Below are 226,701 nucleotides of genomic sequence, written 5' to 3'. Positions count from 1 at the left end.
AGACTGCGCGTGGCGCGCGAGCGCAAGCTGCGTGCTCATCAGACCGAGCGCACACATCGCCATGACGCCCATGGCGAGCGCCACTTCGAGCAGTGTCGCGCCACGAGCGCGCCCACGCGCGTGACAAAATCCGGGCGACCTCACGATGCCACCCCACACGCACCGTCACTGATACGCGCCCGGCCGCCCGCAGCAATGCGGATACAGCGACGCCACGCTGCCCCGCGGGTAGCGGCTGTCTGTGTACGCGGGGCGAGTTCGAAAGTGCGCATCACGCCAATCGCCTGGCCAGCCGGCGGCGTAAAAACGATGGCGGTCAACGGCGAAGTCACGCCAACGTCTTCGAGCGCGGGCTGTACGCGCAAAAGCTTGGGCACACCCGACACTTCGGCCATGACGGCCCACCCGCACGACCAGTCCGCCGCGCCCGACGGACAGGTCTTGCCGGGAGCGAGGCAGTTGCGGGATGTGTCGATGCGGCAAACGGTGACGCGCCCCTTCCGGCGAATCGCCTCGTTACGCGCATAGGCGAGCGTTCCAAGCAGGGCGCCGGCGCGTGCGTTCACCTCGTCCCGCACGCGCCACGCAACGAACACCGGCGTCGCGGCCGTGGCGCAGATGGCCAGCAGGACCACGACGACCATGCTCTCGACGAGCGAGAAGCCTTCGCATTTCATCTGCAATCCTTATCGTGAAGGGAATGCAGCAAATCTACCGGCGAAGGACAACGGGAACAATTAGCCGAACGGCCAGGTGGTGCGCAGCGCGCCTGCCCGCGACAATGCAAGCGTCACGGACAGCGGCAGCGAAGGGGGAACGGAAAGATGCAGACTGGCTCAGCGTTTGCGCGGCGGCGTGCCTGCGCTGCTGGAACGGCGGAATTCCTCGATCACGTCTTCGAATTCGGAGACGTCCTCGAAACGCCGGTAGACGGAGGCGAAACGTACGAACGCGACCTTGTCGAGTTCGCGCAGTTCGGTCATAACGAGTTCGCCGAGGCGCTCGCTGCGCACCTCGCGCTCACCGCTGCCGAGCAGCTGATACTCGATGCGCGCGACCGCCGCGTCGATGGCGTCAGCCGCAACCGGACGCTTGCGCAGCGCCAGTTGCATGCTGGCCGCAATCTTGCGGCGGTCGAATTCCGTGCGGCTGCCATCCTTCTTCACGACAGCCGGCATCGCCAGCTCGACCCGCTCATACGTCGTGAAACGCTTGTCGTAGGCGGGACAGCGACGGCGGCGCCGGATCGCGGCGCCGTCTTCGGACACGCGGGAGTCCACTACCTGCGTGTCTTCGTGCCGGCAAAAGGGGCAGCGCATAATCGGTCAGCCGCCAGATCAGCGATAGACGGGGAAGCGCTTCGTCAGCTCGGCCACCTGGGTGCGCACGCGTTCGATCGTTGCGGCGTCTTCCGGGTTATCGAGTACGTCGGCGATCAGGTTGCCTACCTGCTCGGCTTCCTTCACGCCGAAGCCGCGCGTCGTCATGGCAGGCGAACCGAGACGGACGCCGCTCGTGACGAACGGCTTTTCCGGATCGTTCGGAATCGCGTTCTTGTTGACCGTGATGTGCGCGGCGCCCAGCGCGGCTTCCGCCGCCTTGCCCGTGATCTTCTTCGCGCGCAGATCGACCAGCATCACGTGGCTTTCCGTGCGGCCCGAGACGATACGCAGACCGCGATTGACCAGCGTTTGAGCCAGCACGCGCGCGTTATCGACCACTTGCTGCTGGTAGGTCTTGAATTCCGGCGAAAGCGCTTCCTTGAACGCGACGGCCTTACCGGCGATCACGTGCATGAGCGGACCGCCCTGGATGCCCGGGAAGATGGCCGAGTTGATCTGCTTCTCGAATTCGGCCTTCATCAGGATCACGCCGCCGCGCGGGCCGCGCAGGCTCTTGTGCGTGGTCGTGGTGACGAAGTCGGCGTGCGGCACCGGGTTCGGGTAGACGCCCGCGGCGACGAGGCCCGCGTAGTGCGCCATGTCGACCATGAAGTACGCACCCACGCTCTTCGCGATCCTGGCAAAGCGTTCGAAGTCGATGCGCAGTGCGAACGCGGACGCGCCCGCGACGATCATCTTCGGCTTGTGCTCTTGCGCGAGTTTCTCGGCCGCGTCGTAATCGATGTCTTCGGCTTCGTTCAGGCCGTAGCTCACGACGTTGAACCACTTGCCGGACATGTTGACCGGCGAACCGTGCGTGAGGTGGCCGCCGTGCGCGAGGCTCATGCCCATGATCGTGTCGCCCGGCTTGAGCATGGCGAAGAACACGCCCTGGTTCGCCTGCGAGCCAGAGTTCGGCTGGACGTTCGCAGCCTCGGCGCCGAACAGCTCCTTCACGCGGTCAATCGCGAGCTGCTCGACGATGTCGACGTATTCGCAGCCGCCGTAGTAGCGCTTGCCCGGGTAGCCTTCGGCGTACTTGTTGGTGAGCTGCGAGCCCTGTGCGGCCATCACGGCCGGGCTCGTGTAGTTTTCCGATGCGATCAGCTCGATGTGCTCTTCCTGGCGGCGATTTTCGAGTTCGATCGCTTCCCAGAGTTCGGGATCGACTTTGGCGATGGTGCTTTCGGCTCTGTCAAACATACGGATTCCGTTAAGTGTGTTCAGGTTGACCGGGTTTCGCGCGAAACGCGTAGCGGGCACGCGGCGCTGCTGGCAGCGGCGCTGGCAGGGATGCCAGCCTTGACGTGGCGGGGGAACACCGCACACGCGTGGCAGGACAGCCCCTCCGGCGCTACTGCATGCGCGCGGAACTCGGCTGCCCAGGCGAACGGCAAAACGGCACCCTGCGCTTCACGGTGGGTCGTTCCACCTTGAGTTCCCGTTGCTGCCCGCGCCGCGCTTGCAAAAATTGCCACTAAGACTTACGCCGCTCGCTTCGCCATTCAGGAACCCTATCGCCAGTCACGCAGGGATTAAGCGCGTTAATTTATTGGAACGACCTGAAATAGGCAACCGCCCGCATACCGGCCTTCCCGGCCCGTCCAGCCGGGCAGAAGCGGCTGGACGGGCCTGCGGGGCTCCGTCCCTGGCGCCTTCCTTGCCGCTGCGCGGCAATGGAAGTAGGCTTGACCCTTTCTTCGACTTCTACCAATCAGGGAGCAACCATGATTGTCTTCGTCACCGGCGCCTCTGCGGGCTTCGGCGCCGCCATCGCCCGGGCCTTCGTCAAGGGCGGACACCGTGTCGTCGCTACCGCCCGGCGCAAGGACCGCCTCGACGCCCTCGCCGGCGAACTCGGCGACAACCTGCTGCCCATCGAACTCGACGTGCGCGACCGCGCCGCAGTGGCGGCGGCCCCCGCCGCCCTGCCGCCCGAATTCGCCGCGGTGGACGTGCTCGTCAACAATGCCGGCCTCGCGCTCGGCGTCGAGCCGGCGCACAAGGCCGATCTCGACGAATGGGAAACCATGATCGAGACCAATTGCACCGGACTGGTGCAGGTCACCCACGCGTTCCTGCCCGGCATGGTCGCCCGCAACCGGGGGCACATCTTCAATCTCGGCTCGGTGGCCGGGCGCTGGCCGTATCCGGGCGGCAACGTCTATGGCGCGACCAAGGCCTTCGTGCGCCAGTTCAGCCTGAATCTGCGTGCCGATCTCGCCGGCACGGCGCTGCGCGTGACCGACATCGAGCCGGGCCTGTGCGGCGGCACCGAGTTCTCGAACGTGCGCTATCGCGGCGACGACGCCAAAGCGGCCAATGTCTACAAGGACGTCCAGCCGCTCACGGCCGAAGACATCGCCGATTCGATCTACTGGATCGCCACCCGCCCCGCTCACGTGAACATCAACACGATCGAGCTGATGCCCGTCGCGCAGTCTTTCGCCGGTCTGAACATCCATCGCGGGTAATGGTCTGTAACGGGTGTGTAACCGGAGCTTACAGATTTGGCCGGATGCGTCAGGCGAACGAAAGTCAGTATGACAGCGCATTCCGGTAGAATGCGCGGCATGGAAAGATCTACCAGCCAGGCGGACGCGGTCCCGCCCGGGTTCAGGCAAGGTTTTACGTGGCCTGTCCGCGTGTATTACGAAGATACCGATGCCGGCGGCATCGTCTTCTACGCGAACTATCTGAAGTTCTTCGAACGCGCACGGACGGAATGGCTACGCGCATGCGGCGTCGATCAGCGCCGCCTGGCCGATGAAACCGGCGTGCTCTTCGTCGTGCGGCGCACGGCGCTCGACTATCGCGCGCCTGCCCGCCTCGACGACATCGTGACAATCGTGAGCAGGATCGAAAAGCTCGGCCGCGCGTCGGTCGACTTCATGCAGGAAGCCTGGCGGGGCGAAACGCTGCTCGTAACCGGGAGCATTCGCGTTGCCTGCGTCGATGGCGCCACGATGCGCCCTGCCGCCATGCCGGACCATGTATACGACGCCTTGCGCCGCGGATCCGACAAAGACGCACCGGCCGTGTCAACGGCCGCACAGTAATTTCCGTTGATACAACGCCAGTGAACTCTCGCCGTTCAATTCAGAACCCTGCAGTGTTCAGCCGCGCCGGCGCCGGGGAATTCCGCCTGACTCCAGGAAGCCTCGTCACGCCTTGCAGCCGCTCGCCCCTTCGGGGACGCTACAACGAACTTCTATGAACCCGACACAAGATCTTTCGATCATTTCCCTCGTTCTAAATGCGAGCTTGCTGGCGCAAGCGGTGATGGGACTGCTCCTGCTGCTCTCCCTGATTTCCTGGACCTTCATTTTCCGCAAGTGGTTTGCCATTCGCCGCGCCCGCGCGCAAACCGAACGCTTCGAACGCGATTTCTGGTCCGGCGGCGACCTGCAGGCGCTCTATCAGAGCGCCGCGAACAACCGTCACACGATCGGCGCACTGGAGCGTATCTTTGAATCGGGCATGCGCGAATTCCTCAAGGCAAAGGAAAAGCGCCTGAACGATCCGGGTGCCGTGCTCGACGGCGCGCGCCGCGCGATGCGCGCCGCTTTCCAGCGTGAGATGGACGCACTCGAAGCGAACCTGTCGTTCCTCGCGTCGGTGGGCTCGGTCAGCCCGTATATCGGTCTTTTCGGTACGGTCTGGGGGATCATGAATGCGTTCCGCGGTCTCGCGAACGTGCAGCAGGCCACGCTCGCGAACGTCGCGCCCGGCATCGCCGAAGCGCTGACAGCCACCGCAATCGGCCTGTTCGCCGCGATTCCGGCCGTCGTCGCCTACAACAGCTACGCGCACGACATCGACCGCCTCGCGATCCGGTTCGAAACCTTCATCGAAGAGTTCTCGAATATCCTGCAGCGTCAGGCCCACTAATCTCAAGGAGTCGGAGATGGGAGGCTCAGTTCGTTCGAGCATGCGCGGCAGCCGCTCGCGCCGCGCGATGGCCGACATCAACGTCGTGCCGTACATCGACGTCATGCTGGTGCTGCTCGTGATCTTCATGGTCACGGCGCCGCTCGTTGCGCCGTCGATCGTCAACCTGCCGACTGTCGGCGGCGCCGCCCAGCAGCAGCAGACGCCGCCGGTCGTGGTCAACATTCGCGCCGACGGCAATCTGGACGTACGCTATAAGGATGATTCCGGCACAACCCAGCAGCAGGGCATGACGCAAGCCGATCTCAACGCCTTCGTCGCCGAGCGCGAGCAAAGCCATCCCGACCAGCCGGTCGTGATCGCCGCAGACAAGTCCGTCAAGTACGAGGCGGTCATGAACGTGATGTCCGACCTGAAAGCGCAGGGCGTCAAACGCGTCGGACTGCTCGTCAAATCGAAATGACCCGCAAGCATTCCACCCAACCGCTTCGACCGCCTCACGAACGCGGGACGGGACGGGCTTTTCTGCTCGCCGTGCTGATGCACGTGCTGCTCGGGTTCTTCCTCTATCACGGCATCCACTGGCAGAACAGCACGCCAGCGGGTGCGGAAGCCGAGTTGTGGACCGAGGTGCCGGAGACGCCGGCGCCGCGTCCGCGACCGCTGCCGCCTCCGGCACCGGTCGCGCCTGCTCCTCCGCAGCAGACAGAAGAAGCCGACATCGCGCTTCAGCAACAAAAACGCAAGCAGCAAGAAGCCGCGCGCCTCGCGCAACTCGCCGAGCAACAGCGTCTGCAGCAGCAACAGGAAGCCGAGGCGAAGCGCCGGCAACAGCTCGCGGCGCAGCAGGCGGCGCAGCTCGCCGCGCAACAGAAGGCGGCCAAGCTTAAGGAGCAGCAGCAAGCCGCAGCCGAAAAGCTCAAGCAGCAACAGGAAGCGCAGAAGAAGAAACAGCAGCAGGAAGCCGAGCAAAAGCAGGCGCAGCAGGAAGCTCAGAAAGAAGCGCAGAAGAAGGCTGAGGCCGAAAAAGCGGCAAAAGCCAAGGCAGAGGCGCAGGCACAGGCGAAGAAGCTCGACGCCGAGCGGCGCGCGCGCATCGCGCAGATGCAGGGCAGCGCGGGCGGCGGCGAAAGCGCCGGCGGCAACGGCCTCGCAAAGAGCGGCACCGGCACCGGCTCGGGCGGCACGGCGGCTTCGCCGGGCTATGCAGATAAGGTGGCGCGCCTCGTGCGTCCGAAGATCATCTGGGCTGGCGCGACCGAGGGCCTCGAAACGGTCGTGGCGGTGCGTTGCTCACCGACCGGCACGCTGCTCTCCGCGCACATCACGCGCGGCAGCGGCAATGCGCAGTGGGATGCCGCCGCCTTGCGCGCGGTCCAGCAGTCGGATCCGATGCCGCTCGACACAAATGGCAAGACTCCGCCGGAATTTACAATTACTTTGCGCCCGGCAGGTTGAGGGCAGACTCAGGGGAAGAGGGACTCAGGCGTGCAGCAGTGATCAGCGGAACGATTCAAGTGTTTTCAGGTCTCTTTGCTGTTGCACTATGTTACAAAATGGCTCTTTCAGGAATCATCACAGCATGAGTTTGATGACGAAGCTTGGCTTGCGAACCCTCGTCGCGTCTTGTTTGATCGCGGCTGGCAGTGCGGCGCACGCACAACTCAACGTCCTCGTGACCGGGATCGGCTCTACCCAGTTTCCGATCGCAACGGCGAATTTCGCCAACGAGGCGAACTCCCCCGAACAGGTCAGCGCGATCGTCCGTGCGGATCTGGCACGCAGCGGCAAGTTCACCAATATCGACGCCGGCAGCACGCCCGTTGCGGAAACCGATTCGGTCGACCTCGGCAGCTGGAAGGCAAAGGGTGCGAATGCATTCGTCTCGGGCAGCGTGAACCGGCTGGCGAACGGCCAGTTCGAAGTGCGCTTCAAGCTCTACGACACCGTCAAGGGCGAAAGCCTCGGCGGCCTCGTGCTCGTGAGCCCGCCGAGCGGCTTGCGCATGAGCGCGCATAAGGTTGCGGACTACATCTATCAGAAGCTGCTTGGCGACCGGGGTGTGTTCGCCACGCGTCTGTCGTACGTCATCAAGACGGGCAACCGCTATCAACTGCAGGTTTCGGACTCCGATGGCCAGGACGCGCACATCGCGCTGTCGAGCCCCGAACCGATCATCTCGCCTGCGTGGTCGCCGGACGGGACCAAGGTTGCCTACGTTTCCTTCGAAAAGAAAAAACCGATCGTCTACGTGCATGATCTGCCGACCGGGCGCCGCGTCATCGTCTCCAACCAGAAGGGCAACAATTCGGCGCCCGCCTGGTCACCGGACGGCCGCACGCTCGCTGTCGCGCTGTCGCGCACGGGCAACACGCAGATCTTCGCCGTCAACGCTGACGGCACCGGCCTGCGCCGCCTCTCGGAAGGCTCGACGATCGACACGGAACCCACCTACTCTCCCGACGGCCGCTGGATTTACTTCACGAGCGATCGCGGCGGCCAACCGCAGATCTACAGGATGTCGGCCCAGGGCGAAAACGCCGGCGCCGCGCAGCGCGTGACGTTCACCGGTAACTACAATACGAGCCCGCGGGTCAGCGCGGACGGCAAGCAACTCGCGTACATTTCGCGAACAGGCGGCGGATTTAAGCTGTACATTCAAGATCTGCAGTCTGGCGTTGCAACACAGCTCACCGACACGACACATGACGAATCGCCCAGCTTCGCGGCGAACGGTCAGTACATTCTTTACGCCACACAGGTGAACGGCCGTGGCGTGCTGGCTGCTGTATCGACCGACGGTCGTACGCGGCAAATCCTGTCCGTTCAGGGCGGCATAGTACGCGAGCCGTCCTGGGGTCCCTTCATGCAATGACACTTCTGGAGAGCAAAAATGATGTCGAATAAAGTCCGCTTGACCTTGGCCGTGTTGATGATTGGTGCGCTGGCAGCGTGTAAGTCGGGCGTCAAGACCGGCGAAACGGGCGGCGCAATCAGCACGCAGCCGAATCCGAATGCGGTCGCACAAGTGAACGTCGATGACCTGAACAACCCGAACAGCCCGCTCGCCAAGCGCAGCGTGTTCTTCGACTTCGACAGCTACGCCGTGAAGGATCAGTATCAATCGCTGCTGCAACTCCACGCACAGTATCTGAAGTCGCATCCGCAACGTCACGTCCTGATCCAGGGCAACACCGACGAGCGCGGCACGAGCGAGTACAACCTGGCACTCGGCCAGCGCCGTGCTGAAGCTGTGCGTCGTGCAATGTCGCTGATGGGCGTGCAGGATTCGCAGATGGAAGCTGTCAGCCTCGGCAAGGAAAAGCCGGTCGCGCTGGGCCACGACGAAGCATCGTGGGCGCAGAACCGCCGTGCTGACCTCGTGTACCAACAGTAATCGACGTATTGGATGAAGGGGCGTATGTCGCACCGTTTCTCAGCGCTGCGGGTAGCCGCAGCAGCCTGCGTAGCCGGCTCGGCCTTCATGGCGATGCCGGCCCACGCGGGCCTCTTCGATGACGATCAGGCGCGCCAGGCGATTCTCGACCTGCGGGCGAAGACGGACAACCTGGGGAGCCAGTTGTCCGCTGCGCAACGCACGATTCTCGATCAGTCCAACCGCATCGACCAGCTGACCCAGCAGGTCGCGACGCTGCGCGGACAGAACGAGGACCTGGCGAATCAGCTGTCCACTGTGCAGAAGCAACAGAAGGACTACTACACGGATCTGGATGCGCGTCTCAAGAAGTTCGAGCCGCAGCAGCAGACCGTGGATGGCGTGCAGGGCACGGTCCAGCCGGGAGAGACGGACGCGTTCAACGCCGCTTCGCAGCAGTTCCGCAGTGGTGACTTCAAGACCGCGGCTGCGTCGTTCCGCAGCTTTATCGCGAAGTACCCGCAGAGTCCTTATCAGCCGACCGCGCAATACTGGCTCGGCAATGCGCTCTATGCGCTGAAGGACTACAAGGGTTCGACGGCGACGTGGCAGAACGTGGTCAAGAACTACCCGCAGCACCCGCGCGCAGCCGAGGCCCTGCTTGCGATTGCGAACAATCAGATCGAGCAGGGGCAAAAGGCTGCCGCCCGGCGTACGCTCGAGCAGATCGTGTCGCAATACGGCGGCTCGGATGTCGCCCAGACGGCGCAGAGCAGGCTGTCACAGCTCAAATAAGCGCTGCTGGATGTGGATTGTGCGGCGCTCGCCGCCGCGCAACATGCCTCTCGCTATAGGAAGGGCCCGGAACACGGTGTGTTCCGGGCCTTTGTCGTTCTACTGCACGTCGTGCACGACCGTTGACATCCGTCGCCTGCGGCCGCTATAATTACGCCTCTTTTGGGTCGTTAGCTCAGCTGGTAGAGCAGCGGACTTTTAATCCGTTGGTCACAGGTTCGAATCCCGTACGGCCTACCAAAAGATTCAAGGGCTTAGCTTCGGCTAGGCCCTTTTCATTTGCTCCGCAAAAGCGCTATTGCTCCGCAAAACGATCGCGATAACGCGCTCGCGCCATGCGTCGTGACGAACACCAGGTACCGTCCACGACGGCAGCTATCTCCACGCCCCCATCGGGGTGTTGCACACCTCTGCGCGCCCCCAACTGCCAACCAGCTTTCAACACCAGACGTCGACGAGCCGGCAATCGATAAAAGCCGGGGGCCGAAAGCTGATAGTTCTCAACCGCGCGCGCCTGTGCCTGTCTGCCCCTCCCTCTCGCACCCTATTATTGGGTTAGAATTTTGAGAAAGTTGTTTATCCGGTCAAGCATAAGCTTTCATGCCAATCAAGACTATGTAGAATCGGGCCATTCAAGATTCAGGGCAATAAATAATATTCAAATAGCATAGGATCAACCATACCGTGTCAAAATTTCGATATTTCAACGTCAGCCTCCTTCCCATTGACGGCAAAACTGAAAGCGAAGTCGGCGAAGATGGCTACAGGTCACTTATCGAGGAATATGGCAAGATCATTCGAAAAGCCAACGACGATCGGCAACTGGAAAAAGTATCATTCAAACTCAGAAATGATATGTTCTTTTCCGCGCTGCACGTCTATTTTGGCGAAGGCCATGCCTATGGCACGCTAGTAAAATTCGACCAACCGGATGCTATACAAGATCTCTACACAGGGGCCGAGGTCACAAAAGTTGCTCGCGGAGGAAGTGCCCATCGCTATCTTTTCGATTTCGTTTTTGATTACTCGAAGCACACCCTAGCAATACATAATGCTTATAATAAATTGCCGTCCACGCAGCCAACATTAAAGGCAATAGAATTTTTCTTTAATTCCATTGCCACCCAAAAATTCCCCAAGCATCAAATTCAAGTGGGCCAAATTGTCTCGTCGGCAGCCGTCTCCAATACGTTGCAGAAGGCCAAAAAATTTAAACGCGGCGAGGTTGAAGTGACGTTCACGAACTCCGCTTACTATGAGGACGCCCTAGTTCAGGAAATTCAAAATGAAATGAAGGAGAATGCGACCAATAAGGTGACAGTAATAGAAAGCTCGGCCCGAGACGGATTCATGAATGATTTTTCACGTCGGTTTAAAGCTTTATTGCGCCTCGCACAAATTACAACTGGAAATGGCTTCATTAGGTATCTCGACAGATCTACCAATCGCCTCAGTTCTTTTCATATGAGAAATCATCCTCTCGAACTTACAGTTTCACAGGAAAGTGAGGAATCCGACGCAGCATACCGCCAGCGAATTCGTGCATCAATACAGCAAGCCGTCACCCAAGGAAAAGAAAAGGTTTTGGGCGATGGAACAAAATAAACAATCCGACGGCGACAGGAAAAACACGCATAATAATCGCGCAACTCTAGCCATTCGCATTGCAAAAAAACTCCCCTTCGTCAGGGAATTCACCACCATAGCAAATGCCTACGCCTACTCGGGAAGTCATCTTGCCTTTACCCGCGTCGCGCCTATTAAGGAGATTTTCTCAAGAATATTGGCAAAAGGAGCAATCTCGTTCGCTATCGCCAAAATACTTATGCGATACGCACACACTTACAAAATAGATATCAGCAAAATTGATGCACCAACGCTAAACATCGGCACATTTCCAACTTTGCTCGGTTTCGGCATCGGCATCTTCGCACTCCTATTCGCGATAAAACCAGAATTTATAATAAAGCTTCACGAAAGCAAAGAAGCCAATGGATTTGACGCCCAAATCCTTAACGTGGATTTAGCATACCCATTAATTGCAATGGCAGGGATAGTTTTTATTAATTTTCTCCTAAAGTTCTTTCCATCCAACAACTTTACCCAAACAACGTCAATTTCATCATTCATCTACGGCATGGCCATGATTTTCGAAATTATCGGATTCATTTTTATAACCGCATTTTCTATAATTTCGAAATCAAAAAATAGCAGGACATAATAGTTCTAAGCTTATTAGCTCGTAGCAACACCATCATAGTAGGACGCCAAAGGAGGCAATTCTGAACCCTGCTCTTACTTCATTGGCCCCACCTTATCGCCCGTCCTTTCACGGACATAGTGCTCGGTCATTGTCACCGACGAATGGCCTAGTTGTTTCTGAGCGGCCCGAATGTCTCCGGCCGATTCCGTCTTATCCGTACCCGCCTTCGCACGCAGATCGCGGAACTGAAACAGATTCTTATTTACCCCTGCTATGAGCCGCGCACGATCGAAACGGAACCGCAGTGCATCGGACATAAGACGCTCGCCGCACTCGTTCACGACCAGCGCATCGCTGACACCGGACTCCAGGCCAAGGTGGTTTCGCACGTCCACGGGGATTGTGACCTGGCCCTTCGAAGTGATGGTTGCTGCGGTCATAACGACACCTCCAATGTTCCTTACCTTATTTAAGGAACATGAAAAAGCGAGGACACGTCACTGGCGCAACGCATTGCCAATCACTCACCAGGATCAATATCGGCCACGGCCTCACGCTGCTCGCGCTCTGAGACGTCAAGATATGGGGCAACGTGGTCTAACCACTGAGCCAACCGCTGCCCTGACAAACCACCCTTTCGGCCTGCGTGCTCACCTCTACCGTATCCCCACCGTACGCCGCGCATTCCGTCAGCAACCACCCACGCAGCTGGCGTAGCGCCGTGCTCGTATCGAAGCGCTCGGGCGTGTAGCAGAGAAAGTGCGCGTGGCTATCCACATCGACTGGCGCATTAACGGGCTGGACAAGCGTGCCCGCCTCGATCGGCGCAGAGATGAGGAATTCCGGCACGAGCGCCACGCCGAGTCCGGCCTGCGCAGCCTGGATCAACACGGCATACTGCTCGAATCGTGGCCCCAGGAACGCGTTCATGGGCGTGACGTCATAGGTCTGCGACCATTCGAACCAGACGGCTGCAGCCTGCTCGTGCACGAGCCTCGGTGCGACCGCGAGGTCGTCCGGCGTGCGCAGCGTATGGTGCGCTGCGAATCCAGGTGAACAGACCGGCACGAAGGTGCGTCCAGCCAGATAATCGCTGCGCACGCCTTCCCAGAGGCCATCGCCGTAGCGGATCGCCGCATCGAGCCCAACCGGAAAAGGATCGCCGTGCGCGAGATGGCGCCGGAAACTCAGCGTGACGTTCGGCACCGCCGCGAGGAATGACGGCAGTCGCGGCACCAGCCACTTGCTCGTGAAGGTCGGCACGCTCGCGATGGTGAGCAGGTCGTTGTCCTCGCGCACGCTCAGAAGCGCGAGCGAGGCATTACCGATCTCGCGGAACGGCCCCGCCACGCTCGCTTGATAGACCTCCCCGGCGCGCGTCAACGACAGGTTGCGCCCCTCGCGCACGAACAGCTTTGCGCCGAACCGCGCCTCCAGACTGGCAATCTGGCGGCTGACCGCGCTCGGCGTGAGTCCCAGCTCGCGCGCCGCATACGAAAAATTCAAATATTTAGCGGAACTGATAAATGCGCTCAGCTCGGCAAGATTCGGATAAACATGCTTCATTACGTAGTATTCCTGATTCGCAAAGGTCGATGCGCCCTTTGTATGTTTTTTTCATGACGACGCCATGTCGCAACAGCACACTGGCGCCCGTCATCGCGAAACCCGTTGACTGAGTCATCCGGGTTTCGCGCCGTCTTACCCGCTCGTTCAGGGAATTTTCAATGCATTCCACGGCCGGCGCCATCGATATTCCCATTCGCCGCCGCTATCGCGCGCCAGCGCCGGGCCGCGCGCTGGTGCGCGCCGTCGTCGTCCTGTTCGCGCTCTACCTCCTGTTGCCGATCGCACTGCTCCTGATCGGCTCGACCGGCCAGAGCTGGATCAACACGCTGCTGCCAACCGGTTTCACCGGGCACTGGTACGCCGATCTCGCCACCGATACGAGCTTTCGCCGCGCGTTCGGCGTCAGCCTCACTGTCGCGCTGGCCTGCTGCGCACTCAACGCCGTGTTAGGCGTGCCGCTCGCCTACGCGCTTCATCACCGTGCCCGTGACGGGCGCGGGCTCGCCGCGCGGCTCGTCATGCTGCTGCCCATCGCCGTGCCGGCGCTCACGCTCGGTTTCGGCTATATGGCCGTGTTCGGCGGCGACACACTACCGTGGCTCGGCACGCTCTGGCTGATGATCGCCGCGCATGCGGTGCTGACGCTGCCCTACCTGCTTCAGACGCTGCTCGCCGACCTGCGCCATCTCGATCTCGCGAGGCTCGAAGCCTGCGCGGCCACGCTCGGCGCAACGCCGCTGCGCCAGTTCTTCACCATCGCGCTGCCGAATCTGCGCCACAGCCTGTTCGCGGGCCTCGTGATGGTCGCCGCGCTGTCGATTGGCGAGTTCCAGATCTCGAACCTGATCGCGAGCTTCCGCTACCGCAACTATCCCGTCGTGCTGCTGCAGGCGTTCTACGGCGCCTCGGGCTTCGCCTGCGCAGCGAGCGTCGTGCTGCTCGTGCTCGCCGTCGCCGCCACGCTCGTCTCGATCACCACCGTCCAGCGACTGAAGTGACATCATGAGTCTCGAATTCGACACCGTCAGCTACACGTATCCGGGTACATCGCACGGCGTCGCTGACATTTCGCTCAAGGCCGCCCCCGGCGAACTGCTGGCCGTGATCGGTCAGAGCGGTTCGGGCAAATCCACGCTGCTGCGCCTCACGGCCGGATTGCTGACGGGGCACACCGGCCGCATCGTGATCGGCGGGCAGGACGTGGTCGACCAGCCGGTCTGGCAACGCGGTGTCGGCGTGGTTTTTCAGCAGTACGCCCTGTTTCCGCACTTGAGCGTGGCCGACAACGTCGCCTACGGCCTGAAGATGCGCGGCATAGACAGCGTCAAGCGACGCCGCCAGGCGCTCGCGATGCTCGACCGCGTGGGCCTGGCGAGCCATGCGGACCGGCGCCCGGCGCACCTGTCGGGCGGCCAGCAGCAGCGCGTCGCACTGGCCCGCGCGCTGGTGATCGAGCCGCGCGTCCTGCTGCTCGACGAGCCGCTCGCGGCACTCGACGCCGGTATCCGCCATCAACTGCGCGACGAAATTCGCACGCTGCAGCGCGCTTGCGGCGCAACCACACTGTTCGTCACGCACGATCAGGACGAGGCGTTGAGCATGGCCGACCGCGTCGCGATTGTCGATGGCGGACGCGTGCTGCAGGTCGGCACGCCACGCGAGCTGTACGAGGCTCCGGCTTCGGTGCGCGTCGCGCGCTTCATCGGCCATTCGACGGTCCTGAGCGGACGTGTGGTCGCCACCGACCGCATCGACGTCGGCTTCACGACCCTTTGCGCCGCGACGGGCGAGCATCGTCCAGGCGACGCCGTCGACCTGCTGCTGCGCCCCGAGCACGTGCAGGCCGATCCGCAGCACGGCTGTACAAACCGGATCCACGGCACGCACGGCACCGTCCGTTACTTTGGTTCGACGCATCGCTACGACTTCCTTGTGAGCGGCGCGAACGGGACGAATGGCACAAGCGGCACGAATGGAACAAGCGGCACGGCCACGCCGCTGCTCGGCGAAGGCCCTGTCGTGGCGACGCACAGCATCGCGATCGAGCCGCGCCATCTGCGCGTGCTGCCCGCCGCGCCGCGCGAATGAACGCGCGCCCAGCCCACCCCGGTTCCGCCCGACTCGACTAAACCCCTACGCTCACTCGCTTCGGTCAACACCTGCCACACATTCAGGACTACTACGATGCTGATAAAACCTACCCTGATCAAATGCATACAGTCCGTCACGCTTGCACTCGGCGCGCTGCTCGCGTGCGCCGCTCATGCTGCGCAGGCAGCGCCGCTCTATCCCGGCGAGGAAGCGCTCTACAAGAAGGCCGCCGACGAAGGCCTGGTCGTTTCGTTCGATACGGGCCCCGAGTGGGCCAACTGGAAATCGCTGTTCGCCGATTTCCGCAAGCGTTATCCGTCGGTCGAGATCACCTATAACGACATCGGCTCCGCCGCGACGGTCGTCGCACTCGACAAGTCGCGCCGCCGTCCGCAGGCCGACACAGCCTATTACTTCGCCGCTTCCGCACTCGATGCGAAGGCCAAAGACGTGGTCGTGCCGTTCAAGCCGGTGAACTTCGACAAGCTGCCGCCGGTGTTTCGCGATCCGGAGGGCCGCTGGTTCACGGTGCATTCGCTGAATATCGCGTTCCTCGTCAACCGGAAGCTCGTGAAGGAGGTGCCGCAACGCTGGTCCGATCTGCTCAAGCCCGACTACCGCAATGCCGTCGTCTACCTCGACCCGCGCTCGGCCGGGCAGGGCCAGGTGGCCGTGTTCGCGGCGGCCTACGCGATGGGCGGCAGCGTCGACGATCCGAAGCCGGGGGCCGATTTCTTCGGCAAGCTGAAGACGGCGGGCAACGTGTTGCGCGTCGAGGGCACGACGCCCTACGCGAAGTTCGTGAAGGGGGAGATTCCCGTCCTGATCGGCTACGAGAACGACGGCCTGAAGGCCAAGTACAAAGACGGCATGGGCGACGCGGTCGAGGTCGTGATTCCGCAGGACGGCAGCGTGTCCGCGCCTTACGCGATGAGCCTCGTGAAGAACGCACCGAATCCGGCTGCCGGACAGCTCTGGCTGAACTATGTGATGAGCGACGCCGGGCAGGCGCTGTTCGCACAGGGCTACGTGCGGCCGTCCGTGCCCAGCGTCACGCTCGCGCCGGAGGCCGCCGCGAAGATGCCGAACGCGCCGCAGGTGCGTCCGCTCGATGTTGCGAAGGCGGCGGCAAAAAAGGCGCAGGTCGACCAGCTCTGGTCGCAGGCGACGCTCGGCCACTGAGCGGCATGACAGTCCGCAACGACAACACCGACCGCCACAGCCGCCGATGACGCAACGCCCAACGCCCACCACGCTCGATATCCGCGATGCGGGCCCGTTGCGCCGCTTCGGTGCGGCGCCCGCCGCCGCCCTGTTCGCGGTCGCGTTTGCGCTGCCGCTCGCGGCGCTGGTCGTCGCCGCGTTCGACGACGGCGGCGATGCGTTCGGCGCGGTGATCGGCGATCCGCTGGTGACCGACGCAATCGTCCGCTCGATCGCACTCGCGGCGGCGGCCAGCACGCTCTCGACGGCGGTCGGCATCGCACTGGCCATCGCGCTGGCCGGTCAGTCGCCGGCGCAGCGGCGGCTCTCGCTCGCGGCACTCGGCGTGCCGCTCGCGTTCTCGGGGCTCGTGATCGCCTACGGCTTCATCCTGGCGTTCGGTCGCGCCGGCTTCGTGACGATGCTGCTCGCGAAGCTCGGCGCCGATCCGGCGCGCGTCGGCGGCGTGATCTACACCGTCTTCGGGCTGGTGATCGCCTACGCGTACTACCTGATCCCGCGCGTCGCGCTGATGCTCTATCCGGCTTTCGCGAACTTCGACCGGTTGCCGCTCGACGCAGCGGTGACGCTCGGTGCACGGCCGTGGCGCGCCTGGTTCGACGTGGCCTGGCGCGAGCTGTGGCCGTCGGTGGCGGCGGCCTGGAGCCTCGTCGCGGCGATTGCACTCGGCACCTACGGCACCGCCGTCGCACTGGCCGGTACGCAGATCAACATCCTGCCGCTCCTCGTGTACCTGAAGCTATCCGACGGACAAACCGATTTCTCGCAGGCCGCCATCCTGTCGATCGTACTGACGGCGCTCTGCACCTGTGTTCTAGCAATGGGGGAATGGATTGTCAGACCTCGGCACGACTGAACGCGCAACGCTCGTAGAGGGCGCACTTGCGGATCTCGCTGCGCGTCAACGCAGTGCTAACCGGCACGTGATGCCGGTCGGCGTGATTGGCCCGCGCGTGGCGACCGAAGAACAGACGCGCGTCGCCGAAACCATCGCGCATGCTCTCGCGCGAGCCGGGATTGCGATCGTCGGCGGCGGCAAGGGCGGCGTGATGGAAGCGGCTGCGCGCGGCGCGCATCGGGCGGGCGGCGTCGCAATCGGCTTGCTGCCGGAGGACGACGCGCAACGCGCAAACCGCTATCTCAGCGTCGCCCTGCCCACCGGGCTCGGAATCACACGCAACTCACTTATCGCACGCTCGTCGCTTTGCCTCGTGGCAGTGGGCGGCGGGCTCGGCACGCTGTCCGAAATCGCGCTCGGCCTGCAATGGGGCAAGCCGGTGTTCGCGGCCTGCGACGCTCCGCTGGTGGCGGGCGTCGAAACTTTTGCTTCGGCGGACGTGCTGCTCGTCCGCGCGGCGCGCTGGCTGACCATGCTCGCCTGATACGGGGAATCCGGCTTAACCGCAGCAAAAACTTCACCGCAGCAAAAACCCTTGTTTATTAAGAAGGACTACTACGTATGAAGAAAACCATAATTGCATCGTGCATCCTCGGCGGCGCGGCGTTTTGCGCGCAAGCGCAGAGCAACGTCACGCTGTACGGGGTCGTCGACAACGGCTTCCTCTGGCAGAGCAGCTCGACCAAACTGGGCTCGACTTCCGGCGGGCGTTCGGTGGTGAAAATGCACTCGGGCATGTGGTCGGGTAGCCGCTTCGGCCTGAAGGGCAGCGAGGATCTCGGCGGCGGCACCAAGGCGATTTTCACGCTCGAGGCGGGAGCAGACAGCACGAACGGCAAGTCGCAATGGGCCGGCGGGCTGTTCACACGGCAGTCGTGGGTGGGTCTGTCCAACACGAGCTACGGTACGCTGACGGCTGGCCGCCAGTACACGGCCTATTACACGCTTCTGTCGCCGTGGAGCCCCGTCAACAACCGGACCGGCCATTTCGGCGCGCATCCGGGTGACATCGATGGGCTCGACACCACCTATCGCACCAACAACTCGCTCGTTTATATTTCACCCACGGTAGCCGGCCTCAAGCTCGGCGCGTCGTACGCGCTCGGCGGCGTGCCGGGCCGCTTCAACGCGGGCTCGACCTGGAGCGTGGGCCTGCAGTACAAGAACGGTCCCATCGGGCTCGCCGCGGCGGTGCAACGCATCAACAACTCGACGCTGGGCGGCGGCGATTGGGGCAAAGAGTCCGTGACCTCGAACGACGGCTCGCAGCGGGGCGTCTCGGCACTGACCAATGGCTACAAGACCGCGCAGGGGCAGCAGCGCATCGCCGTGACCGGCGGTTATCGTTTCTCGGACGCATTCGACGTGTCGGCGCAGTACTCGAACGTGCAGTACGTCCCCGGCACGGGCTCGAAGTTCCGCGATACCGCGATTTTCAACACGGTGGGCACGGTACTGCATTACCGTCCGATCAAGTCCCTGGACCTGGCAGGCGGCTACAGCTATACGCACGCCACGCGCGCGAACGGCGTTTCAAGCGCCGCGCAGTATCAACAGGTGACGCTGGCGCAGTACTACTCGCTGTCGAAGCGTACCGGCGTCTACGCGGTCGAGGCGTACCAGCGCGCGAACGGCAAAACGCTGTCCGACGGCAAGATCGTCACCGCGACGGCGTCGATTGGCGATGGCTTCAATAGCTCGCCGTCGTCGTCACCGAGCCAGACGGCTGTCGGCGTGGGTCTCGTCCACCGCTTCTGAGGAGCGGCCGGCGACGCGGTAGGAGGGGCCGCGTCGCCGGCCATGTGAAGTGCTACTCGGGTGTGTCATTCGTCGGGATGAGGGTGTCGCGGATCTGCGCGCGGAACGCCTTCACGCAATCATTTTTAACGAGGCAATTGCTGCGTATGCTGGAGCAACCTATTTTCGTCGGATGATTACGAACTTGCACTAGTCGCACATGAAGCCTTGTGTGATCTTTTTCATTTGAACGACATTCAATATGCGTACGAGGCTCATAAAGCGTTATTTCTGAAAGCGGAAGGACTGCTCTATCGCGACTGGGGAAATGGCTACGGTGATATATCGCCACATTCCGATGATTTGTACGAGGACGGGGACACGGCCCTCCTTGCATTAACTGTGTGCCGGGATGAAACCAAGACGCCTACCGCCGTATATAAACCCTACGATCTGATAAGCGGTCTGGATGATGCTGAAATTGAGATTTTGCAATCTGAGCCCTATATTTTCAAATCAGGAAAAAATGTGGACATCCACAAAGAACGCGAGCACATGGTTCTTTCTTCAGTCAATAACGAATTGTATGTCAATCTGGACTTCAGAATAGATTCCGTTGTTGGCGAGCGAATGATTGCGAAGTCGGATCGCGGCGCCCGCATCTTGAAAAAGATGCGATAAATAATAAAAGATGTTTCGCCCATTTATTCTACGCCCGCGACCGGAACATTTTTCGTCATATCAAACAGGAAATTTTTGCATGCTCGATCCATGCTAAGGAATTTCGATGAAAATAGATTCACATCGGGGAAAAGCTTCAATTTCTCCGATGTACCACGGTTGCTGTATCGAAGCAAGGGTAGTAGAAAGCGTATATCTCTGCACGAGCAGTATTCAGATTATATCCCCTCTGAGAAATTGGCAATCACATAAAATTGAAATTATTCGATTAAATAGCGATTGAGCGGCAGGCGATTCGCAAAAGAAAATTCGCATTTAATTTTCAGCCCCACGCCTGAAAGTCAAAGCGCAATAGCCGCAGATCTCATGCAATGTGGTCTGCAGTAAAAATGTTGGGAAATAATTATTTCCCGTGAGCATCGCGCTTCGCTCCTCGAGGCAAGCCTGGCACATGAATACCAGTGTCTGCAATCATGCAAAGCGATTATGCTGTTAATGATATATACAAGGCGAGAGCACGGATGCGTACAGCTTCAATGAGTGACTGGCGGGATGGGTTAAGAGATTCAGTTGGGTTTGGTGCGGCATTTATTCCGCTATATTTGGCAATTGGAATCGCCGGCCAACAATCTACTCACACGTTTTCAGAAACAATGGGGTTAACCTTGCTTCTATTCTCAACCCCGCTGCAATTTGCGATAACTCAAAATCATGGTGGATTTTTGGTTATCGCGCCGCTTATACTAATAATGAATGCTCGCTTCCTCTTGTTCTCAGCCAATCTCGCCCCTTTTCTGGGAAAAACATCATTCAGCAAATTAATTCCGTCGTCAATATTGCTGTGCCCTTCCGTTTTCAGCGGTTGCATGGCGAGATTCAAAAAACCAATCACTCGGCCATTTCACTATTTCCTGGGACTTGGATTACCGATATGGGGCATTTCTATAGTTTGCACGGCCGTTGGTTTTTTGTTGGCAGGGAATGCAATATCACCGTTTTGGATGTTGATGATTAAATTGGTTCTTCCGTTTCAATTCACCATGTTGGCGGCGAAACATTGGGGCGAGCATTTTTCAGTAGCCAGCTATGTATTGGGGTTTATTGTGGCGCCGTTTTTTTTGGGATTTCTGCACGAATTCAGCCCTCTGGCGACACCTTTGCTCGTTGGATTCTTCATGGTTATATTGGAATATTTTATTGAGCCCAAAAAATTAAAGATTAATTGATTATGTGGAATATAATATTCTTCGCTGCAATTACGGCACTGGTTTTTAGGGTTCTTCCTCTCGCATTTCATCGCAGCAGCTTATTGAGCAATAAAGATGGCAGTGTTTACAGATTTCTAAATTACAGCTCCCAGGCCATGATGGGTTATATAGTATTTGACTCTTCATTTGGTTCGCAAGATATCACAACATGGACAAAAAATTTCCATGGTATACAGGCACTCCAGTTGACATTGCTGGCGCTATGTTTTATATGGATTGTTTGCACCAGGCGTCAATTAACGGGGTTGTTGCTATTTATGGGAATTTACGCTGTTGGAATATTGGCGGTAGGCGGGGCATGAATAAGGATCACCAGGCATCTTGCACCTGACAACGTCAATCGGACGCTTTTCAGTTGAGGTGCGACGTGACAAAGCCTTCCATTTCCGACGAAGAACGGCAGCGCCGCCTCGAGGCGGTGAGATATGCCTGCGCTTCGGTCGGTTTGGAAGGTTTCTGGTTATCGTCCGAGGCGCGGGCACAGATGCAACGGTTCATCGACGGTGAAATCTCGCTAGCCGATCTGGTCGAACAGCCAGCTCCGCCGGCTCCCATTCGGTTGGATACCAATTTGGAGCCTGTGTTTATTTGACCTGAGGCGGGATTTTATAGCCAGTTAGAGGGTGTTAGATCCTATGCAGCAGGGAGTCCGGCGAGCTGATCCGTAAAATCAGCTTGTCAACGCTTGCTCAAAGGAGAGCATCATGCACACACAAGAGGTCTCCACGCCGTACGCTGCAGTCGACGTGCGAAAGCGGCCCACGTGCGGGCTACGACGGGTACAAACGCAAGAAAGGCAGCAAGGTACATATGGCCGTGGACACGTTGGGACAACTTCTCGCGGTGCATGTGACGCCGGCCAACGAGCAGGAGCGCGCGCAGGTTGGAGAACTGGCGCGTCAGGTTCAGCAGGCCACGGGCCAGACGATCAAGGTGGCGTTCGTGGATCAGGGCTATACCGGCGAAGAGCCCGCACAGGCGGCGCTTGACGAAGGGATTGAACTTCAGGTCATCAAGTTGCCAGAGGCGAAAAAGGGCTTCATGCTGTTGCCGCGCCGCTGGGTGGTCGAGCGCAGCTTCGGATGGCTCAACCGTTTCCGTCGACTGGCAAGAGACTACGAGCGATTGCCTGAAACTCTGGCCGGTTTGCACTTCGTCGTATTCTCCGTGCCTATGCTTGTTCACTTTGCAACCCTTACCCAAAGTGCCTAACACCATCTAATCAGGACGGCGAATAATTACCGGACCATTTCCGCCGTAATAAACACCTGATTCCCGTCCGCGCTTTTTCCTCGAATCTTCCTCGCCTCTCAAGCGGCGCAATGCCGTTCGAAAGCCGTATACAGGCGCACCTCTTCGCGCGTCATGCGTTGACGCAGATGCGCAATCGTGCTGCCCATCTTGCGGGCGAAGTCCATACCGGATTCGCCCTTTTCGAGCGCATCGAAAAACGACAATGTTTCTTTCGAAATGTCCTTCATCTCCGATGCGTACGATATCGCCAGATCCTTCGTTTCCGCGTGAGCCTGCATTTGCGGATACAACTTGCTGTCTTCACGAGCCAGATGCGACACCACCAGGTTGCGCGCCTGTCTCAGATTCTTTCTCCCCTCATCGGTCATACCCAGCCTCTGGCACTTTTCAAGCAGTGCGAAAATTTCCTGGTGTTCGTCTTTCAAGTGTGCAATGAGTGACATGGTCTTTTATTTAATCTAGGTTGGGTTGACGATCGTCCGGCAACGGAGAATGTTTGTCACTCACCGGAGTCGGAAGGCCTTAAACATGTAAACGTCATAGATGTATGTTACGCCCGCCTTTTGATATTCCCCTGTATTCCCGCAAATATTTCGGGGTTTTCCCGACTCACTTCCCGACTCACATCCCGCTTCACTTCCCGACCCATCGACTACGCCCGCACACCCCGCTCCGCCGCTGAACGAAAAAAAGCCCGCGCATAGCATCTGCGCGGGCTCGCTTCACAACAAGACGCAGCGCCGTCTCACGACAGCGCAACGCCTGGTTGCCGGATATCAGTCGGCTTAGTCGGCCTTGACGCCTTCCACCTGAATCTGCAGCGTCGTCGCCATCTTGAAGCCGTACGAGTCACCCCAGTTCACGCCGTAGTCGGCACGGTTGAACTCGGCCTTCGCGTCGGCGCCGCACACTTCGCGCTTGAGCATCGGGTTAATGAAGCACTTGAACGAATCGATCTTCAGATTCAGCGGCTTCGTCACACCGTGCAGCGTGAACGTGCCGATCACTTCCACCGGCTTGTCGCCTACGAAGCGGATCGAGGTGCCCTTGTACGTTGCCGTCGGATACTTGTCCGTGTTGAGGAACTCGGCCCCGCGCACGTGCGTGTCGAGCTTTGCATCGCCCGTGTCGATCGACGTCGCGTCGATCGACACATCCACCGTGCCGGTCTTCGCCGCGCGGTCGAGCACAACCGTGCCCGAGGACTTCGTGAACTTGCCGCGCCACACCGAGACGCCGCCGAAGTGATCCGCCTCGAAGCTCGGGTAGGTATGCGTCGGGTCGAGGTTGTAGGTGGTCGGCGCCGCGAACGCGGGCGTTGCGATGGCGGCGGCGAGTGCGGCGGCGGCGAAAAGCGTGGTCTTCATGACGTGATTCCTGTTGGGGATGAACGGATATAAGCGGGATAAAAAGGCGGGGTAAAAAGCGCAGCGTCAGTGCTCGTCAGTGCGCAGCGGTCACGATATGAAACTTGATCTGCACGTCGTCGGCGACGATGGACGTGTCCTTCCACTCGCCCGCGCCGATGCCGTACGTGAGGCGCTTGATCGGCAACGTGCCGTCGAACACCTGGTTCGCACCGTCCTTGCGGTAATTCACGGGCACGACGACGTCGGTGGTCTTGCCTTTGATCGTGAGCTTGCCCGCCACCGAGTACGCGCCATTCGTGGCCGGGGAGATCCGCGTGGAGACGAAGGTCGCACGCGGGAAGCGCGCGGCGTCGAACCACGACTCACCGGCGACTTCCTTGTTGTATTCGGGCGCGCCGAGGTCAAAGCTCGCCACCTCGATGTCCATCTTCGCGCTCGCCGCCGCGACGTTGGCCGGATCGAAGCGCACGTCGGCGTTGAGGCGGTTGAAGCGGCCTTCCACAGGCACGTTCATCTGTTTGAAAACCGCGGATACGGTGGTCTTGGAAGCTTGTTCCGCAGCGCTGGCATTCACGATGAAGCTCATGCTGAAAGCCGCCGCAAGCGCGGCTACGGAAGCGGTAAGGACGAGACGTTTGGTCATGGCAGTCGATTCGCTGGTGAAGGGCTTAGCAGGGATGTTGAGTTAGTCGCGCACGCGGCCGAACGGCAGCATGCGGGCGAGGATGTTCTGCCGGTCGAGGTGCTGGTGCTTGACGACCGCAAGCACGTGCAGCACCACAACGGCGAGCAGCGCGTAATCGAGGAGGACATGGGCCGTGCGCAGCACCTCCTTCAGCGCGTCGTCGGGGCCGATCAGCTTGGGCAGCGGCCAGATGCCGAAATACACGACCTGCATGTCCGCCGCCGAGCTGTACAGATACCCGGTCACGGGAATCGCGACCATCAGTACATAGAGCACTCCGTGCCCCGCATGCGCGGCGAGGCGCTCCCACGCGTGCGTGGACGATGGCAGTGCAGGCGCGGTGTGCGTCGCACGCCACAGGATGCGCACGAGCACGAGCGCAAGCACGGTCACGCCGATCCACTTGTGCCAGGAGAAGTAGCGCAGCTTGGTGGGCGTGATGCCGGGGATGTCGGTCATCACCCAGCCGAGCGCAAAGCCCCAGACGATCAGCGCAGCAATCAGCCAGTGCAACAGAATCGCGACGCCACTGTAGCGGCGAGCGGGCAAAGCAGGCATAGCGGGCGAAGGGGGTCGATTCATCATGCAAGAGGTTCCAGATGCGGCGAATGCGCACTGTACCAGGGGATATCTATTCAAACAATTAGATAGAATCGATCATTACCATCCACTTTTTGGATAGATTCCCGATGGATCGCTCACCAGGTATCGAACAACTCAGGGCGCTTATCGCCGTCGCCGAAACCGGCAGCTTTTCGGCGGCGGCGCGGCAGCTCGATCGCGCGCAGTCGGTGGTGAGCTATACGATTGCGAATCTGGAGGCGCTGCTCGGCGTGCCGCTCTTCGAGCGCGGCAGGCGCAAGTCCGAACTGACCGGAGCAGGCCGCGCGATTCTTGCCGACGCGCGCCGCCTCGACCTGCTGATGCATCAGCTCAACGCGCGGGCGGCCGGGCTGCAACGCGGGCTGGAGGGCGAAGTATCGCTGGCGGTCGACGTAATGTTTCCGTCGCAGCGGCTCGTCGAAGCGCTCCAGGCCTTCGTGGACGCGTTTCCCACGGTCGCGCTGAACCTCACGATGGAAGCGCTCGGCGGCGCGCTCAAGCTCGTGCTCGACGGCGAATGTGCATTCGGGATCAGCGGACGGAACAACAACTGGCCGCACGTGATCGAGGCGAAGTCGATTGCCACGGTCGAACTCGTGTTCGTGGCAGCGCCCTGCCACCCGTTAGCCCGGGCGGACCAGCCGGTGCGCATCTCCGACGCGCGCGAGCACACCCAACTCGTGATCACGGACCGCAGCCGCCTCACCGAAGGACAGAGCTTCGGCGTGTACAGCAACCGTGCGTGGAAGCTCGGCGATCTAGGCGCGAAGCATCGGCTGCTGCTGGCCGGGCTGGGCTGGGGATCGATGCCCGTGCATCTCGTGCGCGACGATCTCGAAACCGGACGCCTCGTGCGCATCGAACTCGCCGACCAGCGCTCGGTGAACTACGAAATCTCGCTGATTCATCGCGTCGACGCCGCCCCCGGCCCGGCAGGCCGGTGGCTCAGCCACTATCTGTCGAGCGGTGCGCCGCCCGCAGGACAGTCGTCCGACGCGATCTGATCGTCCATCGCGTTCATCGGTGACGCGAAGCGGATCGCCTCAAACGAGCCGCTCGCATCCGGCAGGCAGCCGATCCGCCTTGCCTGCCGGATGCGAGCTACGGTGAACGCCGGCGAACCGCAGCGAACCGCAGCGAACCGAGGCGGCGCGCATACGCGGCACGCCTGAAGCCTCACGCATTCTTTCGCTTGCCCGATGCCTTCATCGATACCTTCGCGGGCGCCGCAGCCGGGGGCACGACGCCCGACCAGCCCGGCAGATAGCGCGCATCGGCATCGTGGGCATGCGCGAGCGCATCGGCGAGCGCCTTGTCGAAGTCCTTGCGCACGTGCGCCTCGGGCACCTTCACACGCAGATAGTCGGCCCACAGGAATTCGCTGAACGGCGTCGTATCCTTCGCGAATCCGCCCGCCGTCCGCAGTTCACCCGCGAGGCTCCGATAAGGATCGTCGGCGAGCCCCGACAACTGCTTCGGCAGATCGTCGAAATCGCGGCGATTGCCTGTCGAGTCGAACGGATGCACCCACTGGTTGTGTTCCATCATGCGCCAGAAGAGGAGTGGTTCGAGCCACGACAGATCCTTGAGCACGGTGACCCGCGCGGTCTGCACGCCCTCCTTGAGCCACGCGAGGCCGAGGTGGTGATGGTCGACGACGTAGTAGCGCTCCTTCGGCCCGAGCACGGCCGGAAACCAGTGCGAATCGATGGCCGACGCACGGCCCTTCTTGTCGAGCGACGTCCAGTGCGCACGCTTGACTTCCACTTCGCGGTAACCGACGGTGATCTGCGTCGGCCTCAGATCCTCCAGTTGCACAGTGATCAGATGCAAATCGGTGTTCGGCAGTATCATGTTCGGGCCTCGTTGTCATGTGAGTGTTGCAGGCGAAACAATACCGTCGAAAGGCCACGCGCGGCGCATCGCGTGTCCGGCTTTTTTCGTACGGCGCTGTCGGCAGTGCGCCTCGGGGTGGCGTCCGCCCGGCCATGCCGCAACGCCCGCCACCCGCCAGAAATGACAGAAGCGACAGAAACACGAGGAAGGACTGCGAGGGCTGCGAGGACAGCCATTCCGCACCCGCCAGCTTCGCCCCCCGGTCGTATCGGCAGAATCCATCGAATCAAACCGACTCAACCACCGACTCAAGCGAGGGCATCTTGGATCTCGACACCATCCGCACGTTCATCATGACCCGGGGCATCGACTTCGGGACCAAGGTCCTCGCAGCGATCGTGCTGTGGATCATCGGGCGCTGGGCCATCAATCTCGTCGCCCGCCTCCTGCGCAAGGTGCTCGCACGCAACGAGCGCGTCGACGCCACGCTCGCGCACTACCTCAGCTCCATCCTCGCCGCACTGTTGAACCTGTTGTTGATTCTCGCCATCCTCCAGGTGTTCGGCGTGCAGACGACCTCGTTCGCCGCGCTGCTCGCGGGCCTCGGCCTCGCGATCGGCACGGCCTGGGGCGGCCTGCTCGCGCACTTCGCGGCCGGCGTGTTCATGCAGGTGCTGCGGCCATTCAAGGTGGGCGATTTCGTCACCGCGGGCGGCGTGACGGGCACGGTGAAGGAGCTCGGCATCTTCGGCACGACGATCGTCTCGCCCGACAACGTCGTGAACATCGTCGGCAACAACAAGATCTTCTCGGACACGATCTCGAACTTCAGCGCCACCGCCGTGCGGCGCGTCGAGCTGACCGCGAAGATCGCCAACGGCGTCGATCCGGTCGATGCGATGAAGCGCCTGCGCGCCGCAATCGAAAGGATTCCGAATGTGGTGAAGGATCCCGCGCCCGACATCGAGGTGCTGTCGTTCACGCCCGAAGGGCCGCTGCTGTGCGTGCGGCCTTACACGAGCAACGACAGTTACTGGCAGGTTTATTTCGATGCGAACCGCGCCATTGTCGAGACGTTCCGCGACGCCGGGTATCCCACGCCCGAGACGCCCTCGATCATTCGCCGCGTGAATTGAAAATGCGCTAAACGCGCGCCGTCTCGTGGTCGCGTGGTCGCGTGGTCTTGTGGCGGCGACCAGCACCGCCGTTGCGAGCCGTGGTCGTTGCAATCCGCCTCAAGTCGCCTTAAGTCACCGGACGTACGGACCAAAGCAAAACGGCATCGTCAGCCAGGCTGACGATGCCGTTTTCGTTGGCGCTGAGCCTGCGCCGTGCCATTGTTGCCGACGTTACGACGTATCAGCGGCTGCCGTTGGTGCGGCGGACGTTGTCGCCATGCGGGTTCTTGCGCAGCTTCTTCCACAGGCCGCCCACGACCACCGGCACGACCGCGGCGCCAATGCCGACCAGCACGATCACATTCAGGTACTGCTGAATGAACGGCAGGTTGCCGAAGAAGTAGCCGAGCAGCACGAGCAGCAGCACCCACAGCAGCGCGCCCGCGAAATTGAAAAACTGGAAGCGCCGCATGCCCATCTGCGAGACGCCTGCGACGAACGGCGCAAACGTGCGCACGACCGGAATGAAGCGCGCGAGCACGATGGTCTTGCCGCCATGGCGCGCATAGAAGTCGTGCGTTTTCTGCAGCGCGGCGCGGTCGAGGAAGCGTTCGATTACGGGTATATGCGTGTTGAACACTTTGGGCCCGATCGCGCGGCCGATCAGGTAATTGACGGTGTTGCCCACGGTAGAGGCGGTGACGAGCAGCACGATCAGGACGCTCAGATCGAGCTTGCCGGTCGCCGCAAACGCGCCGCCGATGAAGAGCAGTGAATCGCCCGGCAGGAACGGCAGAATGACAAGGCCAGTTTCGCTGAACACGATCACGAACAGCACCGCGTAGACCCACGTGCCGTAGTCTCGGATGAAGGTGTCGAGAAACTTGTCGATGTGCAGGACAAGGGTGACGAAGTGCAGCAGCGTATCCAAAGGTGTCCCTCTTTGTGCGGGCGGGGCCGGAAGTAAAAATTGACCGCGCAATCATACCGAAAGTGCACGGCCATCACGAAGAATTCGCGAGAAAACCGCCGCGCAGGCCGCAGGGCGGCGAGCGCCGACTCGCTATAATTGCGCGCATGTCTTCGTATTCCGATCCCTCCGACGCCGCCGTTCCGGCCCGCGACGACAGCGCCGCGCCCGCACCGGCGCACGACTCCGGCGCACCAGCCAGTGCACAAGCCAGTGCACAAGCCAGTGCACAAGCCAGCGCGAACACCGGCGCAGCGCGCGGCGCACAGCCCGCGCGCGCGATCCAGGCGCTTCCCGACCAGTTGATCAGCCAGATCGCCGCGGGCGAAGTGGTCGAGCGGCCTGCGTCGGTCGTCAAGGAACTGCTCGAGAACGCACTCGACGCGGGCGCCTCGACGTTGCGCATCCTGCTCGACGAGGGCGGCGTGAAGCGCATTTCCATCACCGACGACGGCTGCGGCATCCCCGAGCGCGAACTGCCGCTCGCGCTGATGCGCCACGCCACGAGCAAGATACGCTCGCTCGCCGAACTCGAAAGCGTCGCGACGCTCGGGTTTCGCGGCGAGGCGCTGGCGTCGATTGCGTCGGTGGCGGAAATGTCGATCACGAGCCGCGCCGCCGACGCGCCGCACGCCGTCAAGATCGACGCGGATACCGGCACGCTCGCCCCCGCAGCAGGCGGGCGCGGCACGACCATCGAGGTGCGCGAGCTGTACTTCAACACGCCCGCGCGCCGCAAGTTCCTGAAGAGCGAGCAGACCGAACTCGGCCATTGTCTGGAGATGATCCGCCGCTCGGCGCTCGCGCGGCCCGACGTGGCGATTTCGGTGCTGCACAACGGCCGCGCCGTCGAGCACTGGAACGCGAGCGATCCCGCCACGCGCGTTTCGAAGATTCTCGGCGAAGCGTTCGCCACCGCGCATCTGCCGCTCGACGAGCGCGCCGGGCCGCTCGCCGTCTACGGCTGCGCCGGGCTGCCGACCGCGAGCCGCAACCGCGCCGACCAGCAATATTTCTTCGTCAACGGCCGCTTCGTGCGCGACAAGCTGCTCACGCACGCGGTGCGCGCCGCGTATGAGGACGTGCTGCACGGCGATCGTTATCCGTCGTATGTGCTGTTCCTCGACCTGCCGCCCGAGGCCGTCGACGTCAACGTGCATCCGTCGAAGATCGAAGTGCGGTTCCGCGATTCGCGCTCGATTCACCAGTTCGTCTTTCATGCCGTGCAGCGCGCACTCGCCCGGCACGCGGGCGCGTCGCCCGACACGACGCTGGGCGGCCATGCCGCGCTCGTCGAGCCACGGCCCGCGTCCGGCGCGGGTGGCGCGGATGGCGCGGCAGCGGATTCGCCGGGCCTGGGCAACGTGGCGGGCGGTATCGGCGGATCGGGTGGATCAAGCGGTTCAGGCGGATTCGGCACCGCGCGGGTGGCGAGCAGCTTCGGCGGTTCCGCGTCGAGCACCGGCTTCGGCAGCGGCGCCAGCGCGCGCTCGTCCGGCTTCGGCTCCGGATCAGGCGGAACCAGCAGCGCAAGCGGCAGCGGCAACACCTGGCTGCGCCAGTCGCGCATGACGCAAGGCGCACTGCCCGTCGCGCAGCCGCTCGCGCTCTACGACGCACTGTTCGGGCGCAAGGACACCGGCGCGGGCACGCCGCAGGGCTCGACCGTGCTCCAGAGCGAGGACGCCGCGTCCGACGCCGCACCGCGCGAGCCGCACACCTTCGACGCACGCGACGATCATCCGCTCGGCTTCGCGCTCGGCCAGATCCATGGCATCTACGTGCTTGCGCAAAACACGCGCGGCCTCGTGATCGTCGATATGCATGCCGCGCACGAACGCATCCTCTACGAGCAGTTCAAGGCCGCGCTCGCACAACGCTCGCTCGCCGTGCAGCCGCTCCTGATTCCGCTGTCGATGAGCGCCGATCCCGTCGAAACAGGCGCCGTCGAAGAGGAAAAGGCCACGCTCGAAGCGCTCGGTTTCGATCTGGCCGTGCTCTCGCCCACTTCGATTGCGATCCGCGCCGTGCCCGCCCTGCTCAAGGACGCCGACCTGCCCGCGCTCGCGCGCGCCGTGCTTGCGGACCTGCACGCGTTTGGCGGCTCGCGCGTGCTGACCGAGCGACAGCACGAAATGCTCGGCACGCTCGCATGCCATCACGCGGTGCGTGCGAACCGCCGTCTGACGCTCGACGAGATGAACGCGCTGCTGCGCCAGATGGAAGCCACCGAGCGCGCCGACCAGTGCAATCACGGCCGCCCGACGTGGTACCAGTTGACGCTCGCCGACCTCGACCGCCTCTTCATGCGCGGTCAATGATGCCTCACGTGTCTCAGGTGCCTCAGGTGCCCCACGCCCCGTCCGGCGACCGCGTGCTGCCCATCGCCTGCCTGCTCGGCCCGACCGCGTCGGGCAAGACGGCGGCGGCGCTCGCGTATGCCGCGCAGTCGGCGGCGCGCGGGCGCGAGGTCGAGATCGTCAGCGTCGATTCGGCGCTCGTCTATCGCGGCATGGACATCGGCACCGCCAAGCCGTCCGCCGCCGAACGCGCCGCCGCGGTCCATCACCTGATCGACATCGTCGATCCCGCCGATGCCTACTCCGCCGCCAACTTCCGCGCCGACGCGCTGCGCGTGACGGGCGAGATCGTCGCGCGCAATCACGTGCCGCTGCTCGTGGGCGGCACGATGCTCTACTACCGCGCGCTCACGCAGGGGCTGAACGACCTGCCCGCCGCCGACCAGGAAGTCCGCGCGGCGCTTGACGCCGACGCCGCCCGCGAGGGCTGGCCCGCCCTCCACGCGCGCCTCGCGGCGGTCGATCCCGCAACGGCAGCGCGCCTGGCGCCCAACGATTCGCAGCGGATCCAGCGCGCGCTCGAAGTATTCATGCTGACGGGGCAGCCGATGTCGGCGCTGCTCGCCGCCCCGGCCATGCGCACCGATGCGGCAGCACATTACCGCTTCGTGCCGGTCGCGCTCGAACCGTCCGACCGCAGCGTGCTGCACGCGCGCATCGCGCAGCGCTTCGACGCCATGCTGGCGGCGGGTTTCATCAACGAGGTGAAGGCGCTGCGCGCGCGCGGCGATCTGCACCCGGGACTCGCCTCGATGCGCTGCGTGGGCTACCGCCAGGCGTGGGAATACCTCGACGGCGCAACGGATTACGACACCATGCGCGACAAGGGCGTGTTCGCGACGCGCCAGCTCTGCAAGCGCCAGCTCACGTGGCTGCGCGCGATGCCGGAGCGGATCGTCGTGGATTGCTGCGCGGCCCAGGCAACGGCGCAGGCCGTTGCGGCCGTGACGAGCGTCGCGGGCTGAACGCGCCGTCGCGCGCCCTATGCGCCGCGCCTCGCCCTTGTGCGTCACAACAACCGCCCGATGCTCTGCGACACGCCCGCTCGCACGCCACACCTTCGCCGCCTCGCCGCACCGCGCCACCGAAACCCGCCGCAGCCGTCTTGACTTTCGCCTGACCGAATACGATCATTCGTTCATTGCATGAGCAATTGCTCCACCAGGAGCAGCAGGCCCAATCACAGACGCGCACGCAACGCGCGCACTCCCGCCTCTCAGGAGACAAACATGGACAGCGAACGCAGCGGCGCCAACGTGATCCTGCACATCGGTGCCGGTTCGTTTCACCGCGCGCATCAGGCGTGGTATCTGCACCGGGTTAACCTCTCGCGCGAGCCCGACAACCCCGCCGAACCCGCTAAACCCGCCGAGCCGGCCTGGTCGCTCGTCGTCGGCAACATCCGCGCCGACATGAACGCGGTGCTCGACGCCCTCTCGGCCCAGCACGGCGTCTACACGCTCGAAACGGTCACGCCGCAGGGCGAGCGCCACTACGAGACGATCCGGTCGATCACGCGCGTGCTGCCGTGGTCGGCCGATCTCGCGGGCCTGATCGAGACGGGTGCAAATCCGGCATGCAGGATCATCGCGTTCACGGTCACCGAAGGCGGCTACTACCTCGACGAGCACGACCGCCTCGACACCGCGAACCCCGATCTCGCCGCCGATCTGAATGGCGCGCGCACGACGATCTACGGCGCGCTCGCCGCGATTCTCGAAGCCCGCAAGGCGCGCAACGGCGGCCCCGTCACGCTGCAGACGTGCGACAACCTGCGCAGCAACGGCAAGCGTTTTCAGGCGGGCATGCGCGAATTTCTCGAGCGGCGCGGCGCGGCGGATCTGCGCGCGTGGTTCGACGCGAACACGGCCTGCCCCGACTCGATGGTCGACCGCATCACGCCGCGCCCGACGCCCGACGTGCGCGAGCGCGTGAAAGCCGCGACGGGCGTCGACGACGCCTGCCCGGTCATGGGCGAAGCGTTCATCCAGTGGGTGATCGAGGATCACTTCTGCGCGGGCCGCCCCGCATGGGAGCGCGCGGGCGCGGAACTGGTCGAATCGGTGCTGCCTTACGAGGAAGCGAAGATCCGCATCCTCAACGCCACGCATAGCTGCGTCGCGTGGGCGGGCACGCTGATCGGCCTCGACTACATCCATCAAGGCACGCACGACGCCGACATCCGCGCCTTCGCCCACGCCTACGTGAGCGAGGACGTGATCCCGTGCCTCACGCCGAGTCCGCTCGATCTGGCGAAGTACCGCGACATCGTGCTCGACCGATTCGGCAATCCGTATATCCAGGACACGAACCAGCGCGTCGCCGCCGACGGTTTCTCGAAGATCCCCGGCTTCATCACGCCGACGCTCGCACAGCGCATCGCGGCAGGCGCCACACCCGCCGCGACGGCGGTGTTGCCAGCACTCTTTCTGCGCTTTCTCGAACGCTGGCACAAGGGCGCGCTGCCGTACCGCTATCAGGACGGCGTGATGGACGAAGCCGCCGTGCATCGCATGTTCGAAGCCGACGACCCGCTCGCCGTCTTCTGCGCCGACAAGCTCCTGTGGGGCGGCCTGGCCGGCAACGCGACGCTCGAAGGCGCGCTGCGCGCCGCGCTCGCGCGCATCGATGGCTGGCTTGCCGCACGCGGCCATTCCGCAGCCTGAGTAGCCCGAGCGAGGCGCAGGCTTCACCGCATCCTGGCCTTCACGCTCGCCTCTTTACGAGCCACGCACGGCGGCCCCCGGGTCGCCGCGCATGGCGTCGCGCGCCCGGCGCGGCTAAAGTAGCGCATCCCCTCGACGACATTGCATTCCCCCATGTACCTGGGCATCGACCTCGGCACCTCGGAAGTAAAAGTCCTGCTGCTCGCACCGGACAGCCGCGTGATCGGCACCGCCGGTTCGCCGTTCGTGGTCACGCGGGCACACCCGCGCTGGTCCGAGCAGAATCCCGCTGACTGGTGGGAAGGCACGCGCCGCGCGCTCACCGCGTTACGCGAGAAGCATCCCGACGAATTCGCGCAGGTGCGCGGCATCGGCCTTTCCGGACAGATGCACGGCGCGGTCCTGCTCGACGCGCACGACAACGTGCTGCGCCCCGCGATCCTCTGGAACGACATGCGCGCCGTCGACGAGTGCGCCGAACTCACCGCGCGTGCGCCGCAACTGCATCGCATCGCGGGCAATCTGGCGATGCCGGGCTTCACGGCGCCCAAGCTGCTCTGGGTCGCGCGCCACGAGCCGCAGATCTTCCGCGCGACCGCATGCGTGCTGCTGCCGAAGGACTATCTGCGCCTGCGCCTGACGGGCGGCAAGGTGTCCGATCCCTCGGATGCGGCGGGCACGCTTTGGCTCGACGTGGCGAAGCGCGACTGGTCCGATGCGCTGCTCGACGCCTGCAACATGACGCGCGCCCAGATGCCCGCGCTCGCCGAAGGCAGCGCAAGCTCCGGCACGCTGCTGCCCGACGTGGCGTGCGAATTCGGCCTGCGCGACGACGTGGTCGTCGCGGCGGGCGGCGGCGACAACGCGACGAGCGCCATCGGCATCGGCGCGACGCAACCCGGCGACGGCTTCGTCTCGCTCGGCACGTCGGGCGTGCTGTGCGTCGTGGGCGACCGCTTCCGGCCGAATCCGGCGTCGGCGGTCCATGCGTTCTGCCACGCGATTCCCGACCGCTGGCATCAGATGAGCGTCGTGCTTTCCGCGGCCAGCTGCCTGCGCTGGGTCTGCAAGCTCACCGGCACCGACGAGCCCACGCTGCTCGCCGAAGTCGAAGCGCTCGCGCCCGCCGCGTGCGACGAAGCCCCGCTCTTCCTGCCGTATCTTTCGGGCGAGCGCACGCCGCACAACGATCCGTATGCGCAAGGCGTGTTCTTCGGCATGACGCACGCGACCGACCGTGCGCTGCTCGGCTACGCGGTGCTCGAAGGCGTGACGCTCGCGCTCACCGACGGCCTCGACGCACTCGCCGCAGCGGGCACCGAAGCCGGGCCGCTCTCGATGATCGGCGGCGGCGCGCGCAGCGCGTACTGGGCGCAACTCGTGGCCGATGCCTTCAACACGCCCACGCGTCAGCACGGCGGCGGCGAGACGGGCGCGGCGCTCGGCGCGGCCCGGCTCGGCTGGCTCGCCGCAGGCGGCGACGCGCGCGACGTGCTCGCGAAGCCGCCCGTGCTCGCCGAATACACGCCGGACGCCGCGCGTCACGCCGCGCTGCGCGAGCGGCTCGATGCATACCGTGCGCTCTACCGCCACGTGCGTCCGCTCTTCGAACGCTCGCGCAAGCGGCTCGCCTGATGTCCCGTACACTGCGGGCTACCGCGCCCGCGTCGACGCCCAATCACATCGTGCCCAAATCCACCGAAAAACTCGATCTCGCCACCCGCGCCGCCTGGCTCTACTACGTGGCGGGCAATACCCAGAACGAAATCGCCGAGAAGCTGCAGGTTTCGCGGCCCGTTGCGCAGCGGCTCGTCGCATTCGCCGTCGAGAAAAATCTGATTCGCGTACGCGTCGATCATCAGCTGGCCGACTGCCTCGCGCTCGCCGACCGGCTATCGAAGCGCTACGGCCTTTCGGTCTGCGAAGTGGTGCCGCTCGACAACGACACGCCCGAAGAAATCGACCGCAAGCTCGCCGTCGCGGGCGCGCAGGTGATGGAGCGCTACCTGAACGAAGAGCGGCCGATGGTCGTCGCCGTGAGCAGCGGCCGCACGCTCAAGGCTGCCGTCGATCAGATCGCGCAACTGGAACGGCCGCAGCACCGGCTCGTGTCGATGGTCGGCGCGATTGCGCAGGACGGCTCGTCGAACCGCTACGACGTCGCGCTGCACATCTCCGAGAAAACGGGCGGCAAGCATTTTCTGCTGCCCGCGCCGCTGATTGCCGATAGCGAAGCCGAACGCGCGCAATGGTGCAATCACCGGCTCTATCGCATCGTCGAGTCGCTGTCGGGCGAAGCGGATGTCGCGTTCGTCGGCATCGGCAATATCGGCGAGCATTGTCCGCTGCACGAGGACGGCTTCATTACCGCCGACGAAGTGCGCGAGCTGATGCAGCTCGGGGCCGTGGCGGAGATGCTCGGGCTGCCGATCGACGCGTCGGGCCGGCGCGTCGATTCGCCGACGGGCCGCCGCGTGACGAGCATCCGCCTCGACTCGCCGCCGAAGCGGCCGACCATCGGCTTCGCGGGCGGCGCACGCAAGCGCGAGGCGGTGATCGCCGCGCTCAACGGCGGCTGGCTGTCGGGCCTCGTCACCGATGAGGCATGCGCGCGCGCGGCGCTCGACGCCTGAGGCACACGCGGGCTTGAGGCTCGCGTTCATTCACGCCGTGCGCCTCATAACAGGGGAACCCGATGAACGCCACCCGTCCCGATCCGAAAGCGCCGCCAGGCGAACTCGGCGACTTGCTGCGCTATTGGCGCGACGTGCGTGGCATGAGTCAACTCGATCTGTCGCTCGAGGCCGGCGTCTCGCAGCGGCAGATCAGCTTCATCGAAAGCGGGCGCAGCGTGCCGGGTCGCGAGACGCTGCTGACGCTCGCACAGACGCTCGATGTGCCGCTGCGCGAGCGCAATGCCCTGCTGCGCGCTGCGGGCTACGCGCCCGTGTATTCGGAAGCGCCGTGGAACGCAACGGAGATGCATAGCGTGATTCGCGCACTCGAACGCGTCGTCCGGCAGCATGAGCCGTATCCGGCCATCGTCATGGATCGCCACTGGAACGTCCTGATGACCAACGACGCCGCGCCGCGCTTCTTCGGCTGTTTTATCGACATGGCCGCGCGCGGAGGTCTGCGCAACATGCTGCATCTGATCTTCGATCCGCGGGGCATGCGCCCCTTCCTGGACGACTGGAAAACGGTCGCGCGAAGCTTGCTGCAACGCGTGTATCGCGAATCGGTCGGTCACGCGTTCGACGCCGGAACGAAGCGTCTGCTCGACGAACTGCTCGTTTATCCCGACGTGCCGCGAGACTGGAAGACGCATCATGGGCCGTCGGCCACGCCCACGATGCCCGTCATTCCGTTGGGTTTTGTCCGCGGCGGCTTCGTGCTGCGCTATTTCTCGATGGTCACGATCGTGGGCGCACCGCAAAACGTCGTGGCACAGGAACTCCGGCTGGAGTGCCTGTTCCCCGCCGATGACGAAACCGAAGCACGCCACCGGCAGTTGCTCGCCGCGCCTTCGGCACAGCCTTGAAGCGCAGGACGATGCGCCCGAAGTCGTGTCCGAAGTTGCGTCCGAAGTTGTGTCGCTATGCGGCCATTTCCTGCGCGAACCGGCGCTCGAACGCCTGCCCGCTCGCATCGAACAGATGACAATGATCGGGCGTCGCGCCGAGCTTCATCGGCTCGCCGCGCTCGTGCCGTTCCAGCGGTGCGATCCGCGCAATCAACCCGTCCGGCGCAACCGGCGACTCGGCGTAGAGATACGCCGCATCGCCGAGCGACTCGACCGTCATCGAGCGCGCGCTCACGCCCCACTCGCTGGCGGCCACATGCAGATGCTCGGGCCGGATGCCGACGGTCACCGTGTCGCCTTCGCGCGCGCCGCGCGGCTCGACCGACACTTTCTGCATCTCGCCGGTCGCGTAGCGCACCACGATGCCGTCGCTCGCGACCTGCTGGATCGTGCCGTCGAGGAAGTTCATCTTCGGCGAGCCGATGAAACCGGCCACGAACCGGTTGGCCGGCGCGTGATAGAGACGATTCGGGCTTCCGACCTGCTCGATGTTCCCCGCCGACAGCACGACGATCTTGTCCGCGAGCGTCATCGCCTCCACCTGGTCGTGCGTCACGTAGATCATCGTCGTCTTCAGGTCGTCGTGCAGGCGCGCGAATTCGAGACGCATCTTCACGCGCAGCGCGGCGTCGAGGTTCGAGAGCGGCTCGTCGAAGAGAAACACCTTCGGCTTGCGCGTAATCGCGCGCCCGATCGCCACGCGCTGACGCTGCCCGCCCGAAAGCTGCCGCGGCTTGCGGTCGAGCAGATGGTCGATGTGCAGGATCTTCGCGGCGTTCTTCACCGCGGCGTCGATCTCGGGCTTCTTCGCGCCCGCGAGCTTGAGGCCGAACGCCATGTTGTCGTAAAGCGTCATGTGCGGATAAAGCGCGTACGACTGGAACACCATCGCAATGCCGCGCTTCGCGGGCGGCACGTCGTTCATGCGCGTGTCGTCGATCATGAGATCGCCGCCGCTGATGTCCTCAAGACCCGCGATCATCCGCATCAGCGTGGTCTTGCCGCAGCCGCTCGGGCCGACGAATACGACGAACTCGCCGTCCGCGATATCGAGGTTCACGTCGCGCAGCACTTCGTTGTCGTCGTAGCGCTTCAGCACGTTTCTCAGGGTCACGCTGGCCATGATGTGTCTCCGTTCGTTGCGGCGCGGCCTCGTCTTTCACGCCGCCTGCCGATGTTCCATGCGGCTGCTCAATGCCGCTGTTCAATACCGCTGCTCAATACCGCTTAAGCCGTACTTCGCTCAATGCGAGGCCGCTTGCGCCGCTTGCACCGCTTGTACCTTTTGCGTCCAGTACGCCACCCGTGCGGGCAGCGTGCTCATGTCGTCGAAAACCTCGATCGCGCCCACGTCATGCAGCGCCTGCGCATGTGCATCGCCCACATGCGTGCCGCCGACAAAACCGAGCACCGTCATGCCCGCCGCGCGCGCAGCGCTCACGCCCGCCACGCTGTCCTCGACGACGAGGCACGCGGCAGGCGCCACATCCATGCCCTGCGCCGCCGCGAGATAGACGTCGGGCGCGGGCTTCGGTTTCGCGACCTTGTCGGCGCAATAAATGCGCTCGCCGAAAAACCGCGCAAGGCCGTTTCGCGCCAGCACGGCGCGCACGATCGCCGTATAACTGTTGCTCGCGCACGCTTTCAGCAGATCGACGCCTTCGAGCGCGGCCATCACGCCCGGAAAAAGCGGCGCGTCCTGCGCTTCGCGCTCGACAGCCACGCCGATCGCCGCGACGTCGTGCGCCGCGAGACTGCGGTCGAGCGCTTCGCACGCGCCGCCCAGCACGCGCTCGATGCGCTGGCCGAGCAGCGGCATCACGACCGGCTCGACCGCGACGCCAGGCCAGCGCGCTTCGAGTTCACGCACCAGCACGCGCGCGGCCACCGCTTCGCTGTCGATCAGCACGCCGTCGCAGTCGCAGATCAATGCTGCGACCGGCGTCATTTGACGGCCCCGAACGTGAGCCCGCGCACCAGTTGCTTCTGCGACAGCCAGCCGATGATCAGCACCGGCGCCACCGCAAGCAGCGACGCCGCCGAAAGCTTCGCCCAGAACAACCCTTCGGGGCTCGAATACGACGCGATAAACACCGTGAGCGGCGCGGCATTCGAACTCGACAGGTTGATGCTCCAGAATGCCTCGTTCCACGACAGGATCACGAGCAGCAGCGCGGTCGAGGCGAGGCCCGGCACGGCCATCGGCATCAGCAGATAGACGATTTCCTGCCACGTCGCCGCGCCGTCCATGCGGCCCGCTTCGAGAATGTCGCGCGGAATCTCGTTGAAGTACGTGTACGCCATCCACACCGCAATCGGCAGGTTGATGAGCGTGTAGACGATGATGAGACCGCTCACCGTGTCGAGCATCCCGCCGTTCTTCCACAGCAGATAGATCGGCACGAGCACGCCCACCGAAGGCATCATCTTCGTCGACAGCATCCACAGCAGGACCTTCTGCGTGCGATCGTTCGGGAAGAACGCCATGCCGTAGGCCGCCGGGACGGCGAGGATCAGGCACACGATCGTCACGCCCGCCGAAATCACGATCGAATTCCACGCGAACGCGAAGTAGTTGCTGCGCGCGAACACTTCACGGAAGCTGTCGAGCGTCGGCATGAAGAAGAGCGACGTCACATACGCCTGCTGCTCGGTCTTGAACGCCGTGATCGTCATCCAGAAGATCGGGAAGAACAGCAGGAGCGCGATGATCCATGCGAGAAGTCCGGGCAGCACGCGGCCGACGAACTGCAACGGCGACGAACGGTTGACCGCGTGCGGCGAGGCCTGGGGAGCCTTCGGTGCGCGCGAAGGCGTAGCGGCAAGCTGGCTCATTTTTCGTACTCCCCTTTGAGGTTGCGCGCGAGCATGCGCACGAGGAAGAACGACACGATGTTCGCGAGCACCACGGCAAGAATGCCGCCGGCGGACGCGATGCCCACATCGAACTGTTGCAGGCCCATCGAGTAGATCAGGTAAGTGAGGTTGGTGGTCGCGTTACCGGGACCACCGCCGGTGGTCGTGTAGATCTCGGCGAAGATCGACAGCAGGAAAATCGTTTCCATCATCACGACCACGGCGATGGCGCGGCGCAGGTGCGGCAGCGTGATGTAGACGAACATGGAAATCGCGCCCGCGCCGTCGATGCGCGCGGCTTCCTTCTGTTCCTGGTCGAGCGACTGGATCGCCGTGAACAGAATCAGGAACGCGAACGGCAGCCACTGCCACGCGACGATCATGATGACCGCCGTGAGCGGATAGACCGCGAACCAGTCGATCGGCGTGAGTCCCACCGCGCGCATCGCGACGGCCACGAGGCCGTACACCGGATGCAGGATCATGTTCTTCCAGATCAGCGCGGAGACGGTCGGCATCACGAAGAACGGCGCGATGGCGAAAAGTCGCGCGATGCCCTGGCCGTAGAACTTGCGGTCGAACAGCACGGCCATCAGCACGCCGCCGACCACCGTGATCACCAGCACTGCGCCGATCAGTTCCAGCGTGTGGACGATCGACGGCACGAACGACGGATCGGTCGCCAGAAAGCGATAGTTATCGAAGCCCGCGAAGCCCTTGAGATCGGGATTGAGCAGGTTGTAGCGCGTGAACGAATACCAGATCGTCATCGCGAGCGGGATCGTCATCCACAGGAGCAACACCGCGACGGACGGCGCGACCAGCCAGCGCGAACCCTGGCGACGCGTATCTTGCCGCGGCTTGCCCGGGCTGCTGCTGCTGCGATGGAATACCGGCATGGGGAGATGGAGATGACGCATGATGGTGACCACCCTTCAGTGTTGCGCGCCGCTTGCTGCGCAGCGCCGTTGCCCGTCATTGGCTGCTATTGGCTGCTATTGGCCCCTATTGGCCGCTGCGGCCCGCGCCGCGCCGCCCGAGCGTTAAGCGAGGCGGCGCGGCGTGCGACAGCATGCGCGGCGTTATTTCTGATAACCGGCCTGCTGCACCGCGCGGTCGGCGGCTGCGTTGCCCGCCGTGAGCGCCTGATCGACGCTCGTCTGTCCGGCCAGCGCGCCGGAAATGTTCTGCCCGACGACGGTGCCGAACGACTGGAACTCAGGAATGCCGACGAACTGAATCCCGGTGTACGGCACGGGCTTGAGGGTCGGACGGGTCGGGTCGGCGGTCTTGATCGCGTTCAGCACGAACTGGGAGAACGGCGCGGCGGCCTTGTATTCCGGGCGCGCATACGTCGACAGGCGCGTGCCCGGGGGCACCGAGGCCCAGCCCTGGTCCTTCGCGACCATTTCGATGTAGTCCTTCGAGGTCGCCCATTCGATGAACTTCTTCGCGGCGTCCTGCGACTTCGACGATTTCGGAATCGCGAGCGCCCACGACCACAGCCAGTGCGAGCCGTTCGGCGTGACCTGGGTCGGCGCGGCGGCGAAGCCGATCTTGTCGGCCACCTGCGACTGCTGCTTGTTGAAGAGGATGCCCGCGGCGACCGTCGCGTCGATCCACATCGCGCACTTGCCCGACGACATCAGCGTGAGGTTTTCATTGAATCCGTTCGAGCTGGCTCCCGGAGGGCCGTCCTTCTTCAGCAGGTCGACGTAGAAGTTGACGGCCTTCTTCCACTCGGGCGTGGTGAGCTGCGCGTGCCACTTCTCGTCGAACCAGCGCCCGCCGAACGTGTTCGCGACCGTCGTCACGTACGCCATGTTCTCGCCCCAGCCCGCCTTGCCGCGCAGGCAGATGCCGTAGGTGCCGGCCGACTTGTCGGTGAGCTTGTCGGCGAACTGCCGGATCTGGTCGTAGGTCGGCTGCTCGGGCATCTTGAGGCCCTTCTGCTGGAACAGGTCCTTGCGATAGAACGTCATCGAGCTTTCCACGTAGAACGGCAGCGCGTAGAGCGTGCCGTTGTACGAGAGACCGTCACGCGCGGTCTTCACGACATCTTCGATGTCGTAGCTGGCAGGCAGATTCGTCATCGGGATGATCCAGCCGCGCTTGCCCCACTGCGGCGCTTCGAACGTGCCGATCATCATCACGTCGAACTGGCCGCTGTTGGTCGTGATGTCGGTGGTCGCGCGCTGGCGCAGCACGTTCTCTTCGAGGATCACCCAGTTCAGCTTGATGGACGGATTGGCTTTCTCGAAGGCCGGCGAGAGGCGCTTGAGCTCGATCATGTCCGGGTTGTTCAACATGGCGATCGTCACGGTCTGCGCCTGTGCGGCGCTCGCGCCAGCGGCGGCGATGGCGCCGGCGCCGAGCACGCGTAACGCGGTCCTGAAGGCTGTATTCATCGTTTGTCTCCGTTGTTGGTTACGTTATGTCGATGGTTGCCGCATCTCCTTCAACTCATCCAGTTGCCACCGTCTACATTGAGCGTCTGGGCAGTGATGTAATCGGCATCCGCGGACGCGAGAAAGAGCGCCGCGCCCGTGAGGTCGTCGGGCAGGCCCATGCGACCGAGCGGCACGGCCTCGCCCACGAGCCGCTTCTTTTCGCCGGGCTGCCGGTGTTCGTAGCGCGCGAAGAGCGCATCGACGTGATCCCACATCGGCGTATCGACGACCCCGGGCGCGATGCCGTTCACGTTGATCCGGTGCGGCGCGAGCGCGAGCGCCGCCGATTGCGTATAGCTCAGCACGGCGGCCTTCGTGGCGCAGTAGTGCGAAACGAGTGCTTCGCCGCGGCGTCCCGCCTGCGACGACATATTGATGATCTTGCCGCCCTGGCCCTGCTCGACCATGCGGCGCGCGACGGCCTGCATCAGGAAGAACATGCCCTTCACGTTGACGGAGAAGAGGCGGTCGTAGATGTCCCAGGATTCGTCGAGGAGCGGGCGCATGTCGAAGAGCGCCGCATTGTTGAAGAGGATGTCGATGCGGCCGAACCGGCCGACCGCCGCGTTCACGATGCGCTCGATGTCTTCGCGGCGCGTGACGTCGGCGCTGAGCGCCAGCACGTGCTCCGGGTGATCGGCCGCGAGCTGCGGCGCGATGGCGCTAGCCGGCTTCACGTCGACGAGCACGCAGCGCGCGCCTTCGTCCAGATAGCGGCGCGCAACCGCCTCGCCGATCCCGCTCGCCGCGCCGGTCAGCACGGCAACCTTGTCCTGCAGACGTCCAGCCGCCTGATTCGCGGAATGTGCCACTGCGCTGTCTCCCAATTTGTTTGTGCCGTCGTGCGGAACGCCGGCCCTTTGATCGAACGCTCCGAATGCGAGCATTTGCTCTATCGGTGATCGAATGATCGGACACGCACACTGGCATGTCAAGGCGGACAAACGCGATTTACGGAGATTTCGATGGTGCGCCGCGCAAGGTTTGCGCCGCCGCCAGCCGCATCACGACCTGGCTTACTGTCGGCTTGCTGTCTGGCTTGCTGCCCTGCTGGCTCGTCAAAGATTGCGATACGTTATATCATTTCGCCTTCGTTTCACCGCCAGGTCATTTCCGCCCTTCGCTTCGTCATCGAGGACAGCACCATGATCGCACCCAACCCGGCAAGCCATATCGTTGCGCGCCACCTCACGCGGGCCGCCGCACGCCTTGCGCTGACGCTGGCTGCCACGCTGGCCGCCGTGTCCGGCTTCGCGCATGCCGCGTTCGCCTCCGACACCGCTAACACCGCTAACGCCGCGATTCCGGTCGTCGCCGCGGAGAACTTCTATGGCGACGTGGTCAAGCAGATCGGCGGCGCGCGCGTGGACGTGACGAGCATCCTCAGCAACCCCGACCAGGACCCGCATCTATTCGAAGCGAGCCCGAAGACGGCGCGCGCGCTGCAGCGAGCGCGCATCGTCGTCTACAACGGCGCCGACTACGATCCGTGGATGACGAAGCTGCTCGGCGCGACCCAGGGCGGCGAGCGCACGATCATCGTCGCGGCGGATCGGGTCGGCAAGAAGGCCGGCGACAATCCGCACCTGTGGTACGAGCCGCGCACCATGCCTGCGGTGGCCCGCGCGGTGAGCGCCGCGCTCGTCGCGGCGGACCCTGCGCACAAGAGCGTGTACGATGCGAACCTGGCGGCGTTCCTCGCCTCGCTCAAGCCGATCGATGCGAAGGTCGCGGCGCTGCGCGCGCGCTATCGCGGCGTGCCGGTGACGGCGACGGAGCCGGTGTTCGGCTACATGTCGGATGCGCTCGGCCTCGACATGCGCAACCTGCGCTTCCAGCTGGCGACGATGAACGACACCGAAGCGAGCGCTTCGGACATCGCAGCCTTCGAGCGCGACGTGCGCGAGCGGCGCGTGCGCGTGCTGATCTACAACAGCCAGGCGACCGGAGCGCTCACGCGCCGCATGCTCGCGCTGGCAAAAGATTCGAAGGTGCCGGGCGTGAGCGTCACGGAAACGCAACCGGCAGGCGTGACGTTCCAGCAATGGATGCTCGTGCAGCTCGATGCGCTGGACCATGCGCTGGCTGCGTCCGCCAACCACTAACGCAACTCGATCGAATAACTCAGGCAACGCGAGTTACCCGCAGTCCGCAAGGAAGAACCCGATGACAACGGCTGGGCCCTCGCCCCGCGATCACGCGGCGCCCCACGGCGCGCACCGGCATACGACGCCCGTGCTCACGGTCGCGGGCGTCACGCTCGCGCTCGGCGAACGCACGATCCTGCGCGAGGCGAATTTCGCGGTGAACCAGGGCGAGTTCATCGGCGTGCTCGGGCCGAACGGCGCGGGCAAGACCACGCTGATGCGCGCGATCCTCGGCCTCGTGCCCACCGCGCGCGGCACGATCCGCGTGTTGGGCGAAAACGTGGCGCGCGGCAATCCGTCGATCGGCTACATGCCGCAGACGCGCACCGCGCTCGCGAGCCGCCGCGTGCGCGGGCGCGATTTCGTCGCGATGGCCGCCGACGGCCACCGCTGGGGCCTGCCGCGCACCGACGCCGCCACGCACGCCGATGTCGCCCGCGTGCTCGACCTGGTCGGTGCGGCGAAGCTGGCCGACCGGCCGCTCTCCGAGCTTTCCGGCGGCGAGCGCCAGCGCCTCCTGCTCGCGCAATGCCTGCTCGGCGACCCGAAGCTGCTGTTGCTCGACGAGCCGCTCATCAGCCTCGACCCCAACCATCAGCGCGGCGTCGTGGAACTCGTGCGGCGCGTGCAGCGCGAACTCGGCATCGCGGTGCTGTTCTCCGCGCACGAACTCAATCCGCTCCTGAACGCACTCGACCGCGTGCTGTATCTCGGCAACGGCGTGGCCGCGCTCGGCAGCGTCGACGAAGTGATCACCGGCCCCGTGCTCTCGCGTCTGTACGGCTCGCCGATCGAAGTCATGCGCATGAAAGGCCGCATCTTCGTGATGTCCGGCGACGTCGAAGTCGAGAAACACGATCACGGCCACGAGCACGCTCATTCGGACGATCACTCGCACGCGCATTCGGACGAACACGCGGACGAACACGCCGAAGAACACGCACACACCAACGCACACGCCGCCCATGCACATCGGCACGGCAGCGGCGCACACGGCCCTACGCACGATGCTTGAATACGATTTCATGGTGAACGCCTTCGCGGCGTCGGGCATCGTCGCGGTGCTCGCGGGCGTCGTCGGCTATTTTCTGGTGATGCGCGGACAGACCTTCGCCGGTCACGCGCTGTCGCACGTCGGCTTCACGGGCGCGACCGGCGCCGTGCTGCTCGGCGTCTCGCCGATGTGGGGCATGGTCGGCTTCACGCTCGCCGCAGGCGTTTCGATGGGCGCGCTCGGCGAAAAGCTCGCAGGCCGCGACGTCGCCATCGGCGTGACGCTTTCGCTCGCGCTCGGCTTCGGGCTCTTGTTCCTGCACTTCTTCACGGCGTACGCGACCCAGGTGACCGCGCTGCTCTTCGGCAACGTGCTCGGCGTGAGCCGCGACACGCTCGGCGTGCTGGCCGCGCTCGCGGGCGCGAGCCTCGTCGCGCTCGCCGCGATCATGCGCCCGCTCCTGTTCGCTTCGTTGCAGCCCGAACTCGCCGAGGCCAAAGGCGTATCGCTGCGGCTCGTCTCGGTCCTGTTCCTCGCCATCGCGGCGCTCGCCGTGGCCGCGTGCACGCAGATCGTCGGCGTGCTGCTCGTGTTCACGCTGATGGTCGGGCCTGCCGCCGCCGCGCAGAACCTCACGACGCGCCTGTCGAGCGGCCTCGTGCTCGCCGCCGCGCTCGCGCTCGCGCAGGCGTGGATCGGCGTGACGCTCGCCTTTTATACCGACTGGCCGACGAGTTTCTGGATCACCCTGCTCGCGGCGCTCGTCTATGGCGCGAGTCTGATCGGGCGGCGTTGAGCTTGTTTCGCCCATGAAAAAACGGCGTTGCACCGCAAGGCGCAACGCCGTTTTTTCATGGGCGCGACCGCTTTCGGACCGGCTAATGCTTCATCAACACGCGCGCATGATGCGCGATGTGATCCTCGATGAAAGTCTGGATGAAGAAGTACCCGTGATCGTAGCCCTCGTGACGGCGCAGCATCAGCGGCTGCCCGGCTGCCCGGCACGCGGCCTCGAACACATCCGGGTTCAACTGGTCCGCGAGGAACTGGTCGGCCATGCCCTGATCGACCAGAATGCCCGCCTCGAACTTGCGCGTTGCGTGCGCAACGAGTTCGCTCGCGTCGTAGCGTTTCCACGCTTCGCGGTCGTCACCGAGATAGCCGCGGAACGCCTTCTCGCCCCACGGGCAGCGCATGGGCGCGGCAATCGGCGCGAACGCCGACACCGACCGGTAAATCTCGGGGTTGCGTAACGCGAGCATCAACGCGCCGTGCCCGCCCATCGAATGGCCGAAGATGCCGAGCCGATCGCCCGCGATGGGCAAATGCGTCGTCACCGCCTCGCGCAGTTCGTCGCGCACGTACGAGTACATGCGCCAGTTGGCCGACCACGGCTCGCACGTCGCATCGACGTAAAAGCCCGCGCCCACGCCGAAGTCCCACGCATCCGCAACGCCAGGCACGTTCGCGCCGCGCGGACTCGTATCGGGCGCAATCAGCGCGATGCCGTGCTGCGCCGCGAAGCGCTGCGCGCCCGCCTTGACCGGAAACGTCTCTTCGGTGCAGGTCAGGCCCGCCAGATAGAACAGGCCAGGCACCCTGCGCGCGTGCGCCTGCGCGGGCAGAAACACCGAAAAGCGCATCGGCAGCCCGATCGTCGCCGAGTCGTGCCGGTAGATGCGCTGCACGCCGCCGTGGCAGGCATGCTCCTCGATCAGGTTCAGCATCGCGCGCCTCCGCTCAGTACAGCACCACGGAGCGGATCGACTCGCCCCGCTTCATGAGGTCGAAGCCCTCGTTGATGCGATCGAGCGGGAGCGTGTGCGTGATGAGATCGTCGATGTTGATCTTGCCTTCCATGTACCAGTCGACGATCTTCGGCACATCCGTGCGCCCGCGCGCGCCGCCGAACGCCGAGCCCTTCCACTGGCGGCCCGTCACGAGCTGGAACGGCCGCGTGCTGATTTCCTCGCCCGCCGCCGCGACGCCGATGATGAACGACTGTCCCCAGCCCTTGTGCGTGCATTCGAGCGCTTCGCGCATGAGCTTCACGTTGCCGACGCATTCGAACGAGTAGTCGGCGCCGCCATCGGTGAGTTGCACGATGCGGTCGACGACGTTCTCCACTTCGTTCGGGTTGATGAAGTGCGTCATGCCGAACTTCTTCGCGAGTTCGACGCGCTTCGGGTTGATGTCGATGCCGATGATCTTGTCAGCACCTACCATCTTTGCGCCCTGGATCACATTCAGGCCGATACCGCCCAGGCCGAACACGACGACGTTCGCGCCCGCCTCGACCTTCGCCGAATACACGACAGCGCCCACGCCCGTCGTCACGCCGCAGCCGATGTAGCAGACCTTGTCGAACGGTGCGTCCTCACGGATCTTCGCGACGGCGATTTCCGGCACGACGATGTAATTCGAAAACGTCGAGGTGCCCATGTAGTGAAAGAGCGGCTTGCCGTCGAGCGAGAAGCGCGAAGTCGCATCGGGCATCAGGCCCTTGCCCTGGGTCGCGCGGATCTTCTGGCACAGGTTCGTCTTGCGCGAGAGGCAGAACTTGCACTCGCGGCATTCGGGCGTATAGAGCGGAATGACGTGATCGCCCTTTTTCACCGTGCCGACGCCCGGACCCACATCGACGACGATGCCCGCGCCCTCATGGCCGAGAATCGCCGGGAAGATGCCTTCGGGGTCCGCGCCCGATAGCGTGTAGTAGTCGGTGTGGCAAATGCCCGTCGCCTTTACTTCGATCAGCACCTCGCCTGCGCGCGGGCCGTCGAGGTCGACTTCTTCGATCGTCAGCGGAGCGCCCGCCTTCCATGCGATGGCAGCTTTCGTTTTCATCTTCCATGCTCCTGTAAATCGGTGATGCAGTGCATCCGTGAATCGGATGCTGCAATGTGTCGTCGGATCACGGCGCAGCGGCAAACCAGCTGCGCACGTGGCCGTAAAGATCTAAAAAGCGCGCGTAACGCGCTTCGAGCGCACGGTCCTCGCGCGGCGACGCCACGCGTGTCGCGCGAGGCGCAAGCGCCGCGAGATCGCCTTCGCGCCAGTGTCCGCACGCGAGGCCGCCCAGAAGCGCCGCACCGCGCGCAGCAGCATTCGGACAATCGACGGCGTCGAGTTCGACGCCGAGCGCATCGGCCAGCAGTTGCCGCCAGCGCGCGTCGACCGAACCGCCGCCCGCGAGCTTGAGGCGGGTGATCGGCATGCCGCACGCGCGTTGCGCGTCGAGCCCGGCGCGCAACGCAAACGCGACGCCTTCGAACGCCGCGCGCATGAGCGTGCCGCGCGTATCGCCGAGTCCCGCGCCGAGCCAGCCGCCGCGCGCCGAAGGATCGAGCCACGGCGAGCGTTCGCCGCTCAGATACGGCAGGAACGTGAGCGTCGCCGAAGGTGTCGCGCCGAATGCTTCGTCATAAGCAAGCGTCCAATCGTAAGACAACCAGCCACGCGCTGCTTCGAGCGCTACACCGACGTTCTGCATCGCCGCCATCGCGTACCAGCCGCCGAGCGCCTGCCGATAGCGATGCAGACCGCGCCGCGCGGGCGGTTCGGCGCGCGCGGTCACGAGAATCTGGCCGCCGGTGCCCGTGGTGAGCAGTGCGTCGCCTTCGGGCGCAAGGCCGCTGCCGAGGGCGGCACACGGCGTGTCGCCCGCGCCCGTCGCGAGCGGAATGCCGGCGGTGAGGCCGAGCGCACGCGCGGCGTCGGCGCCAAGCGCGCCGCTCGCTTCGGCCGATGCCGCAAGCGGCGCGAACCAGCGCGCAGGCAAGCCGAGGCGCTCGATCAGCGCGCGGTCCCACGCGCCATCGGGCGCGGCGAGCGCGGTCGCGCACGCGTCGGATGGATCGGCTGCAATCGCGCCGCCGAGCGCCACGCGCAGCCAGTCCTTCGGCTGCAAGGCCCAGCGTGCAGCGTGCGCCGTGTTGGGCTCGTGCTGCAGCGTCCAGCGCAACAGCGGCCCGGCCATGCCCGGCGCGACCGGATTCGGCTGCGGTTCCGGCCACGCGTCGAGCAGCGCATGCGCACGCGTGTCCGGCCAGAGCATCGCGGCGCGCAGCGCGCGGCCTGCTTCGTCGGTGAGCACGACGCCATGCATCTGCCCCGAGAAGCCGATTGCACGCACGGCCGCGCGCTCGCCGGCATCGAGACGCGCGCAGGCCGCACACAACGCGTCCCACCAGCGCGCGACGGGAATCTCGGCCCAGCCGGGCTGCGGTGTATCGAGCGCATAGGCGGCGCTGGCCGAGGCGCGCTCGACGCCCGCTTCATCGACGATCACGACCTTGAGTGAACCGGTGCCTAGATCGATGCCGAGAAAACGCGCGGGGGAAGGGTTCATGGAAGACGTGCGATGTTGCGAAGGTGGAGTGGCGATGATAACGACACGCGGCACCGCATCGCACCGATCTTAGGTGCGTGTGCAACTTCCCCGCGTGCAGCTGTGGATGAGCGCGCACGCGTTCCTGCGGCACAAAGAATGGACAAAAGAATCCACCACGGAGGGCACCGTGCTGACACAGTGTGGGGTCGATCGAATCGCGCTAACGCACGCGCCCGGCCTCACTGCCATCGTCCGCGGCGCCCGCGTCGCCTGGTGCGCACGACACAATCTGCCTCGAATTGGCGTCGTTGCGAAAGAGGATCGGGTGTTCGCATTCGCGCTCGCCTGCTTCGGCGGCGCGCACGATCTGCACGACTTGCTCGTGCATCGGCGACTTGTCGCAAACGGGATCGGCGTTGGCCGCATCGCCGGTCAGCAGGAACGCCTGGCAACGGCAACCGCCTAGATCATGGGTCTTTTCGCTGCAACTGCGGCACGGCTCCTTCATCCAGTCGAACCCGCGATAGCGATTGAAGGCCGGGCTGTCGTACCAGATCTCGCGCAGCGGAACCTCGGTGACGTTCGGAAACACCAGTCCCGGCAGGCTCCGCGCCGTGTGGCACGGCAACGCGACGCCGTCCGGTGCGACGCCGAGGAACACCGCGCCCCAGCCGTTCATGCAGCGCTTCGGGCGGCGCTCGAAATAGTCCGGCACGACAAAGAAGATCTTGCAGCGCGAGCCAATCGACTGACGATAACGCTCGACCGTCGCCTCTGCCGCGTCGAGTTGCGCGCGCGTCGGCATCAGATGCGCGCGATTGATCTGCGCCCAGCCGTAGTACTGCGTGTTCGCGAGTTCCAGATATTCGGCGCCCATCGCGAGCGCCATGTCGATGATCTTGTCGACGTGCGGAAGGTTGTAGCGGTGCAGCACGCAGTTGAGCACCATCGGAAAGCCGTGCTGCTTGATCGAATCCGCAACGCGTTTCTTCAGGTCGAAGGTGCGCGTATGGCTCAGGAAGTCGTTCAGTTCCTGCGTCGAGTCCTGAAACGAAAGCTGAATGTGATCGAGCCCGGCCTGCTTCAACGCGTCGAGCCGCGCGTCGGTCAAGCCGACGCCGGACGTGATCAGGTTCGTATAAAAGCCCAGCGTGCGCGCCTCCGCCACGAGCGTTTCGAGGTCGTCGCGCAGCAACGGCTCGCCGCCGGAAAAACCAAGCTGCGCAGCGCCGAGTTCGCGCGCCTGCCGCAGGACGTCGATCCATTGCGCCGTATCGAGTTCGCGATGATGCCGCGTGTAATCGACCGGGTTGTAGCAGAACACGCAATGCAGCGGACAGCGGTAGGTCAGTTCCGCCAGCAGCCACAGCGGCGGCGTCACGTCATGAGCGGGTGCGCTCGCAGTCACCGGATCATTCATCGCGCGGCTCCAGCCAGCCGTGCGCAAGCGCATCGGCTACGAATGCATGCACCTGCGCCGCGATGCCGGTCGTCGCGAACGCCTGTTCGAGGTCTGCAACCAGTGCATCGAGATCGCGCGAGCCGTCACAACGCTTGAGAATCTCCCCCGCGCTCTGGTTGAGCTTGACCATGCCCTCCGGGTACAGCAGCACGTAAGCCTGCTGCGCGGGCTCCCACTGCAGACGGAACAGGCGCGTCAGCGCCGGGCGATACGAATGCGGCAGCGATGCCGCGGCGCGCTCAGCTTGAATGGGTTCGTTCATTGTGCAAACACCTTCTCGATCGAATCGAGCATGGACCACAACACGTCGAGTTTGAACTGAAGCACGTCGAGCGCGCGCTCCTGCTGCTCGCGCCGCACGAAGTGATCGAGCGTGATCGCGAGCGCCTCTTCGACATCGCGCTGTGCAAGCGGAATGCGCGACCGGAAGTACGCGAGGCCCGCCGGTTCGATCCACGGGTAATGCGTGGGCCAGGTGGCGAGCCGGTCGCGATGGATTTGCGGCGCGAACATTTCCGTCAACGAAGAACAGACCGCTTCCTGCCACGGCGCACGGCGCGCGAAATTCACATACGCATCCACCGCGAAACGCACGCCGGGCGTGACGTGCCGCAGCGACCAGAGTTCATCGCGGCTCAGGCCGACCGCGTCGGCAAGACGTGCCCATGCCTCAATGCCGCCGGGTTCGGCGTCGTTGCCGTCGTGGTCGAGTATGCGTTTGACCCAGAGACGGCGCACTTCGCGCTCGGGACAGTTCGACAGAATCGCCGCGTCTTTCAGTGGGATATTGATCTGATAATAAAAACGGTTTGCAACCCATCCACGAATCTGCGCCGGGGAGCAACCGCCGTTATTCATCAGCACATTGAACGGATGATGAATGTGGTACCCACTGCCCTTGGCCCGCAATTGCGCTTCGAACCCGGCGCGCGTCCAGGCCGGCGCCTCGTCGCTCGCGCGCGGCGCGCGGGTGTCTTCGAAGCGGGTGTCTTCCATATCACGCGGGTGGTTCATGCGATCTCCAGCACAGCGGTTTCATGGGTGAGCCTGGCGGCGCAGCGCCGTGGGTTTTGACGAAAGAGCGGTGAAACAACGGCAAAACAACGGCGAAAAACCCGCTTCGCCTGTGCCGATCATAGCTCGAATGTCATGCCGTCGTAGGCGACTTCGATGCCGTGCTCGTCGAGCACGCGGCGCTCAGGGCCGTCCTCCACCAGGATCGGATTGGTGTTGTTGATATGAATGAGCACCTTGCGCACACCCGCGCGATCGATCGAATCGAGGATGTCGAGCATGCCGCCCTCGCCATCCGTACGGCATTGCGGCAGATGCCCCATGTCCATCGCCGTGTGTTTCGACAGGCCGAGCCGGATCATTTCGTCGTGGGTCCACATCGTGCCGTCGACCAGCAGCAGATCCACGCTTCGCATGACGGCAAGCAGCGCGTCATCGATCTCGCCGAGCCCCGGCGCATAGAACGCACGCTTGCCCGTTGCGCGGTTTGTCAGCACGAGTCCCAGGTTGTCGCCGCGCTCGGGCGACTGGCGGTGCGGCGAATACGGCGGCGCTTTGCTCGTGAGCGGCAGCGCGTCGATCTGCACGCCGGGCAGCGCGTCGAGCGCGAGCGGCGCGCCGTCGAGCGCAATCCGGCGATGCTCGACGCCGCAGTAGTGGGAGAGGATCGGACCGATCGGAAAGCCCGTGCAGAGGTCCTGCCAAACCGCATCCGTCGTGTAGAGCGGAAGCGGCGTGCTGCGCTCGCGCAGCATCAAAAGGCCAGTGACGTGATCGATTTGCGCATCGATCGTGAGCACGGCAGCGATGCCTGTGTCGCGTATCTGACGCGCCGGCTGGAGTTCGGGGTTCGCGGCAATCTGCGCGAGCACGTCGGGCGACGCGTTGACGAGCAGCCAGTCGTCGCCATTGGATGTCACCGCAAGCGACGACTGCGTGCGGCGCGAAGCCTTGATCGTGCCGCGCCTCACGCCGTCGCAACGCGGACAGTTGCAGTTCCATTGAGGAAAGCCGCCACCGGCCGATGAGCCAAGCACCTTGATCTTCATGCGGTCCCATTCGATGGATGATGCGCGCGCGATGAATGCGCTGCACAAAGTTCACTGCGAGTTCACGGCGGATTCACGGTGGATTCGCGGCGTCGGCAGGCAGAGTGCGAACGCGCGCAATGCTGCGGCGCGCGTTCGCGATGCGGCGATCCGGCACAGCGAAAACTAACCGTCGCACATTGCCTGCGAGGTGACGCAGGCGCGAGTGAGCCTAGCGTGTGGCGATATACATCGTGATTTCAAAGCCGAATCGCATATCGGTATAGGCGGGGGTCGTCCATTGCATGTTCGTGACTCCGTTGTACGCGTAACAAGGAAGAGAGATGTCGCCGCACCCGGAAATGCGCTGCGCGGCAACAATCCTCATGGTAGTCGATATTAACGACGTCGTTACCTCAACCGGAACCCGGCGAGTATCCCGATATAATGCGTGAGCCATTTCACGAGGACATCGCATGAAATCCCTGATTGCCTTTCTCGCCGCCGCCACCATTGCATCGACCGCATTCGCCGCCAACTCCATCGAGAAGTTGCCATCGGGCGTTGTCGTCGAGCACCTCAAGGAAGGCACCGGCCCGCACCCGACCGCCGACGACGTCGTGCGCGTCAACTATCGCGGCACGCTCGCGAACGGCACCGAATTCGACAGCTCCGCCAAGCATGGCGGCCCCGCGGTCTTCCCGCTCGGACAAGTCATTCCGTGCTGGACGCAAGGCGTGCAGAAAATGCGGGTTGGCGGCAAGGCGAAGCTGACCTGCCCGGCGGCGACCGCTTATGGCGATCGCGCTGTCGGCCCGATCCCCGCGAACAGCAACCTCACGTTCGAAGTCGAATTGATCGGCATCGGCCAGTAATCGGAACGCGAAAGCGCCGAATCGCCCGAACTGCGCGAATCATGCGATTCGCGCATATTGCGGATATCGCGCATTTCGCGGCGCGAAAAAAAACGCCACAGTCGTGGCGTTTTTGCATGAAGCGCCGTCCGATGGCGCAGCCAATCAAACCAGATCAACCCGCCTTCGCAGCCGACGCCGCAACCGGCGCGCTGGCTGCACCGTTGTCGGCAGATGCGTCTGCGGGCGCGTCGGCCGGACGCGGCGTCTCGCCCGCGTGCTCGATCCAGCCGCCGCCCAGCGCGCGATACAGATCGACGAGATTCGTGAGGCGTGCAAGGCGCGTCTGGATCAGCGTCTGCTGCGACAAATACAGGTCGGTCTGCGCGGTCAGCACCGGCAGGTAGCTGTCCACACCGTTCTTGTAGCGCAGGTCCGAGAGATCGAGGCGCCGCTGGTTCGCGAACGTGTTGCGTTCGAGCGCCGCGATCTGCTGATCGTAGGTGCCGCGCGCGGCGAGCCCGTCCGCAACCTCGCGGAACGCCGACTGAATCGCCTTCTCGTAGTTCGCGATCTCGATGCGCTTCTCGACGTTCGCGAGTTTGAGGTTCGCAATGTTCGCGCCGCCTTCGAAGATCGGCATCGTGATCTGCGGCGCGAAGCTCCATGCCGCCGTGCCCGCCTTGAACAGGCCGCCCAGCGACAGGCTCTCCGTGCCGAGCGCGGCAGTCAGCGAGATCTTCGGGAAGAACGCCGCGCGCGCCGCGCCGATGTTCGCATTCGCAGCGAGCAGTTGCTGCTCCGCTTCCATGATGTCCGGCCGGCGCGTGAGCAGGTCGGACGGAAGGCCCGCCGGGATGTCGGTCAGCAGATCCTGCGAGCCGAGCGGCTGACCTTGCTTCAGGTCGGCCGGCAGCGGCTCGCCGATCAGCAGCACGAGCGCGTTCTCAGCCTGCGCCCGCGCGCGCATCTGCGCCTGCAGATTCGCCTGCGCGGTCTCGACCACCGTCTGCGCCTGGCGCAGATCGAGTTCGGTTCCCGTGCCGTTGTCGAACTGGACCTTCGTGATGTTGTACGAGTCCTGCGCGGTCTTCAGCGTGTTCTGCGTGACCGTGAGCAGATCGTCGTCGGCCAGCATCGTCAGATACTGGTCCGCCACCTGCGACACGAGCGAGATCTCCGCCGCCTTGCGCGCCTCGGCCGTCGCCAGATACTGCGCGAGCGCCTGGTCCTTCAGGCTGCGGATACGCCCCCAGAAGTCGATTTCCCAGGACGCCTGCAAGCCGACGTTATAGATGCTCACCGGATTGCGCGGCGACGTCTGCAAATCGCGCGGCACCCGCGTGCGCGATTCCGTGCCCGTAGCATCGATTGACGGGAAAAGCGCCGCACGCGTGATCTGATACTGCGCGCGCACGGCCTCGACGTTGAGCACCGACACGCGCAGATCGCGGTTGTTCTGCAGCGCGATCTCGACGAGCTGCTGCAGACGCTGATCCACGAAGAAGTCGCGCCAGCCGATGTCGGTCGCCGCGGCGCCGTTGGCGCTGCGGCCGTTCGGGACGCCGCCGGGCTGCCCCGGCTGCGCCGCATACACACCGCCCTCGGGATAAGTCTGCGAGACCGGCGCCGCGGGCCGGTGATACCACGGCGCCATCGTGCAACCCGCGAGAAGCGCGGCGGCCACGGCCATTACCGATAGTTTATGCATCTCAGTGTCCTTCCTTGCCCGGGCCGTTACCGCCTGCGGGGCCGCTGCCGTCGCCGCCATTCACGCCGCCGTTCTCATCGTCGTGGTCGTGCGCGTGGTGCTCTTCGTAGTGCTGGAGCGCAACGTCGGCGTCTTCCTTCTCGCCCGCGAACTTCGCACGGATCACGACGAAGAACATCGGGATCATGAAGATCGCGAGGAACGTGGCGGTCAACATCCCGCCGATCACGCCCGTGCCGATCGCGTGCTGGCTCGCCGAGCCCGCGCCGTTACTGATCGCGAGCGGCAGCACGCCGAGCACGAACGCCATCGACGTCATCAGGATCGGACGCAGCCGCAGGCGCGATGCTTCGAGCGCTGCCTCGATCGGCCCCATCTTGCCGTCGGCCTGGAGATCGCGCGCGAATTCCACGATCAGAATCGCGTTCTTCGCCGAGAGACCCACGGTGGTCAACAGACCCACCTGGAAGAACACGTCGTTTTCCAGACCGCGCAGCGTCACCGCGAGCAGCGCGCCGAGCACGCCGAGCGGCACCACCATGATGACCGCGAACGGAATCGACCAGCTCTCGTACAGCGCCGCGAGACACAGGAACACGACGAGGATCGAGATGCCGTAGAGGATCGGCGCCTGCGAGCCCGACTGGCGTTCCTGGAACGACAGGCCGGTCCATTCGTAGCCGATGCCGGCCGGCAGCTTCGCCGCGATCTTCTCCATGGCCGTCATCGCCTGGCCCGTCGACTTGCCCGGAGCCGCCTGACCCTGGATTTCCATCGACGAAATACCGTTGAAGCGCTCGAGCTTCGGCGAGCCGAAGGTCCACTGCCCCGCCCCGAACGCGCCGAACGGCACCATCCCGCCTGTCGCGTTGCGCACGTACCAGAGGTCCATGTCTTCCGGATTCATGCGGAACGGCGCGTCCGACTGAACGAACACCTTCTTGATCCGGCCATCGGTATCGAGGAAGTTGTTCACGTACTGCGATGCCCATGCAATCGAGAACGTCTGGTCGATCGCGGCCGCCGTTACGCCGAGCGCCTGCGCCTTTTCGCGGTCGACATCGATCTTGAACTGCGGCGTGTCGTTCAGGCCGTTCGGGCGCACGAGCGCGAGCGTCGGGTCCTTCGCCGCCATGCCGAGCAGCATGTTGCGCGCTTCCATCAGCTTGTCGTGGCCGAGGCCGCCGCGATCCTGCAGTTCGAAGTCGAAGCCCGCCGCCGTGCCGAGTTCGGGAATCGACGGCGGATTCACCGGAATCACCATCGCGTCCTTGTACGACGCATAGCGCGCGAACATGCGGCCCACGAGCGCCTGGATCTTCTGGTCCGCGCGCTGGCGTTCCTTGTAGTCCTTCAGCCGTACGAACACGAGACCCGAATTCTGGCCGCGGCCCGCGAAGCTGAAGCCGTTCACCGTGAACACCGACTCGACGATGCTCTTCTCGTCGTCGAGCAGGTAATGCTGGATGTTGGCGAGCGTGCGCGCCGTCGTTTCCTGCGTCGAGCCCGAGGGCGTCTGCACGATCACGAACATCGTGCCCTGGTCCTCGTCGGGCAGGAACGACTTCGGCAGGCGCACGAACAGCATGCCGACCGCGACGATCACCGCGATATAGATGATGAGCCAGCGCCCCGAGCGCTTGATCACGTGGTGCACGCCGCTGTGGTACTTGTCGCGGCTTTTCTCGAAGGTGCGGTTGAACCAGCCGAAGAAGCCCGTCTTCGCTTCGTGATGGCCCTTCGGGATCGGCTTGAGGATCGTCGCGCACAGTGCGGGCGTGAGAATCAGCGCGACCAGCACGGACAGCACCATCGCCGCCACGATCGTCAGCGAGAACTGCCGGTAAATGGCGCCGACCGAACCGCCCGAGAACGCGACCGGCACGAACACCGCCGAGAGCACGAGCGCGACGCCGACCAGCGCGCCGGTAATCTGGCCCATCGCCTTGCGGGTCGCCTCGCGTGGCGGCAGCCCCTCTTCCGCCATCACGCGCTCGACGTTCTCCACGACCACGATCGCATCGTCCACGAGCAGGCCGATGGCGAGCACGAGGCCGAACATCGATAGCGTGTTGATCGAGAAGCCCACCGCCGCCATGATCGCGAACGTGCCGAGCAGCACGACCGGCACCGCGATGGTCGGAATCAGCGTCGCGCGCAGATTCTGCAGGAACAGGTACATCACGAGGAACACCAGCACGATGCCTTCCAGCAGCGTCTTGATCACTTCCTCGATCGACAGGCGCACGAACGGCGTCGTGTCGTACGGGTACTGCACGACGAGGCCATGCGGAAAGTACTTCGACAGGTCGTCGACCTTCTGGCGCACGAGCTTCGCGGTCTGCAGCGCGTTCGCGCCCGTGGCAAGCTGGATGCCGAGACCGGCCGTCGGCGCGCCGTTGTACTTCGTGTCGAAGTTATACGTTTCGCCGCCGAGCGCGATGCGCGCCACGTCCTTCAGGCGCACCTGCGAGCCGTCCTGGTTCACCTTCAGCAGGATGTTGCCGAAGTCTTCCGGCGTGCGCAGCAGCGTCGATTCGGTGATGGTCGCCTGGAACGACTGGCCCGCCACCGCCGGCGTGCCGCCTAGCTGGCCGCCCGCGATCTGCACGTTCTGCGCGCTGATCGCACTCGACACGTCGACCGGCGTCAGGCCGTAGTTGGTCAGGCGGGTCGGATCGAGCCAGATGCGCATCGCGTACTGCGAGCCGAACAGCGTGACCGTACCCACGCCGTCGATCCGGCTGATCGGGTCCTGAATGTTCGACGCCACGTAGTTCGCGAGGTCGTACTTCGTCATGCTGCCGTCTTCGGACACGAACGCGAGCACGAGCAGGAAGCTGCTGCTCGACTTCGTGACCTTGATGCCGAGCTGCTGCACCACCTGCGGCAGGATCGGCGTGGCGAGCTGCAGCTTGTTTTGCACCTGCACCTGCGCGATGTCGGGATTGACGCCCGCAGCGAAGGTCAGCGTGATCGTGGCCGTGCCCGAGTCGTCACTCGTCGAGGAGAGATACAGCAGGTGGTCGAGGCCGCTCATCTGCTGCTCGATCACCTGCGTGACCGTGTCTTCCACCGTCTTCGCGGACGCGCCCGGATAGGTCGCGCTGATCTGGATGGACGGCGGCGCAATGGTCGGATATTGCGCCACCGGCAGCGTGAACACCGACGCCACGCCCGCCAGCATCAGGATGATGGCGATCACCCACGCAAAAATCGGGCGATCGATAAAGAACTTTGCCATGAAGCAGGCTCCCTGTTATTGCGCGGCGGAAGCAGCGGGGGCCGCGGAGGCCGCGGGGGCAGCAGAGGCAGCGGAAGCCGGTTGCGCGCCCGTTGCGGCGGGGGCAGGGGCGGCGGCGTTCGAGCCAGGCGCCATGTCCGCCGAAGGCGCGCCCGGCGGCGGCGGCAGCTGTGCCGCAATTGCCTTCACGCTCGCGCCCGGACGGACCTTTTCGGTGCCCTGCACGATCACGCGGTCGCCCGCATTCAGGCCGCCCTGGACGACCCAGTCCTGGCCCTGCGTGCCGCCCGTCTGGATCGGCGTCAGCACGACCTTGTCGTCCTTGCCGACGACGAGCACCGTCGCCTGGCCCTTCTGGTCGTGCTGCACGCCGATCTGCGGCACGAGGAACGCATTGGCGTTCACCCCTTCGACGATGCGCGCGCGCACGAACATGCCCGGCAGCAGCACGCGGTCGGGGTTGTGGAAGATCGCGCGGATCGTCACCGAGCCGGTGGTCTGGTCGACCGTGATGTCGGAGAACTGCAGCTTGCCGTCTTCCTTATAGGTGCGGCCGTCTTCCAGCACGAGCGTCACCCTGGCGGCGTTCGGGCCGCTCGTCTTCAGGCGGCCTTCCTGGATCTCGCGGCGCAGCTTCAGGCCGTCGAGGCTCGACTGCGTGACATCGACGTACATGGGATCGAGCGTCTGCACGGTGGACATCAGCGTGGCCTGGCTCGCCTGCACGTAGGCGCCCGGCGTGACCTGCGAGATGCCGACCTGGCCCGTGATGGGCGAGACGACGTCGGTATAGCCGAGGTTGATCTGCGCGGTATCGACGGCGGCCTTGCCGGCATCGACATCGGCCTTTGCCTGGCCCTGGGCCGCGACCGCGTTGTCGTAGTCCTGCTTCGACACGGCGTTCGCGGCGACCAGCACCTTGTAGCGCGCGACGAGGGCGTTCTGCGTGGCGAGGTTGGCCTGCGCCTTGGCAAGCGCCGCGCGCGCGTTGTTGAGCGTGGCGACGTACGGCGCCGGATCGATCTTGTAGAGCCGCTGGCCCGCCTTCACGATCGCGCCTTCGGTGAACTCGCGGCGCAGCACGATGCCGTCGACCCGTGCGCGCACTTGCGCGACGAGGAAGGCGTTGGTGCGGCCCGGCAATTCGCTGACGATCTGCACGGCGCTCGGCTGGACCGTGACCACGCCCACTTCGGGCGTTTGCGGCGGAGGCGCCGACTGCTTTTGCCCGCACGCTGCGAGTACGATGGCAGCCGTCGCGAGACTGATTAGGCGGAATGGAACCCGTTCGACGCGCATGGAACGACCTCTGTCTATTACTGATTATTACTGACGAAAAAAGCATGCGGCGTCCCACTCGCGGCAGGACGGCGACGCACGCCAGCATCTGGCAATACTTGACGGATACCCCTGACTGCTTTCAAATGCAGCGCCGGTTACCGCCCCCATCAGGACTGCAAAGCGGGGCTGTACAGCGGCGATGCCGACATGACGGCATCGCGCGTCGGGATCTTCACGGCCACCTGAACCAGTGACGGATATTAACCGGATATCACCACTCGAGGCACAGGGATAGTGGGGGGCTATTATAGATACATTCACGAATGCATGTAAAAAGCGAGCATACTTCGTCAGTGGCAAGCGTCAACGCGATTTGCTCACTACACTCGCTTTGTGTGGCCAAAATTGAATCCCGCACGTTAAAAACTGTCCGATTCGCTCTTCCTGCAATTTATTAAAAGAACGCTGAAACATGGTCCGCCGTACGAAAGAGGAAGCGCTGGAGACGCGTAGCCGGATCCTCGACGCTGCCGAGTAGGTCTTCTTCGAGAAGGGTGTTTCGCGCACGTCTCTTGCCGATATCGCCCAGACTGCCGGCGTCACGCGCGGCGCGATCTACTGGCACTTCACGAACAAGGGAGACGTCTTCACGGCGATGTTCGACCGCGTGGTGCTGCCGCTCGACGAGCTGAAGGCGGCCACGACCGATCCCTCGGAGCCCGATCCGCTCGGGCGCATCCGCGACCTGTGCGTGCTGTGCCTGCGCAACACGGCAACCGACGCGCGCCGCCGCCGCGTGTTCGAAATCCTGTTTCTGAAATGCGAGTTCGTGGAGGAAATGGGGCCCGTGATGGCGCGCCATCAGTCGACCATGCGCGAGGGGCTGGAGCGGATCCGGGAAGGCCTGCGCAATGCGATGTCGAAGGGCCAGCTACCGGCCGACCTCGACGCCGAGCGCGCGTCGTGCGTGCTGCACTCGTTCATCACGGGCGCGCTGCGCGACATGGCCATCCTGCCCGATATTTTCGATGTCGCGACGAGCGCCGACCAGCACGTCGATGCGATGCTCGACACGCTGCGCTACAGCCCGGTATTGCGAACCGGAACACCTGCGAAGAAAGAACCCGCCTGAACGGCTTGGCCGCAGAGCGGAGAAGCACGGCGGGACGCGCACGCCCCGCTGCTTTTACGGCCGTCTTCAGCCGCCCGTGAAGCGCCGCGCCACGTAAAGCAGCAGCGCAACGAAGAAAATCAGCGCGGCCCACGCCCACGTCGGCATGGCGTGCGGCGCGCTCTCATGGTGCAGCGTGCTTGCCGCACGGCCGCTCAGCGTGCCGCCGTATTGCTGCGGGAGCAAACGCGCGCGCCGCGCAACGCCCGCAAGGCTGATCGGCCGCAGGAATACGTGCGTGCGGCGCGGCGCCTGCCCTGCCACGCGATTCGGCCCCGTGCCGTGCTTCGCTTCGACGACAGCGCAGAATTCGGTGAAAAAATCGTCGGCGACTTCGTGCAGCGCGTTTTCCAGCTGGCGCGCCGGCAACTCGGCCAGCGGGCCGGTGAGCGTCGCCCACACCGAATAGTCGATACGCGTGCTCGTGCCCTTGCAGATGCCCGCCGGGCCGCCCGGCTCATCGTCGGCGCGCAGCGCCACGTCGATCTGGCCGCGCAGCGAGCCGATGCCGTCGGCGCGCGCACGAAAGCTCAGTACGCGGCGCGGCGTGAGCGGCACCTGGGCGGCGTCGGCGGCAAGGTGAGCGCGCACTTCGTAACGCGCGCGCAACGGCCCGAGCGGCACGGTGAGCGTCAAGGCGTACTCGCCCGGCCCGAGACGCCGCAACGATTCGCAGTGCTCCATGCTCGCCCGCACGAGCGCGCTGTCCTGCAGCGCCGTCCAGACGACGGAGGGCGCAAGCGGAATGCGTAAGGCGTCGTTCAGTTCCATGGCGGCTCCCACGATAGCGCCCGGCAGATCGTTCCGGTCAGGATGTCTGATCGATCCGGTCTACGCGCGAAGCGTAAAACGCCACAAAGTTCTTGATGCCTTCGACGCCGGCAAGCGGCGCCTCGTAGCTCCACGCAACATCTTCGACACGCGTGTCCTCCGTGCGCAGATGGAAATACGACGCCTCGCCCTTGTACGGGCAACGCGTCGTATGCGTGGAACGTTCCAGTCGCGCCATGTTCACGTCGGCGCGCGGGAAATAGAACACATCCGGATAACCGGTTTCGGAGAGCGTCAGTGCCGAAAGCGTGTCGGCAATGGTGATGCCGCCGTGAATCACGCGCACGCGATGACGGTTGGCGACGATATCGATGCGATGTTCGGCGTCTGGATTGACCGCCATATCCGGCTCCCTGAATGGTCGCGGCAGTGCCCGCCTACGCTGTGCACGGCCTGAGGGCCTACGCCGCGCCTGCGTTCGTACGCGGCGCCCCGTTCTTGCTCTTGCTTTTGCTTTCGGCCCCGCTCCTCTTTTGGCCCTGAGCGGGCTGCGGCACGCGCCGCAACCCGCTCACGACTTCATTATCGGCGAAACTTCGCCGCCTTGTATGAACTTCGATGCCGGGCGTGCGGGCCCGCACGCCCCGCCTGGCGGGGCTGCCGGGTATTCACCAGGTGAACGAGGCACGCGCGGTGCCGCTCGAACCGACCGTAACCGCGCTCGTTTTCGCGACGCCAGCGTAGCTCGCGTGGACCGAATACCGGCCCGGCGGCACCTTCACGAGCATGTACGGCCCGAGCGACGTGGTATCGAGCACGTTCGTGCCGTGTGCGTCCGCGATCTTCACATGGATGTCGGCAAGATAGTTGCCGCCGGTGCCGGTGAAGCGCAGTGACAGCGGCCAGCGGTGGGCAGCCTGCCGCAGCGCCATCGACTCGTCCTCGCCGACGCCGCCCGACACGTACGAGACCGCGCCCTGTTGCTGGATTTGCGGCATGCCGGTGCCGTTGGCGTTGCCCGCGCTCGTGTTGTCGGTGGACGAGCCGCCGACCGTGCCGCCCGTACTGTTTTGCTGCGCCGCCGCCGTGCCCGCGATGCCGAGCGCGACGGCCGCCAGCAGCGCCGAAGCCGCCGAAGCGATTTGGCGCGAATTCCGGAACGTCTTCATCGTGCCACTCCTTACACATCCACTACGACGAAACAATGAGCAATTCGCGTGCCTGGCGTGCGAAGCGAACGGACGCCGCATACGACACTGCCGCCGGTCCAGAGGCCAGCGGCGGCAGTGAATAACGGCAGCAAGTGAGTGGCCCGGCGCGCGGCCGGCCCCAAGCGGACCCTAAAGGACCTTACGGCGCAGGATCAGCCGGAATCAGCCAAGATCGACCGGCACGAAGATCTGCGCATTGTCGCGCTGGATCAGCAGCGCAATGCTCTTGCCCGCGTGCGTGATCATGTCCTTGAGCTGCTCGGCGCTCGTCACCGGGCGGCCGTTCACGGCGAGGATCACGTCGCCCGGCTGGATGCCCGCGTTCTCGGCCGCGCCGCCCGCCTGTTCGACGACCACGCCGTGATCGACCGACGCGTTGCTCTTCTCGTCCGGCGTGAGCGAGCGCACCGCAACGCCGAGCCGGCCCTGCATCTGCGCGCCGTGCGTATCGGCCGAGGCAACCTTCGTATCGGTGAGCGCACCGATCGTCGCGCTCACGGTCTTCGTCGACTTGTCGCGCCACAACTGAATGTCGGCCTTCGTGCCCGGCTTCATCGAGGCGATCAGCGCCGGCAGATCCGTGGAATCGTCCACGCGCTGGCCGTTCACCGAAAGGATCACGTCGCCGGGCTTCAGACCCGCCTTCGCCGCAGGACCGCCCGCGTCGACCGAACTCACGAGCGCGCCGTGCGGCTTGTCCATGCCGAACGAATCGGCGAGCGTCTGGTTCACCGACTGCACCGCCACGCCAAGGCGGCCGCGGCTCACGTGGCCCGTCTTGACGAGGTCGTCCTTGACCTTCATGGCCTCATCGATCGGAATGGCGAACGACAGGCCCTGGAAGCCGCCCGTCTGCGAGTAGATCATCGAGTTGATGCCGATCACTTCGCCCTGCAGATTGAACAGCGGCCCGCCCGAGTTGCCGGGATTCACCGGCACGTCGGTCTGGATGAACGGCGTGTAGTTCTCCTCCGGCAGCGAGCGCGACTTCGCGCTGATGATGCCCGAGGTCACGGTGTTGTCGAAGCCGTACGGCGAGCCGATTGCCACGACCCACTGGCCGACCTTGCTCTGGTGCGGATCGCCGATCTTCACGGTCGGCAGGCTCTTCGCGTCGATCTTCAGCACCGCGACGTCCGACTGTTTGTCCGCGCCGACGACCTTCGCCTTGAACTCGCGCTTGTCGGTCAGCTTCACGGTCACGACGTTCGCGCCGTCGACCACGTGCGCGTTCGTGAGGATGTAGCCGTCCGGGCTGATGATGAAGCCCGAGCCGAGGCTCGCGCTCGGCGTGTCGGACTCGCCGCCGCCGTCGCCCGCGCCCGGATGGTTGCCGTAGAAATGCTTGAAGAACTGGTAGAACGGATCGCTCGGATCGATCGGCAGCTGCTGCACGCGGCCATGCATCGAGGTCTCTTTGACCATGTGCTTGGCGCTGATGTTGACGACGGCGGGCCCGAAGGTTTCGACGAGACCGGAGAAATCGGGCACGCCGGTTTTGGCGGCGGCTTCCGCGGGCATCATCGCGGCGGCCTGGGCCGGCGAAACGAGGTTCGGGGTCGGAACGTCATGGCGTCCGGCTACATAGCCCGCCGACAACGCGGCGGCTACGGCAATCGCCACGGCACTGCGAGTTAAGACTTTTGCGTTCATTGCGGACTCCTTGAAGCGGGGACGTGTTGTGCTTGTAATGACGGAACAAAGACTACGTGGCGTCACTTAAAGGAGTCTTAATCCGGCGACCCCCACGCAAAAAGTGCGCCGCAGGGCTCAGAAACGCACGTCGACCTGAAGACCGCCCGCTGGCGAATCGCCGAGCGTGATCGTCGCGTTGTGCTGATCCGCGATGCGGCGCACGATCGCGAGCCCGAGGCCGGTGCCGGAGACGTCCGTGCGCGCCCGCGAAGCGCCCGCGCCGACGCGGTAGAAACGGTCGAACACGCGCGCGCGTTCGGCGACCGGAATGCCCGGCCCGCTGTCGGCGATGCGCACGAGCGGATGGCCGCCGTCGAGGCGCAGCGCCACGTCGACGCGCCCGCCTTCCGGCGTGTATTTCGTGGCGTTGTCGAGCAGGTTGTTGAGCATCACGCGCAGCGCGTCGGCGTCGCCGTGCACGGTTGCATCGGTGCTGTGCTCGATGCCGAGATCGACGCCGCGCTGCTGCGCAACGGTCGCGCGCGACGCCACGCAATCTTCGAGCAGCACGCGCAGATCGACGTCTTGCGCGCACACATGGCCGTCCGGTTCGGAGCGCGCGAGCGCGAGTAACTGTTCGGCAAGCCGCGTCGCGCGCGTCACGCCCGCCTGCAGATCGTCGAGCGCTTCGCGGCGCGCCTCGTCGTCCTTTGCGCGCGCAACCAGTTGCGCCTGGATCTGCACCGCGGCGAGCGGCGTGCGCAGTTCGTGCGCGGCATCGGCGACGAAGGCCTTTTGCGTGTCGCGCGCCTGCGCGAGACGGTTGAGCAGCGCGTTCAGCGCGCGCACGAGCGGCGTGACTTCGCGCGGCAGCCGTTGCTCGGGCAGCGGATCGAGCGCTTCGGGATGGCGCGTATCGAGCGCATTCGTGACGCGCGCGAGCGGCTTGAGCCCGCGGCCCACCACGAGCCAGACGGCAAGCCCCAGAAACGGCAGCAGCACGATCAGCGGCCACAGCGTGCGCAGCGCGACGTTCGCCGCGAGACGGTTGCGCACGGAAACCGGTTGCGCGAGCTGCACGAAGTTGTCGCCGACGATCGCGCCATACACGCGCCAGTCGCCGCGATCGGTGCGCTCGGTCGAGAAGCCGAGTTCGGTGCGCGGCGCGAGCGGCACGCGCGGATGCGAGTAGTACATCAGCACGCCGTTGCGGTTCCAGATCTGCAGCACGATGCCCTCGTTGCCGGTGTCGCGCGAACTGAGAATCTCGCTGAACGGCTCGGAGGGCAATGCGTCGGCAATTTCCTGCAGCTGGTAGTCGAACAGTTCGTTGGCTTCGGCCAGCGCCTGGCGATAGATCAGCCAGCCCGCCAGCACGACACCGGCGACGACGATCGCGAGCAGCCAGAAAAGCAGTTGTTTCCGGATAGAACTCATCGGCGCGTCACGCTTCCTTCGCGATCATGTAACCGAGCCCGCGCACGTTGCGGATCAGGTCGGCGCCGAGCTTCTTGCGCAGAGCGTGGATATAGACTTCGACCGTGTTGCTGCCGATCTCCTCGCCCCATCCGTACATCTTCTCCTCAAGCTGGTTCTTCGAGAGCACCGCGCCCGGGCGGGCGAGCAGCGCTTCGAGCAGCGCGAATTCGCGCGCCGAAAGCGCGACCGGCGCGCCGTCCTGGGTCACCTGGTGCGACGCCGGATCGAGCGTGATCGCGCCGTAGCGGATCACCGAATCGCTGCGGCCCGACTGGCGGCGGATCAGCGCGCGCATGCGCGCGCCGAGTTCGTCGAGATCGAAGGGCTTGATGAGATAGTCGTCGGCGCCGGCGTCGAGGCCCTTCACGCGGTCGGCCACCGCATCGCGCGCCGTGAGGATCAGCACCGGGAGCGCGAGGCCGCGCGCGCGCAGCGTGCGCAGCACGTCGAGCCCGTCCTTCCTCGGCAGGCCCAGATCGAGCAGCAGCAGATCGTAAGACTCGCCGGTCACGGCGGTGATGGCGGCATCGCCGTCCTCGACCCAGTCGACCGCGAAGCCGTCGCCGCGCAGCGCTTTGCGCACGCCCTCGGCGATCATGCGGTCATCTTCGACAAGCAGTATTCGCATCGTAATGAATTGGCAAGGAGGCGCTGCGTGACGGTGGCGCGGGCGCCGGATTGGAGCAGATGGTGCATTCTAGCGCCCCCGGCCCCCGCTCCACCGTCACTCCACCATCGCGCCGCCGTCGCGCCGGTCGGCTTTCGCGCACGCACCGGGGTTTTTGTCGCAGCACGATGCGCGCGCGCCGCGCGGGGTCTTTACAATTGTCGCTTTTGCGGCGCGCGGCGCTGCGGTGCAATACGGTGCAATACGGTGCAATACGGTGCAATGTGCCCGGCTTGCACGATGCGCATCGCGTCACGCGGTACGCCGCAACCCGGATTCGCGCATGCGCGCGGCGTGGCGACAGCAACCGATCGTACCTTTCGCCCGCCGCGCGCCCCTTGCACCGCCCGTATTCATCTGACGCTCCACATGCTCCCTGCTTCGCTGTCCCGCCTTCGCACCCTGTTGCGTCCCGTGTTGCACCCCGTGTTGCGCCCCGCGTTGCATCCCGTCACGCCGCGCGCCGCGCGCATGGCCGGCGCGCCGTCCGCTACACGCGCCGCCACGCCTGCGCGCGCGGTGTTCGCCCTGCGCCTTGCCTGCGCCGCACTGGCCGCGGCGAGCCTCGGCATGCCCGCCGCGCAGGCGCAGCCGGAAGGCGCGCGCCGGCCTTCGGTCAACGTGAGCACCGTGCTGCCGCCCTCCGTGATGACGGGCCTCGAGCGCGCGCACGTGCCGCTCTCGGCGGTGAGCGTGGTGATCGAAAAAATCGGCGACCGCCAGCCGAGCGTGGCCGTCAACGCGGGCCAGCCGATGATGCCCGCCTCGACGATGAAGATCGTCACGACGTGGACCGGCCTCGCGATGCTCGGCGCCGACTACCGCTGGCACACGAGCGCGTTTACCGATGGCGAGGTCGACGCGAGCGGCACGCTGCACGGCAATCTCTACATCAAGGGCACGGGAGACCCGAAACTCGTCCCCGAAGAACTGATCGATCTCGCGCAGAAGATCCGCGCTGCGGGCATCGCGCATATCGACGGCGCACTCGTGCTCGACAAGAGCGAGTTCGACGCTTCGACGCGCGACCTGCCACCGTTCGACGACGACGCCGAGGCCCCGTACAACGTCGGCCCCGATCCGCTGATGTACGCGTTCAAGTCGGTATCGTTCACGTACTCGCCGTCGCCCGATGGCGTCTCGATCAGCATCGTGCCGCCGGTCGCGCAATGGCAGATCGACAACCACATCCGCGAGCACGGCGGCAAATGCGTCGGCATGATGCCGTCGCCGCAGATCGCACCGGGTGCGAACGGCACCGTGACCGCCAGCTTCGACGGCAGCTACGCCGCGCGCTGCGGCGAGCGCACGCTCAACATGGCCGCGCCCGTCAATCACACCACGTTCTTCACCGACGGCTTCCTCGCGCTGTGGCAGCAGGCAGGCGGCACCTTCAGCGGCACGGTGCGCGAAGGCGTCGTTCCGTCGGGCGCGCACCTCATCGCCGTCCATCAGAGCCCGCCGCTCGCCGACGTGGTGCACGACATCAACAAATTCAGCAACAACGTGATGGCGCGCAACCTGTTTCTCACGCTCGGCGCCGTCGAGGGCAAGGCGCCCGCGACCCCGGCGAAAGCTGCCGCCGCCGTCACTGCGTTCCTGCGCAAGAGCGGCGTCTACGCGCCCGAGCTCGCGCTCGAAAACGGCTGCGGCCTCTCGCGCGACGAGCACATCAGCGCGCTTTCGCTCGCGTCGCTGCTGCAGGCCGCGAACGCGAGCCCCGTCGCGCAGCCGTTCGTCGATTCGCTGCCGATCGCGGGCGTCGACGGGACCATGCGCCGCCGCCTCACCAATACCCCGGTGGACGGCAACGCGCACATCAAGACCGGCACGCTGCGCGACGTGCGCGCGATTGCGGGCTACGTCGCGGCACAGACGGGCGAAACGTGGATCGTCGTGAGCCTCATCAACGACCCGCACGCGGCAGGCGCGCGCGAAGCGCACGATGCGCTGCTCGAATGGGTCTACAAGGGCATGCCCGAAGAAGCGCCGATGTACGTGCAGCGCCATCCGAAGCGGGCGGCGAAGCATGTCGTCCGCAAGAAAGCGCAGCGCCGCGGCGCGCATTGAAGCGGCCTCGTTCGGCACGCGTCGCCTGAAAAAAAACGGTTCGCGAGAACCGTTCAGATGGCTGACAAACGCCTGGTTTTGACTGGGGGTTCGTCAGCCATCTGCGCCTAAAAAAACAAACCCCATGTTCCGAAAAACATGGGGTTCGCCAGCAATCCGGGCGCGCCGAAGCGCCCCGCCTTTACGACATCCGTTCCCAGATTCTGTACACCTCGTCGCCGTTACGCTTACCGACCACAAGCACATCAACGGTTTCGCCCTCGATGGCATAAATGACGCGGTATTCGCCTGCGTCCACACGCCGCTCGCCTCGGGCCGCCCCCTTCATCGGCTGACTATCGTGGGGTTCCGGGTTATGCAGAAGGCCGAGGATTGCGGAAACGACTTGTCGATACTGCCTGGCATCAAGGCTTTGGCAGGCTTTTTGCGCCTGCTTCGTCATCTTTAGATTCATTTCCTGAGTTCCTGGCATCACGCAGGAACGCCGCGACCTCGTCGTCGCTCGCATAACCTTCCTTGCGGGCGGCCTCGGCCTGGATAAGCCACAACCTATCCTCAAGCTCCTGGACACGATTGCGCAGGTTATCGAAGTCGCGCCTCGATACCACGTATGCCGTGAGCCTGTCGTGCCGCGTGATGCCGACAGGATGGCCCAGCGCCTCGTCCAGGACCTCGCCGAAACGGGTCTTGGCGTCCCTCGCGGTGAAAGTTACGAGGGTGCTACTCATCATATTTACCCCACCCCATTTATTTCGAGCAGCACGCTCTCGAAAGCGCTGCCCGAGGGCTCACCACTGTTGAGCGGCCAATAAAAACTCTCGACTCCCGTGCAGTGGACACGACATAGCGGCTATTTTGGCTCACATTAATCCAATTGGTCAATATGGTTCAAAATGATCACTTTAGCCACTGTCATGACACCGCATCGTCAAACCTTGGCGGCTCGCCAGAATGCAAAAACCCCACGCTCAGAAAAACGTGGGGTTCGTCAGCAGACTGAACGGTTCGCGAGAACCGTTTTTCGCATGCGTATGTACGGCTGATGTCCGGCTATCGAGCCCGTTTTTTCTGCGCTTATTCCCGCGCTTCGAACGCCGCCGCCGCCCTTCCGAGCCGGTCGTTCACGGCGATCCAGTCGAGCGTCTCGGGCAGTTTTTCGATCAGGATGCGCGTGACGTTCGCACGATCGAGCGCCCGCAGCAAGCCATAGAGTTCGCGTGCATACACCTGCGGATCTTCCGGCGCGGCGACGAAGTGCACGCCCGGTGCGCTCGCCCATGCGCGCGCGCGCGATGCGCGGGCCACGAGCGCCACGGTCTCGCCGTTCTCGCGCGCCGCGCACAGCAGCGGCTCCAAAGCCTCGAACGGCAGCAGCGCGAGCGGCGTGCTCGGTGCGTAGTGCGCCTTCAGCGTCCCTGAGGCACGCGGCGCCGTGGCATCCGATCCGTCGGGCAGACGCGGCGCCTCGCCGAGCACCCGCGCGATATCGTGCGGCGTGATGTGGCCCGGGCGCAGCAGCGCCGGAAAACCGCGCGAGAGATCGAGAATCGTCGATTCGATGCCCACGTCGCTCGCCCCGCCGTCGAGCACATGCACGGCCGCGCCGAACTCGTCGCGCACGTGCTGCGCGGTGGTCGGACTCACATGGCCGAAACGGTTTGCCGAAGGCGCCGCGACGCCGCCATGGCCGCCGCGACGCGCCGAAAACGCGGCAAGCAGCTTCTGTGCGACCGGATGCGACGGACAGCGCAAACCGACCGAATCCTGACCGCCGCTCACGGCATCGGGGATGCGCGGGTGGCGCTTGACGATCAGCGTGAGCGGGCCGGGCCAGAACGCGGCGACGAGCTTGCGCGCCGATTCCGGCCATTCGGCGGCCCAATACTCAGGATCGGCGCCTGGCGGCAGATGCACGATGACCGGATGGTTCGCGGGCCGTCCTTTGGCCGCGTAGATGCGCGCGACGGCTTCGGGGTTCGCCGCGTCGCCGCCGAGGCCGTAGACGGTTTCGGTCGGGAACGCGACAAGTTCGCCCGCGTCGAGCAGCGCGGCGGCGTGCTCGATTTCGGCATCGGTGGGATACGGCTGACCGGTCATGACGTCGTGCAACCTCAGCTCGTGGCGATATGCAGCAGTCGCGCGCAGTCGCGCGCAGCCACGCGCGCTTCGTCGAGCGTCGGCGCCGTGAAGTTCACATGGCCCATCTTGCGGCCCGGACGCGCCTCTTCCTTGCCGTACAGATGCAGGCGCGCGGCCGGCATGGCCGCCACCTGGTCCCACGGCGGCGTGACGGGCACGGCGCCTTTCTGCGCGCGCACGCCGCCTGCACTGCCCGGACCGCTTCCACCGGCGGCGAACCACACATCGCCGAGGATGTTCAGCATCACGGCCGGCGAGTGCTGACGCGTGTCGCCGAGCGGCATGCCCGTCATCGCGCGCACCTGCTGCTCGAACTGGCTCGTGGCGCACGCATCGACCGTGTAGTGACCCGAGTTGTGCGGGCGCGGCGCCATTTCGTTGGCGACGATCGAGCCGTCTTCGAGGATAAAGAACTCCACGCACAGCACGCCCACGTAGCCGAGCTTCTCCGCAATCTGCAGCGCCGCCTGCTGCGCCTGCTCGACGAGCGCGGCGCTCGCGTCGGGCGCGGGCACGATCGTGTGCGACAGCACGCCGTGGCGGTGCGTGTTCTGCGCGAGCGGATAGACGGCGCTCGCGCCGCTCGCGCCGCGCGCGATCAGCGCCGAGACCTCGAACTTCAGCGGCAGACGCTTTTCCAGCACGCACGGCACGCCGCCGAGCGCGGCATGCGCCTCGCGCACGTCCTCGGCGTTGCCCACGCGCACCTGGCCCTTGCCGTCGTAGCCGAGCCGCGCCGTCTTCAGAATGCCCGGCAGCACGGCGGCGAGCGCGGCGTCGTCGATGGCGGCGAGCGCCTGCGACGACTCGATCACCACGTGCGGCGCGACCGGCACGCCCGCAGCGGCAATGAAGCGCTTTTCGGCGATGCGGTCCTGCGCGACGGCCACGCAGCTTCCGGAGGGGCTCACGAAAGTCGATTTGGCGAGCGCGTCGAGGCTCGCGGCGGGCACGTTCTCGAACTCGGTCGAGATGGCGGCGCACAGGCGCGAAAGTTCGGTCAGCGCGGCATCGTCCTCGTAGGCGGCGCGCAGATGGCGGTCGGCGACCATGCCGGCCGGGCTCGCCGGATCCGGATCGAGCACGGCGACGCGGTAGCCCATCGCCTGGGCGGCAAAGCAGAACATGCGGCCGAGCTGGCCGCCACCCACCATGCCAAGCCAGGCGCCGGGCAGGATCGGTGAAACCGGAGTGTTGTCAGGGGTCATCTCAGTGGTCGGTCGCGGCTGGCGCGGCGCTGCAGACGGCGCACGGGCCAGGCCGGGTTGAACGTCGAGGTCGAACGTCGAGGTCGAATATCAAAGCGAGGCGCGTTGCCGTGCCCCGGCGGGGGCGCTCACAGCGTCGGCAACACCATTGCGTGTGCAGCTTCGTTCTGGCGCACCCGGAAAGCCGCGAGCTTGTTCGCGAATTCCGTGTCCGTCACGCTCAGGATCGACACGGCGAAGAGCGCCGCGTTGGCCGCGCCCGCCTCGCCGATGGCGAAGGTCGCGACCGGCACGCCCTTGGGCATCTGCACGATCGAATGGAGCGAATCGACGCCCTTCAGATACCGGCTCGCCACCGGCACGCCGAGCACCGGCACGGTGGTCTTCGCAGCCAGCATGCCCGGCAGATGCGCCGCGCCGCCCGCGCCCGCGATGATCGCGCGCAGGCCGCGTTCGCGCGCCTTTTCGGCGTACTCGAACATTTCGTCGGGCATGCGGTGCGCCGAGACGACTTTCGCCTCGTAGGCGACGCCGAACTCCTGCAGGATCGCCACCGCCTGCTTCATCGTTTCCCAGTCCGAGCTGGAGCCCATCAGTACGCCGACGAGCGGCGCCGCATGCTGGTGAGCCGTCTGTACTTCGCTCATTTGCTTCCTTTCCCCGGGATGCGCGCCGTCACGCGCATCCATCGACGTTAATCCACGTAATTCACGTTCGGCGAGACGCCTCAGGCCAGCGTCTGGCCGGTGAGGCGCTCGAGCGCCTCCTGATACTTCGCGGACGTCTTCGCGATCACCTCGCCCGGCAGCTTCGGCGCGGGCGGCTCCTTCTTCCAGTCCTGGGTTTCGAGCCAGTCGCGCACGAACTGCTTGTCGAACGACGGCGGGTTCGAGCCCACCTGATACTGGTCGGCGGGCCAGAAGCGCGACGAGTCGGCGGTGAGCGCCTCGTCCATCAGATACAGCTTGCCGTGATTGTCGAGACCGAATTCGAACTTCGTGTCGGCGATGATGATGCCGCGCGTCGCCGCGTAGTCGGCCGCTTCCCTGTACAGCTTGATCGCCGTTTCCTTGATGGTGCGCGACAGCTCGGTGCCGATGCGGCGCTCCATCTCTTCGTACGTGATGTTCTCGTCGTGGTGGCCCATTTCGGCCTTCGCCGCGGGCGTGAAGATCGGCTCGGGCAGCTTCTGCGCGTTCTGCAGGCCCGGCGGCAGCTGCACGCCGCACACGGCGCCCGTGGCCTGGTAATCCTTCCAGCCGCTGCCCGCCAGATAGCCGCGCACCACCGCCTCGACGAGGATCGGCTCAAGGCGCTTCACGACGACCGCGCGGCCGCGCACCTGCTCGACTTCATCGGGCGCGACGACGGTTTCGGGATCGACGCCGGTAAGGTGGTTCGGCACGACATGTTCGAGCTTGCCGAACCAGAAGTTCGCCATCTGGTTCAGCACCTGGCCCTTGCGCGGAATCGGCTCGCCCATGATGACGTCGAACGCCGACAAACGGTCGGTCGTGACGATCAGCAGCTTGTCGGTGCCCACGGCATAGTTGTCGCGGACCTTGCCGCGGCCGAGGAGCGGCAGCGAGCGGAGCGTGGATTCGTAGAGGGTAGACATCGTCGTGATTCGCTATTTTTAACGTGGCGGGGCCGGCTCGAAACCGGACCGAAAGGGTAAACCGGGTAAACCAAAAGGGTAAATCAAAAAGCCAGTCGCCGTTCCCCAGACTGGCGGATACGGCGACGATCCTGCTGCATGTCGCTGGCGCAGAATGTTGCACAGAACCTCGCGCGCCCGGCCCGCCGCACGGCGGGAGATGGCGGGCGCGCGGCGCATCAGCGAACGATCTGTGCGAGTTCGCCCGACTTGTACTTCTCGGCGATCTTGTCGAGCGACACCGGCTTGATCTTGCCGGCCTGGCCTTCGCAGCCGAACGCCAGATAACGGTCCACGCAGACCTTCTTCGCGGCTTCGCGGGCCGGCTTCAGGTAGTCGCGCGGGTCGAACTTCGACGGGTTCTCGAACATGTAGCGACGAATCGCGCCCGTGATCGCGAGCCGCAGGTCCGTGTCGATATTGACCTTGCGCACGCCGTGACGGATGCCTTCCTGGATTTCCTCGACCGGCACGCCGTAGGTTTCCTTCATGTCGCCGCCGAATTCGCGGATTTCCGCGAGCAGCTCCTGCGGCACCGACGACGAACCGTGCATCACGAGGTGCGTGTTCGGAATGCGGGCGTGGATTTCCTTGATGCGCTGGATCGACAGGATGTCGCCCGTGGGCTTCTTCGAGAACTTGTACGCGCCGTGCGAGGTGCCGATCGCAATCGCCAGTGCATCGCACTGCGTGAGCTTCACGAAGTCGGCGGCCTGCTCCGGATCGGTCAGGAGCTGCTCGCGCGTCATCGTGCCTTCGGCGCCGTGACCGTCTTCCTTGTCGCCCTTCATCGTTTCCAGCGAACCGAGCACGCCCAGTTCAGCCTCGACCGTGACGCCGATCGAGTGCGCCATGTCGACCACGCGGCGCGACACGTCGACGTTGTATTCGTACGATGCGACCGTCTTGCCGTCGGCTTCCAGCGAGCCGTCCATCATGACGCTGCTGAAACCGCTGCGGATCGCGCCCATGCAAACGGCCGGCGACTGGCCGTGGTCCTGGTGCATGACCACGGGAATATGCGGGTACGACTCGATGGCGGCTTCGATCAGATGGCGCAGGAACGGCTCGCCCGCATATTTGCGCGCACCCGCCGACGCCTGCATGATCACCGGCGCGCCGACCTGGTCGGCTGCGGCCATGATGGCCTGAACCTGCTCCAGGTTGTTGACGTTGAACGCGGGCAGGCCATAGCCGTGCTCTGCTGCGTGGTCGAGCAGTTGACGCATTGATACGAGAGGCATTGTGCTACTCCTTTGATTTAAAACGAATTTCTACGTCACGCCAGCCATCTTGCATGGCCGGTCGAAGGCGGCCTGGCAGCCGCCGCCCGCATGCTCGCCGCGGGCGCAATGGCGTGATTTTATCGCGAAGCCAGCCCGCTCCCGGGGCAATCGCGTCAGCCGCATGAAAATGCCATGTCAGGGCGTCCTGACGGCTGGCTGGCAGCGGACTGATATCGGGATGGCGTCGCGCTGGCAATTAAGCTGACCTGCGGACTGAAAAGCGGACTCACAAGCGAACTGACAAGCAGGCTGAAAAGCGGGCAGTCCGCGCGGCCTCTCGTACGCGCGGACTGCAGCCGGTTTCATCTGCGAACCGGGTCGAACCTTACAGCACGTCACCCACACGGACGATCTTCAGCGTGTTGGTGCCGCCTGGCTGCCCCATCGGCTCGCCGACGGTCAGCACCACCACGTCGCCGCGCGACGCATAGCCCTTGCTCACCACCACTTCGACGGCCTGCTGGAGCGCGGTGTCGCGATCCGTGCTGGTGTCGAGGTGCAGCGGCGTGACGTTGCGGTAAAGGGTCATCGCGCGCTCGCTTCCGGTGCGCGGCGTGAGCGCGAAGATCGGCACATGGGTCCAGTGACGCGACATCCACAGTGCCGTCGAGCCCGAATCCGTGAGGGCGACGATCGCCTTCGCGCCGAGATGGAACGCCGTGAAGAGCGCGCCCATGGCGATCGACTGGTCGATGCGCGTGAAGGTGCGGTCGAGGAAATCCCTGTCGAGTTCGGGCTGCTCGGACTTCTCGGCTTCGAGACAGATCGCGGCCATCGCCTCGACCGTCTGCACCGGGTACTTGCCCGCCGCCGACTCGGCCGAGAGCATCACGGCGTCGGTGCCGTCGAGGACCGCGTTCGCGACGTCCGACACTTCCGCGCGCGTCGGCACGGGCGCGTAGATCATCGACTCCATCATCTGCGTGGCGGTGATGACGAGCTTGTTCGAATCGCGCGCCATACGGATCATGCGCTTTTGCAGGGCGGGCACGGCGGCGTTGCCGACTTCGACCGCGAGGTCGCCGCGCGCGACCATGATGCCGTCCGACGAATCGAGGATCTCCTGCAGCACGGGAATCGCCTCGGCGCGCTCGATCTTCGCGATCATCCTCGGCTTGATGCCGTACGGCGCGCCCGCGATGTTCGCGAGCTGGCGCGCCATTTCCATGTCGGTTGAATTCTTCGGGAACGACACGGCGATGTAGTCCGCGCCGAGCGACATCGCCGTGCGGATGTCCTCCATGTCCTTCGCGGTCAGCGCGGGCGCGGTGAGGCCGCCGCCCTGGCGGTTGATGCCCTTGTTGTTCGACAGGTCGCCGCCGATGCGCACGGTCGTATGGATCTCGCTGCCGATCACGCGGACGACGTCGAGCACGATCAGGCCGTCGTTGAGCAGCAGCACGTCGCCCGACTTCAGGTCGCGCGGCAGATCCTTGTAGTCGAGACCGACGCGTTCTTCGTTGCCGAGTTCGCACTCGGCGTCGAGGATGAACGGCATGCCGGGTTCGAGCGCGACCTTGCCGTTCTCGAATTTGCCGACACGAATCTTCGGGCCTTGCAGGTCGGCCATGATCGCAATCTCGCGACCTGCCTTGCGGGCGCATTCCCGCACGCTGTCCGCACGCTGGCGGTGATCGTCCGCCGTGCCGTGCGAGAAGTTGAGGCGCACCACGTCGAGTCCCGCGCGAATCATCTGCAGCAGGACGTCCGGCGTACTGGAAGCCGGACCGATGGTTGCAACAATCTTGGTGGCGCGATGCATGAGTCTCCTCGTCTGGAAAAGATCGCTGGAAGAAACGTTGCTGCGAGAAGAACCGACCGGCTCACCCGCACCCGCGGTGTGGCCGAAACGCGCGCCGATGAAATACAGCGTCGCTTTGTGCGAGCACGCGATGTGCGCGGCGGCCGCTTCGGCCACGCGCGCTTCGCGCCTCGGGGCGGCGTGTTCGCCGCGGTATGCATGCGCGCATTTTGCGCGCCGCGTCCGCGGCTGCCGCCGGGACGCGCCAAGTCACTTATCAGTCACTGACTGATTACGAAGCTGCCCGGGTTTCGAGCACTTCGACAGCCGGCAGCTTCTTGCCCTCGAGGAATTCGAGGAACGCGCCGCCGCCGGTCGAGATGTAGCTGACCTTGTCGTGGATGCCGTACTTCGCGATGGCCGCAAGCGTGTCGCCGCCGCCCGCGATCGAGAACGCCGACGACTTCGCGATAGCCTGCGCGAGCGTCTTCGTGCCTTCGCCGAACTGGTCGAATTCGAACACGCCCACCGGGCCGTTCCACACGATCGTGCCAGCCTGTTCGAGCTGCGAGGCGAGCGCCTTGGCGGTCTGCGGGCCGATGTCGAGGATCAGGTCGTCGTCGGCGACGTCGGCCACGGCCTTGATTTCAGCCTTCGCGTCCGCCGCGAACGCCTTCGCGGTCACGACGTCGCTCGGAATCGGCACCGAAGCGCCACGCGCGCGCGCCGCGTCGATGATGACCTTCGCTTCGGCGACGAGGTCGGCTTCCGCGAGCGACTTGCCGATCTTCAGGCCGGCCGCGAGCATGAACGTGTTGGCGATGCCGCCGCCGACGATCAGCTGATCCACTTTTTCCGCGAGCGACTTGAGGATGGTGAGCTTGGTCGAGACCTTCGAGCCCGCAACGATCGCCACGAGCGGGCGCTTCGGCGCGCCGAGCGCCTTGCCGAGCGCGTCGAGTTCGGCGGCGAGCAGCGGGCCCGCGCACGCGATGGGCGCGTACTTCGCGATGCCGTTCGTGGTGGCTTCGGCGCGGTGCGCGGTGCCGAACGCGTCGTTCACGTAGACGTCGCAGAGCTTCGCCATCTTCTGCGAAAGCTCGTCGGAGTTCTTCTTTTCGCCCTTGTTGACGCGGCAGTTCTCGAGCAGGACGACGTTGCCCGGCGCGACGTTCACGCCGTTCTCGACCCAGTTCGCGACGAGCGGCACATCGCGGCCGAGCAGGTCGGACAGACGCTTCGCGACCGGCGCGAGCGAGTCTTCCGGCTTGAATTCGCCTTCGGTCGGACGGCCGAGGTGCGACGTGACCATGACGGCCGCGCCCGCGGCGAGCGCGGCCTGGATGGCCGGCACGGAAGCGCGGATGCGGGTGTCTTCGGTGATGTTGCCCTGGTCGTCCTGCGGCACGTTGAGATCGGCGCGGATGAACACCCGCTTGCCGTTGAGCTTGCCTTCGGAGATCAGATCGGAGAGACGCAGAACCTTGTTCATGGACTTGACTGTGCGTGATGGTGGGAAGGCGGTGGCAACGCGATGCCCGGGCTGGGGCGGACCTGGCGCGGCGTGCACGGCGCGGGAGCCGGATCTGGTGTGTTCCCGGGTCGCTGCTCGTGGCCTTGCCTGATATCCGGCGAACGCGACGAAAACCGGCATCGAATTGCGAGACCGGTATTTTAGCCGATCGCCGGAGCGATCCGAGACGCCCCTCGGCGAATCTCCTGAGCGGGCCCGGTCACCTGTCCCGCCGCAGGCGCCCGCATCTGGGCGCTTGCCGTGGCGAACGGTCATTTTGGCACGTTTTCGTCCGGTTTTTTTCGCGATGCCCGATGATGCTTTTTCCCGGGCGCGTTGCACGTCCTCGCATTTGGCACCTCGCTTTGGCACCTGTTTTCGGCGCCTTTCAAACACCTTCGAATGCGCTGGCCGGCTGGCGTGCCGAGGCGCGACATAAAGCGTCCTCAGGCACCCGCGAGGGCCCGTGTGTGCGCCAAATGGCGCTAGAATGCACGTTTGCCCGCTGCGGACGCCGAAGCTGCCGCCGCGCTACGGTCCACAACGAGCGTTACGAGAATTGTCCTCATGAGCGAAATCAAGGAAATGCCGCTGGTCGAACTGTCGGCCAAGGATCTGCCCGCGTACTGCCCGAATCCGTCGATGCCGCGCTGGAGCAACCATCCGCGCGTCTTCCTCGACGTGACCCACGGCGAAGCGCGCTGCCCCTACTGCAGCACGCGCTACAAGCTGCGCGACGGCGAGGTCGTGCACGGCCACTGAGCGCCGCGCCGCCGCGCGTACGTGATGTGGCGCGATGTGGCATGGCGGCGGGATGCGCGGCATTCGCCTGCGCAGCCGCCCGTTGTACCGTCCGTCGCCGCCCACGTTCGCGCGCCCCGCAGTTCCCGGGTGGATTCCCGGGCGTGCCCTTGTTTCGCTGTGCATCGCCCGCCGGCATGAGGCTGCGGGCGGCCCGACGGCGCGTCTTGCGGCGCGTCCGCCCTGCTAACCGCTTCCGCACGCCCGATGCGCGCGGAAGCTTTTTCACTTTCCGGACCCTGATACCCGATGCGCCGCGCGCTGGTAATCGCCCCTAACTGGATCGGTGACGCACTGATGGCGCAGCCGCTCCTTTCGCGGCTCGTGAAACTGCATCCGCGCATCGTGATCGATGCACTCGCGCCCACGTGGGTCGCGCCCGTGCTCGAGCGCATGCCTGAAATCCGCGACGTCTACGCCACCGACCTCGCGCACGGCAAGCTGCAACTGCTGCGCCGCTGGCAACTGGCGGGCGATTTGCGCGACGTGGGCTACGACGCCGTCTACGTGCTGCCGAACTCGCTGAAGTCCGCGATGATTCCATGGCTCGCGCACATTCCGCTGCGCATCGGCTATACGGGCGAGAGCCGCTACGGCCTCTTGAACGTGCGCCATGCGAATCCGCCGAAGGACGAACGTCCGCCGATGGTCAAACACTACGCGGCGCTCGCGTGGGCGCCCGGTGCGACGGTCCCCGACGACCTGCCGATGCCGCGTCTCGAGTCGGATCCGAACGAGGCGTCGCGCGTGTCGGCGCGCTTCAACCTCGATACGCGCGTGCCGCTCCTCGTGTTCTGCCCCGGCGCCGAGTACGGCCCGGCCAAGCGCTGGCCGCCCGAGCATTTCGCGGCGCTCGCGCAGATGGTGGGCCAGTCGTTCCCGTACACGCAGATCGTCGCGCTCGGTTCGCCGAAGGATGCGCCGCTCGCGCAGGCCATCGCCGAGCGCGCATCGAACGTGCGCAACCTGTGTGGACAGACCGCACTCGGCGAAGCGTGTGCGCTGATCTCGCGCGCAAACGCTGTCGTCACCAACGACTCGGGCTTGATGCACGTGGCCGCCGCGCTGCGGCGGCCGCTGGTGGCGCTGTACGGCTCGACGGATCCGCGCCACACGCCGCCCTTGTCCGATCTCGCAAAGGTACAATGGCTGCATCTCGATTGCAGCCCGTGTTTCCAGCGCGAATGTCCGCTCGGACATCTGAATTGCCTGCGCGAACTGAGCCCGGAACAGGTGTTCGGCGATCTTCGCGGCATGCTGCTCGGCCAGCGCTAGTCGCGCTGCGTCTGTAGCGGCACCAGCACGCCGGCTGCTGCAGACGCACCGAGTATCGATTCGCAACCCGCGCCCCGGCGCACAAGATCATCGAGCCATGCCACGTTTTGCCCACCACTTTGAAGCCGCCGCGGACACGCTCAACGCCTGGTATCAGGCCGTCGCGGAAGTGAATCTCGACAGCTTGATCGGCCTGTGGATCGATGAGGAATTCGTGAGCTGCATCTGTCCGGACGGCACCCATCTGTACGGCCTGCCGAACATCCGCGCAGGGCTCGCCGCGCAGTTCGAGGCAGCGCCCGTGTCGATCGAGCCGCTCGATATCCGCGTCTACGACAGCCTCGGCACCGTCGTCTACGCCATTGTGGAAGCGCATCGGCCGGTCGATCCGAAAGCCGTACCCGCGATGGTTTTCACGACCTACGTAATGGTCCACGAGCGCGGCGAATGGCGCATTGCCCACATCCACTCGAGCCGCATGCCCGACGAAGCGGCCAGCCAGTTCTCCGCGAAGCTGCGCCGCAGCCTGGGCGCGCTGCACTAGGGCCTGTTCACATGAATTCATGTGAACAGGCCCTAACGTCACCGGCAGCGCAGTCATGAGCACGACCGGAGACAAATCCCACAGCACCGGAGCGCCGACTGCGAATGCAGCGCACGCGCATCCGCGTCCGTATCCACCTCCGGCAGCGCTGACCGGCGCCTATCGCGCGCCGCTCTGGCTGCCGGGCGCGCACGCGCAGACCATCGTGCCTGCGCTCATGTCGAATCTCCCCACGCCCGTCTACCGCCGCGAGCGCTGGGACACGCCCGATGGCGACTTCATCGAACTCGACTGGGTCGTGCCCGCCGCAGGGCAGCCGCTTCCCGCGCCCGGCGCACCGCTCTTCGTGCTCCTGCACGGGCTCGAAGGCAATTCCGGCTCGCACTACGCACGCACGATGGCCGCCGCCGCAGCCGCGCGCGGCTGGCATGCCGTGATCCCGCACTTTCGCAGCTGCAGCGGCCCGCTGAATTTGCTCCCGCGTTTCTATCATCTCGCCGACGCCAACGAGGTCGACTGGATGCTGCATCGCTTCGCCGCGCGTCATCGCGGGCCGCTCGTGGCCGCAGGCGTCTCGCTCGGCGCGAACGTGCTGCTGCACTGGCTCGCGCAGCAACGCGAGGATGCGTCGATCATCGAGGCAGCCGCGGCGGTTTCCGCGCCGCTCGACGTCCATGCGGGCGGCGAAATGCTCTCGCACGGCTTCGGCCTGATCTATACGCGCAGCTTCCTCAAAACGCTGAAGGCGAAGGCGCTCCAGAAGCTCGAACAATATCCGGGGCTTTTCGACGCGGACGCCGTGCTCGCGAGCCGCACGCTGTTCAAGTTCGACGACGTCGTGACCGCGCCGCTGCACGGCTTTCGCAACGCCGACGACTACTGGACCCGCGCGACGGTTCTCCCGAAGCTCAGCGAAATCGCCGTGCCGACGCTCGTGCTCAACGCGCGCAACGATCCGTTCCTGCCCGGCCGCGCACTGCCCTCGCCCGGCGAGGTGAGCGCGGCGGTCGAACTGGAGCAGCCCGAGCACGGCGGCCACGTCGGCTTCATGACGGGTCCGTTTCCGGGCCGCTCCGACTGGCTCGCCGAGCGCGTAACCGGCTATCTTTCACACTTTGTTTCCCATGGATGAGATCGTCAGACAGGCACTCGCGCGCTGGCCCGACGTGCCGCACTGCACCGGCTGGCTGATGCTCGATGCGCGCGGCCACTGGCGCATGCGCGACGAGGCCGATCAGGCGGCGGGCACGCACGGCACGCCGATCCGGCACGAGACGCTGATCGGCTTCATCAACCGCAATTACGCGTGCGATGAACACGGCCAGTGGTATTTCCAGAACGGGCCGCAGCGCGTCTACGTCGAGCTGGAATACACGCCGTCGATCATGCGGCTCGCGTGCGATGCGGCTGGTGCGCTCACGCTCACCGACCAGACCGGCCAGCCGTTCGCGCCGTCAGCCGTCTACGTGGACGAAGCGGGCAGCGTGCTCTTCGCATCGCCCGCCGAGGCGGCTGAAGCTGGCGCGAACGCGTGCGTGGCCCTGCTCCACGATCACGATCTCGATGTGTTCGCCGACCACGCATCGCTGGCCGACGACGGTTTAAGCGGCACCTTCGCGTGGCGCGCCGACGCCGTGCTGCCGCTTCAGCCGATCCAGCGCGCGCAAGTGCCCGCGCGCTTTGGCTTCGTTTCGAGCCCGGCGCGCGAAGCCGCCAACGTGCAGGGACAGCGCAGCATCACCTGAGCGCCTGAGCGCCCTGCTCAGCTCCCCTCTTTCTCGTCGTCGCGCTCTTCCTTGTAGCGCGCCTCGAACTCGTGCAAGCGCGCCGTGATGATCGACAGGTCGTAGAAGCCGACCGATCGCATGTCGCGCGCCTCCTTCAACTGCCGGATCGCCGACGCCCATCCGCCGTCGAGCGCGAACTTTTCCGCCAGCGCACGCCGCTGCGTCAGCAGATCGCCCAGGCCCGCGCTCGCCTGCGCGAGGTAGAGCCACCACGCAGCCTGCTTCGGCTCCGCCACGGTCTGCGCCTGCGCAAGCATCTGCGCCTCCTTGAAGCGGCGCGCGCCGAGCAGCGCCTCCAGCAAGACTTCCGTTGCAGCATGCGACGCGGGCCATGCGGCGTGTGCAGTCCGCGCGCGCTGCACCGCTTCATCGTTGCGCCCCGCGCGCCGGGCGATGTCCGCAGCGAGCACGTCGAGACTCGGCGAGCTGCGCGTCCTGCTGCCGTCTGCCGCTTCAAACGCGCCGAACGCCGCACGCGATTTCGCCAGCGACGCTGCAGCGTCGTCGTACTGTTCAAGCAATGCCTGTCCGAACGCGATGCCGTACCAGTTCGCGGCCACGTTCAACGCCGTACGGTCTTCGATTTCCGAGCGCAGCCGTGCAACCTCGTCGATCCGGTCGCCGCGCATGCGACTCTGCAAGACACGCACGCGCGCGCGCACGAAGCCATACTCGGGGGCCTGGCGCGGCTGGCGATAGGCCGAGCGTCGCGCGCGGTCCTCCATATCGGCGATGCGCTCCGTGGTGAGCGGGTGCGTGCGCGCGTAGGCAGGCACGCCCGTGTCGTCCATCGACGCGCGATCGAGCCGCTCGAAAAACGCCACCATGCCGTACGGATCGTAGCCCGCGCCCGCGAGCAACTGGAAACCGACGCGGTCCGCCTCGTGTTCGGCGGCGCGCGAGAAGCTCAACTGGCGGTCGACGGCATAGGCCCCGCTGCCGAGTACGATCGCGCTGCCCAGGTCGCCGCTGCGCGCGAGCACGCCCGCGAGAATGCCGGCCAGCATGCCCGCGAGCGCCGTGTAACCGGTGCGCTCGTTCTGCGAGAGCATGCGCGCGATATGCCGCTGGAGCACGTGGCCCATCTCGTGGCCGAGCACGGAGGCGAGTTCCGATTCGGTCTGCGTGGCGATGATCAGTCCGCTGTTCACGCCGATAAAACCGCCCGGCAGCGAGAACGCATTGATCTGGCTGTCGCGGAGGGCGAAGAGATCGAAGTCGGGTCGATAGCCGCCGATGTACAGCGCACTCGCCGCCGCCGCGAGCCGCGCGGCAACCGAGTTGAGATAGTCGCGCACGAGCCAGTCGCCGATGTAATCGGGGCGGCTGCGGATCTCGCGCATGACGCGCAGGCCGACCTTGCGCTCGGCCTGCGGCGAGAGCGCGCCGTCCGAGCCGTCGCCGAGGGCGGGCAGTTGCGGCACCCAGGCGCCTGCGCGCACACTGGCGTTGCCGCGCGCGCCCGACTGGCCGGACAAGCGGTCTTGCGCGCCGCCGTAGGTGCCGAACACACCCTGAGCGATGGACGCGGGAATCATCGGATCGGCGCGCTCGTCGAGCGGGCCGCTTACGAGCGCGGGCACATCCGGCGCGAGCGAATCCGTGCTCGCGGGCGCCGCGCCCGGACCGCGGACGTTAGCCGCGCCCCGGATGGCGGCGGCCGCATTCGTATCGAGCGTGACCGCGCTGGCGGCGAGCGCGAGCGAGGCGTGCGTCTGCGCATACGCCTGCGGACAGACCGCAACCGATACGGACAACCAGGCAGCAAGCAGTCGTTTCAGACGCATTGATGACAGGATCGGAGAAAGGCGGGACTGCGGGGTAGCGGCTGACGCCGCTTCGTCGCCTGCCGATTGTACGCGCGGCCTGCATGCGCCACGGCAACACCGTGCGGACAGCGCCAGCGCACGGCGCTGTTATGATAGGCGCCCTCGATGGAGAGCCAAGCATGCCCGAACTCACTCATTTCGACGCAGCCGGCGACGCCCATATGGTCGACGTCGGCGGCAAATCCGAGACCCGGCGCATCGCCGTCGCGCGCGGCACGATCCGCATGCTGCCCGCAACGTTCGCGCTGGTCCGCGACGGTCAGGCGAAAAAAGGCGACGTGATTGGCGTCGCACGCATCGCCGCCATCCAGGGCGCCAAGCGCACGTCCGATCTGATTCCGCTGTGTCACCCGCTCGCGATCACGCGCGTCGCCGTGGATTTCGCGCTCGACGAAACGCTGCCCGGCGTGCATTGCACGGCGCAGGTGGAGACCGTGGGGCGCACCGGCGTCGAGATGGAAGCGCTTACCGCCGTGCAGGTCGGGCTGCTGACCGTTTACGACATGTGCAAGGCAGTGGACCGCGGCATGACGATCACCGATGTGAAAGTCATGGAGAAGCATGGTGGGAAGTCGGGGGATTGGGTCGTTTCGGACAGTCCGCACTCGCTGTCGAGGTAACCGGCCATGCTGATCAACTGCGCCGCGTACCAGGATGGCAAGAAGCTCGCCGATATCAAGATCGACGACATCAGCGACTACGTCGCCAAACCCGAATGCTTCGTCTGGGTTGCGCTGAAAGACCCGGAACCAGCCGAACTCGAGGCGATGAAAGAGGAATTCGGCCTGCACGAACTTGCCATCGAAGACGTCCAGAACGGTCACCAGCACCCGAAAATCGAGGAGTACGGCGACTCGCTATTCGCGGTGCTGCACACGATCGAGATGGACGAGAACGACGAATTCGTGATCGGCGAAATCGATATCTTTGCAGGCGAAAATTACGTGCTCTCCGTGCGCAACCGGACGCGTCACGGCTTCCAGGAAGTTCGTACCCGCTGCGAGCGGGAACCGAATCTGCTCAAGGAAGGCTCGGGTTTCGTGCTGTATGCGCTGATCGACACGGTCGTCGACCGCTATTTCCCGATTCTCGAAACGCTCTCCGCGAAACTCGAAGAGATCGAAGACCGCATCTTCGAGAAACATACGCTCGCGCAGTCGCGCGCGATCATCGAGGATCTCTACTCGCTCAAGCGCAGACTCGTGGCCCTGCAGCAGCGCGTCGCGCCGTTGCTCGAAAGTCTCAGCAAACTGACGGGCGGCCGCATCCCGCGCATTTGCTCAGGCATGGCCGCCTACTTCCGCGACGTCTACGATCATCTCGAACGGATTGTGCGGACGGTCGAAGGCCGTCGTGAAATGACCGTGACCGCGGTGCAGGTAAATCTCGGCATGATCTCGCTTGCCGAAAACGAAGTGACCAAGCGTCTCGGCGCGTTCGCCGCGCTCTTTGCCGTGCCGACCATGATCGCCGGTATCTACGGGATGAACTTCCAGAACATTCCTGAACTGCATCTGCCGTTCGGCTATCAGATCTGCCTTGCCGCGATGCTGGTGATCGACCTGATCCTGTTCTGGCGATTCAAGGCCGCAGGCTGGCTCTGAGCGCTCGCGCATGCGGCTGAGCCCCTCGCTCACGCCGCGCGCGTGCCTCAGCGGCTAATCACAGCGGTCAATCACAGCGATTAATCGCAGCGGTCAGTCGCTGGCGTCGTCGTCCGATTCGATCGGTTGCGCGGGCGCGCCGTACTTCTTCATCAGGGCAGCCCTGAAGCCCTTGAGCGCCGGTTGCCGGTCGGTCAAGCCGTAGAGTTCGGCGAGTTGCTTCGGCCAGTCGCGCAGCTCCACCGCGAAGATCTTCAGCCGCGCAACGGTATCCATTGCCCCTGCCATGTCGCCACCGTACGCCTGCAGTGCCGCGTAACGGCGCAGCACCGTCTCGCCGGGCAGCAGCGAAATCGCACGCCGATGCGCGTAGAGCTTGGACGCGAGATTCGACCCATCCATCGGCAGCAGCGTGGCCATGCCGTAGTCGCCCCATCCGCGGAACAGGAACGACGGCGCTTCGCTGTACTCCTGCGCGGGATGGTCGCCGTAGTAGAGCACCTCGGAGCGGTTGTAGTCGCGCAGCACGGGATAGAGCGACACGATCCCGCCCGCCACGACGATCGCGAACACGCCGAGCGAGACGCCCGGCGGCACGAAGCGCAGCGGCCGGGTTTCGAGCAGGCCGAACACGAACATCGCGGGCAGCAGGAAGAACATGTACTGCTGCGGATATTCGACGAGCGCATGCATGACGAGCGCGCCGATCAACATCAAGCCGAACACGCGCTCCGGCGTGTGCGTTGCGCTCAGTGCGCGCACGAACCAGGCCAGCAGGCCGAGCAGCACGATCGTGAGGCCGATCAAACCAGTCTTGGCGAGCAGATCGATGAAGATGTCATGCGCGTTGTTGGCGATCTCGACGCCGCCCAGCGCGCGCACCAGTTCGAACTGGTGAAGCGGGAACTCGCCCCAGCCGACGCCCAGCAACGGATGCGACTTGAACATCGTCAAACCGTAGCGCCACAGTGCGAGACGCGGCGCGATCTGTCCGGCGTCCTTGAAACGGTCCGCCGCGGACACGTCGAGCTGAAGGTCGTAGCGCACGTTGGCCCAGCGCACGTACGCGTTCACGCCGATGAAGATCAGCAGCAGCACCACCGGCAGCAGCCAGTCGCGCAGCGTGCCGCGCCGGCCGGCCTCCGTCACGTCACGGCGCATGCCCGCGAACGCGATCCAGAAGCCCCCGACGATGATCACCGCCATCTGCAGCCACGGGCCGCGCGACACGGTGAGCGCCAGACCGCCCGCAAAGATCGCGGAAAGCACCGCCCACAGCACGACGTGCAGGCGGCGCGTCTGCACGAGGAAAAGACACGCGGCCATCGCGAATGCGATATACGTCGCGAGGTGGTTGGCCTGCGCCATGTTGCCGAACGGCCGGCGATCGGTCGTGATGTTGTACGCGACGACGAGCGGCGCAAACTTCGCTTCGAGGTGGAACAGTTGAACGACCTGGCTGAACACCGCGAAGAGTCCGCCGAGCAGCAGCGCAAAGGCGGCCCACACCAACGCGGTTTGCGTCTGCCGCACGCGCGCGATGCCGTAACCCGCCAGCGTTGCCATGAACGCGGCGAGCAGATAACCGGCGCCAAGCCAGTTCATCAACGGCTGCGTCACGGGCAGCGCGACGATCTGAACGATCAGGAACAGGCCGAATGCGAGGGGCACGAGCGCAACCGAGGGCGTCGCGAAACCGATCGCAGGCTGCGCCGAGCGCACGAGCAGCACCACGGCAGCGCCGACGAACAACCAGAGCGCCAGCGACGTGAATTCCGCGTAGAACGTCGGCATCGGGTAGGTGTGGTTGACGACGGCATACGGCAGGGTCAACGCAACAGCCAGCAAGAAAAACGTAAGAAAACGCGTGAAATTGGAAGGCATAAGTCGGCGGGGGCGTCAGCAACCGGCGCACTATACAAAACTTTTCCCGCTCTGTGCGGGCTCTCTCCTTGTTGCGCGCGAGCGCGCACGCTTTTTGCCGTTCACGGGCGCGGGCCTGGCGGCGCGGCGGCCGGGTGCCTGCGCCGCCCCGCTCTTCACGATGCCGAGCCTCACGGTGCGTTACCGCGACTGACCGCGCACGATTGGTTGAGTTCGCCCCTAAAGTGCACGGCGCACCTCGAAGCCGCGTCAGACCTCATCAGGCTCTGCAGTCGGGCGGCGCGAGATTCGACGGCAGCGTCGCGGCTTCGGCCGGCGCTGGCCCGGCGCCTGGCGCGCCCAGCGACGACGCCATCTTGCTGCCCGCGAAACACTCCCACGTGACGGTGCCGCCCTGCATGCTGCCCCGTGCGAGCGCGACGCGGCCGGTAGGCGCCTCGGCGTTGTCCGGCACCGAGGGAACCAGCACGAGCGTGTTGCTTCCCGTCGGCGCAACCCGCGTGGTGAAGGCGACGGCGATCTGGCCGTTCGTGTCGTCGACCCGCACCGATTCGACGTTGCGCGTAGCGGGCGGCGACGAGAACCCGGCAGAAAACGCGTTGCCGCTCGCGGCGTTTTCCGCGACCGCGAGCCGTGCTGACGACGCGAGCGACAACCCCTCGCCGACGCGGCTGCGCGCCAGATAGTCCTGATACGCGGGAATGGCGTAGGCGGCGATCACGCCGACGATGGCAAGCACGATCATCAGTTCGATCAGCGTAAAACCACCGGGCGCGAGGCGGCCCACGTTCCGCACGATCGGCGCGAACCTGGCCGACGCGACGGCCTGAGCGCGCGAGCACGCGTGCAGCAAACGCCAGCGCGACACGGCAGCGGGCGCTTGCGCGAGAAAAACAGTGACGGTCATCATCCGGGCTCCAGAAACAAGAAACGCCTGTCCACGAAAGGTGAACAGGCGTCTTCATCGTATCGGCGGGGCCCGCTGCGGGACAGCCAGCCGAATGGCGTAGGAACCGGCTTACGGCTTGTTTGCCCCCTGCTCCACGTGCGCGGCGCGCGCCACCGCGCGCCGCGCCTGGCGGCACTTGAGCAGGTGACCGAGCCCCATGACGAACACCGCGCCCGCCGCGGCCATGCCGTACTCGGCGACCGGCGTATCGAGCAGCGGCCAGCGGTCGCCCGCCGGATCGTTGACGATGAGCCCGCCCGCGATCCAGCCGAGCAGCCCCGCGCCCAGCGTGACGATGACCGGAAAACGATCGAGCAGCCGCAGCACGATCTGGCTGCCCCACACGATCAGCGGAATGCTCACCATCAACCCGAAGATGACCAGACCGGTGCGGTGCGCCGGATCGGCGGCCTCGGCCGCGCCCGCAATCGCCACGACATTGTCGAGGCTCATCACCGCGTCGGCGACGATGATCGTCTTGATCGCGCCGAGCAGCTTTCCGGCAGGCTTCACCTCGGCGTGTTCGAGATGCGCCGGGGCGAGCAGCCGCACGCCGATCCACAGGAGCAGCATGCCGGCGGCGAACTTCAGCAGCGGCACGTTGAGCAGCAGGACGGCGAACGAGATCAGCACGACACGCAGCGCAATCGCGCCCACCGTGCCCCACAGGATGCCGCGCAGACGTTGTTGCGCGGGCAGGTCGCGGCACGCGAGCGCGATGACGACGGCGTTGTCGCCGCCGAGCAGGATATCGATGACGATGATCTGAACGACAGCGCCCCAGTTGAGCGACGCGAGAAACTCAGTCATGAAAGCAGTGGCGAGAACGGTGAGCGGTCAGCGCAAAAGCGCGGTGAGAGACAACCCCGGCAGGCACGAACACGAATCAGGCGGCCAATAAAAAAGCGAGGTTGCCATCACTGGCTCCCTCGCTTTCTGTCGGGAACCCTTATGAAAGGATTCCGCAAGCATACCAAAAACGCCGGCTACCCGCGCGAGCAGGGCCGGCGATCGGCGGTATTACAGCACGGCCTTCAGCAGACGGCCCATCTCCGACGGGTTGCGCGTCACCTTGATGCCGCAGCCGTCCATGATTTCCAGCTTCGCGTCGGCCGTATCCGCACCGCCCGAGATCAGCGCGCCGGCGTGGCCCATGCGCTTGCCCGGAGGCGCCGTGACGCCCGCGATGAAGCCGACGACCGGCTTCTTCATGTTGTCCTTGATCCAGTAAGCGGCATTGGCTTCGTCCGGACCGCCGATCTCGCCGATCATGATCACGGCGTCCGTGTCCGGATCGTCGTTGAACATCTTCATGACGTCGATGTGCTTCAGGCCGTTGATCGGATCGCCGCCGATACCGACTGCCGACGACTGGCCGAGGCCGAGCGCGGTCAGCTGCGCGACGGCTTCATACGTCAGCGTGCCCGAACGCGACACGACGCCGATGCGGCCCTTCTTGTGGATGTGACCCGGCATGATGCCGATCTTCAGCTCGTCCGGCGTGATCGTGCCGGGGCAGTTCGGGCCGAGGAGCAGCGTCTTGCGGCCTTCGCGGCGCATGCGGTCCTTCACTGCGATCATGTCGCGAACCGGAATGCCTTCCGTGATGCAGATCGCGAGATCGAGGTCGGCCTCGACGGCTTCCCAGATCGCAGCAGCGGCGCCTGCGGGCGGCACGTAGATGACCGACACGTTCGCGCCGGTCGCTTCCTTCGCTTCGCGCACGTTCGCGTAGATGGGAATGCCCTCGAAGTCCTCGCCGGCCTTCTTCGGGTTCACGCCCGCGACGTATGCTTCGCGGCCGTTGGCGTACTCACGGCAGGCGCGCGTGTGGAACTGACCGGTCTTGCCGGTGATGCCCTGCGTGATGACCTTGGTGTCTTTGTTGATCAGAATCGACATGTATTGACCTCTGTTCGCCTGGCGTTGCGTTGCGTCACGTCGGCTGCGGCTTTCGCGCCGTCGCCCCGCCATTCGGTATGCGGTGAAAATTACTTGCCTTCGGCAGCCGCGACAACCTTCTGCGCGGCTTCTTCCATGCTGTCCGCCGAGATGATCGGCAGGCCCGAATCGGCCAGCATCTTCTTGCCGAGGTCCTCGTTCGTGCCCTTCATGCGCACGACGAGCGGCACCTTCAGGTCCACCGCCTTCGAAGCGGCGATCACGCCTTCGGCGATCACGTCGCAACGCATGATGCCGCCGAAGATGTTCACGAGGATCGCCTTCAGGCCCGGGTTCTTCAGCATCAGCTTGAACGCTTCGGTGACCTTTTCGGTCGTCGCGCCGCCGCCGACGTCGAGGAAGTTCGCCGGTTCGCCGCCGAACAGCTTGATGGTGTCCATCGTCGCCATCGCGAGGCCTGCGCCGTTCACGAGACAGCCGATGTCGCCGTCGAGCGAGATGTACGCGAGGTCGAACTTCGACGCTTCGATTTCAGCCGGATCTTCTTCGTCCAGGTCGCGGTACGCGACGATTTCCGGGTGACGGAACAGCGCGTTCGAGTCGAAGTTGAACTTCGCGTCGAGTGCGATGACCTTGCCGTCGCCGGTCAGGATCAGCGGGTTGATTTCGGCGAGCGATGCGTCGGTTTCCCAGAACGCCTTGTAGAGACCCTGCAGGATCGCGCGGGCTTGCGGGACCGAAGCGTCGGGCACGCCGATCTTCTTCGCGAGGTCGTCGGCTTCTGCGTCCTGCAGACCCTTCGACGGATCCACGGCGATCTTGTGGATCGCTTCCGGCGTCTTGGCGGCCACCTCTTCGATGTCCATGCCGCCTTCGCTCGAACCCATCACGACGACCTTCTGCGAGACGCGGTCGATCACGAGGCCGACATACAGTTCCTTCTTGATGTCAGCGCCTTCTTCGATCAGCAGACGGTTGACCTTCTGGCCTTCCGGACCGGTCTGGTGCGTGACGAGCTGCATGCCGAGGATCTGGTTCGAATATTCGCGGACTTGCTCCAGCGACTTCGCAACCTTCACGCCGCCGCCCTTGCCGCGGCCGCCTGCGTGGATCTGCGCCTTGACGACCCACACCGGGCCGCCCAGCTCTTCGGCGGCCTTGACCGCGTCATCCACCGAAAACACCGGCTTGCCGCGCGGTACCGCGACCCCGAATTTCCGCAGGATTTCCTTACCCTGGTACTCGTGAATCTTCATGCGTGATTCCCTTCAGTCTGAGAGTTGGATTGGACTTCGTTTCCGCTGTTGTTATTCGTGCGTGACGTCATCGACCTTGCGCTCGCGCGCCCGGATCGACGTCCTCGCGCACGCCGGCTGCCTCCGCGCCGCGCTCCTCGGAGAGCGGCGCATGGCCATACCAGCGCGGATAAAATTGTTTGACCGCCTCGCCGTCGAACCGCAGCGCATGGCAGCGGCCGAGCTGGAAAGGCGGCTTTTCGCCGGCGCCGGCAACCTTGCCGCTTTCCGGTCCTGACGCTTCACCCGGCGAGCCGCTCTGGGCATCCCAAACCTCTCCGGCGAACGCCTGCACCGCGGCGGTCGGCAGCACGCCGAGCATCTCGGTGAGATGCGTGCAGCCAGCCGTGCCGCCAAGACGGCGGCCCGCTTCGCGGCGGAAATTCTGGAGGAGATTGAGCCCGATGAGGGCACGATAGGCGGGATTGGAATTCTGGCACGGACGATCGTAGGGCACCCAGTCGGACGACGCTTCGGCGTCGACGACGTTGAACCTGCGATCGATCGTGATACGCAGCCAGAGTTCATGGATCGGCAGACCATTGGGCCGAACGCCTGCGGCGAGCGGCACATCGCGTGGTTTGTGGTCGGTCAGGCAGGCGTCGATATCCCACAGGCCGTCTTCGCGCTCATAGGCGACCGCCCGGATTGCACGCTGATGTCGCAACTGGCGGGGCACGGGCGAGGAAAGCGGCATGCGAAAGCTTGAGACCGGATGAAAACCGCTGGATTTTAACATACCGGGTATTTCCGACTGACAGGAACACCCTGGTAGATCAGGCCTTTACAAATGCCGTACGGCCTCAGTTTTCCGGTCAGGCCTCGTCGATGCCTTTGAGAATCTTGCCGATGATGCTCATCGAAAAACCGCGCGCAGCGAGAAATCGCGCCTGACGCGCGCGTTCGGCGGGCGTCGCGGGCAACTGGCCGTATTTCTTCTCCCAGACGGCGCGCGCGCGGGTGAGTTCGGTCTCGCGCAACTGCGCGTTCACTTCCTCGATGAGCGTGTCGTCCACTGCGTGGCGCCTGAGTTCGCTGACGATGCGCGTTGTGCCGAGCCGCGCGGCGCGGCGGTGAATCACGCTCTCGGCAAAGCGCGCGTCGGAAAGCCAGCCTTCGCCCACGAGCGCGTCGAGCACGGCTTCGAGTGCGTCGACGTCGTCGACAAACGGCATCAGCTTGCGCGAAAGCTCCGCGCGGCTGTATTCGCGGCGCGAGAGGTAGGCGAGCGCGCGGCTCTTGAGCGAACGGACGGGGCGCCGCGATTCTGCGGTGGCAGCGGTACGCGAGGAAGCGGAGCGTGCCGCACGGGCATCGGAGGTGCGCTCAAAGCGGTCGGCGCCCGCGTCGGCAACATCGTGCCCGGAATGACGAAAGCCGCGCTCGCCCTCGCGGGCGCCGCGGCTTTCCTGACCGTTGTTCTGGCCGTTGTCCAGGCCGTCACGCGGGCGGCCCGTATCATGTTGCGCCTCCGGCGCCGATGCGGACCTGCCCTTGCGAATCACGGGTGAATTACTCCTTTTCGTCCGCGATTTCGACTTCGCCGGCATTGTTGGCGTTCGCCGGCATCGCGCTCACACCGAGCGATTCGCGGATGCGGTTCTCGATCTCGCGCGCGATTTCCGGGTTCTCGCGCAGGAATTCACGCGCGTTGTCCTTGCCCTGGCCAATGCGCTCGCCGCTATAGCTGTACCACGCACCCGCCTTGTCGACGATCTTGGCCTGCACGCCGAGGTCGATGATTTCGCCCTGACGCGAGATGCCCTCGCCGTACAGAATGTCGAACACCGCTTCGCGGAACGGCGGCGCAACCTTGTTCTTCACGACCTTCACGCGCGTTTCGCTGCCGATCACTTCGTCGTTCTTCTTGATCGAGCCGATACGGCGAATGTCCAGACGCACCGACGCGTAGAACTTGAGCGCGTTGCCGCCCGTGGTGGTTTCCGGGTTGCCGAACATCACGCCGATCTTCATGCGGATCTGGTTGATGAAGATGACGAGGCAGTTGGTGCGCTTGATCGTGCCGGTGAGCTTGCGCAGCGCCTGCGACATCAGACGCGCCTGCAGACCCGGCAGCGAATCGCCCATTTCGCCTTCGATTTCGGCCTTCGGCACGAGCGCCGCGACCGAGTCGATCACGATCATGTCGATCGAGCCCGAGCGAACCAGCGCGTCGGCGATTTCGAGCGCCTGTTCGCCCGTGTCCGGCTGCGAGATGAGCAGTTCGGGCACGTTGACGCCGAGCTTCGAGGCATATTGAACGTCGAGCGCGTGTTCCGCGTCGATGAAGGCCGCGGTGCCGCCGAGCTTCTGCATTTCGGCGATCACCTGGAGCGTGAGCGTGGTCTTGCCCGACGATTCCGGACCGTAGATCTCGACCACGCGGCCGCGCGGCAGACCGCCCACGCCAAGCGCGATATCGAGGCCGAGCGAGCCGGTGGAGACCACCTGGATGTCTTCGACCGCTTCGCCGTCGCCGAGCCGCATGATCGAACCCTTGCCGAACTGCTTTTCGATCTGCGCGAGCGCGGCGGCAAGCGCCTTGCTCTTTTCAGCAGTCAGCCCAGCCGAGCCCTTCTTGCTATCTTCCATGAATCGTCCTTTGCTATGATGAACGGCATCTCGTGACGGCGCGCGAGCTTGTTGAGGTTAATACCCGAGCTAATGCGCGCGAACGCAGATACTGTATAAAAAAACAGTGGTTTTAGCAAGCCCCACGCTCACCAAAACCGCGAAATTTCGGGAGACCGCCGCGCGCCACGCAAGCCCGGCGCAGGCCTGGAGACGACGCGCACGCACCATGCGAATTCTCATTGCCGAAGACGACAGCATACTCGCGGACGGACTCGTCAGATCACTCCGCCAATCGGGCTATGCCGTCGATTACGTCAAGAACGGCATCGACGCCGATACCGCGCTGTCGATGCAAAACTTCGACCTGCTGATCCTCGATCTGGGCCTGCCGAAAATGCCGGGCCTCGAAGTGCTGCGCCGCCTGCGCGGACGCAATTCCACGCTTCCCGTGCTGATCCTCACGGCCGCCGACAGCGTCGACCAGCGCGTGAAAGGCCTCGACCTCGGCGCCGACGACTACATGGCCAAACCCTTCGCGCTCAACGAACTCGAAGCGCGCGTGCGCGCGCTCACGCGGCGCGGCGCGGGCGGCGGGCCGACCATGGTGCGTCACGGCGCGCTGTCGTTCGACCAGGTGGGGCGCATCGCGCGCATCAACGACCATGTGCTCGATCTCTCGGCGCGCGAACTCGGCCTGCTCGAAGTGCTCATGCAGCGCCTCGGGCGCCTTGTATCGAAGGAGCAGCTCGTCGATCACCTGTGCGAATGGGGCGAGGAAGTCAGCAACAACGCGATCGAGGTCTACGTCCACCGGCTGCGCAAGAAGCTCGAAGCGGGCGGCGGCGTGCGGATCGTGACCGTGCGCGGGCTCGGCTATTGCCTCGAGAAAGAACCGTCGGCGGGCACGAACGGCGCAGCACAGGGGGCAGCGCAACCAGCCGCAACACAACCGGCCGCGGCGCAATCGGGTACACAACCGGCTGCACAACCAGGTGCACAACCGGCTGAGGCAGGCGCCGCCGGCACGCCGCCCGCGATGCCGGCCAGCCACTATTACAAATAGCCAGGCTTGAAGATGGCCGAGCCCGCCCGCGCCTCGCCGCCGTCCGTCCCCGCGACCGATACGCTCGACGACGAAGCGCGCGACGCCCGTTACGCAAATCCCTTCGCGCCGCCGGACGAAACCGAAGCCGCCGCGCAGGCCCGCCCGCGCTCGCTCTTCGGCGAGATTCTCGACTGGATGCTCGCGCCGCTCCTGCTGCTCTGGCCGATGAGCATCGCGGTGACCTACCTCGTGGCGAAGTCGATTGCGAACGGCCCGTTCGACCGCGCGCTCGAAACCGACGCCTACGTGCTCGCGCGCCAGATCCACCCGGTCAACGGCGTCGCGGAACTCTCGCTGCCCGCCTCCGCGCGCGACTTCCTGCGCGCCGACAACGTCGACAATGTGTTCTTCCAGGTGCTCGGCAGCCGCGGCGAACTCGTCGGCGGCGACCGCGACATGCCGCTGCCGCGCGAAGACGATCGTCCGCCGCCGGGCCTCGTGCAGTTTCGCGACGACACGCTGCACGGCATCGACATCCGCGTCGCCTACACGACCGTCGAGCTGCCGCAGATGCCCGGCGCGCAACCCGCACTCGTCCAGGTGGCCGAGACGCTCGACAAGCGCCGCCAGCTCGCCAACGACATCATCAAAGGCGTGATCCTGCCGCAGTTCGTGATCCTGCCGCTCGCGATCCTGCTGGTGTGGTTCGGGCTTTCGCGCGGACTCGCACCGCTGCACGCGCTGCAATCGAACCTGCGCATGCGCCGCCCAGACGACCTCTCGCCGCTCGAAGCGCGGCGCGCGCCGCCCGAAATCGAGCCGCTCGTCACGTCGTTCAACGATTTGCTGACGCGTCTCGAACAGAACATCGAACTGCAAAAGCGCTTTATCGCCGACGCGGCGCATCAGATGAAAACGCCGCTCGCCGGGCTGCGGACGCAGGCCGAACTCGCGCTGCGCCAGGATGCGTCGCCCGAGGTGCATCGTTCGCTCGAACAGATTGCGACGAGCTCCGAACATGCGGCGCGGCTCGTCACGCAACTGCTCGCGCTCGCGCGCGCCGAAAACCGCATGTCGGGACAGGTCTTCACGCCGGTGGACGTCGCCGACGTTGCGCGCCTCGCCGTGCGCGACTGGGTTCAGCCGGCGCTCGCGAAGCAGATGGACCTCGGCTACGAAGGGCCGCTCGCGAACGACGACGGCGAATACGCCGCGCCCGTCGAAGTCGACGGCAATCCGGTGATGCTGCGCGAGATGCTCTCGAACCTGATCGACAACGCGATCCGCTACACGCCCGCGGGCGGGCGGATCACCGTGCGCGTGCGTCCGCAACCGACGGCAGGCGTCGTGCACCTCGAAGTCGAGGATACCGGGCTGGGCATCCCGGCCGCCGAGCGCGGCCGCGTGATCGAGCGCTTCTACCGCATCCTCGGACGCGAAGGCGACGGCAGCGGCCTCGGCCTCGCGATCGTCCGCGAGATTGCGACGATGCACGGCGGCACGCTCGCCATCGAGGACAACGTCTATCAGCAATCGCCGCGGCTCGCGGGAACGCTCGTGCGCGTGACGCTGCGGCTGCGCGCGGCGGCGCCTGGCGCATCGGGAAACATCGCGCGAGGCTGACGCGGGTGCGCTGTTAAAAACAGCGCTTACCAAAGCGGGCCGCCCGCCAGGCGGACCCGACGTATAGCAATACTGGATCGGAGAAATCCATGGCAACGGTTGGCGGACAGGCTTCACACGCGCCGATGACGCGCGACGAAAAGCGCGTGATATTCGCGTCGTCGCTCGGCACCGTGTTCGAGTGGTACGACTTCTATCTGGCCGGCTCGCTCGCGGCCTACATCAGCAAGAGCTTCTTCTCCGGCGTCAACCCGACCGCAGCCTTCATCTTCACGCTACTCGGCTTCGCAGCGGGCTTCGCCGTGCGTCCGTTCGGCGCGATCGTATTCGGCCGGCTGGGCGACCTCGTCGGGCGCAAGCACACGTTTCTCGTGACGATCGTGATCATGGGCAGCTCGACCTTCGTGGTGGGCTTCCTGCCTGGCTACGCGGCAATCGGCTTCGCCTCGCCCGTGATCTTCATCGCCATGCGCCTGTTGCAGGGCCTCGCGCTCGGCGGCGAATACGGCGGCGCTGCGACCTATGTCGCCGAACACGCGCCGACCGGACGCCGCGGCTTCTATACATCGTGGATCCAGACGACCGCGACGCTCGGACTCTTTCTCTCGCTGCTCGTGATCCTCGGCGTGCGCACGTCGGTCGGCGAAGAGCAGTTCGCCGCCTGGGGCTGGCGCATCCCGTTCGTCGCGTCGATCCTGCTGCTCGCCGTGTCGGTCTGGATCCGTCTGCGGCTCGACGAATCGCCTGCATTCCAGCGCATCAAGGCTGCGGGCAAGGTGTCGAAGGCGCCGCTCGCGGAAGCGTTCGGCCAGTGGAAAAACCTGAAGATCGTGCTCCTCGCGCTGGTCGGCCTGACGGCCGGGCAGGCCGTCGTCTGGTACACGGGCCAGCTCTATACGCTCTTCTTTCTCACGCAGACGCTCAAGGTGGACGGCGCGAGCGCGAATATCCTGATCGCGCTCGCGCTCCTGATCGGCACGCCGTTCTTCCTGTTCTTCGGCGCGCTTTCGGACAAGATCGGCCGCAAGCCGATCATCATGGCGGGCTGTCTGATCGCGGCGCTCACCTACTTCCCGCTCTTCAAGGCGCTCACGCACTTCGCCAACCCGGCGCTCGAAGCCGCGACGCAGCGCGCGCCGATCGTCGTGATCGCAAATCCCGACGAGTGCTCGTTCCAGTTCAACCCGGTCGGCACGGCGCAGTTCACATCCTCGTGCGACATCGCGAAGGGTGCGTTGTCGCGGGCCGGTTTGAACTACTCGAACGTGGCGGCGCCGGTGGGCACGATCGCGCAGATCAGGGTGGGCGACACGGTGATCGACGCATTCGACGGCAAGGCCGAAGGCGCCAGGGAAAAAGGCGCGGCATTCGACAAGCTGCTTGCCGCGACGCTGGAGGCAGCCGGTTACCCGGCTAAAGCCGACCCGGGACAGCTCAACTGGGCGATGACCGTGGTGATCCTGACGATCCTCGTCATCTTCGTGACGATGGTGTACGGGCCGCTCGCGGCCATGCTCGTGGAGATGTTCCCGACGCGGATTCGCTACACGTCGATGTCGCTGCCGTATCACATCGGCAACGGCTGGTTTGGCGGGTTCCTGCCTGCGACCGCGTTCGCGATCGTGGCGGCGAATGGCGATATCTACTCGGGGCTCTGGTATCCGATCGTCATTGCGCTCATGACCTTCGTGGCCGGGACGCTGTTTCTCAAGGAAACCCGGGACTCGGATATTGATGCGCGGGATTGAGGCAGGGGTTTTGTAGCGTTGTCAGGCTGCCGGGCGGTTCTGCGAAAAAATCGTCGGGTTGGGGTTGACAGCCCAGGGCTGCCTCGGCATAATTCGCTTCTTCGGCGAATTAGCTCAGTCGGTTAGAGCGACGGAATCATAATCCGCAGGTCCGGGGTTCGAGTCCCTGATTCGCCACCAAATCTCGAAAAGCCTTGTAGATCATCGATCTGCAAGGCTTTTCTCATTTTTGGCGTCCAGGGAACAACTCCAAGAAACGACACACCTGGAGTTCGAACCCATGCCGTGTGTCCGCCTGCCCTCCCATCTCCATCGCTCGCCGTACGGCGTCTACCATTTCCGCCTAGTCCTGCCCGCCGCGCTCGCCGAAGCCGCCGGCACCCGGGAGATCTGGCGTAGCCTGCGAACCAAAGATCCGGTTCGCGCTACACTGCTCGCCTACTCCCTCAACATCCGCTTCAAGCTGCTGCTCATGGCCAAGCCGACCGTTCAAGACCTGCTCAAACTCACCCAGGACGAGTTCCAGCAACTGACGATCAAAGGCTTGCAGGTGGGCGGGTTCCGCGCCGAGAGCGTCCATTTAGACAACTCGACGCCGGAAGCCTTCAAACGCGACCAGGAAGCGCTGCACGGTTTGCTCAACGCGTTTGCGGCCGTCCCGCATATTCCGCCATCGGCTGACGAGATCGCTGCGGCGGAAGCTGAAGCGGAGGCCGGCCGGAAGCTTCGCGAAGGCGCACGCACCAAACCGCTTGAGGAATGCATCCCGCTGTACCTGAGCAGCAAGGGCGGCCTGGCCCCTTCCTCGTATGAGGATTACAAGGCCGGGCTCAAGGCGTTCGCGCGATGGGCCCATGAAGCGACGCCGATTGGCCTGATCGACTGGGATACCATGCGCGGCTATTTCGATTTCCTGCGCTGGCTGCCGACCAACTACGAAAAGCGCAAGGAAAAAGAGTTCGGCAACGTCGACGCTAAGACTTTCGTCTTCGAGGCGCAGCGGGCGAACAAGCGACCCGAAGGCACGCTCAAGATCGGCACATTGATGGCTCAACAGCGGATCCTGTCCGCGTTCTTCGACTGGGCAAAAGAGGCCCGGCTGTACAAGGGCGATAACCCGGCACTCGGCCAGGTCAAGTATGACAAGATGCAAAAGGCCAAGAACGACGCGGGCCGCGGCTACGTGAAGTTCGAGCCGGACGAGATCAAGCGCATCTTCGCGCCGGAGCACTTTCAGACGTTCCGACGTCCGGACGAATACTGGACGCCGCTTCTCGGCCTCTACACCGGCGCGCGCCTGAACGAGCTTTCGCAGTTGCGAGTGACCGACATCACAAACGACGACACCCATTGGTACATCACGATCCAGCCCGATCACACCGGCGACGACGTCACCGAGACGCGCGTTAAGACGCTATCGAGCATTCGCACGGTGCCCATCCACCCCGACCTCATCACACTCGGGTTCCTCGACTACTGCGAGGGCATCCGTCGGATGGGCCATGTTCGATTGTTCCCTTACCTCAATCGCGATGTGAAAGGCAAGTTCGACAAGGATCCGGGACGGTCCTTTGCGAATCTGCTGGACGCCATCGGCATCACGGAACGGCGCAAGACGTTCCACAGCCTTCGAAAAACGATCATTCGGCGAATGAAGCGGGCCAAGGTGGAAAAGGTAGCCCGAGCAGAGTTTGCCGGGCACGGGCACCGCGACTCGCACGAACTCGATTACGCCGGGGATTACGAGGCCGACGATCTCGCCGCGCTGACCGTTGACGCCATCGCATACCCGGAGCTCGACTTGGCGGCGTTGAAGCGTCCGGCCGACGCGTTCGATGCCTACATCGCCAGGCGCATGGAACTGAAAGCACAACGCGCGGCGGCCGGCGAGGCGTCCTGACTCTCGTCTGACGGATCGATTGGCGGCATTACAATTATCGGCATCGAACCAACAGCACCAACCGCACGTCATGACATCATCGATTCCCGACGACACCGTCCGCGCCAACCTGTCCAAGCTCGACGCAGACATCTGCTTGCCGGCCGCCCAGGTCGCCCGACTGCTCGGCACGAGCGAAGCTGATCTGAAAAAGGACCGCGACGCCGACATCGGCATGCCGTACGTCCAACAAACACATCGCGGTGCGGTCGTCTATCGGGTGCAGGACGTTCGGGCTCACCTGGAAAACGAAACCAAGCTCACCGGGTCCGCGCTCGATCAATACCTTGCGCCTCTAACCCGCGCCACCGATCGCTGAGACACCTCATGCCGCGAATCAAACGCTATTTGTCCGATGAGTATGTGCTGTTTCACCTGGAGGATCTCTCCGAAGAAATCCTGCTGGTGCCAGAGCAAGTCAGCATGCTGACCGGACGCGGGCTCGAAAAATTGAAAGCGGACCGCGAGGCGGACAATCCTCCGCCCTACGTGCAGCACGAGGAAGGCAGCCCACACTATTACCGCGTCGGCGACGTGCGGGACTACCTTCGGTCGCTCAAATCGTTTCGAAACAACGCGGAGCGGGTCCGATATTTCAAGGAACACGAGATCAACGGTGCCGACGAACTGGCCCCGCTGGCCGTGGAGCGCCGAAAACGCTTCGACGCGGAAATGTCTGCCTCGGCGATGGAGCAGCGGCGTGAACTTGAAGTGCGGCGCCGCAAGGCATCACGGGAGTTCCTGGGTTTCGAGTCGTTCGACGATTACCTCACGAACGCCCTGCCGGACGACGAATGGCCCTTTACGCTCGCGAGCGGCAAACCGATCGAGTTTTTCATGTCGCTTGGCATCGGTGGCGATCATTTGCCAGGCGAAGGCGTCGAATGCCGGTGGCTATCGCTCGACGAATACCTCACCATGCGCCGGGCCGCAGCGTTGCAGGAACGCCAAGAACGCGAAGCCGCGGAACTGCGCGCCGCGGCTGACGAAGCGACCACAGAGCCGCTGCCCGCTTACGAGCGGCCGGTAGTGAGCGGCAAGTCGGCCGGCCGGTTGTAATCGAAGCACGGGCGGCCTGCGCCGCCCTGCCCTCGTCGACAGAGGCCGCTGTTCGATCAATACTCGCTCGTGAGCATCAGGTGCCAGCACGGCCCGCGTGACGTCTCGCCCCAGACAGCGTAAAGCTTGATGCCTTCGTTCAAGGGAAACGTGTGCGACGTGTAGCGCTGGGCGTACAGCGTCGTGCCGTTGCCGTCCGTGATCAGCAGCTCCGCGCTACCGTCCGCCTGCGGGTGCAGCTCGACGGTCATGAACCCGTCGTCGTAGTTCCGGCCCGGCACCTTCTGCGTCACCCACGCCATCGAATCGGTCACCAGCCAAGCGCATTGAGCGGCCTGGATCAGGAAGTGGACGCCGTCCGTGTAGACCGCGTTGCGGAACAGGACGCCCAGCCCGTAGAGGTTTTCCGTGCCTGTGAACTGGCGAAGCGCCGTGCGAAGGATGTTGGCGTCGATGGTGTCGTCCTTCGAAGGGGTTGCGTGATCTGCAGTCGTGGGAGCCTGGGGGGCGGAGGAACCGCCGCGGTTTTCGTCGTTGCCGTTCGTGGTGGGTTGTTGTGCGTTGCTCATAGCTTCTGCTCCTGGTGGTGAAGATCTGCTGCCGTGTTTCGCCTGGCGCATGAGAAGCCCTGCCGGCACCGGGGCAAGGGGCTGGCCGGAAGCCGCATGCGCGGACGACGCAGGAGGACGGGAACGGATGAGGACCAGCAGCGCAGCGTCCCTTGACCATGACGGGTTGGCGGGGCTATGCGTCGAGGAAGGCGAAACGGGGGAGCGTCACTACCGGGGAACGAGCAACGTGCAATGGGGGAACCCATCACGTCCGTGACGAGAATCGCCGCGGTGGATTCGGCCGCAGGCCGGTGTACAGGAAACGGCCCTGGAGGCCGCGTGATCAAAGCGCGACGCGGGAGCGCTGACGTGCAGCGGCCTTTTCCGCGGTTGATCGTCTGTCGTGCTCGACGGACGCATCACGGGTGTCATCGGCCAGCGGCGCGGCAGCTTGAGGCGGCACCGTCGCCACCGCAACAGGCTTGGGCGGGCGGAACAGGGAGTTCGTCGCCTTGACGACGTGCAGCTTGTCGTCCTCGATCACCGTGCCTTTTGCGAACAGCGGCGGCTCGCACGTTTGCAGTTCCTCGATCGCCTCGCGCACCTTGATCCGAACGTTGCGCAGCGCGGTGTTCACGGCCATGCCGCTCAGCTCCTGCAATCGGTCGAGCGCGATCGGAATGGGATGGCTGTGGGTCGAAAAGTAATCGTGCATCCACTTCGCCAGCGACGAACGAAGCCGAGCCTTGCGACGCAGATCGATCTCGGTCACGTCGTCGGTGAACAGCGAGACGATGAGCGGGTTGATCGAGATCATGTAGCGTCCAGAGGTCGGATCGCGCTTGACTCGTTCGATCAGGTTGACCCACACGTCCTCACCGCTTTCGCGGTTCTCGACCATCAGGAACGCCCCCATGAGCCGCTTCAACGACCGGACGATCGCCGCGTTCGTCCGCTGATCGTTCTCGCGACGATTCAGGATGCGGCACCACTCGTTCAGCGAAAACGTCACCGGCAGGCCAGCGGCCCCGGCCTGCCGTGCCGTCAGGATCGCGACTTGCCAGACTTCGCCGTCCGCCTGGTTCAAAACCTCCCCACGGTAGACCACCTTGTACTGGCTCGTCGACGCCACCCTCTTCTCGATCACGACGCCCACGATGCGAGACGCAGCGGCATCCTCGTCCGGGACGACGGTGCGAACGCAGGAGAACAGCGCGCTGCGCGACACCAAGTTGGGCACCATCGGCAAACTGGCGGGCCAATCCGCGGCCGGCGCGAAGCCACGCCCAGCGGCCCGGACGATCCCCGGCATGGGTTCAGCGCTGCGCACGACGATTGGAGCGATCGCCAGGATGTCGCTCCGCGTGGCCGATTTCTTCGGGCCGCCCAACGCCTTGCGCCGGCCGACCGAGGGCTGGCGCCCGCGCGTCGCGGCCGAAGTCCAGGCTGGAGCATCGGCGCCTGGGCGCGGAAACACCTGGCGGAGATGCGCGCTCATGCCGCCACCTCGCCGGACATGCTGAGGCCAGCCCGTGCGACTCGGCGAACGAGATCTTGCCGTCCACGCTCCGATGCAGCTTTGCGCGCGGCCAGCGCCGTGGCGAACTCGTGCTCGAATCGATCGATTCCGGCGTTGAGCGCAACGACAAGGATGGCGCGCATGACTTCGCTGACACGGGCACCGGTCCGAGCACGGATGGCCTCCATCGCCGCCCATGCCTCGTTGCCGATCGCGGCTGAGATCGTCCACTCGTGCGCCAACCGATCCGGCTGCTTACGGCGGGCCACGTGGGTCAACGCTTCAACATGGATGGCGTCGGTGAGGGCGGCATCCGCGACGGTCTCCGTGATGAGGATCCGGACGATCGTGGTGCGCGGCAGTTGCAGCGACACCTTCGTGTCAATTGCTGCGTTTTGCTCGCCGGAGATCGTGGTACTCGCGCTGTTCAGCAGGGCGGGACGGGTTGGCATGGACTGGCTCCGTGGGTTGATCCACACCCAGTAAAGCTCCAGGGCAGCAGCTTGTCGAATAACGACGGCATATATCGGCACGTTTTCGACGCTTTTTTTCACGGGACTGCGTGCGCCGATGCGTTGCGCCGTCGCCGCGTCTCGCCCCAGGGCTGACCTGTGGCTGGGCCTATGAACGAGTGTGCGGGGTCTATGAACGACGCTGCGGAACTCTATGAACGACGATGCACAACTCTATGAACGAGTGTGCAGCACCTGCCCGCTAAGCCTTGCTGGATATGGGCTCCAGCCGCGCTTAAGGTTTTATAAGATACATAAGGGGGAGCGCCCCTCGGGGGCGCGTTCCCCTCTTATATGTACATGTACGTCGTACTGTAGAAAAAGCAGCAGGAAGGTGGTTGGGAACCAGCCTGAAGGCAGTTCCCACCACCCGACCGGTTGAATCCTGTGGTTTTGCGGTGCCGGCGGGAACACCAACATCTGGGCGGCTATCGCCGCCTCGGCACTCCACCCCGTAACCGCCTACGGCGACGAACCGGGGCCGTCGCCGCGGGGCGAAGCGTTACCACCCCAGGCGCGTCAAATCCAATGCCCCGGGCTCAGAGCGCGAAGCGGGATCGCCCCTCGCCTCCGGCGAGGTTTCACGCGTCCGCGCCCTGCGCACCATACGCGCATACGTCAAGCCCAACGTCCGCGTCGGCGAAGAACCATGGCGCCGCCATGTCGATGAGTTCCGGCGGTCCTGGCCTTGCCCGATCACACGCTGCGGGACATTCCTGCATGCCGCACGAGCGGCAAGCGCGGCGATCCATCGGCCTCGCGCGACGGACGCAGGCACCGCTCGGCAACCGTGAACGGCACGACCGGCGGTCATCACATTTTTTGATAAACGGTCTACCAAAGAATTTGGATTTCTCCGGGAAGTACGGTTACATCGTGTTGTGCCACGGCACAAAGGCACCTCGGCACAACTGCGCAACGGCACGTTTGTGCCATGACACACCGGCACATGCCGGTGCACCAACACCTCAATGCGGAGCAATCGATGATCACCATCGGCCTAGTCTCGGAAAAGGGCGGCAGCGGCAAGAGCACGACCGCAATTCACCTGGCGGTGGCGCTCGCCCGCCGGCAGCAACGCGTATTGCTGGTCGACAGCGACAAAGCGTCCGGGTCGGCAGTCCGCATGTGGGCCGCGAGTCACGATGAAACCGACATCGACGTGATCGGCCTGGATCGGCCGACGCTCGACAAAGACTTGAAGAAGCTCGGGCGCCAGGACGACATCCGGATCATCGACGGCGTTGCGAACGATCCGCTGATGGCCGTGGCCGCAATCAAGGCCGCAGATCTCGTTCTGATCCCGGTCCAGGCCACGCCGAACGACCTATGGGCGCTGTCCGGACTCGTCGACCTGGTACGCCAACGGCAGGCCCTGACCGACGGCGCGCTCCGCGCCGCGTTCGTGTTGACTCGCGCGGCGCCGCGCACCCGATTGCTGCGCGAAGCGACGGCGGTACTGGGCGACCTGGGCGTGCCGCTGCTGTCGACGGTCGTTCATCAGCGCGTCGCATATCCAACGGCGCTGTCCGAAGGCAAGACGGTGTTCGACGACATCAAGAGCATCGATCGGCCGTCGCTGCTCGCCGCTCGCGCCGATATCGACGCTCTTGCCGACGAATGCCTGGCGCTGTTCGCGCAGCCCCTGGCCTGCGCCGCTTAACAACGTTCCCTGGAGATTACGATGGCCCTGACCGTCAACCGCCCTGCTACTGTTCCCGAAAAACTGCAACGCCTGCTGGCTGACGACAAGCGCGTGCGCCTGTCGATCGATGTCACCGCCGACAAGCTTCGCCGGCTGAAGATCTACTGCGCAACGGCCGGCAAGAGCCAGTCGCAGGTCGTCAACGACGAGATCGACGCGCTCCTGGCGAAAGCGCGCATCGAGTGATGATGAGCGTTGTTGTCCGAGACAGTAGGTGCGATCGGCACAGGATGCACCGAACGACCAAGCCGGTCTTGTCTCTGGTCGGTAAAATGGGTTTCCGTATGTGTCACCGCGAGCCAATTCGCTTACCGTCGAAAGACGGCCTGCCAGGCACCGCGGCGACCTCCCTACCCTGGACCCTTTGCGCATGATTCACCAATCCGACGATGAGATCGACGAGCTCGACCAATTCCTGATGTCCGACATCGCGTCGGACGAAACCATGATGATCGACACGCTGGACGGATTCCTGACGGCCATCGCCATCGGCCCCACCACCGTGCTGCCGAGCGAATGGTTGCCGGCCGTCTGGGGACCGACGCCGGAGGACTCGCCACACTTCGAGTCGATGGAACATGCCCAGCACGTTTTCAGCCTCCTGATGCGCCACTACAACGGGATCATCCAAACGCTCGAACACGATCCTGATTCGATCGCGCCAGTGCTGAACATCAACCACTACCCGGACGATCCGTACGAGTATCTGGACGGCGAAGCGTGGGCGCACGGTTTCATGGACGGCATCGGACTGCGTCGGGCCGATTGGCAACCGCTGTTCGACGATGCCCAGGGAAAAGCTTGGCTGCGCCCGATTTACCTTCTGGGCGCGGAGGAAGTGAGCGACGACGAGGAGTTACTTGTGCGCTGGCCCAACCAGCGCGAGGAGCTTTCTGAGCAGATCCCCGACAGCATCGCGTCGATCTACCGTTTCTGGTTGCCATACCGCGGCGCGGTGCATGAGCGGCAACTTGCAACGACGATCCAGCGGACAGCGCCAAAAATCGGCCGCAACGATCCCTGCCCGTGCGACCAGCGGCAAGAAGTTCAAAAAATGCTGCGGGGCGGCCAGCGTTCTGCATTGACGGTATGCGACCGCTCAATTTAGGTCACTCGCAACGTCGCGTCCAACCGGTTCTCAACCGGGCGAGATACTTCCCCGCCACTGTCCCTGGCCGTCGTACATGTCGCACTGGGGAAAGCCGACGGCATTCCAGAGAACGTTGAAAACGGGTCGCAGGACCGAAGGGACATCAGCATCGTAGCTGTCGAGATAGATTTCCGGCAACACAACGATCTCGCGCCCGACCGGCTTCGTGTCACTCCAGCCTAAACCCTCAGGGGAGTGTCGATAGACTGTCTTCGTCGCATTGCATAGCGAGACGAAAATGTAGATCGGTAAGCCGGTCTCGTAGGACTTTAAGACGCCGAGATATTGCCGAACCGCGTTGATGACGAGGGTCGTCAAGTCGCGACCGATGAACCGAGACTGGCCATCGGGCTCGTAAGACAGCTCCCTCACGCCCTCGATCGCACCGTTTCGGAAGAATTGGGCATAGGCAGACCGAACAGCGTCATTCGGATGCGTACTGTTCAAGAACCCATCAAGATTGACCCCCGCTTGGTTCGATCCGCCAAACTCACCCGGCGGCAACGGGACATGGGTTCCTGAAGCCATTACCTGAACAATGTCAGCGAGCCGGTCGTCGGCAAAAGTCGGGGCGGGAATCACGTGGACGACCATCTTTCCCGACGCGCTTAACGGGATCGGCGTATCGCCGGCGTTGATTTTGACCAGCCGATCGCCGAGAAACGACCGGATGCGTTCGGCCATGTGTGGCGCGTCGTTGAAGAGTTGGCGGAGTTGCTGGACGTTAGGCTGATATTTAACGGTTCCCGCGCGCGCCCAGAACTTGTTGCTGCTGCGGGCCACTACTCGATGGGGCGGCAGAAAGCTCCTGGGTATCCGTATAATAAGAATGTGGCCACCGCTGGCGACTGGAATCGCGCGAACACGCATGTTGCTGATGCGTGGTTCGAGGCCGGCCAAGGCGATTTGCTCCAACCGGCGCATCTCTTTATCGACATCGCCCTGAAACGGTGTAAGTGCCGCCGCCACGCCATCGTGCTCGGCAACGCCGACGATAATGTCGCCACCCAGAGTATTGGCGAAGGCCGAGACGTCCGCGAGGAACTCCGAGCGAGCGTCGTCGCCATCGGCATAGGTTTGCTGTTTGTAATCCAGGTAGGTCGATTCGCTGACCTTTGCCGCGACGAGGTTTTGTAGCTCGGCTTCAGTAACCTTATCGAGCGGAATATCTAATAGCGACATGGGGTGAAGTCCTGGTTAGGCTCCGGCGGCTGGGATACGCGGGAGCGTTCATGCCACGTATCCGGGGTCAATTGATGTAGTTTAGGAACCGGAGATGCAGCTTCTTCGACTCGTCGACCCGAATTTCGAACAGAGCGGAGCGCTCACATTCAGTTGCAGTTACGCGGATGGCAAACGTTCGGAGCGTGTTGTCGTCCAGCCATTGGGTGCTATCAAAGAAGCCGCCACCTATCGGTGTGCTGAATCTGAACTTGTCGCTGCTGCCCCAATGCGCAGCGACCTCCACGAATCTCTCTGGATCATCATGTCGTAACTGAAATCCGGTTCCGTCCAGCAGCAAGGTCGTTCCTCCGGGTGAGCCTGTTGGGGGAGAAATCTTCTCGATATAGACTTTGCAGTTAGAAAGAGTCCTGCCACCCGCATTTTTGACACCGATTCTCACGGTGCTCTGCACTTGATCAGACTTGACATCGGTCACGTGATAAGGGGCAGTCGACTTCGTGGCGATCTCGATCTTCGGATCTAGCGCGGTGGGCTTCGCACTGACAGTTTCAATGTTTGCGGCTCTTTTGCACAAGAGAGCCCAGCCGGCGACAAAGGCCAAAGCTACGGTTACAGCAGCCCATAGCCATATCATCCAGTGCGGCAAAAAAATCGGTGTGAAGGCATTCGCATAAGCGAATGCAACCGCGTTGCCCAGATAATGCTGCCCGATCCAGACGATAGCTCCGATAATGGCCGCTGAAATCACTTTGCTCCACACCGGATCTTTCCACACACGTGTTACGAGTTCCATGCATTGGTGCTCCTGTAGGCGCGTTCCCCTCCGCCGCTGATTTCCGGGACGGTTCATCGTGCGAGTAGCAAATTACTCACACGAAAATACCAGAAACGGAGACCAAATAGCACGCAATGCACGATCAGCGTAATGGTCGTGTAGATAGGCGCGACTGCACCATCCCGGTTATCGAACGTGCCCGCGCTACATTCGCAGAGGCTGGCGCGACCGCCTGGTTGGTGCTTCGGGCGCAGCATCGCGCTGACCCGATGCTTCGGGGTTTGCCAACGCCCGACCACGCCAACGGTCGAGCGCGTCGATGAACGGACGGCGAGCGTGAGCCGCAGCCACCCTCAGCCTTTCCAGCGGCGAGCGCGCCCTAGCCCAAAGCTCATCGCGCTCGCGGACGCGCCCCTGCCGCCGATCCCGCCACGCCTCGCGCAGCGCCCTGGTCGCGGTCACGAACCGATGCGACATCGCCGTCGCAGCCTCTCGCTCCCCAATGCCTGAACGCTGCTGCGAAATGGCCGTGTCTTGCTCTCGCCGCTTCTCATCCAAACGCTGCCGCTGCGCCCGAGTGGCGAAATCGATGGCGTTGCGCTTCAGCCGCTCACGAGCGAACGCTTCGGCCAGCCCCTTGAAGTCCATCTGGCCGGCGTAGAAGCGGAACGCTTGCTTCGACCGCGTGAACGCGACTAGGGATGCCGCTTTGTCGAGCATGCGCGCGTTCGCCAGCGCGCCGACCCACGCCAGGCCTTGGCCCTGTGATTTGTGGACGGTGACCGCGTACGCGTGCGACAGGTGGCGCTCGTCTTCCGTGTTCAGACGGATGGTTCGACCGTGAAGCTTGGCGATGTCGGAGTATTCGCGCAGCATCAGGTCGCAGCCCCGCCCGTCCTTCGCCGGCAGAATCGATTCGATCGTCGCCATCGTGCCGTTGATCACGTCCAGCGACGTGTTCGCAGCGCCGAAGCGGATGCGATCGCCCTTCGACAGTTCGAGCACCTTGTATTCACCGTTCGACTGGATCGTCTTGACCGCATACCCGTCGTGCAGCAAACCGCGCTGCTTCAACCCGGAGCGAACCGCATCGTTGAGCGCGGCCACGTCGCTGCGCGTCGAGCCCAGGATCAGCTTCTCCGACGGCGGCAGCAGCTCGCCCGCGCGGGCCAGGAACATGCCCGGCCGGTGCGGATCGGGAATGTCCGCCGTCGCCCGCGCGTCGAAGTAATCGTCGACCAGGCGGTGCATCGCGGCGACCGAATCCTCGGCCTGCACCACCTGGCCGCGATCGCACAGCCGTTTGAACACCGCCGCGGCGTCGATCATGCTCCCGGCCATCGCGTCATCGAGGATCTTGCGGTCCAGCCGCCCACGCTCCTGCTCGAGCCGGTCGCGCTCGGACGACGAGCCGGACGGCAGGGCTTTCAGCTTGGCCTCGATCGCCTCGATGTCGACGATGTCTTGGGCGTTCTGCCCGTAGAACATCGACGATGTGATGCGATCTTCGCGATCCCGTTGCCGGCGGATGCGCGTCAGCAACGAACGGCCAACCACTTTAACCTCCGCTTGCATCGGGTTGCCGGCGCCCACGGGCGCCAGTTGGTTCCGGTCGCCCAGGCCGATCAGCTTGACGACGGCACCGTCCTTCTCGGCCGCCGCGACGTGCTGCTTCAGTCGGTACCAACTCCGGCTGTCGACCATGCCGATCTCGTCGACGAAGATCGCGCAGCGCTTCGGCAACGGCATGCCGCGGTCGAGCCGGGCCAGCAACGACGTGATCGACGAACTGGCCATGCCGGATTCGGCTTCCAGCTTCTTCTGGGCGGCGTTCGCAATGGCAGCGCCGAGGCACGTGTAGCCTTCCAGCTCAAACGCTCGCTTGATCGCTTCGCTGGTGTAGCTCTTGCCAGTGCCCGCACGTCCCTCGATGATCGCCACGGTTCCGCTGCCCATCGTGACGCGCTCGATCGCCGCCCGCTGTTCCAGGGAAGGCACGCCCTTCTTCGCCGTGAACTCGGCGATGGCGGCCTGCACCGCCTCGGCCTTCAAACGGACGGCCTGGTTGCCAACGCCGGCACGGCTGTGCGCATCCATCCACAATTCGCGATCGATCTGGCGCTGCGACGTGTAGAGCGTCTGCCCGTGGTCGTCGGTCTTGTCGAGCGCGACGAAGCGCTTGGATGCTAGCAATGCGTCGACGGCTTTCTCGACGTCCTTGGCCGACATGACACCCACGTATTCAAGAGCGACGCGCTGGATCACCGCAGCTCGTGTGAAATACACCTCGTGCGCTTCGAGCTGATCGGTGACGGCGTCCAGGCTGGCGCCGCCGACGTTCGACGGCAGCCCCTTCATGTCCTTCGCGTGGCGATAACGCAGCGCCCCGCGCGTCCCGAGGTCGTCGAGGCGGTCGGACCAATGTTTGGTCAGATCGTCGTGCGGCGGGCAGTCCTTGTCGTTGCGTGAGCGCTTCGCGGCCGTCAGGCGATCCGTGCCGTGGTTTTCCGCGTACTCGTTGATCTGCTCGGTGCGGCGGGAAAGCTCGGCCAGTTCCTCGCGCGTGGTCCCGACAACGCCGAAACTGATGTCGCCCGTCGGGCGGCCGTCGGCATCGACCATGACCTGCTTCTCGATGCCGTAGCCGAGTTCGGCCAGGCCCTTCGCCAGCTCGGCCCGGTAGATCGCGCCGGCCGCCATCTGCAACCGCATGAGCTGATCGGTGTTGAACGTGCGCCAGACGCCGTCGTCGCACAGCACCGTGTTGAACAGCAACGTGTGCGTGTGAAGCTGCGGGTCGATGGTGACGGCCTTGCCGTTGTTGAGCACCAACGCGTGGGTGTGCACCGCAGGATCCGCCTCTACCGGCCGGGCGTCGAAATGCGTGAACGACGCAGCGACCATCCCCTGGATGCCGACCGCTTCATGCCCCTGCTTGCCGCGCCGACTGGTGCAGGACCGCTGGTAAAACGCGATGCCGGCCGCGGCGGCGCCTTGCTGCACGCGCAGGATGTCGCGTTGCTCCTCGACCGTCGCTTTTGCGTACAGCGCCGACACGCCTTTCGGCGCGGAAAACGTCACGTCCGCCCCGACCTCATGGGTGGCCTTGCCGGCGTTCTGGCACAGCTTCGCCTTGCCGTCCGGGCCGAAGCCAGCCGCGAGCTTGCGCACGATCGAGAAATCGACGCGGCCGACCAGGCCGAGCGATTCAGCGCCGACGCCGCACCACTGCGTCGCGTCGTGGAGCTGACCGTCTTTGCTCTGGTAATACCGGTAGGCGCCGCCCTCGTGCTCCAGGTAATCGAGGTGATCGCCGCCCTTACGGTCGTGGCCACGTGAATCCAGTGGAGTGACGCGAGCGGTCATGGCAAACCTCGAAGCGGTTGAGCTTGGACTAGGCTATCAAAGCCCCTGATTCGGACAAGCCACGCTGCATCCATCGATAGACCGCTGGTCGGAAATCGACCTCAGCCCCATTGCCGCCGCTTCCCCATTTCTTAGGTTGACCCGATGGCCATCCGGCCGCTTCACACGGGGTCCACCTATGCGCTTGTTCATTGCCGAAAAGCCCGCCATGGGCAAAGCCATCGCGTCGTTTCTGCCCGGCCCGCGCCAGTCGCGCGACGGCTACGTCGAAGGGCCGGATTGGCTCGTGAGCTGGTGCGTCGGGCACCTGCTCGAACAGGTGCCGCCCGAGGATTACGACCCGAAGTACAAAACATGGTCGTTCGACACGCTGCCGATCGTGCCGACCGAGTGGAAACTGAAACCGTCCGCGGACAAGGCCGAGCAGGTCAAGACGATCAAAGCGCTGCTGGCCCGCTGCGACGAAGTGGTCAACGCCGGCGACATCGGGCGCGAAGGCCAGGGCATCATCGACGAGCTGCTGATCTCCCTGGGCAACACAAAGCCCGTGAAACGCCTGTTGCTCCCCTCACTGGACGAGCCGACCGTAAAGCGCGAGCTGGGCAACCTGCACGACAACACCAAATTCAAACCGCTGTACGACGCGTTCCTCGGCCGGCAGCGCGCCGACTGGCTGATCGGTATGAGCATGACGCGCGCGTACAGCGTCCTGGGGCGTCAGGCCGGGTACGGCGGCGTACTGTCGGTCGGCCGTGTTCAGACGCCGACGCTGGCGATCGTGGTTCGACGCGACCGGGAGATCGCCCAGTTCGTGCCGAAGTCCTTCTGGACGGTGCAGGCCCAGTTCGGCGATCCGGCCCAACCGGACGTGCCTTTCTGGGCGAAGTTCAGCGCCCAGCGTGCCGCCGGTGCGGCATCCTCGGACAACACCGGTGACGAAGACGACGGCGACAGCAGCGACGAGCCGATCGGCGATCGGTTCTTCGACCAGGCGGCGGCCGAACGCGTCGTCGCGGACGTGAAAGCTGGCGGCCAGGCCACGGTCGTGCGCTATGAGCGCAAACCGGCGAAAGAGCCTGCGCCGATGCCGTTCGAGCTGACCGGGTTGCAAAGCGCGCTGAACGCGAAGTACGGGTATTCGGTCACGGAGGTACTCCAAGCGGCGCAGTCGCTGTACGAGAAGAAAGCGATGTCGTACCCGCGTACGGACTGCCCGTGGCTGGCGACCGCGCAGCTGGCCGACGCGCCGGCCGTGCTCGCCGCCGTCGGACGCACGGTGCCCGAGCTGGCCGGATTCGCTGGGCAGGCCGACCCAGCGCTGGTCAGCCGCGCGTGGAACGACGCGAAGCTCGGTGAGCACCACGGTCTCATCGCGACCGGCACCGCACCGGACTGGGCGTCGCTGTCGCCGATCGAGCAGGCCGTCTACCGCGCCGTCAGCGAGCGCTACGTCGCACAGTTCATGCCCTTGTGCGAGGTCGACAAAGCGGTCGTCGAGGTCGAGGCGGCCGGCCACCGTTTTGTTGCACGCGGGCGGGTCGTGCGCGTGCCGGGATGGCGCGTGCTGTTCGGCGCGAGCGAGACGCCGGCCGACACGCCGACGCTGCCCCAGCTTCAGGAAGGCCAGGCCATTGGCGTCAGCGATGCGAAGGCCGACCACGGCCGCACGTCACCGCCGGCACGGTTCACGCAGGGCACGTTGCTCGACGCGATGCGGCACGTGCACCGGCTGGTCGACGATCCCGAGGAAAAGAAGAAGCTCCGTGCGCTGGACGGCATCGGGCGCAGCGCGACGCGCGCAGCGATCATCGAAACGCTGCTGAAGCGTGGCTTCATCGTGCAGAGCGGCAAGACGATCACGGCCTCCCCACTGGGGCAAATCCTCGTCGAAGCGCTGCCACCGACGCTGACCGACGCCGGCTTAACGTCGCGGTGGGAAAAGCTGCTGGACGGCATCGCCGAAGGCCGTGTGCCGCTGCCGGTGTTCGAGGCGAAGATGCTGGAAACGCTGCGCAAGCTGGTCGACGCGGCCAGGGCTGCGAAGCTGCCGCCTCCTCCGCCGGGGTGCGAAGCGAAGCCGCAGGCATCGGACAAGCCGGTGCCGAAAGACGCGAAGCTCTGCCCGAAGTGTGGCAAGGGGCACATGGTTCCCAAAACCGCCAAGGCCAGCGGCAAGACGTTCCTGGCGTGCACGGCCTGGCCCGCGTGCGATCACAAGGAGTGGAAGAAATAGATTTCTTGTCGATTTACGGGACAGATGGCGTGTCTCGAACCGTTGAGATCGTTGCCGGCGCCTCGGATTGCGGCGCCTCGGCAGGCTTACCCGGTGCATAATTACGGACCATGTGGATCGCCCAATCTGGCATCGCACTCACATACAGAACATGACATGACTGAAAGGAAGTATCGGGTTATTTCCCTCTTTTCCGGCGCGATGGGTCTCGATCTTGGCATGGATGCCACTGGTCGATACGAAATCGTCGCTTGCGTTGAAAAGGAGCGTATCGCCTGCGACACGATTCGAAAGAATCAGGCAGCAGGCCGGCTGCCCAAAGAATTGAAGGTCTTTGAGGGAGACATCTCGTCGTTAGATCCAGCGGACCTTTTGCGAGCGGTGGGGCTCGCGCCCGGTGAGGTCGATCTGCTGATCGGCGGGCCACCTTGCCAAGCGTTTAGTACGGCGGGAAAGCGAGGAACCGTGCAAGACCCCCGAGGTACCTTGCTATGGCAGTTCCTTCGATTTGTCGAACACATTCGGCCTCGGTTCTTTGTGATGGAGAACGTGCGAGGACTGGTCTCTGCGGCCTTAAAACATAGACCAATTGCGGAACGTCCCGAGAAGGGCGGGCCGCCGCTTACGCCCGAGGAAGAGCCTGGCTCGGTGATCCGCCAATTTTCTCGGGACTTGCAGGCGCTCCCGGACGCCGCATACCACATGGACATCTTTGAGGTCAACGCCGTCAACTATGGGGCGCCTCAAATTCGAGAGCGGGTTCTCTTCATCGGAAACCGCTACAACATGGAAGTCGATTTTCCGGATCCTACGCATGGACCGGCCAATGTGGTTGAGGCGCAATCATGCCTGTTTGGCGGCGAAAATTCGAAAGGGCCGTGGGCCACTTTGCGCGATGCGATCGGTGGCTTGAATGAAAAATCTCCCACCGTCTTGGACTTTAGCCCGAGAAAGAAGCACTACCTGGACTTGGTACCCCCAGGGTCGAACTGGCGTAGCCTGCCGGTTCCTCTCCAACAGGAATCTATGGGCAAAGCATGGCATGCAAAAGGAGGACGGTCTGGCTGGTGGCGACGCTTGACCTTCGATTTGCCGTGCCCCACGTTGATGACCATGCCGAACCACGCCAGCACCGCGCTATGCCATCCGACTGAGACCCGCGCATTGAGTTTACGAGAATACGCGCGCATTCAAGAGTTCCCTGACCGCTGGGAGTTTGCTGGCACGGTGTCTGAACAATATAGGCAAGTCGGGAATGCCGTTCCAACTCGATTAGGTAAGGTGGCGGGTGACGTAGTCGCGTCCGCTTTAGACGCGATGAAATCGCGGAAATGGCGAAAATTCGCAAGCGCACCTGAAGCTTTTCGGATTGTCTACATTCAATCTCACGTTCGAACCAGGCAATGGTTCAAAAACGGGAAAACCTTTATCTGGGACGATGAGGCAGAGGTAAAGGATGCCGCTTACGCGCCAAGTCGAACAAATCGAAAAGAAAGAGCAATAGCCTAAAAAGGAGCAACGCAAATGGCACGGGGACATCCGGGGATGCCTACGGCAGAAGACGTCACGATTAGCAAGTCTTGGTTGCTGAATATGTTACGCCGAATCGACAATGACGACTCTTTAAGAGCGAGAGTGCTTCGACTTGAATCCGAATTTCGATCGCGGATCGACTCTCATGTCGAAAGCCTTCCGCAAGCACAATCTTCATTCAAGAAATTCAAAACTAGCCCCTTCGTGCTGATGATGTACTCCAGACGACAAGGGTATTCTCGAATCAGCCAGATTGAATCAGACATCCTTCCGGCAAAGCTCTTTTCCTCGATGGAAACGTCGGCCGGAAAAATGATCGAGGAAATCGTACTACCAGAAATGGGTTGGGCATGCGTAACAAGCGAGATGCATACCGCCAATTCAGCCCTGGACGGAAAAAAACTCGACGACACAGGCCTAAAGGTCGCGACATTAAAAAGCGGCCCAGCCTGCCTCAATGACGAGATGAGCGAGAACTTTGCTGATGCAATAATTTCGCACGTTGGAGCGTGGGCCAATGATGCAGACGTTTCAGACGTAAATTTTACCTATGGCGTTCTGTACGGAACCAAGAAGCAGTCGAACAAAAAGGATTGGCACATTATCCGAAATTTATCGGATAAACTCGGATCCGAAGTGTTCTCCATTCACTCGAATGGACGTTGGGATTGCAAATTTGAACACAACGGAATCACGGTGACTGCGACGATCCGCGTCGGAAAAGAATGGTGGGACTTCCTTGGCGGCGAGCAGTTTCTCGTTGAACTTTGCATTGCATTAATCCGTGCATGTGTTACACCCGGCGAGACAGATCCGAGTACGCAAGAATATGTTATTTCGGATCTCGCACAAATCGTATCCACTGCAGGTGTGCCGGCTGACTTCAACGTTGCCCTTCTCCAACGGGAACAAATACCGTGGCTGTTTTTCCTAGCCCGGCATTTTTGCGATCGACTGACACCTTAGGAACCGTTACGCGCAGTTAGGGAGACCGGTCGTTAAAGGGAACGCTGTGCCAGCGAAATCACGATAGTCAATCCAGGCGAACCGGCCGGAACTGCACGGCCTGCTTTGGTGGCTTGGGATCCGACGCTCCGCCAGTGGCGTCCAATACCTTCGCGCCCGCTGCCACCGCCTCGACCAGGTGCCCGCCGAGCGCGCCGACGACCATGTCGGCCACGGTGGTCGCTGCCTGCTCCGCAGTCGCGCCAGCGATCTCGGCCATCGGCTCGTCGCCCTCGCCTGGGCCGGGCGGGCTGTTCGTCACGCCGTCGAGCTCGTCGAACATCGCCTGGTACTCGGCGTCAGCCGCGGAAACCGTGACCACGGTCTCGACGCTGGTCGCTGGTGCGGCTCCCACCGACGGAGATGATGCCTCGACAGATGCTGCTGCGACCTCACCGTTGCCGTGGTCGGCGACAACCGGTGCGGCCTGCGCCTGGGTTGTAGCAGCGATGGCGCTCGCATCCGTTGTCGCGTCGGCCGCGGCCGGCGGTGCCGTACCGCCGCAGGCCGACACGGCGCCATACGGCTTGCACCAATCCGCCTCGACGTAGAACGGCCGGACCTTCGGCAGAACGACGCCGGGGAACGACAGCAGCTTGGCCTTGCCGTTGCGCAGCACGATCGCCCGGATGGCGAAGCCTTTCGGGTTGTCCTTCGTCTTCGGCACATTGATCTTGCCCAGGGCCGTCAGTTCGGACGCGTCGATCAGCGCCCGCTTGCTCTCGCTGTACGCCGTGGTGCTCGACGTGCCGCCCGCCGACAGACTGGTGTTCACGTTGACGGTGCCGACCAGTCGCTCGCCGATCAGCCGGGTCATCCGGTCACGCGTGTCGCCAGGGCCGAGCCGGCAGACGACGTTCGTGCCGACCATCGATTCGAGCGAACTCGCAAAGTTCTGGTCGTACGTGCTGTTGATCTGGGCCTTGTCCTGGAAGCCGAGGATGACCATACACCCTTTGCTGCGCCCAACCGCGGTCAACGCCTCGACCGCGAGACGTCCGATCGACGTGAATTCGTCGATCACGAAGAACACTGCCCGGCCATCGTTGAGGCTGTTGTCCGTGTCTTCCACGTTCATCATTTGCGTCTGGGCGACGTTGAACAAGACGGAGATGTAGGCCTTGGCCAAGCTTTCGTCCCGGCCGTTGCGCAGAATCAGCATCGGCTCGCCCTGGTAGCGATCGTCCAGGAATTCGCGCATCGAGAATCGCGGGCGCTCAGGGCCGACGTCGCCCCAGGCCAGCGTGAGCTGTGACACGACCGTGAACGCCTGCCCGACGGCGCCGAGGATCGACTGAGTGCCCATGTTGTCCGCATCTGCGATCGTCTTCGCGATGACCGGGTTGTGCTGCTGCACGATCATGTAAAGCTGCCCGTGCGGGTACGCGCCGCGCTCCAACAACTGGTGCCAGCCCCAAGCCATGCCGAAGTCAGCGTACAGCGATTCGAGGATCGCGTAGATCACGCCGGCGGCACCGTCGTTCAGCCACTTGTTCTTGTCGCCGTCGAACGTCGGACTCAAGATGCTGGCCATCGCGCGCCGGGCCGAGACGTCGACCAGGTCCTTCGAGATGTCCCAAACCGCCGAGCGCGCGTCCCAGGGCGAGACGATCACGCCGTCCGGGTAGCGTTCGGTGAAGTCGCCCTTCCGGTCGTAGAGCAGCAGTTTCGTCTTTGGCCGCTCGGGATCCGGCCGGATGCCCATCTCGGCGTTGAGGGCGGCCACCAGCCGGCGCAGCTCGCGCCTCGTGCCGGCACCCGTTTTCTTGAACCGGCTGCGCCACGACTCGACGTCGGTGCTCTGCGGCTCCGCGGTCTCACCCTTCGGCAGCGCCATCGCCCGCAGCGGCGCGAGCAAGCGGTGTCGCTGCTCGTCGGTGATGGACGTCGACTCGATCAACGCTGCGATGTCACGCCAAAGTTGCCGGTGCTGGATGGCGACGATCTGCCGGAGCGTGCGATGCAGGATCTGCGTCTTGCCGCCGCCAACACCGCCCGAGATCAACACGTGCTCGGTCATGTTGTCCTTCGACAGCGCCAACGACGGATGCAACCAAACGTATGGCTTGACCGCTTTCGACTCGAGCTGGGCCGCCCGTTCGGCCTCGGCACCGCGCAGCAGACGCTCCCCTGCCACGTGGATCAGCCGATCGCGCGGGCGCAGCGCCAGTTTGGTCACGTAGCCGGCGACGATGAGGGCCAGCGAACCGGCGAAGAGCAGGCGGCCGTAGAACATGGCAAACGGCAACTGGTTCACAAGCGACGCGTAGGCCGATACCTGCGGTCTGAAGAACCGACCGTGCGACCAGAGCGCGAAGGGGATCTCGAGCCAGAGCTTGAGGTGAAGCTTCAACGGAAGCGGCACGATCTGGCCGTTCGGCCCGATGTACGCCGTGAACGCTTCTCCGAAGACCGGCAGCCGGTGCCACAGGCCGCCGATCAGCGCGAGGGCGAGTACGACGAACGTCAACGCACCGAGCACCAGCGCTTCGCCGATGTAGCGAACCGGCGTGCTGGGCGGAAGGTTTTGAGGCAGCGGGCCGAACCAGTGGGTCCAGACCGAGGCGTCGGCGGGATGGGAAGGCTTGCTCATGCGCGTGCTCGAACGTTGATCTTTCTTCAACGTAAGCGGCCCACAAAGGCTGAGCCATTACGGCACCGCGATGCGCGACGGGCGGTCTAGCCCTATTCGTCGCCTTCGGCATCGTTCGATTGCACCGCGCCGTTGCCGTGACGCGCCGTTGGAAGCTCATCTCAGGCGCAGCAAGAGCAATCGCGTATTCGCATTTCGCAGTATTCTCTTCCGATCCACACCTGGGTGAGTGACCGGCGGGCCGAGATGATCCCAAAATCAATCCACGAAATTGCACAGGCTGACATCGACGCGCTCGTAGCCAATGCCGTTGAAGAAGGAAATCAGCTCGATTTCAAACAAGCACTTGTCGGTGGAACACGCGACGACAAGAAAGAGTTCGTCTCCGACGTGTGCGCGTTCGCCAACACACAAGGCGGCGACTTGGTCTTCGGTATTCAAGAAAACGCGGAAGGACGTGCGCATGCCGTGGTGCCGCTTGCGTTTAACCCCGATGACGAAGTCCTGCGCCTAGAAAGCATCATCGCCGATGCGGTGGAGCCGAAGCTTTTCGGGGTACGCTCGGCCGTGGTTGAGCACGGCGGGGGACGCGTTTTGGTTCTCCGGGTGCCCCGATCGGTTCAGGGCATCCACCGCAACAAGCTTGACGAGCGCTTCTGGGTGCGGGAATCGAAATCGAAGCGAGCGCTCGACGTTCCTGCACTTGCGACGCGGTTCCAGGGTTTGACTGAACGCCAGGACAAACTGACGGAGTTCTTTGCTGGTCGATACGCTGCTGTTGCGACAGGGCGGTTGCCACTGCCACTCCGCCCAGGACCGAAAGTGGTCGTACACATCTTTCGAATGTTTTCCGGATCGGACCAGGTCATTGACGTCCAGCCGGCGGCAGACGTTTTAGCTTTACCTGTACCAACTCGGCCAACGGGCCGAGATTTCCGCATGACCTTCGAAGGCCCGATGCAACACTCGCCAATCACCGACGGGATGATTCGTGCGTTCACATTGACTCACCATTCCGGTATTGTCGAAGGGGTATCAAAGGTCGCGGACCCTGGGCAACCTATCCATGCCGACGCGGTTGAATGCACGATCCTCCAGTTCGTGCACGACCTCATTCCGGCCATGCGGCGAATACTTCCCATCGACCTGCCACTTGTGATCAGGGCTGGCATCATCGGCGGCGAAGGCGCAGTCGTACAGCCACTGAATGTGCAAGGCCGCTTTCTTCTCGACAATCCGCAGCCGAGTCCCATTGACCGGGCAGCGCTGGTTCTGCCTGATGTTGTTGTCGACAGCGACACTCCGGATTTACCGACGCTATTTCGATCAGCATTTGATCGCCTGTGGCATGCGTCCGGCTTTCCGCGAAGCTTCTCCTACCAGAATCGCGACGGGCGCGTGGTTTGGACCGCCGGTGTCTTGTAGCGCACGGAATCACCGACGAAGTGGATACCGCCCGTGCGGCAGGCGGGATCGGCTGAGCGGTTGACCATAACGAGATGAGGCGCTTTCGCGCCCCAGGCTGTTGCCTTCCCGTCGCATCGCGACTGGGCATTACCAACCGGCGATGGAAAACACGCTTACTGCATCGGCCCACGCGCACGGACCCGTTGCCGCGTCGGAGCGGCCTCATTGTGCTCAACATTGGCAGCACCCTCCTCCGCCGGCGCGGCAGCCTCGGCCCGAGGCTGCACCTCGCACTTCGGCAGCACCGAACGCTCAACCCGCCAAGCCGTCCCCTCCGGCGCTTTGCCCAGGGCTTCGAGCGACACCTTCGCCGCCGCGTTGGTCAGGTCCAAGATCTCCTTGTTGCGTGTGCCGCGAGGCAGAGCCTGCAACGTGTCGGCGATCGCCATGCCGTCCACCCGTTGCCCGTGCGAAGCTTTCAAAAACTCCCGTGCGATCGTGTTGCGCGCGGCCTCGGCCGGCGTGTCACCCTGGCCGGCGACGGTGGCAATGATCGACGCGGCAACCTCGTCGCCGTTGGCCTTGCCGCCCACCTCCGCACCGTTCGCCTGGGCCGTTTCGCGCAACCGCTGGGCGGGACGGTCCGGGCGCAGGGACTCGTAGGCCGGCACGCCGTCGACCTGGCTGGCGTTGATCAAGCTGTACGTCTTCAGACTGACCGATTGGCCGTTCGCCCCGCGTTCGTAGAAATACACCCGCACGGGCTCGGCGTTCTCATGGACGGAACCGCCGATCGCACGGATCTGAGCCGGCGTCATCCAACGCGGATCGGAATGCCCTGCCGTCGCCAGGCGCAAACGCGCGGCACCTTCGAACGGCCGGCCCGTCGCAGCGTTGTAGGGCTGCCAGGCGTCTGGGTTCGGCGATGCCGTCGGGGCGCCAGCGACGATCGCCGCGCGCATCTCCGCGAAGATCGCGATAACGTTCGCCTCCACGGCCTTGGGTTGGGTGTGTTGCGTCTCCTGGGTTTGCTGCGCGTCTTGTTCCGTGCTCATGCCGGACCTCCGATGGTTAAAGGGCACGAGGTACCGTCTCGTACCCATCGGAAAATGCAAGCGCTACGGCTACCGCTCGTCGGAAAGCGCTGTCAGGCGTCGCTGTGCACGTCGTCCACTGTCGTCGCGCTGTCGACGTACAGCCGCTCCACCATCGTCCGCCAGTCGTTGTACGCCTGTGACGTACCGCCGCTCGGCCCGTCCACGTTGATCGGACGCTGGGCGGTACCGGCAGCTCGGTGGTACACGACGGCTACCATCGCGCTGATCGCACCAACGCACGACAGCGCTTCCAGGAAGCCGTCGATGCGGCAAGCCAGGGCATCGATCTCGCGCTCGTAAGCCCGAGCGTCGATGAAGTCCTGGCCATGGATGCACTTGACCTGCTGCCGGCGCAGCGCATGGAGCAAGCGGATGTCGGTCGACACTCGGCCGAGTGCCACTCGCGTCGGTTCGGACGCGTCCGTGGGCGCCAACGGAACGATCGGGCAGAGCATGGGGTTGCGGTGGTCGGGCATGAGGGCCTCCGTTTTGGAAGGTTGAATCGGGTCGAGGGAACGCGTTACGCCGCAGGCACGCCGATAGCGGCGTTCAGGTTGGTAACAACCGCGGCGGAAATCTGATCGCCCCAACGCTGCATCGCGGCCTTCATGGCATCGCGGTGCAATGCCTGCTCAGCGGCTAGGCGTTCGTGGATCAGCTTTTCAATGTCGCGCCCTTCGATGTGCAGCATGACCGCACGGCGAAGCTGGTCGGTGATGGTCGAGCCATCGATCTCGGCGAGGTTTTGCAGCGCGTTGTACGTGTCGAGCGGCACGCGCAGCGTCAGGTTTTTGAGCGGGATGCGAGCCATGCGTTTGCTCCGATTCGTGAATGACGACTCCAGTCAACCAGAGCCAGTGGGAAAAGCAACGCCTTCGCCTGGCCTTCTCGCCGGAAGCGGACGGACGGTCTACCTGAAGGCAACGCCTTCGCTTGTGGCTGCCTGATTTCGGCGTGTTTCGGCCGAGCGCGGTGAAGGCAGAAGCCACGTCAACGGGAAGGCAGCGCGCAGCGCCACGGGGCAAGACTTCCCGAACGCAAAACGTAGCAGAGCGCAGTGCACCGCCAGGTGCAGAGGGTATAGTGGTAGTCCCCTCGTCTTTGACGTTGGTTTTGATCGGGTTTCAGTTTTTCCAGCCGTCCCGCTGCACGCACGCAGCGCTGCCACTGCGGGTCATGCGCCGCACTCAGCGGTGTCGTTCTGGATTTTCCAGCGGCGAACGTCGCTCCGCCCTTCCCCATGCTCTTACGCTCGCCGGTCGTCGCCGCGCGAGCCCGATCGCAATGCCGGTCGCCCTGGTAGTCCGCATGTCGGTACATCGCATCGCTTCGTTGCCAACCGTTCCTCGTCGCGCCAGGGTGTACCTTAGAACCGGCGAATGGATCGGTTCAGTAACGGAGACGGACATGAACCCGACCATCGCTCACGAGCATCCCGACGCCGCGCCATTGACCGCTGTGTTCATCGACGTACTGAAGCAAGTCGCACAAATCCCCTCGCCCCGCCTGAGCTGGCGACGCAAGGACGCGTACGGTGACGACGATCTGCGTTGCACCTACTGCGGCTGCGGCATCGCCAAGCGACACCGTATGACCGCCGGCCGGAGGCCCGCCTGCGCAAGCCGCATCATCCCGGTGTCGGCCGGCGGCTGCGCTTCCGAGTACGTCAACGTGATGCCGTGTTGCACCGATTGCCAGAAGAGCAAGGGCGGGCGAGACCTGCTTGAGTGGAAGCCCGACATCGACGAGGAACTCCAGGCGCGACGCCTTCAAGTGCTGCACGCCTCGCTGAACCACGTCGTGCCCCTCACCGCTCGCACGGCTGCCGGTGCAGAGGCGGTACTGCGCAAACGCTGGGAGCAGCCCCGCTTCCGCGCGCTCGGCAACGTGTTCATGCAATACGGGTTTCTCGCCTGGCCTGCTGGATCGCTGCCATCCGCCCAGGGCGCCGGCCTGATGTTCGTTCTTCAGCGTACGTTCGGCGCGGTCGACGTGTCGCCCGACCGGGCCTGGACGGTCTTCCGCCTGCCGCGCGAGACGTGGCACGTGGCAGCTTGGTTGCTCATCGAAGCGAACGCATTGCTCATCAAAGTGGACCTGCCGCCGCCCCAAGCGATTCGGTTTCCCGCGTGGGATCCGGTCTCACTACCCGACGAGCATCAAGGCCGCTGGTGGGTGACGTTGCCGGCCGACGTCTGGATCGAAGACGTCGTGCGATATTGGAAGCGAATGGCCCTGGCCCGCCGCGCTGCTCGTGCGGAGATGAACGAATGACCGATCTGGACGTCGACGAGCTGTACGCGGACGTCATCGCGTCCGCCTCCCCGACCGGCTTCATCCGGCAAACACTGCGCGACCTGGTGGGCAAACTGAAGGTCGACGACGTGTTCGTGCCGCACGACGTTTCGCTGAACGTCCTCCGGTCCGAGCGCGCCGCTCTGCTATACGTCGCACCGGGCGACGGATGGGCCGCGCTGCTGATGCGCGCCAAGCCGGGCGATCGACGGAAAGAGATGGCGTTTCACTGGCCCGAGGCCGGCGCATGCCGGATCGGGCCATACCGCCTTGTGTTCTCAATCCCGGCGGACATTGACGACATCGCGTCGGAGCTGGAGCAAGACGGATGGGCCGTCGTGCCGATCGTCCCTGGTTGGACGGCTCGTGCAAACCTTGTACCAACGGATCACGGCTGTTTCCGCGGCGAGACTTTCAAACATGCAGCAACGCGCTGCGCGTTACTCTGAGACTGAAGCGAGAGCGAGATGGAGACGAATCCGGCCCGATGCTGCTAAACACCGACCTCTACGTCCTTGGGTAATATATGCGCACGCCGATTTTCCATACCTCGCCGCGATGAGCTATCTGCCACCTCCTACTCGCCCAACCAGCAAGCGTCCTGTTCGGGAGCTTTTGATCGAAGCCGGGCATGATGTTTCGTCTTGGAACATCACGAGCACCGGAAAAGTCGTCGCCAATCCAAACGACAATATCTCGAGAAATACCGCGTGGGTATTTCCTGGCAAAGAAGATGAACCACTCGTCGCTTGCATCTGGTTCGACGGTCTGACGATCTCGGAAGACGGAGCCTTCTATGTCGGTAACGATCGGGCGTATCGCCAGCGGCTGCTCGATCTCGACAAAGGGGAACAGCGCAGCGATGTACGCAATCGACTGCGGACCTGGACCAGTCGGTCACGTGATCTCGATTTTGGAATCCAGGCAGCATACAAGCACAACCGTCCCGTAAAACTGATCCTTGTGGACGGCAACGACGTCGATGAATCAGAAGCCGACCGCGCGTCCACCGTTTCGGCTCGAGCCCTCGATCCCGCGGTCTGGTGGGTTCATGACTACGATTTCTCAGCGGTCGGCGGTGGCGGCTATCGCATCGTGCGCGGTGGTAATCCTCCTGTCCGTGCGATAGACAGCGAGACTCCAGACATTCCTGATCTGGGCGACGATCCGCTTCTCCGGGAGTTGGTCCAGAACCTCAGCGATACAGAACGTGATGCTGTTATCAAGGCACGAGTGGGTCAGGGCCCTTACCGCGACTCGCTTTTTGAAAGATGGGGGGGCTGCTCAGTCACACAAGTGACGATGAAAGACGTGCTCACCGCCAGCCATATCAAACCTTGGAGTCGGTGCGAAACCGGCGAGGAGCGGATCAGTGTAGCGAATGGACTGCTACTGGTGCCAACACTGGATCGCCTGTTCGATCGCGGACTCATCACGTTTGACGAGAACTTCAAAATTCGGATCAGTTCGCAGGTGTCGCTCGCACACCAGCGTCATTTCGGCATCGATCCCAATACGCGGTTAAGGCTACGAAACTTTGATGACCTGAAGCCATTCCTCAAATGGCATAGTGAGCACGTCTTCAAGCCCTGAACTCGCATGCGACTACGTGCGGTTCGCATTCGGTATTTCGATTGCTCCCGACCAACTGGAGCTTTGTCGGGCTTGCCTCCCGACGAGTCGCGCGCATGTGACGGTGCGATCGCACCGATGATACGAACTGCGTTACTGGCTGCTTCGCCGTTTCGGCGAGCCTACCGTTACGTGTGTGCGATGTACGTGACGGGCAACGTTAAACCGCCCGCTCGAACGTCTCGTCGTTGCTCGCCTCCTCGTCTCCAACGTTCGCCACGGTGTCGAGGTTCGGCGCTTCCGGCAGTACCAGCTCGTTGCCCCACGTCGTCCAGCCGGCGCGCGGAGCACGGGCGAAGAGCTCCAACTTCGTGCAATCGCCGTACACCCGGTCGATCTGCTCGCTGAACCAGGCCGGCTTCTCGCTGTGCGCGAAGCGCTGGCCCTCCGTTGCGTGCCACGACGGGATCTTCTTCACGCCCGGCTGATGGAGGGCCAGGCCGCGACGCCCGACCAGCAGAATTTCGTGGCGGTTGATCACCGCACCGTTGCCGATCACGTGCGTGTCCTTCGCCCAGACGATGTTGTGCACGTAGTTGAAGCCGAAGTGCTTCATCACGTCGAGCGCTTCAGGCAGCATCGAGTTCACGCACCACATGAAAAACACCGAGTCGTCCGCGGCCAAGCGGCCGATCGGCATCGCCTTGATCTCGTCCAACGACATGGTCGGGTAATGGTGCGACGGATCCGCCATGCCGGCGCTCGACTCCGTGTAGCGCCACGGGAAATCCGCTTGGATCACCTGGAACGAGCCCTCGGCGAAATCGGTGAGCTGATGCGCGGCGACCGGGTTGTTCGCGACCAGTTGCTTCGCACGCTCACGCTTGGGCTTGAGCACCTCGTCCTTGTACATCTCGCGATGCACGCGTCCGATGCCCGACTCGACCATCCGCTCGATCAGGGCGGAATCGCCCTTGGCCGCCTTCACCAGCTTTTCGGCGACGGACACCGGGATGGCGCCCTCCGCCACCTTGCTGATCAGCGTGTCGCAACCCGATGCAGCGACGGTCTTTGCGCGCAGCACCGAGTCGCTGGACACGCCCGCCTCCGCTGCAGCCTGGGCGATCGAGGGTACCGCACCGGCGTCATGCTGGTTGCTGCCGCGCGTGCGCGTCGCACGGGCCGCGGCCATCAGCGCACGTGCGCCGGCCGGCAGCTCCTTACGCATGGCGTTGCCGTGATGTGCGTAAGCGGCCATTTCATCGTCGGCCAACTCGCCCAGGTCGCGAACGCGCGGCTCGATGCCGACGGCCTTGCACGCGGCCAGCAGGTCACGCCCGTCGAGCACGAACGCACCGTCATGCGCCGTGATGATGTCGTTGACCTGGCCGATTTCACGCAGGCTCTGCTCGAGCGCGGCGCGCTGATCGTCGGTCGCAACAGGGTTGAGCTTCTGGATCGCGTCGAGGATCGGCGTTGCGATGAGGGATTGAACTGCGTGTTGCGTCGTCGTCATGATGGCTCCGTTGGTTGTTGGACAACGGAGTCGATTTCAAACTTTTCGAAGACGCGGAACAGCCCATCCGTTTACCCTGAAACGGCCGTAGCCCCCTCCGTATACCCTGAAAGCGAAAAGAAAATTGAGGCGAGGATGTCGGAACGGGCGCCCGGCGACAATCCACCACCGTCTGCGTTGTCCACGGCCGAACCGGTTTGCAACGCGAGGGCAACCCTTCGGTTTGCCCGACGAGCGTTGTGAACGGGCGCCGCCAGGCGGGCGGTGGGGAACGCGGATCTCCGAGCGATCAGGGGTAGGCGGATCAAGCGTCAGCGATGTGGCCGTACCGCCTGATGCGGCACCCGGCCTCTACCTCGTGAGCAGTCAGGGCAGCCGTCACCGCAGGGATTCTGGCTCGGGCGACGCTGATGCGCTCGTCGACGAAGCGGTCGCGGATTTTGATCCGGGCGCGTGTCTCCGCCATCCTGGCTTGGCCTGTACCGCCCCGATCCTTCAGGTTCTTGTGCGCAACCTGGATCAGCGTCCGGATGTGGTCGGTGTCCAAGCCCCTAACGGTCAGCAGGCGATGCGGCGTGGCGCCACGGGCGCACGGCAGCGCCTCGATCGCCGTCACGCGGGCGATCGGCACGAGCAACTCACGGGAGATACGCAGGAAAAACGCCGGGTAGGCGATCTCCATGACGTCGAGCGATGCCTGCGCACGGACGAGCAAGCCGTCGTCGAGCAGGACGAACACGGCCTTGCCGTCGGCGAACGCGACCAAGGCTTTCTTGAGGACGAACCGTTGCCCATCGACCGGGGCTTCGAGGCCCAGGAAGCCCGATCGGGCGAGTTCGACCAGGGGCGGGAGATTCTTGCGAAGGCGGGGACGGCCCATGAATGCATTTCGGACGAACGGACGATCAGCGCATTGTACGCACCCTGGGTAGCACCATGCTGTCGCCGCATATTCGATGCTTTGGCAGGTCCGCCTTCGACATTCCGATGTAAGCTGTTATCGAATGTCACCTCGTTTTGATACGATTCGCCCAACGGGAATGGGATCGAAAATGCCAAAAAAGCGAGCAGTCAATTCTGCCAATAGCGAGACCCCCTCGTCGGGCATCTCCACCGCAGCGGATCAGCGTACCGAGTTGAATGCGCAAGCTACTGACGCGTCCACGGTAGTAGGCTTTAAAGTGGTCAAACGCAAGAACCGCCAGGCGATAGTGCGGACCATCGTTCATGTTCACAAAGCGGTGCGGCTCACACGCACGTCACCGTTCAAGATGCCCGGGCGGGATACGCTGCATACCCGGCAAACCACGATCAACATGGCCTTTGCCAAATCTTTGACGCCCGTGCTCAAGCCGACCCAGGTCGAGCTCGACGTCGCGCTTGCGCTTCTCGGTATGGAAGACGGAATAAAGTGCTCCTATTGCGGTGGAGCATACCAGACGTGGGATCACTTTCAGGCCGCGACGCAGCAGTCAAAACCCAGCGGGTTCATTGACGAGATCGATAATCTGGTGCCCTGTTGCTCGCGATGCAACTCTTCACGCGGAAACCGAAAATGGACGACCTTCATGAAATATCTTGAAGATGAGAAGGTCGAGAAATTGAATGCAGTTATCGCCGCACTGCCAAAAGGGAAGCATTCCGAAGATGCGAATGTGGAAACCGAGCGGCTGCACAACGAGCATTCCGAGTGGCTGGCGCAACATAAGGTACGGCAGAAGCGCCTGTGCAACTTCTCAGAGGCAGTCGATCCCATCCGGCTAGACTTCAATCAATTGTTTTTCGCGGGGCCGCTGAAGGAACATTACGACGACTACTCAAAGCTGTATGCCCAGATCAGCGATCTGCTTAGCAAAGCTAAAACTCACTGGGAGGCGCTCGTGCCGGTAATCGATGAAGCCGCCCGGAACGCCGACGAGATTCGCACCGATGGCAAGGCACGGAAGCCGGGGCTCTTTCTGAAAGACGTGCCGCCAAAAAAGTCTTTGCGGAGCGCGTTTCTTGCATCACTGAAGGACCTCGGAACGCTGGAGAGTGGCGAGCTTATCGAAAACGCGATGACCGGGCCAAAAGGCGAGCATCGCCCTCCTACCGCCGACTAACGCAGGCGCTCAAACGTTCATCGGCTCATTGGTGGCAGGTACCGCGCAAAGTGGCCGCGCTGGTGCCGCGGCACGACGAGTTTGACGCCCATCGGATCCTCCGTTGGAGCCAGTTCGTCGAAGATACGGTCGAACTCGGCCTGCTCGAGAATATGGCGCTCGACCTCGGGAACCTCGCGCCGCGCAACCTCCACCGGCTCGGGCAGGCCGTCGACCACGAGGCGCCGGCGTTTCGCCTCACCGCAGCCGCGCGGCAGCACATGAAACTCGCTAATCAGCGAATGGTTGACCACCAGATCGCGCCGCACGCGCAGCAGGTCGGATGGAAAGAGCCGCACGAACTCGCTCAGCGTCCCGTCGCACAGGTGCTCCTGGCCGTCCAGCGTCGTGATGCACGAGAGCTTGTCGCACGAGCGGATGGCTCTGATCTGCCTGGGCGAGATCTCATAGATGATCTCGCGCTTGCCGACACGCCTGTAGATCTTCCCGCCGCGTAGGTTAACGAACGGGCGCTTACGGATGTCATCGGCGTACATCGGGTCGTCGGCAACCGCAAGGCCCGGCGGCTCGCTGGCGATCGCCTCGCGCGCGGCACGGACGCGTTCCGCGATGTAGCGATCGATGTTGGCGGCGGACAGGTCCATGGCGATCTCCGAAAAAACGGGCCGTGACGTTGGTCAGTGACCGAACGTGGCGAAGAACGCGTCGACGGCCACGACGAATGTGAAGCCGCCGATCATGACCAGCGTCGTCCAGCCGACGACGAGCTTCAGCACCGCTTGCGTGCCGGCCCGCTTCACAGCGCGATCGTGATCCCAGATCGCGTCGAAGTCCGTGCCTACCGCACCGGCGTGCTCCAGGCGCCAGGCATTTTTCACGGCTGCGCGACCGGCGCGAGCGAAGTGGAGCCCGATGGCCCAGGCCAGTGCGACGAGCAGCAGTTGGAAGGTGGTCAGGTGATGCATCGTGTGCTCCTATGCGCCCCGCGGGCGATGAACGTTGGGCCTCAATCAGCCGCCGATCGGCTCCGTGCGCCGCCCTGAAAGGGTCGACCAGCGTGCGGGACGGGGCGGCTAACGTGGCCCGAGGCGGTCATCGACGTTCCGCGGTCGAGCGGAAGAGCACGTCGGCCCTGCTCCACCGATTCACGTCGAACGTCGTGTTGCTCAAGCTTGGTCATCGGACACCTCGCAGCCCCAGGCCAGCGCGGCGAACACCACGAAAGCCAGGCCCAGGGCGAACGTGTCGGCAAGCCCGGCACGGAGCGCACTGGCAAGCGTCAAGCCCGCGATCGCCAGCGGCCGGCAGTCCTGCCATGCGGCGCGAAAGCCCCGAAGTTCGTCAACGATCTTGCTACGAAAAGTCATGACGTCCTCCGTTTTACGCACTTGAATACCTCTCTGTACGGTACCAGGTACATCTGGTAACGCAATACTTTTACTCAGTATTTTTTTGATGAACAGTCTACCTATTACAGGTCGATCTCGTTCATGATCGCCTCGATGTCGGCCACGGCCTCGTCGATGTCATGCGCGCTCGAATGGGGCTGCGGCACCGATGGATCCGCATGCCCGATGGACCAAGGACACGGCCCGATCGCCTTCGGGGCGATTAACCAGGCGGCGAACTCGGTCGCTGTGATCGACGGCATCGCCGAGGCGAGCGATGGTTTCGATGGGTGTGAGCGAGACATGGTCGACGCGTACCGTATGAGCATGGACCGTGGTAGCCCGTCCTCCGCCTCGCCACAACGGCAACGTTCGTCGCGCCGACAAACGGGCTATCTCCGTCGAGCGCGGACCATGTCTTCCCTTTGCCGTGGCCGGTGTGGATCGACGACGACGCCCGCGTAAAAGCCCCGGGCCGGAGGCCCGCATTCCGCCTTCGGCCCATCGCTCGCGATCGTTGCTGGGCACTGGACGAACGAGGCACGGTGCAGGCCAAACCGAATGCTCACGGTGACGGGCCGAAGGCAGAGTGCTCAAGGCGGCGAAAGCCGCCCGTTTCCTTTCCGCCAGAACTGCGACGCTTACCCACACGCTCAGCGGAAGCCCTGCATGTTCATCGCGGCGCCCAAGCGGTTGTACCATTGCTCAGCGCCGCGACCTGTGTGGAACGAGACGCGGTGTTGCGGACGGTCCAGGTCGGTCGTGTTGATCTGCACGTAGGGCTTGCGTATGTTGTTCGACGTCGACACCTCAACGGTTCGGACCTGCTCGAAACCGATGATCTGCGGCGTACTGAACCAGCCGGTCTTAACCAGCAGTTGTTGGCTACTCGGATCCAGTTCGAGCCGGAAACGACCGAATCCGCAGGAGTGGCGATGCGTCGGGTTGAACGACATGATTTCCTCGCTTATATCAGTTGATGTTGTGAGCGTCGCGACGCCGATCAGGACTGCTGCCCGCCCTCTTCAAACTTCCAGATCCAGATCCGGTAGTCGTAGAACGCACTGCTCACGACGCTCATCAGCGAGCTGTCTCCGAGCGGCACGTAGCCGGCGATGTACGCAATGCGAGCATTGATGGCGTCCAGGCGAACCTGAAGCGGATTGGCCTGGAACATCGGGCCGGTCGATGCCAGGGGAACGCTCATGGCGCGAAGCGGCGGCAACGGGCCGCGCGTGCGCTGCTCGCCCGTGTTCACGACGTTCAGCGGTGCGCGGGTTTGGTCGAGCTTATCGACGATCGCCTGGGTGTTGAGCGTGCCGGCTTGACCGACCGCGTCTTTCACGACGATCGGCGCGTCGCAGATCTGAAAGACCTCATCGTGCGAGCGCTTCGGGCTCGACCAGATGGTCGCGCGGATTTTCCAGCAGGGTAGATTCGCGCCGTACGTCAGGTAATCCAGGGCGACGCGCGGGTATGGGATCTGGCCGTAGTTCGCCCTCTGCTGATTCTGCCCAGCGAACAGGCCTGACAACGAACTGCCGCCCGAGATCGGCGTGTAGACCGGCCCCGAAGCGGCGGTAGCTCCGGCGCCCGATCCGCCGGTCACGCTGCCAATCGCGCTTTCGACGGCGCTATTGGCCTTTTGGACAAACCCGTTGATGTCAGGACCACCGTTCGCGCAGCCGCCCAACAGGCCGCAAAAAGCCGCCGCGATTGCGGCGGGCAGAACGTGCTGCTTCATTGTTTTCCCCGTATCGTTGTTGTTGAGCAACGTAACGCCCCGAAGGTGTTGTTGAAAGAACGGACAGAAGGTCAGAGTAGGAAGCCGGCGAGCCTCTGGTACAACGTGGGCTCCAAGGCGTTCGGTGAATCGGCCGTGTGCAACATCAGGGCCGTGCCGTTGCTGTCCTTGAACGTCGTGTTAAACGCCTGGTCGAATGCCGTTTCGAGGCGCGAGTCGATCATCCCCGGCACGGATGGCGCGCACAGGTTGTACTCGCCCGTCGGCATCCCGTTCGTTTGGTTTGCGGTCGGAATCATGCCGTTCGGGATCGACTGTACGCACGCAGCCGTCGCACTGGCCTTGTACGCGGCGACGAAGTTTTTGATGTTCGTCAGGCCAAAGCCGAGGCCACCGGGTGCGGTGCTGGTCAAGTAAGAAATCGTCGCCTCGAACGCCGGGTACGTCGTACCCATATCACCGCCCGTGCCGTTCGCGGTGATGAGGTCAGACGCCTGGACCGCGGCCAGAATGCTCGTCTTGCTGCCCATCGGCAGTTGTGCAACGGTCGTGGCCATGCCCTCCTGGAACCAGGATTCCATGCCGCCGAACGGTTCCGCGAGGCTGTACAACGCGGCATGCGTTCCCTCGTGCCGGAAGAGGTCGAAATAGCGCAAGCCCACCGTGCCGTCGGTGTACGACGTGGCACCCTCGTAGCGTGCGTCGAAATTCGCGCTGTCCGCCGACATGACTTGCATCACCACGCCGGGCAGCCCTTGCGCCGTCTGGCCCGTCACGCTGCTGCCGGACTCACCGACGCTTTGACCGAGGGCCGTGTCGACGCACAGCTGTACCTTGTTGGTGCCGTCGAACGCCACGCCCGACGCGGACAGGCCCAGCGCGGTGCGAATCTGCGGCACCGCCTGCTCGAACAGGGCGGCGGCGACCTCCTGGGCCTTAAGGCTGGCACCGTTGGTCGAGAAGACCACCACGTCCGGTGCGTCGACCACCGTCGAACTGACCGTGCCGGAGCACGCCGACTGCATGCCGCTGTTGCCCACGTTGAACGCCGGGCCGGAATAATTCGTGACCACCGCCGCCGCGATGTCGGCCGGAACGGTGTAAGACGCCAGCAGGGCGGCGCCGTTGGATGTGGTAGTGGTTCCGCCGCCCGTGCCGGTGCCGGACGAACCGCCATCGCCCCCGCCTCCGCCGCCGCAGGCGGCCAGGCTCCCCGCCAACACCGCAGTCGCCCCGATCACTGCAACGCTTTTCCCGAACTTGCTCGTGCACTGCGCATTCATCGCCACCGGCCCCCGTTGAAAAAGTTTTCGTACAATATCGCATTTATACGTTATTGAAAATATTATAAACGTTGTCGACTTCTGCAATGGTCGGCGACAACGGACACTCCGCTTTCCCCCCGCATTTCGAGGAAGGCATCGGCAGTGAGTGACCTTGATGAACGTCGTGAGTTTGTAGTAGCAATCGGAAGGGCCATCGCGGCTCGACGGAAGGCGCTTGGCATGACGCAGGAGAAACTCTCGGAACAGGCCGACATCACCCAGGCGACGCTTTCGAACATCGAGCGCGGAGCGGTCATGCCAGGACTCGATCGGCTGGCGCAGATCGCGGAGCTGCTCGATTGCAGGCTCGCCGATCTGTTCACGGAAACCGGAACGGCACCCATGGACCGGGCCATCCGTATCTGCCAGAAAATCTCCCGGCTGAATCCGGCGCAACAGGAAGCCCTGGAACGGATGATCGACGACGCGGTCGCGATTGCCGACCATGCGGCACCGTCAAAGGCGGCAAAGCGCCGCTCTCGCGATCGAGCGTGACGACCGGTGCATCGGCGGCCACCACCGTGTAGGCCGCCCCTATCTGTTACTGCTCCCCACTATCTAGTGCCGCATACGGCCGCCCTCGCCTCGGCCTCCCGTTTTTCTCCTTGAACTGCTCCAACGCTGCTCGCGCAAATCGTCGGTGCCCGCGATCATCCAGAATGAACGGCAGCTTTCCAGTGCTCGCCAGCCGCCAGACCGAGATCGGACTCGCGTAACCCAAGAAACGCGCGGCGTCGCTCGCGCCGAGTTCCGGTGCATTGAGGCGTGCTTGCCGCGCCGCTTCCTGCCGCGCCTTTCGCTCGCCCCTGGCGGCATCGTGATCTCGTGACGATCGGGCTGGCCCCCGGAACGCAGCAACGGCCTCGGGCCGGAACCGTCGGCGCCCGCGGTGATCCCGCTCGCACGGCAAGCACCTTTCATCCGCCCACCGCTCGACCGTCGCCCGGGGCACGCGGAATCGCCGGATGACATCGCTGATGGAGAACCAGCCTGCGTGCGGGTGCGCGGCAGCATAGGCTTCGACCGCTTCGCGCGGAAACACGAGGCGCGCGCCAATCTTGCGGAACGGAACGCCGACGGTCTTCAGTTGCTGGCTGGCCGCGCCGGGCCATCGCTGCCCGATGATGTGCGCGGCCTGGGCGGCCGTCAGTTCGTCGGCACCGATGGTCCGCTCGGCCGCGCGCCGTGCGGCGAAGGCGTCGAGGTCCGCCTCGTTGAACGTTCGGACGCAAAAACCCTCGTGTTGCTCAACGTGGCACGGCAGGTCGCCGCGCACCGCCCACTGCCGAGCGGTTGGGTAAGAGACACCCAGCCGGCGCGCGGCCTGGGCCAGGGTGAGTGAATAGGTCTTTTCCATCGCGCTCTCCGATGCCAGATTTCTGTACGGGCAAGCCCGCCGTCAGGCGGGCACGGTAGAGCAAGAAAGCGGCGGCGATCGTTACGCGGCCTCGGCCCACGTCGCGTCGTGCGCAGCGGCAGCGGCTTGAGCGACGTGCAAGCACCGACGCTCCAGGTCGTAAGCGAAGCGCTCGCCGTCGTCGCTATACGCGTCGATGAGCGCTTGCCGTGCGCCGGCCAGGCCGGCTTCGTCGTGGCCCGGTCGGGCGTGCGCCGGCACGACCGCTCCGTCGAAGCGGCGGACGTACGAGACGCCGAACTCTACGCCGTCGATCTGCAACAGCAGATTCAGGTAATACGTGCGGTCGAACGGATCGAGATCCACCGCGCGCTCATCGATGAAGTGCAGGTGCACGCTGTTCAACACAGTGTCGCGAATGTCGCGGGTCTGAAGGTTGGTCATGGTCGGTCCTCGGTGGGTGGTTGGGCGGTGCGGCCTGGAGATGGGTGTGGCCTATGGTTTGACTCTCTCGTACCGTTCTCGGCTTGGCAATATGAAATCAAGCAATCCGAATAAAAAACTTTTTGCCAATAACACGCGGCGTTACGATGACGATCAAAATCGCATCAACATGCCTTCCGCTTGCGCTGTGGGCCCGCCGGCATGGCGGCGATGCGTCGAGCCTGATGCACCTGATTGACCAGCGTGCTCGCGCTGCTCGGCGATACGGGCACCGCCATCTTTCTACCGTTCGGCGCTATAAGCTTGCCGTGCTTGCCGCCCTTCTCGAACGTCCAGCCTTCTTTGACAAGGCCGGCGATGTGTTTGCGAAGATCCTTCGAGCTGCTGTAGTACGCCATGGTGGGCTCCTCGGTGAGCGAGGAACGACGTGTCCCTCGTACCGAGCAACCCACCTGGAGAAAAAGGTGGGCACGGCCAGCGCGATGGTGTGAGGTGGCGTTACAGCCGGGTGCGGGCTTGACGCTCGTCGTGTCCGCCGACCTCGGCGATCACAGCGTCCGCGACCTCGCGCAGCCGTTGTCCTTCCTGCTGACGACGGTATGCCGCTATGCGATCCCACATGCGTTCGTCCGAGTCGAACGCCCAGATGAAGCCATGCTCGCTGTCGGGCAACGCGATCAGCGTGGTGTTTTCCCACTCGGCGCAATCGCCGTCGGTCGCCGGGTAATGCTGTTCGAAATCGATCAGGAAGGCCGCGTCGTTGATGAAGCCGTTTTCGAGGTGTCGGTAGATTCCGTCGACCGTGCCCTGGCCGTCCTGGTTCGCAGTGTAGGCAACGACGTCGATCACGCGCGGATCCGTGCTGGGGAAATGCGCTTGCATCGCGTCGAGGAAATCGCGGTCGTTGTACACAACGTCGCCGTTGTCGAACCAGGCCAGGATGTCGTCGAGAGGGATCAGTTTTTTGGTCGTCATAGCCTGGCTCCAAGTCGCGGTGTCATTGATGCGGCGGGAGGTACCGCCATCCGACGCACGTACCTTCCCGTACCTCCGAGGCTTTAGCAATATCCTGATCGGTGATTCTGAGTTATATATTTTTGCCACTAACACCGTTCGTTACCGACGTGGGTGGATACCGCACGAGCGGTAGGCTGCCGACGCAGCAAAGCCCAAAACCGATTTGGGCGCACGCGCCTCTGGCCTCGTTGCATCGCGCGAAGCGTTCCCTCCCGGTTCAGGATCGAAGGCACGGAACACGAAATGGTTCGAGGCGAAGTGAATTTGAGAAGAAGGCCAATCAACCTGGTCGTTTAGGGCCTTACGCAACGTCGAGTATGATGCAAATCAAAACATCAAGGGGCACGTATGGCTGGAAGAGACACGGGGCTGAATATCTACTTTTCCGACGTATTCGGTGTGCCCCCTCAGACCTTCGAAGAGTACGGCGCATTCAACGTCGCGCTGGTCAACGACCTACCATTATTCGTCGATCCATTCCTGCTGTACGATAGCCAGAAGCCGGTCTATCGGGAGTTGCACGACGGGATCATTACATACCTGTGCTTCCTACGTGACCGCGCGGTAGCAGGTGAGCTGACACCAGGCGCAATCTCGCAGTGGCTGTTATTCAAGGAAGTCAAGCAAAACTGGCTCGGCTTCAGCAAAACCGGCAACGTTGGAACCGGGCTAGGGCCTGACTTCGCGCGGGCTCTCGCCCGTAATTTGACCGCGGTATTCAAAGACTTCGGCAACGAGACGATCTCGCACGGAAGTCACCTGGAGAAATTGGGCCTGCTCAGCGGCGGCGTCGGGCGCGACCACCTCAGCGACTTCACCACGAATCTAATCAAGGGCTATCTGCTTGAGTACACGCAGACCTTTGCGCTTGAGCATGTTCGGCCAGAGCAACGAGCTCGTTGTCGGGTCGAGCGCGTTCGCTTCGACTATGAGGCCCAGCGCTGGCAAACCGGCTATTTCGAATTACCGGTTGCCAACGGAGACTACGTGATCCTGACACCGAAGGAAATCCTGACGCGCGATGAAGCGTGGATCAACCAGACCGACCTTCTCAACCGTTTCCACGACGTCTGCGTATCTCTGCCAGATGACGCTCTGCGAACACAGGTCAGCGAACATTTTTACCAGCAAATCAACAAGCGAACGAAGGAGAAGGAAAAGCGTGCCGCGGCGATGAGAACCATCGAGCAATTCCACGACCTACTGGATTACTACATCCGCTGGAAAGAAGAGCACGGTTCCGAAGCCCATCGATCTGCGGACGCCAAGGTACAGGAAACGCACCTGCAATTCGTCGAGAACATTCGCGCTCTGGTCAATCAACATCTGGCAGGCTCCGAGTTCTACAGCTACGACTCCTCGTATGAGCAGAGCATGAAGCGTGTGATGTATCTGAAACATGTCATTGAGGACCAGGGCGGCCAGCGTCTGTTTTACGTAAACGGGCAGCCGGTGCAGCGGGAGGTCGACTTGCATGTAATGTTTCGGCTCACGTGGTTCGCAAACTCGGGAGATCTCGATCTGAACGCAGAAGTCAACAACGGACGTGGTCCGGTGGATTTCAAGATCTCGAAGGGCAAAAAAAACTCGAACCTCGTAGAGTTCAAGCTCGCCAAGAACACATCTTTGGAAAAAAACCTCCAGCATCAGGTCAAAATCTACGAGAAGGCCAGCGACTCCCAAAAGTCGATCAAAGTGATCATGCATTTTTCCGACGCGGAACTCCAACGTGTGATGGACATCCTGAAGCGGCTGAAACTGACCGATTGCAAGGACATCGTTCTGATTGATGCGAGCCCGAAGATTTCGGCATCAAAAGCCGACGAACATTGACACTGCTCTTCGCAGTAGACCGCCCGTCGGCCATTCCCGCCTGCCCATTGCTCACAGCCCTCGCTCCGCTAGCTTGAGAAAAGCCGATCCGCATCGGCCTCCTCACGCCCGGAGCCTCGGCCATGATCACGCTTCCCCACCTCTCGCTGCACCGCACCCGCACGCCGTCGCTGATCGCGCTGCTCGGCATGGTGTCGATACTGCTGCTTCTCGCCGCAGTGCCTGCGCACGCGGCCGACCTGTTCTCGCCGGTGCCTGGCGACATGTCGATGAAGCTCTTCGTGAAGCCTCTGTTCGGCCCGGTCGTTGACGGAAGCTCAAGCCCGTTGAGCGGCGTGCTCGGCGCGTTCAACAGTGGCGTGCTCTTCCTGGGCGGTATTTTCGCGGCGTACACGATCCTCGCAGGTACGATGGCTACAGCGCACGACGGCGAGCTGCTGGGCAAGAAATGGTCGTCGATGTGGATCCCGGTTCGCACGAGCGTCGGCACCGCCGCGATCCTGCCCACCATGAAAGGCTTCTGCGCAGCCCAGGCGATCGTCGTCTGGCTGGCGATCCAGGGCATCGGCTTGGCCGATACGGTGTGGTCGCAGTTCGCCTCCAACCCGCTGGGCTCCGACGGCCAGGTCTACACGGGCGTCGACATGACGGCGAACGTGCGCAAACTGGCGACCAGCCTGCTGCTGGCGAACGTCTGCGCCGAATCGGCCAACCAGGCGATCGCCAAGGACCGGGCCTCCGGCGGGATGGGCGCTCGGATGTTCGGGTCGATGACGTTCGGGCCGACGCCATTCTCGAACACGTCGTCATCGGGCCAGGTGCAAACCGGCTACACCTACGGCGAAACCAGCGACCGCCTCGGCCTGCAAGCCGCTTGTGGCTCCGTCACGCTGACGCTCTCGGCGCCGCCGTCGAAAAGCGGCATCGAGCCGACGGGCCAAACGCAGGAACAGCTCGTCAACGTGCAAAACGTCACGACGGTCGTCGAGAAAGCGCATCAGACCGCTCTGCCCGCGTTGCAGACGGCGATGGACGCCCTGGCGAAACAGATCGTCGATCCGAACAGCCGGGTTTCGGCGCAGCAGGCCGCAACAGCCATTGACGTCGGCGTGAACGCGTACGCCCAGGCGATTGCGACGATCGGCAAAGCCGCGGCTGCGCAACAGATCGATGCGGATTACATCAATGCCATGCGTGCCGATGGGTGGGCCTACGCCGGCTTGTACTACGTCAAGATCGTCAGCGCGCAATCCGACATCGCGGCAGCAATCAGCGCGATCCCTGCGTCGGACGGCATGTCGAGCACGAGCCGCGCCGCGCTGTCGCTCTTCGTCGACGACATCGACGTCAACCTGAACAAGGCGAACGACATCCTGGCCGACGCGGCCCGGCGCGACGCCACGGGCTTAGCGCAGAACAACGCGGACGGTGGTAGCGGCGCGGACCGTATCGTCGCCTGGTTTGCGACCGGCAAGTCGGTCGTCGACTCGACGCTCAGCGGTGGCGGCCAGGTGAACGCGAACCCGCTGCTCGCCGTGGTCGAACTCGGCCACTCGATGATGTGGTGGGGCGAAGCCGCGTTCACCGCCGCGTCCTCCGTGTCGGTGCTCGGCGTGATCCCGCGCGTGAGCGACGTCATGCAGCTCGTCTACACGATCATCTCCGGCCCGTTCACGCTGATGTTCTCCGTGCTAGTCGGCGGTGGTGCCATGCTCGCGGTCTACCTGCCGATGATCCCGACGCTGATGTGGTACACCGCCGTCTTTTCGTGGGTCGTGACGCTGGCTGAAGCGGTGATCGCCGCGCCCATCTGGATGTGCATGCACTTGCATCCCAGTGGCGAAGAAACGGGGAAAGCGGCCTCCGGCTATTCGCTCATCCTGTCGCTGACCGTGCGCCCAGCGCTGATGGTGCTCGGCCTTTGCATGGCCATCGAAATCCTGCCCTTGGCGGGCGGGTTCGTGATGGGCACGTTCGCCATCGCGTTCCACATGAGCGTCACCAGCGGGCACTTCGCCGGCCTGTTCATCACCCTGGCCGGCTGCGTGATGTTCGTAACCGTCATGGTTCTGATCATCCGCAAAACCTTCTCGCTCATCCACGTCATCCCGGACCAGATCCTGACGTGGATCGGCAACGGCGCGGGCCAGCTCGGTTCAGCGGTCAAAGAGATGGACGGAACCGCGCACAACAAAATGGTGGGGGCGTTCTCGCACACGACCAAAGTGGCCGGCGCTGCCGGCGGTGGGTTGGGCAAAGCACTCGGTAAGGATCCGAACGGCAAGGGCAAAGGCGGCGGTCCGAAGCCGGAGCGTGACCCTGGCATCACCATCGGGCCGCGGGAACCGGACATCAAGGATCCGGTCGGCAAGAACAGCGACACGAAAGACAAGCCGGTCAAAGGCACCGCGGGCGACGAAGGCAGCTTGAGCGAAGCGCGACGGGCGGCGAAGGGTGCTGAGGGTAGCGCAGCCGAAGTGCATGCTCGAGACGACGCGGCTCCGGCTGAGCGTGAGGCGGACGTTCGGAACGAGGAGCCAGAGGACGATGGGACGGCGGAGGACGAATCGCAGCCGTCAGAGGAGCCGGCCACACGCGAGCGCGTCGCCCAGGTGACGGAACGTCCTGACACGGAGCGTAAGCCCACCCTGGCGGAAGACCTGGAAGCGTTCCAGGCGGCGCTGGGCCGGGAGGATAAGCAGAGCCAGTCGGAAAGAGATGCTGAGTGACGGGAAGTTCGAAACGGGTCGTATCAATGGCATCGTTTGCAAAGGCAAGGAGCCCGAGGCCCCTTGCTCTTCAACAGCTACGACGCTTTACGTTTGCGCATTGGAATGACCTTGGCATCATTCGCGGGTGCAGCTGCCGCATCCGCTTCCTCCAATGCCTGACGCGCAGCGCGCTCGGCAACCCGCGTCACAATGACATCCATACCGCCACGCGCCGCTATCCGGACATTGCGAGCCGCCCCGCCCGAGACGTAACCACCGTTGTGGAAAATTGAACTACACCAACTATCAGACCCTTTTTTCACACGACACCTCAATTCAATTCAGAAATTAACGTTAAGCAAACCCCTTGTTGCCAGCTGAAACGCTGGCGAAGAACAATGCCTTGGCAATGACGCCGCGACGAATAAGGTCGAGCCCTGCGCAACTAGTTTTTGTTGCATGGTGAGGAAACACGCCAATCGTAAGAATACGCGATCCAACGAGGCACGCAACATTTATTGCACAAATATCCGAAGATGCATCAGAAAGAACAATTTATCAACGAAGTTATCCACACAAGCTGTGAATAACCTCGTTGAGACAAGCTGACGGAAGCGCGAACCTCGACCTCCAATCAATCCGGTTTCGATAGACCGCCCGTCGCCCCTCCCATCTCTCGCATTGCTCGCCCCCGTCCCTCGCCGTAACGTCAATTAAGCCCTCCTTCCTGGGCATCATTGACGGAGTTCGGCATGGGACTGAAAACTTGGGGCATCAAAGCCGCGAAGGTGCTGCGCAACGACGCGGGCGCCCTCGTCGATGAGCGGCAGCATCGCGAAACCATCGGGCATATCCGCGGCGCTGCTCAGCAAATCTTCACGCCTGCACCCCGCTCGCAGTGGTCGAAGCTCTCCGATCCGCCGGATCGTGCGGCGTTCGCAGCGAAGTACCACGCGGTCGGGTTGAACGAGGCGGATCTGGCAGCACGGCATGCGTCGTTCGCCCGCTCCGCCTGGGTGTCCGCCGTCGCGTTCATCTTCCTTTTCACCCTGCTCGCTTGCACCGTCGTCCAGCGCGGCGCGGCGTCCATCCCCCTGGTTCTGAGCGGCCTCTTCGCCGTGTCGATTGCTGGCGCGCTCTGGTTCCGGTACGCCCTGTGGTCGTTTCAGCTTCGGCATCGATACCTGGACGGCGTGGCGATCTTCCTGCGCTCGCCCGGTGAATGGATCCCGCCGGCCTCGATGCCGGTGGTGTCCGTGACCGACTCGGCCGGCCGCTCGATGGTCGTGGTCGACGAGACCGGTCGTAACGACCCGGACCAGCACTGAGGGGCGCGACATGATCAAACCGACTCTCACCCTGGTTCTTGCGGTGTCGGCCCTGTCCAGCGCCCCGGCGTTCGCAGCCCGCGCGTGCAACCCGCAGGTAGAAGCGAACATCAAGGCCGGGCAGGCCGCGGCCATCGCCAAAGACGCATCAGACGCCACCGCGCCGCTGCACGACTTGCAGCAGTCGCCGGTTACGTCCGCCAGCAGCGGTGCCTTCGGCTGCGTGTCGTCCGTCTGGCCGACGATCAACAGCGGCTTCCGCTTACCGACGATGGATCAGATCATCGGCGGTGTGGTGTCGTCGTCGATCCAGAAAGCCTGCACCGCCGCCCGCAGCGAAATCGCCAGCGCAACCAGCGGCATCAACGCAACGGCGCAACAGGTTACGACCCAGGTCAACAACGTCACCAACACCATCCCAGGCATGTCGTCGATCGTGGGCTCCAGCAGCACCACGAGCGTGGTCGGTGCTGCGACCAGCGGCGCGCAGACCGGTACGTCGGCGCCCGTCACATCCGGGTGGAACACCATCCGCTCGCTGTTCTAACCCGGAGAATCGACCATGAACCAACGCTTTCGTTTTCCCGCCCGCGCGACCTTGGCCGCCCTGCTTGCCGCTGGTGCGGTAAGCATCGCCGCGCCCGCGCATGCCGAAACGGTGTGGGATCCGGGTGTCAACGCCACGCTCGTCAACGGCTTCGCGGCCACCGGCTCCGGCCTGAGCGGAATCATCGGCGAGCTGCAATCGATTCTGGCCTACCTCATGGGCACGACCACCGGCGGCAACGGCCTGGTCGAAACCGTCGCATCGATGAACGATAAGCTCGCCCATGCGAACGCGACGGCCGACCAGAACTGGGCGATGAACGACACCACCGACCGGCGTCGGCGCGCGGAAACGATCGTCGCCCAGCGTCGGATCGCTCGGGCAGACGACGTCGGCGGCTGCGAAGAGGCCACGGCCGCCGGTGGGCGCGGTGCCGGCTCGGCCGCGACCCAGGCGTCGAAGCTGTCGATCGACGCGAACATCATGGCGAAAATGACGGAGAACCAAAACGGGTTCACCGAGAAAGCCGAAGTGCTGAACCGAGCGAACTACTGTTCCGCCCAGGACGTGACGAACAAGCGGCCTGGCTGCTCTGCCGTCGGGCAACTGCCGGGCGCCGACATCGCGCTCGGCACGCTCACCACACCGCCGACGAAGGACGCGTCGACACCGTCGAACGTGACGCTGGCTTCTGGTGCGCAACAGGATGCAGCAAAGGCCGTGATCCGGAACGTCGTGTCGCCGATCCCGCCGCAAGATCCGCCGCCGTCGGCCGCAGCAACGCCCCAGGCCGCCGAGTATTTCGCCGAAGTGAACGTGTTCCGCGCGCGCCTGTCGGCCGCAGCCGACGCGCTGAGCAACATCGCCTCGATCCGGTTTGCGAACCCGGCTCTGGCGCAACAGGCGGTCAACGGCGAGACGGTCGGCCAGACGTGGAACGATCCGGCGACGAAGGCAAAGTATGCTCAGCTCTTCCCTGGTCAGCCGTTCCCCACCGTGCCGTCGGAATGGGAGCTGTTGCGGTACGACGTGTACAGCCGATGGGCCGACGCGACCGGTGCCGACAGTTGGCAAAGCCGCGTGGCGACGATGACGCAAGAGGAAACCGGGCGCGAAACGATCCGGCTGCTGGCCGAGATGTCGCGCATCCAGATGCTCCAGGTCGAGCGGCAGGACGACACGAACAAGATCCTGGCCGCCTTGCTGTCGAGTGACCTGGATCCGCGAACCCGGCAGCAGCTCGAGGAACTGCGCAAGACGATCCACTGACGGACTTGCCCGATCCACCACACCGCCCGGCCGCCCGCCGGGCGATTTGCTTGCGGGGGCCGGCGTCCGCGCACATTGGCTCGTTGGCACATCGACACAGATGTGTCATGGCACAAATGTGCCGCCTCGCCTGCCGGTAGACCTCTCGTCCGGCATTCCAGCCCCGGGTGTTGCCGACCACGACGTTCTCCGCGATGTTGAGTACGACGACATCACCGTGGAAAATGCCATGACCATCAAACCGCTCCTGGTCGCGCTGCTCTCCAGCCTCGCGTTGCTCACCGCCCCCGCGCACGCGCAGCGGATCACGGAGTACTACACGTACCAGGACGCCACGGCCGGCGGTTGCACCGCGCGTTTCATGCACCGGCAAACGTACGACGGGGGCATCGCCGGAAACGCGATCACCGGGTACGGCGTGTGGGTGAAGGTCGCCGACTCGTGTGGCGGCGGGTACAACGACACGGCAAACTTCGCGGCGATGGGCTACTGCTCGACGGAGGTGCTCACCGACTCGGCGTGGTGCTCGGTTTCCGGAGTCGTGCTGCGTACGTGGCGGGTGCACGCGAACTGCTCGCGCCAACTGCTCTCGCAAATGGACGGCGCGGCGTACACGGGTCAGGCAAGTGCTGCGTGCGTGGGAACGCCGATCAGCTGAACCAGGGGCAGCGCCGACGGCCGCTGTAAAATCCACCGTCAAAGCTTTCTGAGCACGAGCCATGGAGTACCGCGTCAGTTACGAACACAGCCTCGCGAGCGCACCGGACGATTACATCGTCAACGTGCCATCGCAACTGGTCGATGGCATCCCAGCCAACATTCCCCGTGCGCTGCTGCCTGAGTACATCACGGACTTGATCCGGCAGCGCTCCCCGCAGATCGGCAAGATCCGAGCACTGCGCATCCTGTAACAGCAACGCGCATTTCCGATGGCCTTTTAGTGAGAAAATGAAGCGGGTAAATCACGCGAAGAACGAAAATGCTCCTCCCGCTGAACGACGGAATAATCGCGGTTGTTTGCCAACTGATCGACGATGCCAAAGCCAAACAGGCTGGCGGGGATTTCCGGGAGCCCACTCATTCGGACATTGGGTTTCTGGTCAACAAGGTTGGGCTGGGGACAGTTGATCCGAAGCAACAAGGGCAGCAAGGCGGCAAGGCAAAGAGAGTCCGCGCGATTCTGCACGAAGCATTACTCGACAATGAAGAGGCCGGTGCACAGCTTGTCCACGCCCTGCTTGTCAAGGTGCGCGCGTGCGGTGGATTTCGCACGAGTTCGGACAACTACGTGGGCGATGAGGCGATTGCCAACGCCAAGGCGGCCTTTGAAGCCGAAGGTTTCTGGCTGGCTGACGACGGTACGTTTGGTGCAAAGGTGCTCGACGGGTTAAAAGGTGCCGAATTGACCAAGACGCTCCAAAGCTACGCAATTCGGGCGCAACGGGGTTCGCAGGACGCTGCTCTGCTCATGGGAACTGGCAAAGACCTCATGGAAGCAACGGCCGCCCACGTATTGATGACGATAAGCGGCACATACCCCGCAGGCGCGAACTTCGTATCGTTGCTCGGCATGGCCTTCATGGCGCTCGGTTTGAAGGTTCCTGAACAACAATCCGAACCTGGCGAGCCACCCATTGGCGCCCTGGAGCGCAGCCTCTTCTCTGCGGCCTGTGCGGCCAACAAGTTAAGAAATAAGGAAGGGACCGGGCACGGGCGCCCATGGCTACCGCGGGTGGGCGATGCTGAGGCCAAAGCCGCTATCGAAATCGCGGGATCCGTTTCCGGCTACCTGCTCGCAAAACTGCAATCGCGCACTCGTTGACGACTCCTAACCGGAGCGGGCCCACGAACCGCGTGCATAGCACCGAGATCGCCATGAAAATAAGCGAAGTTACTCGCCGCGACATCATCGACTCGCTCGTTTCAGAAAATGTGGAATGGAGCGGGCGGTTGGAGGACCAGGAGTTTCTTGCTCGACTGTTCGACTTGAACAGCATGCCGTCAACGGATCACCGATACCCCAATGCCGCCGGCGACATCTGGAAGCATCGCGTCGCCAATTTCGATTGGCCTTCCGATTGGGTTTTCTATGACGAGCGCTTCAACCTTTTGCACGGCGACGACGAGGTATTTCTCCGCTTTCTCTGCGAAATGCTCCACCCCGTTGTCAGGCCTGACCCAACGGAATGTGAGCGCCTACTCCAAATGTTCAATCAACGGCTGGTCGCTGACGGGTTTGAACTCGCCGAGCGAACCCGCATTTCCGGTCGACCGGTCTATGCGGGACGGCAGGCTGGGCTCGCGAACTCAAAGCCTGGGGTATCGGCCGCAAAACAGACCCTCGCGGCCACCGATCCAGGATATGTATCTCAGCAGATCACACGTATGGAGGCGGCCCTCGATAGCGATCCCAGCTTGGCGATCGGCACCGCCAAAGAGCTGGTCGAGTCGTGCTGCAAGACCATCTTGACGGAGCGCGGCGTGGATTTTGCCAACGGCGCAGCGCTGCCCGAGCTTGTGAAGTTGGTCGCCAAAGAGCTGCGCCTCACGCCCGACGGAATTCCCGAGGAGGCCAAAGCCGCTGAAACAATCAAGCGGCTGCTGAGCAATCTCGCGAGTATCACCCAAGGGGTTTCTGAACTTCGCAACCATTACGGCACCGGACACGGTAAAGCCGCGGGTGCCCGAGGGCTGCAGCCGCGCCACGCACGCCTCGCCGTCGGGGCAGCGTCGACCCTGGCGGTCTTTCTCGCCGAAACGCATATCGCGAGGACGAAATAGATCGATCGAGGGATGAGCACAGGTGCTCAACGCCTCGTGCAGTATCCGCCGATCGACGTCGTTATCGCCTGGAAAACGCATCGCGGACACCCGGCAGCGACATGCGGTTATACTGTCTGGGCTGAATATGGTGGCGATTTCCCGCGACAACTCCAAATGCGATCCCGGGCCACGCCCACCATAACCTACTGATTTCATTTGGCTTTTCGTCGTCTCTGGCGTATCCCTGATTCGCCACCAGTTGTAAAAAAGCCGCTGTTCCACAAGGTTCAGCGGCTTTTTCTTTGCCTGTCACTTTTCGGCGGCCCCACCGGGGCCGCTTTCCCATGTCCGCAGTGCGCGCAATCAATGCGTTCTCAACGCGTGCCCATCGCGTGCACATCGCGTGCACATCGCGCGCCACCAGGCCGCAATTCCGGCGACGGCGTCAACTCACCTTGTAAGCCGAAAATCTCGAATCGACTTCGGTCCCGAATGCGTGATTGGAGTAATTGCTCAGAACCTTAACGGAGACGGCCAGGATGATGTAGAGCATATCCTGCTCCTTATAGCCGGCATCGAGAAAGGCGGCGACCTTGTCTTCGCCCGGTTGGCCGAGCGTACGAACGATGTCTTGAGTCAGACCGAACAGCGCTGCCAGCCTGGCATCGGGGATAGGTTGGCTGTTGCGAATGGCCTGCAGGACCGGAGCGGGCACTCCCGACATCTTGTCGGCAATCATGCTGTGAGCTGCCGTGCAATAGGCGCAGCCATTAATCTGGCTCACGGCCAGAAACACAACCTCCTGCTCAGCCGGGGAAAAGCCGGACTCCCCCCGGAACAGTCCGTAGCCGTGCAGATACGTGTCGAGAACCGCCGGAACATTGGCCATGTTGGCATACATGTTGGGGATGAAACCAACCTGTTTGCGAGCCGTGTCCAGGATCTCTTTCTGCTTGCCTTCTGCAGATGCATGGTCAACAGGGGCAAGCGTTTTGATGTAGGGCATGTCATCTCCATCGATGAGAAAAATAGGATTACAGAATTTCAATCGCGGTCAGTCGAGCCGGATCGGGATTGCTCACGCGTTCACCTCTTGCCACCCTCACGCGGAGCGGGGTCTGGGCCCAGCATGTATTCGCGCACCAGCTCCCGCGCGCGATGCAACCGGCTTTTGACCGCGCCCTGCGGCTCGCCCAGACGCTCCGCAATCTCGGCAATCGTCAACTCTTCGAAATCGCGTAGCAGCACGACTTCCAGGTAGTGCGCGGGCAACGATTCCAGGGCGTTGGCGAGGTCCACGCGTAGCGCGTCGTCGCTTCGGCGGGCGAGCAACTCCTCAGCAGCCTCTTCCGGCAATGGGTCGTGCCGGAACATCATCCGTTGAAGCCTGTGGCATTCACGCTTGATGACTGTGAACAGCCAGGCCGAGAACGCAGCGGCTGCCTTGAGACCCTTCACCTTACGCGAAATGACAAGAAGCGACTCTTGCACGGCATCGTCGACATCGCTGGCGTGGCAGTGCTTGTATGCGTAACGCCGGGCGTCGGCCTGACATACGGCGAGCAGACGTGAGATAGCAGCAGGGTCTCCCGTCTGGGCAGCCAGTATCAAGTTGTCCCGCTCGACCCTGCTCGTTGCCATGGCTTAGTGCCCCTTGTCCAGTTTGCGCCCCACCATCGCACACATGGGGCAAAAGCCGATCAGGCCGCTCATGGCCAGTATCGCGCCCACGATGCCCGCGCCGATGGCCAGGCTTGAACCACCCCGGTTCATGACGGCAAAGCCCAGGCTCATCAGGCCCATGATGACGCGCAGGACGCGCTCCCAGTTCGGCACGTTCTTGACATAGAACATGGCACTTTCCTTTGTCGGTGATTGAGGACGGCCCTCGCAGACTAGGAGGCATCCACCAGGCAAAACGGTTCGCCGAAAATGAAGAAAAGTGCGTCCGGGTTGCTATCCGTTTACTGGGGCGCAGACAGCAAGGGTAGCGAGCTTGCGAAAATTGACTTGATTTTTGCGCGCAGGAAGGCGCTTTGAAGATGTCCGGATAAGAGGGTCAAAAATGGTTGGTCAGTGCAGTGAGCCAGGCGGGTGAATGACTCACCAGCCAGGCTTCGATGGTTTTGTCGTCCCAGCCCAGGATAAGCCCGGCGATAGCCACCATGATGGCACCCATGGCCAATCAGGCTTTTTCCACCAGGACAGTCGGCCGCAAGTTCGCACGCGTGTAACTCACTTCAGTCCATACCAGACGCCACGCCCACTGCCGTGCAGCTCAAGATGTCCGCGCTCGATCAGATCGCGGAAGTGCTGCTTCAAGGTGTTGCGATTGCTGCCTGTCAGCTTGATCGCCTCGGCCATCGTGATGCGGCCATGCTCACGGGCGAACTCGACAATCTGCAAGGACAGCGCGGGCAGTGAGGCCAGTACGATCTTCTCGCGCTCGACCTTCTTCTCAAGCCGCCGTACCTGCTCCGCCAGCGAACGCAGAAAGAACAGTAGCCACGGCTGCCAGTTGGGTGCATCGGCGCGGATCGTGCCCTGCGTCTGACGTAGTGCGAGGTAGTAGGCTTCCTTGTTCACCTCGACCACGCTTTCCAGCGAGCTATACGGGACATAGGCATAGCCTGCCTGAAGCAGCAACAAGGTTGTCAGCACCCGGCTGAGCCGGCCGTTGCCGTCCTGGAACGGATGGATTTCCAGGAACACAACCACGAAAACAGCGATGACGAGCAGCGGGTGCAGGTGCGCCTTCTCGCGCTCGTCACTTACCCATTGCACCAGTTCCGCCATCAGACGCGGCGTGTCGAACGGTGCAGCCGTCTCGAACACGATGCCGATCTGCACGCCGTTTTCGTCGAAGGCCGCGACGCTGTTGGAACTGGTCTTGTAGTGACCCCGGTGCCGCTCGTCCTTCTGGCTGTACTGCAGCAGAATCTGGTGGAGCTGCTTGATATGGTTCTCGTTGAATGGGATGTTTTCCCACGCCTGAAACATCAAGTCCATCACCTCGGCATAACCCGCCACCTCCTGCTCGTCGCGCGTCTCGAACTGCTTGATGGCGAGGCTGGATAGCAGGCGCTCGACGTCGCGGTCGTTCAACTTGCTGCCCTCGATGCGGGTGGACGAACCGATGCTCTCGATGGTCGCGACGCGCCGCAAGGCCGATAGCCGGTCAGGTGCGAGCGTGCCCAAGGCACGCCATGCGCCCTTGAATTCCTCGATCCGGGCAATCAGGCGCAAGACTTCCGGTGTGATCTGCAGGGTGTCGGTTCGGAACATGAACCGATACTACACCCATTTACACCCATTTATTTAACTACCGGGAAATGGGTGGAAATGGGTGGAAAAATGGTTTCGCTAGTTGGCAGGCACGAAGTCATCCAGCTTCGCCACGGTGAACATCGCCTCGGTGTAACCATCTGCTCCATACATCGCTCCACGCTCAGTGTTGTTCGCTTTCTGGGTTTGGCGTTCACCGCGCTCATGCGACGACCACAAGTGCTAGTTCGGCTAGCTTGTCAGCATTCCCGACAATTCTTTCATAATGCTTTCATGCAAAACCCATAGCCTACAAAAACCGAACGGAGGCTGTGGATGAAAATGAAGCGAATTTTCTTACCTACGGCAGAACTCTATCTGAGCCCGATATATTGCATCGCTATGGGCGCCCGCCTGCATGGTATAGACGTTTCCGAGGCGGAGTTGCTGACCATCTACCCTGTCGGGAAATCTGGTAATCGCGAGGATCTTTATTTTCACATCGCCGAATCTCTCGGGCTTCAGCTTAATAAAGTAAGCATAGACGAAATAGATCCAGAATCCAGCCCCGGGCTCTATTTGCTTATAAATAAAAATATCAGCGGGGCTTTGGTCGATGCTCGCAGCGTAGAGATGCCAGTTGTCATATATCGCCCCAACGAAGGGAAAACCATTGCGGAACAAGCAGATTTCTCAGATTTTGCCGAAACGTATTTAATACACAAAAACAAAACTGGAAAAATCATTCCAGCACTCCCGAGCACACCCCATTTTTACACGCTAAAAAACGAATCTGGAAATTTTGAAAATCTGCCGTCAACTGGAGTGATCGATGCAAGCCACACATCGATAGATGTGTACATTCATTACAAAAGAACCTCGATAGAAGCGCACATCCTCGATCCAGCGATAAAAAATCTCTACCCGCGCTTCTGCAAAGAGTATTTACAGTCAATACACTCAGCGTATTTTAAACATTTCGACAATCAAGCCGGAATTTTTCGAAGTAACTCCGCAACACGTAATAATCTGCCGTTCGCGGCTCCACACAGGATTGACTCGTTACTCGAGCAGTTATTCGAGAATCTCAAACGCCCTGAAGAACTAAAGCACCTTGAGACAACCCAACTCGCCGAGATTGTGGCATAGACTTTCTCAGACCTCAATTCGATACATCCGTTTTTCAACGGAAATGGCCGCATCACAAGAAAATTCCTGTTCGATTACACGCAGGAAATTGGCGACCCAATTGACATTGGAGATTTGACCAGATCAGAAAATTATTACGTGTTTTTCCACGCCAGAGCCGGAAACATCAGCCCGCTAAAAGATGTTTTGATGAAGAGATTTGCAATTTCGCGATCTCGGCCGACGCGAAATCAAATTTGAAACGGCCGATTTTTCTACAGGAAACTCAAGTGAAAAAGAAATTAGATATTAACGCGATCAATTTCGACTGCCACGGCCGGATGATCGTCATCGATGATCCGCTACTTCTTGAGCTTGTGTCAGGTGCATCATTGAACCCTTACACGGGTGAGGACGAGGATGAGAAGGCGCGGGATCCGGGTGGATGGAATAGTGGAATGGGTTATGGAAATGCTGGTAATGGATTCAATGATGGATTGAGTGGTGGATTGGATAGGTTTTGGGATCTGATTCCTGCCAACGGAACTTGCACAAGATAATCTGTGGCGCCGTCGGTTAATCATTCTAAATTTCCCGGAAGACTCGCGGCATTCGCAGCGAGTCTTCGCACAAAAAACATGATGGAAGAAAGATCATACCCCTCAAAATCGATACAAGCCGCACTTTCCAATCGAAACCTGGAATTAACAATTTTTCCGACTGAACAATGCAACTTCAGATGCACGTACTGCTACGAAGATTTTTCCACAGGAAAAATGACACCCGAAATAATTGCAGGTATAAAAGATCTGATAACAAACCGGGCTGCGGATATTGAAAATTTACGCTTGGGGTGGTTCGGAGGCGAGCCACTCCTTGCCCTCGACGTCATGCTCGAAATCTCTCACCACGCAAATGAAATCTGCGAGAAATTCGACGTTAATCTCCTCCCTGGCCAAGTCACCACGAATGGATTCAATCTGACGCTGCCCGTTGCACAGGAATTAATTCACCTCAAACAAAGCGAATTTCAAATTTCTCTCGATGGAACCGCTGCGAGCCACGACAGAACGCGAAAACTCATATCTGGCCGCGGAACCTTTGAGCGGATATTCGAAAATATTCTCGCACTTAAAAAAAGCGACTTGAGATTCAAGATTCTGCTCAGACTTCATCTATTGCCACACAATGTCGACTCAATCGAAAATCTCATTGAAACACTCTCTCCACTGATCGAATCAGACGATAGATTCTGCGTCCTGTTCAAACGCGTATCCAACTTCGGTGGGCCGAACGCCACCGAAATCGATACCTTGGAGCACCTGCATAGCGAGGAACTCATTACAAAATTTAAGCCGAGACTTAACCGGAATGGCAAGCTTAATCCGCGAGAACTCAAGCAACAGGGAAATTATATTTGTTACGCATCTAAACCAAACTCATTACTGATTCGATCTAACGGGTCAATTTCAAAATGCACCATCGCACTAAGCGATGATTTTAATATAGTCGGAAAACTTACATCGAATGGAAAAATTGGGTTTGATGCAACGAAGATGCGCTCATGGATGCGCGGATTTGAATCATTTAGCCCGGAGGTGCTCGAATGCCCTCTAAACAAATTCCCCGAGAAAGAACAAGCAATTAACTTTATACCGATTAAACCAGCGCAATGAGAAACCTCTCAGAAATTCACACCATATTAAAAATTTTATTTTTATCAGCCACCCTCTCAATAACCAGCTTCAATATCACGTTCGCAGCCGTAAAGAATGATTTTTCGACGGCGGAATCTGCCGAAAAATCGATCTTCGCCAATGCCCCAAGCATCGACTTTGAATGGGGCGCGAGCAAAATGGGAAGCCTCTACGTCAAGCATGGGGCGATGATGATAAGAGCCAGAGAGGAAATGTCAGGACGCGAGGTGAAATTCCAGCTAGACACCGGCACCCCCCGAAGCCCCCTTTATGAAAATGCCGTAATCGAACAACTTGGAGCGAAGTACACCAAAGCTGATGCAGTGGAATTTTGTCTCGCCTTTTCTGATTCTTACAAGAGATACATGCCGTTCTACTATATGAGATCTCTTGGCATGCGGGCTGACAAAAAAAATCCTTTACCAGCGCTTGGCACGCTCGGTCTCGATTTTTTCACGTCTCAGCCGGTCGCTATCGATTTCCCTGCGAAAAAGATATATTTTCTTCCCGAGAAAACAGTTGACGAAATCCGCTCAAACCCAAACCACTCCTGTCTGACATATCAGTCAGAATATAAAAATATACGCAACAAAATCTTCATCCCGTTCAAAATTGGCGCAGCAATTCAATACGCCATGTTCGATACCGGAAGCAGTGCAATGGAATTATATTTACCGTTGAGCGAATGGAAAAAATTTCAAATTACAAACCACCGTGGACAAAATTATGAAACGCTGATTGTTAATGCGTGGGAAAAGCCGATCACGCTGTGGAGACAACAGGCAAGCCCCCCTATCGAAATCGGAAGCGCCAAATTCAACGTTAGTCAGATTTACACGTCACCGGATAGTAAATTTCCCGCAATAATAGGCAACGCCCTCCTCCTCAACAAGATTGTCGTGATCGACACTGCAAGGCACCTCTTCGGTATCTTGCAGTGAGAACGCATACTCCAATTTCTCGCTCACAGCCATGAAAAGCAATCTTTCAGTACCAGAGCCAGCCCCAAATCCCCTATTCCGCGATGTCCCAAGTATCGATTTTGAATGGAAAGCACTTAAACGCGGCAGCGTCTACGTCGAGCATGGCGCACTGATGATAAGAGCCAGAGAGGAAATTTCAGGGCGTGAGGTAAAATTTCAGCTAGACACGGGTGCCCCCCGAAGCCCGCTTTATGAAAAGGCTGTAATCGAACAACTCGGAGAGAAGTACACCAAAGCCGATGCAGTCGAGTTTTGCCTCACCTTTTCTGATTCTTACAAGAGATGTATGCCGTTCTACTATATGAGATCTCTTGGCAAGCGGGCTGACGAAACAAATCCCTTACCAACGCTTGGCACGCTCGGCCTCGACTTTTTTAAGTCTCAGCAAGTTGCGGTCGATTTCCCTGCAAAAAAGATATATTTCCTCTCTGAGAAAATAATCGACGAAATCCGCTCAAATCCAAGCTCATCCTTTCTTGAATATCAGTCAGAATATAAAAATATACGCAACAAAATTTTTATTCCATTCAAAATTGGCGCAACGGTTCATCATGCCATATTCGACACCGGAAGCAGTGCGACGGAATTGTATTTGCCGCCTGACGAATGGAAGGAATTTCAAGTCAAAAACCACCTTGGCCAAAATCATGAAACGCTAATTGTCGAAGCGTGGGAAAAACCGCTCACGCTGTGGAGGCAAAAGGCGAGCTGCTCTATCGAAATCGCGAACGCCAAATACAACGTCAGTGAGATTTATACGTCGCCGGATAGTGGATTTCCTGCGGTAATAGGCAACGCCCTCTTCCTCAACAAGACTATCGTGATCGACACTGCAAGACATCTCTTTGGTGTCTTGCAGTGAGAACACATACTCCAATTTCTCGCTCACAGCCATGAAAAGCAATCTTTCAGTACCAGAGTCCGCCCCAAATCCCCTATTCTGCGATGCCCCAAGCATCGACTTCGAATGGAAAACACTTAAAAGTGGCGACCTCAACGTCGAGCATGGAGCAATGATGATAAGAGCAAGGGAGGAAAATTCAGGGCGCGAGGTAAAATTTCAGCTAGACACGGGCGCCCCCGTAAGCCCCCTTTATGAAATTGCCGTAGCCGAACAACTCGGAGAGAAGTACACCAAAGCTGATACAGTCGAATTCTGCCTCACCTTTTCTGATTCTTACAAGAGATGCATGCCGTTCTTCTATATGAGATCTCTTGGTAAGAGGGCTAACGAAACGAATCCTGAACCAACACTTGGCACGCTCGGCCTCGATTTTTTCAAGTCTCAGCCGGTTGCCATCGATTTCCCTGCAAGAAAGATATATTTCCTCTCCGAGAAAATAATCGACGACATCCGCTCAAATCAAGACTCCACCTTTACCACGTACCAATCCGACTCCCAAAACGCACGCGACAAAATTATCATCCCGTTCAAAATGGGCGCGACGGTCCAATACGCCATATTCGACACCGGAAGCAGCCCGATGGAATTGTATTTACCACCTGACGAATGGGAAAAATTGCAAGCCACACACTGCCGTGGCCAAAATCATGAAACGCTTATTGTCGAGGCGTGGGGAAAGCCGCTGACGCTGTGGAGGCAACCGGCAACCTGCTCAATCGAAATCGCGAACGCCAAATTTAACGTTAGTGAGATTTATACGTCGCCGGACAGCGGGTTTCCGGCGATGTTAGGCAACGCCCTCTTCTTCGACAAGATTGTCGTGATCGACACTGCAAGACACCTCTTTGGTGTCTTGCAATAAACACTTGGCAGAAAAAGAGGCGCAAAAAACAATCAACCGATCCAACCAACCGCCCCAAATCACCCCGCAATCCGCTCCCGCGTCGTGCGCAACAACTCCGCCATCGCCGATGTCGCGCGCGGCGCATCCCGATCTGCAATCGCATCGAACACAGCCGTATGTTCCGGCAGCGCCGCGTTGAACACGTCCGCGCGCGTCGCATTCACACGCAACTGCCCTTCGAGCGTGCGGGCAATCAGCGCCCCGAGCGGCACGAGCAGTTCATTGCGACACGCCGCGAGCATGGCGAGGTGAAATCGCAGATCAGCCCGAACCCACTCATCGACATTCCGCGCGCCCACCATCGCCTCATGCGCTTCACGCAACACAGCCAGCGCATCGGCATCGTGCGCGCTCGCAGCGAGCCCTGCCGCAAACGGCTCAACCATCTCGCGCATCTCCTGCAGCTTGAGCGCGAACGCAAGCGGCGGCGCAACGCCCGCGTACCAGTCGAGCACATCTACATCGAGCAGGTTCCAGGCTTCACGCGCACGCACGCGCGTGCCTACGCGCGGACGCGATTCCACCAGCCCCTTCGACGTGAGCGTGCGCAGCGCTTCGCGCAGCACCGTGCGGCTGACATCGAACATCTCCATGAGTTCGGCCTCGCGCGGCAGCACTTGAGCGGGCGCGTAGTCGCCACGCAGGATCGCGCTACCGAGTTCGAATGCCACCGTGCCGTGTAGATCGCGTTGAATCACCGTTCTCCTCGAATGTCGTTGCGGTCCAAATGCCCAGATAATGGGAGTCGAAGCCAAATAATACTATTAATAGCACTTAACAGCGGCTTTTGCAGTAGCATGAACGCCGAAGACGCGCATCCCCACGCGCGCCGCACCCGACACAGGCAATACCGGAGACACCGCCATGAAAATCACCAGGCTCGAAACGTTCGTCGTCCCGCCTCGCTGGCTCTTCCTGAAGATCGAAACCGATGAGGGCATCGTCGGCTGGGGCGAGCCGATCGTCGAAGGCCGCGCGCACACGGTCGAAGCCGCCGTCCACGAACTCGCCGATTATCTGGTCGGCAAGGATCCGCGCCACATCGAGGATCACTGGCAGGTCATGTATCGCGCGGGCTTCTATCGCGGCGGGCCGGTTTCGATGAGCGCGATTGCCGGCATCGATCAGGCGCTCTGGGATATCCTCGGCAAGTACCACGGCGTGCCCGTTCACGCGCTGCTGGGCGGCCAGGTGCGCGACCGGATCAAGGTCTATTCGTGGATCGGCGGCGACCGTCCGCACGACGTCGCGAACAACGCGCGCGCGGTGGTCGAGCGCGGCTTCAAGGCCGTGAAAATGAACGGTTCGGAAGAACTCCAGATCATCGATACCTTCGACAAGGTCGAAGGCGTGATCGCCAATGTCGCCGCGGTGCGCGAGGCGGTCGGGCCGCACGTGGGCATCGGCGTCGATTTCCATGGCCGCGTCCACAAGCCGATGGCCAAGGTGCTCGCGAAGGAACTCGATCCGTACAAGCTCATGTTCATCGAAGAGCCCGTGCTCTCGGAAAACGTCGAGGCGCTGCGCGACATCGTCAACCAGACCAGCACGCCGATCGCGCTCGGCGAGCGGCTCTATTCGCGCTGGGACTTCAAGCACATCCTCGCGGGCGGCTATGTGGACATCGTCCAGCCCGACGCTTCGCACGCGGGCGGCATCAGCGAATGCCGCAGGATCGCCGCCATGGCCGAAGCGTATGACGTGGCGCTCGCGCTGCATTGCCCGCTCGGTCCGATTGCGCTCGCCGCCTGCCTGCAGATCGACGCCGTCAGCTACAACGCCTTCATCCAGGAGCAGAGCCTCGGCATTCACTACAACAAGGGCAACGATCTGCTCGACTACATCCGCAATCCGGGCGTATTTGCGTACGAGGATGGATTCGTGTCGATACCGCAGGGCCCAGGTCTCGGCATCGACGTGAATGAGGAGCAAGTGCGCGAGATGGCGAAGGCCGGCCATCGCTGGCGCAATCCGGTGTGGCGTCACGCGGACGGCAGCGTCGCCGAGTGGTGACAGGCATCGACCGCGCGGGCTACGTCGAGCGACGCGGCCTGCACGACGCGTTTCAACGCCGAAACGTTTAAGGCCGGTTCGAAGCCGATTCGCCGCGTGACGCCATCGGGCGCACGCGGCGATTGTCTTCATGCGCACATAAAACCATCGCCGCCAGCCGCGCCGCTCGTGAGTTGCCGCGCACGCGGCACACAGGGGCCGCAACCGGCGCTGCGCTGGCGTAGTCCTTGCTGAATCCCCAAGACCCATTGCGCGTGACAGGGATTCACATGGACACTATGCTCCCGGACTATCTGATCCGCGAACAGGCCGCCGTCGGCGCGCTGGTCGTCTTCGGCATCATGCGCGTGATCGTTGCGGCAATCGCCCGCTCGCACGGCTGGCGCATCCTCGCCGTCGAACATGCGTTCATCGGCGTTGCGGTGCTGTGGTGCGCACCGCAACTGCTCGATCTGTTGCGAGATCCCTCGTCCGTGTCCGCGCTCGCCGAACTCGAAGGCAATGCCATCGGGTGCGCCATCGCCCTCTTCTTCTCGCCGATCCTCAGTCATCGGCTCGGCTACGAGTGAGGCCGCTGCATATGGCCTTCGGCCTTCGCGGCCTGCCGAATTCGCGTATCAGCCGTGCAACACATAGGCCGGCACGCTGCGCGCGAGCACGGCCGCCAGCACGAGCACGCCGATCATCACGATCGCTTCGAGGTGAAGCACATTCACGAAGCGCCGGGCAGCCGCCGTCGAAGCCGCGCGGCGCAGCTGCGCCATGGCGACGATCCGGTTATAGCCGCCCATCACGAGTGCGAGCGCCACAAGCCCCGCCTTGAACAGCAGCACGTGGCCCCACGAACTGCCGGTCAGCGCGGCGAGTGAGCCGCCGGAGCCGCGCACGGCATTGAACACGCCGGTCGCGAACATGAAGCCCACCGAGAACATCGCCACGTTCGACACCTGCGTCGACGTACGGATCAGGATGCCGCGCGCCGTCGACGCACCGAGCGCAGGCAGCACGGCAAATCCGCCCGCGAGGACGATGCCGCCCCACGCGCTCGAACTCAGGACGTGCAGCGCATGCATGCCGAGCGCAGCCGAGGCGAAGCCCGAATCGGCGGCATGGCCGAGCGCCGCTCGCCCGAGCGCGATGACAACGAGCGCGATCCAGAGCACGCCGTCGCGCACGCCGCCGGGCCTGAGGAATGCCGTCACGGCCAGCACGAGCGCGCCGCCGGCGGCGACGCCCCACGCTTGCCCGACGTGCGTCTGCGTGAGCACCGTCGACACGACGCCGAACGCGGCAGGCAACGGCTCGCCGCTCATCGACGCGCTTTCGTAGAGCAGCCACATCGCCAGCGCGATCACGAGCACGATGGCCCCCGCACGCAGCGAGCGTTGCGCGCGCAGCCATGCTGCATGAGCGGGCGAGACGGGGCGATGCCCTTCCCGTTCGAGCCATGCGCCGTAGAGCGCCGAGCCCACGGTGAATGCGTACGCAACGTTGATGAGGGCGGCCATCGCGACCTGCCCGATCCAGAGCCAGTCGGGTTTCATCGGGCCGTCGCCTCCCGCCGTTCACGCAACGAAAAGAGATACGCGGGGCAAGCGCGCCGCATCGAACAGCAAAGTGCAAGTGGAGTCATCGAGACCAGTGGCAAAGAAGCAACATGAAACATGGATACAGCGGTATCGAAGCAAACCTGAAGCAAACCCGGAGCAAACATCGAAGCAAACCCGATGCAAAAAACGGCGAGCCACGCGATGCGCCTCGTTCGAAAGGCATCCCCCGCATGGCTCCAGTGCGGATTCGGGCACGCAGTCGCCGAACAGACGCGCGCCACGGATCCGGCAACCGGTGCAGAATGATACCGGCTGATTCCGGCGATAGCGCTCCGGGTTGTTGCAATGGCGTTCGGGTAAGCCCTTGCACGGTCGTCGCGGTATGTGCGACAAATAGTCGCCGCAAGAACGCGATGATAGAATTTCGCGTCGCCGCAGCGCGCAAGGCCAGCAGATTTCAGCGCGCGCAGCCTGGAAGCCGGGTCGTTCGAAGCCCGGTCAGGTCCACGATAAAGATGGAGTTAAGCGTGTTCCCAAGACGCCTCTTCCGACCGCTCATTCCGCTCGCCGCGCCCCTGGGAGCATTGCTGGTATTCGGGGCGGCCGGTGTTTTCAACGCGGCGCACGCACAGGTGCCGCAACCAAAGGCCCCACAACCCAAGGCCCCGGACACGATCGAAGCGCGCGTGCGGGGCTGCGCCGCCTGCCACGGCAAACAAGGCCAGGGTTCCGACAACGATTACTTCCCGCGGCTCGCCGGCAAACCGGTCCAGTATCTGTACAACCAGTTGGAGAACTTTCGCGAGGGGCGCCGCAAGTACCCTCCGATGAACTACCTGGTCACCTATCTCTCCGACGACTACCTGCACGAGATCGCCACGCACTTCTCGCAGCAGCGTCCGCCCTATCCGCCGCCCGCCGCACCGGCGGTCTCCGCGAGCAAGCTGGCCCGCGGCAGCGAAATCGTCCTGCACGGCGACCCGGCGCGGCAGGTTCCGGCCTGCGCGGCATGTCACGGCGAGAAGCTGACCGGCATGGAACCGGCGATTCCGGGTCTCGTCGGCCTGCATTCGGACTACATCCGCGCGCAGATCGGCGCATGGCGCTCGGGTTCGCGGCGCGCCATCGCGCCGGACTGCATGCACGAGATCGCCACGCGTCTCTCCGACGAAGACGTGAATGCGGTCGCAGCCTGGCTCGCAACGCAGCCCGCTCCGCAAAATCCCGTGCCGGCGCCGGCGGGCTCGTTGAAGACACCGCTCGCTTGCGGCAGCGAGCCGCAATAAGGCGCCTGGGGGAGACAGCCATATGAAACGCAAGTCCCTGTTCGCTCTTTCCGCAGCCATCGCCGTTGTGCTCGCGGCGCTCGTGCCGGTGCTGTGGTCCGGCCTCGAAGCGCTGCACATCGGCGAGGCGCGCGCGGCCGCGCCCAACGACGAGGCCAACCTCATCAAGCGCGGCGAATACCTCGCCCGCGCCGGCGACTGCTTCGCCTGCCACACCGTGCGCGGCGGCAAGCTGTTCGCGGGCGGTCTGGCGATGGCGACGCCGTTCGGCACGCTCTACACGCCGAACATCACGCCCGACGATCAATACGGCATCGGCAAATGGAGCGCCGACGACTTCTATCGCGCGATGCACACCGGCCACTCGAAGGACGGCAGCCTGCTCTATCCGGCGTTCCCGTTCGCGAGCTACACGAAAGTCACGCGCGCCGACGTGGATGCGCTCTACGCATTCCTGCGCTCGGTGCCGCCCGCGCACGTGCCAAGCCGCCCGCACGAACTGCGCTTTCCGTTCAGCAACCGCAACCTGCTGATCGGCTGGCGCACGCTGTTCTTCCGCGAAGGCGAGTTCGCACCCGATCCGACCAAGTCGGTCGAGTGGAACCGCGGCGCGTATCTCGTCGACGGTCTCGGCCACTGCGCGATGTGCCACACCTCGATCAACGTGGTGGGCGGCCCGGTCAACTCGGCGGCGTTCGGCGGCGGGCTGATCCCGCTGCAGAACTGGTATGCGCCGTCGCTCACGTCGAGCGAAGGCGGACTCGGCGACTGGGACATCAAGGATATTGCGAGCCTGCTTCGGACCGGCGTGTCGCAGCGCGGCGTGGTGTTCGGCCCGATGGCGGACGTCGTCCACAACAGCCTGCAGTACCTCTCGGACGAAGACGTCCGCGCGATGGCGACGTACCTGAAGACCCTCCCGCAAAAGAGCGAGGCGCCCGAGACGACGCAGATGGAGACATCGGAAGCCTTCGGCGGCGAACTGCTGCAGCAAGGCGAGAAGATCTATCGCGACCAGTGCGCGAAGTGCCACGCGGACAACGGCCTCGGCATGCCGCCGAACTACCCGCCGCTCGCGAACAACCAGTCGATCCAGATGCATTCGGCCGTGAACCCGATCCGCATGGTGCTCAACGGCGGCTATCCGCCGAGCACGGACCGCAATGCGCGGCCCTATGGCATGCCGCCGTTCGCGCAGTCGCTGTCGAACCAGGAGGTCGCAGCCGTGGTCACGTTCATCCGCATGTCCTGGGGCAACACGGGCAGGCCGGTATCGCCGCAACAGGTGGCCGAGCTGCGCTCCGCGCCGCTCGACTGAGATTGGGGCCACAGCGCCGACGGCAAACCCCTATAAGTCGTTACTGATATAGTTGCGTAGTGGCATCTGCCTGACAGGGCGCAGCCTGCCGAACATCGCGGGTTGCGCCCTTCGCTATTTCGGGCCCGGATTGTGCGGCACACTTTTGTGCCTGGCTTTCGTGCCCTGGCACACGGCGGCATCGCGCCGTTCGTGGTGGCATGGAGGTAGCAGACGGGCGGCGCATGTCGCAGAAACGAAGGCATCCGGTCGCACAGCGCGCGGCGTGTGACCGGAAAAACGCCGGATAAACACCGGAAAAGCAGGAACGAAGCAGCAACCAGGCAGGAAGGAAGCGGAAAAAACCGAACAGCGCCGCGCAGCAGAAAAACAAGGAGTGGTTATGCACGCTGGTGAGCGTCTGAACAGCATTACTCACCTCGTGGGCGCAATGCTGTCGATAGTGGGCCTCGTGTCGCTCGTGACAATCGGCGCGCTCGATCACGATGCCTACAAGGTCGTGAGCTTCGCGGTCTACGGCGCGATGCTGTTCGTGCTGTACACGATTTCCACGCTTTATCACGGTGTGCGCGGGCCGCGTCTGAAGGCAATTCTTCAGAAGTGCGACCACTCGGCCATCTATCTGCTGATCGCGGGCAGCTATACTCCGTTCACGCTCGTCACGCTGCGTGGGCCGTGGGGCTGGTCGCTGTTCGGCGTGAGCTGGGGGCTGGCTGCCCTCGGCATCGCGCAGGAACTCACCATCGGCCGGCGCACGCGCGCGCTTTCGATGGTTCTGTATGTCGTGATGGGCTGGCTCGCGGTCGTCGCGGTCCACCCGTTGCTCGAAGCGTTGCCGCCAGGCGGCGCCGCGTGGCTACTGGCCGGCGGCATCATCTATAGCGCCGGCATTTATTTTTTCATCAATGACGAACGCATCCGGCACGGACACGGTATCTGGCACTTGTTCGTACTCGCAGGAAGCGTCTGTCAATTCGTCAGCGTCGCGCGCTACGTCGCGTAACGCGTCTTTTGCGAAGCCATCGCGCGGCCGCCGCAGTGTCCGCGGCCTTGCGATGCAACTTAACGCCAGCCGGCGCATCTAGATAGATCGCCGACAATGCGGCGCGCGCACTGGCGCGCCGTCCCGTAACGCGAGAAGGCCGGGATGCCGGGTCCGCCCTGTGTCCCGTGGCGCGCGCATGTGCGCTGCGCCTTGCCGCTCGCGCCACCGCAATAAAACGAGTGTCTATGTCTTTTGATTCTCTCGGCTTGTCCGAACCGCTAATCCGCGCCGTCAACGAACTAGGCTATACCACCCCCACGCCCATCCAGCTGCAAGCCATTCCCGCCGTGCTGAACGGCGGCGACCTGCTCGCGGGCGCCCAGACGGGCACCGGCAAGACCGCCGGTTTCACGCTGCCGATCCTCCAGCGCCTCACCGACATGCCGACCGCCGCGAGCAGCAAGCGCGTCGTGCGCGCGCTCATTCTCACGCCGACGCGCGAACTCGCCGCGCAGGTCGAAGAAAGCGTGCGGGCCTACGGCAAATACCTGAAGCTCAAATCGACGGTGATGTTCGGCGGCGTCGGCATCAACCCGCAGATCGACGCGCTCAGGCGCGGCGTGGATATCGTCGTCGCAACGCCGGGGCGTCTGCTCGATCACATGCAGCAAAAGACGATCGACCTCTCGCAGCTCGAAATCCTCGTGCTCGACGAAGCCGACCGCATGCTCGACATGGGCTTCATCCACGACATCAAGCGCGTGCTCGCGAAGCTGCCGCCCAAGCGCCAGAACCTGCTGTTCTCGGCCACCTTCGCCGACGAAATCAAGGCGCTCGCCGACAGCCTGCTCGATTCTCCCGCGCTGATCGAAGTCGCGCGCCGCAACACGACAGCCGAAACGGTCGCCCAGAAGATCCACCCCGTCGATCGCGACCGCAAGCGCGAACTGCTCACGCACCTGATCCGCCAGCACAACTGGTTCCAGGTGCTCGTCTTCACGCGCACGAAGCACGGCGCGAACCGGCTCGCCGAACAGCTCACGAAGGACGGCATCAGCGCGCTCGCGATTCACGGCAACAAGAGCCAGTCGGCGCGCACGCGCGCGCTGAGCGAGTTCAAGGACGCCACGCTGCAGGTGCTCGTCGCGACCGATATCGCCGCGCGCGGCATCGACATCGACCAGTTGCCGCACGTCGTCAACTTCGACCTGCCGAACGTGCCCGAGGATTACGTCCACCGCATCGGCCGCACGGGACGCGCAGGCGCGACGGGCGAAGCGGTGTCGCTCGTGTGCGTCGACGAACTGCAACTGCTCAAGGACATCGAGCGGCTCATCAAGCGTGCCGTGCCGCAAGAAGTCATCGCAGGCTTCGAGCCGGACCCGAACGCGAAGCCCGAGCCGATCCAGCGGCGCAGCCAGGGCGGCGGCGGCGCACGCGCGCCGCGTCAGGGGCAAGCGCAGGGACAAGCGCAGGGGCAAAGACAAGGACAGGCGCGTAGCGCCGCTCAGCGCGGGCAAGGCGGCAAGCCGGCACAGGCGCGTGGCGAATCGCGCTTCGAGTCGCGTAACGGCGGGAATGGTGGCAACGGCGGTGGAAACGGCAGCGCGAATGGTGGAAACCGCAACGGCGGCGGTAACGGCGGACGCGGACGCGGCGTGAATGGCGCAGGCAACGACGCGCAGCGCTCGGCAAAGCCTGCGGGCGGCGCACGCCCCGTGAAGGCACAAGGCCCGGGTGCTGGCGCTCAGCGCGCCGAGCACACGCGGCGAGAAGGCGCCCGCGATCACGATCGCTCGCGTGGCGCGGCACACGATAGCGCAACCGGCCGCGCACCGCGCAAACCGCAGACGAACCCCGGCGCGCTGCTGGGAGGCCGTCCTGGCAGCGGCCCGCGCGAACGCTAAGCAGGATGCGGCGGGCGAGACGGCATGAGCCATCTCGCCCGCCTTTGTCGATAGCGTTCAGAACGGCAGATCAAAGGCCGCTTCGCGCGTTGTGTCGGCGGACTGCACACGCAATGCATCAGCGAAAGAACACGTGCTGCGTGATCTTCGCGAGCGGATAGTGCACGCCGGGCTGAATCTTCGCCGGGATATCGAGCGGCTTGAGCAGCATCTTCACGCACATATCGGCGGAGAGATTGTGCCGCACAAGCCGGCTCACGCGCGCGGTCAGTTCGCGGTTGTAGGCCGGATCGCTCACGCGCTCCGGATAGCGGATCGCAAACACATGGCGCAGCGCGATCTCCGAATCCTCGTTCTTGATCTCCATGACGCGGCGCAGCAGTGCACCCAGCACCGCCAGCCGGCCGTGGCCCTCGATCTGGTTGTACTTCTTGAAGTAGTGGAAAAAGTGCTTGTAGTGGCGCACTTCGTCGGTGCGGATATGGCCGGCAATCTCCTTGAGAACGGGATCGTCGCAGCATTCGCCGATCGCCCGGTAGAGCGTGGCCGTACCCGTCTCGACCACGCAGCGCGCGACCATTTCGAGCGCGCGCGTCTTCTCGAACTCCTCGAACGAACAGGTCTTCGAATACTCGTCGAAGAAGTTGTGAAACGCGGTGTCCCAGTCGAAATCGGGCCACACGTACTGAATGTAGGTCTGTAGCGCGCAGCCGTGCTGAAGCTCCTCCGGCTCCCACTCGGTGGCGAGCCATTCGGAGACTTCCGGGTCGCCGTTGAAGAACACGCTCAGGTTGCTGGTGTACAGGTCGGAGCCGCTTTCGATGAACGAGGATGCGCACAGCAGCAACAGCAGATCTTCGTTCACAGCGGCGCGTTGGCGGTCGATACGCGTGAAATCGATGTCTTCGATTCGCCAGGGCATCGCGTGGCCTGGCTCAATGGCGTCGCGCATTGTCTTGTTCTCCCGAAGCCGAGCCCGTGCTCGCACAGAGCGAAGCTTTCGATTCAAGCCGGGTGCATAAGCGTGGTAGATATCATCCACCCTTGATCCATCTTAGCTGTTGTTTCGGCACATTGCAGTCCGCGAGCACGGATCGCTACTCGCCCCCGCCGTTCCGGAAACAGACGCCTTGAACGTGCCCCGCAGCCGCCCGCGCAGGGCGGTTGCATCAATGTGCGATTCGGTCCGCATTGTCGCACCGCATCAAAAACCTGAAGTGAAATCAAGGTTTTAGCTGAGCGCCGCACCCGCTGGTGGACCGCATCGATGTCAATCAGAAAATTTTCGGAATGTGATTTGTAGAACGCTGTCTCGTCGACTACACTCCAGTTCCCCGTCGCCGATCCAGGGCTGGACAGCGTTTGGCCTGTCCGGTCCATCAGCCGAAACCGGCAGTGCATTTCCTGAAGCGCGATCAGCACGGGTGCAGGCTTTCGCTCACACCACCGCATTTTGTCGCCGGGCCGCCCCGAGGGCCGCTTTCGCCGACCTCTGATGCGGCAACACGGAGAGAACGATGCTGAGTCCGCATGAATTCGCCACCCTGCTGCTTGTGAAGGACGCGCCGCACCAGATCGACATGGAGCGGGAAGAACTGGACGCCCTCCTCGAACGACAGCTCGTCCAGCTGGAGCGGCTGGCTTCCGGCCGACAGCAATGGCGACTCACTGAATCCGGCAACTCCGCGTTACGCGCCATCAAACGGTGTACTTAGGCGGGCGGGGCCCTGACGCCCCGTAAATCCGTCAACGCTTTCGACTTGGGCGGACACCGGGATTGTCCGCTGCAATGCCTTGTCGAGCGCATCCCCGATGCAGGCGCATCGCTGTAGCTGTACGCGCCTGCAGTGCATGGTCACGCGGACCCGCGCGCTTCATGCCCGCGTGACCACTTTTTCTTCCGCTCGTCCGTAGCCGTCCGCCGCGCGCTTGCACCGCGCTTGCACCGCGCTTGCACCGCGCTTGGTCCGCGTTTGGTCCGCGCCTGGTCCGCGTTTGCGCCGCGTCTACAGCGTTCAGCCCGCCCGCAAGGTCGGGTCGACCGACGCGCGCCACGACACGGCCAGCGCCCGCTGTTCGTTCAGGTAAGTCACCCACCGCTCGCGCGCCTGCGGATCGCCGCGCTTGCCGAGCGCCGCGTAGCGCTGCGCCAGCGCGGCCTGGAAGCCGCAGAACTGGTCCTGCGTGAGCTTGCCGCGACGATGCGCGACGAACGCGTCGAGCGTCGCGGAATAGACGGCCTGTGCGTCAGCGCCGAAATCGACCGGATGGCCGCCGCACATGCCCTGCAAGGCGGCAAACGACGGCGCCCGCCAGCCGCCTTCGACACCCGGCGGCGTGACCGCGCATCCCGCCAGCAGCGCCACCGCGCCGATCATCGCAAGTCCACGCATGTATTTCCCCGTCTTCATTTGAGCAACCGATCACTGACTGTCGATGCGGCTATTGTCGCATTGCGTCGAGCGCACCACCCATCGGCCATTCGGCCTGGCCGACCGGCCAACCCGCGCCGCACGGGACGCTGCCGCGAAAGCACGTATCATGGCGGCTTCTCCCTTTTCGCCCGCGCCTCGGCGCCCTGCTCTTCGTTTTACGCATGATCGACCATCTCATCTGCGACTGTGACGGCGTACTTGTCGACAGCGAAATCATCGCCGACCGCGTCCTGTTCGAAACACTCACGCAGACCTTTCCCGGCATCGATTTCCGCGCCGCCGTGAAATCGGCCTTCGGCCAGCAAACCTCGCGCTTTCTGGAGGACGTCGCCGCGCGCTTCGGTCTCACGATGCCCGAGGACTTCCTCGCCACCATCGACCACAACGTCGACACCACGCTCGCCGCATCGGTCAGCCCGATCAACGGCGTGCGCGATGCGCTGCGCCAGATCCCGCTGCCGGCCGCCGTCGTGTCGAACAGCCGCATGGCGCGCGTGAGCGCATCGGTGCGCCGCGCCGGGCTCGACGCGCTCTTCGGCCCGCGCGTGTTCAGCGCCGATCAGGTCGCCCGGCCCAAGCCTTATCCGGATGTCTATCTTTTCGCCGCCGAACAGCTCGGCGTGGAACCGGCGCGGTGCCTCGTCGTGGAAGACAGCGTGTCCGGCCTGAACGCCGCACGCGCGGCGGGGATGAAGACCATCGCGTTCGTCGGCGCAAGCCACATCCCGTCGGGCTATGCCGACGTGCTGCGCAAGATGGGCATCACCCGGATCATGGAACGGATGGATCAATTGCCCGCGCTCGTCCTGGCGGGCATGCGCGGCGAATTCGGCGACGTGCAGTCGTAAGCGTCGCGGGACGGCGGCACGGCGGCGCAGCAGCGCAGGACGTGCGCACGGCGCCACGCGTCATGCGTCATGCGTCACGCGCAGCAAGCCCGGCGGATTCCGGGCACCTTGCCGCTTATTTCATCGCCTGTCTTACCGCTTGCCTCGCCGGTTGCAGCGAACCGGCAAGCACTCCCCGCTTCAGGCGGGTTCGGCGCAGCGCTCGCGCAACGCGGCGAGCGACTCGCGAAACTCCACGAGTTCCGCAATCGACAGCATCGGCAAGCCGTGCAGCTTCGCGAAGCGCTCGACCTGTTCGCCGCGCGCCATCGTGCCATCCGGGTTCATCAGTTCGCACAGCACGCCCGCTGGCGCGAGCCCCGCGAGCGCGGCGAGATCGACCGTGCCTTCGGTATGGCCGCGGCGCGCCAGCACTCCGCCGGGCTGCGCGCGCAGCGGAAAGACGTGGCCCGGGCGCACGATGTCGGCGGGCACCGCATTCGGGGCAATAGCGGCGCGGATCGTCGTCACGCGGTCGACGGCCGATACGCCGGTGCTCACGCCATCGCGCGCCTCGATCGTGACCGTGAACGCCGTGCAGTTGCGGCTTTCGTTGTGCGAGACCATCGGCGGCAGTTCAAGCGCGCGCACTTTCTCGTCGGAGAGGCACAGACAGACAATGCCGCTGCATTCGCGGATGAAAAGCGCCATCGTCTCGGTGGTCAGACGTTCGGCGGCGACGATCAGGTCGGCCTCGTCCTCGCGGTCGTGATCGTCCTGCAGCACGACCGGATGGCCTTCGCGCATGGCCTGCAGCGCGGCGGCGATGCGCGGCGGCACCTGCGCCGCGTCGAGCAGTTCGAGATCGTGAATCGCGTCGAGCGGTTGCCCGGCAGCAGCGGAAGCTGAAAAAGCGGTGGGGGTAAAAGGCATGTGAAACGTCCTCGCAAAAGTTGGGCGAAAAACGTTTCAGGGCATTGCAAACAGACAGGACACCCTTCTATACGGACTCGGGACGCGCGCGAATTGCACCTCTGAATGCACACCCGCAAAGGCGTGTTCGCGCACGGCCGCAAAGCCGCAATGGCTGGGCGGGCATGACCATCTGCACATCTTCTTCCATCCGGACTCTGACCGTCGGCTCTGGCTTCGCACCAGATCTGCTGACCCTGCACGCCCGTGGCTCACGTCACGGGGCTGGAATGCTCGCGCAGGCGCTCGCGGGCTCGCTGACCTGGCCTTTCGGCACGGGCCGGCATACCGCCGGTGGGGAATTTCACCCCGCCCTGAAGACGCACTGATTGCCGGATCAACCGGCGGGCAAAGCATACATCAGCCGTCTGCGATATGCAGAGTAACCACGACGACAGTGCGGCACAGTTGCACATGCAACGAGGGCGGCCATGCAGGGTGGCGAAACGGCCGCGTGCGCCCCGTGTGTACCCTTTCCCGGGGCGCGAAGCCGGGGAACGCAAACGGCTATAATGTCGGATTACGCTGAAAGGCGGCCCGGTAGCGTCGAAAATCGCGCATAAAAGTGCACGAAAAGCACACGAAAGACGTACGAAAAGTGCGCAAAATGCCGCATCGGAACCCGACAATCCGTTGCCGAAAAGCAGGCGCGAAGACTGCCGGGACCGCAAGGACCGTGAGTACCGCAAGGCCCCTGGCAAGCGGCCGGAACGGCACCGCGAACGAACCCGCCGGCCTGTTCATCCCTCATTTTTTGACCGTAGTCCAGTGTTGCAGCAATGGACGATGCCCCCAGGTCAACCACTGCGAACGGCGAATCCAGATGACCAAGAAAGTTTATGTAAAGACCTTTGGCTGCCAGATGAACGAGTACGACTCCGACAAGATGGTCGACGTACTCGGCGCAAGCGAAGGCCTCGTGAAAACCGACACGCCCGAAGACGCGGACGTGATCCTCTTCAACACCTGCTCGGTGCGCGAAAAAGCGCAGGAGAAAGTCTTCTCCGACCTCGGCCGCGTGCGCGAGCTGAAGGAAGCGAAGCCGGGCTTGCTGATCGGCGTCGGCGGCTGCGTCGCGAGCCAGGAAGGCGCGGCGATCGTCGCGCGCGCGCCGTACGTGGACCTCGTGTTCGGTCCGCAGACGCTGCACCGCCTGCCGCAGATGATGGACGCGCGCCGCGTCTCGGGACGCCCGCAGGTCGACATCTCGTTCCCCGAGATCGAAAAGTTCGACCATCTGCCGCCCGCGCGCGTGGAAGGCCCGAGCGCCTTCGTCTCGATCATGGAAGGCTGCAGCAAGTACTGCAGCTACTGCGTCGTGCCGTACACGCGCGGCGACGAAGTCTCGCGTCCGCTCGACGACGTGCTCACCGAAATCGCCGGCCTCGCCGACCAGGGCGTGCGCGAAGTCACGCTGCTCGGCCAGAACGTGAACGCCTATCGCGGCGCGCTCACCGCGGGCTCGCACGACATCGCCGACTTCGCGACGCTGATCGAATACGTCGCCGACATTCCCGGTATCGAGCGCATCCGCTACACGACCTCGCATCCGAAGGAATTCACGCAGCGCCTGATCGACACCTACGCGAAGGTGCCGAAGCTCGTGAGCCACCTGCACCTGCCGGTGCAGCACGGCGCCGACCGCGTGCTGATGGCGATGAAGCGCGGCTACACCGTGCTCGAATACAAGTCGGTGATCCGCAAGCTGCGCGCGATCCGGCCGAACCTGTCGCTGTCCACCGACATCATCGTCGGCTTCCCGGGCGAAACCGACGACGACTTCGCGAAGACGATGGCGCTCGTCGTCGAGATGAGCTACGACACGAGCTTCTCGTTCATCTACAGCCCGCGTCCCGGCACGCCGGCCGCGAACCTGCAGGACGACACGCCGCGCGAAGTGAAGCTCAAGCGCCTGCAGCACCTGCAGGCGACGATCGAAGAGAACGTGCAGCGCATCAGCCAGTCGATGGTCGGCAAGATCGAGCGCATTCTCGTCGAAGGCCCCTCGCGCAAGGACCCGAACGAATTGTCGGGCCGCACCGAGAACAACCGCGTCGTCAACTTCCCGGCAGCGCCCGAAACGCACGCGCGCCTGATCGGCCAGATGATCGACGTGAAGATCGATCACGCGTATCCGCATTCGCTGCGCGGCCAACTCGTGCCCGCGCATGAAGACACGTCGGCGCTCCCGCACTGAGCCGGAGCCCCGAAACCGGAGTTCATCGATACCTTGAAGACCCAACAGCAGCATCTGGAATTCACCGCACCGCGCGACGACAATGCGCGGCTCGCGAATCTGTGCGGCCCGCTCGACGAAAATCTGCGGCAAATCGAACAGGCGCTCGACGTGACGCTGTCGCGCCGCGGCCATCGCATCACGATCCGCGGGCGCGGCGCGAAGCTCGCGCTCGCCGCACTCGAAAACTTCTACAACCGGGCGCGCGATCCGATCTCCGTCGACGATATCCAGCTCGCGCTCGTCGAGGCCCGCCATCCCGGCAATCCGGCGAACAATTCGCGTAATGATCGCAATGGCCGCAATGGCGGCGGCAGCGGCGGCAGCGGTGGCAATGGCGAAAACGGCGGCGAGCCGATCGACCCGCGTTTTCGCGGCGACCCCGATCATCCGTTCGACGAGCCCGTCGGCGACCACATCGACGCCGAAGAGCCCGGCCCGAAGCTCTACACGCGCCGCGCCGACCTGCGCGGCCGCACGCCCGCGCAGCGCGAATACCTCAAGCAGATCATTTCGCACGACGTCACGTTCGGCGTCGGCCCGGCGGGCACCGGCAAGACCTATCTCGCGGTCGCCTGCGCAGTCGACGCGCTCGAACGCGACCAGGTCAAGCGCATCGTGCTCACGCGTCCGGCTGTCGAAGCGGGCGAGCGGCTCGGCTTCCTGCCAGGCGATCTCGCACAGAAGGTCGATCCGTATCTGCGTCCGCTGTACGACGCGCTCTACGATCTGCTCGGTTTCGACAAGACGGCCAAGATGTTCGAGCGCCAGATGATCGAAATCGCGCCGCTCGCCTACATGCGCGGGCGCACCCTCAATCACGCGTTCATCATCCTCGACGAGGCGCAGAACACCACGCCCGAGCAGATGAAGATGTTCCTCACGCGCATCGGCTTCGGCTCGAAGGCGGTCGTGACCGGCGACACCACCCAGATCGACCTGCCACGCGGTCACAAGAGCGGCCTGATCGAAGCGCAGCAGGTGCTGGGCGATGTGCGCGGCATCGCGCTCACGCGCTTCACGAGTGCAGACGTCGTACGCCATCCGCTCGTCGCGCGTATCGTCGAGGCCTATGACGCCCACGCGAAGAAAGACGAAGGCAACGGCGACGCCCGCTGACCGTCAGGAACACAGTAAGCGCTTTATGGCCCCCACACCGAAACTCAAGCTGACCGTGCAGTTTCCCGCCGCGAAGGCGTTTGCCGAGCACAAGGCAGCGCTGCCGCGCGCGACCATCGCGACGTGGGTGAAGGCCGCGCTCTTCGCCGACGCGGAGCTGACCGTGCGCTTCGTCGACGCCGAGGAAGGCCGCACGCTCAACCGCACCTGGCGCGGCAAGGACTACGCGACCAACGTGCTCACGTTCGCCTACGCGGAAAGCGAGGAGGATCCGGTCACGGGCGACCTGATCCTGTGCTGCCCGGTGGTCGAGAAGGAAGCCGCCGAGCAGGGCAAGCCGCTCGCCGCCCACTACGCGCATCTGCTCGTGCACGGCGCGCTGCACGCGCAAGGGTACGACCACGAGGACGAGGCCGAAGCCGAAGAGATGGAAGGCATCGAAACGCAGATCCTCACCTCGCTCGGCTTTCCGGACCCGTACCGCCCGGGTTCGCACCGCTAAGGCCGCCGCTCGCCGACCCGCACGACATGAGCGCAAAAGCATCCGACAAAATCCCCGAACTGCCGGCCGATGATGGACAAAGCGCCGGCCCGGTTATCGGCCCGGTCAGCAACTCAGTCAGCCGCCCCGGCAGCAAATCAGGCAACACCGCGCGCACGCCCTGCCCCGGCTACCCGCCCTCTCTCGGCGAATCGCGCGTGCTCACCGACGCCGAACTGCGCGCGTCGCTCGACTGCGCGCTCAAGGACTGGGACCGCACGAGCGACCTGTGGCTCTTCGGCTATGGCTCGCTGATCTGGAACCCGGGGCTGCCGACTATCGAAAACGTCCGCGCGCGCGTGCATGGCTACCACCGCGGGCTCTATCTCTGGTCGCGCGTGAACCGCGGCACGCCCGAGCAGCCCGGTCTCGTGCTCGCGCTGGATCGCGGCGGCTCGTGCGTCGGCGTGGCCTTCCGGCTTGCCGCGCAAGGCGTCATGCCGCACCTCGAAGCGCTGTGGCGGCGCGAAATGGTGATGGGTTCGTATCGACCGGCGTGGCTGCCGTGCGCGCTCGCGAACGGGCAGCGCGTGGCGGCGCTCGCCTTCGTCATGCGCCGCGACGTGCCCACCTACACCGGCAAGCTCGCCGACGAAACCGTGCGCACCGTGCTCGGCTGCGCGTCGGGCCGCTACGGCACGACGCTCGACTACGTGTCGCGCACGACGCAGGCGCTGCGCGAAAGCGGCATGCCCGACCACGCGCTGGAGCATTTGCTCGCGCGCTGCGCTTGAGGGCAGGCGAATCCCGGAGCACGCGGCGGCGCTTCGCCGCACCGAGCGCCCGGGCATCATCTGCGTTACGATTGACTGACCGGCCTTACAGACACGGCGACACGGCAACACGACGACACGGACGCGCCACGGTCATGTTGTATCCTTAACCATTCCGCAACAACGCGCCCAGCCCGGACGGGTCGAAGGCGCACCACCATGAACGACTCCTATCCCAGTCGACGACATACCGACAAACCGCAGGAAAAGCGCTCCCTTCTCGAGCGGCTGACCGACTTCATCTCGCCCGAGCCCGACTCGCGCGCCGAGCTTCTGGAAATCCTCCAGGACGCACACGAACGCAACCTGATCGACGCCGATTCGCTTTCGATGATCGAAGGCGTGTTCCAGGTGTCCGAGCTGTGCGCGCGCGACATCATGGTGCCGCGCGCCCAGATGGACGCGATCAACATCGCCGAAACACCTGACGAATTCATCCCGTTCGTGCTCGACAGGGCGCACTCGCGCTATCCGGTCTACGACGGCAATCGCGACAACGTGATCGGCGTGCTGCTCGCGAAGGATTTGCTGCGCTACTACGCGCAAGAAGAATTCGACGTGCGCGGCATGCTGCGCCCGGCGGTGTTCATTCCGGAATCGAAGCGGCTCAATGTGCTGCTGCACGACTTTCGCGTGAACCACAACCACCTGGCGGTCGTCGTCGACGAGTACGGCGGCGTCGCGGGCCTCATCACGATCGAGGACGTGCTGGAGCAGATCGTCGGCGATATCGAGGACGAGTACGATTTCGACGAGGAAAGCGGCAATATCATCGCCGCGCCGGACGGCCGTTTTCGCGTGCGCGCGCTCACCGAGATCGCGCAGTTCAACGAAGCGTTCGGCACCGATTACTCCGACGAGGAAGTCGACACGATCGGCGGCTTCGTCACGCATCACTTCGGGCGCGTGCCGCATCGCGGCGAGAAAGCGCGCATCGGCAAGCTGATTTTCGAGGTGCAGCGCGCCGACGCGCGTCAGGTGCATATGCTGCTCGTGCGGCGCGATCCGCTGGCCGGTCAGCGCGAGAGCGAGTTGCAGCCGCAAGGGACCTGAGCCAGGCCGGGCCTGGCCCGGACCGGGAGCCGCCGCGCCGCGCGCACCGCAGCAACGCAGCCAAGGCCCGTGCGGCCTGGCCGCCCGGCTGGCGTCACGAAATCCGACGCACGAAAGTGCTATCGTTGCGCTCGCTGGCGGGCTCTCAGCGCCGCCGCAGCAGATATCGAGCAACCGAGCGAAGCGCAACCCGATTAAATGGCAGAACAGCTCCATTCCCCCACGCGCGAAAGCGCGCCCTCCGCCACGCCTGCCAGCCCCCATGGCAGAAACGGCGCCGCGCGCCGCGCGCTGCCCGCCTGGCACTATCTCGCCGCCGCCGCGCTGGGCGCGCTGAACACGGCCTCGTTCGCGCCGACGCCGCAAGGCGGCTGGCTCCAGATCGCGGTCTTCACGATCTTCTATCTGTGGCTCACGCGCACGACCGGCTGGAAGAGCGCGCTCTTCACCGGCTGGGCGTTCGGCTTCGGCAACTTCGTCACCGGAATCTGGTGGCTCTACGTGAGCATGCACGACTACGGCGGCATGCCCGCTACGCTCGCGGGTAGTGCGGTCGTGCTGTTCTCGCTCTATCTCGGCCTGTATCCCGCCCTCGCGGCCGGTCTGTGGTCGTTTTGCGCCGGGCACGCGGGCAACGGCCGCACGCAGGAGCAGCCCTTCTCCCCGACCTGGCACGGCGCGTTCGCATTCGCTTCCGCGTGGGCGCTCGGCGAATGGGCGCGCGGCTCCGTGTTCACGGGCTTTCCGTGGCTCGCGAGCGGCTACGCGCAAGTGGACGGCCCGCTCGCCGGTTTCGCGCCGATCGCGGGCGTGTACGGCGTCGGCTGGATGCTCGCGCTCGTCGCGGCATTGCTCGTGCAGGCGCTCGTGCGCGCGCTGGATCCGCAACAGCGGTCTTCGCGCCCCGAACCGGACGCACTCCGCCGGTCGCCGCGCGCCGCCTTCGCCACACCCGCGGTCGCGGCATTGGCCGTCATCGTCGCCGGGCTGCTGTTGCCGCTCGTGTCGTGGACCGAGCCCGCCAACGCGCCGCTGAACGTGCGGCTGCTGCAAGGCAATCTGAAGCAGGAGATGAAGTTCACGGACGAGGGCATGACTACCGCACTCGACGAGTTCCAGAAGCTCATCACCGAAAAACCCGCCGATCTCGTCGTCACGCCGGAAACCGCGATTCCGGTGCTGGTGCAGGATATTCCCCGGCCGTTCGGGCTCGCCATTCGTCATTTCGCCGATTCGACCGGCACGGCGATCCTGTTCGGCGCCGTGGGCGCCACCGTGACGCCGGACGGACGCGCCTACGACTTCACCAACAGCCTCTTCGGCATCACGCCGGGCCAGCCGGGCCTCTACCGCTACGACAAGCACCATCTCGTACCCTTTGGCGAATTCGTGCCGTGGGGCTTTCGCTGGTTCGTGAATCTCATGAACATTCCGCTCGGCGATTTCGCGCGCGGCGCGCCCGTGCAGCCGCCGTTCCTCGTCCACAACCAGCCGGTGGCCGTCAACATCTGCTACGAGGACATCTTCGGCGAAGAGATCGCGCGCAACGTGCGCGAGAACGCGGCCACGCCCGGCGTGCTGATCAATTCGACGAATCTCGCCTGGTTCGGCAACACCATCGCGATCGACCAGCACCTGCAGATCGCACGCATGCGCTCGCTCGAAACCGGCCGGCCGATGCTGCGCGCGACCAACACCGGCGCGACCGCCGCCATCGACGCCCGCGGCCGCGTGATCGCACGCCTGCCCGTCTACACGGCGGGCTCGCTCGACGTGCGCATCGAGGGCACGACGGGCTTCACGCCCTATGTGCGGAGCGGCAACAACACGGTGATCGCGGTTTCGCTCCTGATGCTCGCGTTCGGCTTCGCATTCGGTCCCGCGCGGCGCGCTCGCCGCAAGGCGCAGGACGAGCAGTAAGGCACGCGGGCGCCGCTCTTACATGGTACGCGCGGCGGTGCCCGCACGCACCTTGCAAAAAGCGTTGCACACCGCGCAAACACAACCCGCACCGACCCCGCACGCCGCGCAATACGGTCCCGAACCTCAACGCCCCGGCAATCCGGTAAAATTCAGCGTTTTAGCACCAGGCCGTCCCTGGCCAAGGTAGCTGGCCGAGGCAACCGGCCAGGGCAGCCAGGCGGCGCAGCACGAATCGCAGCACAACTCGTTCGCGCGCCGCCGGAGCCGCCGCTTCCTGCCCCAAAGACACTGCAGGCACCTCATGCTCACGTTTCAGCAAATCATCCTGACGCTCCAGTCTTACTGGGACAAGCAGGGCTGCGCGCTGCTCCAGCCGATCGACATGGAAGTCGGCGCCGGCACGTCGCACGTCCACACCTTCTTGCGCGCAATCGGCCCCGAGCCGTGGCGCGCCGCCTACGTGCAGCCGTCGCGCCGCCCGAAGGACGGCCGCTATGGCGAAAACCCGAACCGCCTGCAGCACTACTACCAGTACCAGGTGGTGCTCAAGCCCGCGCCGGAAAACATTCTCGACCTGTACCTCGGCTCGCTCGAAGCGCTCGGCTTCGATCTGAAGCAGAACGACGTGCGCTTCGTCGAGGACGACTGGGAAAATCCGACGCTCGGCGCGTGGGGTCTCGGCTGGGAAGTATGGTTGAACGGCATGGAAGTCACGCAGTTCACCTATTTCCAGCAGGTGGGCGGCCTCGACTGCAAGCCGGTGCTCGGCGAAATCACCTACGGTCTCGAACGCCTCGCGATGTATCTGCAGAAGGTCGAGAACGTCTACGACCTCGTCTGGACCGAATGGGAAGAGCAAGGCCCGAACGGCCCTGAACTGCGCCGCCTCACCTATGGCGACGTCTATCACCAGAACGAAGTCGAGCAGTCGACCTACAACTTCGAATACGCGAACGTCGACCTGCTGTTCACGTTCTTCAACGCGTACGAGAGCGAAGCGAAGCGCATGATGGAGCTGCAGCTCGCCCTGCCCGGCTACGAACTCGTGCTCAAGGCCGCTCACACGTTCAACCTGCTCGACGCGCGCGGCGCGATCTCGGTGACCGAGCGCGCAGCGTATATCGGCCGCATCCGCGCCCTGTCGCGCAGCGTCGCGCAGTCGTACTACGACTCGCGCGAAAAGCTCGGCTTCCCGATGCTCGGCAATCCGGTGCACGGCGTGCCTGGCCTCACCACCGACGAACACGACGCCGCGATGCCCGCATGGGCGCCGCCGCTGAAGGTCGAACGCAAGCTCGACGAGGCATGACCGGATTTCCGACAACAATGACCCAAGCTCATCACGCCACTCTCCTCGTCGAACTGCTGACCGAGGAACTGCCGCCGAAAGCGCTCGCGCGCCTCGGCGACGCGTTCGCCGAAGGCATCGCGCAGCGCCTCGCCGCGCGCGATCTGATCGAAGGCGATCTCTCCTTCGAACGCTACGCCACGCCGCGCCGCCTCGCGGTGACGATCAAGAACGTGCGCAGCGTCGCCCCCGAAAAGCAGGTGCGCGAAAAAGTGCTGCCGGTCACGGTTGCGCTCGACGCCAATGGCCAGCCCACCGCGCCGCTCGCGAAGAAGCTCGCCGCACTCGGCTTCCCCGACACCCCGGTGAGCGAGCTGGAGCGCGCTTCGGACGGCAAGAACGAAGCGTTCTTCCTGAATTACGCGGCGCCGGGCGCGACGCTCGCCGACGGCCTGCAGGCCGTGCTCGACGAAGCGCTCACGAAGCTGCCCATTCCGAAGGTCATGACGTACCAGCGCCCGGACGACACCAACGTGCAGTTCGTGCGCCCGGTGCACCGTCTCACGGTGCTGCACGGCGACAAGATCGTGCCGGTGACGGCGTTCGGCATCGACGCGGGCGACACGACGCGCGGCCACCGCTTCCTGTCCGAAGGCCCGATCGCCATCACGCGCGCCGACGACTACGCGCACACGCTGCAGCATAAGGGCTTCGTGATCGCGAGCTATGCGGACCGCCGCGAATCGATCCGCTCGCAGCTGATCGCCGCCGCGCAGAACGACCAGGTCGTGATGCCCGACGCGCTGCTCGACGAAGTGAATTCGCTCGTCGAATGGCCGGTGGTGTACGCCTGCAAGTTCGAGGACGAATTCCTGCAAGTGCCGCAGGAATGCCTGATCCTCACGATGCAGACGAACCAGAAGTACTTCGCGCTCACCGACGCCGAAGGCCGCCTGCGCTCGCGCTTCCTCATCGTCTCGAATATCGCGACCGCTACGCCGGTCGAAATCGTGGAAGGCAACGAGCGCGTCGTGCGCCCGCGTCTTGCCGACGCCAAATTCTTCTTCGAGCAGGACAAGAAGAAGCCGCTCGCACAGCGCGTGCCGCTGCTCGCGAACGTCGTGTATCACAACAAGCTCGGCTCGCAGCTTCAACGCGTGGAGCGCCTCGAAGCGCTCGCGGGCGACATCGCGCAGCTGTGCGGCGCCGACGTCGCGCTCGCGAAGCGCGGCGCACGCCTCGCGAAGGCGGACCTGCTGACCGACATGGTCGGCGAGTTTCCCGAACTGCAAGGCACGATGGGCACCTACTACGCGCGCCACGACGGCGAAGCCGAAGAAGTGGCGCTCGCGTGCTCCGAACACTACCAGCCGCGCTTCTCCGGCGACGCACTGCCGGGCACGCCCACGGGCACGATCGTCGCGCTCGCGGACAAGCTGGAGACGATCGTCGGCATCTGGGGCATCGGCCTCGCGCCGACCGGCGAGAAAGACCCGTTCGCGCTGCGCCGCCATGCACTCGGCGTGCTGCGCATTCTGGTCGAGAAACAGTTGCCGCTCGATCTCGTCGAACTGCTGCGCGCCGCCGGCGCGCAATTCGCGAGCATCCCGGCCGTGACCGATTCCACCGATGCGATCTACGAGTTCTGCATGGACCGCCTGCGCGGCCTGCTGCGCGAGCGCGGTTACGCCGCCGCCGAGATCGACGCGGTGCTCGCGCTGAACCCCACGCGCCTCGACGACATCGTCGCGCGCCTCGACGCCGTGCGCGAATTCGCGTCGCTCGCTGAATCGGCGTCGCTCGCGGCGGCGAACAAGCGCATTTCGAACATCCTCAAGAAGTCCGATGGCGCCGGGGATGCGGGGGTGCAGATCGCCCTCTTCGTCGAAGCCGCCGAAAAAGCGCTCCATGCCCAGCTCGAAGCCGTCACGCCGCGCGTCGAAACGCAGCTCGCCGCCCGCGAGTACACGGGCGCGCTCACCGCGCTTGCGGCGCTGCGCGAGTCCGTGGACATGTTCTTCAACGACGTGATGGTCAACGCCGAAGACCCGGCGCTGCGGGCCAACCGCCTCGCGCTGCTCAAGGCGCTGCATCGCCAGATGAACAGCGTTGCGGACATTTCGCGGCTCGCCGCGTGATGTCCCGAACCCATCACTGAACCACTGAGCGCGACGCCATGCCGACCAGTCCCAGCAGAAAGCTCGTGATCCTCGACCGCGATGGCGTGATCAACCTCGATTCCGAGGCGTTCATCAAGTCGCCCGACGAATGGGTCGCGATTCCGGGCAGCCTCGAAGCGATTGCTCGCCTGAACCAGGCGGGCTATCGCGTCGCGGTGGCGTCGAACCAGTCGGGTATCGGCCGCGGCCTGTTCGACACGGCTGCGCTCAACGCCATGCATGCGAAGATGCACCGCCAGGCTGCCGCCGTGGGCGGTCGCATCGACGCGGTGTTCTTCTGCCCGCACACCTCGCAGGACCACTGCGATTGCCGCAAGCCGAAGCCCGGCATGCTGAAGATGATCGCGGAACGCTTCGAAGTCGATCCCGAAGACACGCCGGTTGTCGGCGACTCGCTGCGCGACCTGGAAGCCGGCGCCGCGCTCGGCTTTCGCACGCACCTCGTGCTGACCGGCAAGGGCGAGAAGACGCTGGCCGCGGGCGGCCTGCCCGCAGGCACGCAAGTCCATGCCGACCTGCGCGCGTTCGCACTCGACTTTCTGGCGAAAGAGCGCGTCTGAGCCCGTCCGACCCGACGCAACACTAACCTCACAGGCTGCGGCGCACGCAAGCTGCGCGCCGCACGCCACTCCCCTCCGGCCCGACCGATGCGCTTTCTCCGTTCCCTGCTGCTCTTCATTTACCTCATCGTGTTCACGGCGCCGTACGCCACGGCATGTTTCCTGGCGTTCCCGTTCATGAACGCGGAGCGGCGCTACTGGATGGCGGTGGGCTGGTGCCGCACCACGCTCTTCGTGGCGCGCTGGCTGAACGGCATCCGCTATCGCGTCGAGGGCATGGAGAACCTGCCGGACGGGCGCGCGGTGGTGCTCGCGAAGCACCAGTCCGCATGGGAAACGGTCGCGCTGCCCGCGCTGATGCCGCGCCCGCTGTGCTACGTGTTCAAGCGCGAACTGCTCTACGTGCCGTTCTTCGGCTGGGCGCTCGGCCTCCTGAAGATGGTTCACATCAACCGCAAGGAAGGCAAGGCCGCGTTCGAATCGGTGACGCGCCAGGGCAAGCTGCGCATGGACGAAGGCGCGTGGGTCATCATGTTCCCCGAAGGCACGCGCACGCAGGTCGGCAAGCAGGGAAAGTACAAGAGCGGCGGTGCGCGCCTCGCTATCGAAACGGGCGCGCAGGTCATACCGGTCGCGCACAATGCGGGCCACGTCTGGCCCCGCAACTCGTTCACGAAATATCCGGGTATAGTCACGGTGTCGATCGGCAAGCCGATCGAGACGGCCGGACTCTCGCCCGATGAAGTGAATACGCGGGTCGAAAAATGGATCGAAGCCGAAATGCGCCGTATCGATCCCGACGCGTATCGCGTGACGAAGAGCGCGTCTGCGAACCCCGCACAGATCTGAAGCGCGCGGGCGATTCAGCGATACGCTTCACACTTCACGCGTGGCACGTGGCACCCGCTCAATCGCACCAGACCTGACGATGCAGAAGTCCTCCACGCCGCGGCCCGCTGCGGCGCTCGACAACCGTCAACTCGATCTGCCGCTCTTCGCCGAGCCGGCGTCGCCTGCTACATTCCCCACGCCTGCTTCCCCGTCCAGCGCGCCGCTCGCGCCGGACGGCACGAAGCTGCGCACGCTCGTCCTGGGCGCGCGAACGCTGCACTATCGGCTCAAACGCTCGTCACGGCGCTCGATCGGCTTTGCGATCGACGGCACCGGGCTCGCGATCACGGCGCCGCGCTGGGTCACGCTCGGCGATGTCGAAAATGCCATCGCCGAGAAGCAGCGCTGGATTTTCGCCAAGCTCGCCGAATGGCAAACGCGCGTCGAGCAGCGCGCGCTGCCGCGCATCGAATGGAGCGATGGGGCCGAGCTGCCTTATCTCGGCAAGCCCGTGCGGGTCGTGCTGGGTGCGCGGCACCTGGCGTTCGACGAAGCTACGCGCGTGCTGGCGCTGCCATTGCCTCCGCACGCCGATCCGCAGCAGATCAAGGATCGTGCGCTCGGCTGGCTGCAGGGCGAAGCGAAGCGCATTTTCGGCGAGCGGCTCGCGGTTTACGCCGGGCGGCTTGGCGTGACGTTTCGCTCATACGCGCTTTCTTCAGCCGCGACGCGCTGGGGAAGCTGCTCCAGCGAAGGACGCATCCGCCTCAACTGGCGGCTCGTGCACTTTCCCCTTTCGATCGTCGATTATGTCGTCGCGCACGAACTGGCTCACCTGCGCGAAATGAACCATAGCCCGCGGTTCTGGCAAACGGTCGAGTCGATTTTTCCCGAGTTTCGCGAAGCCCGAAAGACGCTCAGGCAGCATCCGCCGGAGATGGTGCCAGGGGTGTGAGCGGCTCGCTGGCTGGATGTCTGGCGGCCGTCTTCGCTGCCGCCAGCCGATGCGCGATTATCCGGACTGCAGATTAATCGCGAGCTGCCAGAACAGGACGCGTAGCCGACACTACGCACAGCGTCAGCCATCAAACTCAAATCAAACGCAACCGGCGCCGGAACGTTCCAGCGCCGGTTGCAGCACATACGGCGCGTCCTTACTTCTTCTGGATGAATTCGATCTTGTAGCCGTCCGGATCGGTTACGAACGCAATCACGGTGGTGCCGTGCTTCATCGGCCCGGCCTCGCGCACGACGGTGCCGCCCTGCGCCTTGATCTTCGCGCAGGCCGCGTAGGCGTCGTCGACTTCCACCGCCAGGTGACCGAAACCCGTCCCCAGATCGTACGAAGGCGTATCCCAGTTGTGGGTCAGCTCGATCACGGCGCCATCGCGCTCGTCGGTGTAGCCGACGAACGCCAGCGTGAATTTGCCTTCGGGATAGTCGTGGCGGCGCAGCAGTTTCATACCGAGCAGTTCGGTGTAGAACTTGATCGAGCGATCGAGGTCGCCAACCCGGATCATCGTGTGAAGCAGGCGCATCGTGAACTCCGTTTTGCCATCGTCAAAAACCGGACTCTACCAAAATCCCGTTTCCGCTGCCCACGCCGGACCGGACCAGCCGGACCGGCAAGCTTCCCCGATTTGCACTAGCATGAACGCCATCCCGAATTTGCCAGGTGCGGCAGGCAAGCCATACAGTCGAAGTTGAGACGCTGATCGATTCAAGGAGAAGACATGCGGATTCTGATCGTGGGAGCAGGGGCGACGGGCGGTTACTTCGGCGGGCGCCTGGCGGCCGCCGGGCGCGACGTGACATTCCTCGTACGGCCTGCGCGCGCGGCACAGTTGCGCGAACACGGTCTCGTGATCCGCAGCCGCTTCGGCGATCTCGCGCTGCGCGACGTCAAAACCGTCACGCAGGACGCACTGAAAGCGCCGGGTGCGCAGCCATTCGACGTCGTGCTGCTCAGTTGCAAGGCCTACGATCTCGACAGCGCGATCGACTCGTTCGCGGCGGGCGTCGGCCCCTCGACGCTGATCCTGCCGCTCCTGAACGGCATGCGCCACCTCGACGTGCTGCAGGCGCGCTTCGGCACGCAAGCCGTTCTCGGCGGCGTTTGCGTGATTGCCGCGACACTGAACGGGCAACGCGAAATCGTGCATCTGAACGACATGCACGCGATCACCTTCGGCGACCTCGGAGGCGGCATCTCGATGCGCGCCCAAGCCATCGCCGATACGTTCTCCAACGCCGGTTTCAATGTCGAGGCGAGCGAACGCATCCTCCAGGAGATGTGGGAAAAGTGGGTGTTCCTCGCATCGCTTGCGGGCGCAACGTGTCTGTTTCGCGCATCGGTCGGCACCATTCTCGCCACGCCCGATGGCGAAGCGACTGTCGAGCGCCTCTTCGCCGAGTGCCGCGCGATTGCCGCCGCGAACAGCCACGCGGTACGCGACGCGTTCGTCGCCCGCGCGCGCTCGATGCTCTTTGCGCCTGGTTCGCCATTCACGGCATCGATGCTGCGCGACGTGCAGAACGGCTCGCAAATCGAGGCCGATCACGTGCTCGGCGATTTGATCCGGCGCGGCGGTGCAGCGCAGAACAGCGACGCGATTTCGGTGCTGCGCATCGCCTATAGCCACTTGAAGGCCTACGAGGCGCAACGCGCCGCGACGTAAGCGCCCGTAAGCACCCATAAGCGCCGCATCCGGCGCGGGGGCATCATTATTGAATGCGCACGGAGTTTGATATCTTATCGGTCCGACCACAGCCGTCCGCCGACCGATGAGCACAATCGCCCTGCCCGCGCGCCGCGCACCCGACAGCCAGGCTGTGATCCTGATGATCGTGCTCTGCGCGATCTGGGGCCTCCAGCAAGTCGCCATCAAGAGCGCCAATGCGATGCTGCCGCCGGTATTGCAGGCTGGGCTGCGCTCGGCGATTGCCGCCGTGCTCGTGTGCGGCTTCGCACGCGCGCGCGGCACGCCGCTCTTTCGCGAGGACGGCACGCTGGCCGCGGGTCTGCTCGCGGGCGTGCTGTTCGCGGGCGAGTTCATCTGCATCTTTCTCGGCCTGACGATGACAAGCGCGTCGCGCATGGCCGTGTTCCTTTACACCGCGCCCTGCTTCACGGCGCTCGGCCTGCACTGGTTCACGCCTGGCGAGCGGATGCGACGTACCCAGTGGATCGGGATTGCGGTGGCGTTTGCGGGCATGGCGCTCGCCTTCGCGGATGGTTTCGTACGCAACGGTACAAGCAGCAGTGCGGGCAACGGCGCGGGCAGCGCGAACGATCTGCACGCGATGCTCACCGGTCTCGCAGGCGATGCGCTCGGTGTGCTCGGCGGCGCGCTGTGGGCCGCGACGACCGTCGTCGTGCGCACCAGCACGCTCGCGCACGTGAGCGCGAGCAAGGTGCTCTTCTATCAACTGGCAGTGTCGGCGCTCGTGCTGCTTGCGCTCGCGGCCGGTCTCGGCCAGATGGAGGTCCGCACCGTCACGCCGCTTGCGGTCGTGTCGCTCGGCTATCAAGCCGTGGTAGTCGCATTCGCGAGCTATCTCGCGTGGTTCTGGCTCCTCACGCGCTATATGGCGTCGCGGCTTTCGGTGTTCTCGTTCCTCACGCCGCTGTTCGGCGTCACGTTCGGCGTGCTGCTGCTCGGCGAATCGTTCAGCAGCCGCTTTCTCGCCGCCGCGCTGCTCGTGCTGGCCGGGATCGCGCTCGTCAACGCGCCCGCGAAAGCGAAGCGAAGCTGAAGCGCTGCGCGATCAGCCGCGCGCCTGCTCGTCCCGGCCCAGCGCCTGCGCGATGCTCACATACTCTTCTACGGCCACATCCTCGGCGCGGCGCGCGAGATCGAAACCGAGCCCCTCGAAATCCACGCGCTCGCGATACGCGCCGAGCGTGTTGCGCAGCATCTTGCGCCGCTGCGAGAACGCGGCGGTCACGAGATCGCCGAGGATCGCCTCATCGACGACCGGCAGTTCGTGCGGCGCATACGGAATCATGCGGACGATCGCCGAATCGACCTTCGGCGGCGGCTGAAACGATTCGGGCGGCACGTCGATGAGCTTGTCGATGACGTAGCGGTACTGCAGCATCACCGTGAGGCGGCCGAACGCCTTGCTGCCCGGCTCGGCGACCATGCGCTCGACCACTTCGTTCTGCAGCATGAAGTGCTGATCGATCACACACGGCGCGAACGTCGCGAGGTGAAACAGCAGCGGGCTCGAAATGTTGTACGGCAGATTGCCGACGATCCGCAGCGACGGCTTCTCGCCAGGCGCCGCGAGCGAGCCGAAATCGAACGAGAGCGCGTCGCCCGCGTGGAGTTCGAGCAGCGCGCCGAACTTCTTCGTGAGCCGCGCGATCAGGTCGCGGTCGAGCTCGACCGCGTGCAGCGGCGATTCGGGCGTGGCGAGCCGCTCGATCAGCGGCTCGGTGAGCGCGCCGAGGCCCGGCCCGATCTCGACCATGCGTTCGCCGCGCTGCGGGCGAATCGTGTTGACAATCGCGTTGATCACGCCCATGTCGACGAGAAAATTTTGCCCGAAGCGCTTGCGCGCAAAGTGGCCCTGGTGCTGTCTGCTGCTATTGGACATCGTCTGGAAAATCAATCAGGGGGGCGCGGCGCGGGTGTGACGAAAGCGCGCCATCGAAACGGCGGCGTCGACTGCGGCGATCAGGCTGCCCGCATCGGCGCGGCCCGTCCCGGCGAGATCGAGCGCGGTGCCGTGATCCACCGACGTACGGATGATCGGCAGACCGAGCGTCACGTTGATGCCTTCACCGAACGTCGCGTATTTCAGGACCGGCAGGCCCTGGTCGTGGAACATCGCCAGCACGCAATCGGCTTCGTTGAGGTAGCGCGGCTGGAACAGCGTATCGGCGGGATAGGGACCGCGCGCGTCGATCCCGGCTGCAACGGCTGCCTTGAGCGCGGGCGAAATCGTGTCGATCTCTTCGCGGCCCAGGTAGCCGTTTTCGCCCGCGTGCGGATTGAGCCCCGTCACGAGGATGCGCGGCTGCGGCACGCCGAAATGGCGGCGCAGGTCGTGGTCGATGATGCGCAGTGTCTCGACGAGCGAATCGATCGTCAGCGCGGCGGGGACGTCCTTGAGCGGCAGATGCGTCGTCGCGAGCGCCACGCGCAGCGGCCTCGTCATGCCCGGGCCCGTGCCCGCGAGCATCATCACGACACGCGGCGTATGCGTGCGCTCCGCCAGATATTCGGTATGACCGGTGAACGGCACGCCGGCATCGTTGATCGTGCTTTTTTGCAGCGGCGCGGTGACGATCGCGTCGAACGTCTGCGCCATCGCGCCGTCGATTGCACGGTCGAGCAACGCAAGCACGTAGCGGCCATTGGCGGCATCGAGCTTGCCTGCCTGCACCGGTGCCGCGAGCGGCACATGCTCGACGCGCACACGCGAACCCGCGCCAATCGTGCAGAGTGCAGCCCAGTCGACGTTCACGGCGGCGGCGCGCGCCGCCAGCAGGTCCGCATCGCCGAGGACGACAAACTCCGCATCCGGCCAGTGCGCGGCCGCGCCCGCGAGCGCCACCGCAGTCAGTTCGGGACCGACGCCGGCAGGCTCGCCGGTGGTGATGGCGATTCGAACAAGCTGCGGGACAGACTGAGGCCCCCGCGTGGCCGACGACGAGGTTGCGGGGGCGTTCACGGCGCGATTCCTTTAGTGCTGCGGCGGCGTCACGCCGCTGATCTTGTAGTCGACGTAGGCGCTGTCGCGCAATTCGCGCAGCCAGTCGGCGTAGGCGCGCTCCGCCTTGCGTTGGCCGATGGCCTGGCGCGCGATGTCCATCTGCTGCGAGACCGAGCCTTCGGCGTCGCGGCGGCCGAGCACCTGGATCAGGTGGTAACCGTATTCGGTGCGGACCGGATCGCTGACCTGGCCGTCCTGCAGCGTGTTCATGGCGCGTTCGAATTCGGGCACGGTTTCGCCCGGGCTGACCCAGCCGAGATCGCCGCCCTGCGAGGCCGAACCGTCCTGCGAGTAGCTGCGCGCGAATTTCTCGAAATCGCCGCCTGCCTGCAGTTCACGCTTGATTTCGAGAAGCTTCTGGCGCGCTTCCGGCTCCGACGTGCCTTCGCCGACGCGCAGCAGGATGTGGCGCACGTGCGTCTGCACGAGCTTCGGCGCATCGCCGGACGTACCGCGGCCCGCGCGTCGATCGACGAGACGGATGATCTCGAAACCGTCGTTCGTGCGGACCACCGACGGGCTCACCTCGCCCGGGCGCAACATCGATGCGGCCGTCACGAATTCGGCGGGAAGCTTCTCCGGCGGCAGAAAGCCCATGTCGCCGCCCGCTTTCGCTTCCGGCGCCTGCGAGTTCGACTTCGCGAGGCTCGTGAACTTGCTGCCCCCGAGCGCTTCTTTGAGCAGCGCGTTAGCCTTGGCCTGCGCGGCTTCGATGTCCGTCTGCGATGCGTTGAGCGGCGCCTTGATCAGGATGCGCTCGAAGCGCAGGTCGTTTTGCTGGCCCGCGTTCGGACCGCGCTGGCTCGCGATGTAGTTCACGACTTCCGCGTCCGAGACCGAGATCTTGCTGTCCACTTCGCGCTCGCGCAGCTTCGAGAGCGTGAGCTCGGTGCGCGCGTCGTTCATGAACGTGCTCCAGGGCACGCCCGCTGCCTCGATACGCGAACGGTACGTCGCAAGGTCCATGCCGTTGACCTGGGCGAGGCGTTCGAGCGTGCGCTGGATGGCGGCATCGTCGACGACGATGCCGTCTTCCTTCGCCTTCTGGAGCTGGATGCGCTCGATCACCATCTGGTTGAGCACCTGCGAGCGCAGCTGGTCGGTCGGCGGCACGGGCGCTTTCTGCTGGTTCAGGCGGCGCGCGATCATTGCGACGCGCTCATCCAGTTCGCGCTGGGTGATCACGCCGTTGTTCACGACGGCGGCAATCGTGTCGACCATCTGGCCGGAGTCGGCCGCATGGCTCGTGGAGGACTGGCCCGATCCGGCGGGCAGCGCCTGCGCCTGCGCCGGGGCGACCGGCGCGAGAACGGCGGCGGCGAGGAAAGTCGCAGCGAAAGCTGACAGGCGAAGCTTGTTCATCATTCCCACAGATACTCCAATGTTGGCGGGCAGCTTCGCCCGTCTCTATGCAACCGACCCCACGTTGCCCCGCGCATCCCGGCCGGGGAAAACGCGGCGGATCACGCGTTATTGATAATCCGTGAAGCGCGACGGCACAGGCGGCTGGCCGGGCAGCGGCGTGTAGCCCGGCACGCTGGCGCGGAACGCCGCCACCAGCCCGTTGTCGACGTTCGACAGCCCCTTGAGCGTGAGTTGCGCGAGGAACCGCGTAGCCGAGTTTTGACCGCCCGTCGTATTGACCCCGTTCGCGTAGCGCTGCAGGCCGACGCCGAGCGCCCAGCAGTCGGCGTCGTACTGCAAGCCGATCAGCCCGTCGACGAGGCGCGTGCCGTTCACGTCGTAGTTAAAGCGGCCCACAGCGTACACCCGGTGCGAGAGCGGCCATTGCGCCGAGATCAGGATCTGGTTGATCGGCTGGTTGTCGAGCGTCGTGTTCGCGCGCGTGTAGCGGTACGCGACATTCAACACGCGGCTCGTCCCCGGACTGTAGCCGAATCCGACGCTCGCCTTCGTGAACTGTTCGTTGTCGGCATTATATTGGAACGCCGTTTCCGAAGCGAAACCCGCCCCGAGCTTCAGCGACGCGCCCGCGATCAGGTCCGAATGCGTGGCCTGCGCGGTCGACTCGGTCGGCAACAGCGTCACGCGCTGATCGCGGAAGTAGTACTGCTGCGCAAGCACGAAGCGCGCGCGCTCATCGCCCGTGGCCGCGTCGATAAAGCGCGTGGTGAGCGCGGCGGTGATGCGGTTGGCGTCGGCGATGCGGTCGTTGCCGACGAACGTGTTCGGCGTGAAGATTTCCGCGAGTCCGAAGTCGGACTCGGCCGTGTCGAAAAGCGGCGCGAAGCTCTGGTTCCGGTACGGCGTGTACACGTAGTACAGGCGCGGTTCCAGCGTCTGGATGTAATCCCGGCCGAACAGGTGCACCGAGCGGTCGAACACTAGCCCCGTGTCGAAGCTGAAGGTCGGCACCGATTCGGTGAAGTTCTTCGGCTGTCCGGCGGGCGAGCCCGAACCGATGTTGCTGAGGTCGTACGACGCGAAGTGCCACTGCACCTTCGGCGTGACGAAGTAGCCCGGCCCGATCAGCGAGTACGACAGGTACGGATTGAAGACGACGCGGTCGCCTTCGGTCATGTCCGAACTCGTGATGCGAAAGCGCGAGTAGTCGGCTTCCGCGCCGTAGTCGAAGCCCCCGACGTTGTACTTCGCGTACTGGACGTTCAACTGGGGCTCGCGGCCATACGGCGCTGCGGACGGCTCGAGCGTCTGCCAGTGCTGGATGCGCCCGAGCACCGACCACGGGCCGTTGTTGTAGGTCAAGCCCGCTTCCTGCTGATACAGCAGCTGCGTGCCGTTCAGGAACTGGTTGACCGGTGAAGTCAGGTCTTCCGGATAGGTGTTGTCCGAGACCTTGTTGTAGTAGATGTAACCACCGAAGCCGCCGCCGAAGTTCTGGTTGTGCTGGATGAACACCGCGTAGCGGTTCGTCTTCGTGATCGCGTCGTCGGGCAGGAACGTGCCGGTGATCGTGCCGCTGTAGTTGGTCGACAGATACCGGTAGGAGGCCTCCGTGAACACGCCGCGCTTCGAGATCAGTTCGGGCGTGAGCGTCAAGTCGCGGTTCGGCGCGATGTTGAAGTAATACGGCAGCGCGACCTCATAGCCGTTCGTCGAGCTGATCGAAAACGTCGGCGGCAACAAGCCGCTGCGGCGGTCGCCCGACAGCGGAAACGTCAGCCACGGGCTCGCGAAAATCGGCACGTTCTGGAAGAACAGCACGCTGTTGTGCGCTACGCCTTCGTCCGCGCCGGTGTCGAAGTCGAACTCGCTGCCCTTGATGTACCACGCCGGGTTCGTCGAGCACCGGCATGCCGTGTAGGTGCCGTTCGTGAGCACCGAACGCTCGCTGTCGAGCAGGTCCGCGCGCTCGGCGCTGCCGGAGCCGCCCGTCAGCGTGAAGTGATACTTCGGCGCGGGCATGAAGCCTTCGTTGGCTTCGACTCTCAGGTGAGCCTCGGGACCCGTGAACGTCGCGCCGCTCTGGGAGACCACGACGTGGCCGTACGCGGCGGCGGTGTCGGTGTCGACGTCGTAGTGCAGCGCCTCGCCCTTCACGATATTGGTGCCCTGGCGCAGTTCGGCCGAGCCCCTGAGCGCGATGTCGGTGTTGGCGGTGCCGGTGGTCGAGTCGCCGAGCACGAACGTGGCCGGGCGCTGCCCGGCCACGTTCGGGTGAACTTCGAGTTGCGGTGCGAGGCGCAGGCTCAACGGGCCGTCCAGCGGCTCGGGCTGGGCGGCGGCGCCCGACAGCTGGGCGTGCGCCAGCGCGGGTATCAAACCCGGCACGGCCACGAGTGCCGCGATGAGCCGCCGCTTGCCCGGCACGCCGTCGTCACTGCTGGAGATCGTCTGGAAAAACTGTCTGGGCGGCATTTATGGTTTTGGCGAATCGGCACGGCCGTCTGCCCGGTCCAGCGCTGCCTCGTACCTCTCGCGCCGGCGCGAGGCGAGGCCCGGCTGCACGTCCGGGTACCCTCGATCGTCCGATCGAGGCGGCGTACGAACCGTCACGTGGGCTTTGGCGCGAGTCGCGTCAAAAAAGTCGTGGGGTATTATATGGCAAGACGTTGATCCACTGATTTTGCCCCCGGTTTTCATGACCTCGACCGCCGCCCCCCGTTTAGACGACACCCCCGCCGATTCCCGGCACGCCCTGCTCGCCGCCTGGCTTGCCCGCCACGCAGACCGCTACGCCCTCGACCTCGCCACGCTCGTCCCCGCGTCCTCCGACGCGAGCTTCCGGCGCTACTTTCGCATTGCCAGCACCAGCACCAGCGGCAGCGGCGAGCACGGCGCGTCGCTGATTGCCGTCGATGCGCCGCCGCCCGAAAAATGCCGCGAATTCGCGCAGATCGCCGATCTGCTCGCCGCAGCGGGCGTGCATGTGCCGCGCGTGCTGGAAGCGGACTTCGAAGCGGGCCTGATGCTCGTGACCGATCTCGGCGCCGCGCCGTATCTGCAGGCGTTGCAGGAAGCCGGTCCTGGCCCGCGCTCGCGCGAACTGATGCGCGACGCACTCGATGCGCTGATCCGCTGGCAGCTGTCGTCGCGCGAAGACGTGCTGCCGCCGTTCGACGAAGCGTTTTTGCGCCGCGAAATGGAGCTGATGCCCGAGTGGTATCTGCAGCGTCATCTCGGCCGCGAAATCGACGGGGCCACGCGCGGCGTGCTCGATCGCACCTTCGCGCTGCTCGTGGCGAATGCGCGCATGCAGCCGCAGGTGTTCATGCTGCGCGATTTCATGCCGCGCAACCTGATGATCGCAACGCCGAATCCGGGCGTGCTCGACTTCCAGGACGCGGTGTACGGCCCGATCACGTACGACATTGCGTCGCTGCTGCGCGACGCATTTATCAGCTGGGACGAGGAATTCGAACTCGATTGCGTCGCGTGGTACTGGGAGCGCGCCAAAAAGGCCGGGCTGCCCGTCGACGCCGACTTCGGCGAGTTCTACCGCCAGCTCGAATGGATGGGCCTGCAGCGGCACATCAAGGTGCTCGGCCTCTTCTGCCGCATCAACTACCGCGACGGCAAGGCGCACTACATGGCCGACCTGCCGCGCTTCCTCGGCTACGCGAGCAAGGTCGCGCATCGCTACCGGCCGCTGGCGGCGTTCGCGCGGCTCATCGACGAGCTGCAGGGCGCGAGCGTCGAAACCGGCTACACCTTCTGACCATGCCCGCCCATGACGAGATTCACACGATGAGGTTTGCCCGATGAGGTTTGCCCGATGAGGTTTGCCCAATGAGCCGCGCCCGTTTCGAGCGCACGGCGATGATCTTCGCAGCCGGGCGCGGCGAGCGCATGCGCCCGCTCACCGATACCTGTCCCAAACCGCTGCTGAGCGTCGGCGGCAAACCGCTGATCGCGTGGCAGATCGAGCGGCTTGTGGCGGCCGGTTACACGAATATCGTGATCAATCACGCGTGGCTCGGCGGCCGGATCGAGGCGGCGCTCGGCGACGGCCAGCAATTCGGCGTCGCGCTGCGCTACTCGCCCGAGCGCGAAGCGCTGGAGACGGCGGGCGGCATCGCCGCAGCGCTGCCGCTCCTCGAACCGAAAGGCGAACCGGCGGTGTTCCTCGCCGTGAGCGGCGACGTCTACAGCGAATTCGACTTCGCGCGGCTCGACGCACGCGCCGAAGCGCTTGCCGCGCAGCCCGAGCCGCACATGCACCTCGTGATGGTCCCGAATCCGCCGTTCCATCCCCACGGCGATTTCACCCTCGGCGCCGATGGCCTGCTCGCCGCCGACGGCGCGCCGCGCTACACCTTCGGCAACATCGGGCTCTACGACACGCGCATGTTCCGGGCGCTCGCGCGCGGCACGAAGCGCGCGCTCACGCCGTACTACCGCGAGAGCATCGCGCAGCGGCGTGCGAGCGGCGAGCTTTACGAAGGACACTGGGAAAACGTCGGCACGCCCGCGCAACTCGCGGCGCTCGACGAAGCCTTGCTGACCCGACAGCACGGTTAAAGCGCAGCGGACGGCCCGCGAATGCTGCATGGGGTGCATGGGCCGCTGCATGGGCCGCCTGAGCCTCAACAAGCGCCACGCCCAACCCGCCCGCACGCCCGCACGCACCGCCGCGTGCCTCATTTCCCGCCCGCAGGCTCCGCCATCTGCCCGGCCGGCTCGCTCGACTTCTGCTGCTGGAGCGCCCACATCTGCGCATAGTGGCCGCTCGCGCGCAGCAATTCGGCATGCGTGCCGCGTTCAACGATCCGCCCGTGGTCCATCACGATGATCTGCTCGGCATTCACGACCGTGGAGAGCCGGTGCGCGATCACGAGCGTCGTGCGCTCGCGCGCGATGTTGTCGAGTTCCTGCTGGATCGCGCGCTCCGAGCGCGAATCGAGCGCCGAGGTCGCCTCGTCGAACAGCAGGATCGGCGGATTCTTCAGCAGCGTGCGCGCAATCGCGACCCGCTGCTTCTCGCCGCCCGACAGCTTCAGTCCACGCTCGCCGACCGGCGTGTCATAGCCCTTCGGCAGCGTCTCGATGAACGCGTGAATATGCGCCGCGCGCGCCGCCGCGATCACTTCGTCGCGGCTCGCATCGGGCCGCCCGTACGCGATGTTGTAGTAGATCGAATCGTTGAACAGCACCGTATCCTGCGGCACGATGCCGATCGACGCACGCAGCGTCTCCTGCGTGACGTCACGGATATCCTGGCCGTCGATCGTGATCGCGCCGCCCGTCTCGCGCTCGAGATCGTAGAAGCGGAACAGCAGGCGCGCGAGCGTCGACTTGCCCGAGCCGCTGTGGCCCACCACCGCCGTCGTCGTCCCGGCGGCAATCGTGAAGCTCACGTCACGCAGGATCTGTCGCGACGGCTCATAGGCGAAGCTCACGCGCGAAAAGCGCACTTCGCCGCCGCGCACGGCGAGCTGCGGCGCATTCGACGCGTCGGCGACTTCGCGCGAGACCGTGAGCAGCGTGAACATGCGGTCCATGTCGGTGAGGCTCTGCTTGAGTTCGCGATACACCGCACCGAGAAAATTCAGCGGAATGTAGAGCTGCAGCATGAACGTGTTGATGAGCACGAGGTCGCCGAGCGTGAGCCTGCCCGCCATCACGCCTTGCGTCGCGCGCCACAGGATGAACACGAGCCCCGTGCCGATGATCGTCTGCTGCCCGAAATTCAGCGCCGAGAGCGACTGCTGCGACTGGATCGCAGCCGCGCGGTAGCGCTGCAGATTTTCGTCGTAGCGCTTCGCTTCCCACTCTTCGTTGCCGAAATACTTGACGGTCTCGTAGTTGAGCAGCGAGTCGACGGCGCGCGAATTCGCACGCGAATCGAGTTCGTTCATGGTGCGGCGAAAGTGCGTGCGCCACTCGGTCACCCGCACCGTGAACACGATGTACACGACGAGCGCGATGAGCGTGACGATCGCGTAATACGCCTCGTACTTCACGACCAGGAAGCCGAGCACGAGCCCCACTTCCACGAGCGTCGGCAAGATGCTGTAAAGCGAGTACGAAATGAGCTGCATGATGCCGCGCGTGCCGCGCTCGATGTCGCGCGACATGCCGCCCGTCTGCCGGTCGAGATGGAAGCGCAGCGAGAGCGCGTGCAGATGGCGGAACACCCTGAGCGCAAGCAGGCGCACGGCGCTTTGCGTGACCTTCGCGAACAGGATCTCGCGCAGTTCGGTGAAGAGCGACGTCGAGAGCCGCACGACCGCATAAGCGACCACGAGCAGCCCGATCCCGCCGACGAGCACGATGCCGGGGGCGTGCTGTTCGCGTCCGAGCGCCGCGAGCTGGCGCACCGAGGCGAGATTGTCGACGATGTGCTTCATCACGACCGGCACGCCGAGGTTCGCGACCTTCGCGCCGATCAGGCACGCGAGCGCGAACGCCACGCGCCATTTGTAGGCCGTGAGATACGGCAGCAGCGAGACGATCGTCTGCCAGTCGTTGCGCGGGCCGACGGCGGGCAGCGCGGGTTCGTTGGAGGACGGGAAATGGCGCATGGGCGAAAGCGGGGCGTGAGGACGTATTTCGGGGTGTTGGCGGCGTGGCGGACAACCGGTCCGGCGGGGCCTTCGGCGGAGCGTTCGGCGCAAAGCGCGCTGTCTGCATCGGCCAGCCGCAAGCCCGCTTTCCCGTACCGCTTTCTCGTACAATTCGTAGTCCGGGTATTGTCGCAGAACGCCGCACAGGCCGCTGAAGCCCGCCAACCGGTGCATAACCGGTGCATAACCGGCGCATTTTAGTCGTACATTAGACGCACCTTCCGCGTCCCTCAGGCGCGCCGACGCCCCAACGTTTTACCCCTTTTTGTGGATTACCGATGAACGACGCCCAGCCGCTCCCCCAACAACCGCCCGCCTTGCGCGTCATGCCGCAGCCCTCGGACGCGAACGTCCACGGCGACGTCTTCGGCGGCTGGATCATGTCGCAGGTCGACATCGCCGGCTCGATCCCGGCGAGCCGCCGCGCGAACGGCCGCGTCGCGACCGTCGCGGTGAATTCGTTTCTCTTCAAGCAGCCGGTGTTCGTCGGCGATCTGCTGAGTTTCTATGCCGAGATCGTGAAGACGGGCCGGACGTCGGTGACCGTCGAAGTCGAGGTGTACGCCCAGCGCATGCGCCTCGCCGACGAGGTCGTCAAAGTCACCGAAGCGACGCTCACCTACGTCGCCACCGGCAACGACCGCCGTCCGCGCCCGCTGCCGCCGCTCGAGTAAAACCTGCCGGGGCGAGCCTGCAGAGATGCAGCGAGCGCCCCGCGCGGCAACATCGGTTCGTCAAGGCACCCACGCGACGCCACGGCTTTCGACCTGCGTGGCGCTCGCGCGCAGCAATCGCTCGATATCGTCGCCCGGCAGCGCCGGCGCGAAGAAGAAGCCCTGCATCTCCTCGCACGCGCGCTCGCGCAGGAACTCGAACTGCACGGTCGTCTCCACGCCCTCCGCGATCACCTTCAACTGCAGTTCGTGTGCGAGCGCGATGATCGCGGCCGTGATCGTCTGATCGTCGCCGTTCGTGCCGATATCCGCCACGAACGACTGGTCGATCTTCAGCCGGTCCACGGGCAGGCGCTTCAGGTAGCTCAGGCTCGAATAGCCGGTGCCGAAGTCGTCGATCGCAAGGCCGATCCCAAGCTCATGTAGTTCGTTCAGCATCGACACCGCTTCCTCCGCGTTGCGCATGAGCGCGCTTTCGGTGAGTTCGAGTTCGAGATAGCAGGGATCGAGTCCGGTTTCGGCCAGCACTTCGGTCACCACTTCGGCGATATTGCGCTGATGGAATTCGCGCGCCGACACGTTGACCGACACGCGCACGGGCAAGAGCCCCGCGCGCTGCCACGCTCGGTTCTGGCGGCACGCCTCGCGCAGCACCCAGTCCGTCAACTGGCCGATCAGGCCGCTCTCCTCCGCGACCGGGATGAACTTCGCGGGCGGCACGAGCCCCGAGTCGGGATCGAACCAGCGCACCAGCGCCTCCATGCCGATGATCCGCCCCGTTTCCACCTCGACCTGCGGCTGGTAGTGCAGCTTGAATTCGCCGTCGCGCAGCGCGCGGCGCAGGCGCCGTTCGAGGTTCATGCGCACGTCGACGTTCGCGTTCATCTCCGGCTGGAAGAACTGGAACGTGTTGCGCCCCATGTCCTTCGCGCGGTACATCGCGACGTCGGCCTTCTTGAGCAGCGATTCGGCGTCGTCGCCGTCCTGCGGATACAGGCTCGCGCCCATGCTGCAGCCGACGTACAGCTCCGTGCCGTCGACCCACATCGGCTCCGAGATGATCGCGCGCGCGTGCTCCATCCAGCCGCCCAGCGCGCGCTCGTCGGCGATGTCGGCGAGCACGATCACGAACTCGTCGCCGCCGTGGCGCGCGACGGTGTCGCCCGCGCTCACGCAGCGCACGAGCTGCTCGGCGACCACGGCGAGCAGCCGGTCGCCGACACTGTGGCCGAGGCTGTCGTTCACGTGCTTGAAACCGTCGAGGTCGACGAACACCACGGCGACGCTGCGCGTGTGCCGCTGCGCGGCCATGAGCGCCTGCTGCAGGCGGGTGCGCAACAGGTTGCGGTTGGGCAGCATCGTGAGGCTGTCGTAGTTCGCCTGATATTCGAGCTGCTCCTGATAGCGGATCAGCTCGGTGACGTCGTTGATGATGCCGATGTGGTGCGTGGTGCGGCCGTCGACGCCGGGCACCGGCGCGATCAGCAGCTGGTTCCAGAAGAGCGCGCCGTCCTTGCGGTAATTGCGCAGCACGGCGCTCACCTCGCGGTCCGCGACGAGCGCCTGGCGGACCGCGATGAGTCCGTCCTGGTCGTGGTCGTCGCGCTGCAGCAAGCGGCTGTCGAGGCCGAGCACTTCAGCCGGGTCGTAGCCCGTGATGCGCCTGAACGCCGGGTTCGCGTATTCGATCAGATTGCTGCCGTCCAGCCCCGGCGCCGTGATGAGAATGGCGTTCACGCAGGCGTCGAGCGCGCGGCTTTGCAGGCGCAGCGCGAGATCCGCACGCTTGTACGCGGTGGTGTCGGTGTAGGTGCCGAGCACGCCGATCACGCGGCCCTCGCCATCGAGCATCGGCAGCTTGCTCGTCAGCCTCGTCTTGTGCTCGCCGCGGATCACGAGGTCCTGCTCGAAGTTGATGTTCGGCAGCCCCGATTCGAGCACTTCGAGATCCTGCCCGCGCAGGGACGCCGCGTAGGCGCTCCACGGCAGCTCTTGGTCGGACTTGCCGACCACCTGCTCGGGGTACGCAAGGCCCGCGTCGCGCGCGAACGCCATGTTGCAGCCGAGATAGCACGATTGAGCATCCTTCCAGAAGATGCGCTGCGGAATGTTGTCGATGACCGTTTCGAGCATCTGGTTCGAGCGCTGCGCTTCGGCTTCGGCGTTGATCTGGTCGGTGACGTCGTCGGCGAGCACGAATACCGCGGCGCGGCCGAGGAAGGTCAGCGCGTGGTGCGACACATCCGCATTGATGATCGAGCCGTCGCGGCGCCGGTGATGCCAGATGCCCGCCATCGTGCGCACGTTCGGCGTGAGCGTGTCCGAGCGCGTGAGGTGCTGTTCGAGGCGCGAGATGTCCTCGGGCGGGCGGATGTCGCGGATCGTCATCGCCAGAAATTCTTCTTCGCTGTAGCCGTACTGCTGGATGGCCGCCGCGTTGACGGCGAGAAAGCGCAGCGTCTCGCGGTCGAAGACGTACATCGGCACCGGGTGCGCGTCGAACAGGCCCTGGAAGCGCTCGCCGCGCGTGCGCACGCCGCGCAGCAGCTCGCGAGCCGCGTTCTCGCGCACGGTGAAGGTGTAGATGAGCACGGTGACGCCCGCCAGCATCGTCACGACCAGCATCAGCAGCGTACGGCTCGCCGACCGGGCCGCTTCGCTGAGCGCACCGGCCAGTGCGAGATCCTCCGAGCTTTGGAGCCCCGCAAGCTTCGCGTTGAGCTGGTGGGTGCGCGCATCGAGCCGAATGTAGTCGCTCGCGAGCGAAGCGCGCACCAGCGCGTCGTCGATGTCGTGCTCGAGCGCAATCGCTTCGGGCGCGACCGCGTCGAACCGGCCGGCAAGCTCGGGATTGTCCGCGAGCCCCGCACGCGCCGACCGCACGATCTCGTCGAGTAGCGCGGCACGCCCGGCGCGCGCACCGGACGCCTCCTGCTCCCCGGTCGTCTGCAGGTGCGCGAGCGCGCCGATCGCGCCGGTCAGCACATCGCTCACGCGTGCGATGTCATGCCTCACGCGCGAGGCGCGCGCGGCCTGCGTATCGATCTCGCGCTGCAAACCGATCTGCGACCAGGCGACGAACGCATTGGCCCCGATGGCTGCCACGACGACCGCCAGATTGATGAGCTGGCGCCTCGAAAAAAGAAGGTTCATTGTGTGCCGAACGTCATTCGTCCCTCGGACGGTGTGCGCGGAACGATAGGAAACGACCTGCGTGCAAATGGCCGGCGTCGACTGCGCCAAACCGGATAACGGCATGCTTTCGGCGAGGCTTGAGCGCCAGGGCCGGGAAAATTCGGCGGGAATATCCGGCGGCGCCAGGACGGCGCTCGCCGGTGACAGGCGCAGACGGCCTCAGACGTGATTCAGGCGCCCGCTGCAAGCCCGAACTCGCGCATGGCCGGGACAAAATCGTGGTTGCTCTCGGGCTTGCGGGCGAGCTTGGCGAGCACGTAGCGCTGGAACGGCGCAAGCCGCGCCCAGGCTTCGAGGTCCGGCGCGGCGACGCTCGCGAGCGCCGCCTGCTGCGCGATCCCGCCGGGCACGGCGTTGATGTCGCGCCAGGCCGGCGCTTCGTCGGGCTCGAACCACTCGGGCTCGACGTTTGCGTGCGTACGCAGCATTTCGAAGAGCGCGTGGTCGAAATTGGGCTCGGTCGCGATGTCTTCGTCGACGGGAAAGCGGGCGAGCAGCCTGCGATCCTCCAGCGGCAGCAACTGCCACTGTGAAAGCGAGATGCGCAGGCCGAAACGGTCCAGATTGAAGCGCACGCACATGGGAATGTAGGTGAGGTTTTCCGACGATTCGACTTCGAACCGGAACAGAAGCGGAGCGGCGTTCAATGTCATGGCGGTATCCTCGCAAGGCGGGCGCATGCTGGAGGCGCCCGCTTGAGGTATTTTAGAGCCTTCCGCGCGGCGCGCGAGCCCGCCACGCGGGGCCAAAGCCAGGCCAGAATCCGGAGTATCACGCTTGAACCCACTCGAAACAGAAGACCAGCCCGGCACCATCCGGCTCCATGTGCGCCGGCACGACAACGGAGCAGTCGAAACGCGCGCCGACCACGTCGGCCAGGAATGGCCCGTCGCGCTCGTGTTCAACGGCATCTCGCATGCCGTGATGATGTGCACCCCTTGCGATCTGGAAGCGTTTGCCGTGGGCTTCGCGATTTCGGAGGGCATCGTCGCGCGCAATGCGGACATCCAGGACATCGAGGTCGTCCTTCACGAAGATGCGGACCTGCCGCACGCCGAGGTCCATCTCACGGTCGTCCAGCAGGCCTTTGCCGGACTCAAGCAGAAGCGCCGCGCGCTCGCCGGCCGCACGGGCTGCGGCGTGTGCGGCGTCGAGAGCATCGACCTGCTCGACCTGCAGCCCGAGCGCGTGCCCGACACGGGCTTCGTCACGCGTCTCGCGCCCGGCGCCATCGCACGCGCCGCGCACGAGTTGCCGGACCATCAGGCGCTCACGAAGCTCACGGGCGGCCTGCATGCAGCCGCCTGGTGCGACGCGCAAGGCGCAATCCTTTGCGCATTCGAGGACGTCGGCCGCCACAACGCACTCGACAAACTCATCGGGCAACTCGCGCTCGACCGCATCGACCCGCAGCAAGGCTTCGTGTTCCTGTCGAGCCGCGCGAGCTACGAACTGGTGCGCAAGGCGGCGCGCGTCGGCATCCCGATGCTCGCGACGATCTCCGCGCCCTCCTCGCTCGCCATCGCCATCGCGCAGCGCGCCGGTCTGCGCCTCGTGAGCTTCTGCCGCGAATCCGGTTATATCGACTACGAGGTTCGTTAAAAGCGGACGCCGCCAGCGGCGCGGCCAGGGCGTCGTCGAGGCCGCGCTTGTACGCGTCAGTCGAACTGCCGGAAATCCGGCTTGCGCTTTTGCAGAAACGCCGTGAACGCCTCGCGCGCCTCCGGCTGCAGCAGCATCTTGCCGAAGTGCACGGCCTCCTCCTGGATGCGCGTCTTGATCTCCTCACCGCTCGCCCGCTTCATGAGCGCCTTCGTCAGGCGCAGCGACGAAGCGGGCAGCGCGACGAGCTTCGCCAGTTGCGCGGACACGAACGCATCGAGTTCGGCTGCGGGCAGCACGCGGTTCACGAAGCCCATGCGGTGCGCTTCGGCGGCGTCGAACGTCTCGCCGAGCAGCAGTTTTTCCGCCGCCGCCTGATAACCGGCGATACGCGGCAGGAGCAGCGACGACGCCGCTTCCGGGCACAACCCCAACTGCGCGAACGGCATGGCGAAGCTCGCGGTATCGGCCGCATAGACCATGTCGCAGTGCAGCAGCAGCGTCGTGCCGACGCCGATCGCCGCACCGGCCACGGACGCGACAAGTGGCTTGTCGGCGCTCGCAATCGCGCCGAGGAAGCGCATCACGGGCGAATCGCCGCCAGCGGGCGGCGTCTTCAGAAAGTCTTCGATGTCGTTGCCGGCGGTGAAGATGTCGGCCTGGCCGCGCAGCAGCACCACGCGCACCGACGCGTCCTCTTGCGCCGAGGCGAGCGCATCGTTCATCGCCTCGTACATCGCTGGCGTGAGCGCGTTCTTGCGCTCGGGGCGGTTGATGGTGATCGACAGCACGCCGTTTTCGCGCGCGATCTGGATTTCCTTCATCGCCGTATTGGTCATCCGCGTTCTCCTTTTGTCTCCTCATGGGGCGATGAGCCAGTCCACATCTCAGCCACCCGGGATGAAAAACGGTTCGCAGACCACGTGTAGCCTGCGAACCGTGTTGTTCCAGCGCTTCGGCACCAAACATCCCGAAGCGCCCGAGCCGCTTACAGGCGCTCGATGATGCCTGCCGCGCCCATGCCGGTGCCGACGCACATCGTCACCATGCCGTACTTCAGATTGCGGCGGCGCAGGCCGTGCACGAGCGTCGACGCGCGGATCGCGCCCGTCGCGCCGAGCGGGTGGCCCAGCGCAATCGCGCCGCCCAGCGGGTTGATCTTCGACGGATCGAGGCCGAGGTCCTGAATCACCGCCAGCGACTGCGCGGCGAACGCCTCGTTCAGTTCGATCCAGTCGAGGTCGTCCTGCTTGAGCCCCGCGGCCTTCAGCGCAGCCGGAATCGCTTCCTTCGGGCCGATGCCCATGATCTCGGGCGGCACGCCGCGCACCGCGAAGCTCACGAAGCGCGCGAGCGGCGTGAGATTGAACGCTTTGAGCATCTTCTCGGAGACGACGATCAGCGCGCCCGCGCCGTCCGACGTCTGCGAGCTGTTGCCCGCCGTCACCGAGCCCTTGTTCGCGAACACGGCGCGCAGCTTCGCGAGCCCTTCCAGCGACGTGTCCGCGCGCGGGCCTTCGTCGAGCGAGAGCAGGCGCTCCTTCACCTTCACGTCGCCCGAAGCGAGATCCGGCGAGCGTTCGATGATCGTGTACGGCGCGATCTCGTCGTTGAACTCGCCGGCCTGCTGCGCGGCGAGCGCGCGGCGGTGCGATTCGACCGCAAACGCGTCCTGCGCTTCGCGGCTCACCTTCCAGCGCTCAGCAACCTTCTCGGCGGTCAGGCCCATGCCGTAGGCAATGCCGATGTTCTCGTCCGAGTCGAAAATATGCGGCGACATCGACGGCTTGTTGCCCATCATCGGCACCATGCTCATCGATTCGCAGCCGGCTGCGATCATCGCATCGGCTTCGCCGACGCGAATGCGGTCCGCCGCCATCGCAAGCGCCGTGAGGCCCGACGCGCAGAAGCGGTTGACGGTCACGCCGCCCACCGTGTTCGGCAGTCCCGACAGCAGCGCGCCGATGCGCGCCACGTTCAGGCCCTGCTCGGCTTCGGGGATTGCGCAGCCGACGATCGCGTCTTCGATCACCTTCGTGTCGAGACCCGGCACCTGCGCCACCGCCGATTTGATCGCGTGGACGAGCAGCTCGTCCGGGCGGGTGTTCCTGAACGCGCCGCGCGGCGCCTTGCCGATGGGCGTGCGGCTCGCGGCGACGATGTATGCATCCTGCAACTGTTTGCTCATCTGATACTCCAGTGTCTGGTGTGCGTCGTGCCGCTTAGTTGCGTACCGGCTTGCCGGTCTGCAACATGCCCATGATGCGTTCCTGCGTCTTCTGCGTGCCGAGCAGATCGACGAAAGCGCGGCGCTCAAGCGTGAGCAGCCATTCTTCGTCGACCGTGCTGCCCGCTTCGACGTCGCCGCCGCACACGACTTCGGCAATGCGGCTCGCAATCAGGAAATCGTGATCGCTGATGAAGCGGCCGTCGCGCATGCCGACGAGCGATGCCTTGATCGTCGCAATCGCCGAGCGGCCCGCGACCGGAATCTGCACCGGGCGCAGCGGCGCGCGGTAACCGGCGGCGCTCAGCGCGCGGGCTTCTTTCTTCGCCGTGTCGAGCAGTTCGAACACGTTGAAGACGATCGTGTCCGACGGCTTCACGTAGCCCATTGCGCGCGCTTCGAGACCCGACCCGGACACCTTCGCCATCGCGGCGTTCTCGAACGACTTCTGGAGGAAGCGCAGCAGGTCGCCTGGCGCGGCACCGGCTGCATTCGAGGCATCGGCGGCGCGCAGCGCGGCTTCCTTCAGGCCGCCGCCCGCGGGCACGAGCCCCACGCCCACTTCAACAAGACCGACATAGCTCTCGACGTGCACGACGCGCTTCGCGCTATGCAGCATCAGTTCGCAGCCGCCGCCGAGCGCGATGCCCGACACGGCCGCCACGACCGGCACGTTCGCGTACTTCACGCGCAGCATGCCTTGCTGGAACTTCTTCACGAACGGTTCGATGCCCTTCGCGCCGCCCATCATGAAGGCGGGCATGGCTTCCTCGAGGTTCGCCCCGGCCGAGAACGGGCCGCCCGGCGTGCCGAGCTTGAGCGACGTGGGCTGCCACACAACGACGCCCTTGTAGCCCGCTTCCGCGATCTCGATGGCCTTCGTGAGGCCGTCGAGCACGCCCGGGCCGATGGTGTTCATCTTGCTCTTGAACGAGACGATCACGACGTCGTCTTCACCCGCGCGCTCATCGGTCCAGGCGCGCACGTGTTCGTCTTCGAACAGCGTCTTGCCGAAGGTCTTCGGATCGCGCGCCCCGGCTTCGCCGAAGAGCGGCGCGCGGAACACCTGGCGCTCGTACACCGCCAGGTTCGAGCGCGGCACGAAGCGTTGCTCGACCGGCGACCACGAGCCTTGCGCAGCATGCACGCCGCCGTTCGCGGCGACCGGGCCTTCGAACACCCACGCGGGCAGCGGCGCATTCGAGAGCGCCTTCCCGGCATCGATGTCTTCCTTGACCCAGTCGGCGACCTGCTTCCAACCGGCGCTCTGCCAGCCCTCGAACGGGCCTTCGTTCCAGCCGAAACCCCAGCGGATCGCGAGATCGACGTCGCGCGCGTTCTCGGCGATCGACGCCAGATGCACGCCGATGTAATGGAACACGTCGCGGAAAATCGACCACAGGAACTGTGCCTGCGGATGCTGCGTCTCGCGCAGGAGCTTCAGGCGCTCGGCGGCAGGACGCTTGAGGATGCGGCCCACGAGTTCGTCGGCCTTGCCGACGGCTTCGACGTACTCGCCCGAATTCGCGTCGAGCACCTTGATCGTCTTGCCTTCCTTGCGATAGAAACCGCCGCCGCTCTTCTGGCCGAGCGCGCCTTTCGCCACGAGTCCCGCGAGCACGGCGGGCGTTTCGTAGACCGGGAAGAACGGATCGTCCTTCAGGTTGTCCTGCATCGTCTTGATGACGTGCGCCATCGTGTCGAGGCCCACGACGTCGGCGGTGCGGAACGTCGCCGACTTCGCGCGCCCGAGGCGGCTGCCGGTGAGATCGTCGACTTCGTCGAAGCGCAGACCGAACTTCTTCGCCTCGGCGATCACCGCGAGGATCGAGAAGATACCGACGCGGTTCGCGATGAAGTTCGGCGTATCCTTCGCGCGCACGACGCCCTTGCCGACGACGCTCGTGAGGAACGATTCGAGCTGGTCGAGGATGGCGGGCTTCGTGTGCACAGTCGGGATCAGTTCGACGAGGTGCATGTAGCGCGGCGGGTTGAAGAAGTGCACGCCGCAAAAGCGCGCGCGCAGATCGTCGCCGAAGCCTTGCGAAAGCTCCGTGATCGACAGCCCCGACGTGTTGGTCGCGAAGATCGCGTTCGGGCCGATGTGCGGCGCGACTTTCTTGTAGAGATCGTGCTTCCAGTCCATGCGCTCGGCGATGGCTTCGATCACGACGTCGCATTCTGCGAGTTTTTCGATGTCGTCTTCGTAGTTCGCGGGCGTGATGTACTGCGCGTCGTCCTTCATGCCGAACGGCGCGGGCGAGAGCTTCTTGAGGTTCTCGATGGCCTTGAGCGCGATGCCGTTTTTCGGGCCTTCCTTCGCGGGCAGATCGAACAGCAGCACGGGCACGCGGGCGTTGATCAGGTGCGCTGCGATCTGCGCGCCCATCACGCCGGCGCCGAGCACGGCGACCTTGCGAATAATGAAATTGCTCACGTTGTTCCTCCAGCGGATATGCAATGTCGAGCGGATTGGGAGTGTGGGCGGCGCTGCGCGTGCGTTTCTGCTACGCACTGCTGCACGCTGCGGCGCCGCGTTCGGACCTCGGGGCCGTGCGGCACGCGTCTGCATCAGCATTTGCATCAGCTTCAGCAGGAGCGCTGGCGCCGCACCGGACAGGCTTTTAGAACAGCGCCTCGTCGACTTCCATGAGCGTCTTCGAGCCCGCGCGCGCCTGGCGGATCGAGGCGGCCGTTTCCGGCAGCAGCTTCGCGAAATAGAAACGCGCGGTGGCGAGCTTCGACTTGTAGAACGCGTCGCCCGACGCTTCCTTGTCGAGAGCGATGCGCGCCATGCGCGCCCAGAAGTACGAGAACACGAGGTGGCCGACCGTGCGCAGATACGGCACCGCAGCCGCGCCCACTTCGTCCGGGTTCTGCATGGCCTTCATGCCGATTTCCATCGTGAGCTTCTGCACCTTGTCGCCAATGTCGGCGAGCGGGTTGATGAACTCCTGCATCTCCGGCTTGATGCCTTCCGCTTCGACGAAATCGCTCACGAGCTTGCCGAACTTCTTGAGCTTCGCGCCCATGTCGCCGAGCACCTTGCGGCCCAGCAGGTCGAGCGACTGGATCGCGTTCGTGCCTTCGTAGATCTGGTTGATACGCGCGTCGCGCACGTACTGCTCCATGCCCCACTCGGAGATGAAGCCGTGGCCGCCGAACACCTGCATGCCGAGGTTGGTGCTTTCGAACGCGTTGTCGGTGAGGAACGCCTTGATGATCGGCGTGAGCAGCGCGACGAGATCGGCGGCCTGCTTGCGCTCGCCCTCGTCGGCGTGCGAGAGCTCGCGGTCGATCTGCAGCGCCGACCAGTACGTGAACGCACGGGCCCCTTCGGCCCAGGCCTTCTGCGTGAGCAGCATGCGGCGCACGTCCGGATGCACGATGATCGGATCGGCGGGCTTGTCCGGCGCCTTCGGGCCGGTCAGCGCGCGCATCTGCAAGCGGTCCTTCGCGTAGGCGAGCGAGTTCTGGTACGCGACTTCGGTGAGGCCGAGGCCTTGCATGCCGACGCCGAGGCGCGCCGCGTTCATCATCACGAACATGGCGTTCAAGCCCTTGTTCGGCTCGCCGACCAGCCAGCCCTTCGCGCCGTCGAGGTTCATCACGCACGTCGCGTTGCCGTGGATGCCCATCTTGTGCTCGATCGAGCCGCACTTGATGCCGTTGCGTTCGCCCAGTTCGCCCGGTTCGCCCGATGCCGTCGGCACGAACTTCGGCACGACGAAGAGCGAAATGCCCCGGGTTCCCGACGGCGCATCCGGCAGGCGCGCCAGCACGAGGTGGACGATATTGGCCGACATGTCATGTTCGCCGGCCGAGATGAAGATCTTCGTGCCGGAGAGCGCGTACGAACCGTCGCTGCCGGGTTCCGCCTTCGTGCGCAGGAGGCCGAGGTCGGTGCCGCAGTGCGGCTCGGTCAGGCACATCGTGCCGGTCCACTCGCCGGAGACGATCTTCGGCAGATAGGTCTTCTGAAGTTCGGGCGTGCCGTGCGCGTGCAGGCATTCGTAAGCGCCATGCGAGAGACCCGGGTACATGCCCCAGGCCTGGTTCGCCGAATTCAGCATTTCGTACAGCGCGTTGTTCATGAACACGGGCAGGCCCTGGCCGCCGAAATCGGGGTCGCAGGCCAGTGCGGGCCAGCCCGCTTCGACGAACTGCGCGTACGCCTCCTTGAAGCCGGACGGCGTGGTGACGACGCCGTCGCCGCTGTACGTGCAGCCTTCGCGATCACCCACCTGATTCAGCGGAAACAGCACCTCGGAGCAGAACTTGCCCGCTTCTTCGAGCACCTGGTTGATCGTGTCGGCGTCGAGGTCCGCGTGCTTAGGCATCTGCTTCACTTCGCCTTCCACGTTCAGCAGCTCGTGCAGCACGAACTGCATGTCGCGCAGCGGCGCGGTGTACTGTCCCATCTCTTCTCTCCAGATTAAGAGCGTTGCCGATCAACCGCCGCCGCGACGCGCCTCGCGCCACTAGCCAACCGTTACCGGCCTTCGCTCTGATACGAAACAATCAGTTTTTCCAGCGCGGCCCACGCATGTTTCGGTGCGTCCGGCAGATGCAGGAAGCGACCGTCATGATGCAGGCCGAGCGTGACGCTATAGACTTCGAACAGCATCAGCCCCGGATCGGTGTCGCGGCGCAGATGGCCTTCTTCGATCGCCTGCGAAATCGCGCGCAGCAGCGCCGCACGCCAGATCGTGACGCTCGACACGAGCTGCTCGCGCACCTGGCTGTCCGCGCGGTCGTCGTACTCCACCGCGCCGCTGATGTAGATGCAGCCGGTCGTGACTTCGTGAATGCGCTTCTCGAACCACCGCGACAGCATCGCACGCAGACGGGGCAAACCACGCGGTTCATGCAGGCTCGGGAAGAAGACTTCTTCCTCGAATCTGCGGTGATACTCGCGCACCACCTCGGCCTGCAGATCCTCGCGCGAACCGAAATGAGCGAAGACGCCGCTCTTGCTCATCTGCATGCGCTCCGCCAGCAGGCCGATCGTCAGACCTTCCAGTCCATCACGACCTGCCAGGTCGAGTGCTGCATCGAGAATTGCGGCTCGTGTCTGTTCGCCTTTTCGCATAGCTGTTTTTACCGTAACGATGTGGCCGGAATAAAGGCCGATATAGAATCGAACGGACGTACTATTGTTGAGTACAGCCGTCCGCGAAACAAGCACTTTATTAGAAACCGGTTTCTAACGAATGCTCTAATTCTGGGGCAAAGCACGCCGCGCACAAGCGCGGCTTCCATCGATTGCGCCCTTATCTCTTCGTATGGCAGACACGACGGGGGCGCCTGGGTTGGGCCGGGTTGCGCCTGGGTTGGGCCGGGTTGGACTTAATCGTAGCCGCCGATCGTCAGCAGCTTCATGACCGCGCGATAGGCCGAATAGGCGAGCCAGCTTACCGTCCGCTCAAGCACCGGGCGTGCCTCGTAGCGCGCGCGGTCGATCGGCCTGGCGTCGCTGAACGCCGCCAGAATCGCGTCGCGCAGTTGCTGGATCTGCGGATGCAGCACCATCACCACGTTGGCCTCGTTGTTGAGCACGAGGCTCAGCGCGTCGAGATTCGAGGAGCCCACGGTGGCCCACTTCGAATCCACGACCGCCACCTTGCCGTGCAGCATGGTCTTTTCGTATTCGGCGATGTGCACGCCCGCGGACAAGAGCGTGTGATAGAGGAACGGCACTGCGTAGTCGAGGAGTTTGAACTCCTTTCGCCCGATCAGGAGGCGCACGGTAATCCCGCGTCCGGCCGCTTCGACCAGCGAGCGCCGCAGCCGCCGCCCGGGCATGAAATACGGGTTGGCGAGCAGCACTTCGTCGCGCGCGGCGCCGATGGCGTCGAGATAGGCCCTTTCGATGGTGCGCCGGTTCACGACGTTGTCGCGCGCGACAAACGCCACGCACGGCACGCGCGCGGTGCGCGGATCGCGCACGCTCGCGCGCAGGCGCGCACGCAGCCGCTCGACAATGCGCGCCGCACGCCCGCGCGGCACGGCGCGCGCCAGCTCGCGCAGGGCGTCGTCAACGGGCCGCGCGCGGCGGCCCGTGCCGTGGCCGGTCGGATGCGGCGAGAGCAAGCCCGCGCTCGCAGGCACGCCGGGAAACGGCTGCACCGCGGCCGAGCGCGGCACCGGCGGCCGGTAGCCGAGTTGAATGCGGCTCCACTGGAATTCGAACACCTCGCGTACGTCGACCACCACGGGGCCACTCAACTCGACGGCAAAATCCCAACGGACGAACGGCAGCGTCCTGCCGTCCTGTTCGAGATCGTCGATGACGTTGATGCCGCCGCAATACGCGTACTGATCGTCGATGACGGCGAGCTTGCGGTGCGTGCGAGAAAAGCCGAAGCGGCCGAAGATGTGCGGGTTGTAGACGCGATGTTCGACACCGGCTGTGGGCCAGCCGTCGAAGAGCGCCGTGTGCGGGCTGCCGATGCCGTCGGTAATCACGCGCACGCGCACGCCGCGCGCTGCGGCGCGCACGAGCGCCGCCGAAACGGCGCTGCCCATGCCGTCGTCGCGAAAGATATAGGTTTCGAGCGCGACGTCGCGCGTGGCCGCGTCGATGCGCTCGATCATCGCGCCAAAGAGCGCCGCGCCCGAGCCGAACAGGCGCACGTCATTGCCGCTCGTGAAGCGATAGCGAGTCCGGTAGCGCCGGCCGAGCAGCAGTTCGTGCAGCCGGACAGCGCGCCGCGGATCGATATCCATCACACGCGCGCTCCGCGCAGCCGGTCGGGCAATTGCAGGATCGCCTCGCGGTTGGACGACGAGAAGCACTTCGCGGCCGCCTCTTCGTACGGCAGCCAGAGATACGCAATGTGCTCGCGCGGCGCGAGCGTGACGGGCGTGCCGTGCGGCACTTCGAGGCTGAACCAGTGTTCGGTGTTGCGGGTGACGCCGCTTGCGTAGCGATACCGCCAGACCGGATAGATCTCGTATTCGATCGTATGGCGCCAGTCGACAAGCGCGGCGTGCGGCACGCCGCGCGAACCGACGACGATGCCGGTTTCCTCGCCCACCTCGCGCACGGCGGTTTCGGCGAGCGGCTCGTCGAGGCGGTCTTTCGAGCCCGTCACCGACTGCCAGAAACCCGGCCGGTCGGCGCGTTCGATGATCAGCACTTCGAGCTGCGGCGTATGAATGACGACGAGTACGGATTCCGGAATCTTCGGCGGCTTCTGCATGGTGACGGAGCGTGGGCGGCCTCTCGCGGCACGCTTCGTCACTCGCGCGGGCCTGACAGAGAAAACGCAAAGAGAAAATATAAGGAGAAAATGTAACGCAAAAAGCAAAAAAGGCGCTCGATGCGCCTTTCCTGCGTTGCGTTTGCGTTGCGTTTGCGTTGTTCCGTACGGCGCCCCGGCCCGCGGGGCCCGCCGCACCGACTGCGCGTCCTTACTGTGCAGCCTTCTGCTCGGGCTGACGCAGACGGATGTGGAGTTCGCGCAGCTGGCGCTCGTCCACCGGGCTCGGCGCCTGCGTGAGCAGACACTGGGCGCGTTGCGTCTTCGGGAACGCGATCACGTCGCGGATCGAATCGGCGCCGGCCATCATCGTGACGATGCGGTCGAGGCCGAACGCGATGCCGCCGTGCGGCGGCGCGCCGTACTGCAGCGCGTCGAGCAGGAAGCCGAACTTCGCCCGCGCTTCCTCCGGACCGATCTTCAGCGCGCGGAACACCTTGCTCTGCACTTCTTCCTGATAGATACGCACCGAGCCGCCGCCGATTTCCCAGCCGTTCAGCACCATGTCGTAGGCCTTCGCGAGGCAGCGGCCCGGATCCGATTCGAGGTATTCCAGGTGCTCGTCCTTCGGGCTCGTGAACGGGTGATGCGCGGCCACGTGGCGGTTCTCTTCCTCGTCGTACTCGAACATCGGGAAGTCGATGACCCACAGCGGACGCCAGCCGCTCTCGACGAGACCGTTGGCCTTGCCGAATTCCGAGTGGCCGATCTTCAGGCGCAGCGCGCCCAGGCTGTCGTTCACGACCTTCGCGCGGTCGGCCGCGAAGAAGATGATGTCGCCGTCCTGCGCGCCGGTGCGCTCGAGGATCGCGGCAATCGCGGCGTCGTGCAGGTTCTTGACGATCGGGCTTTGCAGGCCGTCACGGCCCTTCGCCACTTCGTTGACCTTGATCCACGCGAGACCCTTCGCGCCGTAGATGCGCACGAATTCCGTGTAGCCGTCGATATCGCCGCGCGAGAGTTCGCCGCCCTTCGGCACGCGCAGCGCCGCGACGCGGCCGTCCTTCGTGTTGGCCGGTGCGCTGAACACCTTGAAGTCGACGTCCTTCATGGCGTCGGTCAGTTCGGTGAATTCGAGCTTCACGCGCAGGTCCGGCTTGTCCGAACCGAAACGGCTCATGGCTTCCGAGTACTGCATGACCGTGAACTTCGCATCGAGTTCGACGCCGATGGTCTCGCGGAACACGTGACGCGCCATGTCTTCGAACAGGTCGCGGATTTCCTGCTCGCCGAGGAACGACGTTTCGCAGTCGATCTGCGTGAATTCGGGCTGACGGTCGGCGCGCAGGTCTTCGTCGCGGAAGCACTTGACGATCTGGTAGTAGCGATCGAAGTTCGCCACCATCAGCAGTTGCTTGAAAAGCTGCGGCGATTGCGGGAGTGCGAAGAACTGGCCGGCGTTCACGCGCGAGGGCACGAGGTAGTCGCGCGCGCCTTCCGGCGTGCTCTTCGTGAGCATCGGCGTTTCGATGTCGATGAAGCCGAGCGCGTCGAGATACTTGCGCACGGCCATCGTCACGCGATAGCGCAGGCGCAGGTTGTGCTGCATCTGCGGACGGCGCAGGTCGAGCACGCGATGCGTGAGGCGCGTGGTTTCGGAGAGGTTGTCGTCGTCGAGCTGGAACGGCGGCGTAACCGACGCGTTCAGCACCACGAGTTCGTGGCACAGCACTTCGATCTTGCCGCTCGTGAGGTTCGCGTTGACCGTGCCTTCCGGACGGTTGCGCACGACACCCGTGATGCGCACGCAGAATTCGTTGCGCACGCCTTCAGCCACCTTGAACATCTCTGCGCGGTCCGGGTCGCAGACAACCTGAACGAGGCCCTCGCGATCACGCAGATCGATGAAGATGACGCCGCCATGGTCGCGGCGGCGATGCACCCATCCGCACAGCGAAACAGTTTGACCCAGGAACTGCTCGGTCACCAGACCGCAATATTCAGATCTCATCGACATGATGTTCGTCTTTCGTTATGCATGAATAATTTGAACGGGCGAGCCGGGCGCGGTCATGAGCCGCGCCCGGCGCCCGGTATTACAGCGGAGGATCGATGGGACGGCGCACAGGCGCTGCCGGGGCGACGACGCCCATCGAAACAATATACTTGAGCGCCGCATCGACGCTCATATCCAGCTCGATCACCTCGCTTTTCGGCACCATCAGGAAAAAACCCGAGGTGGGATTCGGCGTGGTGGGAACGTAGACGCTGACGTGCGGCTCCCGCAGATGATTCACCACGTCGCCGCCCGGCACGCCGGTGAGAAAAGCGATCGTCCACGAGCCGCGGCGCGGGTATTCGATCAGCAGCGCCTTGCGAAACGCGTTGCCGTTACTTGAGAGCAACGTATCGGAGACCTGCTGGACGCTGCTGTACAGCGGCCCGACGAGCGGAATGCGGCGCACGAGCGCGTTCCACCACGAGACGAGCTTCTGGCCGATGAAGTTGTGCGTCAGAAGGCCGACCGCGAAGATGAACGCGAGCGTGAGGATCGCGCCAATGCCCGGCAGACGCAGGCCGAAAAGCCGCACGGGCCGCCACGCTTCGGGCAGCAGCAGCAACGTCTCATCCATCGTGCCGATGATCAGTTTCAGCACCCATAGCGTGATGGCGAGCGGAACCAGCACCAGGAGGCCAGTCAGAAATACGGATTTGAGCGTCGCTTTCTTCGTCATCGTCTACACCGCCATGCGAGCCGCGCCGCGTCAGCACAGCGTACGTGCGGCCCGGCGTGTAACCGGGCCGCGGATTCTCAGGTGGTTCCCGCCGTGCTGGCCGTCGCGCTTGTGTTCGTGCTCGTGCCTGTTCCCGAAGCTGCGCTGGTGCTTGCGCCCGTGCTTGTGCCCGACCCTGCCGGTGCCGCAGCGCTCTCGCCAGCCGGCTTGCCGCCCCCGGACGACGCCTCAGACTCGCCCGCCGCCTTCGCGCCGGTTGCAGCCGCGCTCGTACCGTTGCCGTTACTACTGCCGCCACGGAAATCGGTCACGTACCAGCCCGAGCCCTTCAGCTGGAAGCCAGCCGCGGTCACCTGCTTGCGGAACGTTTCGGCACCGCAATTCGTGCATTGGGTGAGGGGCGCATCGCTGAGCTTTTGCAGCACGTCCTTCTCGAAGCCGCACGATTCGCAGCGATAAGCGTAGATCGGCATGATCTCTATCCCGGTGAAAATCTGACAAATGCCTGCAAAGCCTTGAATTATAGCCGCAATCGATCGCCCGCCCTGGCTTTTGCCGGGAGGGGGCCGGTCGTGACCAATTCGTGGCCAATTCGCGGCCAATTTCTGACAGTTTGGGGCGGACCGAGCGCCGATCAAGTGGCCGGCGTGACAGTTTCGACGCGCTCGTCGTTGCGACGCCAGGTCATCCAGCGCTCGCGGCCCTCGAACACCGGCAGCGAGCGGACCGCAGGCTGCTCGTCGAGCAAGGTGAAATACGGCGAGAGCAGCGCGTCGAGTTGATCGCGCCGCATCGGGAACGGAGGCCCTTTCTGCGGCTCGCCGATGAAAAAGTAACCCGCGAGCAGCGCGCCGGGCTTCAGCAACGTGGCCATGCGCTGCGCGTAACGCGGATAGTACGCGGGCGGAAGCGCACACAGGAACGCGCGCTCGAAGATCCATCCGGGTGCGAACGGCGGCTCGTAGGTGAAGAAGTCGGCCTGCTCGACCACCGCCGCGTGCTCACCGAGCGCCGCACGCGCACTCGCGACCGCAGCCGGGGCGAAGTCGATGGCGCGCACCGTACGGCCGTGCCCGGCAAGCCAGCCTGCTTCCCACGCGTTGCCGCAGCCGGGAATCAGCACGGCTGCAGCGGGGTGAGCCGCGGCGAACGCTTCGAATTGCGGCTGGACGCCCGCCTGGTCCCACGGCGTGAAGCCGCGGCTGAAGCGCTCGTCCCAGAACGATGCGAGCCCGGGATCGCGCGTATCGAATTCGGGCACACCTTGGGACTGCGTGGGGCGAACCGGTTCGTTCATGCTCGATCTCCTTCTGCTCTGTGCCTGTTGGTGCCTGTTGTTGCCTGGTCGGTGCCTGTCCGGTGCAAGTTGCGAAGACTCAACCGCCCGCGGCAAGTGCAATCCACACGCGCGCCACCACCATGCCCACGCCCACCGCAATGCCGAACACCAGCGCGCCTTGCAGCAGCCGGTTCGTGCGGCGTTGTTCGGCGAGCAGGGCGCGCAGCGTTTCCTCGTCGGCGAGATGGGCGGCGCCCTCGCGGTGCTGAAGCGCCTGATGGACGAGGCGCGGCAACTGCGGCAGCGTCTTGCTCCATTGCGGCGCTTCGATCTTGAAGCGCTCGTACCAGCCGCGCAGACCGATCTGCTCGGTCATCCAGCGTTCGAGATACGGCTTCGCCGTCTTCCAGAGATCGAGCTCCGGATCGAGCGAGCGCCCCAGCCCCTCGACGTTCAGCATGGTCTTTTGCAGCAGCACGAGCTGCGGCTGGATTTCGACGTTGAAACGGCGCGAAGTCTGGAAAAGCCGCAGCAGCACCTGGCCGAGCGAGATGTCCTTCAGCGCGCGGTCGAAGTACGGCTCGCACACGGCGCGGATCGCGCTCTCCAGCTCCTCGACGCGCGTCGTGGGCGGCACCCAGCCCGACTCGATGTGCAGCGTGGCGACCCGGTGATAGTCGCGCTTGAAGAACGCGAGGAAGTTCTGGGCGAGGTAATTCTTGTCGAAGTCGGAAAGCGCGCCGACGATACCGAAGTCGAGCGCAATGTAGCGCCCGAAGTGCGCCGGATCGAGGCTCACCTGGATGTTGCCGGGGTGCATGTCGGCATGGAAAAAGCCGTCGCGGAACACCTGCGTGAAGAAAATCTCGACGCCCTCGCGCGCGAGTTTCGGAATATCGACGCCCGCCGCACGCAACTGATCCACGCGGCTGATCGGCACGCCGACCATGCGCTCCATCACGAGCACGCTGGACGTGCTGAATTCCCAGTACATTTCCGGCACGAGCAGCAGGTCGAGGCCCGCGAAGTTGCGGCGCAACTGGCTCGCGTTGGCGGCCTCGCGCATGAGGTCGAGCTCGTCGTGCAGGTACTTGTCGAATTCGGCGACCACTTCGCGCGGCTTCAGGCGCTTGCCGTCCGCCCACAGCCGCTCGGCCCACATGGCGAGGTCGCGCAGCAGCGCGAGATCGGAATCGATCACGGGGCGCATGTTCGGCCGCAGGACCTTCACCGCAACCGGCTTGCCCGCGTGCTGCCCCGATTTCACCTTCGCGAAGTGCACCTGGGCAATCGACGCGCTCGCCACGGGCACGCGCTCGAACTCGTCGAAAAGCGAATCCACGGGCGCACCGAGCGCTTTCTCGATCAGGCCGATGGCCACCGCCGAGTCGAACGGCGGCACCTGGTCCTGCAATCGCGCGAGTTCGCTGGAGATGTCGGGTGGCAGCAGATCGCTGCGCGTGGAGAGCACCTGGCCGAACTTCACGAAGATCGGGCCGAGGCTTTCCAGCGCGAGACGCAGCCGCACGCCGGGCGGCTGGTTGAAACGGCGGCCGATGGTGGTGATGCGCAACAGCAGCCGCACGCGCCGGTCGTTGATCCGGCTCAGCATCACCTCATCGAGACCGAACCGGATAATCGTGAAGAAAATCTTCAGAAAACGCAGGAAACGCATGTTCTAGTGGCCTGTGGTCGGGCGCGTGCCGCGCAGCAGCGTGGACGCGCCGGCAACCGTTTTTTGTTCGAGGCGCTCGATGCGTTTCTCCACGCGCGCGAGCGCATCGCGCGCGCGGGAGAGTTCGACGTTCAAGCCATCCAGCTCGACGCGCCGCACAAGTTGCGGGTTTTCGTCGAGCAGATATTCCGTAACCGAGCCGAGCACGTTGCGGCTGGTGCGCCACGCCTGGTCGCGCGCCGTACGCGCGAGCGAGGCGATGCGCGATGCGCCCGCGTCGCCGATCAGCTTCGCGAGATCCTCCTCGGGCTCCCAGCGCAGATGCTCCGCAAGCTTGCCGATGACCTGCGCGAACTCCGCATCGCCCTCGATCTTGACGTGCTTCATCACCGAAGCCTGGCCGCCCTGCACGAACGACGTGAACGCGGAAGCCGGCAGCGAAAGCGCGACGTCCGCGTGCTGCGCGTCGTGTTCATCCACGGCGGCGAGATAGCCCTCCGGCTGGACGAGCAGCGTAAGCACGACGGGCGGACACGACAGGCGCGCCGTCTTGCCCGCATAAGGCGCAAGGCGGTCGCGGGCCCACGATTCGCGGGCGAGCAGGTGATTGACGGCGGCGGTGAAGGGCTTGGCGGCGAAGGTCATCGGACATGAAATAAGAAAAACCGCGCGGGCAAAAGCTCGCGCGGGTTCCTATTGTAGCGTTCGTGCGGTCCGATCGCGGTACGCGCCGGCCTGGCCGGACGGCTAACGTGGCGTCCTGTCACCGTGCCGCGACGGCGTCATGATGAAAATCATGAAGAAGGACGACAGGACGCGCAGTCTGAAGCGCGGCCCGGTGCCGCGCCCGGTGAAACCTGGTGCGCTTCAGTGAGATTCGGTCTGCTGGATACCGGCGAGCAGCCAGCCCTCGCCCGTCAGGCGCGACTTCGAGAGATTCCATATCTCCGCGAACGGCTCGGCAGCAACGCCCGGCGTCTCGCGAATCAAGCCGGAAAAGCGCACGCTCGCGAGATATTCGTCGCCGCGCTCGGTCACATCGAGCAGATCCGCGTTGAGCTGCACGACGTCGGTCTGGTTCGACTGCGTACCACGGTCGGCGAGATCCACGCGGATCTCCGCGAACATCTCGGGCGTCGTGAACTCGCGGATGTCGTCCAGATTGGACGCATCCCACGCGGCCTGCAGACGCACGAAATGGACCTTGGCATTACGCAGGAACCCCTCGGTGTCGAAGCCTGCGGGGATCGACGGCGCGGCGCCGATCTGCGGCGTCGTGAGCGGATTCGCCTCGGGTGCGAGGTATTGGCCGGTCGGCGGCGCGGTGAAGCGCGGCTCCGACGGGAAGCGGCCCGACGCATTCGGCCCGCCTTGCAAACCACCCTGAGACATCAGCCCGCCGCCGGTCTGCCAGGCGGGCTGGGCCGCGCGGCGGCGGTTCATGAATTTGCGGATCAGCCAGATGGCGACGAATGCGATCAGCGCGATGATGATGACGTTGGCCATCGCACCCGCGAACGCTTCACCAAGGCCGAAGTGAGAAAGGAGCGCGGCGATGCCGAGGCCGGCGGCGAGGCCCGCGATCGGCCCTAACCAGCGGTTGCGCGCCGGAGCGGCGGGCGCGGGCGTGGCGGGCTGGGCGCGCTGCGCCTGGCCGGGCTGCTGCGCGGGGCTCGACTGCGCAGGCGGCGTGGTCGTGCTGCGCTGCGTGGCCACCGGCGATTGCTTGCCGAGGCTGCGGCCACCGCCCATGCGCCGGGCTTCGGCGTCGAACGACGCGAACGAGCTGCCAACCAGCACGCCAATCACGGCCAGGGTTCCGATCCGTCTGGCCCACCACGATGAAAGCTTTTTGGAAGCAGTGATTCGGGGCTCAGACATATCGAAATTTCCTTTAAAAACAGTTAACTATGGACGCTAATATTTTGTAGCGACGTGCAAGGCTACCACGCCAGCTGACAAATTGTAATATTTGACGGCGTCCAGGCCGACTTGTTCCATCATTGTTTTCAAAGTTTCCTGGTCCGGGTGCATACGGATCGATTCCGCGAGATAGCGATAGCTTTCGGAATCTTTGGCAAAACGCTCGCCGAGCCACGGCAGCACCTTGAACGAATAGACGTCGTAGGCTTTCTTGAGCGGCTCCCACACCTTCGAGAACTCCAGCACGAGCACGCGGCCGCCCGGCTTGAGCACGCGGCGCATCTCGCCGAGCGCGGCGTCCTTGTGGGTCATGTTGCGCAGCCCGAAAGCCACGGTCACCACGTCGAAGTAGTTGTCCGGAAAGGGAATTTTCTCCGCGTCGCAGAGCAGTGCGGGCGTGACGACGCCGCGGTCGAGCAGCCGGTCGCGGCCCACGCGCAGCATCGATTCGTTGATGTCGGTGTGCCAGACTTCGCCTTTCGGCCCCGCTTTCTTCGCGAACGCCATCGACAGATCGCCGGTCCCGCCCGCAATGTCGAGCACCTTCGCGCCCGGCCGCACGTTGGCCTGCGCGATCGTGAAAGCCTTCCACGCGCGGTGCAAGCCACCCGACATCAGGTCGTTCATCAGGTCGTAGTTCGAGGCAACCGAGTGGAACACGCCGGCCACCTTCTTCGCCTTGTCCTGTTCGTCGACTGTCTGATAGCCGAAGTGGGTTTTGCTCATCGCGGTCTTCCTTTCGCAGGGGGTCTTGTCTTCAGTTGTATTCAGAGTCGTCGCCGCGGCATGCTCGCGGCGGCGACGGGGCAGGATCGTAACAGGAAGCGTCAGTGGCAGTGGCCATGTGCGGCAGGTGGCGGCGCCATTGGCGCATCGCGATCAACCCCCGCGGCCTTCAGCTTCGCGAAATAGTCGGCCCACAGTTCGTCCTGGCGCGTGGCCAGTTCGTAAAGCTGATCCCAGGAATAGATGCCGCTGTTGTGGCCGTCCGAGAAGGTCGGCTGCAACGCGTAATGGCCGACGGCCTCGAGCGCCGTAATGGCGACTTCGCGCTTGCCCGTCTGCAGCGTCTCCTGGCCCGGCCCGTGGCCGCGCACCTCAGCAGAGGGCGAATACACGCGCATCAGCTCGAACGGGATGCGGTAGCTCGCGCCGTTCGCGTATTGCAGTTCCAGCACGCGCGAAACGGCGTGCACCACGACGCCGGTCGGCACCGGCGTATCGTTTTTCAGTCCACTCATGATCGTCCTCGGGCTCCCGCCCGCTCAGCGAGATTGCCCTGCCGCCTCCGGTCAGGGCCTCCTCGGTTCAGGGCCTGTTTATCAGGCCAGCGCCTGCTGCATTTCCTGGCGCACGGCGTCGCGCAGCAGCGTGGCATGCGCACGGCGCTGGCCGAGCATCGCCTCGGAAACCGTGCGCTGGCGCGGCGCCCACACCGGCAGCGGGAAGTGCGCATCGTTCGTGAAGCGCGGAATCACGTGCCAGTGCACGTGCGGCACCTGGTTGCCGAGGCTCGCCAGGTTCACCTTCGACGGTTGCATAACGCGGCGCAGCGCCCGCTCGACGGCATAGACGGCGCGCATAAGGTGTTCCCGGTCCGGCACGCCGAGATCCGAGAATTCGGCGACGTGCGCGTTCCAGATCACGCGGCAAAAACCCGGGTAGTCGGCCTCCGACGTCGCCAGCACGACGCGCATCCGCTCGTCCTGCCACAGCACGTCGCCGCCCTCCTCACTGCAGAATATGCATCCCATCGTTGCCCCCGAACCGGTTCACGGAATCGTTAAAACTTCGCGCAATCGTTGCGCGCCGCCATTAAACCAGCACGCGCTCGATTCCGCCATTGTTTGCCTTCTGAACGTAGTCCGCCATCCAGTTTTCGCCAAGCAGGTGCCGGGCCATTTCGATCACGATGTAATCGGCGTCGATATCGGCGTCCTCGTTGTACCGCAAGAGCCCCTGCAGGCAGGCCGGGCAGCTCGTGAGGATCTTCACGTCCACGTCCGTGCCCACTCCGCCCGCCTCTTTCGGCGTGGCCGGCTGCACGCCGTTCGCGCCGACCCCGACGAGCGGGATGCCGCGCAACTTCGCCGCACCCCGGCGAATTTCTTCTTCCTTGCGAAAACGCACCTGGGTCGACACGTCCGGGCGCGCCACGGCCAGCGTGCCGGATTCGCCGCAGCAACGCTCGTTCTTTTCGATCTTGTAGCCGTCGTGATCGCTGCCCATCAGTTCGTTGACGAGCTTCACCGCATCGACGTTCTTGATCGGCGTGTGGCACGGGTCGTGGTACATGTAGCGCGTACCCTTCACGCCTTCGAGCTTGATGCCCTTTTCGAGCAGGAACTCGTGGATGTCGATGATGCGGCAGCCCGGGAAGATCTTCTCGAATTCGTAGCCGGCGAGCTGGTCGTAGCACGTCCCGCACGACACCACCACGGTCTTGATGTCGAGGTAGTTCAGCGTATTCGCGACGCGGTGGAACAGCACGCGGTTATCGGTGACGATCTTCTCCGCCTTGTCGTACTGGCCCGAGCCGCGCTGCGGATAGCCGCAGCACAGATAGCCCGGCGGCAGCACGGTCTGCACGCCCGCCTCCCACAGCATCGCCTGCGTCGCGAGCCCGACCTGCGAGAAGAGGCGCTCGGAGCCGCAGCCCGGGAAGTAGAACACCGCTTCCGAATCGACGCTCGTCGTCTTCGGATTGCGGATGATCGGCACGATCTTGTTGTCTTCGATGTCGAGCAGCGCGCGCGCGGTCTTCTTCGGCAGGTTGCCCGGCATCTTCTTGTTGACGAAGTGGATCACCTGCTCGACCACCGGCGGCTTGCCCGTGGACGACGGCGGGTGCGCCGTCTGCTTCTTCGCGACCTTCTTGAACAGTTCGTTGCCGAAGCGCTGCGCCTTGTAGCCCACGCCCATCATCGCGGTGCGCACGAGGTTGATGGTCTGCGGATTGGTGGCGTTGAGGAAGAACATGCCCGCCGCGCTGCCCGGGTTGAACTTCTTCTTGCCCATCTTGCGCAGCAGGTTGCGCATGTTCATCGTGACGTCGCCGAAGTCGATCTTGACCGGGCACGGCGTCACGCACTTGTGGCAGACCGTGCAGTGGTCGGCGACGTCGTTGAACTCGTCCCAGTGCTTGATCGACACGCCGCGGCGCGTCTGCTCTTCGTACAGGAACGCCTCGATCAGAAGCGAGGTCGCGAGGATCTTGTTGCGCGGGCTGTAGAGCAGGTTGGCGCGCGGCACGTGGGTCGCGCACACCGGCTTGCACTTGCCGCAGCGCAGGCAGTCCTTCACCGATTCGGCAATCGCGCCGATATCGGACTGCTGCATGATCAGCGATTCGTAACCCATGAGGCCGAACGACGGCGTATAGGCGTTGCGCAGATCGGCGCCTTCGAGCAGCTTGCCCGCGTTGAAATGGCCCTGCGGATCGACGCGCTGCTTGTAGGCGCGGAATTCGGCGATCTCGTCGTCCGTGAGGAATTCGAGCTTCGTGATGCCGATGCCGTGCTCGCCCGAGATCACGCCGTCGAGCGAACGCGCGAGCTTCATGATGCGCGCGACCGCCGCGTGGGCGTCCTGCAGCATCTCGTAGTTGTCGGAGTTGACCGGGATGTTCGTGTGAACGTTGCCGTCGCCCGCGTGCATGTGCAGTGCGACGAACACGCGTGCGCGCAGCACCTTCTTGTGGATCGCCTGGGCTTCGTCGAGGATCGCCTTGAACGCGCCGCCGTTGAAGATCTGGCGCAGTTCCGCGCGGATCTCCTGCTTCCACGACACGCGCACCGTGCGGTCCTGCGTGACGTGGAACACGGTCGCGCCCGGCTGCGCGTCGACGCGGTCGGCGAATTTTTCCGCCAGCGCCTCGTAGCCGAGCTGCACGAGCGAATGCTGCGCCTCGGCGAGCGGCAAATCGAGCTGGTCGCGCAGGAACTCCCAGCGCGCGCGCACGCGCTTGAGCAACTCGATTGCTTGCTGCACGCGGTCTTCGAGCAGCTCGGCGCTCGGGATTTCGCTCGCGTCGTCGCTCTTGCTGAGCGGCAGGTTGCCGGCCTTGAAGAACGCTTCGAGTGCATCGAGCAGCTGCAGCTTGTTCTTGATCGACAGTTCGATGTTGATGCGCTCGATGCCGTCCGTGTACTCGCCCATGCGATTGAGCGGGATCACGACGTCTTCGTTGATCTTGAACGCGTTCGTATGCTTCGCGATGGCGGCCGTGCGGCTGCGGTCGAGCCAGAAGCGCTTGCGCGCCTCGGCCGAGATCGCGACGAAGCCCTCGCCGCTCTTGCCGTTGGCCATGCGCACGACTTCGGAGGTCGCCGTGGCGACGGCATCGGCGTCGTCGCCGACGATGTCGCCGATCAGCACCATCTTCGGGAACGCGTTGCGCTTGCTCTTGGTCGCATAGCCGACCGCGCGCAGATAGCGCTCGTCGAGATGTTCGAGGCCCGCAAGAATCGCGCCGCCGCGCTTTGCGGTTTCGAACAGGTAGTCCTTGATTTCGACGATGCTCGGAATCGCCTCGCGCGCCTGGCCGAAGAATTCGAGGCAGACCGTGCGCGTATGCGCGGGCATCTTGTGCAGCACCCAGCGCGCGGACGTGATGAGGCCGTCGCAGCCTTCCTTCTGCACGCCGGGCAGGCCCGAGAGGAATTTGTCGGTAACGTCCTTGCCGAGACCCTCCTTGCGGAACCGCTTGCCCTCGATGTCGAGCCATTCGGTGCGCAAGAGCTTCTCGCCCGGCGCGCGCTCGCCGTCGAACCACTTCAGTTCGAAGCGCGCGAGCGCGACGTCGTGAATCTTGCCGAGGTTGTGGTCGAGGCGCGTGACTTCGAGCCAGTTGCCTTCGGGATCGACCATGCGCCACCAGGCGAGGTTGTCGAGCGCCGTGCCCCACAGCACGGCTTTCTTGCCGCCCGCGTTCATCGCGATGTTGCCGCCGATGCACGAAGCGTCGATCGACGTGGGGTCGACCGCGAACACGAAGCCCGCGGCTTCGGCGGCCTCGGTCACGCGGCGCGTGACGACGCCCGCGCCCGAAAAGATCGTCGGCACCTGGCGCTCGACGCCCGGCAGATCGGTCATTTCGACTGCGCCAAGCTGTTCGAGCTTTTCGGTGTTGATGACGGCCGAGAACGGCGTGAGCGGCACCGCGCCGCCCGTGTAACCCGTGCCGCCCCCACGCGGAATCACCGTGAGACCGAGCTCGAAACAGGCCTTCACGAGCGCGGCAATCTCGGCTTCGGTGTCGGGCGTGAGCACGACGAACGGATATTCGACGCGCCAGTCGGTCGCGTCCGTGACGTGCGAAACGCGCGAGAGGCCGTCGAAGCGGATGTTGTCCTTCTGCGTGCAGCGGCGCAGCACCTTCGTCGCGCGGCGGCGCAGTTCGGCCATTTCTCCGAATTCGCCGGCGAACGCGTCGATCGCGCGGCGCGCGGCGGTAATCAGCGTTTCGACGCGCGCGGCGCGATCCATGCCCGCGTTGTCGCCGTGCTCGCTCAGGTCGGCGCGGCGGCGCTTCTCGATTTCGGCGAGACGGTGATTCAGCGCCTCGATCAGGAGCGCGCGGCGCTTCGGGTTGTCGAGCAGGTCGTCCTGCAGATACGGATTGCGGCGCACGACCCAGATGTCGCCGAGCACTTCGTAGAGCATGCGCGCCGAGCGGCCGGTGCGGCGCTCCGAGCGCAGTTCGGCGAGGGCGCTCCAGGCCTCCTCGCCGAGCAGGCGGATGACGATTTCCCGATCGGAGAAGGACGTGTAGTTATACGGAATCTCGCGCAGGCGCGGTTCGACGTCGGCAGTCACCGTAGCGGCGGCGCCGTGAGGATCGAAAACTTGAGGTGCGTTCATGGTTGGACGACTCTTTGGGTCAGTACCGAGCAAACGGCTCGCTGGCCGTCCGGCCGATGCGGACTGGGCGCGTGGGGCGCTATTCTGAAATCTTGTCCGCCTGTGGCTGGTTGCGGACCTGGGGGTGGGGAAGATGGGCGGCGGCAGCACTCACGCCGACGGTTCCCCGGCGCTCAGACTCCGCGACACGATCGTGCGTGGCGGACATGCCTCTGCGCCGCGGGGCGGGTCTCGCGCCGTGCGGGCACCAAGTGGGCGGTCCGAGGTTGCCAGTGCATCTTCCGATCCTGCTTGTCAAAAACGGATTTTAACGCATGATCCGCACCTGCGCTGACGCTGCGCGGTGCGCGTAAGGACATACGGAAGACATATGCAGGACATACAAGTTTCACTTTCGCCCGACGCCGGTTCGCGCACCTGCCCCAGCGCGGCGGCCCGCGCCGCTTCCTTACCTCGCTTCCCCCGCTTCTGTTCGTGCTGTCAGCGCGTGGGCCGTTGGCGCTATCATTGATTCTTTTCCCGTCATCTCCCGCTTAAGCGCCCGCCCGCATGGCCACCCACGACGACTATCTGAAGAAAATCCTCACCGCCCGCGTCTACGACGTGGCCCGCGAGACCGAGCTGGAGCGCGCCCCGAACCTCTCGGCGCGCCTGTCCAACCGCGTGTTCCTCAAGCGCGAGGACAACCAGCCGGTGTTCTCCTTCAAGCTGCGCGGCGCCTACAACAAGATGGCGCACCTCACGCCCGCCCAG

The 226,701-nt window shown here is 64.0% G+C and carries 211 protein-coding genes, 2 tRNA genes, 1 pseudogene and 2 riboswitches (1 of these 216 only partly in view); of the genes and pseudogenes, 103 read left to right on the top strand and 111 right to left on the bottom strand.

Annotation, left to right across the window (positions count from 1 at the left end; all coding sequences use genetic code 11):
* The 4 genes from EPN59_RS12290 to glyA form a co-directional block, all read right to left on the bottom strand.
* Positions 1–144, bottom strand: partial view of a hypothetical protein gene (locus EPN59_RS12290; RefSeq protein WP_293036613.1) — the 5' end (the start) only. Its footprint begins 285 nt before the window's first position; the window shows 144 of its 429 coding nt (coding positions 1–144); its start codon is at positions 142–144; the stop codon falls past the left edge of the window.
* Positions 141–677 carry a GspH/FimT family pseudopilin gene (locus EPN59_RS12285; RefSeq protein ID WP_293036615.1) on the bottom strand — a complete coding sequence of 179 codons (537 nt, stop codon included), beginning with the start codon at positions 675–677 and terminating at the stop codon, positions 141–143. The genes EPN59_RS12290 and EPN59_RS12285 overlap by 4 nt, the downstream gene beginning before the upstream one ends.
* Positions 678–836: 159 nt before the next feature.
* A complete protein-coding gene (gene nrdR / locus EPN59_RS12280) occupies positions 837–1,319 on the bottom strand; it encodes a transcriptional regulator NrdR (protein WP_293036617.1) in 483 nt (160 codons plus the stop codon).
* Positions 1,320–1,337: 18 nt separating this feature from the next.
* Complete coding sequence (gene glyA, locus EPN59_RS12275; RefSeq protein ID WP_293036619.1) at positions 1,338–2,585, bottom strand: serine hydroxymethyltransferase; 1,248 nt, start codon at positions 2,583–2,585, stop codon at positions 1,338–1,340.
* 170 nt (positions 2,586–2,755) lie between these two features.
* Positions 2,756–2,920, bottom strand: a riboswitch (ZMP/ZTP riboswitch).
* Positions 2,921–3,109: 189 nt separating this feature from the next.
* On the opposite strand from glyA, the gene ydfG reads away from it, so the two are divergent.
* From ydfG to EPN59_RS12220, 11 genes are all read left to right on the top strand, one after another.
* Positions 3,110–3,856, top strand: a complete 747-nt coding sequence (gene ydfG / locus EPN59_RS12270; protein WP_293036637.1) for a bifunctional NADP-dependent 3-hydroxy acid dehydrogenase/3-hydroxypropionate dehydrogenase YdfG — start codon at positions 3,110–3,112, stop codon at positions 3,854–3,856.
* Positions 3,857–3,946: 90 nt separating this feature from the next.
* A complete protein-coding gene (gene ybgC, locus EPN59_RS12265) occupies positions 3,947–4,441 on the top strand; it encodes a tol-pal system-associated acyl-CoA thioesterase (protein ID WP_293036639.1) in 495 nt (164 codons plus the stop codon).
* 154 nt (positions 4,442–4,595) lie between these two features.
* Entirely contained in the window at positions 4,596–5,273 is a 678-nt protein-coding gene (gene tolQ, locus EPN59_RS12260; RefSeq protein ID WP_293036621.1) for a protein TolQ, read from the top strand.
* Positions 5,274–5,289: 16 nt separating this feature from the next.
* Positions 5,290–5,736, top strand: coding sequence for a protein TolR (tolR, locus tag EPN59_RS12255; protein ID WP_293036623.1), 447 nt, complete (start codon positions 5,290–5,292; stop codon positions 5,734–5,736).
* Positions 5,733–6,731, top strand: coding sequence for a cell envelope integrity protein TolA (gene tolA / locus EPN59_RS12250; RefSeq protein WP_293036625.1), 999 nt, complete (start codon positions 5,733–5,735; stop codon positions 6,729–6,731). Before tolR ends, tolA begins: the two co-directional genes overlap by 4 nt.
* Before the next feature lie 124 nt (positions 6,732–6,855).
* Positions 6,856–8,148, top strand: a complete 1,293-nt coding sequence (gene tolB, locus EPN59_RS12245) for a Tol-Pal system beta propeller repeat protein TolB (protein ID WP_293036627.1) — start codon at positions 6,856–6,858, stop codon at positions 8,146–8,148.
* Positions 8,149–8,166: 18 nt separating this feature from the next.
* A complete protein-coding gene (pal, locus tag EPN59_RS12240; protein WP_293036629.1) occupies positions 8,167–8,670 on the top strand; it encodes a peptidoglycan-associated lipoprotein Pal in 504 nt (167 codons plus the stop codon).
* Between the two features lie 24 nt (positions 8,671–8,694).
* Positions 8,695–9,444 carry a tol-pal system protein YbgF gene (ybgF, locus tag EPN59_RS12235; RefSeq protein WP_293036631.1) on the top strand — a complete coding sequence of 250 codons (750 nt, stop codon included), beginning with the start codon at positions 8,695–8,697 and terminating at the stop codon, positions 9,442–9,444.
* A 164-nt stretch (positions 9,445–9,608) separates the two neighbouring features.
* Positions 9,609–9,684: transfer RNA gene (locus tag EPN59_RS12230), tRNA-Lys, on the top strand.
* A 444-nt stretch (positions 9,685–10,128) separates the two neighbouring features.
* On the top strand, positions 10,129–11,049 hold the full coding sequence (locus EPN59_RS12225; protein WP_293036633.1) for a DUF4747 family protein: 921 nt from the start codon (positions 10,129–10,131) through the stop codon (positions 11,047–11,049).
* Complete coding sequence (locus tag EPN59_RS12220) at positions 11,036–11,665, top strand: hypothetical protein (protein ID WP_293046100.1); 630 nt, start codon at positions 11,036–11,038, stop codon at positions 11,663–11,665. Before EPN59_RS12225 ends, EPN59_RS12220 begins: the two co-directional genes overlap by 14 nt.
* Before the next feature lie 74 nt (positions 11,666–11,739).
* Here the strand turns inward: EPN59_RS12220 and EPN59_RS12215 are convergent, their stop codons facing one another.
* Both EPN59_RS12215 and EPN59_RS12210 read right to left on the bottom strand, forming a co-directional pair.
* On the bottom strand, positions 11,740–12,087 hold the full coding sequence (locus EPN59_RS12215; protein WP_293033713.1) for a tyrosine-type recombinase/integrase: 348 nt from the start codon (positions 12,085–12,087) through the stop codon (positions 11,740–11,742).
* A 157-nt stretch (positions 12,088–12,244) separates the two neighbouring features.
* Entirely contained in the window at positions 12,245–13,213 is a 969-nt protein-coding gene (locus EPN59_RS12210) for a LysR substrate-binding domain-containing protein (RefSeq protein WP_293033715.1), read from the bottom strand.
* Between the two features lie 161 nt (positions 13,214–13,374).
* On the opposite strand from EPN59_RS12210, the gene EPN59_RS12205 reads away from it, so the two are divergent.
* The 11 genes from EPN59_RS12205 (at position 13,375) to EPN59_RS12160 (ending at position 22,327) form a co-directional block, all read left to right on the top strand.
* Positions 13,375–14,214 (top strand): ABC transporter permease subunit, encoded by an 840-nt coding sequence (locus EPN59_RS12205; protein ID WP_293033717.1) that lies wholly within the window; start codon positions 13,375–13,377, stop codon positions 14,212–14,214.
* A gap of 4 nt (positions 14,215–14,218) precedes the next feature.
* Complete coding sequence (locus EPN59_RS12200; RefSeq protein WP_293033719.1) at positions 14,219–15,304, top strand: ABC transporter ATP-binding protein; 1,086 nt, start codon at positions 14,219–14,221, stop codon at positions 15,302–15,304.
* Positions 15,305–15,400: 96 nt separating this feature from the next.
* Complete coding sequence (locus EPN59_RS12195) at positions 15,401–16,489, top strand: extracellular solute-binding protein (RefSeq protein WP_293033721.1); 1,089 nt, start codon at positions 15,401–15,403, stop codon at positions 16,487–16,489.
* Between the two features lie 46 nt (positions 16,490–16,535).
* The gene (locus EPN59_RS12190; protein ID WP_293033723.1) at positions 16,536–17,387 is read left to right on the top strand and encodes an ABC transporter permease subunit; all 852 of its coding nucleotides are present in this window, start codon (positions 16,536–16,538) and stop codon (positions 17,385–17,387) included.
* Positions 17,388–17,457: 70 nt separating this feature from the next.
* Positions 17,458–17,913 (top strand): TIGR00725 family protein, encoded by a 456-nt coding sequence (locus tag EPN59_RS12185; RefSeq protein ID WP_293033731.1) that lies wholly within the window; start codon positions 17,458–17,460, stop codon positions 17,911–17,913.
* A gap of 77 nt (positions 17,914–17,990) precedes the next feature.
* On the top strand, positions 17,991–19,187 hold the full coding sequence (locus tag EPN59_RS12180; RefSeq protein WP_293033725.1) for a porin: 1,197 nt from the start codon (positions 17,991–17,993) through the stop codon (positions 19,185–19,187).
* Positions 19,188–19,412: 225 nt separating this feature from the next.
* Complete coding sequence (locus EPN59_RS12175; protein ID WP_293033727.1) at positions 19,413–19,847, top strand: hypothetical protein; 435 nt, start codon at positions 19,413–19,415, stop codon at positions 19,845–19,847.
* 461 nt (positions 19,848–20,308) lie between these two features.
* On the top strand, positions 20,309–21,073 hold the full coding sequence (locus EPN59_RS12170; RefSeq protein ID WP_293033729.1) for an AzlC family ABC transporter permease: 765 nt from the start codon (positions 20,309–20,311) through the stop codon (positions 21,071–21,073).
* Positions 21,074–21,075: 2 nt separating this feature from the next.
* Positions 21,076–21,417, top strand: coding sequence for an AzlD domain-containing protein (locus tag EPN59_RS19715; RefSeq protein ID WP_363928559.1), 342 nt, complete (start codon positions 21,076–21,078; stop codon positions 21,415–21,417).
* Positions 21,418–21,482: 65 nt separating this feature from the next.
* Complete coding sequence (locus EPN59_RS12165; protein WP_293038187.1) at positions 21,483–21,707, top strand: antitoxin VbhA family protein; 225 nt, start codon at positions 21,483–21,485, stop codon at positions 21,705–21,707.
* A gap of 77 nt (positions 21,708–21,784) precedes the next feature.
* Entirely contained in the window at positions 21,785–22,327 is a 543-nt protein-coding gene (locus EPN59_RS12160; RefSeq protein ID WP_293038246.1) for a transposase, read from the top strand.
* Positions 22,328–22,425: 98 nt separating this feature from the next.
* Here the strand turns inward: EPN59_RS12160 and EPN59_RS12155 are convergent, their stop codons facing one another.
* From EPN59_RS12155 to EPN59_RS12140, 4 genes are all read right to left on the bottom strand, one after another.
* Positions 22,426–22,812: a hemerythrin domain-containing protein gene (locus tag EPN59_RS12155; RefSeq protein WP_293038190.1), complete on the bottom strand. Its 387-nt coding sequence runs from the start codon at positions 22,810–22,812 to the stop codon at positions 22,426–22,428.
* 342 nt (positions 22,813–23,154) lie between these two features.
* Positions 23,155–23,736 carry a YceI family protein gene (locus EPN59_RS12150; RefSeq protein WP_293038193.1) on the bottom strand — a complete coding sequence of 194 codons (582 nt, stop codon included), beginning with the start codon at positions 23,734–23,736 and terminating at the stop codon, positions 23,155–23,157.
* 76 nt (positions 23,737–23,812) lie between these two features.
* The gene (locus EPN59_RS12145) at positions 23,813–24,382 is read right to left on the bottom strand and encodes a YceI family protein (RefSeq protein ID WP_293038196.1); all 570 of its coding nucleotides are present in this window, start codon (positions 24,380–24,382) and stop codon (positions 23,813–23,815) included.
* Between the two features lie 42 nt (positions 24,383–24,424).
* On the bottom strand, positions 24,425–24,982 hold the full coding sequence (locus EPN59_RS12140) for a cytochrome b (protein ID WP_293038249.1): 558 nt from the start codon (positions 24,980–24,982) through the stop codon (positions 24,425–24,427).
* Between the two features lie 131 nt (positions 24,983–25,113).
* On the opposite strand from EPN59_RS12140, the gene EPN59_RS12135 reads away from it, so the two are divergent.
* Complete coding sequence (locus EPN59_RS12135; protein ID WP_293046097.1) at positions 25,114–26,031, top strand: LysR family transcriptional regulator; 918 nt, start codon at positions 25,114–25,116, stop codon at positions 26,029–26,031.
* A 172-nt stretch (positions 26,032–26,203) separates the two neighbouring features.
* Here EPN59_RS12135 and EPN59_RS12130 read toward each other — a convergent pair whose 3' ends face one another.
* On the bottom strand, positions 26,204–26,881 hold the full coding sequence (locus tag EPN59_RS12130; RefSeq protein WP_293038202.1) for a ParB-like protein: 678 nt from the start codon (positions 26,879–26,881) through the stop codon (positions 26,204–26,206).
* Between the two features lie 305 nt (positions 26,882–27,186).
* Here EPN59_RS12130 and EPN59_RS12125 point away from each other — a divergent pair, with 305 nt between their 5' ends.
* The gene (locus tag EPN59_RS12125; protein ID WP_293038205.1) at positions 27,187–27,999 is read left to right on the top strand and encodes a mechanosensitive ion channel family protein; all 813 of its coding nucleotides are present in this window, start codon (positions 27,187–27,189) and stop codon (positions 27,997–27,999) included.
* Positions 28,000–28,222: 223 nt separating this feature from the next.
* On the opposite strand, the gene EPN59_RS12120 is transcribed toward EPN59_RS12125, so the two are convergent.
* On the bottom strand, positions 28,223–28,912 hold the full coding sequence (locus EPN59_RS12120) for a VTT domain-containing protein (RefSeq protein ID WP_293038208.1): 690 nt from the start codon (positions 28,910–28,912) through the stop codon (positions 28,223–28,225).
* 146 nt (positions 28,913–29,058) lie between these two features.
* Between EPN59_RS12120 and mutL the strand changes: the two genes are divergently transcribed.
* From mutL to EPN59_RS12090, 6 genes are all read left to right on the top strand, one after another.
* Complete coding sequence (gene mutL, locus EPN59_RS12115; protein WP_293038211.1) at positions 29,059–31,272, top strand: DNA mismatch repair endonuclease MutL; 2,214 nt, start codon at positions 29,059–29,061, stop codon at positions 31,270–31,272.
* Positions 31,273–31,298: 26 nt separating this feature from the next.
* Entirely contained in the window at positions 31,299–32,276 is a 978-nt protein-coding gene (gene miaA, locus EPN59_RS12110) for a tRNA (adenosine(37)-N6)-dimethylallyltransferase MiaA (RefSeq protein ID WP_293038213.1), read from the top strand.
* Positions 32,277–32,540: 264 nt separating this feature from the next.
* Complete coding sequence (dalD, locus tag EPN59_RS12105) at positions 32,541–33,977, top strand: D-arabinitol 4-dehydrogenase (RefSeq protein WP_293038216.1); 1,437 nt, start codon at positions 32,541–32,543, stop codon at positions 33,975–33,977.
* A 153-nt stretch (positions 33,978–34,130) separates the two neighbouring features.
* Positions 34,131–35,612, top strand: coding sequence for a xylulokinase (gene xylB, locus EPN59_RS12100; protein ID WP_293038219.1), 1,482 nt, complete (start codon positions 34,131–34,133; stop codon positions 35,610–35,612).
* A 50-nt stretch (positions 35,613–35,662) separates the two neighbouring features.
* Positions 35,663–36,610 (top strand): sugar-binding transcriptional regulator, encoded by a 948-nt coding sequence (locus tag EPN59_RS12095; RefSeq protein ID WP_293038252.1) that lies wholly within the window; start codon positions 35,663–35,665, stop codon positions 36,608–36,610.
* 62 nt (positions 36,611–36,672) lie between these two features.
* Positions 36,673–37,518 (top strand): helix-turn-helix transcriptional regulator, encoded by an 846-nt coding sequence (locus EPN59_RS12090; protein ID WP_293038222.1) that lies wholly within the window; start codon positions 36,673–36,675, stop codon positions 37,516–37,518.
* A gap of 55 nt (positions 37,519–37,573) precedes the next feature.
* Here the strand turns inward: EPN59_RS12090 and ugpC are convergent, their stop codons facing one another.
* From ugpC to EPN59_RS12060, 6 genes are all read right to left on the bottom strand, one after another.
* Positions 37,574–38,683: a sn-glycerol-3-phosphate ABC transporter ATP-binding protein UgpC gene (ugpC, locus tag EPN59_RS12085; RefSeq protein WP_293038225.1), complete on the bottom strand. Its 1,110-nt coding sequence runs from the start codon at positions 38,681–38,683 to the stop codon at positions 37,574–37,576.
* A 120-nt stretch (positions 38,684–38,803) separates the two neighbouring features.
* Positions 38,804–39,508: an HAD family phosphatase gene (locus tag EPN59_RS12080; RefSeq protein WP_293038228.1), complete on the bottom strand. Its 705-nt coding sequence runs from the start codon at positions 39,506–39,508 to the stop codon at positions 38,804–38,806.
* A complete protein-coding gene (locus EPN59_RS12075; RefSeq protein ID WP_293038231.1) occupies positions 39,505–40,395 on the bottom strand; it encodes a carbohydrate ABC transporter permease in 891 nt (296 codons plus the stop codon). The genes EPN59_RS12080 and EPN59_RS12075 overlap by 4 nt, the downstream gene beginning before the upstream one ends.
* Positions 40,392–41,315, bottom strand: a complete 924-nt coding sequence (locus EPN59_RS12070) for a sugar ABC transporter permease (RefSeq protein WP_293038255.1) — start codon at positions 41,313–41,315, stop codon at positions 40,392–40,394. Before EPN59_RS12070 ends, EPN59_RS12075 begins: the two co-directional genes overlap by 4 nt.
* Before the next feature lie 183 nt (positions 41,316–41,498).
* On the bottom strand, positions 41,499–42,824 hold the full coding sequence (locus EPN59_RS12065; RefSeq protein WP_293038234.1) for a sugar ABC transporter substrate-binding protein: 1,326 nt from the start codon (positions 42,822–42,824) through the stop codon (positions 41,499–41,501).
* A gap of 50 nt (positions 42,825–42,874) precedes the next feature.
* Positions 42,875–43,678, bottom strand: a complete 804-nt coding sequence (locus tag EPN59_RS12060; protein WP_293046095.1) for an L-iditol 2-dehydrogenase — start codon at positions 43,676–43,678, stop codon at positions 42,875–42,877.
* A 333-nt stretch (positions 43,679–44,011) separates the two neighbouring features.
* On the opposite strand from EPN59_RS12060, the gene EPN59_RS12055 reads away from it, so the two are divergent.
* The 3 genes from EPN59_RS12055 to EPN59_RS12045 all read left to right on the top strand — a co-directional run bounded on the left by EPN59_RS12055 (position 44,012) and on the right by EPN59_RS12045 (position 46,803).
* Positions 44,012–44,971 (top strand): zinc ABC transporter substrate-binding protein, encoded by a 960-nt coding sequence (locus EPN59_RS12055; protein WP_293038240.1) that lies wholly within the window; start codon positions 44,012–44,014, stop codon positions 44,969–44,971.
* Between the two features lie 61 nt (positions 44,972–45,032).
* Complete coding sequence (locus EPN59_RS12050; protein ID WP_293046092.1) at positions 45,033–46,028, top strand: ABC transporter ATP-binding protein; 996 nt, start codon at positions 45,033–45,035, stop codon at positions 46,026–46,028.
* Positions 46,021–46,803, top strand: coding sequence for a metal ABC transporter permease (locus tag EPN59_RS12045; protein WP_293033159.1), 783 nt, complete (start codon positions 46,021–46,023; stop codon positions 46,801–46,803). Before EPN59_RS12050 ends, EPN59_RS12045 begins: the two co-directional genes overlap by 8 nt.
* Before the next feature lie 82 nt (positions 46,804–46,885).
* Here EPN59_RS12045 and fghA read toward each other — a convergent pair whose 3' ends face one another.
* The 8 genes from fghA to pqqA all read right to left on the bottom strand — a co-directional run bounded on the left by fghA (position 46,886) and on the right by pqqA (position 54,151).
* On the bottom strand, positions 46,886–47,734 hold the full coding sequence (gene fghA, locus EPN59_RS12040) for an S-formylglutathione hydrolase (protein ID WP_293033157.1): 849 nt from the start codon (positions 47,732–47,734) through the stop codon (positions 46,886–46,888).
* A gap of 13 nt (positions 47,735–47,747) precedes the next feature.
* Positions 47,748–48,854, bottom strand: a complete 1,107-nt coding sequence (locus EPN59_RS12035; RefSeq protein ID WP_293033155.1) for an S-(hydroxymethyl)glutathione dehydrogenase/class III alcohol dehydrogenase — start codon at positions 48,852–48,854, stop codon at positions 47,748–47,750.
* Positions 48,855–48,921: 67 nt separating this feature from the next.
* Positions 48,922–50,358 carry an FGGY family carbohydrate kinase gene (locus EPN59_RS12030; RefSeq protein WP_293033153.1) on the bottom strand — a complete coding sequence of 479 codons (1,437 nt, stop codon included), beginning with the start codon at positions 50,356–50,358 and terminating at the stop codon, positions 48,922–48,924.
* Positions 50,359–50,560: 202 nt separating this feature from the next.
* The gene (pqqE, locus tag EPN59_RS12025) at positions 50,561–51,760 is read right to left on the bottom strand and encodes a pyrroloquinoline quinone biosynthesis protein PqqE (RefSeq protein ID WP_293033151.1); all 1,200 of its coding nucleotides are present in this window, start codon (positions 51,758–51,760) and stop codon (positions 50,561–50,563) included.
* A complete protein-coding gene (pqqD, locus tag EPN59_RS12020; RefSeq protein WP_293033149.1) occupies positions 51,753–52,064 on the bottom strand; it encodes a pyrroloquinoline quinone biosynthesis peptide chaperone PqqD in 312 nt (103 codons plus the stop codon). Before pqqD ends, pqqE begins: the two co-directional genes overlap by 8 nt.
* On the bottom strand, positions 52,061–52,798 hold the full coding sequence (gene pqqC, locus EPN59_RS12015) for a pyrroloquinoline-quinone synthase PqqC (RefSeq protein ID WP_293033165.1): 738 nt from the start codon (positions 52,796–52,798) through the stop codon (positions 52,061–52,063). Before pqqC ends, pqqD begins: the two co-directional genes overlap by 4 nt.
* A 137-nt stretch (positions 52,799–52,935) precedes the next feature.
* The gene (pqqB, locus tag EPN59_RS12010; protein WP_293033147.1) at positions 52,936–53,865 is read right to left on the bottom strand and encodes a pyrroloquinoline quinone biosynthesis protein PqqB; all 930 of its coding nucleotides are present in this window, start codon (positions 53,863–53,865) and stop codon (positions 52,936–52,938) included.
* A gap of 211 nt (positions 53,866–54,076) precedes the next feature.
* The gene (gene pqqA / locus EPN59_RS12005; protein WP_087124130.1) at positions 54,077–54,151 is read right to left on the bottom strand and encodes a pyrroloquinoline quinone precursor peptide PqqA; all 75 of its coding nucleotides are present in this window, start codon (positions 54,149–54,151) and stop codon (positions 54,077–54,079) included.
* Between the two features lie 169 nt (positions 54,152–54,320).
* Between pqqA and EPN59_RS12000 the strand changes: the two genes are divergently transcribed.
* Complete coding sequence (locus tag EPN59_RS12000) at positions 54,321–54,719, top strand: FKBP-type peptidyl-prolyl cis-trans isomerase (RefSeq protein WP_293046089.1); 399 nt, start codon at positions 54,321–54,323, stop codon at positions 54,717–54,719.
* A gap of 154 nt (positions 54,720–54,873) precedes the next feature.
* Here the strand turns inward: EPN59_RS12000 and EPN59_RS11995 are convergent, their stop codons facing one another.
* Genes EPN59_RS11995 through EPN59_RS11985 form a run of 3 tightly spaced genes read right to left on the bottom strand, consistent with a single transcriptional unit; the run spans position 54,874 to position 60,952 of the window.
* Complete coding sequence (locus tag EPN59_RS11995) at positions 54,874–56,409, bottom strand: efflux transporter outer membrane subunit (protein WP_293046087.1); 1,536 nt, start codon at positions 56,407–56,409, stop codon at positions 54,874–54,876.
* Position 56,410: 1 nt separating this feature from the next.
* Positions 56,411–59,653 (bottom strand): efflux RND transporter permease subunit, encoded by a 3,243-nt coding sequence (locus EPN59_RS11990; protein WP_293046084.1) that lies wholly within the window; start codon positions 59,651–59,653, stop codon positions 56,411–56,413.
* Between the two features lie 15 nt (positions 59,654–59,668).
* Positions 59,669–60,952, bottom strand: a complete 1,284-nt coding sequence (locus EPN59_RS11985) for an efflux RND transporter periplasmic adaptor subunit (RefSeq protein WP_293039856.1) — start codon at positions 60,950–60,952, stop codon at positions 59,669–59,671.
* A 454-nt stretch (positions 60,953–61,406) separates the two neighbouring features.
* Here EPN59_RS11985 and EPN59_RS11980 point away from each other — a divergent pair.
* A pseudogene (locus tag EPN59_RS11980) lies at positions 61,407–62,066 on the top strand (TetR family transcriptional regulator).
* Positions 62,067–62,132: 66 nt separating this feature from the next.
* Here the strand turns inward: EPN59_RS11980 and EPN59_RS11975 are convergent.
* The 6 genes from EPN59_RS11975 to EPN59_RS11950 form a co-directional block, all read right to left on the bottom strand.
* Positions 62,133–62,876, bottom strand: a complete 744-nt coding sequence (locus EPN59_RS11975) for an SRPBCC domain-containing protein (protein ID WP_293039850.1) — start codon at positions 62,874–62,876, stop codon at positions 62,133–62,135.
* Between the two features lie 37 nt (positions 62,877–62,913).
* A complete protein-coding gene (locus tag EPN59_RS11970) occupies positions 62,914–63,279 on the bottom strand; it encodes a DUF427 domain-containing protein (protein ID WP_293039847.1) in 366 nt (121 codons plus the stop codon).
* 265 nt (positions 63,280–63,544) lie between these two features.
* Entirely contained in the window at positions 63,545–64,045 is a 501-nt protein-coding gene (locus EPN59_RS11965; protein ID WP_293039844.1) for a carboxypeptidase regulatory-like domain-containing protein, read from the bottom strand.
* A gap of 204 nt (positions 64,046–64,249) precedes the next feature.
* Positions 64,250–65,740 (bottom strand): DegQ family serine endoprotease, encoded by a 1,491-nt coding sequence (locus tag EPN59_RS11960; protein WP_293039841.1) that lies wholly within the window; start codon positions 65,738–65,740, stop codon positions 64,250–64,252.
* A gap of 117 nt (positions 65,741–65,857) precedes the next feature.
* A complete protein-coding gene (locus EPN59_RS11955; protein ID WP_293039838.1) occupies positions 65,858–67,159 on the bottom strand; it encodes an ATP-binding protein in 1,302 nt (433 codons plus the stop codon).
* Positions 67,160–67,166: 7 nt separating this feature from the next.
* Positions 67,167–67,829 (bottom strand): response regulator, encoded by a 663-nt coding sequence (locus tag EPN59_RS11950; RefSeq protein ID WP_293039836.1) that lies wholly within the window; start codon positions 67,827–67,829, stop codon positions 67,167–67,169.
* A 510-nt stretch (positions 67,830–68,339) separates the two neighbouring features.
* On the opposite strand from EPN59_RS11950, the gene dacB reads away from it, so the two are divergent.
* Positions 68,340–69,938: a D-alanyl-D-alanine carboxypeptidase/D-alanyl-D-alanine-endopeptidase gene (dacB, locus tag EPN59_RS11945; protein ID WP_293039869.1), complete on the top strand. Its 1,599-nt coding sequence runs from the start codon at positions 68,340–68,342 to the stop codon at positions 69,936–69,938.
* 181 nt (positions 69,939–70,119) lie between these two features.
* Here dacB and EPN59_RS11940 read toward each other — a convergent pair whose 3' ends face one another.
* The 9 genes from EPN59_RS11940 to EPN59_RS11900 form a co-directional block, all read right to left on the bottom strand.
* Entirely contained in the window at positions 70,120–70,380 is a 261-nt protein-coding gene (locus EPN59_RS11940; RefSeq protein WP_293039833.1) for a type II toxin-antitoxin system RelE/ParE family toxin, read from the bottom strand.
* Positions 70,343–70,669: a type II toxin-antitoxin system prevent-host-death family antitoxin gene (locus tag EPN59_RS11935; RefSeq protein WP_293039830.1), complete on the bottom strand. Its 327-nt coding sequence runs from the start codon at positions 70,667–70,669 to the stop codon at positions 70,343–70,345. Before EPN59_RS11935 ends, EPN59_RS11940 begins: the two co-directional genes overlap by 38 nt.
* A 343-nt stretch (positions 70,670–71,012) precedes the next feature.
* Positions 71,013–72,035 carry an L-threonylcarbamoyladenylate synthase gene (locus EPN59_RS11930; protein WP_293039827.1) on the bottom strand — a complete coding sequence of 341 codons (1,023 nt, stop codon included), beginning with the start codon at positions 72,033–72,035 and terminating at the stop codon, positions 71,013–71,015.
* Positions 72,036–72,049: 14 nt separating this feature from the next.
* Complete coding sequence (locus tag EPN59_RS11925) at positions 72,050–73,285, bottom strand: 5-(carboxyamino)imidazole ribonucleotide synthase (RefSeq protein WP_293039825.1); 1,236 nt, start codon at positions 73,283–73,285, stop codon at positions 72,050–72,052.
* Positions 73,286–73,413: 128 nt separating this feature from the next.
* The gene (gene purE, locus EPN59_RS11920; protein WP_293039824.1) at positions 73,414–73,932 is read right to left on the bottom strand and encodes a 5-(carboxyamino)imidazole ribonucleotide mutase; all 519 of its coding nucleotides are present in this window, start codon (positions 73,930–73,932) and stop codon (positions 73,414–73,416) included.
* A gap of 80 nt (positions 73,933–74,012) precedes the next feature.
* On the bottom strand, positions 74,013–74,903 hold the full coding sequence (locus EPN59_RS11915) for a phosphoribosylaminoimidazolesuccinocarboxamide synthase (protein ID WP_293039822.1): 891 nt from the start codon (positions 74,901–74,903) through the stop codon (positions 74,013–74,015).
* Between the two features lie 218 nt (positions 74,904–75,121).
* Complete coding sequence (fba, locus tag EPN59_RS11910; RefSeq protein ID WP_293039820.1) at positions 75,122–76,186, bottom strand: class II fructose-bisphosphate aldolase; 1,065 nt, start codon at positions 76,184–76,186, stop codon at positions 75,122–75,124.
* 367 nt (positions 76,187–76,553) lie between these two features.
* Positions 76,554–77,990, bottom strand: coding sequence for a pyruvate kinase (gene pyk, locus EPN59_RS11905; protein ID WP_293039818.1), 1,437 nt, complete (start codon positions 77,988–77,990; stop codon positions 76,554–76,556).
* Between the two features lie 271 nt (positions 77,991–78,261).
* Positions 78,262–79,461: a phosphoglycerate kinase gene (locus EPN59_RS11900; protein ID WP_293039816.1), complete on the bottom strand. Its 1,200-nt coding sequence runs from the start codon at positions 79,459–79,461 to the stop codon at positions 78,262–78,264.
* Between the two features lie 588 nt (positions 79,462–80,049).
* Between EPN59_RS11900 and EPN59_RS11895 the strand changes: the two genes are divergently transcribed.
* From EPN59_RS11895 to EPN59_RS11875, 5 genes are all read left to right on the top strand, one after another.
* A complete protein-coding gene (locus EPN59_RS11895; protein WP_293039815.1) occupies positions 80,050–80,244 on the top strand; it encodes a zinc-finger domain-containing protein in 195 nt (64 codons plus the stop codon).
* 288 nt (positions 80,245–80,532) lie between these two features.
* On the top strand, positions 80,533–81,558 hold the full coding sequence (gene waaF, locus EPN59_RS11890; protein ID WP_293039813.1) for a lipopolysaccharide heptosyltransferase II: 1,026 nt from the start codon (positions 80,533–80,535) through the stop codon (positions 81,556–81,558).
* Positions 81,559–81,655: 97 nt separating this feature from the next.
* Positions 81,656–82,102: a nuclear transport factor 2 family protein gene (locus EPN59_RS11885; RefSeq protein ID WP_293039811.1), complete on the top strand. Its 447-nt coding sequence runs from the start codon at positions 81,656–81,658 to the stop codon at positions 82,100–82,102.
* 55 nt (positions 82,103–82,157) lie between these two features.
* Positions 82,158–83,234, top strand: a complete 1,077-nt coding sequence (locus EPN59_RS11880; RefSeq protein WP_293039810.1) for an alpha/beta fold hydrolase — start codon at positions 82,158–82,160, stop codon at positions 83,232–83,234.
* The gene (locus EPN59_RS11875; protein WP_293039808.1) at positions 83,227–83,847 is read left to right on the top strand and encodes a DUF2946 family protein; all 621 of its coding nucleotides are present in this window, start codon (positions 83,227–83,229) and stop codon (positions 83,845–83,847) included. Before EPN59_RS11880 ends, EPN59_RS11875 begins: the two co-directional genes overlap by 8 nt.
* Before the next feature lie 17 nt (positions 83,848–83,864).
* Here the strand turns inward: EPN59_RS11875 and EPN59_RS11870 are convergent, their stop codons facing one another.
* On the bottom strand, positions 83,865–85,676 hold the full coding sequence (locus EPN59_RS11870) for a M48 family metalloprotease (protein WP_293039806.1): 1,812 nt from the start codon (positions 85,674–85,676) through the stop codon (positions 83,865–83,867).
* A gap of 161 nt (positions 85,677–85,837) precedes the next feature.
* On the opposite strand from EPN59_RS11870, the gene moaC reads away from it, so the two are divergent.
* Together moaC and corA are read left to right on the top strand one after the other, a co-directional pair.
* A complete protein-coding gene (gene moaC / locus EPN59_RS11865) occupies positions 85,838–86,338 on the top strand; it encodes a cyclic pyranopterin monophosphate synthase MoaC (RefSeq protein WP_293039804.1) in 501 nt (166 codons plus the stop codon).
* Between the two features lie 6 nt (positions 86,339–86,344).
* Positions 86,345–87,322 carry a magnesium/cobalt transporter CorA gene (gene corA, locus EPN59_RS11860; RefSeq protein ID WP_293039802.1) on the top strand — a complete coding sequence of 326 codons (978 nt, stop codon included), beginning with the start codon at positions 86,345–86,347 and terminating at the stop codon, positions 87,320–87,322.
* 93 nt (positions 87,323–87,415) lie between these two features.
* On the opposite strand, the gene EPN59_RS11855 is transcribed toward corA, so the two are convergent.
* The 8 genes from EPN59_RS11855 to recA all read right to left on the bottom strand — a co-directional run bounded on the left by EPN59_RS11855 (position 87,416) and on the right by recA (position 95,944).
* Entirely contained in the window at positions 87,416–89,206 is a 1,791-nt protein-coding gene (locus EPN59_RS11855; RefSeq protein ID WP_293039800.1) for an O-antigen ligase family protein, read from the bottom strand.
* A 259-nt stretch (positions 89,207–89,465) separates the two neighbouring features.
* Positions 89,466–90,113 carry a pilin gene (locus tag EPN59_RS11850; RefSeq protein WP_293039866.1) on the bottom strand — a complete coding sequence of 216 codons (648 nt, stop codon included), beginning with the start codon at positions 90,111–90,113 and terminating at the stop codon, positions 89,466–89,468.
* A 111-nt stretch (positions 90,114–90,224) separates the two neighbouring features.
* A complete protein-coding gene (locus tag EPN59_RS11845; RefSeq protein WP_293039798.1) occupies positions 90,225–90,965 on the bottom strand; it encodes a TerC family protein in 741 nt (246 codons plus the stop codon).
* A 210-nt stretch (positions 90,966–91,175) separates the two neighbouring features.
* Positions 91,176–92,057, bottom strand: coding sequence for a succinate--CoA ligase subunit alpha (sucD, locus tag EPN59_RS11840; RefSeq protein WP_293039796.1), 882 nt, complete (start codon positions 92,055–92,057; stop codon positions 91,176–91,178).
* Positions 92,058–92,146: 89 nt separating this feature from the next.
* On the bottom strand, positions 92,147–93,313 hold the full coding sequence (gene sucC, locus EPN59_RS11835) for an ADP-forming succinate--CoA ligase subunit beta (RefSeq protein WP_293046080.1): 1,167 nt from the start codon (positions 93,311–93,313) through the stop codon (positions 92,147–92,149).
* 67 nt (positions 93,314–93,380) lie between these two features.
* Complete coding sequence (locus EPN59_RS11830; RefSeq protein ID WP_293039863.1) at positions 93,381–94,049, bottom strand: DUF2889 domain-containing protein; 669 nt, start codon at positions 94,047–94,049, stop codon at positions 93,381–93,383.
* Between the two features lie 118 nt (positions 94,050–94,167).
* Complete coding sequence (recX, locus tag EPN59_RS11825; RefSeq protein ID WP_293039792.1) at positions 94,168–94,857, bottom strand: recombination regulator RecX; 690 nt, start codon at positions 94,855–94,857, stop codon at positions 94,168–94,170.
* Between the two features lie 7 nt (positions 94,858–94,864).
* Positions 94,865–95,944 (bottom strand): recombinase RecA, encoded by a 1,080-nt coding sequence (gene recA / locus EPN59_RS11820; RefSeq protein ID WP_293039790.1) that lies wholly within the window; start codon positions 95,942–95,944, stop codon positions 94,865–94,867.
* Positions 95,945–96,152: 208 nt separating this feature from the next.
* Between recA and EPN59_RS11815 the strand changes: the two genes are divergently transcribed.
* The 7 genes from EPN59_RS11815 (at position 96,153) to EPN59_RS11785 (ending at position 103,340) form a co-directional block, all read left to right on the top strand.
* Positions 96,153–96,989 carry a response regulator transcription factor gene (locus tag EPN59_RS11815; protein ID WP_293039789.1) on the top strand — a complete coding sequence of 279 codons (837 nt, stop codon included), beginning with the start codon at positions 96,153–96,155 and terminating at the stop codon, positions 96,987–96,989.
* 12 nt (positions 96,990–97,001) lie between these two features.
* Complete coding sequence (locus EPN59_RS11810) at positions 97,002–98,594, top strand: sensor histidine kinase (RefSeq protein ID WP_293039787.1); 1,593 nt, start codon at positions 97,002–97,004, stop codon at positions 98,592–98,594.
* 89 nt (positions 98,595–98,683) lie between these two features.
* Positions 98,684–100,342, top strand: coding sequence for an MFS transporter (locus EPN59_RS11805; protein ID WP_293046077.1), 1,659 nt, complete (start codon positions 98,684–98,686; stop codon positions 100,340–100,342).
* A gap of 103 nt (positions 100,343–100,445) precedes the next feature.
* Positions 100,446–100,522, top strand: a tRNA-Met gene (locus tag EPN59_RS11800).
* Between the two features lie 100 nt (positions 100,523–100,622).
* Positions 100,623–102,242 (top strand): site-specific integrase, encoded by a 1,620-nt coding sequence (locus EPN59_RS11795; RefSeq protein WP_293035711.1) that lies wholly within the window; start codon positions 100,623–100,625, stop codon positions 102,240–102,242.
* Between the two features lie 70 nt (positions 102,243–102,312).
* On the top strand, positions 102,313–102,600 hold the full coding sequence (locus EPN59_RS11790) for a hypothetical protein (RefSeq protein WP_293035714.1): 288 nt from the start codon (positions 102,313–102,315) through the stop codon (positions 102,598–102,600).
* An 8-nt stretch (positions 102,601–102,608) separates the two neighbouring features.
* Positions 102,609–103,340, top strand: a complete 732-nt coding sequence (locus tag EPN59_RS11785) for a hypothetical protein (RefSeq protein ID WP_293035717.1) — start codon at positions 102,609–102,611, stop codon at positions 103,338–103,340.
* 56 nt (positions 103,341–103,396) lie between these two features.
* On the opposite strand, the gene EPN59_RS11780 is transcribed toward EPN59_RS11785, so the two are convergent.
* The 3 genes from EPN59_RS11780 to EPN59_RS11770 form a co-directional block, all read right to left on the bottom strand.
* Positions 103,397–103,909, bottom strand: coding sequence for a DUF6876 family protein (locus EPN59_RS11780; RefSeq protein ID WP_293035721.1), 513 nt, complete (start codon positions 103,907–103,909; stop codon positions 103,397–103,399).
* Positions 103,910–104,234: 325 nt separating this feature from the next.
* Positions 104,235–105,389 carry a plasmid replication initiator TrfA gene (trfA, locus tag EPN59_RS11775; protein WP_293035724.1) on the bottom strand — a complete coding sequence of 385 codons (1,155 nt, stop codon included), beginning with the start codon at positions 105,387–105,389 and terminating at the stop codon, positions 104,235–104,237.
* A complete protein-coding gene (locus EPN59_RS11770) occupies positions 105,386–105,964 on the bottom strand; it encodes a hypothetical protein (RefSeq protein WP_293035727.1) in 579 nt (192 codons plus the stop codon). The genes trfA and EPN59_RS11770 overlap by 4 nt, the downstream gene beginning before the upstream one ends.
* 943 nt (positions 105,965–106,907) lie before the next feature.
* On the opposite strand from EPN59_RS11770, the gene parA reads away from it, so the two are divergent.
* The 3 genes from parA to EPN59_RS11755 all read left to right on the top strand — a co-directional run bounded on the left by parA (position 106,908) and on the right by EPN59_RS11755 (position 108,735).
* Complete coding sequence (gene parA / locus EPN59_RS11765) at positions 106,908–107,585, top strand: ParA family partition ATPase (protein WP_293035730.1); 678 nt, start codon at positions 106,908–106,910, stop codon at positions 107,583–107,585.
* 21 nt (positions 107,586–107,606) lie between these two features.
* Positions 107,607–107,813, top strand: a complete 207-nt coding sequence (locus tag EPN59_RS11760) for a hypothetical protein (RefSeq protein ID WP_293035733.1) — start codon at positions 107,607–107,609, stop codon at positions 107,811–107,813.
* Between the two features lie 184 nt (positions 107,814–107,997).
* Positions 107,998–108,735: a UPF0149 family protein gene (locus EPN59_RS11755; RefSeq protein WP_293035736.1), complete on the top strand. Its 738-nt coding sequence runs from the start codon at positions 107,998–108,000 to the stop codon at positions 108,733–108,735.
* Positions 108,736–108,765: 30 nt separating this feature from the next.
* On the opposite strand, the gene EPN59_RS11750 is transcribed toward EPN59_RS11755, so the two are convergent.
* The 3 genes from EPN59_RS11750 to EPN59_RS11740 all read right to left on the bottom strand — a co-directional run bounded on the left by EPN59_RS11750 (position 108,766) and on the right by EPN59_RS11740 (position 114,103).
* Positions 108,766–109,959, bottom strand: a complete 1,194-nt coding sequence (locus EPN59_RS11750; protein ID WP_293035739.1) for an ATP-binding protein — start codon at positions 109,957–109,959, stop codon at positions 108,766–108,768.
* Positions 109,960–110,026: 67 nt separating this feature from the next.
* Complete coding sequence (locus EPN59_RS11745) at positions 110,027–110,755, bottom strand: IPT/TIG domain-containing protein (protein ID WP_293035742.1); 729 nt, start codon at positions 110,753–110,755, stop codon at positions 110,027–110,029.
* A 186-nt stretch (positions 110,756–110,941) separates the two neighbouring features.
* Positions 110,942–114,103, bottom strand: a complete 3,162-nt coding sequence (locus EPN59_RS11740) for a relaxase domain-containing protein (protein WP_293035745.1) — start codon at positions 114,101–114,103, stop codon at positions 110,942–110,944.
* Between the two features lie 178 nt (positions 114,104–114,281).
* Here EPN59_RS11740 and EPN59_RS11735 point away from each other — a divergent pair, with 178 nt between their 5' ends.
* From EPN59_RS11735 to EPN59_RS11725, 3 genes are all read left to right on the top strand, one after another.
* A complete protein-coding gene (locus EPN59_RS11735; RefSeq protein WP_293035748.1) occupies positions 114,282–116,336 on the top strand; it encodes a DNA topoisomerase 3 in 2,055 nt (684 codons plus the stop codon).
* A gap of 156 nt (positions 116,337–116,492) precedes the next feature.
* Positions 116,493–117,845 (top strand): DNA cytosine methyltransferase, encoded by a 1,353-nt coding sequence (locus EPN59_RS11730; RefSeq protein WP_293035751.1) that lies wholly within the window; start codon positions 116,493–116,495, stop codon positions 117,843–117,845.
* Positions 117,846–117,860: 15 nt separating this feature from the next.
* Entirely contained in the window at positions 117,861–118,835 is a 975-nt protein-coding gene (locus tag EPN59_RS11725; protein WP_293035754.1) for a PmeII family type II restriction endonuclease, read from the top strand.
* A 67-nt stretch (positions 118,836–118,902) separates the two neighbouring features.
* On the opposite strand, the gene EPN59_RS11720 is transcribed toward EPN59_RS11725, so the two are convergent.
* A complete protein-coding gene (locus tag EPN59_RS11720; RefSeq protein ID WP_293035757.1) occupies positions 118,903–121,467 on the bottom strand; it encodes a type IV secretion system DNA-binding domain-containing protein in 2,565 nt (854 codons plus the stop codon).
* 246 nt (positions 121,468–121,713) lie between these two features.
* Between EPN59_RS11720 and EPN59_RS11715 the strand changes: the two genes are divergently transcribed.
* Entirely contained in the window at positions 121,714–122,892 is a 1,179-nt protein-coding gene (locus EPN59_RS11715; protein ID WP_293035760.1) for an ATP-binding protein, read from the top strand.
* Between the two features lie 155 nt (positions 122,893–123,047).
* Here EPN59_RS11715 and EPN59_RS11710 read toward each other — a convergent pair whose 3' ends face one another.
* The 3 genes from EPN59_RS11710 to EPN59_RS11700 all read right to left on the bottom strand — a co-directional run bounded on the left by EPN59_RS11710 (position 123,048) and on the right by EPN59_RS11700 (position 124,782).
* On the bottom strand, positions 123,048–123,929 hold the full coding sequence (locus EPN59_RS11710) for an ArdC family protein (protein WP_293035763.1): 882 nt from the start codon (positions 123,927–123,929) through the stop codon (positions 123,048–123,050).
* Positions 123,930–124,021: 92 nt separating this feature from the next.
* Positions 124,022–124,447 carry a hypothetical protein gene (locus EPN59_RS11705; protein ID WP_293035766.1) on the bottom strand — a complete coding sequence of 142 codons (426 nt, stop codon included), beginning with the start codon at positions 124,445–124,447 and terminating at the stop codon, positions 124,022–124,024.
* Positions 124,448–124,491: 44 nt separating this feature from the next.
* Positions 124,492–124,782, bottom strand: a complete 291-nt coding sequence (locus tag EPN59_RS11700) for a hypothetical protein (protein ID WP_293035769.1) — start codon at positions 124,780–124,782, stop codon at positions 124,492–124,494.
* 596 nt (positions 124,783–125,378) lie between these two features.
* Here EPN59_RS11700 and EPN59_RS11695 point away from each other — a divergent pair.
* The 3 genes from EPN59_RS11695 (at position 125,379) to EPN59_RS11685 (ending at position 127,859) form a co-directional block, all read left to right on the top strand.
* Complete coding sequence (locus EPN59_RS11695; RefSeq protein WP_293035772.1) at positions 125,379–126,245, top strand: hypothetical protein; 867 nt, start codon at positions 125,379–125,381, stop codon at positions 126,243–126,245.
* Positions 126,242–126,715 carry a hypothetical protein gene (locus EPN59_RS11690; RefSeq protein WP_293035774.1) on the top strand — a complete coding sequence of 158 codons (474 nt, stop codon included), beginning with the start codon at positions 126,242–126,244 and terminating at the stop codon, positions 126,713–126,715. The genes EPN59_RS11695 and EPN59_RS11690 overlap by 4 nt, the downstream gene beginning before the upstream one ends.
* A gap of 109 nt (positions 126,716–126,824) precedes the next feature.
* Positions 126,825–127,859, top strand: a complete 1,035-nt coding sequence (locus tag EPN59_RS11685; protein WP_293035777.1) for an HNH endonuclease signature motif containing protein — start codon at positions 126,825–126,827, stop codon at positions 127,857–127,859.
* Between the two features lie 199 nt (positions 127,860–128,058).
* On the opposite strand, the gene EPN59_RS11680 is transcribed toward EPN59_RS11685, so the two are convergent.
* Together EPN59_RS11680 and EPN59_RS11675 are read right to left on the bottom strand one after the other, a co-directional pair.
* Positions 128,059–129,354, bottom strand: a complete 1,296-nt coding sequence (locus tag EPN59_RS11680) for an MT-A70 family methyltransferase (RefSeq protein ID WP_293035779.1) — start codon at positions 129,352–129,354, stop codon at positions 128,059–128,061.
* 304 nt (positions 129,355–129,658) lie between these two features.
* Positions 129,659–130,234 carry a hypothetical protein gene (locus EPN59_RS11675; protein ID WP_293035781.1) on the bottom strand — a complete coding sequence of 192 codons (576 nt, stop codon included), beginning with the start codon at positions 130,232–130,234 and terminating at the stop codon, positions 129,659–129,661.
* Between the two features lie 124 nt (positions 130,235–130,358).
* Between EPN59_RS11675 and EPN59_RS11670 the strand changes: the two genes are divergently transcribed.
* Positions 130,359–131,456: an HNH endonuclease gene (locus EPN59_RS11670; RefSeq protein WP_293046075.1), complete on the top strand. Its 1,098-nt coding sequence runs from the start codon at positions 130,359–130,361 to the stop codon at positions 131,454–131,456.
* A 17-nt stretch (positions 131,457–131,473) separates the two neighbouring features.
* Here EPN59_RS11670 and EPN59_RS11665 read toward each other — a convergent pair whose 3' ends face one another.
* The 7 genes from EPN59_RS11665 to EPN59_RS11635 all read right to left on the bottom strand — a co-directional run bounded on the left by EPN59_RS11665 (position 131,474) and on the right by EPN59_RS11635 (position 135,871).
* A complete protein-coding gene (locus EPN59_RS11665; RefSeq protein WP_293035785.1) occupies positions 131,474–132,100 on the bottom strand; it encodes a LytTR family transcriptional regulator DNA-binding domain-containing protein in 627 nt (208 codons plus the stop codon).
* A 33-nt stretch (positions 132,101–132,133) separates the two neighbouring features.
* Positions 132,134–132,421: a hypothetical protein gene (locus EPN59_RS11660; RefSeq protein WP_293035786.1), complete on the bottom strand. Its 288-nt coding sequence runs from the start codon at positions 132,419–132,421 to the stop codon at positions 132,134–132,136.
* A gap of 201 nt (positions 132,422–132,622) precedes the next feature.
* A complete protein-coding gene (locus EPN59_RS11655; protein WP_293035788.1) occupies positions 132,623–132,823 on the bottom strand; it encodes a hypothetical protein in 201 nt (66 codons plus the stop codon).
* A 104-nt stretch (positions 132,824–132,927) separates the two neighbouring features.
* On the bottom strand, positions 132,928–133,149 hold the full coding sequence (locus EPN59_RS11650) for a hypothetical protein (RefSeq protein WP_293035790.1): 222 nt from the start codon (positions 133,147–133,149) through the stop codon (positions 132,928–132,930).
* Between the two features lie 348 nt (positions 133,150–133,497).
* The gene (locus EPN59_RS11645; protein WP_293035791.1) at positions 133,498–133,800 is read right to left on the bottom strand and encodes a hypothetical protein; all 303 of its coding nucleotides are present in this window, start codon (positions 133,798–133,800) and stop codon (positions 133,498–133,500) included.
* A 47-nt stretch (positions 133,801–133,847) separates the two neighbouring features.
* The gene (locus tag EPN59_RS11640) at positions 133,848–134,588 is read right to left on the bottom strand and encodes a hypothetical protein (RefSeq protein WP_293035793.1); all 741 of its coding nucleotides are present in this window, start codon (positions 134,586–134,588) and stop codon (positions 133,848–133,850) included.
* A 71-nt stretch (positions 134,589–134,659) separates the two neighbouring features.
* Positions 134,660–135,871, bottom strand: a complete 1,212-nt coding sequence (locus tag EPN59_RS11635; protein ID WP_293035795.1) for a hypothetical protein — start codon at positions 135,869–135,871, stop codon at positions 134,660–134,662.
* Between the two features lie 144 nt (positions 135,872–136,015).
* Here EPN59_RS11635 and EPN59_RS11630 point away from each other — a divergent pair, with 144 nt between their 5' ends.
* Positions 136,016–136,408, top strand: a complete 393-nt coding sequence (locus tag EPN59_RS11630) for a helix-turn-helix transcriptional regulator (protein ID WP_293035797.1) — start codon at positions 136,016–136,018, stop codon at positions 136,406–136,408.
* A gap of 46 nt (positions 136,409–136,454) precedes the next feature.
* Here the strand turns inward: EPN59_RS11630 and EPN59_RS11625 are convergent, their stop codons facing one another.
* The 4 genes from EPN59_RS11625 to EPN59_RS11610 all read right to left on the bottom strand — a co-directional run bounded on the left by EPN59_RS11625 (position 136,455) and on the right by EPN59_RS11610 (position 138,689).
* Complete coding sequence (locus EPN59_RS11625; protein ID WP_293035799.1) at positions 136,455–137,270, bottom strand: helix-turn-helix domain-containing protein; 816 nt, start codon at positions 137,268–137,270, stop codon at positions 136,455–136,457.
* An 81-nt stretch (positions 137,271–137,351) separates the two neighbouring features.
* Positions 137,352–137,714 carry a hypothetical protein gene (locus tag EPN59_RS11620; RefSeq protein WP_293035801.1) on the bottom strand — a complete coding sequence of 121 codons (363 nt, stop codon included), beginning with the start codon at positions 137,712–137,714 and terminating at the stop codon, positions 137,352–137,354.
* A 164-nt stretch (positions 137,715–137,878) separates the two neighbouring features.
* Complete coding sequence (locus EPN59_RS11615) at positions 137,879–138,112, bottom strand: hypothetical protein (RefSeq protein WP_293035803.1); 234 nt, start codon at positions 138,110–138,112, stop codon at positions 137,879–137,881.
* Between the two features lie 100 nt (positions 138,113–138,212).
* Positions 138,213–138,689: a hypothetical protein gene (locus EPN59_RS11610; RefSeq protein WP_293035805.1), complete on the bottom strand. Its 477-nt coding sequence runs from the start codon at positions 138,687–138,689 to the stop codon at positions 138,213–138,215.
* Between the two features lie 390 nt (positions 138,690–139,079).
* Here EPN59_RS11610 and EPN59_RS11605 point away from each other — a divergent pair, with 390 nt between their 5' ends.
* The 9 genes from EPN59_RS11605 to EPN59_RS11565 all read left to right on the top strand — a co-directional run bounded on the left by EPN59_RS11605 (position 139,080) and on the right by EPN59_RS11565 (position 149,200).
* Complete coding sequence (locus EPN59_RS11605; RefSeq protein ID WP_293035807.1) at positions 139,080–140,564, top strand: hypothetical protein; 1,485 nt, start codon at positions 139,080–139,082, stop codon at positions 140,562–140,564.
* Positions 140,565–140,686: 122 nt separating this feature from the next.
* Positions 140,687–143,293, top strand: coding sequence for a DotA/TraY family protein (locus EPN59_RS11600; protein WP_293035808.1), 2,607 nt, complete (start codon positions 140,687–140,689; stop codon positions 143,291–143,293).
* A 734-nt stretch (positions 143,294–144,027) separates the two neighbouring features.
* Positions 144,028–144,603, top strand: a complete 576-nt coding sequence (locus EPN59_RS11595) for a hypothetical protein (protein ID WP_293035810.1) — start codon at positions 144,028–144,030, stop codon at positions 144,601–144,603.
* A 10-nt stretch (positions 144,604–144,613) separates the two neighbouring features.
* Positions 144,614–145,150: a hypothetical protein gene (locus tag EPN59_RS11590; RefSeq protein WP_293035812.1), complete on the top strand. Its 537-nt coding sequence runs from the start codon at positions 144,614–144,616 to the stop codon at positions 145,148–145,150.
* 15 nt (positions 145,151–145,165) lie between these two features.
* Positions 145,166–146,419 carry a hypothetical protein gene (locus EPN59_RS11585; RefSeq protein ID WP_293035814.1) on the top strand — a complete coding sequence of 418 codons (1,254 nt, stop codon included), beginning with the start codon at positions 145,166–145,168 and terminating at the stop codon, positions 146,417–146,419.
* Positions 146,420–146,648: 229 nt separating this feature from the next.
* Positions 146,649–147,077: a hypothetical protein gene (locus EPN59_RS11580; RefSeq protein WP_293035817.1), complete on the top strand. Its 429-nt coding sequence runs from the start codon at positions 146,649–146,651 to the stop codon at positions 147,075–147,077.
* 61 nt (positions 147,078–147,138) lie between these two features.
* On the top strand, positions 147,139–147,330 hold the full coding sequence (locus tag EPN59_RS11575) for a hypothetical protein (protein ID WP_293035820.1): 192 nt from the start codon (positions 147,139–147,141) through the stop codon (positions 147,328–147,330).
* A 68-nt stretch (positions 147,331–147,398) separates the two neighbouring features.
* Positions 147,399–148,241 carry an abortive infection family protein gene (locus EPN59_RS11570; RefSeq protein WP_293035823.1) on the top strand — a complete coding sequence of 281 codons (843 nt, stop codon included), beginning with the start codon at positions 147,399–147,401 and terminating at the stop codon, positions 148,239–148,241.
* A gap of 53 nt (positions 148,242–148,294) precedes the next feature.
* Complete coding sequence (locus EPN59_RS11565; RefSeq protein WP_293035826.1) at positions 148,295–149,200, top strand: abortive infection family protein; 906 nt, start codon at positions 148,295–148,297, stop codon at positions 149,198–149,200.
* 427 nt (positions 149,201–149,627) lie between these two features.
* On the opposite strand, the gene EPN59_RS11560 is transcribed toward EPN59_RS11565, so the two are convergent.
* From EPN59_RS11560 to EPN59_RS11545, 4 genes are all read right to left on the bottom strand, one after another.
* Positions 149,628–150,188 (bottom strand): carboxymuconolactone decarboxylase family protein, encoded by a 561-nt coding sequence (locus EPN59_RS11560; RefSeq protein ID WP_293035828.1) that lies wholly within the window; start codon positions 150,186–150,188, stop codon positions 149,628–149,630.
* Positions 150,189–150,268: 80 nt separating this feature from the next.
* Complete coding sequence (locus tag EPN59_RS11555) at positions 150,269–150,823, bottom strand: sigma-70 family RNA polymerase sigma factor (RefSeq protein WP_293035830.1); 555 nt, start codon at positions 150,821–150,823, stop codon at positions 150,269–150,271.
* A gap of 3 nt (positions 150,824–150,826) precedes the next feature.
* Positions 150,827–151,036, bottom strand: coding sequence for a DUF2892 domain-containing protein (locus EPN59_RS11550; RefSeq protein WP_293035834.1), 210 nt, complete (start codon positions 151,034–151,036; stop codon positions 150,827–150,829).
* A 381-nt stretch (positions 151,037–151,417) separates the two neighbouring features.
* Complete coding sequence (locus EPN59_RS11545; protein WP_293035837.1) at positions 151,418–152,467, bottom strand: Fic family protein; 1,050 nt, start codon at positions 152,465–152,467, stop codon at positions 151,418–151,420.
* Positions 152,468–152,782: 315 nt separating this feature from the next.
* Here EPN59_RS11545 and EPN59_RS11540 point away from each other — a divergent pair, with 315 nt between their 5' ends.
* The 6 genes from EPN59_RS11540 to EPN59_RS11515 all read left to right on the top strand — a co-directional run bounded on the left by EPN59_RS11540 (position 152,783) and on the right by EPN59_RS11515 (position 158,020).
* The gene (locus EPN59_RS11540) at positions 152,783–153,595 is read left to right on the top strand and encodes a hypothetical protein (protein ID WP_293035840.1); all 813 of its coding nucleotides are present in this window, start codon (positions 152,783–152,785) and stop codon (positions 153,593–153,595) included.
* 269 nt (positions 153,596–153,864) lie between these two features.
* The gene (locus tag EPN59_RS11535; RefSeq protein WP_293035843.1) at positions 153,865–154,134 is read left to right on the top strand and encodes a hypothetical protein; all 270 of its coding nucleotides are present in this window, start codon (positions 153,865–153,867) and stop codon (positions 154,132–154,134) included.
* A gap of 78 nt (positions 154,135–154,212) precedes the next feature.
* Positions 154,213–155,250, top strand: a complete 1,038-nt coding sequence (locus tag EPN59_RS11530) for a radical SAM protein (protein ID WP_293035845.1) — start codon at positions 154,213–154,215, stop codon at positions 155,248–155,250.
* Complete coding sequence (locus tag EPN59_RS11525; protein ID WP_293035847.1) at positions 155,247–156,212, top strand: hypothetical protein; 966 nt, start codon at positions 155,247–155,249, stop codon at positions 156,210–156,212. The genes EPN59_RS11530 and EPN59_RS11525 overlap by 4 nt, the downstream gene beginning before the upstream one ends.
* A gap of 31 nt (positions 156,213–156,243) precedes the next feature.
* Positions 156,244–157,116 (top strand): hypothetical protein, encoded by an 873-nt coding sequence (locus EPN59_RS11520; RefSeq protein WP_293046072.1) that lies wholly within the window; start codon positions 156,244–156,246, stop codon positions 157,114–157,116.
* 31 nt (positions 157,117–157,147) lie between these two features.
* On the top strand, positions 157,148–158,020 hold the full coding sequence (locus EPN59_RS11515; protein WP_293037868.1) for a hypothetical protein: 873 nt from the start codon (positions 157,148–157,150) through the stop codon (positions 158,018–158,020).
* 59 nt (positions 158,021–158,079) lie between these two features.
* On the opposite strand, the gene EPN59_RS11510 is transcribed toward EPN59_RS11515, so the two are convergent.
* Positions 158,080–158,757 (bottom strand): FadR/GntR family transcriptional regulator, encoded by a 678-nt coding sequence (locus EPN59_RS11510; protein ID WP_363928558.1) that lies wholly within the window; start codon positions 158,755–158,757, stop codon positions 158,080–158,082.
* A 169-nt stretch (positions 158,758–158,926) separates the two neighbouring features.
* Here EPN59_RS11510 and dgoD point away from each other — a divergent pair, with 169 nt between their 5' ends.
* Positions 158,927–160,075 (top strand): galactonate dehydratase, encoded by a 1,149-nt coding sequence (gene dgoD / locus EPN59_RS11505; protein ID WP_293037865.1) that lies wholly within the window; start codon positions 158,927–158,929, stop codon positions 160,073–160,075.
* Positions 160,076–160,344: 269 nt separating this feature from the next.
* On the top strand, positions 160,345–160,644 hold the full coding sequence (locus EPN59_RS11500; RefSeq protein ID WP_293037862.1) for a hypothetical protein: 300 nt from the start codon (positions 160,345–160,347) through the stop codon (positions 160,642–160,644).
* A 48-nt stretch (positions 160,645–160,692) separates the two neighbouring features.
* Here the strand turns inward: EPN59_RS11500 and EPN59_RS11495 are convergent, their stop codons facing one another.
* Positions 160,693–161,619, bottom strand: coding sequence for a CopD family protein (locus EPN59_RS11495; protein ID WP_293037859.1), 927 nt, complete (start codon positions 161,617–161,619; stop codon positions 160,693–160,695).
* 521 nt (positions 161,620–162,140) lie between these two features.
* On the opposite strand from EPN59_RS11495, the gene EPN59_RS11490 reads away from it, so the two are divergent.
* From EPN59_RS11490 to EPN59_RS11475, 4 genes are all read left to right on the top strand, one after another.
* Positions 162,141–162,911 (top strand): c-type cytochrome, encoded by a 771-nt coding sequence (locus EPN59_RS11490; RefSeq protein WP_293037856.1) that lies wholly within the window; start codon positions 162,141–162,143, stop codon positions 162,909–162,911.
* A 22-nt stretch (positions 162,912–162,933) separates the two neighbouring features.
* Positions 162,934–164,229 carry a cytochrome c gene (locus tag EPN59_RS11485; RefSeq protein ID WP_293037853.1) on the top strand — a complete coding sequence of 432 codons (1,296 nt, stop codon included), beginning with the start codon at positions 162,934–162,936 and terminating at the stop codon, positions 164,227–164,229.
* A 382-nt stretch (positions 164,230–164,611) separates the two neighbouring features.
* A complete protein-coding gene (locus EPN59_RS11480) occupies positions 164,612–165,232 on the top strand; it encodes a hemolysin III family protein (RefSeq protein WP_293037850.1) in 621 nt (206 codons plus the stop codon).
* Positions 165,233–165,459: 227 nt separating this feature from the next.
* Positions 165,460–167,121 carry a DEAD/DEAH box helicase gene (locus EPN59_RS11475; protein ID WP_293037847.1) on the top strand — a complete coding sequence of 554 codons (1,662 nt, stop codon included), beginning with the start codon at positions 165,460–165,462 and terminating at the stop codon, positions 167,119–167,121.
* Positions 167,122–167,239: 118 nt separating this feature from the next.
* On the opposite strand, the gene EPN59_RS11470 is transcribed toward EPN59_RS11475, so the two are convergent.
* Positions 167,240–168,043 carry a ferritin-like domain-containing protein gene (locus tag EPN59_RS11470; protein ID WP_293037877.1) on the bottom strand — a complete coding sequence of 268 codons (804 nt, stop codon included), beginning with the start codon at positions 168,041–168,043 and terminating at the stop codon, positions 167,240–167,242.
* Between the two features lie 595 nt (positions 168,044–168,638).
* Between EPN59_RS11470 and EPN59_RS11465 the strand changes: the two genes are divergently transcribed.
* On the top strand, positions 168,639–168,836 hold the full coding sequence (locus tag EPN59_RS11465) for a hypothetical protein (RefSeq protein WP_293037845.1): 198 nt from the start codon (positions 168,639–168,641) through the stop codon (positions 168,834–168,836).
* A 300-nt stretch (positions 168,837–169,136) separates the two neighbouring features.
* On the opposite strand, the gene EPN59_RS11460 is transcribed toward EPN59_RS11465, so the two are convergent.
* Positions 169,137–169,514, bottom strand: coding sequence for a hypothetical protein (locus EPN59_RS11460; RefSeq protein WP_293037874.1), 378 nt, complete (start codon positions 169,512–169,514; stop codon positions 169,137–169,139).
* A 203-nt stretch (positions 169,515–169,717) separates the two neighbouring features.
* Between EPN59_RS11460 and EPN59_RS11455 the strand changes: the two genes are divergently transcribed.
* Positions 169,718–170,404 carry an HAD family hydrolase gene (locus EPN59_RS11455; protein WP_293037842.1) on the top strand — a complete coding sequence of 229 codons (687 nt, stop codon included), beginning with the start codon at positions 169,718–169,720 and terminating at the stop codon, positions 170,402–170,404.
* Between the two features lie 180 nt (positions 170,405–170,584).
* On the opposite strand, the gene ribB is transcribed toward EPN59_RS11455, so the two are convergent.
* Positions 170,585–171,316, bottom strand: coding sequence for a 3,4-dihydroxy-2-butanone-4-phosphate synthase (ribB, locus tag EPN59_RS11450; protein ID WP_293037839.1), 732 nt, complete (start codon positions 171,314–171,316; stop codon positions 170,585–170,587).
* 174 nt (positions 171,317–171,490) lie between these two features.
* Positions 171,491–171,681, bottom strand: a riboswitch (FMN riboswitch).
* Positions 171,682–172,178: 497 nt separating this feature from the next.
* On the opposite strand from ribB, the gene miaB reads away from it, so the two are divergent.
* The 11 genes from miaB (at position 172,179) to EPN59_RS11395 (ending at position 184,814) form a co-directional block, all read left to right on the top strand.
* Positions 172,179–173,552: a tRNA (N6-isopentenyl adenosine(37)-C2)-methylthiotransferase MiaB gene (gene miaB, locus EPN59_RS11445; RefSeq protein ID WP_293037836.1), complete on the top strand. Its 1,374-nt coding sequence runs from the start codon at positions 172,179–172,181 to the stop codon at positions 173,550–173,552.
* 33 nt (positions 173,553–173,585) lie between these two features.
* Complete coding sequence (locus tag EPN59_RS11440) at positions 173,586–174,710, top strand: PhoH family protein (RefSeq protein ID WP_293037833.1); 1,125 nt, start codon at positions 173,586–173,588, stop codon at positions 174,708–174,710.
* Positions 174,711–174,735: 25 nt separating this feature from the next.
* Positions 174,736–175,212 carry an rRNA maturation RNase YbeY gene (ybeY, locus tag EPN59_RS11435; RefSeq protein WP_293037830.1) on the top strand — a complete coding sequence of 159 codons (477 nt, stop codon included), beginning with the start codon at positions 174,736–174,738 and terminating at the stop codon, positions 175,210–175,212.
* A gap of 26 nt (positions 175,213–175,238) precedes the next feature.
* A complete protein-coding gene (locus EPN59_RS11430; RefSeq protein WP_293037827.1) occupies positions 175,239–175,985 on the top strand; it encodes a gamma-glutamylcyclotransferase in 747 nt (248 codons plus the stop codon).
* A gap of 198 nt (positions 175,986–176,183) precedes the next feature.
* Positions 176,184–177,077, top strand: coding sequence for a transporter associated domain-containing protein (locus EPN59_RS11425; RefSeq protein WP_293037824.1), 894 nt, complete (start codon positions 176,184–176,186; stop codon positions 177,075–177,077).
* Between the two features lie 198 nt (positions 177,078–177,275).
* Positions 177,276–178,997: an apolipoprotein N-acyltransferase gene (lnt, locus tag EPN59_RS11420; RefSeq protein ID WP_293037821.1), complete on the top strand. Its 1,722-nt coding sequence runs from the start codon at positions 177,276–177,278 to the stop codon at positions 178,995–178,997.
* A gap of 304 nt (positions 178,998–179,301) precedes the next feature.
* Positions 179,302–180,309 (top strand): glycine--tRNA ligase subunit alpha, encoded by a 1,008-nt coding sequence (glyQ, locus tag EPN59_RS11415; protein WP_293037819.1) that lies wholly within the window; start codon positions 179,302–179,304, stop codon positions 180,307–180,309.
* A gap of 17 nt (positions 180,310–180,326) precedes the next feature.
* Complete coding sequence (glyS, locus tag EPN59_RS11410; RefSeq protein WP_293037817.1) at positions 180,327–182,426, top strand: glycine--tRNA ligase subunit beta; 2,100 nt, start codon at positions 180,327–180,329, stop codon at positions 182,424–182,426.
* 38 nt (positions 182,427–182,464) lie between these two features.
* Positions 182,465–183,028, top strand: a complete 564-nt coding sequence (gene gmhB / locus EPN59_RS11405) for a D-glycero-beta-D-manno-heptose 1,7-bisphosphate 7-phosphatase (RefSeq protein ID WP_293037814.1) — start codon at positions 182,465–182,467, stop codon at positions 183,026–183,028.
* Between the two features lie 87 nt (positions 183,029–183,115).
* Positions 183,116–183,877 (top strand): lysophospholipid acyltransferase family protein, encoded by a 762-nt coding sequence (locus EPN59_RS11400; RefSeq protein ID WP_293037811.1) that lies wholly within the window; start codon positions 183,116–183,118, stop codon positions 183,875–183,877.
* 79 nt (positions 183,878–183,956) lie between these two features.
* Complete coding sequence (locus EPN59_RS11395) at positions 183,957–184,814, top strand: SprT family zinc-dependent metalloprotease (RefSeq protein WP_293037809.1); 858 nt, start codon at positions 183,957–183,959, stop codon at positions 184,812–184,814.
* Between the two features lie 199 nt (positions 184,815–185,013).
* On the opposite strand, the gene gloA is transcribed toward EPN59_RS11395, so the two are convergent.
* A complete protein-coding gene (gene gloA, locus EPN59_RS11390) occupies positions 185,014–185,397 on the bottom strand; it encodes a lactoylglutathione lyase (RefSeq protein ID WP_293037806.1) in 384 nt (127 codons plus the stop codon).
* 195 nt (positions 185,398–185,592) lie between these two features.
* On the opposite strand from gloA, the gene panE reads away from it, so the two are divergent.
* Together panE and EPN59_RS11380 are read left to right on the top strand one after the other, a co-directional pair.
* Positions 185,593–186,537 carry a 2-dehydropantoate 2-reductase gene (gene panE / locus EPN59_RS11385; protein ID WP_293037803.1) on the top strand — a complete coding sequence of 315 codons (945 nt, stop codon included), beginning with the start codon at positions 185,593–185,595 and terminating at the stop codon, positions 186,535–186,537.
* Positions 186,538–186,643: 106 nt separating this feature from the next.
* Positions 186,644–187,615: a DMT family transporter gene (locus EPN59_RS11380; protein ID WP_293037800.1), complete on the top strand. Its 972-nt coding sequence runs from the start codon at positions 186,644–186,646 to the stop codon at positions 187,613–187,615.
* A 12-nt stretch (positions 187,616–187,627) separates the two neighbouring features.
* Here the strand turns inward: EPN59_RS11380 and rsmA are convergent, their stop codons facing one another.
* From rsmA to EPN59_RS11360, 4 genes are all read right to left on the bottom strand, one after another.
* Complete coding sequence (rsmA, locus tag EPN59_RS11375) at positions 187,628–188,461, bottom strand: 16S rRNA (adenine(1518)-N(6)/adenine(1519)-N(6))-dimethyltransferase RsmA (RefSeq protein WP_293037797.1); 834 nt, start codon at positions 188,459–188,461, stop codon at positions 187,628–187,630.
* A 15-nt stretch (positions 188,462–188,476) separates the two neighbouring features.
* Complete coding sequence (gene pdxA / locus EPN59_RS11370; RefSeq protein ID WP_293037795.1) at positions 188,477–189,541, bottom strand: 4-hydroxythreonine-4-phosphate dehydrogenase PdxA; 1,065 nt, start codon at positions 189,539–189,541, stop codon at positions 188,477–188,479.
* A 12-nt stretch (positions 189,542–189,553) separates the two neighbouring features.
* A complete protein-coding gene (locus EPN59_RS11365; RefSeq protein ID WP_293037792.1) occupies positions 189,554–190,954 on the bottom strand; it encodes a peptidylprolyl isomerase in 1,401 nt (466 codons plus the stop codon).
* A 99-nt stretch (positions 190,955–191,053) separates the two neighbouring features.
* Positions 191,054–193,423 (bottom strand): LPS-assembly protein LptD, encoded by a 2,370-nt coding sequence (locus tag EPN59_RS11360; RefSeq protein ID WP_293037790.1) that lies wholly within the window; start codon positions 193,421–193,423, stop codon positions 191,054–191,056.
* A 223-nt stretch (positions 193,424–193,646) separates the two neighbouring features.
* Between EPN59_RS11360 and EPN59_RS11355 the strand changes: the two genes are divergently transcribed.
* Together EPN59_RS11355 and murU are read left to right on the top strand one after the other, a co-directional pair.
* On the top strand, positions 193,647–194,723 hold the full coding sequence (locus tag EPN59_RS11355; protein ID WP_293037788.1) for a phosphotransferase: 1,077 nt from the start codon (positions 193,647–193,649) through the stop codon (positions 194,721–194,723).
* Positions 194,724–194,794: 71 nt separating this feature from the next.
* Complete coding sequence (gene murU, locus EPN59_RS11350) at positions 194,795–195,526, top strand: N-acetylmuramate alpha-1-phosphate uridylyltransferase MurU (protein WP_293046068.1); 732 nt, start codon at positions 194,795–194,797, stop codon at positions 195,524–195,526.
* 119 nt (positions 195,527–195,645) lie between these two features.
* Here murU and EPN59_RS11345 read toward each other — a convergent pair whose 3' ends face one another.
* Positions 195,646–197,529, bottom strand: a complete 1,884-nt coding sequence (locus EPN59_RS11345) for an ABC transporter ATP-binding protein/permease (RefSeq protein WP_293033332.1) — start codon at positions 197,527–197,529, stop codon at positions 195,646–195,648.
* 320 nt (positions 197,530–197,849) lie between these two features.
* Here EPN59_RS11345 and EPN59_RS11340 point away from each other — a divergent pair, with 320 nt between their 5' ends.
* Positions 197,850–198,245, top strand: a complete 396-nt coding sequence (locus tag EPN59_RS11340; RefSeq protein WP_293033334.1) for an acyl-CoA thioesterase — start codon at positions 197,850–197,852, stop codon at positions 198,243–198,245.
* Between the two features lie 60 nt (positions 198,246–198,305).
* On the opposite strand, the gene EPN59_RS11335 is transcribed toward EPN59_RS11340, so the two are convergent.
* The gene (locus tag EPN59_RS11335) at positions 198,306–201,398 is read right to left on the bottom strand and encodes an EAL domain-containing protein (protein ID WP_293033336.1); all 3,093 of its coding nucleotides are present in this window, start codon (positions 201,396–201,398) and stop codon (positions 198,306–198,308) included.
* A 212-nt stretch (positions 201,399–201,610) separates the two neighbouring features.
* Positions 201,611–202,093: a nitrate reductase associated protein gene (locus EPN59_RS11330; protein WP_293033338.1), complete on the bottom strand. Its 483-nt coding sequence runs from the start codon at positions 202,091–202,093 to the stop codon at positions 201,611–201,613.
* Positions 202,094–202,217: 124 nt separating this feature from the next.
* On the opposite strand from EPN59_RS11330, the gene fdhD reads away from it, so the two are divergent.
* Positions 202,218–203,042 carry a formate dehydrogenase accessory sulfurtransferase FdhD gene (gene fdhD / locus EPN59_RS11325; protein WP_293033340.1) on the top strand — a complete coding sequence of 275 codons (825 nt, stop codon included), beginning with the start codon at positions 202,218–202,220 and terminating at the stop codon, positions 203,040–203,042.
* Between the two features lie 56 nt (positions 203,043–203,098).
* Here the strand turns inward: fdhD and EPN59_RS11320 are convergent, their stop codons facing one another.
* The 18 genes from EPN59_RS11320 to EPN59_RS11235 all read right to left on the bottom strand — a co-directional run bounded on the left by EPN59_RS11320 (position 203,099) and on the right by EPN59_RS11235 (position 225,948).
* On the bottom strand, positions 203,099–203,866 hold the full coding sequence (locus EPN59_RS11320) for an enoyl-CoA hydratase (RefSeq protein WP_293033378.1): 768 nt from the start codon (positions 203,864–203,866) through the stop codon (positions 203,099–203,101).
* 164 nt (positions 203,867–204,030) lie between these two features.
* A complete protein-coding gene (locus tag EPN59_RS11315) occupies positions 204,031–205,230 on the bottom strand; it encodes an acetyl-CoA C-acyltransferase (RefSeq protein WP_293033342.1) in 1,200 nt (399 codons plus the stop codon).
* Between the two features lie 34 nt (positions 205,231–205,264).
* Complete coding sequence (locus EPN59_RS11310; protein WP_293033344.1) at positions 205,265–207,706, bottom strand: 3-hydroxyacyl-CoA dehydrogenase/enoyl-CoA hydratase family protein; 2,442 nt, start codon at positions 207,704–207,706, stop codon at positions 205,265–205,267.
* A 187-nt stretch (positions 207,707–207,893) separates the two neighbouring features.
* Positions 207,894–209,690, bottom strand: coding sequence for an acyl-CoA dehydrogenase C-terminal domain-containing protein (locus EPN59_RS11305; RefSeq protein ID WP_293033346.1), 1,797 nt, complete (start codon positions 209,688–209,690; stop codon positions 207,894–207,896).
* Positions 209,691–209,761: 71 nt separating this feature from the next.
* The gene (locus tag EPN59_RS11300) at positions 209,762–210,361 is read right to left on the bottom strand and encodes a TetR/AcrR family transcriptional regulator (protein ID WP_293033348.1); all 600 of its coding nucleotides are present in this window, start codon (positions 210,359–210,361) and stop codon (positions 209,762–209,764) included.
* Between the two features lie 257 nt (positions 210,362–210,618).
* Positions 210,619–211,998, bottom strand: coding sequence for a phospholipase D-like domain-containing protein (locus tag EPN59_RS11295; RefSeq protein ID WP_293033350.1), 1,380 nt, complete (start codon positions 211,996–211,998; stop codon positions 210,619–210,621).
* Positions 211,998–212,474, bottom strand: coding sequence for a dihydroneopterin triphosphate diphosphatase (nudB, locus tag EPN59_RS11290; protein ID WP_293033352.1), 477 nt, complete (start codon positions 212,472–212,474; stop codon positions 211,998–212,000). Before nudB ends, EPN59_RS11295 begins: the two co-directional genes overlap by 1 nt.
* Positions 212,475–212,685: 211 nt before the next feature.
* Complete coding sequence (aspS, locus tag EPN59_RS11285; protein ID WP_293033354.1) at positions 212,686–214,491, bottom strand: aspartate--tRNA ligase; 1,806 nt, start codon at positions 214,489–214,491, stop codon at positions 212,686–212,688.
* 79 nt (positions 214,492–214,570) lie between these two features.
* A complete protein-coding gene (locus EPN59_RS11280) occupies positions 214,571–215,209 on the bottom strand; it encodes a DUF502 domain-containing protein (protein ID WP_293033356.1) in 639 nt (212 codons plus the stop codon).
* Between the two features lie 77 nt (positions 215,210–215,286).
* Positions 215,287–215,682 carry a zinc ribbon domain-containing protein gene (locus EPN59_RS11275; protein ID WP_293033358.1) on the bottom strand — a complete coding sequence of 132 codons (396 nt, stop codon included), beginning with the start codon at positions 215,680–215,682 and terminating at the stop codon, positions 215,287–215,289.
* A gap of 161 nt (positions 215,683–215,843) precedes the next feature.
* On the bottom strand, positions 215,844–216,506 hold the full coding sequence (locus EPN59_RS11270; RefSeq protein WP_293046065.1) for a methyltransferase domain-containing protein: 663 nt from the start codon (positions 216,504–216,506) through the stop codon (positions 215,844–215,846).
* A 79-nt stretch (positions 216,507–216,585) separates the two neighbouring features.
* Positions 216,586–218,163: a ubiquinone biosynthesis regulatory protein kinase UbiB gene (gene ubiB / locus EPN59_RS11265; protein WP_293033362.1), complete on the bottom strand. Its 1,578-nt coding sequence runs from the start codon at positions 218,161–218,163 to the stop codon at positions 216,586–216,588.
* 3 nt (positions 218,164–218,166) lie between these two features.
* On the bottom strand, positions 218,167–218,808 hold the full coding sequence (locus tag EPN59_RS11260; RefSeq protein WP_293033364.1) for an SCP2 sterol-binding domain-containing protein: 642 nt from the start codon (positions 218,806–218,808) through the stop codon (positions 218,167–218,169).
* Between the two features lie 222 nt (positions 218,809–219,030).
* Positions 219,031–220,044, bottom strand: a complete 1,014-nt coding sequence (locus tag EPN59_RS11255) for a TIM44-like domain-containing protein (protein ID WP_293033366.1) — start codon at positions 220,042–220,044, stop codon at positions 219,031–219,033.
* 36 nt (positions 220,045–220,080) lie between these two features.
* Positions 220,081–220,812 carry a bifunctional demethylmenaquinone methyltransferase/2-methoxy-6-polyprenyl-1,4-benzoquinol methylase UbiE gene (ubiE, locus tag EPN59_RS11250; RefSeq protein ID WP_293033368.1) on the bottom strand — a complete coding sequence of 244 codons (732 nt, stop codon included), beginning with the start codon at positions 220,810–220,812 and terminating at the stop codon, positions 220,081–220,083.
* 101 nt (positions 220,813–220,913) lie between these two features.
* Positions 220,914–221,327: a DUF971 domain-containing protein gene (locus EPN59_RS11245; protein WP_293033370.1), complete on the bottom strand. Its 414-nt coding sequence runs from the start codon at positions 221,325–221,327 to the stop codon at positions 220,914–220,916.
* An 81-nt stretch (positions 221,328–221,408) separates the two neighbouring features.
* On the bottom strand, positions 221,409–221,840 hold the full coding sequence (locus EPN59_RS11240) for an HIT family protein (protein WP_293033372.1): 432 nt from the start codon (positions 221,838–221,840) through the stop codon (positions 221,409–221,411).
* Between the two features lie 61 nt (positions 221,841–221,901).
* The gene (locus EPN59_RS11235; protein WP_293046062.1) at positions 221,902–225,948 is read right to left on the bottom strand and encodes an FAD/FMN-binding oxidoreductase; all 4,047 of its coding nucleotides are present in this window, start codon (positions 225,946–225,948) and stop codon (positions 221,902–221,904) included.
* A gap of 549 nt (positions 225,949–226,497) precedes the next feature.
* Here EPN59_RS11235 and EPN59_RS11230 point away from each other — a divergent pair.
* Positions 226,498–226,701: pyridoxal-phosphate dependent enzyme (locus tag EPN59_RS11230; RefSeq protein WP_293033376.1), on the top strand; the 204-nt coding region annotated here is incomplete at its 3' end.

The organism is Paraburkholderia sp. (assembly GCF_004298475.1).
Classification (GTDB): domain Bacteria; phylum Pseudomonadota; class Gammaproteobacteria; order Burkholderiales; family Burkholderiaceae; genus Paraburkholderia; species Paraburkholderia denitrificans.
The sequence above is the reverse complement of the archived record's forward strand: the minus strand, read 5'-3'. Positions and strand labels throughout refer to the sequence as shown.

Bases quoted from the DNA above. Each gene is read 5' to 3' on its own strand.
- EPN59_RS11565 (WP_293035826.1), top strand. From the start codon at position 148,295: ATGAAAATAAGCGAAGTTACTCGCCGCGACATCATCGACTCGCTCGTT.
- EPN59_RS12050 (WP_293046092.1), top strand. From the start codon at position 45,033: ATGACAACGGCTGGGCCCTCGCCCCGCGATCACGCGGCGCCCCACGGC.
- EPN59_RS11815 (WP_293039789.1), top strand. From the start codon at position 96,153: ATGCGAATTCTCATTGCCGAAGACGACAGCATACTCGCGGACGGACTC.
- EPN59_RS12180 (WP_293033725.1), top strand. From the start codon at position 17,991: ATGAAGAAAACCATAATTGCATCGTGCATCCTCGGCGGCGCGGCGTTT.
- EPN59_RS11880 (WP_293039810.1), top strand. From the start codon at position 82,158: ATGAGCACGACCGGAGACAAATCCCACAGCACCGGAGCGCCGACTGCG.
- EPN59_RS11455 (WP_293037842.1), top strand. From the start codon at position 169,718: ATGATCGACCATCTCATCTGCGACTGTGACGGCGTACTTGTCGACAGC.
- EPN59_RS11990 (WP_293046084.1), bottom strand. From the start codon at position 59,653: ATGGCAAAGTTCTTTATCGATCGCCCGATTTTTGCGTGGGTGATCGCC.
- corA (WP_293039802.1), top strand. From the start codon at position 86,345: ATGCTGATCAACTGCGCCGCGTACCAGGATGGCAAGAAGCTCGCCGAT.
- EPN59_RS11695 (WP_293035772.1), top strand. From the start codon at position 125,379: ATGAACCCGACCATCGCTCACGAGCATCCCGACGCCGCGCCATTGACC.
- EPN59_RS12195 (WP_293033721.1), top strand. From the start codon at position 15,401: ATGCTGATAAAACCTACCCTGATCAAATGCATACAGTCCGTCACGCTT.
- EPN59_RS11895 (WP_293039815.1), top strand. From the start codon at position 80,050: ATGAGCGAAATCAAGGAAATGCCGCTGGTCGAACTGTCGGCCAAGGAT.
- EPN59_RS11380 (WP_293037800.1), top strand. From the start codon at position 186,644: ATGAGCACAATCGCCCTGCCCGCGCGCCGCGCACCCGACAGCCAGGCT.
- EPN59_RS11795 (WP_293035711.1), top strand. From the start codon at position 100,623: ATGCCGTGTGTCCGCCTGCCCTCCCATCTCCATCGCTCGCCGTACGGC.
- murU (WP_293046068.1), top strand. From the start codon at position 194,795: ATGAGCCGCGCCCGTTTCGAGCGCACGGCGATGATCTTCGCAGCCGGG.
- EPN59_RS12285 (WP_293036615.1), bottom strand. From the start codon at position 677: ATGAAATGCGAAGGCTTCTCGCTCGTCGAGAGCATGGTCGTCGTGGTC.
- EPN59_RS11705 (WP_293035766.1), bottom strand. From the start codon at position 124,447: ATGCCCGACCACCGCAACCCCATGCTCTGCCCGATCGTTCCGTTGGCG.
- waaF (WP_293039813.1), top strand. From the start codon at position 80,533: ATGCGCCGCGCGCTGGTAATCGCCCCTAACTGGATCGGTGACGCACTG.
- ybgF (WP_293036631.1), top strand. From the start codon at position 8,695: ATGTCGCACCGTTTCTCAGCGCTGCGGGTAGCCGCAGCAGCCTGCGTA.
- moaC (WP_293039804.1), top strand. From the start codon at position 85,838: ATGCCCGAACTCACTCATTTCGACGCAGCCGGCGACGCCCATATGGTC.
- aspS (WP_293033354.1), bottom strand. From the start codon at position 214,491: ATGTCGATGAGATCTGAATATTGCGGTCTGGTGACCGAGCAGTTCCTG.
- EPN59_RS11660 (WP_293035786.1), bottom strand. From the start codon at position 132,421: ATGCATCACCTGACCACCTTCCAACTGCTGCTCGTCGCACTGGCCTGG.
- EPN59_RS19715 (WP_363928559.1), top strand. From the start codon at position 21,076: ATGTGGAATATAATATTCTTCGCTGCAATTACGGCACTGGTTTTTAGG.
- EPN59_RS11540 (WP_293035840.1), top strand. From the start codon at position 152,783: ATGAAAATGAAGCGAATTTTCTTACCTACGGCAGAACTCTATCTGAGC.
- glyQ (WP_293037819.1), top strand. From the start codon at position 179,302: ATGCTCACGTTTCAGCAAATCATCCTGACGCTCCAGTCTTACTGGGAC.
- EPN59_RS11315 (WP_293033342.1), bottom strand. From the start codon at position 205,230: ATGAGCAAACAGTTGCAGGATGCATACATCGTCGCCGCGAGCCGCACG.
- EPN59_RS11925 (WP_293039825.1), bottom strand. From the start codon at position 73,285: ATGACCCCTGACAACACTCCGGTTTCACCGATCCTGCCCGGCGCCTGG.
- EPN59_RS11735 (WP_293035748.1), top strand. From the start codon at position 114,282: ATGCGCTTGTTCATTGCCGAAAAGCCCGCCATGGGCAAAGCCATCGCG.
- EPN59_RS11715 (WP_293035760.1), top strand. From the start codon at position 121,714: ATGATCCCAAAATCAATCCACGAAATTGCACAGGCTGACATCGACGCG.
- EPN59_RS11635 (WP_293035795.1), bottom strand. From the start codon at position 135,871: ATGAATGCGCAGTGCACGAGCAAGTTCGGGAAAAGCGTTGCAGTGATC.
- EPN59_RS11805 (WP_293046077.1), top strand. From the start codon at position 98,684: ATGGCAACGGTTGGCGGACAGGCTTCACACGCGCCGATGACGCGCGAC.
- EPN59_RS11605 (WP_293035807.1), top strand. From the start codon at position 139,080: ATGGCTGGAAGAGACACGGGGCTGAATATCTACTTTTCCGACGTATTC.
- EPN59_RS11255 (WP_293033366.1), bottom strand. From the start codon at position 220,044: ATGTCTGAGCCCCGAATCACTGCTTCCAAAAAGCTTTCATCGTGGTGG.
- recA (WP_293039790.1), bottom strand. From the start codon at position 95,944: ATGGAAGATAGCAAGAAGGGCTCGGCTGGGCTGACTGCTGAAAAGAGC.
- EPN59_RS12065 (WP_293038234.1), bottom strand. From the start codon at position 42,824: ATGAATACAGCCTTCAGGACCGCGTTACGCGTGCTCGGCGCCGGCGCC.
- EPN59_RS11495 (WP_293037859.1), bottom strand. From the start codon at position 161,619: ATGAAACCCGACTGGCTCTGGATCGGGCAGGTCGCGATGGCCGCCCTC.
- EPN59_RS11995 (WP_293046087.1), bottom strand. From the start codon at position 56,409: ATGCATAAACTATCGGTAATGGCCGTGGCCGCCGCGCTTCTCGCGGGT.
- EPN59_RS11490 (WP_293037856.1), top strand. From the start codon at position 162,141: ATGGAGTTAAGCGTGTTCCCAAGACGCCTCTTCCGACCGCTCATTCCG.
- EPN59_RS11720 (WP_293035757.1), bottom strand. From the start codon at position 121,467: ATGAGCAAGCCTTCCCATCCCGCCGACGCCTCGGTCTGGACCCACTGG.
- EPN59_RS11755 (WP_293035736.1), top strand. From the start codon at position 107,998: ATGATTCACCAATCCGACGATGAGATCGACGAGCTCGACCAATTCCTG.
- EPN59_RS12030 (WP_293033153.1), bottom strand. From the start codon at position 50,358: ATGAACCCTTCCCCCGCGCGTTTTCTCGGCATCGATCTAGGCACCGGT.
- tolA (WP_293036625.1), top strand. From the start codon at position 5,733: ATGACCCGCAAGCATTCCACCCAACCGCTTCGACCGCCTCACGAACGC.
- EPN59_RS11320 (WP_293033378.1), bottom strand. From the start codon at position 203,866: ATGAAGGAAATCCAGATCGCGCGCGAAAACGGCGTGCTGTCGATCACC.
- EPN59_RS11900 (WP_293039816.1), bottom strand. From the start codon at position 79,461: ATGAACAAGGTTCTGCGTCTCTCCGATCTGATCTCCGAAGGCAAGCTC.
- gmhB (WP_293037814.1), top strand. From the start codon at position 182,465: ATGCCGACCAGTCCCAGCAGAAAGCTCGTGATCCTCGACCGCGATGGC.
- EPN59_RS11785 (WP_293035717.1), top strand. From the start codon at position 102,609: ATGCCGCGAATCAAACGCTATTTGTCCGATGAGTATGTGCTGTTTCAC.
- EPN59_RS11645 (WP_293035791.1), bottom strand. From the start codon at position 133,800: ATGTCGTTCAACCCGACGCATCGCCACTCCTGCGGATTCGGTCGTTTC.
- tolB (WP_293036627.1), top strand. From the start codon at position 6,856: ATGAGTTTGATGACGAAGCTTGGCTTGCGAACCCTCGTCGCGTCTTGT.
- EPN59_RS11745 (WP_293035742.1), bottom strand. From the start codon at position 110,755: ATGGAACTCGTAACACGTGTGTGGAAAGATCCGGTGTGGAGCAAAGTG.
- EPN59_RS11690 (WP_293035774.1), top strand. From the start codon at position 126,242: ATGACCGATCTGGACGTCGACGAGCTGTACGCGGACGTCATCGCGTCC.
- EPN59_RS11245 (WP_293033370.1), bottom strand. From the start codon at position 221,327: ATGAGTGGACTGAAAAACGATACGCCGGTGCCGACCGGCGTCGTGGTG.
- EPN59_RS11700 (WP_293035769.1), bottom strand. From the start codon at position 124,782: ATGGCTCGCATCCCGCTCAAAAACCTGACGCTGCGCGTGCCGCTCGAC.
- EPN59_RS11545 (WP_293035837.1), bottom strand. From the start codon at position 152,467: ATGTTCCGAACCGACACCCTGCAGATCACACCGGAAGTCTTGCGCCTG.
- pqqC (WP_293033165.1), bottom strand. From the start codon at position 52,798: ATGGAAGACACCCGCTTCGAAGACACCCGCGCGCCGCGCGCGAGCGAC.
- EPN59_RS11710 (WP_293035763.1), bottom strand. From the start codon at position 123,929: ATGAGCACGGAACAAGACGCGCAGCAAACCCAGGAGACGCAACACACC.
- EPN59_RS12220 (WP_293046100.1), top strand. From the start codon at position 11,036: ATGGAACAAAATAAACAATCCGACGGCGACAGGAAAAACACGCATAAT.
- dacB (WP_293039869.1), top strand. From the start codon at position 68,340: ATGGCCGGCGCGCCGTCCGCTACACGCGCCGCCACGCCTGCGCGCGCG.
- EPN59_RS12000 (WP_293046089.1), top strand. From the start codon at position 54,321: ATGAAATCCCTGATTGCCTTTCTCGCCGCCGCCACCATTGCATCGACC.
- EPN59_RS11485 (WP_293037853.1), top strand. From the start codon at position 162,934: ATGAAACGCAAGTCCCTGTTCGCTCTTTCCGCAGCCATCGCCGTTGTG.
- EPN59_RS11330 (WP_293033338.1), bottom strand. From the start codon at position 202,093: ATGACATTGAACGCCGCTCCGCTTCTGTTCCGGTTCGAAGTCGAATCG.
- EPN59_RS11680 (WP_293035779.1), bottom strand. From the start codon at position 129,354: ATGACGACGACGCAACACGCAGTTCAATCCCTCATCGCAACGCCGATC.
- fghA (WP_293033157.1), bottom strand. From the start codon at position 47,734: ATGCTGAACCTGATCGAGGAGCATGCCTGCCACGGCGGCGTGCAGCGC.
- EPN59_RS11940 (WP_293039833.1), bottom strand. From the start codon at position 70,380: ATGACGAAGCAGGCGCAAAAAGCCTGCCAAAGCCTTGATGCCAGGCAG.
- EPN59_RS11760 (WP_293035733.1), top strand. From the start codon at position 107,607: ATGGCCCTGACCGTCAACCGCCCTGCTACTGTTCCCGAAAAACTGCAA.
- EPN59_RS11610 (WP_293035805.1), bottom strand. From the start codon at position 138,689: ATGACGACCAAAAAACTGATCCCTCTCGACGACATCCTGGCCTGGTTC.
- EPN59_RS11275 (WP_293033358.1), bottom strand. From the start codon at position 215,682: ATGCCGATCTACGCTTATCGCTGCGAATCGTGCGGCTTCGAGAAGGAC.
- EPN59_RS11965 (WP_293039844.1), bottom strand. From the start codon at position 64,045: ATGAAGACGTTCCGGAATTCGCGCCAAATCGCTTCGGCGGCTTCGGCG.
- EPN59_RS11830 (WP_293039863.1), bottom strand. From the start codon at position 94,049: ATGCCGCTTTCCTCGCCCGTGCCCCGCCAGTTGCGACATCAGCGTGCA.
- EPN59_RS11520 (WP_293046072.1), top strand. From the start codon at position 156,244: ATGAAAAGCAATCTTTCAGTACCAGAGCCAGCCCCAAATCCCCTATTC.
- fba (WP_293039820.1), bottom strand. From the start codon at position 76,186: ATGCCTCTCGTATCAATGCGTCAACTGCTCGACCACGCAGCAGAGCAC.
- tolQ (WP_293036621.1), top strand. From the start codon at position 4,596: ATGAACCCGACACAAGATCTTTCGATCATTTCCCTCGTTCTAAATGCG.
- EPN59_RS12070 (WP_293038255.1), bottom strand. From the start codon at position 41,315: ATGCCGGTATTCCATCGCAGCAGCAGCAGCCCGGGCAAGCCGCGGCAA.
- lnt (WP_293037821.1), top strand. From the start codon at position 177,276: ATGGCAGAACAGCTCCATTCCCCCACGCGCGAAAGCGCGCCCTCCGCC.
- EPN59_RS11855 (WP_293039800.1), bottom strand. From the start codon at position 89,206: ATGCCTTCCAATTTCACGCGTTTTCTTACGTTTTTCTTGCTGGCTGTT.
- EPN59_RS11665 (WP_293035785.1), bottom strand. From the start codon at position 132,100: ATGGACCTGTCCGCCGCCAACATCGATCGCTACATCGCGGAACGCGTC.
- ubiE (WP_293033368.1), bottom strand. From the start codon at position 220,812: ATGAGCAAAACCCACTTCGGCTATCAGACAGTCGACGAACAGGACAAG.
- EPN59_RS11335 (WP_293033336.1), bottom strand. From the start codon at position 201,398: ATGAACCTTCTTTTTTCGAGGCGCCAGCTCATCAATCTGGCGGTCGTC.
- EPN59_RS11235 (WP_293046062.1), bottom strand. From the start codon at position 225,948: ATGAACGCACCTCAAGTTTTCGATCCTCACGGCGCCGCCGCTACGGTG.
- EPN59_RS11525 (WP_293035847.1), top strand. From the start codon at position 155,247: ATGAGAAACCTCTCAGAAATTCACACCATATTAAAAATTTTATTTTTA.
- EPN59_RS12215 (WP_293033713.1), bottom strand. From the start codon at position 12,087: ATGACCGCAGCAACCATCACTTCGAAGGGCCAGGTCACAATCCCCGTG.
- EPN59_RS12135 (WP_293046097.1), top strand. From the start codon at position 25,114: ATGGATCGCTCACCAGGTATCGAACAACTCAGGGCGCTTATCGCCGTC.
- EPN59_RS11675 (WP_293035781.1), bottom strand. From the start codon at position 130,234: ATGGGCCGTCCCCGCCTTCGCAAGAATCTCCCGCCCCTGGTCGAACTC.
- EPN59_RS12155 (WP_293038190.1), bottom strand. From the start codon at position 22,812: ATGTCACTCATTGCACACTTGAAAGACGAACACCAGGAAATTTTCGCA.
- EPN59_RS11280 (WP_293033356.1), bottom strand. From the start codon at position 215,209: ATGACGAAGAAAGCGACGCTCAAATCCGTATTTCTGACTGGCCTCCTG.
- EPN59_RS11725 (WP_293035754.1), top strand. From the start codon at position 117,861: ATGGCACGGGGACATCCGGGGATGCCTACGGCAGAAGACGTCACGATT.
- ubiB (WP_293033362.1), bottom strand. From the start codon at position 218,163: ATGCGTTTCCTGCGTTTTCTGAAGATTTTCTTCACGATTATCCGGTTC.
- EPN59_RS11475 (WP_293037847.1), top strand. From the start codon at position 165,460: ATGTCTTTTGATTCTCTCGGCTTGTCCGAACCGCTAATCCGCGCCGTC.
- EPN59_RS11600 (WP_293035808.1), top strand. From the start codon at position 140,687: ATGATCACGCTTCCCCACCTCTCGCTGCACCGCACCCGCACGCCGTCG.
- EPN59_RS12145 (WP_293038196.1), bottom strand. From the start codon at position 24,382: ATGACCAAACGTCTCGTCCTTACCGCTTCCGTAGCCGCGCTTGCGGCG.
- EPN59_RS11670 (WP_293046075.1), top strand. From the start codon at position 130,359: ATGTCACCTCGTTTTGATACGATTCGCCCAACGGGAATGGGATCGAAA.
- ugpC (WP_293038225.1), bottom strand. From the start codon at position 38,683: ATGGCCAGCGTGACCCTGAGAAACGTGCTGAAGCGCTACGACGACAAC.
- EPN59_RS11915 (WP_293039822.1), bottom strand. From the start codon at position 74,903: ATGTCTACCCTCTACGAATCCACGCTCCGCTCGCTGCCGCTCCTCGGC.
- EPN59_RS11810 (WP_293039787.1), top strand. From the start codon at position 97,002: ATGGCCGAGCCCGCCCGCGCCTCGCCGCCGTCCGTCCCCGCGACCGAT.
- EPN59_RS11340 (WP_293033334.1), top strand. From the start codon at position 197,850: ATGAACGACGCCCAGCCGCTCCCCCAACAACCGCCCGCCTTGCGCGTC.
- EPN59_RS11935 (WP_293039830.1), bottom strand. From the start codon at position 70,669: ATGATGAGTAGCACCCTCGTAACTTTCACCGCGAGGGACGCCAAGACC.
- EPN59_RS11955 (WP_293039838.1), bottom strand. From the start codon at position 67,159: ATGAGTTCTATCCGGAAACAACTGCTTTTCTGGCTGCTCGCGATCGTC.
- EPN59_RS12035 (WP_293033155.1), bottom strand. From the start codon at position 48,854: ATGAAAACGAAAGCTGCCATCGCATGGAAGGCGGGCGCTCCGCTGACG.
- EPN59_RS11970 (WP_293039847.1), bottom strand. From the start codon at position 63,279: ATGGCGGTCAATCCAGACGCCGAACATCGCATCGATATCGTCGCCAAC.
- EPN59_RS11550 (WP_293035834.1), bottom strand. From the start codon at position 151,036: ATGTTCTATGTCAAGAACGTGCCGAACTGGGAGCGCGTCCTGCGCGTC.
- xylB (WP_293038219.1), top strand. From the start codon at position 34,131: ATGTACCTGGGCATCGACCTCGGCACCTCGGAAGTAAAAGTCCTGCTG.
- glyA (WP_293036619.1), bottom strand. From the start codon at position 2,585: ATGTTTGACAGAGCCGAAAGCACCATCGCCAAAGTCGATCCCGAACTC.
- miaB (WP_293037836.1), top strand. From the start codon at position 172,179: ATGACCAAGAAAGTTTATGTAAAGACCTTTGGCTGCCAGATGAACGAG.
- EPN59_RS11570 (WP_293035823.1), top strand. From the start codon at position 147,399: ATGCTCCTCCCGCTGAACGACGGAATAATCGCGGTTGTTTGCCAACTG.
- pqqE (WP_293033151.1), bottom strand. From the start codon at position 51,760: ATGAATGATCCGGTGACTGCGAGCGCACCCGCTCATGACGTGACGCCG.
- EPN59_RS12185 (WP_293033731.1), top strand. From the start codon at position 17,458: ATGCCGGTCGGCGTGATTGGCCCGCGCGTGGCGACCGAAGAACAGACG.
- pyk (WP_293039818.1), bottom strand. From the start codon at position 77,990: ATGCATCGCGCCACCAAGATTGTTGCAACCATCGGTCCGGCTTCCAGT.
- purE (WP_293039824.1), bottom strand. From the start codon at position 73,932: ATGAGCGAAGTACAGACGGCTCACCAGCATGCGGCGCCGCTCGTCGGC.
- mutL (WP_293038211.1), top strand. From the start codon at position 29,059: ATGTCTTCGTATTCCGATCCCTCCGACGCCGCCGTTCCGGCCCGCGAC.
- dgoD (WP_293037865.1), top strand. From the start codon at position 158,927: ATGAAAATCACCAGGCTCGAAACGTTCGTCGTCCCGCCTCGCTGGCTC.
- EPN59_RS11590 (WP_293035812.1), top strand. From the start codon at position 144,614: ATGATCAAACCGACTCTCACCCTGGTTCTTGCGGTGTCGGCCCTGTCC.
- EPN59_RS11620 (WP_293035801.1), bottom strand. From the start codon at position 137,714: ATGACCAACCTTCAGACCCGCGACATTCGCGACACTGTGTTGAACAGC.
- EPN59_RS11845 (WP_293039798.1), bottom strand. From the start codon at position 90,965: ATGACTGAGTTTCTCGCGTCGCTCAACTGGGGCGCTGTCGTTCAGATC.
- EPN59_RS11260 (WP_293033364.1), bottom strand. From the start codon at position 218,808: ATGACCTTCGCCGCCAAGCCCTTCACCGCCGCCGTCAATCACCTGCTC.
- EPN59_RS12200 (WP_293033719.1), top strand. From the start codon at position 14,219: ATGAGTCTCGAATTCGACACCGTCAGCTACACGTATCCGGGTACATCG.
- gloA (WP_293037806.1), bottom strand. From the start codon at position 185,397: ATGCGCCTGCTTCACACGATGATCCGGGTTGGCGACCTCGATCGCTCG.
- ybeY (WP_293037830.1), top strand. From the start codon at position 174,736: ATGGCCCCCACACCGAAACTCAAGCTGACCGTGCAGTTTCCCGCCGCG.
- ribB (WP_293037839.1), bottom strand. From the start codon at position 171,316: ATGCCTTTTACCCCCACCGCTTTTTCAGCTTCCGCTGCTGCCGGGCAA.
- EPN59_RS11750 (WP_293035739.1), bottom strand. From the start codon at position 109,959: ATGTCGCTATTAGATATTCCGCTCGATAAGGTTACTGAAGCCGAGCTA.
- EPN59_RS11360 (WP_293037790.1), bottom strand. From the start codon at position 193,423: ATGCCGCCCAGACAGTTTTTCCAGACGATCTCCAGCAGTGACGACGGC.
- EPN59_RS11885 (WP_293039811.1), top strand. From the start codon at position 81,656: ATGCCACGTTTTGCCCACCACTTTGAAGCCGCCGCGGACACGCTCAAC.
- EPN59_RS11975 (WP_293039850.1), bottom strand. From the start codon at position 62,876: ATGGAACTGAACGACGCCTTACGCATTCCGCTTGCGCCCTCCGTCGTC.
- EPN59_RS11465 (WP_293037845.1), top strand. From the start codon at position 168,639: ATGCTGAGTCCGCATGAATTCGCCACCCTGCTGCTTGTGAAGGACGCG.
- nrdR (WP_293036617.1), bottom strand. From the start codon at position 1,319: ATGCGCTGCCCCTTTTGCCGGCACGAAGACACGCAGGTAGTGGACTCC.
- ydfG (WP_293036637.1), top strand. From the start codon at position 3,110: ATGATTGTCTTCGTCACCGGCGCCTCTGCGGGCTTCGGCGCCGCCATC.
- EPN59_RS11460 (WP_293037874.1), bottom strand. From the start codon at position 169,514: ATGCGTGGACTTGCGATGATCGGCGCGGTGGCGCTGCTGGCGGGATGC.
- EPN59_RS11500 (WP_293037862.1), top strand. From the start codon at position 160,345: ATGGACACTATGCTCCCGGACTATCTGATCCGCGAACAGGCCGCCGTC.
- EPN59_RS11515 (WP_293037868.1), top strand. From the start codon at position 157,148: ATGAAAAGCAATCTTTCAGTACCAGAGTCCGCCCCAAATCCCCTATTC.
- EPN59_RS11875 (WP_293039808.1), top strand. From the start codon at position 83,227: ATGGATGAGATCGTCAGACAGGCACTCGCGCGCTGGCCCGACGTGCCG.
- EPN59_RS11270 (WP_293046065.1), bottom strand. From the start codon at position 216,506: ATGAACGAACCGGTTCGCCCCACGCAGTCCCAAGGTGTGCCCGAATTC.
- EPN59_RS11425 (WP_293037824.1), top strand. From the start codon at position 176,184: ATGAACGACTCCTATCCCAGTCGACGACATACCGACAAACCGCAGGAA.
- EPN59_RS11625 (WP_293035799.1), bottom strand. From the start codon at position 137,270: ATGGAAAAGACCTATTCACTCACCCTGGCCCAGGCCGCGCGCCGGCTG.
- EPN59_RS11530 (WP_293035845.1), top strand. From the start codon at position 154,213: ATGATGGAAGAAAGATCATACCCCTCAAAATCGATACAAGCCGCACTT.
- EPN59_RS12210 (WP_293033715.1), bottom strand. From the start codon at position 13,213: ATGAAGCATGTTTATCCGAATCTTGCCGAGCTGAGCGCATTTATCAGT.
- dalD (WP_293038216.1), top strand. From the start codon at position 32,541: ATGGACAGCGAACGCAGCGGCGCCAACGTGATCCTGCACATCGGTGCC.
- EPN59_RS11305 (WP_293033346.1), bottom strand. From the start codon at position 209,690: ATGGGACAGTACACCGCGCCGCTGCGCGACATGCAGTTCGTGCTGCAC.
- EPN59_RS11300 (WP_293033348.1), bottom strand. From the start codon at position 210,361: ATGCGAAAAGGCGAACAGACACGAGCCGCAATTCTCGATGCAGCACTC.
- EPN59_RS11595 (WP_293035810.1), top strand. From the start codon at position 144,028: ATGGGACTGAAAACTTGGGGCATCAAAGCCGCGAAGGTGCTGCGCAAC.
- EPN59_RS11560 (WP_293035828.1), bottom strand. From the start codon at position 150,188: ATGCCCTACATCAAAACGCTTGCCCCTGTTGACCATGCATCTGCAGAA.
- EPN59_RS11985 (WP_293039856.1), bottom strand. From the start codon at position 60,952: ATGCGCGTCGAACGGGTTCCATTCCGCCTAATCAGTCTCGCGACGGCT.
- EPN59_RS11400 (WP_293037811.1), top strand. From the start codon at position 183,116: ATGCGCTTTCTCCGTTCCCTGCTGCTCTTCATTTACCTCATCGTGTTC.
- EPN59_RS11930 (WP_293039827.1), bottom strand. From the start codon at position 72,035: ATGACCGGTCAGCCGTATCCCACCGATGCCGAAATCGAGCACGCCGCC.
- EPN59_RS11685 (WP_293035777.1), top strand. From the start codon at position 126,825: ATGAGCTATCTGCCACCTCCTACTCGCCCAACCAGCAAGCGTCCTGTT.
- EPN59_RS12140 (WP_293038249.1), bottom strand. From the start codon at position 24,982: ATGCCTGCTTTGCCCGCTCGCCGCTACAGTGGCGTCGCGATTCTGTTG.
- EPN59_RS11655 (WP_293035788.1), bottom strand. From the start codon at position 132,823: ATGACTTTTCGTAGCAAGATCGTTGACGAACTTCGGGGCTTTCGCGCC.
- pqqD (WP_293033149.1), bottom strand. From the start codon at position 52,064: ATGAACGAACCCATTCAAGCTGAGCGCGCCGCGGCATCGCTGCCGCAT.
- EPN59_RS11740 (WP_293035745.1), bottom strand. From the start codon at position 114,103: ATGACCGCTCGCGTCACTCCACTGGATTCACGTGGCCACGACCGTAAG.
- EPN59_RS11870 (WP_293039806.1), bottom strand. From the start codon at position 85,676: ATGCGTCTGAAACGACTGCTTGCTGCCTGGTTGTCCGTATCGGTTGCG.
- EPN59_RS11960 (WP_293039841.1), bottom strand. From the start codon at position 65,740: ATGAACGCAAAAGTCTTAACTCGCAGTGCCGTGGCGATTGCCGTAGCC.
- EPN59_RS11950 (WP_293039836.1), bottom strand. From the start codon at position 67,829: ATGCGAATACTGCTTGTCGAAGATGACCGCATGATCGCCGAGGGCGTG.
- EPN59_RS12080 (WP_293038228.1), bottom strand. From the start codon at position 39,508: ATGACGCCGGTCGCAGCATTGATCTGCGACTGCGACGGCGTGCTGATC.
- EPN59_RS11585 (WP_293035814.1), top strand. From the start codon at position 145,166: ATGAACCAACGCTTTCGTTTTCCCGCCCGCGCGACCTTGGCCGCCCTG.
- EPN59_RS11345 (WP_293033332.1), bottom strand. From the start codon at position 197,529: ATGCGCCATTTCCCGTCCTCCAACGAACCCGCGCTGCCCGCCGTCGGC.
- EPN59_RS12205 (WP_293033717.1), top strand. From the start codon at position 13,375: ATGCATTCCACGGCCGGCGCCATCGATATTCCCATTCGCCGCCGCTAT.
- EPN59_RS11650 (WP_293035790.1), bottom strand. From the start codon at position 133,149: ATGTCTCGCTCACACCCATCGAAACCATCGCTCGCCTCGGCGATGCCG.
- rsmA (WP_293037797.1), bottom strand. From the start codon at position 188,461: ATGTCCAATAGCAGCAGACAGCACCAGGGCCACTTTGCGCGCAAGCGC.
- EPN59_RS11640 (WP_293035793.1), bottom strand. From the start codon at position 134,588: ATGAAGCAGCACGTTCTGCCCGCCGCAATCGCGGCGGCTTTTTGCGGC.
- EPN59_RS11240 (WP_293033372.1), bottom strand. From the start codon at position 221,840: ATGGGATGCATATTCTGCAGTGAGGAGGGCGGCGACGTGCTGTGGCAG.
- EPN59_RS11780 (WP_293035721.1), bottom strand. From the start codon at position 103,909: ATGAGCAACGCACAACAACCCACCACGAACGGCAACGACGAAAACCGC.
- pal (WP_293036629.1), top strand. From the start codon at position 8,167: ATGATGTCGAATAAAGTCCGCTTGACCTTGGCCGTGTTGATGATTGGT.
- EPN59_RS11355 (WP_293037788.1), top strand. From the start codon at position 193,647: ATGACCTCGACCGCCGCCCCCCGTTTAGACGACACCCCCGCCGATTCC.
- EPN59_RS12150 (WP_293038193.1), bottom strand. From the start codon at position 23,736: ATGAAGACCACGCTTTTCGCCGCCGCCGCACTCGCCGCCGCCATCGCA.
- EPN59_RS12075 (WP_293038231.1), bottom strand. From the start codon at position 40,395: ATGAGCCAGCTTGCCGCTACGCCTTCGCGCGCACCGAAGGCTCCCCAG.
- tolR (WP_293036623.1), top strand. From the start codon at position 5,290: ATGGGAGGCTCAGTTCGTTCGAGCATGCGCGGCAGCCGCTCGCGCCGC.
- sucC (WP_293046080.1), bottom strand. From the start codon at position 93,313: ATGAAGATTCACGAGTACCAGGGTAAGGAAATCCTGCGGAAATTCGGG.
- EPN59_RS12190 (WP_293033723.1), top strand. From the start codon at position 16,536: ATGACGCAACGCCCAACGCCCACCACGCTCGATATCCGCGATGCGGGC.
- pqqB (WP_293033147.1), bottom strand. From the start codon at position 53,865: ATGAAGATCAAGGTGCTTGGCTCATCGGCCGGTGGCGGCTTTCCTCAA.
- EPN59_RS11580 (WP_293035817.1), top strand. From the start codon at position 146,649: ATGACCATCAAACCGCTCCTGGTCGCGCTGCTCTCCAGCCTCGCGTTG.
- EPN59_RS11615 (WP_293035803.1), bottom strand. From the start codon at position 138,112: ATGGCGTACTACAGCAGCTCGAAGGATCTTCGCAAACACATCGCCGGC.
- sucD (WP_293039796.1), bottom strand. From the start codon at position 92,057: ATGTCGATTCTGATCAACAAAGACACCAAGGTCATCACGCAGGGCATC.
- EPN59_RS11395 (WP_293037809.1), top strand. From the start codon at position 183,957: ATGCAGAAGTCCTCCACGCCGCGGCCCGCTGCGGCGCTCGACAACCGT.
- EPN59_RS11730 (WP_293035751.1), top strand. From the start codon at position 116,493: ATGACTGAAAGGAAGTATCGGGTTATTTCCCTCTTTTCCGGCGCGATG.
- EPN59_RS11790 (WP_293035714.1), top strand. From the start codon at position 102,313: ATGACATCATCGATTCCCGACGACACCGTCCGCGCCAACCTGTCCAAG.
- EPN59_RS11555 (WP_293035830.1), bottom strand. From the start codon at position 150,823: ATGGCAACGAGCAGGGTCGAGCGGGACAACTTGATACTGGCTGCCCAG.
- EPN59_RS12055 (WP_293038240.1), top strand. From the start codon at position 44,012: ATGATCGCACCCAACCCGGCAAGCCATATCGTTGCGCGCCACCTCACG.
- EPN59_RS12045 (WP_293033159.1), top strand. From the start codon at position 46,021: ATGCTTGAATACGATTTCATGGTGAACGCCTTCGCGGCGTCGGGCATC.
- EPN59_RS12130 (WP_293038202.1), bottom strand. From the start codon at position 26,881: ATGATACTGCCGAACACCGATTTGCATCTGATCACTGTGCAACTGGAG.
- glyS (WP_293037817.1), top strand. From the start codon at position 180,327: ATGACCCAAGCTCATCACGCCACTCTCCTCGTCGAACTGCTGACCGAG.
- EPN59_RS11470 (WP_293037877.1), bottom strand. From the start codon at position 168,043: ATGCCCTGGCGAATCGAAGACATCGATTTCACGCGTATCGACCGCCAA.
- EPN59_RS11575 (WP_293035820.1), top strand. From the start codon at position 147,139: ATGGAGTACCGCGTCAGTTACGAACACAGCCTCGCGAGCGCACCGGAC.
- EPN59_RS11295 (WP_293033350.1), bottom strand. From the start codon at position 211,998: ATGGATATCGATCCGCGGCGCGCTGTCCGGCTGCACGAACTGCTGCTC.
- nudB (WP_293033352.1), bottom strand. From the start codon at position 212,474: ATGCAGAAGCCGCCGAAGATTCCGGAATCCGTACTCGTCGTCATTCAT.
- EPN59_RS11480 (WP_293037850.1), top strand. From the start codon at position 164,612: ATGCACGCTGGTGAGCGTCTGAACAGCATTACTCACCTCGTGGGCGCA.
- panE (WP_293037803.1), top strand. From the start codon at position 185,593: ATGCGGATTCTGATCGTGGGAGCAGGGGCGACGGGCGGTTACTTCGGC.
- EPN59_RS11850 (WP_293039866.1), bottom strand. From the start codon at position 90,113: ATGACCGTCACTGTTTTTCTCGCGCAAGCGCCCGCTGCCGTGTCGCGC.
- EPN59_RS12090 (WP_293038222.1), top strand. From the start codon at position 36,673: ATGAACGCCACCCGTCCCGATCCGAAAGCGCCGCCAGGCGAACTCGGC.
- ybgC (WP_293036639.1), top strand. From the start codon at position 3,947: ATGCGCGGCATGGAAAGATCTACCAGCCAGGCGGACGCGGTCCCGCCC.
- trfA (WP_293035724.1), bottom strand. From the start codon at position 105,389: ATGAGCGCGCATCTCCGCCAGGTGTTTCCGCGCCCAGGCGCCGATGCT.
- EPN59_RS11430 (WP_293037827.1), top strand. From the start codon at position 175,239: ATGAGCGCAAAAGCATCCGACAAAATCCCCGAACTGCCGGCCGATGAT.
- parA (WP_293035730.1), top strand. From the start codon at position 106,908: ATGATCACCATCGGCCTAGTCTCGGAAAAGGGCGGCAGCGGCAAGAGC.